At 40.1% G+C, this 230,686-nt stretch carries 207 protein-coding genes, 6 tRNA genes, 1 other RNA gene and 4 pseudogenes (1 of these 218 cut by a window edge); 60 read left to right on the top strand and 158 right to left on the bottom strand.

Translation table 11 applies throughout. The annotated features are described in order from the left end of the window. From glnA to rsgA, 18 genes are all read right to left on the bottom strand, one after another. Nucleotides 1-824: the 5' portion of a type I glutamate--ammonia ligase gene (gene glnA / locus AWH02_RS04125; RefSeq protein WP_060553174.1), read on the bottom strand. Its footprint begins 523 nt before the window's first position; 824 of the gene's 1,347 nt are visible here — the first part of the coding sequence; it begins with the start codon at nucleotides 822-824; its stop codon lies off the left edge, out of view. A 29-nt stretch (nucleotides 825-853) separates the two neighbouring features. Beyond that, nucleotides 854-1,219: a MerR family transcriptional regulator gene (locus AWH02_RS04120; RefSeq protein ID WP_008808234.1), complete on the bottom strand. Its 366-nt coding sequence runs from the start codon at nucleotides 1,217-1,219 to the stop codon at nucleotides 854-856. A gap of 288 nt (nucleotides 1,220-1,507) precedes the next feature. After that, a complete protein-coding gene (locus AWH02_RS04115; protein WP_060553175.1) occupies nucleotides 1,508-2,038 on the bottom strand; it encodes an FUSC family protein in 531 nt (176 codons plus the stop codon). A 150-nt stretch (nucleotides 2,039-2,188) separates the two neighbouring features. Beyond that, entirely contained in the window at nucleotides 2,189-2,839 is a 651-nt protein-coding gene (locus AWH02_RS04110) for a COG3942 and LysM peptidoglycan-binding domain-containing protein (RefSeq protein ID WP_008808232.1), read from the bottom strand. Between the two features lie 248 nt (nucleotides 2,840-3,087). Further along, the gene (locus AWH02_RS04105; RefSeq protein ID WP_060954906.1) at nucleotides 3,088-7,590 is read right to left on the bottom strand and encodes an antigen I/II family LPXTG-anchored adhesin; all 4,503 of its coding nucleotides are present in this window, start codon (nucleotides 7,588-7,590) and stop codon (nucleotides 3,088-3,090) included. Nucleotides 7,591-7,772: 182 nt separating this feature from the next. After that, nucleotides 7,773-8,972, bottom strand: a complete 1,200-nt coding sequence (locus tag AWH02_RS04100) for a phosphoglycerate kinase (RefSeq protein WP_011999746.1) — start codon at nucleotides 8,970-8,972, stop codon at nucleotides 7,773-7,775. Nucleotides 8,973-9,258: 286 nt separating this feature from the next. Beyond that, nucleotides 9,259-14,007 (bottom strand): endo-beta-N-acetylglucosaminidase, encoded by a 4,749-nt coding sequence (locus AWH02_RS04095; RefSeq protein ID WP_081041918.1) that lies wholly within the window; start codon nucleotides 14,005-14,007, stop codon nucleotides 9,259-9,261. Between the two features lie 246 nt (nucleotides 14,008-14,253). Then, nucleotides 14,254-15,264 (bottom strand): type I glyceraldehyde-3-phosphate dehydrogenase, encoded by a 1,011-nt coding sequence (gene gap / locus AWH02_RS04090; protein ID WP_045505322.1) that lies wholly within the window; start codon nucleotides 15,262-15,264, stop codon nucleotides 14,254-14,256. A 232-nt stretch (nucleotides 15,265-15,496) separates the two neighbouring features. Continuing rightward, complete coding sequence (fusA, locus tag AWH02_RS04085; RefSeq protein WP_045634430.1) at nucleotides 15,497-17,578, bottom strand: elongation factor G; 2,082 nt, start codon at nucleotides 17,576-17,578, stop codon at nucleotides 15,497-15,499. 417 nt (nucleotides 17,579-17,995) lie between these two features. Beyond that, nucleotides 17,996-18,466, bottom strand: a complete 471-nt coding sequence (gene rpsG, locus AWH02_RS04080; RefSeq protein WP_008808226.1) for a 30S ribosomal protein S7 — start codon at nucleotides 18,464-18,466, stop codon at nucleotides 17,996-17,998. Between the two features lie 19 nt (nucleotides 18,467-18,485). Next, the gene (gene rpsL / locus AWH02_RS04075) at nucleotides 18,486-18,899 is read right to left on the bottom strand and encodes a 30S ribosomal protein S12 (RefSeq protein ID WP_008808225.1); all 414 of its coding nucleotides are present in this window, start codon (nucleotides 18,897-18,899) and stop codon (nucleotides 18,486-18,488) included. A 244-nt stretch (nucleotides 18,900-19,143) separates the two neighbouring features. Continuing rightward, the gene (locus AWH02_RS04070) at nucleotides 19,144-19,683 is read right to left on the bottom strand and encodes a hypothetical protein (RefSeq protein ID WP_060553178.1); all 540 of its coding nucleotides are present in this window, start codon (nucleotides 19,681-19,683) and stop codon (nucleotides 19,144-19,146) included. A gap of 14 nt (nucleotides 19,684-19,697) precedes the next feature. Beyond that, nucleotides 19,698-20,513, bottom strand: coding sequence for a pur operon repressor (purR, locus tag AWH02_RS04065; protein WP_011999741.1), 816 nt, complete (start codon nucleotides 20,511-20,513; stop codon nucleotides 19,698-19,700). A gap of 96 nt (nucleotides 20,514-20,609) precedes the next feature. Beyond that, nucleotides 20,610-21,551 carry a 3'-5' exoribonuclease YhaM family protein gene (locus AWH02_RS04060; RefSeq protein ID WP_060553179.1) on the bottom strand — a complete coding sequence of 314 codons (942 nt, stop codon included), beginning with the start codon at nucleotides 21,549-21,551 and terminating at the stop codon, nucleotides 20,610-20,612. Then, nucleotides 21,541-22,797 (bottom strand): DNA recombination protein RmuC, encoded by a 1,257-nt coding sequence (locus tag AWH02_RS04055; protein WP_060553180.1) that lies wholly within the window; start codon nucleotides 22,795-22,797, stop codon nucleotides 21,541-21,543. The genes AWH02_RS04060 and AWH02_RS04055 overlap by 11 nt, the downstream gene beginning before the upstream one ends. A 1-nt stretch (nucleotide 22,798) precedes the next feature. After that, nucleotides 22,799-23,431, bottom strand: a complete 633-nt coding sequence (locus AWH02_RS04050; protein WP_045772705.1) for a thiamine diphosphokinase — start codon at nucleotides 23,429-23,431, stop codon at nucleotides 22,799-22,801. Beyond that, nucleotides 23,424-24,083, bottom strand: coding sequence for a ribulose-phosphate 3-epimerase (gene rpe / locus AWH02_RS04045; RefSeq protein ID WP_060553181.1), 660 nt, complete (start codon nucleotides 24,081-24,083; stop codon nucleotides 23,424-23,426). Before rpe ends, AWH02_RS04050 begins: the two co-directional genes overlap by 8 nt. A 17-nt stretch (nucleotides 24,084-24,100) precedes the next feature. Further along, a complete protein-coding gene (gene rsgA, locus AWH02_RS04040) occupies nucleotides 24,101-24,979 on the bottom strand; it encodes a ribosome small subunit-dependent GTPase A (RefSeq protein ID WP_060553182.1) in 879 nt (292 codons plus the stop codon). A gap of 177 nt (nucleotides 24,980-25,156) precedes the next feature. On the opposite strand from rsgA, the gene AWH02_RS11250 reads away from it, so the two are divergent. The 3 genes from AWH02_RS11250 (at nucleotide 25,157) to AWH02_RS04030 (ending at nucleotide 26,500) form a co-directional block, all read left to right on the top strand. Then, a complete protein-coding gene (locus tag AWH02_RS11250; protein ID WP_263285422.1) occupies nucleotides 25,157-25,285 on the top strand; it encodes a hypothetical protein in 129 nt (42 codons plus the stop codon). Between the two features lie 39 nt (nucleotides 25,286-25,324). Beyond that, nucleotides 25,325-26,242 (top strand): CPBP family intramembrane glutamic endopeptidase, encoded by a 918-nt coding sequence (locus AWH02_RS04035; RefSeq protein WP_060553183.1) that lies wholly within the window; start codon nucleotides 25,325-25,327, stop codon nucleotides 26,240-26,242. A gap of 175 nt (nucleotides 26,243-26,417) precedes the next feature. Beyond that, nucleotides 26,418-26,500: transfer RNA gene (locus AWH02_RS04030), tRNA-Leu, on the top strand. 15 nt (nucleotides 26,501-26,515) lie between these two features. Here the strand turns inward: AWH02_RS04030 and AWH02_RS04025 are convergent. From AWH02_RS04025 to AWH02_RS03995, 7 genes are read right to left on the bottom strand one after another with little or no spacing between them, the layout of a single operon-like run. Next, entirely contained in the window at nucleotides 26,516-26,923 is a 408-nt protein-coding gene (locus tag AWH02_RS04025; RefSeq protein ID WP_060553184.1) for a hypothetical protein, read from the bottom strand. Between the two features lie 55 nt (nucleotides 26,924-26,978). Then, nucleotides 26,979-27,851, bottom strand: coding sequence for a 16S rRNA (adenine(1518)-N(6)/adenine(1519)-N(6))-dimethyltransferase RsmA (rsmA, locus tag AWH02_RS04020; RefSeq protein ID WP_060553185.1), 873 nt, complete (start codon nucleotides 27,849-27,851; stop codon nucleotides 26,979-26,981). Next, on the bottom strand, nucleotides 27,848-28,183 hold the full coding sequence (locus AWH02_RS04015; protein ID WP_060553186.1) for a hypothetical protein: 336 nt from the start codon (nucleotides 28,181-28,183) through the stop codon (nucleotides 27,848-27,850). Before AWH02_RS04015 ends, rsmA begins: the two co-directional genes overlap by 4 nt. A gap of 11 nt (nucleotides 28,184-28,194) precedes the next feature. Continuing rightward, nucleotides 28,195-29,610: an SseB family protein gene (locus AWH02_RS04010; RefSeq protein WP_060553187.1), complete on the bottom strand. Its 1,416-nt coding sequence runs from the start codon at nucleotides 29,608-29,610 to the stop codon at nucleotides 28,195-28,197. A gap of 36 nt (nucleotides 29,611-29,646) precedes the next feature. Then, nucleotides 29,647-30,501 carry an SDR family NAD(P)-dependent oxidoreductase gene (locus AWH02_RS04005; RefSeq protein ID WP_060553188.1) on the bottom strand — a complete coding sequence of 285 codons (855 nt, stop codon included), beginning with the start codon at nucleotides 30,499-30,501 and terminating at the stop codon, nucleotides 29,647-29,649. Between the two features lie 11 nt (nucleotides 30,502-30,512). Continuing rightward, the gene (rnmV, locus tag AWH02_RS04000) at nucleotides 30,513-31,103 is read right to left on the bottom strand and encodes a ribonuclease M5 (protein WP_060553189.1); all 591 of its coding nucleotides are present in this window, start codon (nucleotides 31,101-31,103) and stop codon (nucleotides 30,513-30,515) included. Then, the gene (locus AWH02_RS03995) at nucleotides 31,075-31,845 is read right to left on the bottom strand and encodes a TatD family hydrolase (RefSeq protein WP_060553190.1); all 771 of its coding nucleotides are present in this window, start codon (nucleotides 31,843-31,845) and stop codon (nucleotides 31,075-31,077) included. Before AWH02_RS03995 ends, rnmV begins: the two co-directional genes overlap by 29 nt. A 250-nt stretch (nucleotides 31,846-32,095) precedes the next feature. On the opposite strand from AWH02_RS03995, the gene AWH02_RS03990 reads away from it, so the two are divergent. The 3 genes from AWH02_RS03990 to AWH02_RS03980 are packed head-to-tail and all read left to right on the top strand — an operon-like array spanning nucleotide 32,096 to nucleotide 34,210. Continuing rightward, nucleotides 32,096-32,572: a DUF2975 domain-containing protein gene (locus AWH02_RS03990; protein ID WP_048778085.1), complete on the top strand. Its 477-nt coding sequence runs from the start codon at nucleotides 32,096-32,098 to the stop codon at nucleotides 32,570-32,572. Between the two features lie 8 nt (nucleotides 32,573-32,580). Continuing rightward, a complete protein-coding gene (locus AWH02_RS03985; protein WP_008808208.1) occupies nucleotides 32,581-32,799 on the top strand; it encodes a helix-turn-helix domain-containing protein in 219 nt (72 codons plus the stop codon). 1 nt (nucleotide 32,800) lies between these two features. Beyond that, on the top strand, nucleotides 32,801-34,210 hold the full coding sequence (locus AWH02_RS03980; protein ID WP_048778088.1) for a DUF4153 domain-containing protein: 1,410 nt from the start codon (nucleotides 32,801-32,803) through the stop codon (nucleotides 34,208-34,210). Nucleotides 34,211-34,351: 141 nt separating this feature from the next. Here AWH02_RS03980 and rpmH read toward each other — a convergent pair whose 3' ends face one another. The 21 genes and pseudogenes from rpmH to AWH02_RS03880 all read right to left on the bottom strand — a co-directional run bounded on the left by rpmH (nucleotide 34,352) and on the right by AWH02_RS03880 (nucleotide 53,314). Then, nucleotides 34,352-34,486, bottom strand: a complete 135-nt coding sequence (gene rpmH, locus AWH02_RS03975) for a 50S ribosomal protein L34 (RefSeq protein WP_000831902.1) — start codon at nucleotides 34,484-34,486, stop codon at nucleotides 34,352-34,354. A 139-nt stretch (nucleotides 34,487-34,625) separates the two neighbouring features. Beyond that, nucleotides 34,626-35,258 (bottom strand): hypothetical protein, encoded by a 633-nt coding sequence (locus AWH02_RS03970; protein WP_048778090.1) that lies wholly within the window; start codon nucleotides 35,256-35,258, stop codon nucleotides 34,626-34,628. 14 nt (nucleotides 35,259-35,272) lie between these two features. Then, nucleotides 35,273-36,271, bottom strand: a complete 999-nt coding sequence (locus AWH02_RS03965; RefSeq protein WP_060553191.1) for a DUF6287 domain-containing protein — start codon at nucleotides 36,269-36,271, stop codon at nucleotides 35,273-35,275. A gap of 125 nt (nucleotides 36,272-36,396) precedes the next feature. Beyond that, nucleotides 36,397-37,359, bottom strand: a complete 963-nt coding sequence (gene jag / locus AWH02_RS03960) for an RNA-binding cell elongation regulator Jag/EloR (protein ID WP_011999721.1) — start codon at nucleotides 37,357-37,359, stop codon at nucleotides 36,397-36,399. Between the two features lie 15 nt (nucleotides 37,360-37,374). Then, a complete protein-coding gene (locus AWH02_RS03955) occupies nucleotides 37,375-38,190 on the bottom strand; it encodes a YidC/Oxa1 family membrane protein insertase (RefSeq protein ID WP_045505280.1) in 816 nt (271 codons plus the stop codon). Further along, entirely contained in the window at nucleotides 38,174-38,533 is a 360-nt protein-coding gene (gene rnpA / locus AWH02_RS03950; RefSeq protein WP_060553192.1) for a ribonuclease P protein component, read from the bottom strand. The genes AWH02_RS03955 and rnpA overlap by 17 nt, the downstream gene beginning before the upstream one ends. Before the next feature lie 147 nt (nucleotides 38,534-38,680). Next, a complete protein-coding gene (gene argH, locus AWH02_RS03945) occupies nucleotides 38,681-40,066 on the bottom strand; it encodes an argininosuccinate lyase (RefSeq protein ID WP_060553193.1) in 1,386 nt (461 codons plus the stop codon). Between the two features lie 14 nt (nucleotides 40,067-40,080). Then, on the bottom strand, nucleotides 40,081-41,280 hold the full coding sequence (locus AWH02_RS03940) for an argininosuccinate synthase (RefSeq protein ID WP_060553194.1): 1,200 nt from the start codon (nucleotides 41,278-41,280) through the stop codon (nucleotides 40,081-40,083). 175 nt (nucleotides 41,281-41,455) lie between these two features. Next, nucleotides 41,456-42,913 (bottom strand): glutamate--tRNA ligase, encoded by a 1,458-nt coding sequence (gene gltX, locus AWH02_RS03935; RefSeq protein ID WP_060553195.1) that lies wholly within the window; start codon nucleotides 42,911-42,913, stop codon nucleotides 41,456-41,458. Between the two features lie 149 nt (nucleotides 42,914-43,062). Further along, a complete protein-coding gene (locus AWH02_RS03930; protein WP_060553196.1) occupies nucleotides 43,063-43,557 on the bottom strand; it encodes a beta-class carbonic anhydrase in 495 nt (164 codons plus the stop codon). Nucleotides 43,558-43,693: 136 nt separating this feature from the next. Beyond that, nucleotides 43,694-43,813 (bottom strand): annotated as a pseudogene (locus tag AWH02_RS11145) (TIGR00266 family protein); the annotation flags it as partial. 148 nt (nucleotides 43,814-43,961) lie between these two features. Then, nucleotides 43,962-44,447, bottom strand: coding sequence for a GNAT family N-acetyltransferase (locus tag AWH02_RS03925; RefSeq protein WP_045505265.1), 486 nt, complete (start codon nucleotides 44,445-44,447; stop codon nucleotides 43,962-43,964). Nucleotides 44,448-44,528: 81 nt separating this feature from the next. Further along, nucleotides 44,529-45,239 (bottom strand): TIGR00266 family protein, encoded by a 711-nt coding sequence (locus tag AWH02_RS03920; protein ID WP_008808197.1) that lies wholly within the window; start codon nucleotides 45,237-45,239, stop codon nucleotides 44,529-44,531. A 112-nt stretch (nucleotides 45,240-45,351) separates the two neighbouring features. Further along, entirely contained in the window at nucleotides 45,352-46,713 is a 1,362-nt protein-coding gene (gene radA / locus AWH02_RS03915; RefSeq protein WP_081041919.1) for a DNA repair protein RadA, read from the bottom strand. A 12-nt stretch (nucleotides 46,714-46,725) separates the two neighbouring features. Continuing rightward, on the bottom strand, nucleotides 46,726-47,241 hold the full coding sequence (locus AWH02_RS03910; protein ID WP_060553197.1) for a histidine phosphatase family protein: 516 nt from the start codon (nucleotides 47,239-47,241) through the stop codon (nucleotides 46,726-46,728). 18 nt (nucleotides 47,242-47,259) lie between these two features. Next, nucleotides 47,260-47,718 carry a cysteine hydrolase family protein gene (locus AWH02_RS03905; RefSeq protein WP_060553198.1) on the bottom strand — a complete coding sequence of 153 codons (459 nt, stop codon included), beginning with the start codon at nucleotides 47,716-47,718 and terminating at the stop codon, nucleotides 47,260-47,262. Between the two features lie 9 nt (nucleotides 47,719-47,727). Beyond that, nucleotides 47,728-48,171: a dUTP diphosphatase gene (locus tag AWH02_RS03900; RefSeq protein ID WP_060553199.1), complete on the bottom strand. Its 444-nt coding sequence runs from the start codon at nucleotides 48,169-48,171 to the stop codon at nucleotides 47,728-47,730. Between the two features lie 84 nt (nucleotides 48,172-48,255). Then, nucleotides 48,256-48,705 (bottom strand): 8-oxo-dGTP diphosphatase, encoded by a 450-nt coding sequence (locus AWH02_RS03895; RefSeq protein WP_060553200.1) that lies wholly within the window; start codon nucleotides 48,703-48,705, stop codon nucleotides 48,256-48,258. A gap of 263 nt (nucleotides 48,706-48,968) precedes the next feature. Continuing rightward, nucleotides 48,969-49,658: a gamma-glutamyl-gamma-aminobutyrate hydrolase family protein gene (locus tag AWH02_RS03890; protein WP_045634457.1), complete on the bottom strand. Its 690-nt coding sequence runs from the start codon at nucleotides 49,656-49,658 to the stop codon at nucleotides 48,969-48,971. 178 nt (nucleotides 49,659-49,836) lie between these two features. Continuing rightward, entirely contained in the window at nucleotides 49,837-51,606 is a 1,770-nt protein-coding gene (locus tag AWH02_RS03885; protein WP_060553201.1) for an ABC transporter ATP-binding protein, read from the bottom strand. Nucleotide 51,607: 1 nt separating this feature from the next. Beyond that, nucleotides 51,608-53,314, bottom strand: coding sequence for an ABC transporter ATP-binding protein (locus tag AWH02_RS03880; RefSeq protein WP_060553202.1), 1,707 nt, complete (start codon nucleotides 53,312-53,314; stop codon nucleotides 51,608-51,610). Nucleotides 53,315-53,508: 194 nt separating this feature from the next. On the opposite strand from AWH02_RS03880, the gene AWH02_RS03875 reads away from it, so the two are divergent. Together AWH02_RS03875 and galU are read left to right on the top strand one after the other, a co-directional pair. Further along, nucleotides 53,509-54,525, top strand: coding sequence for an NAD(P)H-dependent glycerol-3-phosphate dehydrogenase (locus AWH02_RS03875; protein ID WP_045505249.1), 1,017 nt, complete (start codon nucleotides 53,509-53,511; stop codon nucleotides 54,523-54,525). Between the two features lie 29 nt (nucleotides 54,526-54,554). After that, nucleotides 54,555-55,457, top strand: coding sequence for a UTP--glucose-1-phosphate uridylyltransferase GalU (gene galU, locus AWH02_RS03870; RefSeq protein ID WP_060553203.1), 903 nt, complete (start codon nucleotides 54,555-54,557; stop codon nucleotides 55,455-55,457). A 108-nt stretch (nucleotides 55,458-55,565) separates the two neighbouring features. Here the strand turns inward: galU and abpB are convergent, their stop codons facing one another. The 12 genes from abpB to tgt form a co-directional block, all read right to left on the bottom strand. Continuing rightward, nucleotides 55,566-57,524, bottom strand: a complete 1,959-nt coding sequence (gene abpB, locus AWH02_RS03865; protein ID WP_060553204.1) for a C69 family dipeptidase AbpB — start codon at nucleotides 57,522-57,524, stop codon at nucleotides 55,566-55,568. Between the two features lie 311 nt (nucleotides 57,525-57,835). Next, nucleotides 57,836-58,519: a rhomboid family intramembrane serine protease gene (locus tag AWH02_RS03860; protein WP_060553205.1), complete on the bottom strand. Its 684-nt coding sequence runs from the start codon at nucleotides 58,517-58,519 to the stop codon at nucleotides 57,836-57,838. After that, entirely contained in the window at nucleotides 58,500-59,039 is a 540-nt protein-coding gene (locus tag AWH02_RS03855; RefSeq protein ID WP_060553206.1) for a 5-formyltetrahydrofolate cyclo-ligase, read from the bottom strand. Before AWH02_RS03855 ends, AWH02_RS03860 begins: the two co-directional genes overlap by 20 nt. A gap of 19 nt (nucleotides 59,040-59,058) precedes the next feature. After that, a complete protein-coding gene (locus AWH02_RS03850) occupies nucleotides 59,059-60,192 on the bottom strand; it encodes an N-acetyldiaminopimelate deacetylase (RefSeq protein ID WP_060553207.1) in 1,134 nt (377 codons plus the stop codon). An 88-nt stretch (nucleotides 60,193-60,280) separates the two neighbouring features. After that, entirely contained in the window at nucleotides 60,281-60,979 is a 699-nt protein-coding gene (dapD, locus tag AWH02_RS03845) for a 2,3,4,5-tetrahydropyridine-2,6-dicarboxylate N-acetyltransferase (protein WP_060553208.1), read from the bottom strand. Between the two features lie 111 nt (nucleotides 60,980-61,090). Next, entirely contained in the window at nucleotides 61,091-62,041 is a 951-nt protein-coding gene (locus tag AWH02_RS03840; RefSeq protein WP_060553209.1) for a hypothetical protein, read from the bottom strand. A 353-nt stretch (nucleotides 62,042-62,394) separates the two neighbouring features. After that, nucleotides 62,395-63,201 (bottom strand): hypothetical protein, encoded by an 807-nt coding sequence (locus AWH02_RS03835; RefSeq protein ID WP_060553210.1) that lies wholly within the window; start codon nucleotides 63,199-63,201, stop codon nucleotides 62,395-62,397. 21 nt (nucleotides 63,202-63,222) lie between these two features. Beyond that, complete coding sequence (locus AWH02_RS03830; protein ID WP_060553314.1) at nucleotides 63,223-64,125, bottom strand: flagellar basal body-associated FliL family protein; 903 nt, start codon at nucleotides 64,123-64,125, stop codon at nucleotides 63,223-63,225. Between the two features lie 183 nt (nucleotides 64,126-64,308). Beyond that, on the bottom strand, nucleotides 64,309-65,658 hold the full coding sequence (locus tag AWH02_RS03825; RefSeq protein ID WP_060553211.1) for a glucose-6-phosphate isomerase: 1,350 nt from the start codon (nucleotides 65,656-65,658) through the stop codon (nucleotides 64,309-64,311). Nucleotides 65,659-66,181: 523 nt separating this feature from the next. Beyond that, nucleotides 66,182-66,279, bottom strand: an RNA gene (gene ffs, locus AWH02_RS03820) — signal recognition particle sRNA small type. 12 nt (nucleotides 66,280-66,291) lie between these two features. Further along, the gene (tadA, locus tag AWH02_RS03815) at nucleotides 66,292-66,759 is read right to left on the bottom strand and encodes a tRNA adenosine(34) deaminase TadA (RefSeq protein ID WP_060553212.1); all 468 of its coding nucleotides are present in this window, start codon (nucleotides 66,757-66,759) and stop codon (nucleotides 66,292-66,294) included. A gap of 156 nt (nucleotides 66,760-66,915) precedes the next feature. After that, complete coding sequence (gene tgt / locus AWH02_RS03810) at nucleotides 66,916-68,058, bottom strand: tRNA guanosine(34) transglycosylase Tgt (protein WP_060553213.1); 1,143 nt, start codon at nucleotides 68,056-68,058, stop codon at nucleotides 66,916-66,918. Between the two features lie 139 nt (nucleotides 68,059-68,197). On the opposite strand from tgt, the gene AWH02_RS03805 reads away from it, so the two are divergent. After that, nucleotides 68,198-69,025 (top strand): DUF975 family protein, encoded by an 828-nt coding sequence (locus AWH02_RS03805; protein ID WP_060553214.1) that lies wholly within the window; start codon nucleotides 68,198-68,200, stop codon nucleotides 69,023-69,025. 103 nt (nucleotides 69,026-69,128) lie between these two features. Here AWH02_RS03805 and AWH02_RS03800 read toward each other — a convergent pair whose 3' ends face one another. The 6 genes from AWH02_RS03800 to polA all read right to left on the bottom strand — a co-directional run bounded on the left by AWH02_RS03800 (nucleotide 69,129) and on the right by polA (nucleotide 75,885). Further along, complete coding sequence (locus AWH02_RS03800; RefSeq protein WP_060553215.1) at nucleotides 69,129-70,595, bottom strand: alpha-L-fucosidase; 1,467 nt, start codon at nucleotides 70,593-70,595, stop codon at nucleotides 69,129-69,131. 100 nt (nucleotides 70,596-70,695) lie between these two features. Continuing rightward, on the bottom strand, nucleotides 70,696-70,833 hold the full coding sequence (locus AWH02_RS11000; protein ID WP_155560578.1) for a hypothetical protein: 138 nt from the start codon (nucleotides 70,831-70,833) through the stop codon (nucleotides 70,696-70,698). Nucleotides 70,834-71,264: 431 nt separating this feature from the next. Further along, complete coding sequence (locus AWH02_RS03790; protein WP_060553217.1) at nucleotides 71,265-71,897, bottom strand: DUF6287 domain-containing protein; 633 nt, start codon at nucleotides 71,895-71,897, stop codon at nucleotides 71,265-71,267. A 162-nt stretch (nucleotides 71,898-72,059) separates the two neighbouring features. Further along, the gene (locus AWH02_RS03785; RefSeq protein ID WP_060553218.1) at nucleotides 72,060-72,557 is read right to left on the bottom strand and encodes a kinase; all 498 of its coding nucleotides are present in this window, start codon (nucleotides 72,555-72,557) and stop codon (nucleotides 72,060-72,062) included. 1 nt (nucleotide 72,558) lies between these two features. Next, a complete protein-coding gene (locus tag AWH02_RS03780; RefSeq protein ID WP_060553219.1) occupies nucleotides 72,559-72,996 on the bottom strand; it encodes a CoA-binding protein in 438 nt (145 codons plus the stop codon). A gap of 246 nt (nucleotides 72,997-73,242) precedes the next feature. Continuing rightward, a complete protein-coding gene (polA, locus tag AWH02_RS03775; protein WP_060553315.1) occupies nucleotides 73,243-75,885 on the bottom strand; it encodes a DNA polymerase I in 2,643 nt (880 codons plus the stop codon). Between the two features lie 160 nt (nucleotides 75,886-76,045). Here polA and AWH02_RS03770 point away from each other — a divergent pair, with 160 nt between their 5' ends. From AWH02_RS03770 to AWH02_RS03755, 4 genes are all read left to right on the top strand, one after another. Next, nucleotides 76,046-76,948, top strand: coding sequence for a helix-turn-helix domain-containing protein (locus AWH02_RS03770; RefSeq protein WP_045772670.1), 903 nt, complete (start codon nucleotides 76,046-76,048; stop codon nucleotides 76,946-76,948). A 228-nt stretch (nucleotides 76,949-77,176) separates the two neighbouring features. After that, nucleotides 77,177-78,001 (top strand): ABC transporter ATP-binding protein, encoded by an 825-nt coding sequence (locus AWH02_RS03765; protein ID WP_060553220.1) that lies wholly within the window; start codon nucleotides 77,177-77,179, stop codon nucleotides 77,999-78,001. Continuing rightward, complete coding sequence (locus AWH02_RS03760; RefSeq protein ID WP_060553221.1) at nucleotides 77,994-78,743, top strand: ABC transporter permease; 750 nt, start codon at nucleotides 77,994-77,996, stop codon at nucleotides 78,741-78,743. The genes AWH02_RS03765 and AWH02_RS03760 overlap by 8 nt, the downstream gene beginning before the upstream one ends. A gap of 315 nt (nucleotides 78,744-79,058) precedes the next feature. Then, nucleotides 79,059-79,535 (top strand): YcxB family protein, encoded by a 477-nt coding sequence (locus tag AWH02_RS03755; protein ID WP_060553222.1) that lies wholly within the window; start codon nucleotides 79,059-79,061, stop codon nucleotides 79,533-79,535. 47 nt (nucleotides 79,536-79,582) lie between these two features. On the opposite strand, the gene AWH02_RS03750 is transcribed toward AWH02_RS03755, so the two are convergent. The 20 genes from AWH02_RS03750 to AWH02_RS03655 form a co-directional block, all read right to left on the bottom strand. Continuing rightward, nucleotides 79,583-80,197, bottom strand: coding sequence for an HAD-IA family hydrolase (locus tag AWH02_RS03750; protein ID WP_060553223.1), 615 nt, complete (start codon nucleotides 80,195-80,197; stop codon nucleotides 79,583-79,585). Nucleotides 80,198-80,202: 5 nt separating this feature from the next. Continuing rightward, on the bottom strand, nucleotides 80,203-81,471 hold the full coding sequence (locus tag AWH02_RS03745) for an MATE family efflux transporter (RefSeq protein WP_060553224.1): 1,269 nt from the start codon (nucleotides 81,469-81,471) through the stop codon (nucleotides 80,203-80,205). Nucleotides 81,472-81,577: 106 nt separating this feature from the next. Further along, complete coding sequence (thrC, locus tag AWH02_RS03740) at nucleotides 81,578-83,062, bottom strand: threonine synthase (RefSeq protein WP_060553225.1); 1,485 nt, start codon at nucleotides 83,060-83,062, stop codon at nucleotides 81,578-81,580. A gap of 116 nt (nucleotides 83,063-83,178) precedes the next feature. Beyond that, nucleotides 83,179-84,318: a LysM peptidoglycan-binding domain-containing protein gene (locus tag AWH02_RS03735; RefSeq protein WP_060553226.1), complete on the bottom strand. Its 1,140-nt coding sequence runs from the start codon at nucleotides 84,316-84,318 to the stop codon at nucleotides 83,179-83,181. A 472-nt stretch (nucleotides 84,319-84,790) separates the two neighbouring features. Continuing rightward, nucleotides 84,791-85,414: a V-type ATP synthase subunit D gene (locus AWH02_RS03730; protein WP_060553227.1), complete on the bottom strand. Its 624-nt coding sequence runs from the start codon at nucleotides 85,412-85,414 to the stop codon at nucleotides 84,791-84,793. After that, on the bottom strand, nucleotides 85,411-86,805 hold the full coding sequence (locus AWH02_RS03725) for a V-type ATP synthase subunit B (RefSeq protein ID WP_002902006.1): 1,395 nt from the start codon (nucleotides 86,803-86,805) through the stop codon (nucleotides 85,411-85,413). The genes AWH02_RS03730 and AWH02_RS03725 overlap by 4 nt, the downstream gene beginning before the upstream one ends. Beyond that, the gene (locus tag AWH02_RS03720; RefSeq protein ID WP_060553316.1) at nucleotides 86,792-88,582 is read right to left on the bottom strand and encodes a V-type ATP synthase subunit A; all 1,791 of its coding nucleotides are present in this window, start codon (nucleotides 88,580-88,582) and stop codon (nucleotides 86,792-86,794) included. Before AWH02_RS03720 ends, AWH02_RS03725 begins: the two co-directional genes overlap by 14 nt. A 163-nt stretch (nucleotides 88,583-88,745) precedes the next feature. Beyond that, complete coding sequence (locus AWH02_RS03715; protein ID WP_060553228.1) at nucleotides 88,746-89,441, bottom strand: GNAT family N-acetyltransferase; 696 nt, start codon at nucleotides 89,439-89,441, stop codon at nucleotides 88,746-88,748. Nucleotides 89,442-89,448: 7 nt separating this feature from the next. Then, nucleotides 89,449-89,769, bottom strand: a complete 321-nt coding sequence (locus tag AWH02_RS03710; RefSeq protein WP_002898763.1) for a V-type ATP synthase subunit F — start codon at nucleotides 89,767-89,769, stop codon at nucleotides 89,449-89,451. Beyond that, complete coding sequence (locus tag AWH02_RS03705; RefSeq protein ID WP_060553229.1) at nucleotides 89,756-90,769, bottom strand: V-type ATPase subunit; 1,014 nt, start codon at nucleotides 90,767-90,769, stop codon at nucleotides 89,756-89,758. Before AWH02_RS03705 ends, AWH02_RS03710 begins: the two co-directional genes overlap by 14 nt. Before the next feature lie 10 nt (nucleotides 90,770-90,779). After that, entirely contained in the window at nucleotides 90,780-91,370 is a 591-nt protein-coding gene (locus AWH02_RS03700) for a V-type ATP synthase subunit E family protein (protein ID WP_060553230.1), read from the bottom strand. 10 nt (nucleotides 91,371-91,380) lie between these two features. Next, complete coding sequence (locus tag AWH02_RS03695) at nucleotides 91,381-91,860, bottom strand: V-type ATP synthase subunit K (RefSeq protein ID WP_002898768.1); 480 nt, start codon at nucleotides 91,858-91,860, stop codon at nucleotides 91,381-91,383. A 132-nt stretch (nucleotides 91,861-91,992) separates the two neighbouring features. Beyond that, nucleotides 91,993-93,948 (bottom strand): V-type ATP synthase subunit I, encoded by a 1,956-nt coding sequence (locus AWH02_RS03690; protein WP_060553231.1) that lies wholly within the window; start codon nucleotides 93,946-93,948, stop codon nucleotides 91,993-91,995. Then, nucleotides 93,938-94,261: a hypothetical protein gene (locus AWH02_RS03685; RefSeq protein WP_060553232.1), complete on the bottom strand. Its 324-nt coding sequence runs from the start codon at nucleotides 94,259-94,261 to the stop codon at nucleotides 93,938-93,940. Before AWH02_RS03685 ends, AWH02_RS03690 begins: the two co-directional genes overlap by 11 nt. Before the next feature lie 118 nt (nucleotides 94,262-94,379). Next, complete coding sequence (locus tag AWH02_RS03680) at nucleotides 94,380-95,306, bottom strand: ROK family protein (protein ID WP_060553233.1); 927 nt, start codon at nucleotides 95,304-95,306, stop codon at nucleotides 94,380-94,382. After that, on the bottom strand, nucleotides 95,303-96,145 hold the full coding sequence (locus AWH02_RS03675) for a MurR/RpiR family transcriptional regulator (RefSeq protein WP_060553234.1): 843 nt from the start codon (nucleotides 96,143-96,145) through the stop codon (nucleotides 95,303-95,305). Before AWH02_RS03675 ends, AWH02_RS03680 begins: the two co-directional genes overlap by 4 nt. 169 nt (nucleotides 96,146-96,314) lie before the next feature. After that, complete coding sequence (locus AWH02_RS03670) at nucleotides 96,315-96,767, bottom strand: NanQ anomerase/TabA/YiaL family protein (protein WP_060553235.1); 453 nt, start codon at nucleotides 96,765-96,767, stop codon at nucleotides 96,315-96,317. Further along, entirely contained in the window at nucleotides 96,767-98,305 is a 1,539-nt protein-coding gene (locus AWH02_RS03665; protein WP_060553236.1) for a sodium:solute symporter family protein, read from the bottom strand. The genes AWH02_RS03670 and AWH02_RS03665 overlap by 1 nt, the downstream gene beginning before the upstream one ends. 84 nt (nucleotides 98,306-98,389) lie before the next feature. Further along, the gene (locus AWH02_RS03660) at nucleotides 98,390-99,307 is read right to left on the bottom strand and encodes a dihydrodipicolinate synthase family protein (RefSeq protein WP_060553237.1); all 918 of its coding nucleotides are present in this window, start codon (nucleotides 99,305-99,307) and stop codon (nucleotides 98,390-98,392) included. Nucleotides 99,308-99,321: 14 nt separating this feature from the next. Beyond that, the gene (locus AWH02_RS03655) at nucleotides 99,322-100,023 is read right to left on the bottom strand and encodes an N-acetylmannosamine-6-phosphate 2-epimerase (protein WP_060553238.1); all 702 of its coding nucleotides are present in this window, start codon (nucleotides 100,021-100,023) and stop codon (nucleotides 99,322-99,324) included. Between the two features lie 709 nt (nucleotides 100,024-100,732). Here AWH02_RS03655 and AWH02_RS10865 point away from each other — a divergent pair. Next, entirely contained in the window at nucleotides 100,733-100,903 is a 171-nt protein-coding gene (locus tag AWH02_RS10865; protein WP_008808145.1) for a hypothetical protein, read from the top strand. 30 nt (nucleotides 100,904-100,933) lie between these two features. Beyond that, nucleotides 100,934-101,080: a hypothetical protein gene (locus tag AWH02_RS10995; protein ID WP_155560579.1), complete on the top strand. Its 147-nt coding sequence runs from the start codon at nucleotides 100,934-100,936 to the stop codon at nucleotides 101,078-101,080. 565 nt (nucleotides 101,081-101,645) lie between these two features. Here AWH02_RS10995 and adhE read toward each other — a convergent pair. The 9 genes from adhE to malQ form a co-directional block, all read right to left on the bottom strand. Further along, nucleotides 101,646-104,297 carry a bifunctional acetaldehyde-CoA/alcohol dehydrogenase gene (gene adhE / locus AWH02_RS03650; RefSeq protein WP_060553239.1) on the bottom strand — a complete coding sequence of 884 codons (2,652 nt, stop codon included), beginning with the start codon at nucleotides 104,295-104,297 and terminating at the stop codon, nucleotides 101,646-101,648. Between the two features lie 316 nt (nucleotides 104,298-104,613). Next, nucleotides 104,614-106,428 carry an acyltransferase family protein gene (locus tag AWH02_RS03645; protein ID WP_060553240.1) on the bottom strand — a complete coding sequence of 605 codons (1,815 nt, stop codon included), beginning with the start codon at nucleotides 106,426-106,428 and terminating at the stop codon, nucleotides 104,614-104,616. Further along, the gene (locus AWH02_RS03640; protein WP_008808141.1) at nucleotides 106,418-106,831 is read right to left on the bottom strand and encodes an MORN repeat-containing protein; all 414 of its coding nucleotides are present in this window, start codon (nucleotides 106,829-106,831) and stop codon (nucleotides 106,418-106,420) included. The genes AWH02_RS03645 and AWH02_RS03640 overlap by 11 nt, the downstream gene beginning before the upstream one ends. A gap of 2 nt (nucleotides 106,832-106,833) precedes the next feature. Further along, complete coding sequence (locus AWH02_RS03635) at nucleotides 106,834-107,256, bottom strand: low molecular weight protein-tyrosine-phosphatase (protein ID WP_008808140.1); 423 nt, start codon at nucleotides 107,254-107,256, stop codon at nucleotides 106,834-106,836. Nucleotides 107,257-107,502: 246 nt separating this feature from the next. After that, the gene (locus tag AWH02_RS03630) at nucleotides 107,503-108,081 is read right to left on the bottom strand and encodes a nucleotidyltransferase family protein (RefSeq protein WP_060553241.1); all 579 of its coding nucleotides are present in this window, start codon (nucleotides 108,079-108,081) and stop codon (nucleotides 107,503-107,505) included. A gap of 4 nt (nucleotides 108,082-108,085) precedes the next feature. Continuing rightward, nucleotides 108,086-109,084 (bottom strand): Holliday junction branch migration DNA helicase RuvB, encoded by a 999-nt coding sequence (gene ruvB, locus AWH02_RS03625; RefSeq protein WP_008808138.1) that lies wholly within the window; start codon nucleotides 109,082-109,084, stop codon nucleotides 108,086-108,088. Nucleotides 109,085-109,196: 112 nt separating this feature from the next. Next, nucleotides 109,197-111,746 carry a Spy0128 family protein gene (locus tag AWH02_RS03620; RefSeq protein ID WP_060553242.1) on the bottom strand — a complete coding sequence of 850 codons (2,550 nt, stop codon included), beginning with the start codon at nucleotides 111,744-111,746 and terminating at the stop codon, nucleotides 109,197-109,199. A 303-nt stretch (nucleotides 111,747-112,049) separates the two neighbouring features. After that, a complete protein-coding gene (gene glgP, locus AWH02_RS03615; protein ID WP_060553243.1) occupies nucleotides 112,050-114,311 on the bottom strand; it encodes a glycogen/starch/alpha-glucan family phosphorylase in 2,262 nt (753 codons plus the stop codon). Beyond that, complete coding sequence (malQ, locus tag AWH02_RS03610) at nucleotides 114,304-115,854, bottom strand: 4-alpha-glucanotransferase (RefSeq protein WP_060553244.1); 1,551 nt, start codon at nucleotides 115,852-115,854, stop codon at nucleotides 114,304-114,306. The genes glgP and malQ overlap by 8 nt, the downstream gene beginning before the upstream one ends. Before the next feature lie 324 nt (nucleotides 115,855-116,178). Between malQ and AWH02_RS03605 the strand changes: the two genes are divergently transcribed. From AWH02_RS03605 to pulA, 6 genes are all read left to right on the top strand, one after another. Continuing rightward, entirely contained in the window at nucleotides 116,179-117,444 is a 1,266-nt protein-coding gene (locus tag AWH02_RS03605; protein WP_060553245.1) for an extracellular solute-binding protein, read from the top strand. Nucleotides 117,445-117,620: 176 nt separating this feature from the next. Further along, entirely contained in the window at nucleotides 117,621-118,916 is a 1,296-nt protein-coding gene (locus tag AWH02_RS03600; protein ID WP_060553246.1) for a sugar ABC transporter permease, read from the top strand. Between the two features lies 1 nt (nucleotide 118,917). Next, the gene (locus tag AWH02_RS03595; RefSeq protein ID WP_011999651.1) at nucleotides 118,918-119,760 is read left to right on the top strand and encodes a sugar ABC transporter permease; all 843 of its coding nucleotides are present in this window, start codon (nucleotides 118,918-118,920) and stop codon (nucleotides 119,758-119,760) included. 54 nt (nucleotides 119,761-119,814) lie between these two features. Further along, nucleotides 119,815-120,618 carry a DUF1189 family protein gene (locus tag AWH02_RS03590; protein WP_060553247.1) on the top strand — a complete coding sequence of 268 codons (804 nt, stop codon included), beginning with the start codon at nucleotides 119,815-119,817 and terminating at the stop codon, nucleotides 120,616-120,618. A gap of 9 nt (nucleotides 120,619-120,627) precedes the next feature. Then, on the top strand, nucleotides 120,628-121,614 hold the full coding sequence (locus AWH02_RS03585) for a LacI family DNA-binding transcriptional regulator (RefSeq protein WP_008808130.1): 987 nt from the start codon (nucleotides 120,628-120,630) through the stop codon (nucleotides 121,612-121,614). Between the two features lie 236 nt (nucleotides 121,615-121,850). Further along, the gene (gene pulA / locus AWH02_RS03580) at nucleotides 121,851-123,944 is read left to right on the top strand and encodes a type I pullulanase (RefSeq protein ID WP_060553248.1); all 2,094 of its coding nucleotides are present in this window, start codon (nucleotides 121,851-121,853) and stop codon (nucleotides 123,942-123,944) included. Nucleotides 123,945-124,001: 57 nt separating this feature from the next. Here the strand turns inward: pulA and nrdI are convergent, their stop codons facing one another. Both nrdI and AWH02_RS03570 read right to left on the bottom strand, forming a co-directional pair. Further along, nucleotides 124,002-124,460, bottom strand: a complete 459-nt coding sequence (gene nrdI, locus AWH02_RS03575; RefSeq protein ID WP_060553249.1) for a class Ib ribonucleoside-diphosphate reductase assembly flavoprotein NrdI — start codon at nucleotides 124,458-124,460, stop codon at nucleotides 124,002-124,004. Nucleotides 124,461-124,536: 76 nt separating this feature from the next. After that, nucleotides 124,537-125,046: an ABC transporter permease gene (locus AWH02_RS03570; protein WP_060553250.1), complete on the bottom strand. Its 510-nt coding sequence runs from the start codon at nucleotides 125,044-125,046 to the stop codon at nucleotides 124,537-124,539. 299 nt (nucleotides 125,047-125,345) lie between these two features. Between AWH02_RS03570 and AWH02_RS11295 the strand changes: the two are divergent. Both AWH02_RS11295 and AWH02_RS10860 read left to right on the top strand, forming a co-directional pair. Beyond that, nucleotides 125,346-125,471, top strand: a pseudogene (locus AWH02_RS11295) (HAD family hydrolase); the annotation flags it as partial. Beyond that, nucleotides 125,471-125,596: pseudogene (locus AWH02_RS10860) on the top strand (LD-carboxypeptidase); the annotation flags it as partial. The pseudogenes AWH02_RS11295 and AWH02_RS10860, both read left to right, overlap by 1 nt. A gap of 54 nt (nucleotides 125,597-125,650) precedes the next feature. Here the strand turns inward: AWH02_RS10860 and AWH02_RS03565 are convergent. From AWH02_RS03565 to AWH02_RS03550, 4 genes are all read right to left on the bottom strand, one after another. Beyond that, complete coding sequence (locus tag AWH02_RS03565; RefSeq protein ID WP_060553251.1) at nucleotides 125,651-126,925, bottom strand: carbohydrate-binding domain-containing protein; 1,275 nt, start codon at nucleotides 126,923-126,925, stop codon at nucleotides 125,651-125,653. Between the two features lie 22 nt (nucleotides 126,926-126,947). Beyond that, nucleotides 126,948-127,628 (bottom strand): DUF4956 domain-containing protein, encoded by a 681-nt coding sequence (locus tag AWH02_RS03560; protein ID WP_060553252.1) that lies wholly within the window; start codon nucleotides 127,626-127,628, stop codon nucleotides 126,948-126,950. Next, entirely contained in the window at nucleotides 127,609-128,346 is a 738-nt protein-coding gene (locus AWH02_RS03555; RefSeq protein WP_060553253.1) for a polyphosphate polymerase domain-containing protein, read from the bottom strand. Before AWH02_RS03555 ends, AWH02_RS03560 begins: the two co-directional genes overlap by 20 nt. Before the next feature lie 180 nt (nucleotides 128,347-128,526). Further along, on the bottom strand, nucleotides 128,527-130,950 hold the full coding sequence (locus tag AWH02_RS03550) for a YhgE/Pip domain-containing protein (RefSeq protein WP_060553254.1): 2,424 nt from the start codon (nucleotides 130,948-130,950) through the stop codon (nucleotides 128,527-128,529). A gap of 133 nt (nucleotides 130,951-131,083) precedes the next feature. On the opposite strand from AWH02_RS03550, the gene AWH02_RS03545 reads away from it, so the two are divergent. Further along, on the top strand, nucleotides 131,084-131,614 hold the full coding sequence (locus AWH02_RS03545; protein WP_060553255.1) for a TetR/AcrR family transcriptional regulator: 531 nt from the start codon (nucleotides 131,084-131,086) through the stop codon (nucleotides 131,612-131,614). A gap of 27 nt (nucleotides 131,615-131,641) precedes the next feature. On the opposite strand, the gene AWH02_RS03540 is transcribed toward AWH02_RS03545, so the two are convergent. Continuing rightward, the gene (locus AWH02_RS03540; RefSeq protein WP_060553256.1) at nucleotides 131,642-132,496 is read right to left on the bottom strand and encodes a cation diffusion facilitator family transporter; all 855 of its coding nucleotides are present in this window, start codon (nucleotides 132,494-132,496) and stop codon (nucleotides 131,642-131,644) included. A gap of 159 nt (nucleotides 132,497-132,655) precedes the next feature. Between AWH02_RS03540 and AWH02_RS03535 the strand changes: the two genes are divergently transcribed. The 5 genes from AWH02_RS03535 (at nucleotide 132,656) to AWH02_RS03515 (ending at nucleotide 136,886) form a co-directional block, all read left to right on the top strand. Next, a complete protein-coding gene (locus AWH02_RS03535; RefSeq protein ID WP_060553257.1) occupies nucleotides 132,656-133,177 on the top strand; it encodes a TetR/AcrR family transcriptional regulator in 522 nt (173 codons plus the stop codon). 47 nt (nucleotides 133,178-133,224) lie between these two features. After that, complete coding sequence (locus AWH02_RS03530) at nucleotides 133,225-134,391, top strand: MFS transporter (protein WP_060553258.1); 1,167 nt, start codon at nucleotides 133,225-133,227, stop codon at nucleotides 134,389-134,391. 309 nt (nucleotides 134,392-134,700) lie between these two features. Further along, nucleotides 134,701-135,111 carry a hypothetical protein gene (locus AWH02_RS03525; RefSeq protein ID WP_060553259.1) on the top strand — a complete coding sequence of 137 codons (411 nt, stop codon included), beginning with the start codon at nucleotides 134,701-134,703 and terminating at the stop codon, nucleotides 135,109-135,111. Between the two features lie 168 nt (nucleotides 135,112-135,279). After that, the gene (locus AWH02_RS03520; protein ID WP_060553260.1) at nucleotides 135,280-136,026 is read left to right on the top strand and encodes a DeoR/GlpR family DNA-binding transcription regulator; all 747 of its coding nucleotides are present in this window, start codon (nucleotides 135,280-135,282) and stop codon (nucleotides 136,024-136,026) included. 32 nt (nucleotides 136,027-136,058) lie between these two features. Further along, nucleotides 136,059-136,886 carry a Cof-type HAD-IIB family hydrolase gene (locus AWH02_RS03515; protein ID WP_060553261.1) on the top strand — a complete coding sequence of 276 codons (828 nt, stop codon included), beginning with the start codon at nucleotides 136,059-136,061 and terminating at the stop codon, nucleotides 136,884-136,886. 435 nt (nucleotides 136,887-137,321) lie between these two features. Here AWH02_RS03515 and AWH02_RS03510 read toward each other — a convergent pair whose 3' ends face one another. From AWH02_RS03510 to AWH02_RS03430, 17 genes are all read right to left on the bottom strand, one after another. Continuing rightward, nucleotides 137,322-137,687 (bottom strand): hypothetical protein, encoded by a 366-nt coding sequence (locus AWH02_RS03510; RefSeq protein ID WP_045505100.1) that lies wholly within the window; start codon nucleotides 137,685-137,687, stop codon nucleotides 137,322-137,324. Beyond that, nucleotides 137,665-138,669 (bottom strand): hypothetical protein, encoded by a 1,005-nt coding sequence (locus AWH02_RS03505; RefSeq protein WP_060954905.1) that lies wholly within the window; start codon nucleotides 138,667-138,669, stop codon nucleotides 137,665-137,667. The genes AWH02_RS03510 and AWH02_RS03505 overlap by 23 nt, the downstream gene beginning before the upstream one ends. Nucleotides 138,670-138,737: 68 nt before the next feature. Beyond that, entirely contained in the window at nucleotides 138,738-139,742 is a 1,005-nt protein-coding gene (locus tag AWH02_RS03500; protein ID WP_060954904.1) for a hypothetical protein, read from the bottom strand. Then, nucleotides 139,743-141,920, bottom strand: a complete 2,178-nt coding sequence (locus AWH02_RS03495; protein ID WP_060553262.1) for a hypothetical protein — start codon at nucleotides 141,918-141,920, stop codon at nucleotides 139,743-139,745. 19 nt (nucleotides 141,921-141,939) lie between these two features. Then, complete coding sequence (locus tag AWH02_RS03490) at nucleotides 141,940-142,275, bottom strand: hypothetical protein (protein WP_045634515.1); 336 nt, start codon at nucleotides 142,273-142,275, stop codon at nucleotides 141,940-141,942. Between the two features lie 12 nt (nucleotides 142,276-142,287). Next, nucleotides 142,288-146,703, bottom strand: a complete 4,416-nt coding sequence (gene essC / locus AWH02_RS03485; protein WP_060553263.1) for a type VII secretion protein EssC — start codon at nucleotides 146,701-146,703, stop codon at nucleotides 142,288-142,290. A gap of 19 nt (nucleotides 146,704-146,722) precedes the next feature. Then, complete coding sequence (essB, locus tag AWH02_RS03480) at nucleotides 146,723-147,976, bottom strand: type VII secretion protein EssB (protein WP_045634517.1); 1,254 nt, start codon at nucleotides 147,974-147,976, stop codon at nucleotides 146,723-146,725. Then, a complete protein-coding gene (locus AWH02_RS03475) occupies nucleotides 147,969-148,217 on the bottom strand; it encodes an EsaB/YukD family protein (protein ID WP_011999611.1) in 249 nt (82 codons plus the stop codon). Before AWH02_RS03475 ends, essB begins: the two co-directional genes overlap by 8 nt. 73 nt (nucleotides 148,218-148,290) lie before the next feature. After that, on the bottom strand, nucleotides 148,291-148,746 hold the full coding sequence (essA, locus tag AWH02_RS03470) for a type VII secretion protein EssA (protein ID WP_045505070.1): 456 nt from the start codon (nucleotides 148,744-148,746) through the stop codon (nucleotides 148,291-148,293). A gap of 6 nt (nucleotides 148,747-148,752) precedes the next feature. After that, entirely contained in the window at nucleotides 148,753-151,767 is a 3,015-nt protein-coding gene (gene esaA / locus AWH02_RS03465; protein ID WP_060553264.1) for a type VII secretion protein EsaA, read from the bottom strand. Nucleotides 151,768-151,845: 78 nt separating this feature from the next. After that, entirely contained in the window at nucleotides 151,846-152,133 is a 288-nt protein-coding gene (locus AWH02_RS03460; protein ID WP_011999608.1) for a WXG100 family type VII secretion target, read from the bottom strand. 327 nt (nucleotides 152,134-152,460) lie between these two features. Beyond that, nucleotides 152,461-152,946, bottom strand: coding sequence for a GNAT family N-acetyltransferase (locus tag AWH02_RS03455; protein WP_048775066.1), 486 nt, complete (start codon nucleotides 152,944-152,946; stop codon nucleotides 152,461-152,463). Between the two features lie 109 nt (nucleotides 152,947-153,055). Next, entirely contained in the window at nucleotides 153,056-154,324 is a 1,269-nt protein-coding gene (dltD, locus tag AWH02_RS03450; protein WP_060553265.1) for a D-alanyl-lipoteichoic acid biosynthesis protein DltD, read from the bottom strand. Then, nucleotides 154,317-154,556 carry a D-alanine--poly(phosphoribitol) ligase subunit DltC gene (gene dltC / locus AWH02_RS03445; protein ID WP_005591431.1) on the bottom strand — a complete coding sequence of 80 codons (240 nt, stop codon included), beginning with the start codon at nucleotides 154,554-154,556 and terminating at the stop codon, nucleotides 154,317-154,319. Before dltC ends, dltD begins: the two co-directional genes overlap by 8 nt. 20 nt (nucleotides 154,557-154,576) lie before the next feature. Continuing rightward, nucleotides 154,577-155,824 carry a D-alanyl-lipoteichoic acid biosynthesis protein DltB gene (gene dltB / locus AWH02_RS03440; RefSeq protein ID WP_060553266.1) on the bottom strand — a complete coding sequence of 416 codons (1,248 nt, stop codon included), beginning with the start codon at nucleotides 155,822-155,824 and terminating at the stop codon, nucleotides 154,577-154,579. Beyond that, the gene (gene dltA / locus AWH02_RS03435) at nucleotides 155,821-157,344 is read right to left on the bottom strand and encodes a D-alanine--poly(phosphoribitol) ligase subunit DltA (RefSeq protein WP_263284957.1); all 1,524 of its coding nucleotides are present in this window, start codon (nucleotides 157,342-157,344) and stop codon (nucleotides 155,821-155,823) included. The genes dltB and dltA overlap by 4 nt, the downstream gene beginning before the upstream one ends. Nucleotides 157,345-157,389: 45 nt before the next feature. Further along, complete coding sequence (locus AWH02_RS03430; protein WP_011999604.1) at nucleotides 157,390-157,521, bottom strand: teichoic acid D-Ala incorporation-associated protein DltX; 132 nt, start codon at nucleotides 157,519-157,521, stop codon at nucleotides 157,390-157,392. A 210-nt stretch (nucleotides 157,522-157,731) separates the two neighbouring features. On the opposite strand from AWH02_RS03430, the gene AWH02_RS03425 reads away from it, so the two are divergent. Genes AWH02_RS03425 through AWH02_RS03415 form a run of 3 tightly spaced genes read left to right on the top strand, consistent with a single transcriptional unit; the run spans nucleotide 157,732 to nucleotide 159,638 of the window. Then, complete coding sequence (locus tag AWH02_RS03425; RefSeq protein WP_011999603.1) at nucleotides 157,732-158,061, top strand: PadR family transcriptional regulator; 330 nt, start codon at nucleotides 157,732-157,734, stop codon at nucleotides 158,059-158,061. Then, nucleotides 158,048-158,632, top strand: coding sequence for a DUF1700 domain-containing protein (locus tag AWH02_RS03420; RefSeq protein WP_048775043.1), 585 nt, complete (start codon nucleotides 158,048-158,050; stop codon nucleotides 158,630-158,632). The genes AWH02_RS03425 and AWH02_RS03420 overlap by 14 nt, the downstream gene beginning before the upstream one ends. Next, complete coding sequence (locus tag AWH02_RS03415; protein WP_060553267.1) at nucleotides 158,625-159,638, top strand: DUF4097 family beta strand repeat-containing protein; 1,014 nt, start codon at nucleotides 158,625-158,627, stop codon at nucleotides 159,636-159,638. The genes AWH02_RS03420 and AWH02_RS03415 overlap by 8 nt, the downstream gene beginning before the upstream one ends. A gap of 94 nt (nucleotides 159,639-159,732) precedes the next feature. On the opposite strand, the gene AWH02_RS03410 is transcribed toward AWH02_RS03415, so the two are convergent. From AWH02_RS03410 to AWH02_RS03380, 7 genes are all read right to left on the bottom strand, one after another. After that, the gene (locus tag AWH02_RS03410) at nucleotides 159,733-160,767 is read right to left on the bottom strand and encodes an aldose epimerase family protein (RefSeq protein WP_060553268.1); all 1,035 of its coding nucleotides are present in this window, start codon (nucleotides 160,765-160,767) and stop codon (nucleotides 159,733-159,735) included. A gap of 225 nt (nucleotides 160,768-160,992) precedes the next feature. After that, nucleotides 160,993-162,156 (bottom strand): SIS domain-containing protein, encoded by a 1,164-nt coding sequence (locus tag AWH02_RS03405; protein WP_060553269.1) that lies wholly within the window; start codon nucleotides 162,154-162,156, stop codon nucleotides 160,993-160,995. A gap of 150 nt (nucleotides 162,157-162,306) precedes the next feature. Beyond that, the gene (locus tag AWH02_RS03400) at nucleotides 162,307-162,714 is read right to left on the bottom strand and encodes a PTS sugar transporter subunit IIA (RefSeq protein ID WP_008808082.1); all 408 of its coding nucleotides are present in this window, start codon (nucleotides 162,712-162,714) and stop codon (nucleotides 162,307-162,309) included. Nucleotides 162,715-162,725: 11 nt separating this feature from the next. Continuing rightward, entirely contained in the window at nucleotides 162,726-163,547 is an 822-nt protein-coding gene (locus AWH02_RS03395; protein ID WP_045505049.1) for a PTS system mannose/fructose/sorbose family transporter subunit IID, read from the bottom strand. Next, nucleotides 163,534-164,448, bottom strand: coding sequence for a PTS mannose/fructose/sorbose/N-acetylgalactosamine transporter subunit IIC (locus AWH02_RS03390; RefSeq protein ID WP_060553270.1), 915 nt, complete (start codon nucleotides 164,446-164,448; stop codon nucleotides 163,534-163,536). Before AWH02_RS03390 ends, AWH02_RS03395 begins: the two co-directional genes overlap by 14 nt. A gap of 26 nt (nucleotides 164,449-164,474) precedes the next feature. After that, nucleotides 164,475-164,951, bottom strand: a complete 477-nt coding sequence (locus AWH02_RS03385) for a PTS system mannose/fructose/N-acetylgalactosamine-transporter subunit IIB (protein WP_008808079.1) — start codon at nucleotides 164,949-164,951, stop codon at nucleotides 164,475-164,477. After that, the gene (locus AWH02_RS03380; RefSeq protein ID WP_081041920.1) at nucleotides 164,948-166,774 is read right to left on the bottom strand and encodes a glycoside hydrolase family 35 protein; all 1,827 of its coding nucleotides are present in this window, start codon (nucleotides 166,772-166,774) and stop codon (nucleotides 164,948-164,950) included. The genes AWH02_RS03385 and AWH02_RS03380 overlap by 4 nt, the downstream gene beginning before the upstream one ends. A gap of 106 nt (nucleotides 166,775-166,880) precedes the next feature. Between AWH02_RS03380 and AWH02_RS03375 the strand changes: the two genes are divergently transcribed. Then, a complete protein-coding gene (locus tag AWH02_RS03375; protein ID WP_060954903.1) occupies nucleotides 166,881-167,597 on the top strand; it encodes a GntR family transcriptional regulator in 717 nt (238 codons plus the stop codon). A 328-nt stretch (nucleotides 167,598-167,925) separates the two neighbouring features. On the opposite strand, the gene purH is transcribed toward AWH02_RS03375, so the two are convergent. The 19 genes and pseudogenes from purH to apf form a co-directional block, all read right to left on the bottom strand. Beyond that, entirely contained in the window at nucleotides 167,926-169,473 is a 1,548-nt protein-coding gene (purH, locus tag AWH02_RS03370) for a bifunctional phosphoribosylaminoimidazolecarboxamide formyltransferase/IMP cyclohydrolase (RefSeq protein WP_060553271.1), read from the bottom strand. A gap of 32 nt (nucleotides 169,474-169,505) precedes the next feature. Continuing rightward, nucleotides 169,506-170,213, bottom strand: coding sequence for a suppressor of fused domain protein (locus AWH02_RS03365; RefSeq protein WP_060553272.1), 708 nt, complete (start codon nucleotides 170,211-170,213; stop codon nucleotides 169,506-169,508). Nucleotides 170,214-170,260: 47 nt separating this feature from the next. Then, nucleotides 170,261-170,812, bottom strand: coding sequence for a phosphoribosylglycinamide formyltransferase (gene purN / locus AWH02_RS03360; protein ID WP_060553273.1), 552 nt, complete (start codon nucleotides 170,810-170,812; stop codon nucleotides 170,261-170,263). Beyond that, nucleotides 170,809-171,831, bottom strand: coding sequence for a phosphoribosylformylglycinamidine cyclo-ligase (purM, locus tag AWH02_RS03355; RefSeq protein WP_111705916.1), 1,023 nt, complete (start codon nucleotides 171,829-171,831; stop codon nucleotides 170,809-170,811). The genes purN and purM overlap by 4 nt, the downstream gene beginning before the upstream one ends. After that, nucleotides 171,821-173,035, bottom strand: coding sequence for a PDDEXK-like family protein (locus tag AWH02_RS03350; protein WP_060553275.1), 1,215 nt, complete (start codon nucleotides 173,033-173,035; stop codon nucleotides 171,821-171,823). Before AWH02_RS03350 ends, purM begins: the two co-directional genes overlap by 11 nt. Nucleotides 173,036-173,045: 10 nt before the next feature. Further along, nucleotides 173,046-174,485, bottom strand: coding sequence for an amidophosphoribosyltransferase (gene purF, locus AWH02_RS03345; RefSeq protein WP_060553276.1), 1,440 nt, complete (start codon nucleotides 174,483-174,485; stop codon nucleotides 173,046-173,048). Nucleotides 174,486-174,568: 83 nt separating this feature from the next. Then, nucleotides 174,569-178,312, bottom strand: a complete 3,744-nt coding sequence (locus AWH02_RS03340; protein ID WP_060553277.1) for a phosphoribosylformylglycinamidine synthase — start codon at nucleotides 178,310-178,312, stop codon at nucleotides 174,569-174,571. 18 nt (nucleotides 178,313-178,330) lie between these two features. After that, nucleotides 178,331-179,038, bottom strand: a pseudogene (gene purC, locus AWH02_RS03335) (phosphoribosylaminoimidazolesuccinocarboxamide synthase). A 150-nt stretch (nucleotides 179,039-179,188) separates the two neighbouring features. After that, a complete protein-coding gene (locus tag AWH02_RS03330) occupies nucleotides 179,189-179,428 on the bottom strand; it encodes an acyl carrier protein (RefSeq protein WP_060553279.1) in 240 nt (79 codons plus the stop codon). Further along, nucleotides 179,425-180,426 (bottom strand): phosphate acyltransferase PlsX, encoded by a 1,002-nt coding sequence (plsX, locus tag AWH02_RS03325; RefSeq protein WP_048777300.1) that lies wholly within the window; start codon nucleotides 180,424-180,426, stop codon nucleotides 179,425-179,427. The genes AWH02_RS03330 and plsX overlap by 4 nt, the downstream gene beginning before the upstream one ends. Beyond that, nucleotides 180,423-181,205, bottom strand: coding sequence for a DNA repair protein RecO (gene recO / locus AWH02_RS03320; RefSeq protein ID WP_011999584.1), 783 nt, complete (start codon nucleotides 181,203-181,205; stop codon nucleotides 180,423-180,425). Before recO ends, plsX begins: the two co-directional genes overlap by 4 nt. Next, nucleotides 181,183-182,370 (bottom strand): pyridoxal phosphate-dependent aminotransferase, encoded by a 1,188-nt coding sequence (locus AWH02_RS03315; protein ID WP_060553280.1) that lies wholly within the window; start codon nucleotides 182,368-182,370, stop codon nucleotides 181,183-181,185. The genes recO and AWH02_RS03315 overlap by 23 nt, the downstream gene beginning before the upstream one ends. Nucleotides 182,371-182,494: 124 nt before the next feature. After that, the gene (locus tag AWH02_RS03310) at nucleotides 182,495-182,785 is read right to left on the bottom strand and encodes a Veg family protein (RefSeq protein ID WP_011999582.1); all 291 of its coding nucleotides are present in this window, start codon (nucleotides 182,783-182,785) and stop codon (nucleotides 182,495-182,497) included. 1 nt (nucleotide 182,786) lies between these two features. Further along, on the bottom strand, nucleotides 182,787-184,142 hold the full coding sequence (gene dnaB / locus AWH02_RS03305; protein WP_060553281.1) for a replicative DNA helicase: 1,356 nt from the start codon (nucleotides 184,140-184,142) through the stop codon (nucleotides 182,787-182,789). 22 nt (nucleotides 184,143-184,164) lie between these two features. Continuing rightward, nucleotides 184,165-184,617 carry a 50S ribosomal protein L9 gene (rplI, locus tag AWH02_RS03300; RefSeq protein WP_060553282.1) on the bottom strand — a complete coding sequence of 151 codons (453 nt, stop codon included), beginning with the start codon at nucleotides 184,615-184,617 and terminating at the stop codon, nucleotides 184,165-184,167. Then, on the bottom strand, nucleotides 184,614-186,593 hold the full coding sequence (locus AWH02_RS03295; RefSeq protein ID WP_060553283.1) for a DHH family phosphoesterase: 1,980 nt from the start codon (nucleotides 186,591-186,593) through the stop codon (nucleotides 184,614-184,616). Before AWH02_RS03295 ends, rplI begins: the two co-directional genes overlap by 4 nt. Before the next feature lie 340 nt (nucleotides 186,594-186,933). Further along, nucleotides 186,934-188,853, bottom strand: coding sequence for a tRNA uridine-5-carboxymethylaminomethyl(34) synthesis enzyme MnmG (mnmG, locus tag AWH02_RS03290; protein ID WP_060553284.1), 1,920 nt, complete (start codon nucleotides 188,851-188,853; stop codon nucleotides 186,934-186,936). Nucleotides 188,854-188,991: 138 nt separating this feature from the next. Further along, nucleotides 188,992-190,113 (bottom strand): tRNA 2-thiouridine(34) synthase MnmA, encoded by a 1,122-nt coding sequence (gene mnmA / locus AWH02_RS03285; RefSeq protein ID WP_060553285.1) that lies wholly within the window; start codon nucleotides 190,111-190,113, stop codon nucleotides 188,992-188,994. A 209-nt stretch (nucleotides 190,114-190,322) separates the two neighbouring features. Further along, nucleotides 190,323-190,886 (bottom strand): aggregation-promoting factor, encoded by a 564-nt coding sequence (apf, locus tag AWH02_RS03280; protein ID WP_048777294.1) that lies wholly within the window; start codon nucleotides 190,884-190,886, stop codon nucleotides 190,323-190,325. Between the two features lie 325 nt (nucleotides 190,887-191,211). On the opposite strand from apf, the gene sdaAB reads away from it, so the two are divergent. After that, a complete protein-coding gene (sdaAB, locus tag AWH02_RS03275) occupies nucleotides 191,212-191,883 on the top strand; it encodes an L-serine ammonia-lyase, iron-sulfur-dependent subunit beta (RefSeq protein WP_060553286.1) in 672 nt (223 codons plus the stop codon). A gap of 8 nt (nucleotides 191,884-191,891) precedes the next feature. Next, nucleotides 191,892-192,764 (top strand): L-serine ammonia-lyase, iron-sulfur-dependent, subunit alpha, encoded by an 873-nt coding sequence (gene sdaAA / locus AWH02_RS03270; RefSeq protein WP_011999574.1) that lies wholly within the window; start codon nucleotides 191,892-191,894, stop codon nucleotides 192,762-192,764. A gap of 76 nt (nucleotides 192,765-192,840) precedes the next feature. On the opposite strand, the gene AWH02_RS03265 is transcribed toward sdaAA, so the two are convergent. From AWH02_RS03265 to yfmF, 8 genes are all read right to left on the bottom strand, one after another. Further along, the gene (locus AWH02_RS03265) at nucleotides 192,841-193,470 is read right to left on the bottom strand and encodes a LysM peptidoglycan-binding domain-containing protein (protein ID WP_060553287.1); all 630 of its coding nucleotides are present in this window, start codon (nucleotides 193,468-193,470) and stop codon (nucleotides 192,841-192,843) included. Between the two features lie 186 nt (nucleotides 193,471-193,656). Then, nucleotides 193,657-194,451, bottom strand: a complete 795-nt coding sequence (locus AWH02_RS03260; protein WP_011999572.1) for an energy-coupling factor transporter transmembrane component T family protein — start codon at nucleotides 194,449-194,451, stop codon at nucleotides 193,657-193,659. Then, nucleotides 194,444-195,283: an energy-coupling factor transporter ATPase gene (locus AWH02_RS03255; RefSeq protein ID WP_011999571.1), complete on the bottom strand. Its 840-nt coding sequence runs from the start codon at nucleotides 195,281-195,283 to the stop codon at nucleotides 194,444-194,446. Before AWH02_RS03255 ends, AWH02_RS03260 begins: the two co-directional genes overlap by 8 nt. Then, nucleotides 195,268-196,092: an energy-coupling factor ABC transporter ATP-binding protein gene (locus AWH02_RS03250; protein ID WP_045506007.1), complete on the bottom strand. Its 825-nt coding sequence runs from the start codon at nucleotides 196,090-196,092 to the stop codon at nucleotides 195,268-195,270. Before AWH02_RS03250 ends, AWH02_RS03255 begins: the two co-directional genes overlap by 16 nt. 3 nt (nucleotides 196,093-196,095) lie before the next feature. Then, nucleotides 196,096-196,635: a CDP-diacylglycerol--glycerol-3-phosphate 3-phosphatidyltransferase gene (gene pgsA / locus AWH02_RS03245; protein ID WP_060553288.1), complete on the bottom strand. Its 540-nt coding sequence runs from the start codon at nucleotides 196,633-196,635 to the stop codon at nucleotides 196,096-196,098. A gap of 8 nt (nucleotides 196,636-196,643) precedes the next feature. After that, complete coding sequence (rodZ, locus tag AWH02_RS03240; RefSeq protein ID WP_060553289.1) at nucleotides 196,644-197,474, bottom strand: cytoskeleton protein RodZ; 831 nt, start codon at nucleotides 197,472-197,474, stop codon at nucleotides 196,644-196,646. Nucleotides 197,475-197,720: 246 nt separating this feature from the next. Next, entirely contained in the window at nucleotides 197,721-199,016 is a 1,296-nt protein-coding gene (yfmH, locus tag AWH02_RS03235) for an EF-P 5-aminopentanol modification-associated protein YfmH (RefSeq protein WP_060553290.1), read from the bottom strand. Next, nucleotides 199,016-200,263, bottom strand: coding sequence for an EF-P 5-aminopentanol modification-associated protein YfmF (gene yfmF, locus AWH02_RS03230; RefSeq protein WP_060553291.1), 1,248 nt, complete (start codon nucleotides 200,261-200,263; stop codon nucleotides 199,016-199,018). Before yfmF ends, yfmH begins: the two co-directional genes overlap by 1 nt. Before the next feature lie 154 nt (nucleotides 200,264-200,417). Here yfmF and yaaA point away from each other — a divergent pair, with 154 nt between their 5' ends. Then, nucleotides 200,418-200,810: a S4 domain-containing protein YaaA gene (yaaA, locus tag AWH02_RS03225; RefSeq protein WP_060553292.1), complete on the top strand. Its 393-nt coding sequence runs from the start codon at nucleotides 200,418-200,420 to the stop codon at nucleotides 200,808-200,810. Between the two features lies 1 nt (nucleotide 200,811). Further along, nucleotides 200,812-201,897: a DNA replication/repair protein RecF gene (recF, locus tag AWH02_RS03220; RefSeq protein WP_060553293.1), complete on the top strand. Its 1,086-nt coding sequence runs from the start codon at nucleotides 200,812-200,814 to the stop codon at nucleotides 201,895-201,897. 104 nt (nucleotides 201,898-202,001) lie between these two features. Here recF and guaB read toward each other — a convergent pair whose 3' ends face one another. Then, nucleotides 202,002-203,483 carry an IMP dehydrogenase gene (guaB, locus tag AWH02_RS03215; RefSeq protein WP_008808044.1) on the bottom strand — a complete coding sequence of 494 codons (1,482 nt, stop codon included), beginning with the start codon at nucleotides 203,481-203,483 and terminating at the stop codon, nucleotides 202,002-202,004. Nucleotides 203,484-203,587: 104 nt separating this feature from the next. Next, nucleotides 203,588-204,610, bottom strand: a complete 1,023-nt coding sequence (gene trpS, locus AWH02_RS03210; RefSeq protein ID WP_060553294.1) for a tryptophan--tRNA ligase — start codon at nucleotides 204,608-204,610, stop codon at nucleotides 203,588-203,590. Nucleotides 204,611-204,839: 229 nt separating this feature from the next. Between trpS and AWH02_RS03205 the strand changes: the two genes are divergently transcribed. The 3 genes from AWH02_RS03205 (at nucleotide 204,840) to AWH02_RS03195 (ending at nucleotide 209,656) form a co-directional block, all read left to right on the top strand. Beyond that, nucleotides 204,840-206,462, top strand: a complete 1,623-nt coding sequence (locus AWH02_RS03205) for an ATP-binding cassette domain-containing protein (RefSeq protein ID WP_060553295.1) — start codon at nucleotides 204,840-204,842, stop codon at nucleotides 206,460-206,462. A gap of 39 nt (nucleotides 206,463-206,501) precedes the next feature. Next, a complete protein-coding gene (locus AWH02_RS03200) occupies nucleotides 206,502-209,069 on the top strand; it encodes a YfhO family protein (protein WP_060954902.1) in 2,568 nt (855 codons plus the stop codon). 68 nt (nucleotides 209,070-209,137) lie between these two features. Next, nucleotides 209,138-209,656, top strand: coding sequence for a YehR family lipoprotein (locus AWH02_RS03195; RefSeq protein ID WP_020992856.1), 519 nt, complete (start codon nucleotides 209,138-209,140; stop codon nucleotides 209,654-209,656). 18 nt (nucleotides 209,657-209,674) lie between these two features. Here AWH02_RS03195 and AWH02_RS03190 read toward each other — a convergent pair whose 3' ends face one another. From AWH02_RS03190 to AWH02_RS03170, 5 genes are all read right to left on the bottom strand, one after another. Next, a complete protein-coding gene (locus AWH02_RS03190) occupies nucleotides 209,675-209,878 on the bottom strand; it encodes a DUF951 domain-containing protein (protein ID WP_008808039.1) in 204 nt (67 codons plus the stop codon). Next, nucleotides 209,878-211,014, bottom strand: coding sequence for a DNA polymerase III subunit beta (dnaN, locus tag AWH02_RS03185; protein WP_008808038.1), 1,137 nt, complete (start codon nucleotides 211,012-211,014; stop codon nucleotides 209,878-209,880). Before dnaN ends, AWH02_RS03190 begins: the two co-directional genes overlap by 1 nt. Before the next feature lie 155 nt (nucleotides 211,015-211,169). Next, entirely contained in the window at nucleotides 211,170-212,522 is a 1,353-nt protein-coding gene (gene dnaA, locus AWH02_RS03180; RefSeq protein WP_008808037.1) for a chromosomal replication initiator protein DnaA, read from the bottom strand. Between the two features lie 203 nt (nucleotides 212,523-212,725). Next, nucleotides 212,726-213,490 carry a ParB/RepB/Spo0J family partition protein gene (locus AWH02_RS03175; protein WP_045772585.1) on the bottom strand — a complete coding sequence of 255 codons (765 nt, stop codon included), beginning with the start codon at nucleotides 213,488-213,490 and terminating at the stop codon, nucleotides 212,726-212,728. A gap of 65 nt (nucleotides 213,491-213,555) precedes the next feature. Beyond that, complete coding sequence (locus tag AWH02_RS03170) at nucleotides 213,556-214,749, bottom strand: S1C family serine protease (RefSeq protein ID WP_060553296.1); 1,194 nt, start codon at nucleotides 214,747-214,749, stop codon at nucleotides 213,556-213,558. A gap of 193 nt (nucleotides 214,750-214,942) precedes the next feature. Here AWH02_RS03170 and rlmH point away from each other — a divergent pair, with 193 nt between their 5' ends. From rlmH to AWH02_RS03070, 20 genes are all read left to right on the top strand, one after another. After that, nucleotides 214,943-215,422, top strand: coding sequence for a 23S rRNA (pseudouridine(1915)-N(3))-methyltransferase RlmH (rlmH, locus tag AWH02_RS03165; protein ID WP_060553297.1), 480 nt, complete (start codon nucleotides 214,943-214,945; stop codon nucleotides 215,420-215,422). 42 nt (nucleotides 215,423-215,464) lie between these two features. Beyond that, nucleotides 215,465-215,538, top strand: a tRNA-Arg gene (locus AWH02_RS03160). Nucleotides 215,539-215,708: 170 nt separating this feature from the next. Beyond that, on the top strand, nucleotides 215,709-215,861 hold the full coding sequence (locus AWH02_RS03155; protein ID WP_008808033.1) for a bacteriocin: 153 nt from the start codon (nucleotides 215,709-215,711) through the stop codon (nucleotides 215,859-215,861). A 15-nt stretch (nucleotides 215,862-215,876) separates the two neighbouring features. Further along, nucleotides 215,877-217,235: a competence system sensor histidine kinase ComD gene (comD, locus tag AWH02_RS03150; RefSeq protein WP_060553298.1), complete on the top strand. Its 1,359-nt coding sequence runs from the start codon at nucleotides 215,877-215,879 to the stop codon at nucleotides 217,233-217,235. After that, nucleotides 217,232-217,999, top strand: coding sequence for a competence system response regulator transcription factor ComE (gene comE, locus AWH02_RS03145; RefSeq protein ID WP_008808031.1), 768 nt, complete (start codon nucleotides 217,232-217,234; stop codon nucleotides 217,997-217,999). The genes comD and comE overlap by 4 nt, the downstream gene beginning before the upstream one ends. Nucleotides 218,000-218,060: 61 nt before the next feature. Further along, nucleotides 218,061-218,132, top strand: a tRNA-Glu gene (locus AWH02_RS03140). Between the two features lie 5 nt (nucleotides 218,133-218,137). Next, nucleotides 218,138-218,211, top strand: a tRNA-Asn gene (locus AWH02_RS03135). A 109-nt stretch (nucleotides 218,212-218,320) separates the two neighbouring features. Then, nucleotides 218,321-219,436, top strand: a complete 1,116-nt coding sequence (ychF, locus tag AWH02_RS03130) for a redox-regulated ATPase YchF (RefSeq protein ID WP_008808030.1) — start codon at nucleotides 218,321-218,323, stop codon at nucleotides 219,434-219,436. Between the two features lie 73 nt (nucleotides 219,437-219,509). Continuing rightward, complete coding sequence (gene pth / locus AWH02_RS03125; RefSeq protein WP_060553299.1) at nucleotides 219,510-220,079, top strand: aminoacyl-tRNA hydrolase; 570 nt, start codon at nucleotides 219,510-219,512, stop codon at nucleotides 220,077-220,079. Then, complete coding sequence (gene mfd, locus AWH02_RS03120; RefSeq protein ID WP_111705915.1) at nucleotides 220,072-223,575, top strand: transcription-repair coupling factor; 3,504 nt, start codon at nucleotides 220,072-220,074, stop codon at nucleotides 223,573-223,575. Before pth ends, mfd begins: the two co-directional genes overlap by 8 nt. Before the next feature lie 65 nt (nucleotides 223,576-223,640). Continuing rightward, nucleotides 223,641-223,907, top strand: coding sequence for an RNA-binding S4 domain-containing protein (locus AWH02_RS03115; protein WP_012131074.1), 267 nt, complete (start codon nucleotides 223,641-223,643; stop codon nucleotides 223,905-223,907). Further along, nucleotides 223,900-224,268 carry an FtsB family cell division protein gene (locus AWH02_RS03110; protein WP_012131073.1) on the top strand — a complete coding sequence of 123 codons (369 nt, stop codon included), beginning with the start codon at nucleotides 223,900-223,902 and terminating at the stop codon, nucleotides 224,266-224,268. The genes AWH02_RS03115 and AWH02_RS03110 overlap by 8 nt, the downstream gene beginning before the upstream one ends. 2 nt (nucleotides 224,269-224,270) lie before the next feature. Next, the gene (locus AWH02_RS11070) at nucleotides 224,271-224,390 is read left to right on the top strand and encodes an SP_0009 family protein (RefSeq protein WP_037622626.1); all 120 of its coding nucleotides are present in this window, start codon (nucleotides 224,271-224,273) and stop codon (nucleotides 224,388-224,390) included. Next, entirely contained in the window at nucleotides 224,390-225,670 is a 1,281-nt protein-coding gene (locus tag AWH02_RS03100) for a serine hydrolase (RefSeq protein ID WP_045772579.1), read from the top strand. The genes AWH02_RS11070 and AWH02_RS03100 overlap by 1 nt, the downstream gene beginning before the upstream one ends. Further along, nucleotides 225,667-226,944, top strand: a complete 1,278-nt coding sequence (gene tilS, locus AWH02_RS03095) for a tRNA lysidine(34) synthetase TilS (RefSeq protein WP_060553300.1) — start codon at nucleotides 225,667-225,669, stop codon at nucleotides 226,942-226,944. Before AWH02_RS03100 ends, tilS begins: the two co-directional genes overlap by 4 nt. 4 nt (nucleotides 226,945-226,948) lie before the next feature. Beyond that, nucleotides 226,949-227,491: a hypoxanthine phosphoribosyltransferase gene (gene hpt, locus AWH02_RS03090; protein ID WP_060553301.1), complete on the top strand. Its 543-nt coding sequence runs from the start codon at nucleotides 226,949-226,951 to the stop codon at nucleotides 227,489-227,491. 18 nt (nucleotides 227,492-227,509) lie between these two features. Beyond that, a complete protein-coding gene (gene ftsH, locus AWH02_RS03085) occupies nucleotides 227,510-229,492 on the top strand; it encodes an ATP-dependent zinc metalloprotease FtsH (protein WP_060553302.1) in 1,983 nt (660 codons plus the stop codon). 176 nt (nucleotides 229,493-229,668) lie between these two features. After that, nucleotides 229,669-229,740 (top strand) — tRNA-Glu (locus AWH02_RS03080). A gap of 5 nt (nucleotides 229,741-229,745) precedes the next feature. Beyond that, nucleotides 229,746-229,819, top strand: a tRNA-Asn gene (locus AWH02_RS03075). A 201-nt stretch (nucleotides 229,820-230,020) separates the two neighbouring features. Continuing rightward, nucleotides 230,021-230,503, top strand: coding sequence for a sigma-70 RNA polymerase sigma factor region 4 domain-containing protein (locus AWH02_RS03070; protein WP_045772576.1), 483 nt, complete (start codon nucleotides 230,021-230,023; stop codon nucleotides 230,501-230,503). Nucleotides 230,504-230,686: the final 183 nt, after the last annotated feature.

Below are 230,686 nucleotides of genomic sequence, written 5' to 3'. Positions count from 1 at the left end.
GCTGTATCCGACAATTGCATACCTCTTGGATCCTCAGGATCAAAAAAGGCATTTGTCCCATCCTGATTAAAGAGAGACATATTACAGTGCATACCTGAACCAGCAATACCAAACTTAGGCTTAGCCATAAAAGTAGCATACAAGCCATGCTTACGAGCTATAGTCTTGACGACTAGTTTAAAGAGCTGGATTTTATCACATGCACGTAGAACTTCATCATATTTGAAATCAATTTCGTGCTGACCAACAGCTACTTCATGGTGACTAGCCTCAACTTCAAATCCCATACTTGTCAAAATATTGACAATCTCTCGGCGAGTATTATCAGCTAAGTCTGTCGGAGCTAAATCAAAATAACCTCCTTTATCATTCACCTCTAAAGTAGGATCTCCATTTTCATCCAACTTAAAGAGGAAGAATTCTGGCTCTGGTCCAAGATTAAAGGATTTAAAGCCCAGCTCCTCCATGTGCTTGAGGGCGCGTTTTAAGTTGCTACGCGGATCTCCCTGGAAAGGAAGACCTTCTGTCGTATAGACATCACAAATTAATCCTGCAACGCTACCATTTTCATCTCCCCAAGGGAAAACAGTCCAAGTGTCCAAATCTGGATATAGATACATATCCGATTCGTTAATCCGAACAAAACCTTCAATAGAAGAACCGTCAAACATAGCTTTGTTAGATAATACTTTGTCTAACTGTTCATCTGTTGCAGGGATTTCCACATTTTTCATTGTTCCCAAAATATCTGAAAACATAAGACGGATAAAGGTAACATTTTTTTCTTTAACTTCGCGCTTGATATCAGCAACTGTAATAGGCATGGTGATCTCCTTATGGAATAAAACAATAGTTATGGTCGTTTTAATTGACCAAATGTCGGCACAGAGGATGCAAATCTACTCTGTTGCACAATGTCGTTGTGTAGTGCACGTCGAACGTCTTTTGCGCTCACTGGTTTTTTGGCCATTGCTTCACGTTCAGCATACTTACGCTTGATTGCAGCAATATTATAACCTTCAGAAATATAGTCTTTTATTTCCAGCAAGCGATCCATGTCATTTAGGGAATACATGCGACGATTCCCTTCTGTTCGCTCAGGTGTAATCAGCTGCTGATCCTCATAATAGCGAATCTGCCGAGCCGTTAAGTCTGTCAATTTCATAACGCTGCCGATTGGGAAAACTGCCAAATTGCGTCGCAGTTCTTTTTCTTTCATTACATCCTCCTTTCGTAAGAGATGAGAACTCCAAAAACTAATAGGAAAACAAGCTATCAAACCGGCTTTAGTACGACCATATGATAGCAGAAACAATTACTTTTCTTTTCAGATAAAAAGGATTGCTAATCATTCTTTCTAAGTTTTTAGTACGGATCCAATTCCTTACTTGTATGGCAAGTATCAGCAAATGAAACAAAAACTTCACTCTCCACTAGCCAAGATTACCACTATTATATTCCTAAAGATTTATCCTGTCAAGAAGGAATGTTACTTTTTCTGACATATTCATTTGCTTTTCTCTTTTCTAAAAAAAGAACGCAGGCGATTAATGTCATAATTTACTAACATGGCAACGAATACACCAAGAAATGTCTCAAAAATCCGGGCAAATACGTAAACAATCGTATCCCCTTCAGAAACCGACAGTGTAATAATCAAGAGAGCTGATACACCACCAATTACCCCTGCTTTATTGTTCATGGCAACATTGGTCATAATTGTTAGCATAGTACAAATCGGAACAAAAAGCAAGGTGACCCAGAGCTGGTCTTGAAAGATCTTATTGATGAGGAAAAAAATCAAGGCATAGAAGCCACCGATGCTATTTCCTAAGATACGAGAAGTACCAAAATGCACGCTCTTGTCAAAATCTTCTCGCAGGCTAAAAACTGCTGTCAAAGCGCCAATCTGCAGACCACCCCAGCCAAATAGACTAAACATCAAGAGAATGATAAAAACCGCCAACCCTGTCTTAAAAGTCCGCATTCCTAATTTGAATTTCGATTTATCAAACTTGTACTTGCTAAAATAGTTCATTCCTGATCCTCTTTCAAATCAAATTACTTTCATTCTAACATATTTTCCAACAAAAAGCCTTCTTGTTTGCAACGACCTCTCATTCTCATCTTCTACATCCTATCTTGAAAAATAAAAAGATCTAGAGCACGCTCTAAATCTTCAATCAAATTAGTTTGGATAGATATACGTTACATTTCCCAAAAATTCATTGGGGTTAAAATAACCGCGATAATTATCAATTTGCTTTTGACGATTGTAATTAGCTTCTAGCACTTGGATTGTACCGTCGCTCTGAACGTCTGTAACATAAGCAACGTGACCATACTCTCCTCCGTCCCAAACAGCGATTGCGCCTACTGTCGGAACTGTACCAGTAACATAACCTTGATTGCTGGCATTGATAGCCCAAGTATTGGCATTCCCCCACCAGTTGCTTGCCCAAGGAGCTAATTCCTTAACGCCCCAAGTACATTGTCCGATTGGATAAGAGTTACCATAGTCAGTCGGGGTATTTAAAACAACATCATCTACATCAGATACCAAATCCGCATTACTGCTCACACCATAACCTGAATTTGCATAAGTAGAAGTAGCGCCGTCCACTTCCAAAACATCACCTGGGTTGATTGTATCAAAAATAGATTTGCCATTTTTCGCAGCTAGATCATAAGGGCTCATTCCGTGAGCACTAGCAATTCCAAAGAAAGAATCACCTTGTTGTACAACATAAGAATCTGCATGTGCAACTTGAAGACCAGCTATAGCTGAAAGAGCTGTAGAAGCAACCACAAGAGCTGTTTTAATAAATATTTTTTTCATAAAATGATTTTCTCCGCAAAATTTGATGTTAGCATAATCATACCTTATTTAGATGTCAGTTATCTTATCCCAATATTTTGAAATGATTACAAATTCTATATATTTCTGATACATAAATTATATAGAAAAGTAAAAAAGAAATAAGGCCGGAACACTGGGTTCCAGCCTTAAAATCTATAGAGTCCTAAATTACCAACTCAGAATAGCTGACAGAAACAGCAAAGATGAAATAAGTTCAAGCTATTTGATTAATCTTCTTTGCGCTTTGCTAGACCTAATCCTAAGAAACCAACAAGGGCAGCCAAGCCTAAGTAAGGCATATAAGTCGCATCATTTGTTCCTGTTTTTGGAAGTGTAGTTAATTCTTTACCAACAGAAACAGGAATTGGTGCTGAAGGATCTTCAACTTTTGGACTAGGAACTTTTGGTTCTTTTGGTGTCTCAGGTTTGTCAGGATCCTTTGGTTTTGGCGTTGGAATTGGTGTCGGTTTGTCTGGTGTTCTTGGTATTGGAGTTGTTGTACGTACTGTGTTAGATGCATAAGCAACCTTATTAACAGTATTTACATAAGTATTTTCAAATGTTCCAATAGCAATTCTGCGCATTTGAAGGTAAGTTTCAGCTTGGAATGGAGAATCCAAACTAATCTTTTGTAAGAAGTCTTCCTTGAAACGAACAGTTACAATACCATTTGTAGCATCTGTTTCAGCAGTTGTTTGAGACGTTAGATCTGTACCTGCCTTAATCACTGAACCATCTTTCATTGTCAAGTTCAGAGAGCTGAATGTCTTGTAATTACCAGTATACTGATCACCAGCTTGGTCATAATCATCCACAAAGCTGTAATCTTCTAATTCCTCTGAATGATTTTGTGGAATGAGGCCACCAATCAGACGATAGTTAAACGTTTGATACAATTGAATTGTTTGGCCATCCAGATTTTCACTAGTTGGATCTAGGCTCACTGTTACGTCTTTTTTCGGTGTGATTTTCGGTACGTTGTTAACCACTACTTCTGTAGCATAGCCATTTCCGAAATCAATTTGATAGGCCTTGTTTTCATACTTACCACCTGTCTTACCAAATTCAGACTTAACAGTCATCGGATCTGTAATGACTAGTGATGTTCCAGTTGCTACGTATTGCTTGTAAAATTCTTCTGGATTATCAGCAGAGAAGAGTTGGAAAGCACCCTTAACAGTAATGTTAGCTTTCTTCAACAAGTCTTGAACTTTCTTAGGAGCAGCTTCTAGACTGTCATATTGTTGAACGCTGACACCTGATACTTGATTTCCTTTTTCATCTGCAACCTTAACCAAATCAGGGCGAACATCTAAAGCTTCCTCTGGATAATCATCTACGTAGTAGAAGCCGTTTTGGATTGCCTCCTTAGAAGATTTATCGCCTTTATATTGATCCAAATCCCATGTTAATTCGTAGTAGTTGGTTGAACCAGCTAAAACTTCTTTTCCATCGATATTAAGACCTTCTTTATTCTTATTTACTTTCGTTGGCTTAATATAGTTGTTATTTGGATTATCAGGATCATTTGGTTTACCAGGAGTCGTTACACGAACAACATTTGACTTAATACCATAAGCATCATTGACTGTCAAAGTGAAGTTATTCGTATAAGTTGCCCCATCGTTCAAGACTCGACCAACAACCGTTGGATGAAGAGTCTCAACAGGTTTAGTTAAATCAGCATTGTAACTTGCCAATGTCTCATCAGTCGCCTTAAAGGTTACAGTATGACTGGCTTCATCATAAGTTGTATCAAAGCCTGTACTTGCAGCCTTAGTTGCATCCAAGTCAAACTTATAACCAGTTGGTAGCGGATCTACCAATACAAATGAAGTAGTTTTTGGACGTCCAGCTGTCAACGCTTCAGTTTTCAATTCAAACTTAACAATTGACTGTTTAGCAACCAATGTCCGATCAATATCTACACCATCCTCATTCTTAATTTCTTTATTAATCTGAGGCTGAGCTAATAAACTGCTATAGTGGAAATGAACTGTCGGTACAACTGGTGGAGTCGGCAACTGCTTAGGAGTTGGTGCTAGCGGTGGAGTTGGCAATGGATCATATGTTGGCTCTTCCGGTTTTGACGGCTCCGGTTGGTCTGGAGTCTTAACTGGTGGAGTTGGCTCATTTTCATATGTCGGTGCTACCGGTGCTGGCTCCAATGGTTTTTCCACTTCATAAGTAGGAGCTTGTGGTTCAGTTGGCGCTACTGGTGGAGTTGGTTTTTCCTTGGTAACCCTAGGCACATTGACCGCACGAATCTTACCGTTTAGTGAATACCAAATATTTGGTCTTTTAGCTTCCGTATTATCTTTTCCAGAAACAACTGGCATTTGAGATTCAGGCATTACTAGAGTAGCAGAGATAGCCCCTACTGTTACGCTATTGTTTGGACCAGACATACGGATGGCACCAGCTCCATACCAAGAGTTAGGTGCATCAGAACTGTCCCAACCTGATCCTTCTTCGCCGCCCCGTTTATACATAGTCCAGCGGGCACCACCCTGATCTTTCCTAAAATTGAGAGTATCAGTTGCGTAAATCTTGCCATCTTTTTCTCCAATAGAAGAACCTGAAATCTTAACGAAAGTTCCAGTATAGTCTTTAGCCATCTCAATGGAGTTATGTTCTCGGTTGAGGGAAGCAACAGATAGAAGAGCATTGTCAAAATCAATCGGTTTCCCATCTTCATCATAGAAGGTAAATTCATTTTTAATAAAAATGGACGTGTTCTTTTCAGGTACACCATTATAAGCAGAGGCAAAGACACCTAGAGTTGGATCGGTAAAGATACCTAACCAAGCCTTGTCAACATTTTTGAATTTTGAATCGGAATCAAGTGTATACTTGAAGACGACCTTAGAAATCTTTTTACCATTATAGTAAGATTTTTCAAGATTTGTATAGGTAGCTGTCACGCTTTGACCGCGTTCCAAGAGGACAGATGCAAATTTTACCACTGTGTCATTGCCGACAGTGGTTGTCCAACCAGCCTTATCCCCGAAATTGCCGTAAAGTTCCATGGAAGAAGTCACATCATCGGCTTGTTGAAGGTAACTAACATTAAGGTTATCAGGCTGAAGAATCTTTTTAGAATATTGAGCTGTATCATGACTAAAGGCCTCATCAACTGCAGAAGCTTTCAGCATTTTTCCATTAGTTGTCAATGATAACTGTGCATTTGGCTCTGAATCATACACTAAGCTTTGAGCAGACGGCTCTGACAAGTTACCATCTTCGTTTTTATGATTTTCAAGTTCTGCAAGGGCAGCTTTAATTTTGGCCTGTTCATCTTCATAAGCCTTCAACTTAGCCGGATACTCAGCCAACTCTTTCTTATATTTGGCAAGATCAGCTTCATATTTAGCTAATTTTGCTTCATAGTCAGTTTTAGCTGCGGCATTACGTTGCTTGATTTCTTCGTTTTCAGCTTGGAGCGCTGCATTTTTTGCCTTGTTGTCTTCAACGGCCTTCTCATAAGCTGCTTTAGCATCCGCATTTGCCTTTTGAACACGAGCCAATTCCGTCTGATATTCGGCTAGCTTAGCTTGATAGTCTGCTTCACTGTCTTCGTTGGCTTTCTTTACTGCTGCCAAATCTGCTTCATATTGCTTCAATGCTGCTTCATAAGTCGCTTTAGCTGCGGCATTCCGTTGCTTAATGGCTTCATTTTCAGCTTGAATGGCTGTATTTTTAGCTGTGTTTTCTTCAACAGCTTTTTCATAGGCTGCTTTAGCATCAGCATTTGCCTTTTGAACACGTGCCAACTCCGCTTGGTAAGCTGCTAATTTTGCTTGGTAGTCAGCATCATTATCTTCCTTAGCTTTTTTAATAGCTGCAAGATCTGCTTCATACTGCTTCATCGCTGCGTCATAGTTTGCTTTGGCAGTTTCATTGCGTTGCTTAATCGCTTCATTTTCAGCTTGGAGTGCAGCATTTTTAGCAGTATTTTCCTTTACTGCTTTTTCATAAGCTTCTTTAGCTTCAGCATTCGCTTTTTGAACACGAGCCAATTCTGCTTGGTAAGCTGAAAGCTTATTTTGATAATCAAGCTGACTGTCTTCATTAGCTTTTTGAACAGCGGCTAAATCTTTTTGATATTGAGCTAGCTTCGCTTCATATTCTGCCTTTGCTGTCGCATTAGCATTGTTGATTTTTTCAACTTCAGCTTGATGAGCTTTCAAATCTTCTTGATACTTATCTTCAGCAGCTTTGTTTTCAGCATTGATTTTATCTGTTTCAGCCTGATGAGCCTCTACTTCTTTTTTATAAGCTTCAGTTGTTTTCTTTATTTCTTCTGCTTGTTTAGCGTAATCACTCTTGATTTCAGCTTGCTTTTGCGCATTTTCTGCGGCAGTTGTGGCTGTACCTTTATCGCTTGTTTGATCTTGTACAACATTGACACCTGCTGCTTTGGCATCCGTCACTGCTTTATTTAAATCATCAGCAGATACTTCTACTGGCAGAGCACCATCTTTAGAACCAGCCTGTGCTTGACTTTGGCTTGCTGCTTCAGTCGCTTCTCCCTGTGCTTCAGGCAGATTAGTAGCTGGATTTCCAGTTGTAGTGACTGCTACATTTGCTGTACTATTTGTTTCTGTAACTTCATCAGCCAAAACTTGCTGATCTGCAATAGCAATCAAAGCCGCCCCTAAGACAGCTCCACATAAAGTCTTAGCGACTTTACTTTTACGAAAACCAAAAACTTCTTTTCTTTTGTTCATTTAATCCCTTTCCTTTAAGCATAATTAGTTTTATACATCAGTCTAATAATAGCAGTTTTACAGACTGTATGCAACTATTTTATCTACTTTTTTTCTAAAGAACAGATGAAAGCCTCTTATCCACAAAATCAGGTTAGAATATTAGATAAAAAGATGGCTAAAAGCCATCTTTTTATGATATCTTATTTCTCTGTAAGTGCTGCAAGACCTGGTAGAACTTTACCTTCAAGAAGTTCCATTGAAGCACCACCACCAGTAGAGATCCAAGAGAATTTGTCTGCACGGCCAAGGTTGATAGCTGCAGCAGCTGAGTCACCACCACCGATGATTGATTTAACGCCTGGCTGTTTCACGATAGCATCCATGACACCGATTGTACCAGCTTGGAAGTCAGGGTTTTCAAATACACCCATAGGTCCGTTCCAAACAACTGTTTTAGCACCAGTCAAAGCTTCATCAAATTTAGCGATAGATTTAGGACCGATGTCAAGACCAAGGAAGCCTGGATCCACTGCTTCACCTTCAGTATCTTTTACTTCAGTATAGTCTGCAAAAGCGTTTGCTTCTTTTGAGTCAACTGGCAAGATCAATTTACCGTTTGCTTTTTCAAGAAGAGCTTTAGCAACATCCAATTTGTCTTCTTCTACAAGTGAGTTACCGATTTCGATACCTTGCGCTTTGTAGAATGTGTAAGTCATCCCACCACCGATAAGGACTTTATCAGCTTTTTCAAGCAAGTTTTCGATAACACCGATCTTGTCAGATACTTTTGAACCACCAAGGATAGCCACGAATGGACGTTCTGGAGCTTCAACTGCTTCTTGGATGTAGGCAATTTCATTTTCAAGAAGGAAACCAGCAACAGCTTTTTCAACGTTTGCTGAGATACCTACGTTAGATGCGTGTGCACGGTGTGCTGTACCAAATGCATCGTTTACGAAGATACCATCTCCAAGTGATGCCCAGTATTTACCAAGTTCAGGATCGTTTTTAGATTCTTTCTTGCCGTCAACATCTTCAAAACGAGTGTTTTCAACCAAGAGAACTTGTCCATCTTCAAGAGCATTGATTGCTGCTTCCAATTCAGCACCACGAGTTACACCTGGGATAAACTTAACGTCTTGACCCAATTTAGCAGCCAAGTCAGCAGCTACAGGAGCAAGTGATTTACCTTCTTTGTCTGCTTCTTCTTTTACACGTCCAAGGTGAGAGAAGAGGATTGCACGTCCACCTTGTTCAAGGATGTACTTGATAGTTGGAAGAGCTGCAGTGATACGGTTGTCATTTGTGATCACGCCATCTTTTACAGGAACGTTAAAGTCAACACGAACGAGAACTTTTTTCCCTTTCAAGTCAACGTCTTTTACAGTCAATTTTGCCATTGGATATGACTCCTTCTATTTTTAATACATGATAATTATATCACAAAAGATGCAAAAGAGGTAGCAAAATCCAATCATTTCCCCTGCTTAATTATATCCGTTTCATCAGCAAAGTAGTCAATTCATTCACACTTAAACCGTAATAAGTTGTTTTTATACCTTAAAAGCTCCTCATCTAAAACAACCAAACCTCCCATATGCAGTTTACGGGAGGTTCGATAATTTAGTCAGGTTAGCAGTCTTTTTACAAACGCCTTTTTCCTTTACATCTAATTACATTGATTTCTTAATCTTCTTTTTTCTTACCTGCTAGGAGAAGGCCACCGAGAGCCGCCAAAAGGATTGACTCTGCTACGAATGCTGTTTCTTGACTAGCGGTATTTGGTAAGTTGCCTGCAGACGTTACAGTGTTTTCTTCTTTCACATCTTTAGAATCAACTTCTTCCTTGACTGATTGAGAAGACGAGTTTGCCAAGTTCTGACTTTGATAACCTGTAGATCCTTTATCCTTTTCTTGATAGTTTAGACGCTCAACAGTTGAATTTGCATTCGGTTGAACTGGACTCAAATGACCATCACCTGGTAATTGAGGTTGAAGTGGTTTAGAATGATCATTACTTGGAACAGTAGGCTTATCAGGTTCAGATGGTTGATTAGGCTTGAGTGGCTGGTCAGGCTCACTTGCTTTTGCTGTCTTGTAGACAAGAGCATAGTGAGTAAAGTGAGGTGCTGTAAAGATAATCTCATTGCCTACTTGCTCAAAGGCTAAAGATTGAACTGGCTGATTAACTGGGAAGAAGAGAACTTGTTCAACTTCCTTGCCAGCTTCTACTGGTATTTTAACGAGAGAAGCATGCTGGGTATCAATATCTCGTCCCTCTTTATCTACTCCCTCTATGTCATATACCTTACCAAGTCTACCTGCAAAGGCTTCTTTTTCCGCAGCATTAGCCTCAACAACTCCGACTTTCAAACCTTTAACTGGAGTGGTTTCCTTATTTGAAAATTGAACTTCAACTCCTGTAGCTGAATCCACAAAGACAGCCGGTTTGTCTTCTTTAAGTAGAGCAATCAACGCTTGAAGAGAAGTTTTAGCTGTTTCAAGCGCTTCTGGACTTACTTCTGAAGAGGCCAATAGATCTTTATTTTTATTCAATAAATTGACTAAAGCATCTCCAAAAGGATGATTTGGCTTTTGTGCAAGCAAGTTTTGGGCTTCTGTTGCCAAAGTATCCAATTCAGAAGTTTTGGTTGCAAAATTCTTTCGGCCATCCAAAGCCTTAAATGCTTGAGTCAGTTTAGACAGACTTTCGTCAACCTGTCCTTGTGTACTTGTATCATGGTCTTTCAGGATTTGCTCTGCACTTGCGATTTCCTTGAGTAAGGCATCTTTATTTTCCTGACTTGCAAAGCTGAAATCAACCTTATTTTGCACAGCAGTGGCTTCTGCCAATTTTTGCTTCAAATATTCATCATTTAGAGCTGGTTTTGGCGATACAAACACATCATAAGTTGTCGTCACACCACGATAACTAATCGAAATTGTTTGGCGTCCTTCTTTGTGAGCATCATATCCTGTGACTTGGACATCTGTTTCATCTAAAGCATGTTCTTCAGTTGTTTCATCATCAAAAACTAGTCGGAAACGTCCCCCCTGGGTCTCAAGATTTTCACCAACAATGTAGTCTGTTTTTGGTTTTTCAATCAATTCCAGTCCCACAGGTGCCTTCTCTCCTGCTTCACTATGACTGACAACATAAACTGTCAGTGATTGATCCAGTTTTTGGCCCAGATAAGATACTTGTAAATGCTGCTCTCCTAATTTAGAAGGATCATAGCCAGTTACTTCAACTCCGCTATTTGATAGCTGAATTAACTGGTCCGCTTCTCCACCCTTAAAGCCGACACGAATAGTACCGCCCTTCAGAGATAGAGCATCTCCTTGACGATAAACTTTTCTTTCAGGTGCTGTTTCAAGTTCGACCTTAGAAATTTCTTTGTCTTCTTTAGGCACTTCAATAGCTAGCACATTACTAATATCCTTACCTGCAACTTGTGAGCGATAATATAGTAAGCTAGGCAATTTAGCAAATGCAAGAGGTTTAAAGATAAGATTGCCATCCTTATCGGCTGTCATAGTTGCAATCGCTTGTTTTGCATCGCTACTTTCATATAGTGATACTGTTGTTTTAGCTGCAACATCTTTAAAACCTACTTGAACGTGTCCATTTCCAAGAACACGCGCAGCAGCATTTTTCATCGGAATATTTACTGTCTCAGTATCTAAGCTTTCATACATCTTCCAGTTATAAATCCGAATTGCCCGCCATGGAGTCCCGTTATCAGCTGTAATGACATCTAAGCGCCAGTCTTGTGCTCGAATCGGCTTATCTAATACAATATCTGACACATGGTCCTTATTGCCCCGGACAGCCTTGGCTAATTTCCATTCGCCAGCTTCATCCTTGTAATATAGATCAAAGTCTCGCGTATTCATCTTACCATCATCAACAGACTCTCCGCCGGCTCCAGCATGTTCCATAACCCAGCGGGTTACCGTGCGTGGTTGAGTCAAACGAATGTCTACCGTTCCGCTTAGTTGGGCAGAAGACCATTTATCTGACAGACTAGTAATAGTACCATTCAGCATGCCTTCAATACCTTCGCTTCCATCTGCATCAGGGAAGCTTGAACCGATCACTTTGGCTCCTAAAACTACATTCGGCGCTAAAGGTTTTGGTAAAGAAGTATCGGAAACTTGCATACCCCAATCAAAGTCAACCGTCCCTGCTTCTGAACGAAGACCGTTCTTTCCTACCGCAACGACTTTTAGCTCTTGCTTACTACCCTTGGCACTAGCTGAACGAGTCACCTTAGCCAAATAAGCTGATGTGCCAGAAGTTCCTGTTACTAGACGCCATTGGTCCCCATCTTTTTCATATATTTCATAGTAATCAGCATCTGCACTTCCCTTAAACTGTAGCAAGGCTTCGGCTTCCTGAGCATTTTGAAGACGTTTAGCTTTTACAACGACATCCTTTGGCGCAGCTGGTTTCTCTTGGTTAGCATAGATGGATAATTGACCTAGATTAAACTTATAATCTTTGACATCTCTGTCGTGGTCAAAGAACATCTTAACCCCATAAATCGTTTTACCAGCTAGAGAAGATAAGTCAAAGGTCTCTGTCTTCCAGTCTTTGCTAGTTTTGAGTTCTTTCCATTCGTACTCAGAATAATCTGGTTTGGTCGCAAGAGCAACCCAAGCACTCGTTCCTTGACCACCTTTATGCGTTAGGCTAAGTTTGGTCTTATCACTAACTGGAATCTTAGTTGAATAAAGCATAACATTCTGGCTACTATTTGCATCCAAGTTTCCCTCAAAAGCTAGTGAATTTCCACCGTTATAGGCTTCATCAAAATCATAACGCCCCTTCAGAGGTCCACTACCTTCCGAGTGCTGAATCCACCAACGCCAAGTCGGCAAGAAGCCGGATACCGAACGATAGTTCCATTCTCCATCTTTAGAAACTTTTCCATCTACAAACCAACGTTTCCCGTGGCCAGTATTAAATGAAGTATTAAAATCAGGTTTAGTGATAGCTGTTTTATCAACTACCAAGTTTGACATACCATACCAAGTTTGGTCAGATGGTTTCCCCTTACTAGGATCTCCTTGGAAACCTGTCCAGAAGTAATTTTCGTGAATATGGTAGCCCTCGCCCGTTTTACCAAGGCCAGTGATAGTATCAGGTGCATAGAGACCTAGAGAAAGACGGAGTTTCCCATTTTCATCTAATATGGCATCCCAGTCCACATTGGTCTTGTAAGAACCGCCCTTTTGTAACTCTATCCCAGCCAAAACATCGTAAGGATTGCGTTTAATCCATTTTGCAGTACTGATTGAATAATCTGTCTCTGCTTTACCCCAGTTAAAGTTAGCAAAGAAAGTATCGACTGGATTTTCACCGTCTTTAGTCTGCATAAACTGATAATTGTATTCTCCAAGAGCATTTTCATGATAACGACCATATTCGTAGGTCATGGCATCATACCAAGAATATTTAATCGGGTAATTCAAAGAACGTGCATACTCTTTTGTATAGAGCAAGAAGTCACGCATTTTAGGGCCTAAAGGCTCTACCTGACTACCGGTTGTTTCTTGGTTAATAAAATAGCCATCATAACCATAATACTTGGCAAGCTCAACTAATTTACGAGCAATAGGGAAGGTCTTTGAACCTTCAGAATCTTCTTTTAAAGCTTCTGCAAATCGTTCCTGATCCTTAGCGCTGGAAGACCAATTAAAAAAGAGGGTACCATAGATAGGAACGCCATTTCTATGCGCAGCATCAATGACATCTGAAGTAGGGACTAGCCCATCCCAGAAAACCATTGAGTGTAAGTATTGCCAATAATCAAAGGCATAGGCCTTAAATTCCTCACCGCCAACAGAAGCATGGTCAAGTGCTTTGGAGTTCATATTGGATAAAGCCTGAACCTTAGCCTCTGGATTTGCTTGTTGATTAATTTGATGCCCTTGATAACGTTCAGCCAAAGGTACGCTAGCACGGTTTATATCATCATCTTCTCGATCCCCAGGTTTCCAATTTAGCAGATCTTGCCAAGTATCAAACTTAACTTCTTTTGGCTTTAGTTTTTTATCTTCTTGACTCGGTAGATCCTCTACGACTTTTGCTTCCTTAGTTGCAGGTTTTTCCTCTTTCTCTGCGACAGTTGCCATATCTTGACTCTCTACTACTGGTTTTTTATCTTCAACAACTGCTTGATTTTCTGTATCTGGCTGTGCTGCTTGACTTGCCTCCTCTGAAGCAGGTTTCCCTTGTGCTTCCCCTGCCGCCTCTTCCTTCGGGGCATCCGCATTGACTAAAGCCACATCACTAGCTTGGGACAAGTCTGTAAGCTTCTCTTCTGCTGAAACATTTGCCACTCCAAAAAGAGCTATTCCAACTAAAACAGAACAAACTCCCAAGCTTAACTTTCTGATGCTAAATTTTTGCTTTTTATAAAATTCCATGTTTACCTTGACTCCTTCTCTTCTTTTCTTAGTTTTGCGACTATCCAATTCTAAATACTAACACCACTCCTTTTTAAGTAATCGCTTACATTTCTCTTTAAAAAAAAAGAAAACTTCATTCAAAACCATTCTACCCTTTGCTTACTTTCATTGTCAATCCTTTCTATCTCATCCTATAAATAGGGCTTAAATCTCTAAAAAAAGTACAAAAAAAGAGAGCTAAGCTCTCTTTTTCTATACTATGAATTATTTAGCGATTTTCGCGAAGTATTCAAGAGTACGTACAAGTTGTGCAGTGTATGACATTTCGTTGTCGTACCATGATACAACTTTAACCAATTGTTTACCGTCAACGTCAAGAACTTTAGTTTGAGTTGCGTCAAACAATGAACCGTAAGACATACCTACAACGTCTGAAGAAACGATTGGATCTTCAGTGTAACCGTATGATTCGTTAGCAACAGCTTTCATAGCTGCATTTACTTCATCAACAGTAACGTTCTTTTCAAGAACAACTACCAATTCAGTTACTGATCCAGTTGGAGTAGGAACGCGTTGTGCAGCTCCGTCCAATTTACCGTTCAATTCAGGGATAACCAAACCGATTGCTTTAGCAGCACCAGTTGAGTTAGGAACGATGTTAGCAGCACCAGCGCGTGCACGACGAAGGTCACCTTTACGGTGTGGACCGTCAAGGATCATTTGGTCACCAGTGTAAGCGTGGATAGTAGTCATCAATCCTTCAACAACACCGAAGTTATCTTGAAGAGCTTTAGCCATTGGAGCCAAGCAGTTTGTAGTACATGAAGCACCTGAGATAACTGTTTCAGTACCATCAAGAATATCGTGGTTAGTGTTAAATACGACTGTTTTAACATCTGATCCACCAGGAGCAGTGATAACAACTTTCTTAGCACCACCAGCATGCAAGTGTTTTTCAGCAGCTGCTTTAGTAGCAAAGAAACCAGTTGCTTCAAGAACGATTTCTACACCGTCGTTAGCCCAGTCAATGTTTTCTGGGTCACGTTCAGCAGAAACTTTAACGAATTTACCGTTAACTTCGAATCCACCTTCTTTTACTTCAACAGTACCGTCGAAACGACCTTGAGTTGTGTCATATTTCAACAGATGTGCAAGCATTACAGGATCTGTAAGGTCGTTGATGCGAGTAACTTCAACACCTTCTACGTTTTGGATACGACGGAATGCAAGACGACCGATACGACCGAAACCGTTAATACCAACTTTAACTACCATTCGTGATTTCCTCCTTATGAAAATCAATAAATATTTTATGTGAAAAGAGTAACTTGAGTTGCTACAAATCACTTTTCAACATTATTATTATATACCTATTTGATATAAAATGCAACTGATTTCATCATTGTAAGAGAAACTTGTTCATTCTTTCAAATCTTTTTCAAGGATATTTTCAGATAGCTTTTTTGAGAGAAAAAAAGCACCCTTAGAGGGTGCTCAGGCAGAGCTATTATGCTTCACCTTTATGTTTTTTGATAATTTCTTCTTGTACTGACTTAGGTACATCTTCGTAGTGGTCAAATACCATCATGAAAGTACCACGTCCTTGTGATGCAGAACGAAGAACTGTTGCATAACCGAACATTTCAGCAAGTGGTACATAGGCACGAACGATTTGGCTGTTACCATGTGCTTCCATACCATCAACGCGTCCACGACGAGCTGTTACGTGACCCATAACGTCACCAAGGTTTTCTTCAGGAACAGTGATTGTTACCAACATCATTGGCTCAAGGATAGCTGGTTGTGCAGTCTTAGCAGCTTCTTTCAATGCAAGTGAAGCCGCAACCTTGAAGGCTGTTTCAGATGAGTCGACATCGTGATATGAACCATCGTAAAGTTTAGCTTTCACGTCAACGATTGGGTAACCAGCAAGGACACCATTAGCCATTGACTCAATCAAACCTTTTTCTACAGCTGGAATGAATTCACGTGGAACCACACCACCGACGATAGCATTTTCAAACTCGAATCCTTTACCTTCTTCATTTGGAGTAAATTCAATCCAAACGTCACCGAATTGACCTTTACCACCAGATTGGCGTTTGAAGAATCCACGAGCTTGAGTAGGGGCGCGGAAAGTTTCACGGTAAGATACTTGAGGAGCACCTACGTTTGCTTCAACCTTGAACTCACGACGCATACGGTCAACAAGGACATCCAAGTGAAGCTCACCCATACCAGAGATAACTGTTTCACCAGTTTCAACGTTTGTTTCAACACGGAAAGTTGGATCTTCTTCAGCCAATTTTTGAAGGGCAATACCCATCTTGTCTTGGTCAGCCTTAGACTTAGGCTCAACCATCAATTGGATAACTGGTTCTGGAACGTTGATAGACTCAAGGATGATTTTAGCTTTTTCATCTGTCAATGAGTCACCAGTAGTAGTATCTTTCAAACCTACGGCAGCAGCGATATCACCAGAATATACTGTTTCAATTTCTTGACGACTGTTAGCGTGCATTTGAAGGATACGTCCGATACGTTCACGTTTACCTTTAGAAGTGTTCAATACGTAAGAACCTGATTGAAGAACACCTGAGTATACACGGAAGAATGTCAAACGACCTACGAATGGGTCAGTCATGATCTTGAAGGCAAGAGCTGCAAATGGCTCTTCATCAGATGCTGGACGAGTTTCTTCTTCATCTGTATCTGGGTTGATACCTTTGATTGCTGGGATATCAAGTGGGCTTGGCAAGTAATCGATAACTGCATCAAGCATCAATTGAACACCCTTGTTCTTGAAGGCTGAACCACACAATACTGGGAAGAACTCAACATTGATAGTTGCTTTACGGATACCAGCTTTCAATTCTTCGTTAGTGATTTCTTCACCTTCAAGGTATTTCATCATCAAGTCTTCATCAGTTTCCGCAACTGCTTCCACCAATTTTTCACGGTATTCTTGTGCTTGTTCAAGGTATTCAGCAGGAATATCCTCTTCCAAGATATCTGTACCTAGGTCGTTAGTATAGATTTCAGCTTTCATCTTGATCAAGTCAATGATACCACGGAAGTCATCCTCAGCACCGATTGGCAATTGAATTGGGTGAGCGTTTGCTTGAAGACGGTCATGAAGAGTGCTTACTGAGTAAAGGAAGTCAGCACCGATTTTGTCCATTTTGTTAGCAAATACAATACGAGGAACTCCGTATTCAGTAGCTTGGCGCCAAACTGTTTCTGTTTGAGGCTCAACACCTGATTGTGAGTCAAGAACGGTAACCGCACCATCCAATACACGAAGAGAACGTTGTACTTCAATTGTGAAGTCCACGTGTCCTGGTGTGTCGATGATGTTTACGCGGTGGTTGTTCCATTGAGCTGTTGTCGCAGCAGATGTGATTGTGATACCACGTTCTTGCTCTTGCTCCATCCAGTCCATTTGTGACGCACCTTCGTGAGTTTCACCGATTTTGTGAATTTTACCAGTGTAGTAAAGGATACGCTCAGTTGTAGTTGTTTTACCAGCATCGACGTGAGCCATGATACCGATATTACGTGTTTTTTCAAGTGAAAATTCGCGTGCCATGAGGTTATTTTCTCCTATTAATTTATTTTACAGTTTATTATAACATTATTTAGCAAAAACGGATAGGCAGGACCTACCCGTTCTCAATGTTTATCTGATTTTGTTGGTTTCAACTTGTAGATAAGTTGAATTGTAGCTAAGAGCTGACCAAGCTCAATTGAACTCGGGCTAAAAGCTCGACCTAGCCTATTTGAGCTGGAACGGAATGCTGTGTGAAAAAGATAAACTTCCTTGTATTCATCGAATACTGCGTCAGTTTCCTATTTTCACTTTGCATCCTTACCGTTCCTAGCATCATGATCTAGTTGAGCTCAAGCTAAAAGTCTGGAGAAAAAGATGAATCTCATTGGTTGCAATCGCAACCTGCTTCGATTCCCTATTTTCTCTGGGACTTTCTTAACGCTTTCGCATCCTATATTACCAACGGAAGTGTGCGAAGGCACGGTTGGCTTCAGCCATACGGTGAGTATCTTCGCGTTTCTTAACAGCTGCACCAGTGTTGTTAGCAGCATCCATGATTTCTTTTGCAAGACGGTCTTGCATTGTGTGTTCACCACGAAGGCGAGCGATTGTTACCAACCAACGAAGTCCCAATGTTGTACGACGTTCTGGACGAACTTCAACCGGTACTTGGTAGTTAGATCCACCAACACGGCGAGCACGTACTTCAAGAACAGGCATGATGTTTTCCATCGCTGTTTCAAATACTTCAAGTGCGTCAGTTCCAGTAGCTTCTTTGATTTGCTCGAATGCTCCATATACAATAGAAGCGGCTGTACCACGTTTACCATCAAGCATAACGCGGTTGATAAGACGAGTAACTAATTTTGAATTGTAAAGCGGATCTGGCAATACTTCGCGCTTAGGCGCACGGTTTTTACGACTCATTTCTCTTTATCCCCTTTCCTTATGCTTTTGGTTTTTTAGTACCGTATTTAGAACGGCCTTGTTTACGATCAGTAACACCTGCTGTATCAAGCGCACCACGAACGATATGGTAACGTACCCCTGGAAGGTCTTTTACACGTCCACCACGAAGAAGCACAACACTGTGCTCTTGCAAGTTGTGTCCGATACCTGGGATATAAGCAGTTACTTCGATCAAGTTACTCAAACGTACACGAGCAAATTTACGAAGGGCAGAGTTAGGTTTTTTAGGTGTCATAGTTCCGACACGAGTCGCTACACCACGTTTTTGAGGTGCACTTTCGTTAGTTGGAACACGTTTCAAACTATTGTAACCAACGTTCAATGCTGGTGATTTAGATTTTTCTACTTTTGATTTACGCGGTTTGCGAACCAATTGGTTAATTGTAGGCATCTACATTCTCCTGTATTTTTTTAATTTTGGTGATGGTACACTTGGTGACAGCTACCATCTGTGTGTACTTTTGCAACATTTGTCAGCACGTCTCTGTACACTTTTGAGAGACCAAAAGTAAAAAGTACCGTCTATCATTATAACACGGGCCGTTTGGCGAGTCAATAGGTTTCTTCATTTTTTGCCCTTTTTACTTTGTGAATCATGAACCTTTATAAAAAAGAGAAGCTCTTGAAAGCTTCTCTTATTGTGTGGTTGTGTTAGCAGAAGGGGCTTCTTCAGTTTGTGTTTGAGTATCAACAGTTGAAGGTGCTGCTGGAGTTTGGATTGTAGGCGCTTGATAGACCGGTTGCTGTTGAATTTGTGGTTGCGCAGCATTTGCAGCTCGGTTTGCAGCTATGGTATCTTTAACTGCCTGAATCCTATCCTGCAACCTAGCTTTAGCATCTAGATCCTTCACCTTGTCAACTGATGCCTGCGCAAGTGACAAGTTTTCTTCGGTCTGCTCAGCTTCTAATTCCTTCACAAGAGTTTCTGCATTAGCAAGACTTTGTGTATCTGAATTTTTCGCTTTATCCTGATTAGAAGAAGTCTTTTCATTAGATGAATCAACTTTGGAACTGGACGCACGGCTGTATGTAGCAACTGTTGAGGACTGGTGGCTTGTTTTGTAGTTAGGCTTTATAAAGAACAAGCCAGTAATTAAAATCGCTATTAATAGTAGCAAAACTCCGATCCGAACCCAAATTGGAATTCGGTCAAATTTCTCAAATATACTTCTCATAATCCTTTTCCTGCTTATTTATCAAAAATATTTCCGACTTCAACATCGATTTTATTTTCTTTTACATCAATATTCGTCACTTTCAATAAAGATTTATAAGACAGATGTTCTCTCTTTTCCTGGGCGTTATCTGCGAAAACAGCTACACCTGCCAACTCCGATTCGAATTCAGCAAGCAAGCTAATCATCCCATTGATTGTACCGCCTCCCTTAAGGAAGTCGTCCACAATCAGAACACGGCTACCTGCTTTCAAGCTACGCTTTGACAAAAACATTTTTTCAATCCGATCGCTGGAACCAGAAACATAGTTAACACTAACAGTTGAACCTTCTGTAATTTTTAAATCACGACGGACAATCACAAAAGGAACATTTAATGTATTGGCCACGGCATTAGCAAGAGGAACTCCTTTAGTAGCTACTGTCATGACTGCATCGATTTTTTGATCGCGAAAAGCTTTAGCGATAATCCGTCCAATACTATTTAAAATAGATGGAGTGCTCAAGAGATCAGATAGGTAGATATAGCCACCTGGTAAAATGCGGTTACTTTCTGACAATTGATCTCGTAGTCCTTCAACAATTTCTTTGGACTCTCTATCAGAAATAGAAGGAGTAAAGATGACTCCTCCTCCCGCACCAGTAATTGTTTCAATAGATCCAATCTCGATCTCTTCAAAAGCGCGTTTGATGATGACAATATCTTCTGAAATAGAGGATTTAGCTGATTCATACTTTTCAGCAAAAGTATTCAGACTAGTCAGTTCATAAGGGTGGTTTAAAAGATAGTTTGAAATTACTACCATCCGGTCACTTCTTCTTAGTTTCATATTTTCACCGTTCTTGTTATTTTTCTTCATTATAACATACTCTATCAAAAAAAACGAACATTATTTCAAATATAATGCTCATTTTTCGTTTTTTCTTCAATCTAAATTCGGTTTATAGAAGGATCGATTGTCCATAGCAAAAATACGACTGGTCATTTCTCCTTCCCCTACCTTGGCCAGAGCCCCTGTCATCATCATCATTTCCGCATCCAAGTTATCAATCATATGAAGAATCTCAGCCTCCATAATCCTTGGACGAACAGGACTTCCGTACTCTAACAAGCCATGATGGCTCAAGATAACATGACGTAAAACAGTCACATCTTCCTTACTGTCGTCAATCTTCAATTCTAGAAGAACTTTTGTGATTTCTTCGTCAATTAAAGCAATATGGCCGATTAGGTTGCCACGAACTGTGTATTCAGTGTCATCGGGGCCACTTAGTTCGATTACTTTTGCTAAATCGTGCAACATAATTCCAGCAAAGAGCAAACTCTTGTTGAGCTGAGGGTAAATATCTCCAATCGCATCAGCCAAGCGAACCATAGTTGCCGTGTGAAAGGCTAAACCAGATTCAAAAGCGTGATGATTGGTCTTGGCCGCAGGATAAGAATAGAATTCCTTGTCATACTTGCTATATAAAGCTCGGACAACACGTTGCCAAACCGGATTTTCAATCTTGAAAATCATCTGAGCCAAATAATCTCGCAAATCCTTCGGATCCACTGGAGGTTTTTCTTTAAAGTCAGCTGGATTGTTAGGTTCACCTGATCTAGGAAGACGTAAAACCAACTGATTAACCTGAGGAGTATTATTGTAGACTTCTCGGCGACCTTGCATATGGACAACTTTTCCAGCTGTATATTCAGCTACGTTATGTGGCTGGGCATCCCAGAGTTTCCCTTCGATCTCTCCACTATCATCTTGAAAAGTAAAGGCGATATAATCCTTCCCTGCCCTCGTCTGTCGAACTTCAGCTGATTTAATCAAGTAAAACCCTTCAAAAAATTCATCTTTTTTCATTTGGTTAATTTTCATGATCTTCCCTTTCTTCTGGCACATCAAGCAGGTCTATATGCAAATCTTCATCTGACAATTCAATCTGGCGTAAGGTTCGCTCAATGGCATTTGTTCTGCGCGTCAGCAAATCATCTATATTTCCCGAAGCGTGCTGCAAATGCTTCTGCGCCTTAACCAAGATACCTGCGAATTTATTAAATTCTAGTTTCACACTTCCCAAAACCTTGCTGATGTCATCCGCACTCTTTTGAATGTTCAGAGTTTTGAATCCAACGGATAAGGAGTTGAGCAGGGCTGATAAAGTCGATGGGCCAGCCACCACAATCTGCTCTTCTCTGCGAAGACTGTCAAAGAATTCTGGATTGCGGACAACTTCTGAATAGAGACCCTCTGTCGGTAAAAACATAATCCCAAAGTTAGTTGTAGCGGGTGGTGCTAAATATTTGCTACGAATGTCTTTTGCAAAGCGTTTAACACTATTTAGCAGGGCCTTGCGATAGAGTTCAATTTCTTCTTTATTACCAGATTCATAAGCATCTTCCAAGCGATAGTAATCAGCCAAAGGAAATTTCGAATCAATCGGTAGATAAACATAGTCTTGATCAGTTTGCCCAGGCAACTTGACTGCATACTCAACTCTTTCACTAGAGCCTGAAACAGTAGCAAACTCCCGCTCGTACTGATTTGGAGTCAAAATATCTTCGATAATCTGGCCCAGCTGCAACTCGCCCATAATACCACGAGTTTTAGTATTTGAAAGGACCTTATTAAGGGTTCCAACATCACGCGCAATATGCTGCATTTCTCCCAAACCGCGGTTGACAGATTCCAATTGTTTAGAAACAGACTCAAAAGAGGTCTGAAGACGAGTCTGAAGAGTCTTTTCCAGTTTTTCTTCTACTGTCTGCCTCATTTGCTCTAAACGTAATTCATTAGACTCTTGAATCTGTTTCATGCGTTCATCTGTCTTATCACGGTTCTTGGTCAAATTATCACTGATTTCTGTCCGTAAGTCTGTCAAATCCCGATGCAAACTTGTGTGAAGAGAACTAAAACGATCTCCCAAGCCTATTTCTAAATTTTTTTGTTGTAGCAAGGAATTTTGTCTTTCTTGCTCCAAACGATAATCAAGCTGATCTGATAAATGGTCAGCCTGCGCTTCCAAGATTTCTTGAACATCCTTCTTTTGCTGTGTTCGGCTCTGCCAAAGCAAGAAAGTCAAAAGAAGATTGGCTAGCAGCAAAATGATGATAAGTATCTCCATCTTATTTCCTATCTTTACTATACATAATCACCACATACCCAGAATCAAAAGACAGGGAAATGGGCCTACCTATAAATTCGTTAGAAGCATAAACTTTTTTAAAGAAAAAATTCTTTTCATTTAAAGAATACTTGGCCCCCTCAATGGTCAAGGCAATATCCTGTGTTGGCATAAAGGCAACATAGGTCATTTCTTCTACAGGCTCAATTAAATGTTTGCCTGCTGGTCGATAGGTAAGCAGGTTTTGTTCATCTTGCAAAGCAAGTCGCTCCATATAAGGAGCAATCTTTGGGTTGCTAGGAAGAAAAACATTGGCTAGAGTATGATCCATACGACCTCCAAAAGCAGCAAAAATAGTAACATTTGCGTCTGGATAGCGCTCAAAAGTAGCTGTGACAGCCAACTCAAGATCTGTATCATCTTTTTCTGGCTGGGCACGTAGGACCTCTTTAGCTTTCCTTTGAACCAGCTCAAATTCCTGCAGGGATACAGAGTCGAAGTCACCTACAGCCAAATCGGGAACTATCCCCTGCTCTATCAAGTGGAGACTGCCTCGATCCACACCGACCCAGGCATCAACATCTGAGGGTAATTCTTCTAATTGACCTCCAGCAACTAGAACAACCTTAGTCATGTAAGGCTTCCTTCAAGGTTTGAACTTGATGGTCAACATCCCCTTTAAAGACATAGCTACCTGCTACAAAGACATTAGCACCAGCTTCTTTTGCTAGCTTAATGGTCTGATTGTCAATACCACCATCAACCTCGATATCAAATTGTAATTGTTCTTGTTCCCGAAGACTAGCTAATTCACTAACTTTAACCAAGGTCTCAGGTAGAAAGGCTTGCCCGCCAAAGCCAGGGTTCACAGTCATCACTAAGACCTGGTCTACCAAGCCTAAGACGTGCTTAATCACTTGAACCGGAGTACCTGGATTGATTACGACACCTGCTTTTACTCCTGCTGCGCGAATTTGTTGGAGGGCACCGTGGATATGAGGAGTTGCTTCAACATGGATTGTGATAATATCTGCTCCAGCACGAACGAAATCCTCGATATGCTTTTCAGGATTTGTAACCATCAGATGGCAGTCAAACACCAATTTGCTATGTGGACGCATGCTAGCTACAACACCCGCTCCAAAGGTGATATTAGGAACAAAGTGGCCGTCCATTACGTCAATATGAGCATAGTCAGCTCCAGCCGCTTCTAGTCTTTTCAATTCACTTTCAAAATTAGCGTAATCAGCGCTTAAGATAGATGGTGCAATTTTAAATTGTGTCATAGTTTTTCTCCTGTTTCCTATTTAGGTATTTTCTTAGCTGTTTTTTTATACGTCTCTCTTCGATTTTCAATCTCACTGAGAAATTGCAGATAGTTGTCAAAGCGAAAAGCTGCTATCTGACCACTTTCAACCGCTGGCTTGACTGCACAATTTGGTTCATGGGTATGGGTACAAGTACGAAACTTGCAGAATTTGCTAAACTCAGCAATCTCGGGAAAAGCTTGATTGAGATCTTCAGCCGTACTCACTTCGTAATCCAATGACGAAAATCCTGGCGTATCAGCGATCTTCCCGCCATTTAAATTATAAAAACTGACAGCCCGTGTCGTATGACGACCTCGGCCCAGACTTTCAGAAATCTCGCCTGTCTCTAATTGTAAATCTGGGGCAATCTTATTGAGAAGAGTTGATTTCCCAACTCCTGTTTGTCCCATAAAAACAGTTATTTTATCCGCTAGAAGAGGTAATAATTCCTCAACGCTTTGGACCACATCATAGCCAATTGTTCGATAGACTTGTAAAAATTCATCTAGCTCATCTTCACAATCCAGTAAATCCAGTTTACTGATATAGAGAATCGGATGAATCCCCTTATGTTCCAAGAGAACCAAGAAACGATCCAGGAGGTTTGGATTAAAATCTGGCTCCTTAGCACTCATGATAACAACTGCCTGGTCAATATTCACAATCGGCGGACGCACAAGACTGTTTTTGCGCTCTGCTATTTTTAAAATATAACCTTCTGAGTCCTTTTCTGCTGAAAATTCAACCTCGTCGCCAACATAAGGTATCTGTCCTTTTTTTCGAAAATTTCCTCTAGCTCTGGTTTGATAAATTTGCCCAGCCGACTCTACATAATAGAAACCAGCCAAGGCTTTAATGATTTTACCTTGCAAGATTACTCCTTAAAAGTTAGTACACCCATTATAACAAAAAATGTTTGATTTAGCTTACAAGTTTACTAAGAAAGCCACAAATTATTTAGTTGTAAGATTTTCTATATAAACAAGGACAGAATGTTGTAAACGCTTTCTAAAAGTTTTATAATAAAGAGGTAAATAACAAACATCTATATGCCTCGTGTGGGGAATGGGACAAGTACAATTAGAAGGGAAGGTGACAATCACAAGGCACTTGTCCATCTGGTTACTACTGGAATTCCAGTGAAGCAGAAGCTTCTTCATCAAGAAGCAAGTCTCTGACTTCTTTAATGGTTCATGCTAGCTATAAGGAGGTTATTTATGAGCCTTTCATTTCTCTCAAAGAGCAACCCGCTCATTTCCAATGTCAAAAAAGGGAAGTTTTTGACTCCTTGGTTTTTAGCTCCATTCATCCTTTACTATATTACCCAATATATGTCTCCGATCAGTAGGGCTTCAACTAACTTTTTCTTGGACAAACAAAGTTGGATTCCTGACTGGTGGAATATTTTGGACCTTTGGTCCTTCCTCTACACCATTATCGCCTTCTTCCTTTGGGTCAAATTCATTGAAAAACGACCGATACGAACCATGGGATTCTCTAGAGGAAATGGCCTTCCCGAATTCGCTAAAGGTGTGTTGGTGGGTGCCATCATGATTACGACCGTCTTAATCATCTTCTTCATTACAGGAGATGCTAAGTTTGACCGGATCCAATTTAGTCTGCCTTTCCTCGTTTCTTGGATTTTAGTTCTCATCGGTTATATTTTCCAAACAGCTGCAGAAGAGATTTACATTCGCGGATGGTTGATTCCCATTATTTCCTATCATAAAAACACCTACATAGCCATTTTGATTGCTTCTACCATGTTCTCTTATTTCCATTTGGATAACAATGGTGCTTCTTGGCTCTCAACTGTCCACCTATTCGTTTTTGGCCTTTTCACAGCCGTTTACGCTCTGAAGCGCGGAAATATCTGGGGACCTTGTGGCTTCCACTTCGCTTGGAACTTCATCATGGGTAACGTTTATGGTTTCCATGTCAGTGGATTTGACAGCGAGTCTTCCTTGATGTACTTTACAACTTCCAATCGTACACTTATCACAGGTGGACAATTCGGACCTGAGGGAGGAGTTCCTGGCTTGGTTGTCTTCATTTTAGCACTCTTATGGGCTATCTTCATCTTGAAAGATACATCCAAAGAACAAGAAAACCTCTATCCTCAAATTGTAGAATAAATAATACAAAAGTAGCAAGCGAGGTTAGAGAAAAATTCTTCAACTTTCATTTGCAATTCATCATACCTAGAGGCTGGAATAAATCTTCCCGCCTCATCTGATTTTATGGATGGCACTGTCTAATCTGGCCATTTTTTCTTGGATTTTTTAAAAAATATGTTATAATAGAGAACAAGCGGAGGTGGTGGAACGGCAGACACGCATGCTTCAGGCGCATGTGCCCGTACGGGTGTGAGGGTTCAAATCCCTTCCTCCGCATAAAAAGCAATCCTATCAATCATGATAGGATTTTTTCTTATTATGGAGAAGAAGGCTACTGCTCAGAAAAGCTAGGAAGGTCAGGCCTCCTGTTAAATATTTCTCTAATGGACTCGCACTGATGAAGAAATTGAAAACCGTAGCCAAAAATAGAAAAACAGTTCCAACTAAAATGACTTTCCTAAAAACTGAAGACCTCAAGCCACTTTTCAACCAGCCACCAAAAGCTAGATAACTAAAACTAAAGAAAGCCCACAATGAGAACAGCAGGAAGTTAACCGGCCGCAACCATAAAGGAAATACTATATAAGCGCCACCAAAGACCAAACGTCCCAGAGGCAGACCTAGCATCAGCAGGAAATGGAGTAAAGACTGCGAAAACCAGAGTAGTCCAGAAAACAAAGACAGAAATTTCACTTTCATATGCACCTCATGAATAAAATAGAAGACCGGCTACCAGAGAGCAGATCTTCTTTTTTTATAACCCCTCGGACTTTAAAGCGTCACTCAAGCGAGCAAATGCTGCCAAGTCTAGCGCTTCTCCTCGAACATTGGCCACAAGATCGGCTTTTTCTAAAGCTCTTTCAAGCTTGGTCTTGACTTCTTCAGACTTACCGAAATAGCTAGTTAGATTATTCCAAAGAGTTTTTCTGCGATGAACAAAGCTGGCCTTGGAAACCTTGAAAAAGAATTTCTCGTCCTGGACTTCAACTGCAGGTTGCTCTCTTCGCACCATCTTGAGAATCGCCGAATCTACATTTGGTGCTGGCACAAAGACTGTCCTCGGTACGATAAAGGCTACCTTGGCCGTCATGTAATACTGGACCGCAATTGACAAACTACCATAGGCCTTGGTATTCGGCTGAGCCGAAATCCGATCTGCTACTTCTTTTTGCATCATCACAACAAACTCACTAAAAGGAATTCCGCTCTCAATCAAGTGCATAAGAATCGGCGTCGTGATATAGTAGGGCAGATTTGCCACTACCTTGATAGGCAGGTCTGGATTTTTAAACTCTGCTATGTACTGGGCCAAATCAACCTTGAGAATATCCTGATTGACCACTGTCACATTGTCAAAATCGCGCAAAGTATCCGCTAAAATCGGCACCAACCGATCATCTATCTCAAAGGCCATGACTTCCGCAGCATTTTCCGCCAAAAACTCCGTCAAAGCCCCAATACCAGGACCAATTTCGATGACATTGACCTTTTTGTCAATCTCAGCAGTATCCACAATCTTCTGGAGGATGTTGGTATCAGTCAGGAAATTCTGACCGAAAGATTTTTTAAAAGTGAAACCGTGACGCTCCAGAATGGCACGGGTCACACTATAATCTGCAATTCTCATCTATTCTCTTTTCTTTTTAAATAATTTTCAGGTGTAGAATGGTAAATTAGCTCAAATCGGCTATCACCATTTGCCTCTTCAATTATTGTCTTTAACAAGGCATCTGATTGAAGCATCTCTTTTGTTTTTGTAAAGTAGGCTCCCTGTTCCCCATTGATATTGCGAAGTTCCCATGCAACATCATTTCCTTGAACAAGAGGGAGATAACGATCTTCTTCAAGAAAAGCAAAGAAAGCTCCTACCGTCATTTCTTCAGGCACTTCATATTCTGTCTTATGTGGAACAGTGTCATCTCCTGCACTAACAGAGACTCTGTCAACTATGATCTTCATATTTACCTCTTCTACTGCTTTGGAGCATCATTTAGCTCGGCACTTAGTTTTTCCATTTCTTTGAAAGAATCTTGACTGATATAACATCCTGCTTTTAGATACTCTGTCCCATTGACAATATAGTCAAACATAGCAATCATATTCCCTGCCGGCTCGATCATACCGTTCCACTCTTCATCAAAAACCATCCGCAGACGTTTCCAGTCTGTAAAAAGTGAGATAGCTTGTCGGCCATCTTTTCCTTCTCGAACTGGTAAATCTAGACTAGCCCCTCTTTCTAACATTACTTCCTTTGCTTCATCACTCGCTTCAGGGAAATTCTCACCTCTTCGCACGGGAATGAGGAATTTAGCCTTAGGCACTGCCTTTGATAGGAAGCCATAATAAAGCCTGTCTACCAGCTGTTTGTCTTCTGTATCTGGTTTACCTAGCTGTCCAAGTAAGAGTAGCCATCTCACTACATCAGGATTCATGACTGGCACCTGAATCTCAGGTAGATTTGAAAAATCAGGTTTTTCTACCAAGCTTTGAGCCTTGATGCACACATCATCTGAATTCATGATAATTCCTAGAGCACCATTAAGGTAAAAAGCGGAACCCAATAAGTTTTTAATAGCTTCCTTGTCCTCTGTATTTTCAATCCGTCTCACTTCGGTATTTGGCTGACTGTCAAACGTTTCTTTGTAATGATGGTACCAACGAGAAGTTGAGAGGTGAATCAAGGGATCAGTACACAGATAGCCATCATCTCCTCGGTCATATGTCTTCGAAAACATATAGGGCTCTCCTGTTAATTGAGAATAAATCACATAGACCTCATCTGCTTCAAGTAGCTTGTCTCTTACAACTTCCTCAAGGTGGGCAATTTTAGCCAGATTTTTTTGATATTCTTCTTCACTCCCATTTTGTCGATTTTCTCTACAATCCCATAAGAACAAACGCAAAATTTCAACACTATCTTCTAAACTAGCTCGCAGATAGTCTTCATTGCTCATATCCCCATTCTGCATTTCCACAAAAGATGTATAAAGGGCATCTGTATAACTAGATAAAAGCTGGCGCTCATCTATCTTGGACGTATAGAGAACACTCCCCTTTTTAAGTCGACCTGCGACCTCAGATGCAGCTACAACAATATGGGCAAGGGGCTCGTCTGTCAAGAAGTTAGAATCTTCTTTTCCATTGCTTAATTTTTCAACCGTCAGCTCGCCAAAAGACTCAAAGCTTTCGCCAGGATTGCATACTTGCAGACGGTCGCCTAACTTTAAGCTTCCTTTCAATCGGCCCAAGATCAACAACTGATCGGACTTCCCAAGTGCAAAGAAGTCAAACACTCCCAAGCAAGCACTTGTCTCGATTTTCTCTTTTACAACTTCTGTTGTAGTTTCTATTTTTTCTTTTTTCTTCCCAAAATTAAACCAAGCCAATGCTACTTCTCCTTATGGACTTTATTTTCTAACTCTTTATTCATTGTCCTTTACGCAGGTCATTTGATCAAGCAAAGTGCAAAGTTTTTTCTGCTCTTCTTCCTTGTAAGCAGATGCATTTGCTTTTACTTCTCTGCATTTCTCGTCATACAAAAAGCCCTCATAACCATCTTCTGTAGATAAGGCTGTATAGACTTTCGCCATTTCTTCAGGACTAATCGAAAATTTTGACTTAATTTTATACAGATTTTTCATAAAAGCGCTGAGGTGATCATAGCGGTTCATATCTACTTTGACATTGGTCACACGGATTGCCTGCACCTTGATGTCTTTCCAATGTTTCCGCATATAAAGCGACAGCATCAATAAGGCCAACTTATTCTGATAATAGGTCTTAGCAGGGCTGTAATGTTTTTGACCAGATAAATTTTCAAAATCAAGCTTTATGAAAGGATAAAGCACTAGCCCTTGGGAAGAAATATTAATAATCCGACCACTCTCAGACTTTTCTAACAAGCCTCTCAACAAGACAGAAAGTAAAAAGGGAGCAACCACATTGGTCGCAAATTGCTTTTCCAATCCCTCCCTAGTCAGGATTGGCTTTTTGACTGACAAATCAAAGTCAGCTGCATTGTTAATCAGGACGTCTAGAGCGTCTTCTTTTTGGATATACTGTTCTACCGCTTTCCTGACACTTTTCATATCAGATAAATCAGCCAAGATATGATCTACATGCGGATTTCCTGTCTGTTGGCGGATTTTCTCACAGGCTTGCTCAGCTGCTTCTTTTCGCCGACAAAATAGAGTCACTGACCAGCCCTTTTCAGCCAACTGTTTAGCAGCCTGATAGCCAATACCACTATTGCCACCTGTAATAATTACTTTTTTCATTTCTGACTCCGTTAGTTTGAATACTTACGCATGGTTTCTTCCACTTCCGCCAAGGTCACCCCAAACAACTCCAAGCGTTTGAGGAGCTGTTTACCATTGGAGTAGCCGATACGGAGCTCCTCTCCCAGATACTCTCGACGCTGACGGCTGTCGCTTCCCATAAGTAGTCCCAGTCGCACAAGGTCACTTTTGGTGATGTCAAAGTCGTTCTCATCATCGAAATGTCCAACCAGACCAGCCAATGCCTGTTGTAAGTCCTCAAATGAAGCGTGCTCGACTCCGAGCGACCGACCTTTGTTCTTAGACTTAGGAGTCGCCTCATCTCGACGGAGAAAGGCATGCTGAGCAGTTGGCACAGCCTCCATAATTATTCGACGAATGCGCTCACCATTGTAGTCTGGATCGGTAAAGACAATAACCCCACGCAGCCGGTGCAGTTTCTCAATCCGTTCTAAGTCTTCTTCATTGATCGCAGATCCTCTCGTCTCGTAAGTATCAACTTCGTAAAATCGCTGCAGATTGGCTGTATCATCCTTGCCCTCAACGACGATTACCTGAGGGATTTTTATCTTCTCAGTCAAGCCCAAACACCTTCTTTGCATTAGCATAGGTCGCCTGCGCTACTTCTTCGACAGTAAGCCCACGCAGTTCAGCAATTCTCTCTACAACATAGCGGGTATAGGCTGTTTTGTTTTCTCGGCCACGCTTAGGAACAGGCGCTAGATAAGGGGCATCAGTCTCGACGAGAATTTTGTCCAAGGGCAGGTTCTGCGCAGCCTCCTGAATATCTGTCGCTTTTTTAAAGGTGACGACCCCAGAAAAGGAAATCATCATTCCTAGCTCGATAAAGCGCTCTGCCATTTCCAAAGAGCCCGAATAAGAGTGCATGATACCGCCCCGAGGACCGACACCCTCACTCTTGATAATCTCATAGGTATCCTCCAATGCATCTCGCGTGTGTACGACAAAGGGTAGGTCCAGTTCTTTAGAGAGTTGGATTTGGCGTCGAAACACCCGCTCCTGAACATCCTTTGGCGCTGTCATCCAGTGATAATCCAACCCAATCTCACCCAGAGCCACCACCTTGGGGTGACGAAGCTTGTCCAGCAGATAGGCTTCTACCGCCTCATCATAAGTCCCCGCCTCAGTCGGATGCCAGCCAATCGTAGCATAAAGCTGATCATAGCTGTCCGCCAACTCCAAGGCGCGCTCAATGGTCGGTCGGTCAAAACCGACAATATTGTGTGCAACAACACTCATTTCTTTGGCTAATTGTAGCTCCTCTGCCTCTCGACCAGCAAATTCTTCCACATTTAAATGCGTGTGTGTGTCAAAAATCTTCATGGTTTACTTCCTTGTATTTCCTGTCCTTTATTATACCAAAAATGACCTAAAAAATCAGAAGTCTCTTCAAAGCAGAAAAATAAGATAGCTGCCATTCAACATCCATCCGAATCTGTCTTTAAAACTTTTAAACTTGCAGTTTCTGATCTTTAATCGATAACTTTTTGTTATTTTTCGATAGAATATTATTGATTATCGATAATTTTTGTGTTATAGTTACTAAGAACTAAAATATTTGTCGGAGGATATTATGACCAACAAAACAAAAAAGACTGCTGAAGATTGGAGCATCAGTCTTACAAAAATCAGCATTAGCCTTTTATTTATTGCTTCTACTATCTTAATCTTCCTAGGTCCTTGGATTGTAAATCTTATTATCGTATTTCCTTCCCCTCTCGTTCAAGGCGAAGCCCGATTCTGGATTTTGCTCTTGCTAGGTTACGTCTTAGGAGGACTGGCTTTGACCTGCATCGTCCATCTTTATCGGCTCCTTCATCATATCGGACAGGACCAAGTTTTTATTCAACAAAATGTTCAATATCTCCGATACTTGGGCTGGGAAGTTGGAATTGTTGCTCTTATCTCACTTTTCATGGGACTGACAGTCTATCTACCTATGCTCCTGGTGACTGTTTCTTGCAGTATTTTAACTTTAATTATCCGTGTCATTCGCAATGCTTTTGGCAAAGCTATTGAACTGCAAGATCAAGTAGACTACACAATTTAGGAGGGCATATGATTCAGATAAATTTAGACCTTGTCATGGCACAAAAACGTATCAGTGCCGGTCGCTTGGCTGAGCTGATTGATTTAACACCAGCCAATCTATCCATTTTGAAAAATAATCGAGCCAAAGCAGTTCGCTTTTCAACTCTCAATGCACTTTGCCGAGAATTGGAATGCCAACCCGGCGATATATTAGAATATATTCCAGATGAAGAAGAGGAGGCATAAAATGGAAAGAACTTTACAAGAACAGATAGAAGAGCAAGACTATCAGCTAGACGATCTAGATGATCTAGAAGAACAGACAATCTTCAGCCCTTTAGATGACGCTCAAATAAAAATCTTTAAAATTGGGACTATTGTTTTCTACCTGGTAGCTTATTTTTACACTGCTATCCTGGTACAGCTTAAAACAATTTACTCTCTCCCCGTCACAGTCGGTCTTTTACTTTCGACTGAGTTTCTAATCAAAAAATTACATACAACCTCTATCCCATTAAAAGAAGGCGCCAAAAAATTAGAAACAAGAGTTTTTTTCACTCTAACCATTGCTCAAGCCACGGCTTTAAGTATTTGGGGAGCACATCAACAACTAGATTTTTTCCAATTTTTAGCTATCCACCTCTCTTTTGCCTTCTACGTCCTGTCCCGTACAGGTTGGCTAAGTCAGGGGCGCTTAGGGATTATGGTTTGGTTTGATCTGATGCAAGCTTTCTATTCTCTGCCCTTTAAAAACTTTATGGCTTCTTGCATCGTCTTTCTCCATGAGGAGGAAAGCTCTGAAAAGACAAATGACAGCTATTCAAAGAACTTCCAACATTTTGTCATCCTAATAGGCAGTCTCTTAGCTTCAGGAGTCCTGGTTTACTTTGTTTGGACTCAGCTAAGTCAGGTCTCAGGTAATTTTGCAAATCTCTTCATACAATTATCCGATTTTAGTCAGACCTTCTTTGACTCACTTTTTTCCAAGATTGATATAGCTACTATACTAGCACAGCTATTTCTTGCTATTCCAGTCAGTCTCTACTTATATGGACTCATCGTGGGTAGCTTGCTCAGCGAAAGAACGTCTACTTTTAACTACCAAGTATTCCAAGAAAAAGTTCAGCCACTAAGGGCTATTCCTAACTTTGCAGCATATATTGTCATTGGAAGCTTACTTGTAACCTATATCCTTTTTTTCACAACCGGTCTAAGCGAGCTAGGGAATCTTCTAAGCGCTGGAACTGTTACAGAAGCCATTTCTCCCCAGAGTGCATCTTCCATTGCGGTCACTGGGTTCTGGCAACTAGTTAGAGTTTCTCTTCTTAATTTTGCTGTTTTAGGAGCTTTTTATCTCATCTCTAAAAAGCCGCTCTGGGATCAGATAGGTACACGGTTAGCAACCACTCTGCTCTTTATATTTGCTACCTTGCTGACCTTACTTGCAGGATGGAAATTATTTGGTGTCTATATTTACCTTTATGGACCAACCCCTCTACGATTGCTTTCCGGCTGGTTTGTCCTCGTCTTATTGGTTTGGTGCTTGCTCATCTTGATTCGACTGTATAAACCTATCCAAGCTATTCGCATCGGTATCCTTTATGCTATGATTAGTTTCACCATACTTTGCTATCTATATCCTTTTTTACTGAAGTGATAAGCTAGTTTATATATCAAAGACCAGAACGATTTCATCTTAGATCTGGTCTTATTTTTATTTATAAACTCTTTATCAGCATAATAGAAAAAACCAGTGGTCTCGAGTTTCCACTGATTTTTCTTGTTATAATCGTTTTGATTAAGCAGCCAAAACTTTGCGTCCTTTACGACGACGAGCTGCAAGTACGCGACGACCGTTTTTAGTAGACATACGATTACGGAAACCGTGTTTACGCGCGCGACGGATTTTACTTGGTTGATAAGTACGTTTCACGATGAATACCTCCTCTTAGATTCTTGTATTCGTTTAGCCGGCTAGTTGTGATCAGTTACTAAACATACTTTACTATTCTATATGATTCTAAGCCTTTTGTCAATAGTTCCAGAAAATAAGTTTCCTTTTGAGAACGTAATCATAGAGGTCTTGTTGCTTCATAAAATGGAATCAGGGCAGCCATTGCTTCTTGTAAATTAGACAAGACTTCTTCTCTAGAATTAGCCCCAGATAGATTAACATCGTATTTGGCTAAAACCTTGCGAACCTGACCTTCTTGGACCTGTTTCATAAGTAACCTGCGATTATCTTCTGTGCCTTCAAAGCGCTGACTCACACCATCTATCTGAGCAAAATAATAAACTGGTCTATCAATAGGTACTTGCAAGATCCGATTTTGCTTAGAGAGACTATAGTCGTCTTTCTTACGCTCCATAAAGCTAACTTCGAGCGATACACCAAAATCATCTGCACTTCCATACAAACGCAGAGCGAACATGGGTTCCGTTATCTCCCCATACCCTCTCACATAATTCCAAAAATGGGGTCGCAGTATCTGTGCCTGATTCATCCACTGGCTGGCTCGCTCCAAGCTTAAATTCGGATAAAGAGCCTGAAAATCTTTGACTAGATCTATGAACTCTTTACGAGCCGCTTGGCCCTTAGCTCTCAGATCCAGCATGACCTCACGAAGGTCTCCTGCTTTTTCTGGAGCAATATACTTGGTACCTTGATAGGGAAGATAGGCTTTTATAGCTGGGAAAAGTGACATAACATTTCCTTTCTTTACTCTCTATAATAGAAAACCTCAGGGTTATTAACAACAACACTCTGTGTTATAAGAATTCGATCTTGTTTTTTATCAGAAGCATCTGCTATCGTTTGATCGCCCGCAGTCACAGACATATCAACACCTGCTGGAATAAACAAGATGGCCGCACCCGGACCTCCAGAAGATACTCCACCTTGTAAATAAGAATCAATCATTCTAAAATTATTTCCCAATTTTAGGTCGTTATTAACCAAGCCATTTTTATCAAATACTAATTCACTCCCCTTCCCATTTCTCCATCTGCCTTCAATACTAGAATAATCTCCTTTTTGGATGGCTTCCAAATCCAATTGAGACGAACCACTTTGTTTTTTCTGATTTCCAACACTTGTCGTTGCTTGATAGTTTTCTATGTCTTTCCACTTTAACGAAGATAGATCAAGCTCTTTTTTAGATCCTGTCCCAAATACTGTATGTTGCCCGCTTTCAGAATTTGGATCCACGCCTGCTATTTGAAAATCTGCTTCTTTTAGCACTTCTACACCACTATTATCAGATTTCAGTTGATAAAGATAACCCTTAGCATCAGGGCTTAGAGAATGCCATTGAGCATAAAAGACTGTTCCATCAGTATAAATAGTTGTGACCTCTCTGCTTCCGCCTGCCGAAGCAACTCTGGATTGTGCTAAATAAGTAGAAACACCCTGCTTCAAGTAATAGATTGCTGCCAAATAATTTTGACCTTTGAAATCGTAGCCAGTTAGCAATTCTTTAGTGCCGTTTCCATCAATGTCATAAAATGCGTATAAATTTGCTCGCCCCTCTGATGTATCATTTTTTAGACTATCCAAAGTACTTGCATATGCTTTTTCATCTTGCTCAATAGAATCCGAAGAAACTTGCGATTGCTTTGATGGCTTTGGAGTACTGGAAGGAGATGAATGATCTCCCTTCGGACTACATGCACATAAAAAAATTGCGCCTGAAAGTAATAAAACAAGTATTTTTTTCATATTCTTTCCCTCTTTGATTTTCTACATTCAAACTATTATCTATAAAAGAAAGGAGACAGAGACAATGGCGTCTCAGTCTCACTTTGTTGTATAAAAAATTCTGACATAGTCAATAATTGAAGCTTTTACTCACTATCAATATCAACTACGACGTAACGGTTTGGTTCATCGCCTTCTGAATAGCTAGTAACTCCATCCATTTTAGAAATGATTCGGTGGATGATTTTACGTTCGTTGTTAGACATTGGATCTGTTGGCTGGCTACGACGCTCTTCCAAAGCTTTATTGGCTAATTTTTGAGCGTAACTTTGCAAAACTTCAGCCCGATGTTCCACATAGTCGTTAACATTAATAGAGATATAGAAACTCTTTTCATAACGAATGTAAAGGTAATTTTGAGCCAATAGTTGCAGAGCTTTGAGGACCTTTCCATGGTATCCAATCACACGACCAGGCTCATTGGTATCAATCTGCATATTAACCGTACGACGGTTGTAGCTAGATGATAAACTTGCTTCAACATCCATTTCATTGATGATTTCTTGGACATAGGCTGTCACATCTGAGACAACTTCTTCAATATCGTAGTTTTCTTCAACTTCGATACCTAAATCTGAAAACTCTTGATTAGCTGGTTGGTCTTTTTCTTCTGATTCACCTTGTCTTACTTGGTTTTTAATAAGGTCAATTGTTCCAGTTTCCTCTAAAATAGTATTGGCTTGTTTGTCATGCTTGAGGATTTCCGCCTTAACTTCGTCAGAAACCTTTTCGCCCTCGCCTTCAACCTTCTTGATGGCAGCAACAACTCGACCCAAGTCAACCGTTTCTTCACTAACACTTTTGACCGGTTCATTTTTAGCATTAATTTCTTCTGGCACACCTTTTACTGCTTTTTGGTTGGCCTTGACCATTGTTGTTTCACTGATTGGCTCCACATCAACTTGGGCAGGCTTTTTACCAAATAAACCTAGAAAACCTTTTTTCTCACGCGAAATAACAGTAATATGTGCTTTCATACGAGGAATATCTAACTCACGCAATCCTTCTTGAATTGCTTCTTCTACACTTGCTCCTGTAAATACAACCATTTGCAAGAGACCTCCTTATTTTTTCTTTTTCTGTGCTTTTCGGAAGGCACGTTTTTTCTTTTCTTCTTGTTCACGCGCAGCATTAAGCTTAGCTTCACGTTCTGCAATCATTTTAAAAGGATTGCTCAAAACTAAAGTTTGTCCGACTTGATAGGCATTTGATACTGTCCAGTAGAGGGCAACACCACTGGAGAAGGTCAAAGCAAACCAGAAAATCATGAGAGGCATGATATAGGTCATCGCCGTCATAGCTCCATTTCTTTCGGCCAACCCCTTATTATTGAGCCAAGTACTCAAGAAAGTGAAGAGGGCGGCCAGTACTGGCAGTATGTAATAAGGATCCGTTTCTGCCAAGTTGAGCCAGAGAAAATGTCCCGTCCTCAAGAAGGCAACCCGTGTCAACGCTTGATACAAGGCAATTAAGACTGGCATCTGAACAAAAAGAGGAATAAAGGATGCTAAGGGATTAACACCCAATTCTTTGTAAAGCTTTTGGGTTTCCGTTGCTAGCAAGTTTCTGCTTTCCATATCTTTGCCGGGATACTTGGCTTGTAAAGCTTTGATATGCGGCTGGGCTTCCTGCATTTTCCTCGATGAAGTCATCTGGATTTGGAAGACCGGCAAAAGAACCGTTCGAATGATGATAGTAAAGAGAATAATTCCAATTCCTGTGCTGCCATTAAAAGATAAGAAACGAATCGTTTCCGCAAAGAAATAAACAAATTTTTCCCATAAGTCAGTTGATTGTGATGTGACTTCGCTCGTGCCACAGGCGGTCAAAACAAGCGAGGACAAAAGCAGGAGACCTGCTATCTTACTCTTCTTTTTCACTGGGAATCCCTTCTTGATAGATTTTAGCTAGTTTCAGTACATGTAGTAAATTTCGCTCAATTTCTTTGTAATTCAGCTCTTCCACTCCCTTACGAGCAATGATGACAAAGTCAACCGCTTGTAGCTCTTGTCTATGCTCTATCAAGACATGGCGAATCTTCCTCTTAATCCCATTTCTGACAACTGCATTTCCAAGTTTTTTACTGACGGAAAGCCCCACTCGAAAGTGTTTTTGATCTTTATCCAATTTATAGATGACAAATCGTTTATTAGCCACACTTTGTTTATCATTAAAAATCGCATTGAAATCTTTTTCACTCTTGACGCGATAGCTTTTTTTCAAAATTCAACTCCATCTACCAAAATTATATCTATTATACCATATTTTTCCAAAAAGCCAATGCCAGCAACCTTTAGCGCTATTTCTACCTTCATTTATAGCTTTTTATAAAGCAAAAACATCGCTCTTTTTCACGATGTTTTCTAAATGTTATTTGTTGTTCAAATCTTTTTTAGCTCTTTCCAACTCCTGACGAATCTGTTCGAATCCAGTCCCCCCGAGTGAATTTCGTTTTTGCACTGCCGTCTGCGACTCAAGTGCTTGATAAACGTCTTCTTCAATCAATGACGACACTTCCTGATAGCGACTCAGCGGAATATCCTGTAGATAATAGCCTGCCTTGCTACATTCCAGCACCAACTTCCCGACAATCTCATGGGCTTCTCGGAAAGGCAGTCCTTTCTTGGCCAGATAATCAGCCAATTCTGTCGCATTGGAGAAATCCCGCTGAGTTGAAACCAGCATTTTTTCTTTGTTTACTGTCATACTAGACAGCATACCAGCCATAATATCTAGCGACTTCGTGATGGTATCTACTGTATCGAACATACCTTCCTTGTCTTCCTGCAAGTCCTTATTATAGGCCAAGGGCAGAGATTTCATAACCGTCAGAAGACTGAAGAGATGGCCATAGACCCGGCCGCTCTTGCCCCGAATCAACTCCGCCATGTCCGGATTTTTCTTTTGCGGCATAATGGAAGAACCAGTACTAAAGGTGTCTGACAGGCTGACAAAGCCGTATTCATAGCTGCACCAGTTAATCAGCTCCTCGCAGAGACGAGACAGATGCATGATGAGAATGCTACTGTTAGATAGAAACTCCAAGATAAAATCTCGATCACTTACCGCATCCAAGGAATTGTGGTAAATGCCCTTGAAGCCCAATAAATCAGCCGTCAGCTCCCTATCAATTGGAAACGTTGTCCCCGCCAGAGCCGCTGCTCCTAAAGGAGATAAATCCGTATGCTCCAGATTAAAGGCAAAGCGCTGACTATCCCGGCTGAACATCTGATAATAGGCCAGTAGATGATGGGCAAAGCTAATCGGCTGGGCATGCTGCAGATGGGTATAGCCTGGCATGATAGTCTCTACATGCTCCTCAGCCAAGTCCAGCAGCACCTGACGCAGATTCAAGAGTTTATCCGCAATCTGACCGAGCTGATCCTTGAGATAAAGGTGCATATCTGTCGCCACCTGGTCATTACGAGAGCGAGCCGTATGAAGCTTACCAGCTACTGGCCCAATCTCCTCGGTCAGAAGAGCCTCCATATTCATATGAATATCTTCATTTCGCACATCAAACTCAAGCTCTCCAGCCTCATAACGTGCCAACAGCTTTTCCAAGCCTGTCTGAATAGCCACTGCTTCCTCTGGAGCAATGATTCCTGTCTGCCCCAGCATTTTTACATGGGCTAGGCTGCCCTCTAAATCATAAGGGGCCAGATGATAGTCAAATCCAATGCTAGCGCCAAATTCCTCTACCCAGCCTTCCAGTGAGGCTTCAAAACGTCCGCCCCACAGTTTATGATTCGCCATAGGAAAGCCCCTTTCTATTTGTCTTTGTGAGCCTGAACCTCTGCGTGAACCTTAGACGGAAGCCCCCATAGCTTGATAAAGCCAATCGCGGCATCCTGGTCAAAGGTATCTGCACTGGTATAGGTAGCCAGATTTTCGTCGTAGAGAGAATTGTCAGACTTACGAGCTACAACTGTCGCAGACCCCTTATAAAGCTTCACTTTAGCTGTTCCATTGACCACTTGCTGAGTGGACTTAAGGTAGGCAATCAAAGCTTCTGTCGCCGGATTAAACCAGAGACCATTGTAGATGAGATTGGACAGCTCATTTTCGATAATCGGTTTGAAATGAGCCAATTCTCTGACTAGAGTCAGATCCTCGATTTCCTTGTGGGCAGTCAAGAGAGTCACTGCACCAGGGCATTCATAGATTTCCCGAGACTTAATCCCCACCAGACGATTTTCCACATGGTCAATCCGTCCGACACCGTGTTGTCCTGCTAAGTCATTCAGCTCAAGGATCAAATCCGCCAGCTTCATCTTTTTGCCATCTAAAGCAACCGGCACACCAGCCTCAAAATCAATATTTACATAGGCTGGGCTATCTGGCGCTGCTTCTGGCGCAACCGTCAAATCATAGGCATCTTCCGGCGCTTCATTCCATGGGTTTTCCAAGACACCGCACTCATTGGCCCGTCCCCAAAGGTTTTGGTCGACTGAGTAAGGACTATCCAGATCTGCAGGAATTGGCACACCATTAGCTTTAGCATAATTGATTTCTTCTTCCCGAGACCATTTCCACTCCCGAACCGGAGCAATCACCTTGAGCTTGGGATCCAAGGAGGCGATAGCCACTTCAAAACGGACCTGATCATTTCCTTTTCCAGTACAGCCATGGGCAATAGTCGTCGCCCCTGTCTTGTGGGCAATTTCAACTAATTTCTTGGAAATCAGAGGTCGGCTCAGAGCGGACACCAGAGGATATTTTTGTTCATAGAAGGTGTGTCCTTGCAGAGCAACCAGGACGTAGCCTTCCGCGAACTCGTCTTTAACATCAATGACGTGAGATTCAATAGCGCCAACTTTCAGAGCCTTATCATGAATGAAATCCAAATCATTTCCCTCACCCACGTCCATGCAGACTGCGATCACATCATAATCCTTGTTCAACCAAGTAATAGCCACCGAAGTGTCCAAGCCTCCTGAATAGGCCAAAATAACTTTCTCTTTAACCATGCGATTACTCCTACCCTTCTATATTTTGTATTTTTAAACATTCTACGGTATGAAAATGCAAATGTCAAGAGAAAGTCGATATTTATTAAAATAAAAACGTTTTATCAATTTTTATTCAAATACAATATATTATATACTGGATTAAAATAAAAACCAGCCCGAAAGCTGGTTCATCTTATTTAATTTGATTTAGCATGTTCTCGATATGCTGGATAGATTTTTCACGACCTAATAGGTAAATCGTATCTGGCAGTTCTGGTCCATGCATTTCCCCTGAAACGGCAATTCGAATCGGCATAAAGAGGTTTTTACCCTTGATACCTGTTTCTTTTTGAACTGCTTTGATTTGAGGGAAGATGTTTTCTGTCACAAATTCTTCATCTGTCATAGCTTCCAGCTTCGCTTTGAAGGCTTCTAGAACAACCGGAACGGTTTCTCCTGCCATAACTTCGCGCTCGGCGTCTGTCAACTCTGGGAAATCTGAGAAGAAAAGATCTGTCAGAGGTACAATTTCATCGACTGACTTCATTTGTGGTTTGTAAAGCTCTACTAATTTTTCAGCCTTATCTGTCAAACGTCCTGCTTCTTCCAAGTATGGCTTCGCCAGAGCAAAGATTCTTTCGAAATCCGCATTTTTGATGTACTCATTGCTCATCCAGTCTAGTTTCTTCTGGTCGAAGGCTGCTGGAGACTTGCTGAGGCGGTTCTCATCGAAGAGTTTAATGAGTTCTTCGCGAGAGAAAATCTCATCTTCACCACCAGGATTCCAACCTAGCAGTGCAATAAAGTTAAAGACTGCTTCTGGCAGATACCCCTTCTTACGATAATCCTCGATAAATTGAAGAGTGTTGGTATCACGTTTAGATAGCTTTTTACCCGTTTCGCTATTGATAATCAAGGTCATATGACCGAACTCAGGTGCTTCCCAACCAAGTGCTTCATAAACCATGAGCTGTTTTGGAGTGTTGGCAATGTGGTCATCTCCACGGATAACGTGAGAGATCTGCATATCGTGGTCATCAATGACGACAGCAAAGTTGTAAGTTGGATATCCGTCTTTCTTTTGAATAACCCAGTCACCACCGATATTGCCACCTTCGAACTCAATGTCACCTTTGACTATGTCGTGCCATTTGTAGATACCTGACTCATTAACAGCCAGACGAACAGTTGGTATGATTCCAGCTGCTTCACGTTCAGCAATATAAGCAGCTTTTTCTTCTTCGCTCATGCCAAGGTATTCGTTGATGTAGCGAGGTGTTTCTCCTGCTGCTTCCTGGCGTTCGCGCTCGGCTGCCAATTCTTCTTCTGTGACATAAGATTTGTAGGCTTTTCCTTCAGCTAGCAATTGGTCAATGTATTTTTGGTAGAGTTCCAAACGCTCAGACTGACGGTAGTTTTCATGTGTTTCTGGACTTTCATCCCAATCCATGCCTAGCCAACGCAAATTTTCAAGCTGTGAACGTTCCCCATCTTCTACATGGCGCTTGCGGTCAGTATCCTCGATACGGATAATGAAGGTCCCGCCATGATGACGAGCATAGAGGTAATTAAAGAGCGCAGTCCGCGCATTTCCGATGTGTAAAAGTCCAGTCGGACTTGGTGCATAACGCACCCGAATAGCTTTTGCCAAAGCAGATCTCCTTTATATCATTCTTTTTATCATCGAGGACCAAAGGGCCTCTTTTCAATCGTTTCTATTATAGCACAAGTAAGAAAAAAAGATTACCCGCAAGCAATCTTTTTTTCATTCCTAAACTAATTGAAAACTAGAACATTTATTTATAGAACTTCATGGATTCGTCCGGTATCCACATCATAGACACCACCAGAAATTTCTACATCATCAGGGATCAAGGGAGACTTTCGAAGTAATTCCATATCCTCCCGTACACTTTCTTCCACATCTGTGAAGGGCAGAAAATCTTGCCCCTTAACATCCACACCTAGCACATTTTCAAGGTGACAGGCAAATTCTGGATTGGTAAAGGTCTGAGCCCCACAGTCTGTATGGTGCAAAACCACTATTTCTCTGGTCCCCATCTGTTGCTGAGAAATCACTAAGGATCGAATCATATCCTCCGTCACACGCCCACCAGCGTTCCGCAAAATATGGGCATCTCCAAGAGCCAAACCTAAGGCCGGAGCCACATGAAGTCGGGAATCCATGCAGGTTACAATAGCAACCTTTGTTTTTGGTTTTATTGGTAAATGAGCTGTTCCATGCAAGTCAACATACGCTCTGTTGGCCTTCATAAAATTTTTAAAGTAAGACATATTCACCTCTGCTTCATCTCTGAAAAATTTATTTGATTATCAAATAAATTAATCTTATCTTACCAGCTTTTTCAAGATTTGTCAGAGATAAAGCTTCTTACTCATGAAAAATTTGTATGTTCAGGAATAGTCAAGCCTACTCTTTTGTAGGAATATATCCACCCAAAATTTTAGCGAAAGTTTCAACATTTAGACTTTGAACATAGATTTCTCCTGTACCTCGGAAGGCATTAACAACACCCTCACTGATGCCAAGGTGGAAGCAACTAATGGTTCTATGAAGGACGTCAAACGACCAAGTTTTGAACTTAGAACTTCCCCAATTTCAAAAAAAGAGAGAACCTATATAAACGGCTCTATATGCTAGCTTTTATCACCCACTATAGTTGATAAAGAGCTATTAGTTATAACTTTTTAAAGTAGCGAGCAACAGGCCATTGTTCAAAACCAAAGTTCTCATAGGTTTTACGGGCTGGTGCATGACCTGGATCACCACCCGTCTCAACCATGACCATTTCCATCCCTTTTTGTTTAATCTGATTACAAGCATAGGTCATGAGCGCTTTTCCGACACCTTGGCGCTGATAGCTTGGAGAAACAGCTAGTATATAAATCTCTCCCATTTTATCCTCAGGGTGCAAGCGAATGTGAATCCAGCCGACCAACTCTTCCTCCAGAAAAGCTAGCCAGGCAAACTGACCCTCTGCATCTAAGACCGCTGTTAGATCATTGATTTGTCTTGTTTCCCACCCTTGAGGATAAAAATTGTCATAAACAAACTTAGGAACTCCTTTTTCCATTTTTGGAAAAACTGGAGACCAAGCCTGTATTGACAATTCTAAAACAGCCTCTTTATCCGATTTCCGATAAGGTTTTATAGTAATTGTCACTTTTTTCTCCTAACGTCTCTTTAATCCGCAAAAAATGCCACGAACGAGTCCGCATCCGATGGTGCCCAGGAATAGTCAAGCCTACTCTTTTGTAGGAATATATCCACCCAAAATTTTAGCGAAAGTTTCAACATTTAGACTTTGGACATAGATTTCTCCTGTACCTCGGAAGGTATTAACAACACCTTCTCCTGTACCGACAGATTGTAAAAAACCATTTTCCAAGTGAATGTCATAATGCAAGTCTTTGCTCCAGGCAACAACATGGGCATTATCAATCGTCATTTCTTGGTCTTTCAGTTCAATTTTCTTGATAGCTCCAAAGGCATTGACTAAGAGTGTTCCTTCTCCTTGAGTGGTCATGACAAAGAAACCTCCTTGACCGCCAAACAAGGCACGGCCAATAGACTGGCGTTCCATCGTATAAAAAGCTGAACCATCCAAAGCAAGGAAAGCTCCATCGTTCAATCGATATTGATGCTCTCCCAAATACAAGGGCATTACCTGACCCGGAACATTAGGAGCTAGAGCTAAGAGGCCACCATCTGCATCAGATAAAGCTTCCGTAATAAAGGTGCTTTCACCAGACACCATCGAACGCCCAACTGCTTTAACTAATTTACCAAGACCAGATCCTTTTGCATTCAGTTTGGTCCTTAATTTGACACTAGAAGAATGGTAGACCATGCTTCCGCGCTGAATATAAGCTTTTTCTCCTTTATCTAGTACAATTTCTACAAAAGGAAATTGGCTATTGTTTTCAATAGTAAAATTCATGCGATTATCTGACATCAGATTTCTCCTTTTATCTTGTTTTGAGCAAAGAGAACTAATCCTTGCACCTGTTTTATTTATCTACCAAGATCATTACATTGACAGTTTTGTTTACCTATAAAGCAAGGTTCTAAGAAAATACTTTCTTTAAGACTTCCCCAATCGTTGTCACACCAATGACTTGGATATTATCTGGAACTTTGAGGCCACTCAGAGAGTTTTTAGGAGCGTAGACTTTGGTAAAGCCCAGCTTTGCTGCTTCGTTGATACGCTGCTCGATGCGATTGACTCGACGGATTTCTCCAGTCAGGCCAATTTCACCGATAAAGCACTCTTGAGGATTGGTAGGCAAATCTTTGTAGCTGGAGGCAATGGCTACCGCTACTGCTAAATCAATGGCTGGTTCATCTAGCTTGACACCACCAGCTGATTTGAGGTAGGCGTCTTGATTTTGCAGGAGGAGTCCTGCCCGTTTTTCCAGAACCGCCATGATGAGGCTAGCTCGGTTAAAGTCCAGTCCGGTCGTGGTTCGCTTGGCATTGCCAAACATGGTCGGTGTCACCAAAGCCTGCACCTCTGCTAAAATTGGCCGCGTTCCTTCCATGGTCACGACAATAGAAGATCCTGTCGCGCCGTCCAGGCGCTCTTCTAAAAAGACTTCACTGGGATTGACAACCTCAACTAGCCCGCCAGATTGCATCTCAAAAATGCCAATCTCATTGGTCGAGCCAAAACGGTTCTTGACTGCTCTCAAGATACGGAAAGTATGCTGACGTTCACCCTCAAAATAAAGCACGGTATCCACCATGTGCTCTAGCGTCCGAGGACCAGCTAAGGTTCCTTCCTTGGTCATGTGACCAACAATAAAGGTCGCGATATTATTGGTCTTGGCCAGCTGCATGAGCTCGGCTGTCACCTCTCGGACCTGAGAAACAGAGCCTTGGACACTGGAAATTTCCGGCGACATCACCGTCTGTATAGAGTCGATAATCAGAAAATCTGGCTTGATTTTCTCAATCTCTGTGCGGATATTTTGCATATTGGTCTCAGCGTAGAGGTAAAATTCACTGTCAATATCACCGAGGCGTTCCGCCCGCAACTTAATCTGCTCAGCTGATTCCTCCCCGCTGACATAAAGGACGGTGCCCTGATGAGAAAGCTGGGTTGATACTTGCAGAAGCAGGGTAGACTTCCCAATACCAGGATCCCCACCAATCAGAACCAGACTGCCAGGCACGACTCCACCACCCAGCACACGATTAAACTCGTCCATTTCCGTCTTGGTCCGATTGACATCAATCGAAGTGACCTCAGCCAGCTTCATGGGCCGAGTCTTTTCACCTGTCAAGGAAACACGAGCATGCTTGACTTCTGCAGCCTCTACTTCCTCAACAAAAGAAGACCACGCTCCACAATTAGGACAGCGGCCTAGATACTTGGGCGAATGATATTCACAATTTTGACAGACAAAGGTCGTTTTTTTCTTAGCGATGAGATATCTCCTTTATATTTCTAATTCACATTCAACAAACTGGCAAAAATCAATCTGCTGATCAGCTACAAACTGGCGGATGAGCATGCGATGGGCTACAAGAGCTACCGTCTCGTAGTCTCTGTATTTGCTTAAGGCACTGAAAAAGCGGGCTTTCATCTGCTCAGCCGTTTCATACTGGACAGGACTTCTTGCAAGGAGACAACCATTATTTTCAAAAAACAACTCCCGAGCCTGCTCAAACTTTTCTATACCACTCTCATATACCTGCCATTCATGCAGCAAAGGCTCCACAAAAAGCGGCAGTTGGCGGTCTCGAATCAAATAGGAAGCCGTCTCCAAAGCTCGCGTCACAGAAGATGAAATCAGAATTTCCGCCTGTTCCAGCAGAGGATTAGCAGCTGCCTCTGTCGCCATCCGACGACCAGCAGCCGACAAGGGAGGCAAATCTAGTCCAAAGCCAGTGTAACCAGCCTCTTCCAAAAGTGAATAATCTGGCTCTCCGTGGCGGATAAAAATGATTTTCATATTAATGTCCTCATAAAGCTATCTAATCTTGATTCCGCAATCTTGCCATTGCTTCAGTGTTTTAGAGAATTTCTTCTGGTGGGCAACTCCGACAGCGGACAAATCGACAGAAACCTGATAATTCTCCTTGACAGCTGCCAAAACGGAAGCCTTGACACAGCCATTGCCATCTACCCCTATAAACTCTAAGCTTTTAGCACCAGTTCCCTCTAAAAACTCTTTTAAATCTGGATTAGTAAAGCAAGAAGACCGACGCTTCTCAAAGATGCGAGAAGATATAACCTTCAAGCCGGTCGCAAATTTCTTCTTCCTATCTTTTCTCTCCCAGAAAAAACGGTTGAGAATATAGATAACCCGATTGCTGGGATAACTAGCTATTTTGTCATTGACAGCCGCAGTCAGTGCTTCATTATCATATGCTTTTCCTGCAGCAACATAATCTGACTGCATATCTACAACTAATAAATAGTCTTCCATTTTTTCACTCTATTTCCCTGTTGATCCAAACCCGCCAGTCCGCACGCCATCTGCTTCATCTCCATCCGCAATTAAAAAGGGTGCAAAGACAGCCTGAACCACACGTTCGCCAACTTCAAGAATGACTTCCTGATCTGTGATGTTTTTCATCTGAGCAAAGATATGACCTTCGTTTCCAGGATTGCCATAGTAGTCGCCATCAATGACCCCCACGGAGTTAATCAAGACCAAGCCTTTTTTGCGAGGATTGGACGAGCGGTCGTAAAGATAAAGTACCTCTCCGGCTTGCATATAGGCCTTGACACCGGTCGGAACTAGCTTAATATCTCTCGGTGCTATGACGGTACGCTCTGCCACTTTCAAGTCGTAGCCAGCTGCGTGAGCCGTCTCTCTCTTGGGTAGCAAATCATCATTTGTAAAGCTGGAAACCAGCTCGAATCCACGAATTTTCATGCATTTCTCTTTTCTATTTTTACTGCCCCTATTATACTAAATTCGGTAAAAACAAGCAAAAAAACCGCCAATTGGCGATTCTCCCTAGTATAGATCTCTGATGATCTCTCCATTATCCAGATAGGTAAACTGCTCCGTCAAATCTGATGTGAAAACTTGATACATTTCCTTAAAGCTCACAGCCAGCGAGTAGCTGTCAAAATCTTCACGGTTAATCCAGAACACCTTGCCTTCGTCGGATGAAACCAGCTCTCCTTCAAAACGATTGGTCTTGTAAAGAAAAACGATGTAGCGCTCATCTTTTTCAGTATAAAACTGCTTGACACCACACAAGCGAGGCTCGTAGATAGTCAAACCTGTTTCTTCCTTGACTTCCCGTATCACTGATTTGACAAAGGATTCACGATTTTCAACATGGCCACCTGGAAAGCAAAGGCCGGTCCAATCATCATTTACTTTATTTTGCACTAAAATGCGGTCTCCATCGTAAACCATACACATATTTGTTAAAATAACTCGCTCCGCTCTTGACATCTCTCTTCCTCCATCTACCGACCGATTCGCTCGGCCTACTTGTGACTCATTATAACATAAAAGACATCAAATTTCTGAAAATCCAGATTTCTCAGCCTTTCCAGCAAAAAAACCGCCAATTGGGCGGTTCTTATAGGGAGATTATTATGAAAAAGAAAAGTTTTAGGATTTCTAAACAAAGTTAGGAGGTCTTTGTTTATGTTCTTAGTATAAATCTCTTACCTTAAACTTTCCTAAAAGCAAACTGAAAGGTTTAAAATTTTTTATAATTCCTGCAAAAGATAGTGAAATAGCTCTAAATTTCCCTTTTCTTCGCCGATCAAAAACTCTGGATGCCATTGAAGACCAATAATCCGATGGTTATCAATGGACTCGATAGCTTCAATTGTGTTATCTCTGGGATCAAAGGCTGTCGCGCGAAAATTAGGAGCCAAATCCTTGATGCTTTGGCGGTGAACGGAATTAATCCGGCTAGCTTGACCAAATAAACGCTCTACAACACTCCCCTTTTCAGTACGAATCGAATGCGAAGTCCCAAAAGGCTGACCCTGCCAATGATTATCAATCTGCTGGTTTAAAGTACCACCAAAAGCAACATTTACCAGTTGCAGACCACGACAAATTGCCATAACAGGTTTGTTCTGGCGTAAGGCTTCTTTTAAAAGTGCTAATTCAAATTCATCACGGGCGATATTATAATCGTCACTATCAATAGTTTTTTCTTCTCCATAGAATTTTGGATGGACATTCTGTCCACCTGATAAAATCAGCTTGTCTATGGTTTCTACATAATCCTCGACCAGGCTTTTATCGCCAAGAGGAATCACCATTGGCAGACCACCAGCCATTCGTACGCCGTCCACAAACTTTCGTGAAACAGAGGTGTGAATATTTTTTCCGTCTTCATCAACTGGGCAAAGATTGGCCGAAATTCCAACAATTGTTCTGCACATAGGAGACTCCTTTCTCAAGATATACTTTATCTTACCACGACTAGCACTTCTCGTCCAATAAATTTTTTTAAAGCAACTTATAAAAATTTTTTATCAAGTACTTGCTAGAAAGTTTTAAGGAAAAACTCCCGAATGAAATTGAAATTCAAACGAGAGTTGTAAAATATGAATCAATTCTTTACTCAAAGACAAATTGATTATGATAGAGTTCTGAATAGAATCCTCCGAGTTGAAGAAGTTGATGGTGGTCCCCTTGCTCAATCACCTCTCCATCTTTAAGGACGATAATCTGGTCAGCATTGAGAATCGTCTTGAGGCGATGGGCAATGACAAAGCTAGTTCGACCAGCTACAATGGCTTCCATAGCCTGCTGAATCTTGCTCTCTGTTACCGTATCAACATTGGAAGTCGCTTCGTCTAAAATCAAGACTTGCGGGTCCGTCAGCAAAGTTCTAGCAATGGAAATCAACTGTTTCTGCCCAGTTGAGAAAATATTCTGGTCATCATCTACCAAGGTATCATATTTGTCTGGTAGACTTTCGATATAGTCATGAATATGTGTCGCACGCGCAGCCGTTTCGACCATTTCCTGACTAGCATCCGGCACACCGAAGCGGATATTGTCCCGAATCGTGCCACTAAAAAGCACCGAATCCTGCAGAACAATCCCCACATGGCTCCGCAGACTGTCCAACTCATAATCTCGAATGTCGCGACCGTCAAACTCAATACTGCCACTATCCACATCGTAAAAGCGATTGAGCAGGTTCATAATGGTCGTCTTACCTGATCCAGTCGGGCCAACAACAGCCGTCATCTTACCCTTAGGAGCAAAGATAGACACGTCTTTGAGGATGGGCTTTTCTTCTACATAAGAGAAGTCCACCTGCTTGATCTCTACTGAGTCTGTGAGCTCTGTGAAAGCAGGTGCATTCTCTGGCCGGACTTCCTCGGGCGCATCAAACATCTCCTGAATCCGGTCAGCACCTGTAAAGGCCAACTGTAGACTGCCCCAGCTAGCTGCAATCTGAATGATAGGCTGATAATATTGCTGAGAAAACTGAGCATAAGTCGTAATCAAGCCAACTGCAACAGCCGTTTCAATATTAGGATCGCTAAGCAATACAGCCGATCCAACAAAAATCACAATGGCTGTATTAATCAGACTCATTCCATTCATGATAGGGAAGAGAAGACCTGAGAAAGCTCTGCCCTTAAAAGTAGCTGAACGGACTCGATCATTTTGCTCAAGGAAGCCTTTGATAACTTCTTCTTGCATGCCCTGAACAATAATAGCCTTCTGACCCGAAATAGTCTCGTCCATATAAGCATTGAGGCGACCAACTTCTTTTTGCTGGAGATTGGTGTACTTTCTAGCTAGTTTAACAATCACGACTAAAACCACAATAGCTAGGGGAGTGCTGGCAACAGTAATCCAAGCCAGGCGAGCATTCTGCTGAAACATGATGATCACTAGGCCAAGGTAGAGAAGAATATTACTTAAGACTTGAATCATACTTTCGTTCAAGGCTTGAAGAATATTATCCAAGTCACTAGTAAAGCGCGATAGGATATCCCCATCCTGATGACGGTCAAAAAAGGATACGGTTAATTTAGCTAGTTTTCCAAACAATCCCTTTCGCATCTCATTGGTCGAATGCGAAATAACTCGGCTCATCAAAACCATATAAATCAAGCTAGAAATTGATAGACAGAGAAAGGTTAGAAACAGCTTGGTCATAAGGGACGTAAAGGCAACTAAAAGCTGATTTTTTTCTCCGCCATTAGCCAAGGCATTGCCTAATTCAACTAGATGTTGAACAGCCTGACCAACATAAATCGGAAAGAGCACTTGTAAAATAGTAGAAGCAATCATCATCACGATTACAATAAGAAATGATAAGGTATAGTCTTTAAAATATTTCCAGAAAAATTTTACGGTCCGCATCTTAATCCTCCTTTCCTTTCTGTGTCTCGTATATCTCACGATAGACTTCATTTGTTGCGACTAGCTCTTTATGCGTTCCTTTTCCGATTAAACGGCCTTGGTCTAAGACTAAAATCTTATCTGCATGGACAACCGAACTAATCTTTTGAGCAATGACAATGGTGGTCGTGCCCTTCAAGTCCCTATTCAAAGCTTCTTGAACCAATTTTTCTGATTTGGCATCTAAAGCTGAGGTCGAATCATCTAAAATTAGGATCTTGGGATGGTTGACGACACCACGCGCAATGGACATCCTTTGCTTCTGGCCACCGGAGAAGTTATTCCCCCGTTCTTCTACCTGACTGTCAAAGCTGTCCGCCATACGGCCAATAAACTCACTGGCTTGGGCAACTCCTGCCGCCCATTCCATCTCGGGCAGGGAAGCATCGAGTTTCCCTTGACGAAGATTGTCAGCAATGGTCCCGCTAAAGAGAATAGCTCGTTGCAAGACAATAGAGACATTCTTACGAAGACTTCCCTGACTGACTTCTCGTAGATCCTTACCACCAATTGAAATAGAGCCTTCTTGGGGATCAAAGAGGCGAGGAATCAGCTGAGCCAAGGTAGACTTACCAGCACCCGTTGCACCGACAACGCCAACCATTTCCCCTGGAGCTACTTCGAAACTAATATCTTTTAGAATTGGACTTTCATCTGTTGGGTAAGTAAAGGTCACATGATCAAAATGAATACTGCCTTCTAAGTCTTCATCTGCTATATCTGGGAAAGTCATGGCAGGCTCTGTATCTAAAACCTCATTGAGACGTCTCATTGATATAATGGCCCGCGTCACACCATTTCCTAAAAAACCAACCATGATAATAGTAAAGATGATTTGATTCAGGTAGCCAATGAAAGAAGCAATCGAACTGACCACTCCCGCGTCTGTAGCAACCATGCCTGACAAGGTCCAAATAGCCAGATAAACTGCTCCGTAACCGATGAACATCATTATTGGTTCAACAACTGAAAAAGCGTAACCGATAAATAAATTTTGATCCAGGAGTTCATCAGAAACATGGCTGAATTTACCAAATTGTGCCCTTTCTTGCACAAAGGACTTCACTACCCGAACTCCTCGAAGATTTTCCTTGGCAATAGCATTCATTTGCTCTAACAAGGTCTGAAATTTCTTAAACCGAGGCCCCATAAGCCCCATCATCATAGCTGTCAACCCAGTCACAAGTAAAATTAGGAGGGCAATAATCCACCAGAGTTCCGGAACAGTCACGATGGCCAAGACAACCGAACCAATGAATAGGACTGGCAGGCGAAGCAAGATTTGAAACATCATCATAACCAGATTTTGAATTTGATTAATATCATTGGTCATCCGAACAACCAGATTTCCAGCATTGAACTGCTCAATATTGGCATAAGAGAAAGTCTGGATCTTTCGAAAAGTCTTCTCCCGCAAATCAGATGACACCGCTTGGGCGATATAAGCTGCTGTCGTTACATTAATACCACCAGCAAGCAAGCCAACAATCCCCATACCAATCAGCCAAGCCCCAGCTTGATAAATAGCTTTACTATCACTCATCTGCAAAGCATCCAGGACCTGCTTAAGGAGCCACGGTTGCAACAGCGAACTAGCAATCATCAAGCCAGTCATTACAATCGAACACACAACAAACCATTTGTACTTTAATAAGGTTTTTACAAACATCATCTTCCCTCTACTAGTTTTCTCTTTTTCCTTCGTTTTCTTACTATATCACAGAAAAAATCAATGTCAAGCTTATTAAACTTAGCTTTAAAATGACTATAAGAAAATGAGAACATTTAAGCTTGAAAACGATTTTTTCTTTTAATATGATAGAATAGAGTAGAATACTCTAGTTAGAAATGGAAATAAGAAAGATGGATAAACAACGAGTTGCTGTGATCGGTCCTGGCTCTTGGGGTACAGCTTTGTCACAAGTGTTAAATGATAATGGTCACGAAGTACGTATTTGGGGTAACATTGCTGAACAGATTGATGAAATCAACCAAGCGCATACAAACACACGTTATTTTAAAGATACTGTCCTCGATGAAAAAATCAAAGCCTACCACAGTCTAGCAGAAGCCTTAGATGGTGCTGATGCGGTTCTATTTGTGGTGCCAACCAAGGTCACAAGACTGGTAGCAAAACAAGTCGCTCAAATCCTAGACCACAAGGTTAAGGTTATGCATGCTTCCAAAGGTTTGGAACCCGACAGCCATGAACGTATTTCTACAATCTTAGAAGAGGAAATCCCGAGTGAATTGCGTAGTGAAATTGTCGTTGTTTCAGGTCCTAGCCATGCTGAGGAAACCATTGTTCGCGATATCACTCTCATTACAGCAGCTTCTAAGGACCTAGAAGCTGCCAAATATGTACAGAAACTTTTCAGCAACCACTATTTCCGCCTCTATACCAATACAGATGTGGTTGGAGTCGAGACTGCAGGTGCCCTTAAAAATATTATCGCCGTCGGAGCTGGGGCTCTACACGGCCTAGGCTATGGCGACAATGCCAAGGCTGCCATTATCACGCGTGGACTGGCTGAAATCACTCGCTTAGGAGTGAAACTTGGCGCTAGTCCTTTGACCTATAGCGGTTTATCTGGAGTTGGTGACCTTATTGTTACCGGAACTTCTATCCACTCTCGCAACTGGCGGGCTGGGGATGCTCTTGGACGTGGAGAAAAATTAGCGGATATTGAAGCTAACATGGGCATGGTGATTGAAGGAATTTCCACCACCAAGGCTGCTTATGAACTTGCTCAGGAACTGGATGTATATATGCCTATTACCCAAGCCATTTATAAAGTCATTTATCAAGACCATGACATAAAAGAGGCTATCTTCGAAATCATGAACAATGAATTCAAGGCCGAGAACGAATGGTCATAACCAAATCTGCATTTAGAAGGGATTTACTAATGTCAAAAGTTAAGAAAGCTGTCATTCCAGCAGCTGGCCTTGGAACTCGTTTCCTACCTGCTACTAAGGCGCTTGCTAAAGAAATGTTACCTATCGTGGACAAGCCTACCATTCAATTTATTGTCGAAGAAGCTCTCAAGTCTGGAATTGAAGATATTTTAGTCGTAACTGGTAAGTCAAAACGTTCGATTGAAGACCACTTCGACTCCAACTTTGAGCTTGAATACAACCTCAAAGAAAAAGGCAAAGATGACCTTTTGAAATTAGTTGATGAAACAACCGGTATTGGCCTGCACTTCATTCGACAAAGTCATCCGCGTGGGCTGGGAGATGCTGTGCTTCAAGCTAAGGCTTTTGTCGGCAACGAACCTTTTGTTGTCATGTTAGGTGATGACCTTATGGATATCACTAATGATAAAGCTATGCCACTTACCAAACAGCTGATGAACGACTATGAAGCAACTCATGCTTCTACAATTGCTGTTATGCAGGTCCCTCATGAAGAAGTTTCTTCATATGGTGTCATCGCTCCGCAAGGCGAAGGTCTTAATGGACTTTATAGTGTCGAAAAATTTGTTGAAAAACCAAGTCCGGAGGAAGCTCCAAGTGATTTGGCAATCATTGGTCGCTATCTGCTGACTCCAGAAATTTTTAAAATCTTGGAAAATCAAGCTCCTGGTGCTGGAAATGAAATCCAACTGACAGATGCCATTGATACTCTTAACAAGACCCAGCGCGTATTTGCCCGTGAATTCAAGGGTGACCGCTACGATGTTGGTGACAAGTTTGGCTTCATGAAAACATCTATCGATTACGCTCTCAAACATCCGCAGGTCAAAGATGATTTGGAACACTATATTATTGAACTTGGTAAAAAGCTAGAAGAAAAAACTAAAAAATAAAACCGAGGATGAAATACGACCGATTGGTCTATTACTCAAAACACAAAAACACCTAGATTTAACTAGGTGTTTTCTTATATCCAATGACTGGCTTTCTCAACAGAAACATTAATTTCCGTTAGAGAATGTTCCAATATTCTTGAAATCTTTTCCGCCTTCATAATTTCCTGCGAAACCAAAGCGGTTGTTTGGATTGCCTTCTGCATTGGCAACTGTTGTTTGTGGAGCTTGACTTGACTCTTGAGAAGCTTGGCTTTGTACCTGAGGAGCTTCAGCGCGAGTAGATGTTTGTCCGAATACTTGCACATTTGCTGTAGCTGCATAGCCAAAACGATTGTTTGGATTCCCTTCTGCATTAGCAGGAATATCATGAGTCGGAGGTGCTGCAACATAGTATTCAGCAGGAAGTACGTTTTTATTTACTTCTTCAGTTGCTTTTGGTTTTTCTGGAGTTTTTGGAGTATCTGGTTTTTCAGGTGTTGATGGGTCTTGTTTATCATCTGGTTGTGAAGCGCGATAAGGATCAGACTTACGTCCAGCAGCTTCTAATTGTTTTTCCATCAACTTTTCATAGTCCTTAAAGTGTTGGAAAAGACGATCTGATAAATCAAGTGCATCTTTTGTCACTTTGTGTTCAGCAGCTTTAGCAGCTTCTGGTTGATCTTTCAGTGAATAATACTCAATATCCTTCTTCTCTTGATCAATGATGAATTGTTTTTCAAGCATCTTCCAATGATCTTGAACAGTCTTACCGAAAATATCTTGGTTCTTAATTGCCATTTGGTCAATGTGCCATACTGTCCAATACCATGAGTTTGGATCATAAGTAGCAGTTTGAGGTTTAAAGGCTTGATAAGTATCTTGAACGTTACCATAGAAAGGTACATATGGTGTGTTACGTGATGGTCCTAAACCGAGCCATACTTTACCACCAAAAGATTTTGGCAACTTCGGATCAATTTGATAAACATGGGCATCGATAACATTTTCATTACCAAGAGCATATTTGTATTGATCTTTCCGAACAGCATCATTTGCACCATTGTCGCCTTGTTTCTTGACCCCAATTTGATCATCAGGTATAAAACGACCATTCAAGTGTTCAAAGCGGTTCCGTTGCAAAGCAAAGGCATCCTCAAGAGTAAATTTCTTGTTAGGATCAGTTGGAGAGCGGAAGAGCTCGTACTCATCATCTTCATAAGTAATTTTAGATTTAGGATCAAGAAGTGTAATTCCTGCATATGTACGAGAACGATCCCCTTCTGCGTATTTTTCAGGTCCATATGATTTAGCAATGTGGAAATTACCATCTTTATCTGTCTTGTAGTTTCCTGCTTCTTGGGCTACTTTTTCTACATCTTTAGAAGCAATAACATTTTCTTTGTCATTCAAATCAACATGGCCAAGGTAATAGGTGTTAGCAAAAACTGCGTATTTATCTTCTGGCACCTTCACCGCTACATATTGGTGGCCAGATAAGATTTCCATGTACCAAGTTTCTTTTTGGTCTGCAACTACAACTGTATTTCCTTCAGCAGATCCCTTTTCTTCAATGACTTTTGCAAGCAACTCAATTGCTTCACGAGCTGATTTTGCACGAGGCAAAATGACATCCAGCATAGCAGCTTCTGGAAGACCATCTGCTTTAAGAGGGTCTTTTGCAAGTACTTTTTTATTTGGAATTGCTGTAACTGTAGATGTCATTGAAACACCTGCTTCATTAAAGCCATGTTCCCCGAAAGCACCGTTACTACCATCGCCACGAGCAGAATCATAAGTTGCAGTATACTTCATTTCGTTGGCTGCATGTGGATATGTGAAACCATTAGATTCATCTACAATCTGGTCTCCTTCCTTATAGTTCTTTCCTTCCACAACAACATAGTTTTTATTGTGTTTCCCACCATTGGGATAGTAAGGATAGTCTTCCGTACGGCCAAACATGGTTGAACCGTCAGCTGTCAACTGGCGACCAAAAATAAAACCACAACAAGCTTGAACCGCTTGGATAGGCAACATGAGGATTGCCATCACAGCAATGACAACTTTGAATGTTAACTTCTTCATCGCTAACTCCTTTTTATTTTTTTGGAAGTCCTAGACTCCCTATATTTACAACCATAGTATACTCCTTTAACTTCGTATTTGCAAGCGCTTTCAAAATTGTTTATTTATACGTTTTACAGATATAAAACAGGGAAAACATACACCTATAAATTTAGACATTTTAGAAGTTTACTAATTTATTTCTGCTAAAACTAATTAAGAGTCCATTTTATAAAATATTGATACATCAAATTATTGAAATTCCTTGTTTCATCAAAAGTTATAATTATAAAAAAGTACCGCTAATCAAAGCGGTACTTAGCTTAATTTTCTTAAAAAATTGGTCTTTGAAAAGTCATAAAAATCAAAATGGCTGCTAATCCCAGATAGACTATTAGGGCTAAAAATCTTTGTGGCTTACTAAATGCATTGCGTTCGCCTGAAACTGGTAGAATCACCGCACCTAAAGCTCCACCAACAAGACCACCTAAGTGACCAGAAAGACTGATTCCTGGTAAGAAACTCATGATTAGATTGACAGCCAGTAGGCTCATATAGGATTGCCCCAACTGCTGAAGATAGTAGTTTCGTGTGGCATAGCGCAGAACGACAACTGACGCAAAGAGACCGAAAAGCGATGTGGAGGCTCCTGCAGCCAGACTGTTTGGTGAGAAATATACGACAAATAAGTTTCCCATCACCCCAGACATGAGGTAGAGCAATAAGAATTTCCATGGTCCGAAAATATCTTCTATCTGACGGCCAAGGAAATACAGAGTAAGCATATTGACCACGAAATGCTCTAAACCAATATGGACAAATATGGCGGCAAAAACTCGCCAAAATTCCATAGGCATCTCTTGGATTGTATAGCCACGTACTGCCCCAAAGTAAGACAAGGCTTCCGTACTACTATATTGGAAACCGTAGAAAAGAAACATTAAAACAAAGACAAGGCTCGTTATGATCAATAAAATACTTGTCACTGGGTAGTTTCTATCGTAGATTTGTTTCATATATGATTAACTCCTTTACCGAGACATCATGCAGATCCGGTTTAAAATTCGCTAGCTGAATTTGATAAAGCGTACTGACACTAGCACCAGAAAAATCAGCCAGATAACGGTCATAGTAGCCACCGCCGTAACCGATCCGAAATCCTTGAGAATTGAAGACCACACCTGGCACATGAATCAGATTAATTTCTGTCTTATCCACAGCCTCTTCACTTATCGGCTCCATAAGACCAAAGGAGCTTTTTTGTAGGCGACTTTCATCATAATCAACAAATATCATCCGCCCCTGGCCATAGGTTTTGGGCACTAAAACCCGCTTGCCGTCCGACTGAGCCTGCTTGATAAAAGCTACTGTTGAGACTTCATGGGGCATAGAAAGATAAGTTGCGATGACTTTAGCTTCTTGATAAGCTCTTGACTGAAGCATGTGCTGGGTCAGCCAGCCATCTGCCTGCTCTTTGTCTTTTCCTGAAAGACTCTTCATCTGGCTTAGTACCGTTTGTCTCAGCTCTTTTTTCATGCAACGCGTTCCTCTTTTCTTATCTGTCATTAACTTTATAATCTAGGAATTTCCCAATCTTTTCAATAGCAAAGGGCAGTGCTGCCTCATCCGGTGTCATTTTTGGATGATGGAGGGCATAGGGACTGTCCACTCCCAGCCAGAACATGACGCCCTTGATCTTGCTGAGCAGATAGCCAAAATCCTCACCTGTCATCGCCGGCGCAATATCAATCAGCTCCACTCCGTCTTCCTTCTGGAAAAAGTCCATCAGTTCACCTGCCAGATCAGGATGATTTTCTACAGGCAGATAACCACCTTGCTTGAGCTCCAAGTCCAATTCCAGACCGAAACCTTGGGCTATGCCCTCTGCTATTTCTCGTAAGCGTTTCTGGGTCAAGAGGTTCATCTCCTGAGTCAGAGTCCGAATGGTACCATGCAAAAAGGCCGTTTCTGCGATGACATTGTTGGTTGTGCCAGCATGGAGCGAACCAAAGGTTACAACCGCTCCCTCGATAGGATCGACATTGCGGCTGACAATGGTCTGCACCTGGGTGATAAAGTAGCTAGCCGCAACCAAAGCATCATTGGCTTCATGGGGAAAAGCTGCATGGCCCCCCTTCCCCTTAAAGGTCAGCTTGACTTCACAGGTACCAGCAAAGAGGGTTCCTCTGTTAGTGGCAATATCACCAACTTTGAGATCCGGCCGCACATGAAGTCCGTAAAATTCATCTGGCAGCCAATCGCCAAAAGCATCGTCTTCATACATGAGCATTCCGCCAGCTTCATTTTCCTCAGCAGGCTGAAAGAGAAAGAGCAGATTGTGGGTAGGCTGAGCGCTCACAGCTTGCTCCAGCAGACCTAGAGCGACCGTCATGTGCATATCGTGTCCGCAGGCATGCATTCGGCCTTCATGGGTACTAGCAAAGTCCAGACCTGTCTCCTCGACAATCGGAAGACCATCAATATCTGTCCGCCAGCCAATCGTCTTATCCGGTGAACTGCCCTTGATAAAGACCAAAATACCAGTTCGCCAAGTTCGGATTTCCACAAAGTCTAGACCTGCTGTCAGTCCATCAATGACCTGCATCAGGTAAGCATGAGTCTTGTATTCTTCCAGACCGATCTCTGGTATTTGGTGTAAATCTCGGCGAATTTTTAGATAATCAAGCATTGTTTCTTTCCTTTATTGTCTTGTCAAACCAGATAAAATCTGACCGCACCCAATCAACTTCGGGCGCGGCACTGTTATTTATGCAATATTAAAGTGTGCGAAGAGCGTCTTCTAGAGCTGTCTTCTGCTGGGTCTTCTCATCAATGGTCTTGATAATTCGAGCTGGAACACCAGCAACCACTACATTTTCAGGAACATCCTGAGTCACAATCGCACCAGCCGCAACAACGGAGCCACTGCCAATTTGTACACCTTCAATCACAACCGCATTGGCACCAATCAGCACATTGTCTCCAACCCGAACTGGCTCAGCGCTAGCTGGCTCAATGACTCCCGCTAGAACTGCACCTGCACCGACGTGGCTATTTTTTCCGACAATAGCTCGGCCACCCAGGATAGCACCCATATCAATCATGGTCCCAGCGCCAATCTCTGCACCAATATTGATGACTGCCCCCATCATGATAACAGCATTGTCACCAATTTCGACTTGATCACGGATAATAGCACCTGGCTCGATACGGGCATTGACGTCGCGCTTGTCCAAAAGTGGCACAGCCGAGTTACGAGCATCTTGCTCAACGACATAGGTCTTATTTTCTTCTAAGTTCACTAGGAGAGGCTTGATTTCTTCCCAGTCTCCAAAAAGAACATTGCCTAACTTCACAACAGACCAAGGAATGGTACCGTGCAATTCTCCGTTAAAAGTTACCTTGACAGGAGTCTTTTTCTTGGCGTCAGCGATAAATTTGATGATTTCTTGAGCATTCATTTTGGTAGCAGACATAGCTTCACCTCTTTGTTCTTTCTATTTTTTGAACTAGGAAAGAGGCAAGTCTCTCCTAGCTATCTAATGTTTTCTATTATAACATAATTCGGTCAGTCAGTTTGAACTTTACTAGACATCGAAATCGTTTTTGGATTCTTGGACCTTTTTTAAATGAAACTTTCCATCCTTGTCCCTTGCAAATTCCAAAAGGACGAAGGTTTTATCCTTTGTTTGGTAGGCCATGTTCAAAATAGAGTAGCCTTCAATGTTCGATTTATAATACCTTTTGGGAACTCCCACTTGATCAACTATCTCTATATCCGTGATGCCTTTTTCTTCATCTGGGCTAATCCCTCTAAGAAAGGCAAGCCTCTCATCCGTCAGATATTCTTTTTGAGTAGTATCATAAGAAACACTGACAAGATGTGGACCAGAACCTCTGTTCCAGAATTGAATAACAGCCACGCCTCCGCCTTTTAAATTATAAGTCAGTGATAGCAATTTGTCCTTTTTGCCCACTTTCATTTCGTTGCTAGTTTGGGCTAAACCATATTGACGAACAAAATCAGACACGTGAAGGTTTTTAGTCCCATCATTTTCAATCTTATACTTTACAAAGTCAACCCTCTCCCAATCCAAAGCCTTAGCATTTGGAGAACTATACTTTGACTCTGCTCCCATTGCTTGATCATCTTTATGAGAATTGAGTCCCTTCCCAATTAAGATAAAGAGTCCTATAACAAGCGTTAATACTGCTACAGCAATTAACTTTGAAGAGAAACGAGAAGTTGGTTTAATCCTTTGTATCCTTGCTTCTTTAAACTTTGATTGATAATCTGATCTCCTAGAACCTAAATTTTGTTTCAGTTTCGGTTTTTTTACGTCCTTGGAATTCAATTCCGATATTGGTGTAGCTGGCTTCTCCGAAATGGCTTCATTTGTTGGTTTGGCTTCCTCATTGCGCTTTGATGCAGGTACCGAGCCAGGCATTTCATTAGAATTTCTTCTAGAAGATTCTTTTGTCTTGCCAAATCGTTCCTTATGTTCTTTTCGTAGTTTGTCTAAGTCTCTTTTTTCCATTCTCTTATCCTTTTTCTCCCTTAAACGAAATCAATATCCTTCTATCTAGTTCTCTATCTCCATATATATTCTAGTCCTTCTCAGATGCTCCAAGTAAATATCGCTTCGTTATCAACATAATTAAAAATCTATCTCAATATTGCTACATCTCCCCTGATTGTAACATATAATCAAGGAAAGGAAAACTTCCACTTCTTAGATTTACTGGGCAGATTAGTGAATCAATTTCAACTAAACATATAAAGACCTGGAATTTCCATTCCAGATCTTTCAAAAAATTTTATTCAAACTTTAAGCTACTCGCTCCTCATACCCTATCAGGAATCTCCAAGTGAACGAGAATAAGTCGCTTTTTAATCGGCTCCTTTTTTAGCTAAAAGGAAATCTCCATCTGCCTGTTTAACAAAGGTCAACTTGTACTCATCCGAACCTGATGAGTTGAAACGAATCCTCATTTTGGTAATTACTTCATCTGTTTCAATATCTTCTCCTGCAGACACCGTCAGAGATGAGACTGCATTATCCCCAATGACTTCCTTATAAGAAACCCCGCCTTTACCTGTTTTTGGATCTCCCACTTTCAGCTTATCATAATAATCAGAGGGCATATAAGCGGCTTTAGCCTTTCTGTAATCACCTGAATAAGAAATATTTTGTAAGTAGTAGCGATCGCCTTCCTTCTTAAAAGCAAGCTCCATTTCACGAATTAAGCGATAGTAGAAACTATCTTCATCCTGGTCATAATCATCTAACTCGCCCCACTTTAAATCAATTCTATCTCTTCGAAACGAACCTTTTATAGCCTTACCATACTCATCAAGAATATCTTCTATGGGAGTTCCTAAATCTGGCTTATCGTAATAACCGAACTTAAGAGCAGCGAGATTATTGATATCCCAACTAAATTCTGACTCTTCGGGGTCGATATATTCAGCAGCCACATCTCTTTTTGATTTACCCGTATCAGCTTTTAAATTGATGATTGGATAGAGGCGCTTGGTCAGATTCATATCCCCTGTAGAATAACCAAAAATTAGACCAACTATCAGCCCCAAAACAGCAAAACCTGTGATGCAAATAAGCATTCGCCTTTTTCCTGCTTTCTCTTGATCACGATTTTCAGGCACGTCAAATGGTATCTGTGATTGATTCATATTCATCTTTCATCTATCTCCTCTATCTTAATCTCGTTCTGTGCCAATGTATAAGAATTCCCCATTCGGTTGTGCTAGGAATCGTAATGTCTTATAATCATCATTAACTTCATAGAATACCCTTGCAATCACTCGATTAGAGATATACTTTTCTCCATTAGCAGTAATATCGTTTTCCGTTTCAATTTGGATAGATTGTCCATGTTTTTTCAATAATTCTGATAAAGGAGTCCCTCCCTTGCCTGTTTTTGAATCTCCTTTTTTCAGACTTTTAAACTCTTCATTTGTTAATTTATAATCTTTTGAATTGTCAGTATCCTTTTCATCTTCGTCTTCATCTTCTAGTTTCTGCTTGTCTTGGAATTCGCCTAGCGCATATGCTTGGACATGCTTTAAATAATAATTGTCACCTGATTTTTCAAAATACATAGTGACGCTTTGACTTTTTGAAGACTTCGATCTATCCCAAGAAAGTTTAATCCCCTTCTTGTCATAATCCACACCAGAAGCCAATCCATAGGTATTAACAATTTGATCTGCAGTTAATCCATGACCATCCTTATTGTTATACTTCAACAAGCCAAGATCTTTAAGAGAAAAAGTAAAGACAACCCTGTCTTTCTCTGTGATAAAGCCAGTTTCTGTATCTTTAGCTTCAGCCTTGGCTCGTTCTAGACGTTTATATCGTCGAGTATCAGCTTCGGACTTGAATGATTGTCCCCAAAGATAGCCAACACCTCCACCAATCAGACCAGCAACAAAAGCAGCAAGGACTGAGAAAGTGATCAACTTAATCCAACCGCGTTTAGCTTCCGATTGAAGTTCTTGATGACTTTCCTCTTGAGAAACTAAATTGTTTTCTTTTTGATCAGGCTCTTGATTGGTTTGTCCTTCTTGCGATTTAAAAGGCTTTTTATCCTCTGTTGTCATAACATCTCCTTTACTAGCAACTTTCACCCATTACTCTCCTCACTCTTCGTGAATAAAGTCTGACGCGCAAAATTTAAATGTAATAGTTCTAATATATCATAAATTCACAAGATTGGCCAATGCCCCAATAGATAAAGAGCCCTATACAAAAAAGACCTCTTTCGAGGTCCTTACGTTTGTCTATTAAAGGCGAGCGTTCAATTCTTTGCTCAATTCTTCAAATCCTGGTTTACCAAGAAGGGCAAACATGTTACGTTTGTAGGCTTCAACACCTGGTTGGTCAAATGGGTTGATGGCATTCAAGTAACCTGAAAGGGCGATGGCCAATTCGAAGAAGTAGATAGTGTAGCCAAGAGTGAAGGCATCTTGCTCTGGAAGAGTCACGTACATGTTTGGTACGTCACCATCAGTGTGGGCAAGAAGAACTCCGTCGGTCGCTTTTTTGTTTACAAAGTCAACGTCTTTTCCTTGAAGGTAACCAAGTCCATCAAGGTCTTCTTCCAAAGTAGGAATGATCACGTTCTTACGTGGTTTGTCAACACGAACAACTGTTTCAAACATGATACGAGTTCCTTCTTGGATAAATTGACCCAATGAGTGCAAGTCAGTTGAGAAGTTAGCTGAAGTTGGGTAGATACCTTTTTGGTCTTTACCTTCTGACTCACCAGCCAATTGTTTCCACCATTCTGAGAAGTATTGAAGTGATGGCTCGTAGTTTACCAAGATTTCAGTTGCATAGCCTTTGCGGTAAAGGATATTACGAACTGCTGCGTATTGGTAAGCTTCATTTTCAGCAATCTTATCTGAAGTGTAGTCTTTACGAGCTGCGTTAGCACCTTCCATAAGAGCTTTGATGTCCGCACCTGATGCAGCGATTGGAAGCAAACCAACTGCTGTCAATACTGAGAAGCGTCCACCGATGTCATCTGGAACCACGAATGTTTCCCAACCGTTAGCGTCTGCTTCAACCTTAACAGCACCTTTTTGGCGGTCAGTTGTAGCGTAGATACGTTTGTTGGCTTCTTCTTGACCGTATTTCTTAACCAAGAGTTCTTTGAAGACACGGAAAGCAATTGCTGGTTCAGTTGTTGTACCAGATTTAGAAATCACGTTTACTGAGAAGTCTTTGTCAGCTACGTACTCTACCAAGTCAGCAAGGTAAGTAGATGAAATTGAGTTTCCAGCGTAAAGGATTTGTGGGGCTTTGCGTTCTTCTTTTGTTTGCAAGTTAGCAAAGTGGTGGTTCAAGAAGTCGATGGCTGCTTTGGCACCAAGGTAAGATCCACCGATACCGATCACAACCAAGACATCGCTGTCTGATTTGATTTGCTCTGCAGCTTTCAAGATGCGGTCGAATTCTTCGCGGTCATAATTTTCAGGAAGGTCCAACCAACCCAAAAAGTCGCTTCCAGCACCAGTTCCTTTGCGGATCAATTCATCTGCTGCTGTTACTTGTGCTTGCATGTATTCCACTTCATGAGGGGCAACAAATTTGTCCAAAACTTTTGAATAGTCATATTTAATATGTGACATGATATTCCTCCAATTTCTTTTCTTTAATATGATAACGCTTTACGACTTTTTTAGCAAGCAAAACCTTATTTTAAAACGCTTCCAATTTATTTTTTTACAAGTTAGCAAAACCTAATAGGCACTTCAAGGCAATCGTTTGCGTAATTCACTGAATTTGTCCTACTCTGCTTATGATTCCTCTTCATAGAAAAAGGCCTAGGATTCTATCCCAGACCAGAACATTTCTTGTATATTTTCTCATCTGAAAAATTCACAAATAAGGCTTTCTAATCAGAACCTAGTTCTCGCTTCGCTCAAACTGCGTCAATGTCTCTAAACTCATCTTCCTCCTTCGGAGTTGATTCGTTAAGGATTTTTATACGGTTTACAGATTTTTCCCTTACGGGAAAAACTGCATCCATTGCTCTAAGATTCATCTGCGCCTTGCAGGCTTGACTCACTGCATTTCGGAACGTAGTTCTCGCGTTGCTCAAACTGCGTCAATGTACCTAAGTTCATCTGCGTCCTTTGGACTTGATTCACTAAGGTACATAGAAAAAGAGCACACAGTTTACATCGCTTAGGGCTGCTGGATTCCTCCCCTGACCCGCTTCACGCAAAACTGTTGCTCCATGAATAGTATATCATATTTTTTTACTTTTGGCGACGATTTCTGAAAAAATCTTGCATGATTTGAGCGCACTCTTCTTGGAGAACACCTGTCTCCACCTCTACTCGGTGGTTAAGACGCTCATCCGTCAGAATATCATAAAGGCTGCCAGCTGCTCCAAACTTTTGATTTGGTGCTCCGTAGACAACATGGGGAATGCGCGCTAAACCGATTGCTCCGCTACACATGACACAGGGTTCAATGGTCACAAAAAGTGTTGTATCCAGCAAGCGCCAACCATTCTCATGCTGATTCGCCTCTTCTATTGCCATAATTTCCGCATGCATAACCGCCCGCTGCAACTCCTCACGTGCATTATGCCCACGACCAATAATCTGACCATCTTTAACAATGACACATCCGATTGGAATCTCATCGTTTTCTAAAGCAATTTTGGCCTCTTTCAAAGCCTCCTGCATAAAATATTCTTTTTCTTCTTGACTATAGTTCATAGATTTTCTGTTATCTTTCAAATTCTCTTCTGCTCTATTATAATGTTTAGAGCCAAAAAAAGCCACCAAGAATCTTGGCGACTTTTTAGGAGATTATGAAAAATTTTAGGATAGGTATATCATAAACTCCCTTACTTAAAGAAAACTTAAAGTTTTTTAGAAATTCCGATTGGATCGATTATAGCCGTAGCGCTCCATAAAATCTTCACGGAATTCTAACAAGTTATCATCCATAATAGCTTGGCGAACTTTCTTCATAAGGTTTACTAAGAAGTAAAGATTGTGATAACTTGTCAAGCGAAGTCCAAAGGTCTCGTCAGCCTTGAGCAGATGGCGGATATAGGCCCGCGTGTAATTGGTACAAGTGTAGCAATCACAGTTATGATCCAATGGCGTGAAATCTTCTTCAAACTGGGCATTTTTAACGACTAGGCGTCCTTCACTAGTCATACAAGTGCCGTTTCGGGCAATGCGAGTCGGTAGAACACAGTCAAACATATCCACACCACGGATAACACCATCGATCAAGCTATCTGGAGCTCCCACTCCCATGAGATAGCGAGGCTTATTTTCAGGTAGCATTGGTGTTGTGAAGTCCAGCACCGCATTCATCTCTTCGTGAGACTCACCAACAGCCAGTCCTCCGATAGAGTAGCCTGGGAAATCCATGCTGATCAAGTCTTGAGCAGACTGGCGGCGCAAATCTTCAAAGCCAGCACCCTGAACAATACCAAAGAGGCCTTGGTCATGCGGACGACTATGGGCCTCTAGTCCACGCTCTGCCCAACGGCTGGTCCGCTCAATGGACTTCTTGACATAATCATAAGGCTGGTAGAACTGCGGGCATTCATCAAAGGACATCATGATATCACTCCCCAGATTGTTCTGGATGGAGATGGCCTTTTCTGGTGAGAGGAACATCTTGGAACCGTTGAGGTGGTTCTTGAAGGTCACCCCTTCTTCTGTGATGTTGCGACTATCAGCTAGAGAATAGACCTGGAAACCACCACTATCGGTCAGAATAGGTTGGTCCCAGTTCATGAACTTGTGTAGACCACCTGCACGGGCAATCAGCTCATCTCCCGGCCGTAGCCAGAGATGGTAAGTATTGGCCAAGATAATACCCGACCCCATTTGCTTGAGCTCTTCAGGGGACTGGGTCTTGACTGTCGCCTGAGTGCCAACCGGCATAAACATAGGCGTTGGGAAGGTCCCGTGAGGTGTGATAATCTCTCCCAGACGGGCACCTGTGTGTTTTTCTTTTTTGATCAATCGATATTGAATCGGTGAATCTGACATTTTTACCTCCGATGCTGGGAAAGACAGTCCCAGATCTTATTTTTTGTGGAAGATTCCACAAGATACTGTATGATTTTATCAAAAAAAGCCCCGTCTGTCACGGGGTATGATATAATAGATAGCATTACTGGAGGTTTTTATGAATTTACGTCAACTAAGGGCTGAAGCCCGTCTCCTACAGAGAAAAATACCAGGAATTCTCTTTCTCTTTTTCATCCCGATTATGATCTTGTTGCTTAGCAATTTTTTGGGTGATTCGCAAGAGGATTTGATGGAGTATTTCGCGTCAGTTGATCTAAAACAGGCTTTCTATCTTGAAGTTAGTCGCGGTCTTTTCTCTCAAGTTATCAATTTCGTCATCTCTCTTTTTATCATTTCAGCGTCCTATGCTTTAATTGATTTGTTGCGCAGGCAAACTGAACAGTTGAAGTTTTCGGACTCTCTGCGTGCTTTTTCCAATCAAATCTTTACTCCCCTTGTACTTACTTTGTTTTGCAAGCGCCTGATTTTATTTTGTTGGAGTATTTTACTTTGGGTTGGCTCTGTCATTTCTATATTTACGAGCTACCGCATCCTCTATATCTACAATCAAGCTCCTAATAATCAACTGTCTGATCAAGCTATTCAGCAGATTAGCAACTACTCGCCTTCTCTGTTTCTGGGCTTGCTTCTCGTTACTCTAGGCTTGATTATCTCCCTTCCTCAGCGTTATGCTTATTCGCAAGCTGAGTTTATTCTTTACGATCAACTTAAAGAAGGAACTTACCAAGGTCCGCTTCAAGTCCTTCGTCAAAGCCGGCTTATGATGAAGGGATACAAAGACAAACGTTTTATGCTGGATGTGAGCTTTATCGGCTGGCAGATTTTAATGTTTCTGACCCTTGGTCTTGCTGGAATCTATGTTATTCCCTATATCCATACCAGCTCCGTCCTCTTTTATGAGCAATTAAAAGCCCTGAAAAAATAAAAGCGCCTCTGCTTGAGTGTACTGACCCCAAAAAGTTAGACAGTAAATCTAACCGATTGGGGGTAGTTCATAAGGCAGAAGTGCTTTTTGTTTGTACGCTATTTTAAGCCAGCTCGACTTTAAATACTAGTGGCAGATTAGTCTTAACTTCAGACAAGAATATCCGTAAACCTTGAGAAGTTTGCTCCCATTTCAATGCTTTTTCATAGCCCAGCAAAGAGACACTTTTTATAATACCGTGAAAACGAGAGGCAGGATTTTCCCTTTCATCTGCCAAGGCTTCTACTGTCAGCCATTGATCCGTAGTGGACTCCATTGCAAATGCATAAACAGAGCCTCCCTTGGCTGTGAAACGGAAATCTTGATTAGTATAGGTTACGATATCACCATCAGAAAATGGTCCACTAGCCGGTTGCGTCGGTCCTTCTCCAAATTGTCTCCAAGCATAGGAGTCATATATCGCTGGGCCATTCACCTCCAGCCAAGTCCCTATTTCCTTTAAGATAGCCTGATCTCTCTCAGGAATCGAACCGTCTCCTTTAGGTCCGATATTGAGTAGGAGATTCCCATTTTTAGAAACTACATCGATCAAAGTTTGGATGATTTCTTTGGCAGATTTATAATCCAGTTGCTCTGTGTAGCCCCAGGAATTACGTGCAATAGCTGTATCTGTCTGCCAAGTGAAAGGCTGTATCTCCGCAAAGCCACCACGTTCCATCTCGACAATCCCAGACCCAAAAGCCAGGGCATCGTGCTTGTAACAAATACTAGCTGGCTTACCGGTCGCAGCTCCCAAATTATAATAATAAGCCGCAAAAAGTTTCAAATGTTCTTTAAAGGCTGTATGTTGAATCCACCAGTCGAAGTATAAAATCTCTGGCTGATAGTCTCGGACAAGCTCACAGGTCCGCAAAAGCCAATCATCTAAAAATTCTTGATCGGGATAGGGCTGACCAAATAAATCATGGTGATCTGGCTCTGGCATAGCTGGCCAATAAAGTTCATCTCGACTGACTTCCTTGGCAATATCACTATCGAATTCTTTCCCATGTGAAAAGAAAAAATGATGCTCAGCCCGATGGGAAGAAGTGCAAAAATGAAGATGGGCTTGATCTGCTGCCTGCTTTAACTCCTGTAAGATATCCCGCTTTGGCCCCATTTCCACACTATTAAAAGGTGAGAGCTGACTTTCATAAAGCTGGAAACCATCATGATGCTCAGCTACTGGAAAGATGTAGCGCGCCCCAGCCTCTTTAAATACCTGTACCCACTCCTCCGCCTGAAATTTTTCAGCAGTAAATAGAGGAATGAAATCCTTATAACCAAAATCCTTGTGGGACCCATAGGTTTTGACGTGATGTTCAAACTCGGCAGTACCTTGGATGTACATATTTCGAGAATACCACTCACTCCCAAAAGCCGGGATACTATAAAGCCCCCAATGGATAAAAATCCCAAACTTGGCTCCTGTGAACCAGTTGGGCACCTGATAGGTCGCAAGAGAATCCCAGTCTGGATAGAAAGGCCCTTGATTGGCAACTTTTTTGATTTCTTCTAAGCTAATCTTCATTACTACTGCCTCATTAGTTTGTTTTAAAACGCTTTCTTTTATTCTACCAGTTTTTTGGAAATTAAACAGATTATTTTAGCAAAAATGATTCTGGATTTGCTTATCCATCATATTCACTGCCATCAAAAATATACTCTTCCGTATGAGGTAGTAGGGTTATCTCATCCTCTTGCTTGACATGATGGTAATCTTGAAAATAGAGAATCTTTTTTTCTCCTGCATAAAAAAGCGGGATCATAATCGGTTTTCCATTTTTGCAAACACGATAAAAAATCGCACTGTCTATCATATTTTCAATAAAAATACCTTCCTGCCCCTCTGATATCAAACGTTGGAAACGTGCTAATAACTGGCCATAATGATCATATAAAGCGATCGTTGTAAGACCTAGTGGTGTTTCTTCTAGTTTTTTTTGGAAGCATTGTTTTTTCCTCTTTCTACTGAGATTATACCGACTTCCCCTTGCTCAAAACAGGACATGAATGTCACTATGATATTTGATGTTTTGAGCAAAAAACTCTTTTCCTAAAAGACTCATTTACAAGAGGACTTTAAAGCCTGGACCAGAAAAAAGAAGGCTGAATCAATGTTCAACCTTCTTTGTCTTTGCAGCTATGAATAGGATCATTTTACAGGCAATTAGTTGTTTTCACAGATACACATCATTTACTAATTTGCCACTCGGTAGTATGGATGTTGGGCTGCATAGGTAGAATCACTACCTAGTTGTAGCTGTTCTTTCGGACATTCATTCCCTGTGACAGGCATAGGCGCACCTTTAGGAATAAAGAATAAGGGATCACTACTGCCCGCGCTCGCATAGCCAAAACCAACTACATATTTCCCATCTTGGATCTTCCCGTCATACAATGTATTATTTGCAATTTCCTTACCATCGTTTTTCTTAAAGATACTAGTGCCATCTGCCTTAAAAGTCAGTTGCTCACCCAAATCATTGGTCCAAGTTCCTGCTACACTAGAAAAATCACCACCAGCAATAGCCTGAATATCCATGCTTGCTGTAGCCATCTGAGTTGTAGTATCTTCTTTTTGACTAGTATTGGCATCTTGCTTGCTTGAGTTGCCCGTATCTATTTGATTAGCTTTGGAATCCTGGCTACTTGAGTTGGTCGCAACCTTTTCCTTTGTGGATGATGTTTCCGATTTTTCGCTGGATTTGGTAGTCTGAGTAACCTTGCTTGAGCTACTGGTTGCACTTTCTTGCTTATTCCCACAAGCACAGAGAAAGAAGCAAGTCGCTAAAGACATAACAACTAACAGAGTAAATTTTATAGTTTTCATCACTAATTCTCCTTTTTGTAACAAAAGAAATATTTTGTAATTTAATTGTAATCTTTTGTAATATATATGTCAATAGTTTTTTGATTATATTTTAAATTTAATAGGAGGCTACAAAAAAAGTGACACTTAAACCGAAATGTCACTTTTAAAATTGGGTAAAGATTAAAATCTGTCTAAATCTTGACAAATTCGCTGAAAAGCTGTCTCAAGCGAATCTTCATCTGTGAAAAAGACTTCCCCTTCCCAGCCTAAGAAGTCTCGGTCTTTCCACCAGCGCTTCATGTCGGCTGGGGTAAATTCTTCTTGCTTCGCTCTGGTTTGATGACGGCGGACTGTTTCTTCAAAAGTCAAATCATAGTAATACGCTAGAGTCTGAGAACCAAATAAATTCCGCAAACGCTCTAGCATCTGTCCGTAAATGTCTGTCTCATAAAACCCTTCAACCAGAACCAGCAAATCATGCTCGTAGCCGAAGTGGGCCAGTGTCTCCGTCAGGTCAATAGACAAATTTCCCGGCTCGACTTTTTCCTTGAGCATGTCCCGTCTAATCGTATCCTGCGCAATCAAGAGAGTACCTCGACCGTAGTGAGCCTGTAGTTTCTTGGTTAGGCTAGACTTGCCAGAGCCGGAATTTCCACGAATGATGACTAACTTGGCCATCTTATTCGCCCAGAATCAAGCGGGTATGCTCGCGTTTAATACAACGGTCCATGACAATATCGTCTCGACCGGCAGCCCGCAAAATCTGCTCAGCTTCCTCACTCTCCAAGCCCAACTGTGCCCAGAAAATCTTGGCATCTGCTTCCAGAAAATCACGCGCTACATCTGGCAAAAACTCACTGCGACGGTATACATCGACAATATCCACCGGGAAAGGAATGTCTTTGAGACTGGCATAAACAGTTTCACCAAAAATCCGATTGCCTGCTGCCCGAGGATTGACTGGGATAATGCGATAACCTCGCTCCTGCATCTCCTTGGACACACGGTTACTGGTCGTTTCCTCACGGTCTGACAGACCAACAACAGCAATCACCTTGCTGTTTTCCAGATAATGCTTGACAATGGCATCACTGGGATTTTGAAAATGATAAGTCATAGACTTCCTCCTCATTCATAATAAAGCTGGATAGTTTTGTAAGTATTGCGTCTTAACTGAGTCTGGGCTAAAACCTTGGAAAATAGATAAATTCTCCTGTTATCGTTGCCATTTAGTTGTTCTGTTAATATTATACACTTAATTGAATCCGGGCTAAACACTGTGTGAAAAAGACAAGCTTCCTCGCATTCATCGAACGCTAAGTCAGCTTTCTATTTTCACTTTGTGTTTTACGCCCTTGATATCTTATTTTGCCTCGTACCATGTCCGGCCGGCATTTTCATCAGCTACTAGTGGAACGGCCAGCTCAATCGCGGCTTCCATGGTTTCTTTGACTAGCTGGCGGACGGCTGTTAACTCGTCGTTTGGCACTTCCAGCACGATTTCATCGTGAACCTGCAAGAGCATGCGAGACTTGAAATTCTTCTCTGTCAGAGCTCGATCCAGATTAATCATGGCGACTTTGAGAATGTCTGCGGCCGATCCTTGGATGGGGCTGTTAATGGCTGTGCGCTCCGCAAAATTTCGGATGTTAAAGTTGCGGGAATTGATGTCCGGCAAAGAGCGACGGCGATGATAAATGGTCTCTACATAGCCCTTATCACGCGCTTCGCGAACAATCGTTTCCATATAATTTTTGATTCCTGGGAAACGCTCAAAATAGGTCTCAATGTAGTCCTTAGCAGCCTTGCGGGAAATTCCCAAATTATTGGCCAGTCCAAAGTCGGAAATGCCATAGACTACTCCGAAGTTGACAGCCTTGGCATTACGGCGGTCATTAGGCGTCACATCCTCTGCCTTTTCAATACCAAAGACCCGCATGGCTGTAGCGGTGTGAATGTCTTCTCCATGCTGAAAGGCAGCAATCAGATGCTCGTCCTGAGAAATATGAGCCAGCACTCGCAGCTCAATCTGGGAATAATCCGAGCTGAGTAACACGCTGTCTGCCCACTCTGGCACAAAGGCCTTGCGAATGAGGCGCCCCTGCTCCAAACGAACGGGGATATTCTGCAGGTTCGGGTCAACGGAAGACAGGCGGCCAGTCTGAGTCAAATCCTGAACATAGCGAGTATGAATCTTACCGTCAGCTGCTATCGCCTCCTGCAGTCCGATGATATAAGTGGACTGGAGTTTGCTGATTTGACGATATTCCAGAATCTTAGACACAATCGGTGCAATGGGAGCTAGGCGCTCCAGCACATCAACCGCTGTAGAATAACCTGTCTTGGTCTTTTTGGTGTACTCCAGCGGCAACCCCATATCCTCAAAGAGAATGGTTCCCAGCTGTTTTGGCGAGTTAATATTAAACTCCTGACCAGCCAGATTATAAATCTCCTGGGTCAGGCTTTCCAGCGTCTTTTCATTTTCCGCCTGCATACCTTGCAGGGTTTCCCGCTCAACCTTGATCCCTGCAATCTCCATCTTGGCTAGGACAAAGGCCAGCGGCTGCTCCATTTCAAGCAACAAATCCAGCTGATCGTGGGCGCGGAGCTGGTCTTTCATTGGCTCTTCTGTTTCCAGCAGTACCTGAACCTTACGAGCTAGATGCTCAAAGAGCCGCTCTTGCTCCGGCAGAGCACGCTTGGCCCCCTTGCCATAAACCTCGTCATCAGTCGGCAGAATCGTTTGGCCGTAGAGGCGAGCAATAGTCGCCAGCTCATTGTCCTCGACCGTCGAAAGCAAATACTTGGCTAGGCGCGCATCAAAGGAGGCTGCTGGTAGTTCAATGCCGTAATGACTGAGCAGTACCTTGGTCCGCTTGAGGTCGTAGGTTTTCAGAGCTGTTTTTGTCAAAAATTTCTGAAAGAGAGGCTGTTGCAGTAAATCGCTGGAGCCGACATAAATCTGACGGCTATCGCCCCAGGCAAGACCGACAATCTCTTCCTTGTGGTAGTTGTCACCTAAAATTTCAAAATAGAAAAATTGCTCTGGTACCAGCATATCCGCTGTCACCTCAGTCACTTGGGTAAATTCAATTGGTTTGACTTCTACTGGCTCTTGACCAGTTCCTAGCTGAGCCTTGAGTTGCTTGAAGCCCATCTCATCATAGAACTTGCTCAGAGCCTCTACCTGAGGACCCTTATAAACCAAATCATCCAACCCGATTTCAATCGGAGCCTGAGTATTGATAGTAGCTAGAGTTTTAGATAAAAAGGCCTTGTCCTTGTCATTGATCAGATTTTCCTTCATCTTGGAAGCCTTGAGCTGGTCGATGTTTTCATAGAGATTTTCCAAAGTGCCATACTCCAAGAGGAGCTTGAGACCAGTCTTCTCACCAATCTTGGTCACGCCGGGGATGTTATCCGACTGATCGCCCATTAGCGCCTTGAGGTCGATGAACTGCTCTGGCGTGATGCCCATCTTCTCCATGAGGTAGGCTGGGGTAAATTCCTCAAACTCGGCCACTCCTTTCTTGGAAATCTCCACTACGGTATTATCATCCGTCAGCTGAATCAAGTCTTTATCACCGCTAACAATGGTTACATCGTAAGGCACAGCTGTCTTTTCAGCCATCTTGTCCAAGGTTCCGATAATGTCATCCGCCTCGTACTGAGCCAAGTCGTAGTAGTGAATGCCTAGGTGCTGCAGCATTTCTCGGATAAAGGGCAGCTGCTCACGAAATTCATCCGGTGTCTTGGCCCGACCAGCCTTATAGTCGGCGTACATCTCGGTCCGGAAGGTCGTCTTTCCAGCATCAAAAGCCACTAGAACATGAGTCGGCTGCACGCGCTCCAAGAGATGATTGAGCATGAGGTGGAAGCCATAAATGGCATTGGTATGCAGGCCCGATGGACTCTTGAAACGGTCGATTTGATTATAAAGCGCAAAAAAAGCGCGAAAAGCAACGGACGAACCGTCGATTAATAATAATTTGTTCTTTTTTTCCATAGGTTTATTATAACATACATCAAGCAGCACCCAAAAGCCATAAATATCGCATTCTTCATATAAAATCTTATACAAAAATTTAAAAAATGTTAAAATGTAAATATATTATATGAGTGGCATTTTTTATTTAAACATCTAGTATAGTTTGAAGAGGAATTAGATGAAAAATTTAGAAATAGGAAAACGTATTCGTACTTTACGGACTGAAAAAGGATTGAGTCGAGAAGCATTTTGTGGAGATGAAAAAGATCTAACGATTCGTCAGTTAGGCCGAATTGAAACAGGAAATAACTTACCTAGCTTGGCTAAATTAGATTATATAGCTGAAGTATTAGAGGTTCCAATAACACAGCTAATCGATGAAGGATTACTCATTGTACCTAAAGAGTATTTAAAACTGAAAACAAAATTGATTCGTCAATCTATTCATGGAGATGAAGAAAAAATCCACCAACGTGAAGCTATCTTTGAAGACATTCAAGAACGTTTTTATGATCAACTCCCTGAGGATGAACAAATAGCAGTTGAGGTTCTACAAGCTATTGATGATGTATATGTTTCTGAAAATGCCGAATTTGGAGAAGGTTTAATTGAGGAATATTTTGAACAAACAATGTTACGAACAGAATATTCGACAAATGATTTACTACTGTTGTACTTGTATTTTTTGTCTCTAGCTGTTAATTCAGAACGAGATGAAATAACTTTAAAAAAAGTTTGTCTAAATATTGTATCTCAAACAAATTACGAAGATGCCAGTTATACTCATCTATTGCAAAGGGTACTTATAGGATTAGTTCTTTATCAAATCGATATTGATTATCATGAATTTATTCCTGAAATATTGAGTATGTTAAGAGAAATTATGATTGAAATAGGAGACACTAGTTTAAAACCCACAGTTGATTATTTAGAAGCAAAGTATTACCTCTATGGTAAAGGAAATGAAGAAAAAGCCCTACAGTATTACGACAAAGCTATTATGGGAGCAGAGTTTTTAAATGATAATTTATTTAAAAACCAAGTTTTAGAGGAAAAAAATCTAGACTTCCCAAACATTTGATTTGTACATAATAGATATTATTTTCAATAACTGAAACAACAGGACATAAATGTCCTGTTGTTTTTCTTTTTTAAGGTTTATACTGTTATTGTAAATAAGTTCAGGAAAGCGTAAAGCTAGAAATAATTTATTTTAAAAAGACCGAATTGGCAAGTAGGTGTGGAATATAGTGAAAACAATTGACTATTCTATGGACAAAAAGTTTGTAAAGTAGAAAGAGGCTGAAAGATGATTAAAGTAGAGAGAGTTACTAAAAGTTTTGGAGATAAAGTTGCTTTAAACAATATTAGTTTTGTAGTAAATGAAGGAGAGATTTTTGGATTCCTAGGTCCGTCTGGTTCAGGAAAAACAACAATGATCAATATCTTGATAGGACAGCTACCTGCTAATAGCGGAAAGACAGAATTGTTGGGGAAAGATTCTCAAGAATTGCTCCCTTCAGATTTTGAAGAGTTAGGCTTAGTGGGAGATACAAGCGGTTACTATGAAAAATTGAGCTTGTACAAAAATTTGCTATTTTTCGCAAAACTATATGATACTTCAACAAATCGAATTGAGGAAATTCTCAAACAAGTTGATCTGTATGATAGCAAAGATACTCCAGCTGAAAAACTTTCTACAGGCATGCGTCAACGAATGCTTTTAGCTCGTGCTTTAATCAACTATCCTAAGGTATTATTTTTAGATGAGCCTACGAGTGGATTAGATCCTACTACATCAAAGAAAATTCATAAACTATTACAAGAATTGAAAGAAAAAGGAACAACAATCTTTTTAACCACTCATGATATGAATGAGGCAACTCTTTTATGCGATGATTTGGCTCTTTTGAATAAAGGTCATCTTGTTGAGCAGGGAAGTCCTAAAAATATCATCCAAAAATATAACACGGAAAAGAAAGTTGAACTTACTTATAGCGATACAAGTAGAGAAATAATCAACTTCGAGGCCTTGAAAGAAGAGAACTACCAAAAAATTATGATGATTCATTCATGTGAGCCAACACTTGAAGATATTTTTATTAAATTGACAGGAGAAAAATTAGATGCTTAAACGAATTTTAGCCCTTATTTGGTTGAGGACACAAGTATTATTGAATAACAAAAACACTTTAGTTCAGGTAATATTTCCGTTCTTTCTAGTACTGCTTTTCCAAAATTTCATGAATACTGATGGAACTCAAGGGAAAACATTGCTATATAGTAGTTTAACAATGGCTTTCTCATTCTCTTCAGGTTCAATGATTTCAAGTTCGATTGCAGAAGAAAAAGAGAAAAGAATTTTTAAAACTCTTGTTTTAAGTGGGGTTCGCCGAGGAGAATATCTTATTTCTGTTCTATTTTATCCTGTAATTTTTGCATCAGCAGCAATTATTGCCTTCCCTATAATGGTTGAATTTAATTTTGGAACAGATTACCCTGTATATCTTGCTGTAGTTTCATTAGTAGCCTTATGTACTATACTTCTTAATTTAGTTATTGGCTCTATATCAGAAACACAAACACAGGCGCAAGTGTATGGTTTAATTCCCATGTTAGCTTTATCATTCTTACCAATGTTTTCACAAGTTAGTTCAGAAATTAAGAATTTTATGGATACAACCTTCTTGGGAATTTATGTTGACTTCTTTAATAAAGCTGATTTTAAATTAAATTTTGATAGTTTAATCGTATCTCTTTTATGGATTGTTGGATTATTTGGGCTAAGTTATTGGGCTCTCAAAAATACAAAAAGACCAAAACTTCGAAAACTAACCATCAATAAATTTCCAAAACTAACACTTCTAAAAAGATAGAGGGTAACAAATGATTGAACGATAGCATTAATCTTGTTGCATAGTGTACTACAATAATATTTACCAATTCAAAACTGCTCCAAATTACTTTCTTTTTCATTATCTATAAGTGTTGCTCCTTATAATGAAAGTTATGCCTTAATAATAAATATAAAAAGCCTAAACAATTGAGAATATCTTTAAATAAAACCGAAAGAATCACTCGTCTTCCCTAAAAGAAAATTCGACGACCCTTGCTTCATCTAGTTCAATCGCAACATTCCCTACATCTTATCAATCCTCTGTGTTATAATAATAAAAACTAGGAGGTAAGAGATGTTTCCAATCCGTATTACAACTCTTATGACTGAAGAAGTTTATAAAAGATTTTCTTGGGCTATTCTCGTGCGACGAAAAGGATTTGTATTATACATAATCATACTGATAATCGGACTGTTCACCTACGTAATGTTCAGTCCGTTAGAGAAAAAGATAATTTCTATCATATTGGCTCCCCCTATTTGCGCCTCTATGTACTATTTTGGCATGAATTATCAGATAAAAAGGGCTTATCAAAAAAATCCTTTATTTCAGAACATGGAGGTCACTCTGATATTTGACAGAGAGTCTTTTGTAGCTCAGAATAAACGTGGAGAATTTCACTATACCTATGATGATATTGTCAAAGTCATTATGACAAAGCAAGATTTTTATATCTTGATAGGGGAGAACACTGGTTTTGCAATTGAAAAAAAGAACTGCACTCCCGAGGCTCTTGAGTTCTTGTTAGAACTTCACATTGAAAATATGTAAAATAAAAAGCAGGCTAGACTGACAGTAGATCAGTTTTAGTCTGCTTTTTATCTTGTAAATAGTTGCTTGATATCCAATAACTTTTCTATTTTCTGATTGATTTCTGGTCGGTAGTCACAGAAGTTAATGCTCTGGATGCCACTGTTGACTGCGACATCCACATCCAGTGTCCGATCACCGATATAGTAGGTTTTCTGCTTATCCAGGCCATATTTCGCGAGCAGATAATCGACACCTTCTGGGTGGGGCTTGCGCTCAAAACCGTTGGCTGTTGTGATGATTTCTGTAAAATAGTCATGAATACCCAAGTCTTCCAAGATTTGATGGGCATTGAGTCCCTTGTGAGTATAGACAAACTGAGCAATGCCCCGCTCTTCAGCCCAGGCCAGTATCTCCTCAGCTCCTTCCATCAGATGAACTTGAGCATTTTTCTCCTTTAGGCTTGCTCCTCGGAAGGCATTCATATCGGCAGCGTCCAGCCCCTTCTCAGATGCTACTTCCTCCAAGAGCTTCTGGACAGAGTGCTTTAGGATATAGCTGTGAATACTCGCCCTGTCGAAGTCCAGACCATAGTGAGCATAGGTTTCCTCAATCCCCGCTAAAATAGCATCGTAGGAGTCCAGCAAGGTGCCGTCCAAATCCCAAATAAACGCTTTTGTCATGTGATTTACCTCATTTTTCTGTCAAATAAAACTTTTAAAAATAGCCAGCGGAAGCCATTGTCCAAGAGTGTCCCAGCCCAGACCCCCGGAAGGCCCAAGCCAAAGGTCACACCCAACAAATAGCCTGATATGATGCGAATCAGCCACATGCCAATAGTCGTAGCATAAAAGGGCAGTCTAGCGTTGCCCAGCCCCTGCCAGAGAGCTGTGTAAATCACGGTCCCCACTGCCATGGGAGTCCCCAGCAGGGAGAAGAGGATGACTAACAGACTGGCTGTGATAGCTCCGCTATTGTTCGTATAGAGCGAGGTCAACGGCCGACCAAAAGCAAAAATCCCTAGAGCCACGGGTAGCATACAAGCAAAAGATAGCCAGAAGGTCCGCTTGCGAATCAGACTGACCGCTTGCAAATCTCCCTCACCGATCGCATGGGCGACCAACATGACTGTTGCTGTTGCGACCCCGAAGATTGGCATATAGTTAAACTGAGTCAGAACTTCTCCGATAGCATTTCCCGCTACTGCTTCCGTGCCAAAGGCGACTACAATAGCAATAATCACCACGTCACCCGCCCGCATCATGAGACGCTCTCCTGCAGCCGGCAGAGACAGGCGCAAGAGCTCTCCATCTAAGCCCCAGCTCCAGCGAATCGTGAAAAAATCCAGCTCTCGCCAAAGAATGACTACACCGACCAATCGAGCCAGCACGGTTCCCAGTGCTACACCGACAATACCAAGCTGAAAGACGTAGATCCCCAGACCGGAAAAGAGGGCATTGAGGACATTGGTCAGAAGACTGACATACATGGGAAATCTAGGATTGCGCGTGACCCGCACTAAAGCTCCAAAAGAAGTCATCAAGCCCAACAGGACAATAGTCCCACCAACCAGAGCTAGATAAAGACCCCCAGCTTCAGCCACTGCCTTTTCCGTCCCCAGAAGATCCAGCATCTGCCTGCCAAAGAGTAGAGAAATCAGCCCCAACAGAAGGCTCAAAAGCAGGGTCAGCTTGATAGCTTCAGCTGTATGATAGGCTAGATTTTCCTTGTCTCCCTGAGCCAGAGTCTTGGAAATGAGACTTGAAATAGCAGCCCCTAAAGCGATAAAAATTGCTTGATAAATAGTAATAATATTGCTGGCCACCGAGACACCAGAGATTGCAATTAGCCCAAGACTGGCTACCAGATAGTTGTCTACCATACCCATGAGCATTTGCAAAAAGTTCTCCGTCATAGCTGGCAGGGCGATATTCATGATTTTTTTATAAGTTGTCATAAAGAAAATTCTTCCTTTTAAGCATAAGCTACTTCACCTTTCCATAGGACATCTCAAGAAAAAATCAGCCAGATATCTAGCTGATTTTAGGCTTTCTAAGCAAACTTTATAATCCTAAGTAATCCTCAACCGCTGCCTGCATTTGGTCTGCAGCAACCGTCGTTTTGTGGCGAACCGGTGCTGTTTCTAAGCCATCCACAGCTGGTGGAAGTGCTACGCCAGAAAGTTCGTGCAGTTGGTCCAAAGCCTCGAAGTCACTAAGTCCTGTTTGGCCAGTCACTGCTTCAACAGCCACGACTGGGAATTTATAAGGACTAGCGGTAGACGCGATAACAGTCTTGCACCGATCCCCTGTCTCTGCCAAGTATTTTTGATAGACAGCAGATGCAACGGCAGTATGAGGGTCTTCGATGTAGTCAGATGCTTGATAGACCCGCTTGATTTCAGTAGCTGTTTCTTGCTCTGTCGCATAATCAGCCGCAAAGAGCTCTAAAATCTCAGCGTCAAAGTCCGTCAGTTCATACTGTCCATGCTCATTCAGAGCCGCCATCAGGGCAGCTGTTTTCTCTGCGCTGTTACCAGACAGATGGAAAATCAAACGCTCCAAGTTAGAGGAAACCAGAATATCCATGGACGGACTAGACGTCACCTTGAAGCTCCGTTTCTTGTCATAAACCTGAGTCTTGAAGAAGTCTGTCAGGACATTGTTTTCATTTGATGCGCAGATCAGCTTGCCAACTGGCAGACCGATTTGCTTGGCGTAGTAGGCCGCTAGGATATTACCAAAGTTCCCTGTCGGAACTGTAAAGTTAACCTTGTCTCCTACTGAGATTTCTCCTGTCTTCACTAGCTGAGCATAAGCATAGACATAGTAAACAATCTGCGGCACCAAACGGCCGATATTCATAGAGTTAGCTGATGAAAACTGGAGTTTGTGCTCCAAGAGACGAGCTCGTAGGTCTGTGTCATTGAACATGTGCTTGACATTGGTCTGGGCATCGTCAAAGTTCCCATCAATGGCCACCACATGCGTATTGGCACCTGTCTGGGTCGTCATTTGCAGCTCTTGAACCTTGCTGACACCGTCTTTCGGATAAAAGACAATAATTTCAGTTCCTGGAACGTCCGCAAAGCCTGCCATAGCTGCCTTGCCTGTGTCACCAGAAGTTGCCGTCAAAATGACAATTTTGTTTTCCAAGCCATGCTTTTTGGCTGCGGTTGTCATCAGGTGAGGCAGGATAGATAAAGCCATGTCCTTGAAGGCAATAGTCGCTCCGTGGAAAAGCTCTAGATTGTACTGACCATCCAGCTTGACCAAGGGAGCAATCGCCGCGTCATCAAACTTGCTGTCGTAGGCATTATTGATACAGTAGTCCAATTCCTCAGCTGTAAAATCATCCAAAAATGCAGACAAAACCAACTTGGCTACTTCCTGATAAGAAGCGTCTTTGAGCTTGGCAAAATCCAAATCGACCTGCGGATAGGTAATGGGGGTAAAAAGGCCTCCGTCTGTCGCCAAACCTTGCAAAATCGCCTGGCTGGCTGTTACTTTATTCTTTTCATCGCGTGTTGATTGATAAACTAAGGTCATTCTCTCTCATCCTTTATCTGTAGTTCGTTTTATTATACCAAAATTTATCAGAAAATTCTCGCTTTTTCACAAAGAATATAAGAAAAAGCCCATTTCTGGGCTTTTAATTGTCTTATTTATTCATTCATAGATACGTGCACGTGGTCGTAGTGATTTTCAGTCACACTACCACGGTCTGGCATTTGGTTCCAAGTATTAGCTGGACCGTAAATGCTATCAAATGGTGCATAGAATTTCTGTTGCCAGATAACATAAGAGATTCCTCTTCCGGTCATGTTAGAAGTAACATCAGCTGCAACCTGATTTCCTAACTCAGTATTGTTGCCAACGATAAAGTCAGCGGCCAAGCCCTTACCATGATCTCCGCTATCACCTGGACGATAGAGACTGAATTCTGTAATTCCATATTTAGCTGCGATTTCTTCTTTCAAAGCAGCAGTTTGCGGTCTCAAACCTTCATTAGCAGCGTTATTGCTTGTTTGAGTTGCTACAGCTGGAGCAGTGTAGGTTGGAGATTCAATATTAGTAACATCTTGGTTAACCTGCTCTTGGTCCAATTGAGGGGCGGCCGCTGGAGTTGTAGCTTCTGGTTGAGTAGCCTCAGGCTGAGCTGGGGTTGCCGGAGCAGCTGGTTCCGTGATAGGCTCAGTAGACTGTGGTTCACTCACTTCCGCAGCAGCTGCCACTTGACTTGAAGCAGCTTCTGGAGCTGATTGAGCTTCTGCAGGAACTGCTGGAGCCTCAGATGACGCTTGTTCTTCTACAGGGGCTGGAGCCACTGGGGCATCAGTCACTGGGGCTGCTGGAACTTCAGCATTTGCTTCAGTTGAAGGAGCCGTAGTTTCTGACGTAGCTAGCTCAGGCTGAACTGGAGTTGCTGGAGCTGGCTCAGAAACCGGTCCTGTTACAGCTCTTGTTGCTTGTGGACTTGTAATTTCTACACCAGTTATTTCGTTTTTATCATTTGTCGTAATATTTAAAACTGTATTTGGATAGATTAGATCGATATTAGCAATCGCGTTAATATGAGCCAAAACATTTACATCCAAGTCAAATGCTTCCGCAATTGTTCCAAGAGTATCGCCATATTGGACTGTATAAGTCTGTTGATTTTCACTACTAGTAATGTCAGCTTTGATTTGATCAACTGTCCTAGCTGTCCAATTTTGTGATTCCTCTTCAGCATTGGCTGTCATCAATGGGAACACCGACAAAGCTACTGTTGAAGCGAATAGCATTTTTTTATTAATTTTCATATGTAAAGTACACCTTTCTTCATTCATACTACAAACTCCATCTTAACATAATTTCCCCAAGAATAAACCCTTTTTATCCGATTTAATCGAACTGTCTGCCCTCTGTAATATAGAGATTTGTTTGTAACAGATTCTCAATAGTTAGAAATAAATATATGGGAAACAGGACCGCTTCGCTTCCTTATAAAAGGCGATTATACATTGGCATGTCAAAGCATTAAAAATGATTAATAGCTTTTGATTTCAGATTTTCACATAGTCAAAGAAAGGATAAAATAAGCCTAAAAACTCAGAAAAAAGAGAACTGGGCTTGAATTCATCGAATCCATCGCCCAGTTCCTATCTCTTATCAGTATTTTGCTAAATTGAACCCGACCTAAGCTCTTGGCAAAAAAGATAAAATCTCCTAGAAGCTATCGCTTCTTCGTCTATTTTCCTATTTTTGCTGTGAGCTCTTAACGGTCTTGGTATCTTACTTCACCTTCATCATTCGGACGAGGCTGGCTCGTTCGGCTTCTTCCAGCTTCATTTCGATGTAGTAGATGGTTTCTTTGAGGTCAGGGATGGTAGCATACTCTAGTCCGTTGACCCGGCGGCGAGTTTTCTCGATTTCATCCGCCATGAGCTGGCAGCTTTTCTCAATCTCTGCCAGTCGCAGCAGGTCCGGAAGCAGATCGCTCATACTTTCAATGGTTTCATCCATTTGGCTGTTAGACGCCACATAGCTATAAACCACGTCTCCCTCATCATCACCGTAGGGATTGTCAATGGAAGCATGCATCTTGGGCACGCGCACACTCATGATATTCTCAGTCTCCACATGTAGATTGACTTCCCGCGTGGGTACAGCGAAGATCTCCTCGACCATGAGGTCACTCTCCAGTGCCTTGGCCATGACAAAATCCTGCAGGTGACCGACCAGATCGGATTCGACCTTTTGGCGAAGCTGATTGTTCTCACGGACAGACTCAATGAAGCGCCGCATCAGCTCATCCCGCTTATCCTTGAGCAGTTTATGCCCACGGACAGCCGTTTTGAGACGGGCTTTTAAGTTATTCAGCTCCATCCGAGTCGGCTTGACATTGAGTCGCGTCATCTTTCTTCCTCCTTGGTCTGCGGCAGGTATTGGTCAATCATATCGTCCTTGATCCGCTTGAGCTCCGTTCTTGGTAAGATGGACAGGAGTTCCCAGCCCAGATCCAAGCTTTCCTCAATGGTTCGGTTGGTCTGGAAACCTTGATTGATGTATTCCTGCTCGAAGCGGTCAGTAAAGCGCACATAGAGCTTGTCCGTTTCGGACAGGGCAGATTCTCCCAGAACGACAGCCAACTCCTTGGCCTGCTTGCCTTGGGCATAGGCGGCAAAAAGCTGGTTCATGGTTGCAGCATGGTCTCCTCTGGTCTTGCCCTCACCTGAACCCTTGTCCTTGAGACGAGACAGAGAGGGCAGGACATTGATGGGCGGACGATAGCCGCTGTTATAAAGATCGCGTGAAAGGATAATCTGACCTTCCGTAATATAACCCGTCAAGTCTGGAATCGGATGGGTAATATCATCCTCTGGCATGGACAGGATAGGAATCTGCGTCACTGAGCCTTTCTTTCCGACCAGACGACCAGCCCGCTCATAGAGGGTAGACAAGTTAGTATAGAGGTAGCCCGGATACCCACGGCGGCCCGGCACTTCACGACGAGCTGCGGAAACTTCCCGCAGGGCTTCACAGTAGTTGGTCATGTCGGTCATGATGACCAGAACGTGCATGTCCTTTTCATAAGCTAAGTACTCGGCTGCTGTCAGGGCAATCCGCGGCGTAGCAATCCGCTCGATAGCTGGATCATTAGCCAGATTGATAAAGAGCACTGAGCGGTCAATGGCTCCTGTCTCCCGGAGGTCATTCATGAAGAACTCGGCTTCTTCAAAGGTAATCCCCATGGCCGCAAAGACAACGGCAAAGTTTTCATCAGAGTTGAGCACGGTCGCCTGACGAGCGATTTGAGCAGCTAATTCCTTGTGGGGCAGACCAGAGCCAGAGAATACTGGCAGTTTTTGCCCCCGAACCAAGGTATTGAGGTGGTCGATGGCCGAGATACCAGTCTGGATAAACTCGTCCGGATAGTCACGAGCTACTGGATTGATAGCTTGACCATCAATATCCAGATATTTTTCTGGCAAGATAGCTGGGCCACCATCAATTGGCTTGCCCATTCCATTGAAAATCCGTCCCACCATGTCTTCTGACACTGGCAGCTCTAGCGGACGGCCGGTAAAGCGGACCTTGGCTTTTTCCAAATTGATGCCACTTGATCCTTCAAAAAGCTGGACCATAGCCTTATCTTCTTGGACTTCCAGAACCTGGCCCTGGCGCTTGCTGCCGTCATGTAGCTGGATTTCTACCAATTCATTGAAATGCACGCCAGCGACTTGGTCGACAATCATCAGAGGGCCGACAACTTCACTGACGGTGCGGTATTCTTTAATGACGCTCATTGTCTAGTCCTCCTTGGGCAAGAATCTGGTGTAGGGTTTCCTCGATAGTCTGACTGAGAGCCTGGATTTTTTCCAACTGATCTTCATGGATAAACTTGCTGCGGGCAATTCGGTCACGCAGCTCCACCGTTCCTTCCATGATTTCTCGGAAATAAGCCCCCAGCTCCAAGGCACGATTGGCCTCCGCATCGAAAGTCAGGATATTGCTCAATAAAGCCACCTGCTTTTTGAAAGAAGTATAGGTGTCCACATCATCAAAGGCATTCTGCTGCAGGTAGTCCTCGCGAATCATCTTGGCTGCATTCATGGTCAGTCTGTCCTTCTCAGACAAGGAATCCAAGCCCACCAAACGCACGATTTCCTGTAGTTCGCTTTCCTTTTGCAGGATATTCATGGCCTTGGTTACCTTCTCAGCCCAAGCAATCTTTTCATGCTGGTCGATATAGGCTCCCACTTCGTCTAGATAGAGAGAGTAAGAACTCAGCCAGTTGATAGCTGGGAAATGCCGGCGTTGAGCCAGCTGGGCATCCAAGCCCCAGAAGACCTTGACAATCCGCAGGGTATTTTGCGTCACCGGCTCAGAAATATCTCCACCCGGAGGTGATACGGCCCCGATAGCAGTAATAGAGCCTTCACGCGCAGTCGAACCGAGTGTCTTGACCCGACCAGCCCGCTCGTAATACTCAGCAATCCGGCTGCCAAGATAGGCTGGATAGCCTTCGTCACCCGGCATTTCTTCCAGACGGCCGGACATTTCCCGCAGGGCTTCTGCCCAGCGAGAGGTAGAGTCCGCCATGATGGCCACGGAATAACCCATGTCACGGAAGTATTCTGCGATCGTAATCCCTGTGTAAATCGACGCTTCCCGGGCCGCTACTGGCATATTGGAGGTATTGGCAATCAGCACCGTCCGCTGCATGATGGACTGGCCAGTTGCTGGGTCAATCAGTTCTGGAAATTCATTGAGTACGTCGGTCATCTCATTGCCACGCTCACCGCAGCCGACATAGATAACGATGTCAACATTGGCAAACTTGGCTACTTGGTGCTGAACGACAGTCTTACCAGCCCCGAAAGGTCCTGGTACGGTAGCTGCTCCCCCCTTGGTTACTGGGAAGAAGGTATCAATGACCCGCTGACCTGTCACCAAAGGCTCAACTGGAATCAGCTTCTGAGCAAAAGGACGCCCGCGACGGACCGGCCATTTTTGCATGAGAGTCCCTTTAAAAATAGACCCATCCGCCTGCTCAATCTCGTAAACAGTCTCTTCAACAGTGAAACTGCCAGCTGAGATATTGGCCAAACGTCCACTGACACCGACTGGCACCATGATACGGTGCTCCACCAGATTGGTTTCCTGCACCGTTCCCAGAATATCTCCAGCCTCAACTGTATCTCCGACAGACAGACTTGGAACAAAATCCCACTTAGCCTCCCGGTCTAGATTTGGCAGTTGGACACCGCGGACGAGGAAGTCGCTCGCCGTGATGGTCTGGAAACGCTCCAAAGGCCGCTGAATTCCGTCAAACATCTGGGAAATCAGGCCTGGTCCCAGTTCAACGGACAGAGGACTTCCAGTCGTGATGACCGGCTCTCCCGGACCCAAGCCAGAAGTTTCCTCATAAACCTGAATAGAGGCTTGGTCCCGCCGCATTTCAATAATTTCACCGATCAGCCCCAAATCGCCAACCCGGCAGATATCCTGAATATTCGCTTCCTGCATCCCTGATGCCAGCACCAGAGGACCAGAAACTTTGATAATCTTTCCTTGACTCACAATCTTCCTCCATTCTTGGGAGATTTTTGTTCCTTCTCCATGAAAATCAAAGCTCAAACTAAGCAAGAGTTTGAATTTCATTTCCAAAGAGTTTTTTTGATTCTTGCCACGAGTTTGAATTTCTTCTTAACTAGCTCTAGGGCAAGGATTGTTTCTTTTTATTTTAAAAATCAGATAAGGCTTTTATTTGCTGGCCCATTTCGTCGAAATTATCTGGGCTTAGCCATTTTTCTAGACGGCTCTTGACGGCCGGCCAATCCTTGTCAATCATGGACAGCCAGTCAGTATCTCGGTTGCGCCCCTTATATACAACAGCCTGACGAAACCTGCCTTCATAGGTGAAACCAAGCCGCTCTGCTGCCCTCCTTGACGGCTGATTGAGGGCATCGCATTTCCATTCATAGCGGCGATAATCCAGCTCTTCAAAGACATAGCGTGCCAGTAAGTACTGGGCTTCAGTAGCCAGTCTGGTGCGCTTCAGCTTGGGCGAATAGGTCACCGCTCCCACTTCGATAACGCGGTTATTTCGGTCAATCCTCATCAAGGCAAAAGTTCCTAAAGTCTTACCGCTCTCCTTGTCCACAATCGCATAGTGGAAACGATCCTGTGTCGCCAGCATCTGATCTAGCTTCTGGGACCATTCTGCCTGACTTTGGGCAGGATTTTGAAAGAGATAGGTCCACATATCCGCAGGAGAATCTGGGCCATACACTTCATACAAATCCGCTCCATGCTTGTCCTTGGACAAACGCTCGATAATAACATACTGGCCTTCGATTCGCTCCAGATTGGGCAAGTCCCCCGGCTGAAAATCCGGCAGAGCATCCCCAATGGGTTGGCCTAGTTCATTCATTCGCATAAAAACCTCACAATATATCCTGTCCGACAGCCTTTTCGACATTTTCATGAATCCGCGAAAGGGCCAGTCCCGTGCTCCCCTTATGGGTAGGAATGAGCACAAGAGCAGGAATCTCCAGCTGGTCATAGTAGGCCAGAGTTTCTGGAATATCAGCAGCCATATCCTCCGTCAGATAGATAATGCCGAAATCTTCACGGGCTAGCCGACGCAAAGTATTAATCGTCTCCTGAGCTTCCTTCACTGGAAAGGTCTGAAAACCAATCAGCTTAAATGGGAGAATGGTGTCGCGATTCCCCACGACAGCAATCTTGTAGCTAGTCTTGTCCATAAATCGGTCGCATCCTTTCTCTGATAAGCTCTACCGGCAGCTGATTGTCCATACCGGTCAAAATCAGCCGCAGATTCTTGACTTCCAGCTCCTTGCCTAGCAAATAGCGAGCGAGAGGAAGCGGTCCATCTGTCTCAAACTGACCAGCCGCCAGCAACTTAGCCTGCAAGAGGTCCGCTAGATATTCTAACTCTACTGTCGTCAAGGTCTGGTTCCGCATTTTTTCCTCATAGGAGCGCAGATCAAGATCGTAAGCACAGGGATTGACCTGACTAAACCAGGTCAAGAAATCCCCCTGCTCTGCCATGGCAATCCAGTTGGCAGCAGAAAGGCTTCCTTCATCAGACAGGAGCTGCCTCATAAAGCTGCGCGGTTTCTCCAAGCCAACAGCCCGCTTGACAGTGATGGCATTGTAAAAATCAATAGTCAGATTCACCAGCTGCAACAGACGGTCATCTTCCAATTCCTGTGTCAGGCGCTTGAGATGCTGGAAATAAGCCATGTCCATGCCAATCTCCAGCACGCGCACATCCTGATAATCCTGGTATTCCTGCCAGGTCGCAAGCACCTCGTCTAGCATGAAATCTGGACAATACTCAGCCGAAAAGGCCATAACTAGGTGCTCTAAAACCTCCAGCGAATAGGTCCCCACCGGCATCAGCAAATGCTCCAGGGACTGACCTGTCGCCCGACCCTTGAGAAAAACCTTGAGATTGTGGTAGGTATAGCGGAGCGTGAAAATCTCCACTAGCTCCTTACTTGGACTGATCTCAAGCGCCCAATTATAAACGGAATACAAATGCTTCATCAGTACTTGCTCAATGGAATTGAGATCCTTGATAGCTTCAGCATCCATGGCATAGACCGTTCCCTGCAGAAGAGCCGAACGGCTGGCAGCATCGTCAGTCTGTAGCAACTGATCATATTGCTGGGGCGTCAAAAAGGAAGCCTCCTGCACGCTAATGGCTGTATTGACTTGAGAGAAGCTTGTTTCACTCATGGTCCGCCTCCTATTCTGCCTGGTCTTTGAAAATATCCTGAGCCAATCGGTAGCTTTCCTCCTGCCAGACAGAGTTCAGCAAGTCGCGATAGAGATAACTATCATCCACCCGTCCTTGGCTCAGCACAAAGCCTGCTTGATCGGCTATAAACTGGTCTGAAAAATGCACTTGCGGAAAGACCTTTTTCAAGTCTTCTAACTTGATGGAGTTAAATTTCTCAGCTGATAGAGCACCGAAAGTCAGTGTCAATTCTTCCTCTGGGTATTTAGCCAGGACACTCTTCAGAAAATGCTCCTCTTCAGCTGGTGACCAAGCCGCCATCTGAGCATAGGCCTCCTCAAAAAGCTCTCTGAGAACCCGCTGCTTGATGACCAGAGTAGACTGGCGCTTTTGATTTTCCAACTGCTGAATTTCACGCTGACTGCACCGGCTGATTTCTTTCAGCTGCTGCTCCCGCTGTCCAAGCTTTTGCCGAACCAGCTGGGCCTCACGTTCCTTGGCTTCCTGTTCTATTTTCTCAGTAGCCTCGGCCAAAAGCAGACGCCCCTTTTCGTGAGCCTGCTCCAAGACAGAAGCTTTGAGATCTGATATGTCAGACATAAAAGCCTCCTTACTTCACATTCAGAACCATGATGAAGGAAACAACGAAGGCCAAGATGGCGTAGGTTTCTACCATGGCTGCTAAGATAACCCCTTTCATGACCTCTTCTGGTCGCTTGGCCAAAATCTGAATACCAGCTGTCGCCACTCGTCCTTGATGCTTGGCTGAAAAGTAACCAACAATCGCAACTGGCAAAGCAGCTAGGAAATAAGCCACACCTGATTGCAGAGCCAATTCTGGCTTGATATTAAAGAAGACGGTAATCCCGATAACAAAGCCGTAGAGACCTTGGGTACCTGGCAAAAGCTGAAGAATTAGAGCTTGAGCGAATTTTTCTGGTTGTTCTTTCAAGAGGGCTGCCGCTGCCTGACCTGTGCTTCCAACACCCAGAGCTGAGCCCATTCCGCTGAGAAAGACCGCCAAAGCTACTCCCAGACCTGCAAAAAAGGCGCCACCGTAAGTTCCAAAATATGATGCTAAATGTTCCATGATTTACTCCTATGAAAATGCTGTAACCGTCGTAAAATCAACAGCTAGTTGAATGAATAATGCTTGTTTTGATGTTGTAGAAAGTGTATTTCAAAAGATGAGTTTCTCATCTTTTATCATAGTTTCTAATCTTTATTTCTTGCTTTGCTGAACGTATTTCTCACTAGGCTTGAGCGGAGTGAAAGGCTTGCCGCCACCGTCGTAGAATTTCCCGAAGAATTCCACGAAAATCAAACGTGCCCCGTGCACATAACCGGACAGAAAAGATAGAAACATATTGACCAAATGCAGGGCAATAAAGAGCAGAATACCAATGCTAAAGCGAGCGACAGGTGGAAAGAGACTGACAATCAAGTTAAAAGCCGAGCCAATGCTGGCCCCAGAAAGTCCCAGAGCCATCAGCCGCGTAAAGCTGACCAGGTCTCCTACATAGCCACTGACATTGTAGAGATTAAAGAGACCTGACCCCAATCCTGCCAAGCTTTTAGCACTGACAATAGACACTGCCAGTATACCCAGAGCATTGATGATGGCCAACCACTGACCAATCGTTGCTGCAAAGGCCAAGGATGGGAAGAAATTTCCCAGGGCCAAGAGTAGCAGCCCCAGCAAAATCAGCACCCAAGCAAAGCCTGCATTATAAGCTTCTGCATAATCCTTGAGGCGGATATTTTTCAGACCGCTGAGGAAGAGGCCCGCCAGCACCGTAACAAAACCAAAGACAACCGAAATAACCAGAATCGTCATGGCGTCGGAGCTGGTGCTAATCAGAGCGAAGGGCAGTTCAAAGCCAAAGAAAGAACCATAAACCAGTCCCCAAATGATGACTGCCACACCCAGCAGGCGGAAGAATCGTAGATTCTTAGCCAGTCCCGGCTTAACATGCAAGAAGTGCAGCGCCAGACTGGTGCCTACAAAGAGTAAAAGGCCGTAGCCGATGTCAGCGACCATCATGCCAAAGAATACAAAGTAAAAGAGCGAAACGACAGGGGTTGGATCCTTGTCACCATACTTAGGCAGGGAATACATCTCCGTCACTAGCTCGAAGGGCTCCACCAATGCATTGTTTTTAAGCTTTGTCGGAACCTTATCTTCCTCGTCCTCTCGAATCTCTCTGACCTGAATGAGAATGCTCTGGCCAAACTGCTCTGTCAAGCAAGCCTCAAGAGCTTGCACTTGATTGCTTTCAATCCAGCCTTCCAAGGCTGCCAGGTTTTGCGTACTGGCTAACTGGTTCTTACTTTCTTGGCGAGAGGAGAGATTGCAGAGATAGTCCAGCTGAACCTTGAGCTGGTCCAACTCATTCTTGGAAGCTGCCAGACTCTTGGTCATAGCATCTGCCACTGCCTTCTGCTGTCGAATATTGGCTTTTAGCTGGGCTATTCGCTCAGCAGGCAGTTCCACGTGATCGTACTCAAAAGGCTTAAAGCCATACTCTTTCAATACTTTGCGAACTTCTTCCAGAGAGCCTGCCTTGTAAAAAATAAGAACCCCATGCTCCGTATCATCGGTAAAGACTTCCTGAAACTTCAGGTCAGGATGTGCTCCCAGAGTCAGACGTAGAGCGTCGTCATCGGTATTGGGAATCGTCCCAATCAAAGCTCCCAAATGGCTGAAAGTCGCTGCTGCTTGCGGTGTTAGTTCCAGTGGCTCCCATTTCTCCAGCACAGCCACTTCCAAGCGGTCAGCTTCTATCTGATCTTTGGCCTCTTGCAAGACCTTGAGTTGCTTACTGATTCCTTCCAGCAACGCCCCCTCATCGCGAGACTTCCCTGCCTGCTCCAAAGCAGCAAAGGACAGCTCCAAAGGCTCTTCTTTTAAGGCTTCCAGCAGTTTCTTTTTGGGCATAAAAGGCTCCAGCTCTGCAATTAGCCTCTCCAGTTTTTCCTGACGACTGAGCAAATCCTGCCGAGATAGCTCTTGATCCGGCCGACCGACTAAAGCCTGCTCAAAGGCTGCCTGCCAATCCTCTTCCTGCCGCAAATCATGAATCTGAACCGACTCTAAACCCTGTAGGTAAAAGAGAAGCTGGTCTAGCAGTTCCTTGGGCAGGAGCAGAGACAGTTGCCGCATTTGACTAATGGCCATAGGCTTCTACCACCTTCTCTACAATGGCTCGCGCCAAGTCTGCTTTTTTATCCGTCAGCGCAGCCGCAACCTTGTCCTCATTTTGCTGGGTTGTCTGCTCCAAGTCTTGCTGCAGGAGCACCAACTTTTGCTGGGAACTCGCTGTTAATTCCTCTGCCAGCTTCTGCGTTTCATCGTCATAGGTTAGACCCAGTCGTCTGAGATTTTCATCTACCTGCTGCCGCAGCTCCTGAGCCTGCTTCCTGTAGCCCATCAAAACTTCTTCTGCAGCAGTCTCAATTTCCTGCATTTTTTCAAGTGTTTCATTGGCCATCTATTCACCCCCTCGTTTTCAAAAAACTCGAAAACGGATTTTAAAATCTGCATTCCTAGCTGACTATCCCGCATCTGGTAAACTCATCTTTTGGAATACAGCTTCGTACTTGCATAAATTATAACACATTCTTTCTGAAAACATCTTTTTCAACCAGAGTACTCTCCTGATTCAGAAAATGTCGAACAGCACCTAATCGTCCGGCTTCATTCCCTAGAGCTGCTGCCACCAACTCTCTAGGCAAAAAACGTGGATCTACTACTTGTTGCTTCATCAGACTTTCAAGACGTGGCAGAATAAGCTCTGACCGGGCTAATATGCCACCGCCGACAATCAACACCTCTGGATTTAGAATATAGGATAGCGTTAAGAGACCTTTAGCTAGACGACCCAAGAATATATCAAGTGTTTCCTGCGCCAGCTTATCTCCTTGATCTACCGCCGCAAAAAAACTACGCCCAGTATGGCCTTGCTCGCCTGTCTTTTGGCTGTATAATGCTAACAAGGCAGTTGTTGATGCCAAGGACTGCCAGTCCTCTCCATCTTCCATGGGCAGATAGCCTACCTCACCAGCGGTATAGGTGGAACCATTGACAATCTTTCCATCATAGATAACGCCACCACCAATGCCTGTACCGACAGTAATCATAACTACAGAAGCATGACCTTTGGCAGCACCTAGCCAAGCCTCACCAAGAGTAGCACAATTAACGTCATTTTCAATCGCAATCGGCAAATCAAATTCTTTTAAAATCCGACTACGGAAATCCGTTCCAATATAGCCTGGAATGGTATAGCCTGCGTAACTGATTTTCCCAGCCTGACTGTCAACTACACCAGCAGATGAAATCGCTACTCCATCTAGCTCAAACTTCTCCTTATAGAATGCTATTAGCTGGCAAACCTGTTCTAAAATCTGATTCGTTTTCTTTTCAAAATCGATCTCAGTAGCAACTTCTCGAAATTGATTTAGACTACGTCCATCAGACTGATAGAGATCTGCTTTAATGGTTGTCCCACCGATATCTATTCCCACAATATTCACGATTCATGCTCCTTATCTTCTTGATTTTCTTCTAAAGCTGAAAGTGTATTTGTAAAGATTTGGCTGCGATGATCTCGGTCTAAATCCATATAATAGGCATATAAAATATCCATCACGACTAAAACCGGAAACTGAGGAGAAATATTATTACCTTGTGCTAAATGCTTCTTGACAGCTACTAGGACCAGTTCATCACACTGCTGCCTCAAGTCGTCGCTGTTATTGGAAGTTACCAGAACAGTCTTGGCTCCGACTTTTTTGGCATTCTGAATAGCCTGCGTGATAATTTTAGTCTCGCCAGATATGGAAATGCCAATAACCAGACAGTCTGGATCCAGCATAACCCTATTCATCCGAATCATGTGGTCGTCCGTAATGGCCTTACAAACCATTCCTAACCGCATGAAGCGAAACTCCATTTCCCGAGCTACCAAACCTGAACTCCCCTGCCCGTAGATATAGACTCGCCCAGCATTGTTGAGCATATCCCCCACGCGCAGGAACTGTTCTTCATCAATCAAGGAAAAAGTCTTATTGAGCAATTCGCCATAATCAGACAAGACATTTCTCGTCAAATCCCGACTGACATTTTTACTTTCTGAACTGGATTCCTGAAATTCAAAGATAAACTGCCGATAGCCTGAAAATCCACATTTTTTGGCGAAGCGAGTCAGAGAAGGCACAGAGACATAGAGCTTCTGAGACACAGCCTGAGCCGATAGATCAGCTGTCAGCGCCTCAGCAGACAGAAAATAGTCTGCAATCTTCTTTTCCAGGTGTGTCAAACTGCCGTATACAGACTCAATCACTGGCAAAATGTTTTTTTCCAAAGAAACCATCAGACATCTTCCTCCTGCAACTATTTTCTTTATTCTACCACTTTCTCAAAAGTAATTCCAATTCTTCCTTGCTAGAATTCTCCAGCAAAAAATAAAGTTCAAAACTGACTAAAAAAGCTGGGGCAGTATGTTAAGAACAATACGTCTTTCTCATCCCGCCCGCAGCCTTTTATACAATTTTCACTTTAAAGACAACCTTACGGATGGGGCCTGCTTCTTCAGCTATCAGTCCAGTCTTATGGGCGTCATTAGGATCCAGCAAGAGCAGACTGCCAGGAGTAAATATCAGGTCAAACAAAGCTTGGCCGGACATCTGCTGCCAGTCTCCTTCTGCATCATAATCCCCTTCTTTCATATTGGACAAAAAGTTATAGTGGATGCGCTCTCTTCCTTCAAAAATCAGATGCACATCGTAAAATTCCCTATGACTTTCCCATACCCGTTCATCGTCGGTCGTAGTCGTCATTTCAATGACATTGTAAAAGAAATCATCAGACACAGGGTGGTTGCCCTTTTTATCTTGGCTGACATCATGTGTCTGTAAAAATTCTAAGACTTTTTTTAAGGCAGGATGCTGAATGTCTCTCTCAACAGCTGCTTCTTTATATTGAACTAGTTCCATTAGTGCCGTACCTCCCAAGATTTATCTGCATGAATGCTTGCAATATCGTAAACTGTTGTATTCTCTGGCGCAGCCTTGCCTCCAGTTAAGACGGAAACCACATAGCCTACAACCAAAGAAACAACAATTGAAATCAATGAATAAGCCCAGATACTCACCGCTTCTGCTGGCAGAGCGTACTTAATGACTAGCAGGACAATACTGGAAGCGATCATAGCCGCATAAGCTCCCTTGAGGTTAGCACGTTTAGTAAAGATTCCCAGAATAAAGATTCCTCCCAAGACACCCAGCACCAAGCCCATAAAGCCATTGAACCAGACATAGGCTGAAGAGATACCAGTATGAGCCATCACGATTGAAACTACTGTGGAGAAGACTCCTACACCTAGAGAAACATATTGAGCGATCTTAGTCCGTTTCTTGTCATCCAGATTGCTGGACACAACATCTTGAATATCCAGAGTCCAAGAAGTCGCTACAGAATTAAGACCTGTAGAAATAGTAGACTGAGCTGCTGCATAAATTGCCGCAATCAGAACACCGGTCACTCCAACTGGAAGACCATAGGCGATAAAGTACGTGAAGATCTGGTCTTGAGGAATAGAGCTGCCCTCACTGCCTGGATGCTGTACTTGATAATAGACGTATAAACCTGTACCAATCAGATAAAAGACAGAAGCGATAAAGATTGACAAAACTCCATTCGTAAACATCATTTTATTGAGTTTCTTTACATTCTGAGTTGTCGTAAAGCGCTGAACGATATCTTGCGAAGATACATAAGAGGACAAAGTATTGATACCAGAGCCCAAGATAATTAGGAAAACAGAATCTTTCAGCAAGTTAGGATTGAAAATAGTTTCTTTTCCTGAGATAAATTTACCACTGGCCAGCTCACTAGCAATATCGCCAAAGCCACCCTTTAGATTAGCAATCAGGAAGAAAAGCCCTACAACTGTACCAATCAAGAGTACTGAACCTTGGATAAAGTCTGTCCACAGAACTGACTTGACCCCGCCAGTATAGGAGTAAACAATGGCAATCGCACCCATCGCGATAATCAAGATATTGACATCAATCTTCGTCAGAGTAGCCAGAGCCACTGAAGGTAGATACATAATGATGGACATGCGGCCGATTTGATAGATGATGAAGAAGACAGCTGACAAAGCCCGCAAGGCCTTAGAACCAAAACGTTTTTGCAGGTAGTCATAGGCTGTATCAATATCCAGACGTGCATAAATCGGCAAGAAGAAACGAATAGCCACTGGAATGGCAAAAATCATACCCAACTGGGCAAACCAGAGCAGCCAAGTCCCTGCATAAGAGTTCCCTGCCAGTGTCATAAAGGAAATCGGACTTAGCAATGTAGCAAAAATGGAAACAGATGTTACATACCAAGGCACCGTTCCATCACCTTTAAAGAACTCTTTACCCTGCATCTCCTTTTTCGAGAACAGCAAACCAGCTACCAGAACAACTAGTAAATACACAATCAGAATAATCATATCGATTGTGGTAAAACCAACATTTCCCATAGAATTTCTCCATTATTATTCATCCCCAGAGCGTGGGGTGGGCAGGCTTAGACTGCCCTAGACTCTAGTGTCACACTCTTTATATTACAAGAAGTCTTCTCTTACCTGCTTAATCATAGCGGCTGCTTCTTTAGCAATCGCATAGTCTCCCTCAGATAGAGGCTCTAACGGTGCTCGAACAGAACCAATATCCAAGTCTTCATTGAGACGAAGAATTTCTTTCATAACAGCATAGAGATTTGCTCGACCGCTGACCATCTTGTAAATCACACTATTAATCGCATGTTGCAGTTCTTTAGCACGATCCAGGTCTTTGTCAATGATGAGCTGGTTAAGCTTCAGGAAGAGGTCTGGCATCACAGCATAGGTTCCACCAATACCAGCCTTAGCACCAATAACTCGACCGCTGATAAACTGTTCATCTGGACCATTAAAGACAATATGATCTTCCCCACCTTCTGCGACAAAGATTTGAATATCTTGAGTCGGCATAGAAGAGTTTTTAACTCCAATAACTCGTGGGTTTTTACGCATTTCCGCATAGAGTGCTGGTGTCAGGGTCGTTCCAGACAGCTGCGGAATATTGTAGATGACAAAGTCAGTATTCGGAGCCGCTGCACTTATATCGTTCCAGTACTTAGCGATAGAATAGTCCGGCAAACGGAAGTAAATAGGAGGAATAGCAGCGATGGCATCAACACCCAAACTTTCAGCGTGCTTAGCCAGTTCTACACTGTCCTTAGTGTTGTTGCAAGCCACATGGGCGATAACTGTCAGTTTACCCTTAGCCACTTCCATGACATTTTCTAAAATTAATTTCCGGTCTGCTACACTGAGGTAAATACACTCACCAGAAGAACCATTAACATAGACACCCTTAACTCCCTTATCAATAAAGTATTGAGTCAAAGCACGAACACGTTCTGGGCTTACCTCCCCTGCTTCATCATAACAAGCATAAAAAGCTGGAATGACACCTTCATATTTTTCTAATTTTGACATATTCTTCCTCTTTTCTATTCTTTCGTTGCGTCTGCAAACTTCCTTGTAATCAGCTGCGGCCGTGTAATGGCAGATCCAACTACCACACTAAAGGCTCCCAGCTCTAGAACCCTTTTCACCTTTTCAGGACTATCAATATTTCCCTCAGCAATCAGAGGGTGCTGAATCTCAGCCAAAGCTTTTCGGATGATTTCAAAGTCATTAGCTTCAATCTTATCTCCCTGGCTCTGATTAGTATAGCCCACCAAGGTTGTTCCGATAAAATCAAATCCCATTCGATCAGCTTCCAGCATCTCGTCAAGAGTTGAACAATCAGCCATCAAAAGCTGCTGAGGGTATTTTTCTTTCACTTTTTGGAAAAATGCTTTCAAACTCTCTCCTTGAGGTCTACTAGAATTTGTCGCATCTAAAGCGATAATCTCCGGATGGGCTTCCATCAGCTCATCTACTTCCACCATAGTTGGTGTAATAAAAGCTTGAGCATCTGGATAATCTCTCTTGATAATCCCAATAACTGGCAAATCCACCGCTTCTTTAATCGCCTTGATGTCTATAACCGAGTTAGCCCGAATTCCGCTAGCACCTCCTTCTTTGGCCGCCACTGCCATACGAGCCATGATAAAGTCGCTATGTAATGGTTCGTTTGGTAGAGCCTGACACGACACAATTAACTTATGTCTCAACTCTTCCATTTGATTCCTATCCTCCTTACTCATTATTTGTAAGCCTTTACATTCATTATCTTAACATTTATTGCAATTAGTTTCAATATGATTTTATTTTTAGAAAGTACTTTCTATTCAATCCTTCTGTATTACCATTTAATGACCAATTCATCAGAACCCAAACCACATATTCATAAATCCCTTTAAACATTTCAATATTTTTTGGAAAAACGAAAAGAACCTGATAATCGTAAAATCCTATATAGTAGCATGGTTGATAACATCTATTCTTTGAGGCTACTTGAATATTTTTATGTTTATCTTCTTGCCTTACTTTCTATACATAACAAAGCTCAAATAAGATATTTAAATTTTTTTACTTTCTTTTTCATTTTTCTCATCTTCCTGCGAATAGTTAAGTGTAAGCAAAATCGCTTAACAAACTGTAAAGGAGTAGCAAGATGTTTTTATTACCACTTTTCTGGCCTCTATTTTTCAAAATCTAAAAGATTGGAGATAATAATGAAAGAATTCAAAGAACTAACCAAACAAGAGTTAGAAGAAACAAGTGGCGGAGTTGCCATGCCTGTCTTATGGTTTTTTAGACGCCAAGCACCTTCAGGAAATCGACGGTCCTCTAGATTTTCACTTCTCATTCTCTAGACCATAGACGAGATGAGATTCAACCGCTAGTCCTAAAGCTAGCTTCACTTCTACCAACTTAACAGTTGGTAACCTGTATAATAAAGGAGAATATACAATGGAAAATATGACAACAATTGAAAACCACTACCTAGCCCTAACTGAAGATGAATTGATGAATGTGGAAGGGGGAGAATTCTTCACTGCTACTATTGCGGGTATTGCTGTATGGAAAATTGGAGTAGCAGCTCTATCTGGACTAAGCCTAGGTTATTTAATTAACCGTTAAAACCCTATACTTATATAAAAGGAGAATAACATGAGTAATTTCAATAGCTTTGATAAATATGAAACACTAACTGAGACAAGCTTGGCAGAAATTCAAGGTGGTGATTTGGGAGTTTTAGTCGGAATTTTCGCTGCTGCATATGTTATTGGTAGTGACTTAGTTAGACGAAAAAAATAGACCATTATGTTATCTAAAAAAGAAATAGTTATAACTGTTTTGTATCTTGTCTATGTCATTTTTTATGTATTAAACGATATGCATGTTCTGAATATTGGCAACCTTCCTAATCTATTAGTCCCAACTATTCTATTTTTATGCTTAAAATACGAAATCAGACGAAATAGCGAACATAAGAAAAAGCCTGTATCTTAGGCTTTTTTTCTAACCCTTCAGCCAACACACACTTCAGCACCTTTGCCTCTTCGACAAGTCTACGCCTGAAAGATAGCTAGTAGACCACTCTTTGATTCCACCTAATCGCCATTCAGTTTATGTTTAGCACGGAGAAGGCAACTCATTAATCCCAACATAATGAGCTCCTAGTGAGGAGAAAAACGATAGCCTAACAACATCAATAGGATTAAGAAATCGGTGTTCACTATTGCTCCGCCTAGACTAAATTTCAGTCCATCGCCACCTATCACTATATTTTGCTGATCAATATACAAAAATCCCTCACTCATGCGAGCGAGGGATTTTTTTATGATCTTTACAGGAGTTTTTCACTCCTTCAGCCATGTACTTATTTACGACGTCCTGGACGTTCTTTGTAACCGTAGTAAGAATCTTCAATGATTTCTTGCATATGGTCAACCATTGGAAGACGTGGGTTAGCAGGCGAACATTGATCTTCATAAGCAAGGAAGGCTAATTCACGAGAATGTTTCTTCCATTCTTTTTCGTCGATTCCTTGAGCCTTGAAGTTCATTTGGATACCAACACGCTCACCAAGTTCGTAGACTGCTTTTGCGTAAGATTCTACACCTTCTTCTGGAGTAGAAGCTGGTAAGCCAAGCATACGAGCAATATCTTGGTATTTTTCATCAGCACGGTAGTAGTTGTATTTAGGCCATGTCGCTGTCTTAGCTGGACGTGTACCATTGTAACGGATTACGTATGGCAGCAAGATAGCATTGGTACGACCGTGGATTGTGTGGAATTGCGCACCAATCTTATGAGCCATTGAGTGAGAAATACCCAAGAAAGCATTGGCAAAGGCCATACCAGCGATTGTTGAAGCATTATGCATCTTTTCACGTGAATGGAAATCTGCATTCTTCACAGAGCTTTCGAGGTTTTCGAATACAAGTTTGATTGCTTGAAGGGCAAGACCATCAGTGTAGTCGCTAGCCATTTGAGATACGTATGCTTCTGTTGCGTGAGTCAATACGTCCATACCAGTATCAGCAGCAACAGATCCTGGAACTGTTAATACCAAAGCAGGGTCTACGATGGCTACAGTAGGAGTCAATGAGTAGTCAGCGATTGGGTATTTACGGTTGTTAGCCTTATCAGAGATAACTGCAAACGGTGTTACTTCAGATCCTGTACCAGATGTTGTAGGGATCGCGATAAACTTAGTCTTCTTACCAAGCAATGGGAACTTAAAGGCACGTTTACGAATATCCATGAATTTTTGAACAAGGTCACGGAAGTCAACTTCTGGTTGTTCATAGAAGAGCCACATTACTTTAGCTGCGTCCATTGGTGAACCACCACCAAGTGCGATGATTGTATCAGGTTTGAAGGCACGCATGATCTCTGTACCACGTTCAACTGTTGTGATATCTGGATCTGGTTCTACGTCTGCAAAAATTTGATAAACAACCTTATTACGACGAAGATCGAGTTGTTCAATGATGCGATCTAGGAAACCAAGCTCTACCATAGCATGGTCTGTAACGATCATGACACGCTCAACGTCACGACATTTTTGAAGGTATTGAATTGAGTCACGTTCAAAGTATGTTTTTGAAGGAAGTTTCATCCATTGCATGTTATTTCTCCGTCTTCCGACTTTTTTGATGTTCAAGAGGTTGATGGCGCTGACGTTATCTCCAACTGAGTTGTGTCCGTAAGAGCCACATCCAAGTGTCAATGATGGCAAGAAGGCATTATAAACGTCCCCGATACCACCGAAAGTAGAAGGTGAGTTACAGATAACACGAATAGCTTTAACTGCTTTACCAAATTCTTTAGTTAATTCCTCATCTGCAGTATGGATCGCTGCTGAGTGACCAAGACCATTAAATTCAACCATTTGGCGAGCCTTGTTAATTCCGTCTTCACGACTGTCAGATTTCAACACAGCAATAACTGGAGATAATTTTTCACGAGTCAATGGCTCTTTTTCGCCAACTTCTTTACATTCTGCAGCAAGGATATTGGTTCCTTCTGGTACAGAGAAGCCAGCTTGTTCAGCGATCCATGCTGCTGGCTTACCTACGATATCTGCATTGAGCTTCGCACCAGCACAGTTCTTACTGTTAGCTTTTACACCGAAGCAGAATTCTTCAAGAAGAGCTTTTTCTTTTTTGTTTACAAAGTAAGTATGGTAAGACTTGAATTCTTCTACAAACTCATCGTAAACTTCTTTGTCAATGATAACAGCTTGCTCAGATGCACAGACCATACCATTGTCAAAGGACTTAGACATCACGATATCATGAGCTGCCTGACGGATATTCGCTGATTTTTCAACATAAGCTGGTACGTTTCCGGCACCTACCCCAAGGGCAGGTTTTCCACATGAATACGCAGCCTTCACCATTGCATTACCACCAGTTGCAAGGATTGTTGCTACTCCTTCATGGTTCATAAGAGCGCTAGTTGCTTCCATAGACGGTTGGGTAATCCATTGAATACAGTTTTCAGGCGCACCCGCTGCGATTGCTGCATCACGAACGATTTGAGCTGCATGTGCAGATGATTCTTGAGCAGATGGGTGGAAGGCAAAGACGATTGGATTACGAGTCTTCAATGAAATCAAAGACTTAAAGATTGCGGTTGAAGTTGGGTTGGTTGTTGGAGTAATCCCACAGATAACACCAACTGGTTCAGCAATCAAAGTCAAGCCTGTCACATCATCTTCTTCAATAACGCCAACTGTCTTTGTGTGACGCATGTTGTTTACAACGTGTTCACAGGCAAATAGATTTTTTGTCGCCTTATCTTCAAAAACTCCACGGCCAGTTTCTTCATAAGCATGAAGCGCCAATTCTCCATGGGCGTCAAGTGCTGCAACAGAAGCCTTAGCTACAATGTAGTCGATTTGTTCTTGGTCCAATTTGCGCATTTCTTCAAGAGCAACCAAGGCCTTTTGTACTAGCTCATCTACATGCTTTTCAGCTGCAAGTTTCTTTTCCTCAGGTGACACAGTTTTTTTATCAGCCATATTTTCCTCCATAGCTTTCAAGGAATTTATCCTTTGTTAATTTTTTCACAAGTTTATTATAACCCATTTACTTTCCTTTGTAAACACTTTCGCTTACATTTCACAAACTTTTTTATTATTGTTTGTGAAAATTTTATCAATATCTTTTTATAGCTGGGGACTCCGCTATTTCTTTGTGAATTTAATCTTTTATAATAATTTCATTTCACATAGATTCATTTACATATTTTCACAGAAGCTTGTAAAAGTAAGGTAAGCGCTTTCATATATTATATATAAAGAACCCGAATATCGGGCCTTTATATTCATCATTAAATTAAGGTTTGACAGGACCTTTATTAGCTTCATCAAGCGTAGCCTTGATTGTTTGAGCATATAATTGACCACCTGCAGCAATGCTTTGTGACTCAGTGCCAAAGTGAACATAATCCGTTCCATACCAGATAGCAGGATTATCAATAGCTGCTTGATACCAATCTGCTACGTAGACATAATCATATTTCTTCGCCAATTCCAATTGGTACTGCCGAGTTTTTACTAGATCACTATTTTCATCTCCAGCAACTCGTCCATCATATGGAGTCACTAAGATTAAACGGTGTCCTTTTGGAAGTTTTTCAACCAGTTTATTAAGCACTTCTTCGTAATTAGGAACTGTATTAGCGCCTAAAGCAAGGACTACATTTTGCAGAAGAACCTTGTTGCTAATATCTGTTTGATAAACCTCTAAGCCTGTTTCTAAATTTCGGCTGACAGCTGCATCCAATTGCACACCAGGAATAGCTTCTTGTAACCAGTCATTAGCTCGCAAAGCTACAGAATCACCTATCAAGGTCGTTCCAGGCGCCACATTGTAATCAGTAGCTGTTGTTTGATCCGCTTGGCTACGGGTTAATTGCATCTTACTATCCGCTTGATTTAAGGCATTAATCATTAAGTCTTCCTCAAAAGCTCCAACCTTAGGTGAAGTAAAGATGATAAAGAAGCAGATGAGCCCCAAAGGGATCAGACTATAAAAAATCGGTCTCGCAATTGATTTTACATCGAGCTTAATACCAAACAAATCTGGTTTTCTTCCCGCTAAAACAGGTTCCAAAATATAGAAAGAGACTGCTGCAAAGGCAAAGGATAGAAGAGTAGTTAATACTACTGCTCCTGCATTTCCCATCAGCTGACTGAAAATAATGTAAAAAGGCCAATGGAAGAGATAAACACCGTAACTCGTATCAGCAATAAATGTGACCCAGATTGGCTCAGCCAGCTTCGGCGTCTTTTCATGGAGAACACGAGCTCCCAAAATCATAGCCAAGGCAGCTATCGTTGCTAGGAGAAAGCCGACTAAATAAGTGAAGATATTATCAAAACGAAGCAGGAAGGTTAGAAGAATTAAGACAGCAAAACCACCACCAATAGTGGCTATCGTCTGCTTCATGCTCCAAGATTGTTCTAGTTTCTTGAAATTTGCACCTACACTTTGAACACCCGAAACTGTAGCTAAAGCTGTCCCAGCAAAGAAGGGGAAGATATGTGTCCAGCTTGAAAAATAAAGAGAAGAAAAATTCTTAGTGAAAAAGCTACTTACAAACATGGACAGAAAACTAAACAAGAAAATCCCTGTCGAAATCAGAAAAATCATCCCTCGAAATTGGCCGAGGCTTCGACTTTTCTTAGCCAAGAACCAGACTGCCAATCCCCACAAAATATAATAATGCACCTCAAGTGCCAGACTCCAAGTATGTACAAATAAATGAGGAACAAACTGACTTTCGTAGCTACCGCCCGATAAAATTTCATAGAAATTTGTTACAAAACCTAGGGCACCCGCTATCTGCGTTCCAATACCAGCCACAAAATCTTTGCGAATGAGGAGGGTAAACGGCAGAGTGATCAAAATCATAAAGACCAAAGGCGGAAAAATCCTATAGAAACGTCGTCTTAGAAACCCTAAAATATCAATTTCTTGACGTTTAGCAAATTCATCAATCAGGAGTGAGGTGATCAAAAATCCAGAAAATGCGTAGAAAACGTCCACCCCAATAAAGCCTCCAGGAAACACTCCCTGGAAGAAATGATAGAGTAGAACGAGAAGCAAACCTGCTATCCTTACTAATGAAAACCATTTAATGCGCATTTTGATAAATTCCTTGTTTAAACTTTCCTTTGTAAACGACCTTTTGCTCGGTTGTTAGAGTGCCTTGGCCGTCCGCTTGGCCTTTACTAAACTCACCTTCGTACTTCCAACCGCTCTTAGAGGTAAATTTCCCCTTGCCATCAAAGATTCCATTTTTGAAATCTCCTTCGTACTTATCGCCATTTTTGAAAGTCAAAGTTCCTTGACCATCCATCTTTCCATGAACCAGACTGCCATCATACTTAATCGCTCCCTTATCAAGAGTAAGCACTCCTTTATCTGGAATATTAGAAGTAAAAACTAAAATCGCAGACAAAGCAATTAGTGTAACAGCAGCTATCTCAAAATTTGTTCTTGTCAAATAATGCTGGTAGCGATTATAAAATTCTTTTAATTTATCCATTTTTATCCATCCAAACGTTCCAGCCAGCGCTCACATCCCGCTTGAACCAACCGGTAAGTTTCATCAAAATCATTAGTATACCAAGGATCTGGTACACTTTTATCCATAAACTGATATATCTTATCCTGATATTTCCGAGGGGCCATCTTTTTTAAATCGGCCACATTAGAAGCATCCATACCAACGATATAATCAAAGAAGGCAAAGTCCTTTTCAGACATCTGCAGAGAAGTTTTTTCAACATCAAATATAATCGCATGCTCATTCAAAGCTGCTTGAGTTCCTTGGTGAATTGGATTTCCATGTTCCCAATTAGAAGTTGCCCGACTTTCAATATGAAATTTATCAGTTAAGCTTTTCATAACAAACTCAGCCATCGGACTCCGACAGATGTTGCCCAAGCAAACAAATACAATTTTCTTCATAGAAATACCTCTTCTTAATTATATCAGAAAATGACATTAAATAGGTTGCTGACCTCCAAAAAAACTGGACGCTTTTCTGCCAATTTAGCTTTTTCTTCCTTCCAATAAGCAGGAAAAGACCACCTGATTGGGTGGTCTTTTAGGGAGATTATTATGAAAAAGAAAAGTTTTAGGAGTTCAAGCTAAGTATCCTTAACTTATGATTACAGTATACTCGAGCCAACTTAAAATTATCTTAAAGCAATTTTAGGTTTCTTTTCCTGGCAAATAGATATCCAATCTCGGCCACTTAGATTGCCATTTTTTCTTTTCCAAACGTTCTCTATAAAGTTTGATCCTTTCCTCATCCGCTAAAAAATGCGGCGTGGGATAGACTTGAAAGTTAACAAGATCAGTCAAGCCATAAGCTGTGAATAACTCAAGATCATCATTTTTTAATAAACGTAAACCAAGAGCTGTACAGGTTTCTGGATATTTACTCATAGCGTCCTGTGAACTGGTATAAGGATCAGTATTAGGACTATGAATATGCATGTAAACTTGGTTCTTTATTTCCCATTGATAGAGTGGATAAGCTTCTCTCAAACGCTTCTCAATTTTTAGCGTTTCCTCATAAGAGACTGTTGGATCAAAGAATATCACATCTATATCTGTTTCAAAATCAAACTTTTCCCGATTGGACAAATGATTCCAGATGAAATTTCTAACACTTCCAGCTGCCAGCCAGCTATCTTGTAAATTCAACTCTCGAATAATCTTTACAGTAGTCATTAGATGCTGATCAGCATAGAAAATGTCTAGAAGATTTTTCTCTTCTATTTCCATAAGCCTATTTCTCCATATATTCATAACCTAAATGTTCATAGGCTTTTCTAGTCGCAACACGGCCAGTTCTCGTTCTCATGATAAAGCCTTTTTGAATCAAATAAGGCTCATACATATCTTCGACAGTTTCACGCTCTTCAGCAATATTTACGGACAAGGTTCCTAGACCGACTGGGCCACCTCCATACATCTCAATCATCGTTCGCAGAATTTTTTGATCAACATAGTCCAGACCTTCATGATCTACATCTAACATGGAAAGAGCTTGATCCGTGATTGTCTCATCAATCAAACCATTACCCATAATCTGAGCATAATCTCGAACCCGCTTCAATAGACGGTTGGCAATTCGAGGGGTACCACGGCTACGCAAAGCTAGCTCTTTGGCTGCTTCATGAGTGATATCCATCTCAAAAATTTCTGCCGTTCGCTCAACAATCTCAGTCAAATCAGCTTCTTCATAGTACTCCATGTGCCCTGTGATACCAAAGCGAGCTCTCAGAGGATTGGACAACATTCCTGCACGTGTCGTCGCACCGATAAGTGTAAATGGTGGTAAATCAAGATGAACACTACGATTAGCATCCCCTGAACCGATCATGATATCGATGTAAAAATCTTCCATAGCACTGTAGAGGACTTCTTCTACTGCCATTGGCAAACGATGTATTTCATCGATGAAAAGAACGTCCCCAGGCTCCAAGTCATTTAAAATAGCAACCAAATCTCCTGCTTTTTCAATAACTGGTCCCGAAGTCTGCTTGATATTCACACCCAGCTCATTGGCAATCACAAAAGCCATAGTCGTTTTCCCCAGTCCAGGAGGGCCAAATAAAAGAGCATGATCCAAAGCCTCATCCCTTAGTTTAGCTGCTTCAATAAAAATTTTCAACTGATTCTTGACCTTATCTTGACCAATATACTCCTGCAAATATTGTGGTCGAAGCGTGCGCTCCACCATTTCTTCATCCATCATTTGTTCATTATCTAAAATTCTACTCATGTCACCATTATATCAAAATATCATAGTTTAGGACTATTTTAAATAAAAAAGAGAGCGAGAAACCTTTTTAATGAAGGTTTTCCATCGCTCTCTTTCTTTTTAAACCCAAAGATTAATTAACCTTTTTAGTACGATATAAGAAGACTGAAGCTGCAAGAAGCAGGAAGCCAACAAGAACAGAGAAGGCTGAGGACTCAGCTGTTCCTGTCTTAGGCAATTCTTTCTTCACTTCTTTTTTAGGTTCTTCCTTCTTAGGATCTTCATGCTTATCACCTGATGGTTTTGGTTTTTCTTCAGATGATGTTGGAGGTGTTTTGGCAGCATACGTATTGGTAAAGGTTGGTCCGTTACCAGTAACGGTCGCTACAAGTTTACCATTCGTATCATAAGCAACTTCTACAGTCACTTTGTGAACTGCTTTATCATAAGTCACACCAGCTTCATTCCCAACTTTTTCAGTAATAGTGTATTCATACTTACCTGGTGAAGTGAAGCTTTGTGCTTTAAAGGTTACTGAGCCATCCGCTTTATTCTTGGCAGTATCCACTACGTTACCTTGATAAGTCAACTCAAATTCAAACTGACCATCTTTCAGCTCTTTACCAGTCAAGACCTTGTTTGCTTGAATAGTTGCAGTGGCTGGAGTTGGTTGTTGCGGATTTGGAGTTGGCGGTGGAGTTGGTGCAGTGTATTTATTCACAAATGCTGGTTTATTACCAGTAATTGTAGATACCAACTTACCTTGGCCATTGTCTGCAACCTCTACGGTTACTGTGTGGACTGTCGTATCGTAAGTAACATTCTCTTCATTGCCAGCTTTTTCAGCAACAGTGTAGGTATGTGTACCTGCTTCTGTATATGTGATTGATGGGAATACAACTTTTCCATCTGCAGCATTTGTTGCCGTGCCGATGACTTTGTCGCCTTCCTTCAATTCAAATTCATATTTACCTGCTTCTAATTCCTTTCCAACTAAAGTTTTTGTTGCTTCAATTGTAATGGTATCAGTAGCTGGGGCTGGTTTTGTATAAGTGTTAGTGAAGACCGGCTTGTCAGCTGGAACAGTTGCTTCAAGCTGACCACGTCCATTGTCCGCAACATCTACAGTTACTGTGTGTGAAGCTGTGTCATAAGTCACACCTGGTTCATTCCCTGCTTTTTCAGTAATTGTATATGTATGAGGGCCTGCAGCAGTATACTCAATTGCTGGGAAAACTACTGAACCATCTGCTTTGTTTTTAGCTGTACCAACGACTGTATCGCCTTCTTTGAGCTCGAACTCATACTTGTCAGCTTCAAGGGCTCTGCCTTTCAAAACTTTAATTGCTTCAATAGTTGCTGTAGTTGGTTTAGCAGAGTAAGAATTTACAAATACTTTGTTGTCGTATTTAACACTTGCAAACTTTTCTCCAAAGACATCTGTTACTGTAACTTCAGCATTAATGGTCTTGTTATCATAAACATAGCCTGGTTCTTTCTTATCCACTTCTTTGATTTGGTATTTGAAAGTACCAGCCTTTGAGAATTTAATTGCTTTAAATTTAACTTGTCCGTCTTTGTTGTTTTTGGCAGTTTCAACCACTTTGCCATCTGGATCAATCAATTGGAAGATGAATTCATCACCTTTCAATGTTCCACCATTCAGTTGCTTTGTAACTTCAAATTCAACTTCAGAAGGGCGAGCACCTGATCCAATTCCTTCAGTAGTTGTTAGAGGAGCAAAGCCATCTACATCATATACACCATCTGATGTTGTCACTTTCACATTGTTGAATGCTTTCTTGGTAGTATTGTCAACTGGAGCAGTCAAACGAGTACGGTACAAAACATACAGACCTTGTGTACTCAAGTCTCCATTACCATTTGGAGTAATAGTGAAAGAATTTGTACCCGTAACATTTACATGTGAAGCATCCAGTCTTGGACGAGCCTCAGCCTTATTCCATTCAGTAAAGTAATATCCAGTAATTTCACTTGCTAAGACTTGACCTTCAGGGATTGTATCCTCAATCTTAACTCCTGTAACAGGTTTTACATAACGATTGATACGGATACGCCAGTTAACATAATTAGGATCATCAGCATCTTGGACACCCCACTTGGTATAACCAGTAGGATCATCATCTGGTACGATACGAGTCAATCTATATGCCCCTGCACCAGGAATATCAATGCTGTATTCCTTATTTAACTCGACATCATCCGCCCAAACCACAGTGAACAAAGCAGTCAATTCGCGATCTTCTGTCAGATTTTTGAAGTATTCTTCATTAGTGATGGTCACTGTAGCAGAATTAGTTGCAGCATTTGTCTGCAGTTCTGCGATTTTAGCAGCTCCATCCTTGGCATAGATATCTGTCGTGATGTCGCGCTCAACTTTAAACTCTTTTGGCACTTTATAAACCATAAAGTCCCCGTTCTTCAAAGTGGCAGAATTATCAAACTTGTAGGTCGGATTCAGATAGAACTTTCCTTCACCATACTTGGCACCATCAACCAACCGATTATTATTAATGGTTGGAGAGGTTGTCATCGTATAGTTGTTTGACGGTAATTCGTCCGCTTTAACTGTGTAACTTGTTTTTAGTAGAGGTATGAATACCGATACTATTAACAACAGCGTCATAAATGCATGAAAGAGCTTTTTATTCATCTTTTTCACAACATTTTCCTCCTTTATATTTGGGCCCAATCCCTTACTTTATATTATATATTCTTCTATAACACTGTCAAGGATATTTCATCTAATTTTTATGCAATCTATACATAATAAACACGACAAATAGATTTTATACATAAAGTCAAATATAAAGTCATAAAACAGCAGAAAAATGCGACATTTCTTCCTCTTTTTCTATATGCCTACTCCCTTTAACCAGGAAGCTCATATCCTTATCCTTCGAAAAACAAAAACCCCATCAGTCAGAATCAAGGCCTAACTGATGGGGCTATCCAAGAGAATTTTTTATTTATCTAAATGCCACACTTCATCATTGTATTGTTGAATCGTGCGGTCAGCTGAGAAGAAACCAGCTTTAGCAATGTTTACAATAACTTTATCCAACCATGCGTCGCGGTTTTCATAGTCAGCAAGCATTTGCTCTTTGACTTTGATATAGTCTTCTAAGTCAAGGAGAGTCATGAACCAGTCTTTGTTGATCAACTCCTTGTATAGACGTTCCAAACGTTCCTTGTTCCCAATTGCAAGAACTGCATCACTTACGATGAAGTCAACTAACGGTTTGATAGCTTGACGAGCGTAGAATTCACTTGATTTGTATGCAGATTTCGCATAAAGATCAATAACAGTTTCTGAATCTTCACCAAAGATGTAGATATTTTCATCTCCAACCAACTCAGCGATTTCTACGTTTGCACCATCCATAGTACCAAGAGTCAAGGCTCCGTTCAACATGAATTTCATGTTACCAGTACCTGAAGCTTCTTTAGAAGCAAGTGAGATTTGTTCTGAGATGTCACATGCTGGGATAAGGAAGCTTGCTGCAGTTACGTTGTAGTTTTCAACCATAACTACTTGCAAGTGTGGTGCTACTTCTGGGTCATTCGCAATGACTTCTGACAAGCAAAGAATCAAGTGAATAATGTCTTGAGCAATTGTGTAGGCAGGAGCCGCTTTACCACCAAAGAGGACTGTGATTGGACGAGCAGGAATGTTACCAGCTTTGATGTCAAGGTACTTGTGGATCACGTACAAAGCGTTCATTTGTTGACGTTTGTACTCGTGAAGACGCTTGATTTGGATGTCAAAGATAGAATTTGGATTGATTTCCACACCTTGGTGCTCTTTCAAGTGACGAGCCAATTTACGTTTGTTGTGAGCTTTGATGCTTTCCAATTTTTCCTTGACAGCAGCTTTATCTTCATAAGACAAAAGATTTTCAAGTTCTTCTGCTTTATGGTGCCAACCATGACCAAGAATCTCATCTAAATAGTGAGAAAGGCGTGGGTTAGCATGCATAAGCCAACGACGGAAAGTAATACCGTTTGTTTTGTTGTTGAATTTTTCAGGGTAGATGTCATAGAAAGCTTTCAACTCGGAATTTTTCAAGATTTCTGTATGAAGGGCTGCCACACCATTTACACTGTATCCATAGTGGATGTCCATATGAGCCATATGAACACGGTCATGTTCGTCAATGATTTGGACAGCAGGATCTTTGTAAACTTCCTTGACACGTTTGTCAAGTTCCTTGATAATCGGAACAAGATGAGGAACAACTTCTTCCAAGAATTCTAGCGGCCATTTTTCAAGAGCCTCTGCAAGAATAGTGTGGTTTGTATAAGCAGTCATTGACTTGACAATGTTTACAGCTTCGTCAAATTCCAACCCACGTTCTGTCAAGAGACGGATCAACTCAGGGATAACCATTGAAGGGTGAGTATCATTGATCTGTACAACTGCGTAGTCCGCAAGGTCGTGCAAGTTGCTTCCTTTTTCGATTGCTTCATCAATGATCAATTGCGCACCATTTGAAACCATGAAGTATTGTTGGAAGATACGAAGAAGTTCACCTTGTTTGTCACTATCGTCTGGATAAAGGAAGAGAGTCAAGTTACGAGCAATATCTGTCTTGTCGAAATCAATTCCTTTTTCAATCAAGCTAGAGTCCACAGAATCTAGATCGAAGAGACGCAAACGGTTTTTCTTTTCTGTCTTATAACCTGGTACATCAATGTCATAGAGTGTAGAAGTTAAAGTAAAGTTTGCAAAAGGCACTTGGTAGCTACGAGTTGATTTTACCAACCAATTTTGATCACTCAACCAGAAGTTAGGGATTGTTGTTTGCTCATTATTTTTCAACACTTGTTGGAAGAGACCAAAGTGATAGTTCAGACCTACTCCGTCTCCATTTAAACCAAGAGTTGCGATTGAATCAAGGAAGCAGGCAGCCAAACGGCCTAAACCACCATTACCAAGAGATGGTTCTAATTCAACTTCTTCTACTTCAATCAAATCTTTACCTGCATTAGCCAATTCTTTTTTGACATCATCATAAAGGCCGAGGTTGATCAAGTTGTTTGACAAGAGTTTACCAATCAGGAACTCAGCAGAAATATAGTACAATTTCTTCTTTGAATCATTGACAGGTTTAGTTGCACTGTATTCTTTTGTATAGTTCAAAAGAGCAGTATAGAGTTCTTCATTGGTACAATCAGCAATGTTTTTTTGATACGCGTTTTGCACGTATTGCTGTAATTTAGACATTTTTTTCTCCTTTAGAATTCTGATTTACATTGTTTTTGGGTTTAAGTTTTGTATTAATTCGGCGATAAATAGTTGTTAGAGAGAGCAACTCTGCCTCTACTTCTTTAGACAGTTCGTCTTCTGTCATACGCCATTGCCAGTTGCCACCAATAGTAGATGGCAAGTTCATCCTTGCAGAACCATCTAATTCCAGTAAATCTTGCATGGTTGCAATCGCCATATAGCTAACAGAAGCAAAGATTGTACGAAGCATAGCATGAGGAACTGTTTCATATTCTTTACGGTTAGTATAAACAGCTAAGTATTCCCGTGTCGGATCGTCAATCTCATCCTTATACCAGCCAAGAACAGTATTATTATCATGAGTTCCTGTATACATTACTGAGTTATGAGGTGCCAAGTGTGGGCTATCAATGCTTTCGTCATCTGGATTGAAGGCAAACTGCAAAATCTTCATTCCTGGAAAACCAGTCTTCTCGCGAAGCTCAATGACTTCATCAGTCATAAAGCCTAGGTCTTCCGCAATGATATTCAGTTCTCCCAAAGCTTCTTTCACAGCTTTAAAGAGAGCATAGCCAGGCCCTTTTACCCACTTACCAGTTGCAGCTGTTTCTGAATCCGCTGGGATTTCCCAATAAGATTCAAATCCGCGGAAATGGTCAATACGAACGATGTCATAAATCTTAAAGCTTTCACGCAGACGCTCAACCCACCAAGAATAGCCATCTTTATTCATAGCTTTCCAGTCATAGATTGGGTTCCCCCAAAGCTGTCCTGTTTCTGAGAATTCATCAGGCGGACATCCTGCCACACAAGTTGGTTTACCAACAGCGTCTGTTTTAAAGAAATGTGGTTGTGCCCAAACATCAGCACTGTCTGCCGCTACATAGATTGGCATATCTCCGACAATCTCAATATGATGCTTATTCGCATAATCTTTTAAAGCCAGCCATTGTTGGAAGAAGAAGTATTGCGTAACTCGATGGTATTCCATCTGTTCGCTCAGACGCTCACGGTAAGCAGCCAAGGCCTCTGGCTTACGCAGGCGAATGTCTTCATCAGACCATTCAGTCCACGCCGCCAAATCAAAGTACTCTTTGATGGCCATATAATCAACGTACAGGTCTAACCAGTTGGCATTGTCTGCAATAAATTTTTTATAAGCCTTCAAATCAGAACTTTGAAGGAAATTTTTAACAGCTTTTTCCAATAGTGGACGACGTGCTTCGAATATCTTAGCATAGTCAACAGCCTTAGGATCACTTCCAAAATCCACACCATCTAAATCACTTTCTTGAAGCAAACCTTCTTTTATAAGAAGATCTAAGTCAATAAAGTGAGTATTCCCTGCGAAAGCAGAAAAAGATTGGTAAGGAGAGTCTCCATAGCTAGTCGTGCCTAGTGGCAAAATCTGCCAGTAGCGTTGCTTAGTTCTCACCAAGAAATCTACAAAATCATACGCACTTTTCCCAAAAGATCCAATTCCGTATTTCCCTGGCAAAGAAGAAATATGCATGAGAACACCACTTTGACGTTCTTTCATCTTGTCACCTCAATATTTTTCTTAGTTAAAATCTACATTTTGTTCAACGAAAACGTTTGCGTAGTTCGATTATATCTGTTTTTAGTTTTCTATGCAACCATTTTATAAAATTTTTTTAAATTCTTCAAGAGAATCATCCAACTTTCCTTTTTTTCTTCTATAATATTGACAAATAATTTGTCGGATAAAAAATATTTTTTTGATTTTTTGGAAAAATATCTTGCAAACGGTTACTTTTTGTGATATAATTTTTTTAGTTTAAGAAAACGTTTGCGTAAACTTAAATGTAAATTATTACTTTTTTTATTCTTAGGAGGAATAAACATGAAAAACAAAGCTCTTAAAAGTGCTGCTGTATTGGGTACTGTTGCTGTAGCTAGCTTTATTTTAGCTGCTTGTGGTAGCAAGGCTTCTTCAACTAAATCATCTGAGTCTGGTGATAAAAACGTTACAGTTTATGTTGAAGAGCAGTACAAGGCTTACATGGAGAAAGCTGCTGCAGCTTTTGAAAAAGAAACTGGTTCAAAAGTCACTATTAAGACTGGTGACCAAATGGGTGGATTGGACAACCTTTCACTTGACAACCAATCTGGTAAAGCTCCTGACGTTTTGATGGCGCCATATGACCGTGTAGGTAGCCTCGGTACTGATGGACAATTAAACGAAGTAAAACTTAGCAAAGGTAGCAAAACTGACAAAACAACTGAATCACTTGTTACAACTGGTGGAAAAGTCTACGGAGCACCTGCTGTTATCGAAACACTTGTAATGTACTACAACAAAGATTTAGTTTCAAAAGCTCCAACTACTTTTGCTGAATTGGAAGAACTTGCAAAAGATAGCAAATATGCGTTTGCTGGTGAAGATGGTAAAACATCTGCATTCCTTGCTGACTGGACTAACTTCTACTATGCATACGGACTTCTAGCTGGTAACGGTGGTTACGTATTTGGTGACAACGGTAAAGATCCTAAAGATATCGGTCTTGCTAACGAAGGCGCAATCAAAGGTATCGAATACGCTAAAACTTGGTATGCAAAATGGCCTAAAGGAATGCAAGATACTGAAGGCGCTGGAAACTTGATCCAATCACAATTCCAAGGTGGAAAAACTGCTGCTATCATCGATGGACCATGGAAAGCATCTGCTTTGAAAGAAGCTAAAGTAAACTATGGTGTTTCAACTATCCCAACTCTTCCAAATGGAAAAGAATACGCTGCTTTCGGTGGGGGTAAAGCTTGGGTTATCCCAACTGGTGCTAAAAACCCAGAAGTTGCTCAAAAATTCGTTGACTTCTTGACTTCAACTGATCAACAAAAAGCATTTTACGATGCTACTAACGAAGTACCTGCTAACACAGAAGCACGCGAATATGCAGTAAGCAAGAAAGATGAACTGACAGACGCAGTTGTTAAACAGTTCCAATCAGCTCAACCAATGCCAAACATCTCTGAAATGAGTACAGTTTGGGATCCAGCTAAAACTATGTTGTTCGATGCTGTAAGCGGTAAAAAAGATGTTAAAACTGCTGCTGACGATGCAGTGAAATTAATCAAAGATACTATCGCTCAAAAATACGCTGACAAATAATAAAGAACTCTAGGGGTGGGAATTTTCCCTACCCCTTCTTTATTAAAAAAGCTATTAAAACAACTACGGGTTTCTTAAAAATTTTGAAAAAAGAGAAATATTTTCTAACATTTAGTTTTATATTCTCTGCTTTCAAAATTTTTAGCCCCTCTTTGAATCTTATTCAGGAGACAAATATGACTAGACAACAGAACCCAAGTAAAGCCTTGTTGCTGTCCCTGATTCCAGGACTTGGACAAATTTATAACAAACAGAAAGCCAAGGGGTTCATCTTCTTAGGTGTGACACTGGCCTTTCTAATCTATTTCTTTGCGATCGCTTCTGGTGAGCTAGGAAATCTTATCACACTTGGTGAAATGCGCGGACGCGACAACTCCCTCTTTATGTTGATCCGTGGTGCCTTCCACTTAATTATCGTACTGGTTTATTTCCTATTTTATGCCTTCAACTTAAAGGACGCTCACACAACAGCTAAACGCTGGAATAACGGTATTCCGGTTCATACTACTCTGAAAGAAATGATTCACAGCATCTATGAGAATGGTTTCCCGTACTTGCTGATCATCCCTTCTTATGTAGCTATGACCTTTGCTATCATTTTCCCTGTATTGGTAACTCTTCTGATTGCTTTTACAAACTATGATTTCAAACATTTGCCACCAACTAAATTGCTTGACTGGGTTGGTTTGACAAACTTCAGCAACATTTGGAGTCTCAGCACCTTCCGTTCAGCCTTTGGTTCTGTCCTATCTTGGACTATCATATGGGCTTTATGTGCTTCAACTTTACAAATTGTTATCGGTATTTTCACAGCTATTATTGCTAACCAGCCTTTCATCAAAGGAAAACGCATCTTCGGTGTTATCTTCCTACTTCCTTGGGCGGTACCAGCTTTCATTACAATCTTGACTTTCTCAAATATGTTTAATGATAGTATCGGTGCAATCAACACCCAAGTTATTCCTATGCTTAGCAAGGTATTGCCTTTCTTGAACAACACCCTCATCCCTTGGAAAACAGATCCTACTTGGACCAAGATTGCCTTGATTATGATGCAAGGTTGGCTTGGATTCCCATACATCTACGTCTTGACCTTGGGTATTTTGCAGTCTATTCCAAATGACCTTTATGAAGCAGCCTACATCGACGGAGCAAATGCTTGGCAAAAATTCCGCAACATTACACTACCAATGATTTTAGCTGTTGCTGCGCCAACTCTTATCAGTCAGTATACCTTCAACTTCAATAACTTCTCTATCATCTACCTCTTTAATGCGGGTGGACCTGGTAGTGTCGGTGGGGGCGCTGGTTCAACAGATATCTTGATTTCTTGGATTTATCGTTTAACTACTGGTACTGCACCTCAGTACTCAATGGCCGCAGCTGTAACCTTGATTATCTCAATTATCGTTATCGGTATTTCAATGATTGCTTTCAAGAAACTACACGCATTTGACATGGAGGACGTATAAGATGAATAATTCTGTAAAATTAAAACGTCACTTTAATCATTTTCTGACTTACCTGTATCTCGTAGTTCTGTCAGTAATCATTATTTATCCTCTATTAATTACGATTACATCAGCCTTTAAAACTGGTAACATTGTCGCCTTCAAACTTGATTTTAATATCGATTGGAGTTTTGACAACTTCAGCAGGCTCTTCTCTGAAACACTCTACGGAACCTGGTACCTCAATACGGTCATCATTGCCGTCTTGACAATGATTGTGCAAACCAGTATAGTAGTTTTAGCTGGTTACGCATACAGCCGCTATAACTTCATCGCCCGCAAGCAAAGTTTGGTCTTCTTCTTGATTATCCAGATGGTACCAACCATTGCTGCCCTCACCGCCTTCTTCGTCATGGCTTTGATGTTGAATGCTTTGAACCAAAACTGGTTCCTCATCTTCCTTTATGTTGGTGGAGGAATTCCAATGAATGCTTGGCTGATGAAAGGTTACTTTGATACCGTTCCAATCTCTCTTGATGAGTCAGCTAAACTAGATGGTGCCGGTCATTTCCGACGCTTCTGGCAAATCGTCCTTCCTCTGGTTCGTCCAATGGTTGCTGTACAAGCACTTTGGGCATTCATGGGACCATTCGGAGACTATATCTTATCTAGTTTCCTCCTTCGGGATAAAGAATTCTTTACAGTTGCAGTCGGTCTGAGAACATTTGTCAGCGATGTTAAAAATATGAAAATCGCCTTCTTTGCCGCAGGAGCTATCTTAACAGCTCTTCCAATCTGTATCTTATTCTTCTTCCTACAAAAGAACTTTGTATCTGGTTTAACAAGCGGTGGTGACAAGGGATAATCTTGTCCCACCCTGTTTTTTGTCGGACGACTATAAAAATTAGAAAGAGCTACTATGTACCCCTACCCTTTTAATTATTTTTCAAGTATTTTTCAATTTAAAAAAGCTTTTGCTAACCGCAAGCTTTTGTCTTGGTTCCAACTGATTTTTACTAGTCTTTTCTTAATTTCTTTGACCTTGATTCCTATGGCATTGCAGACAGCTGCCAAAGAGAGCTATCCATTAGATACCTTTATCGATCAAGTTTTCCAGCCTTTAGATGAGTCTGCTATGAGAGAGCTTAGCAATCATGTTCAGATCAAAGACGGCCAACTAACTTATGATAGTCACTTTGGTGTACAAAAAAATAAAGACGGCCAGGTTATTATCGGACATCACAAGGATACCAAACCAGGGGAAAAGTTAACACTTTATTTTGATAAGGATCATCTCCTGATCAGTAAAAGCAAGAAAGAGTTAGCAGCCATTCGTTACCAGGCAATCAACCAGGAAGCTTTAAAGGATAAGAAAAGCTTGAGCGAGGCCATTTCCAAAGATTGGTTCCAGCAAAACCGTTTGATTATCAGTCTATTTTTGCTTTTGGTGTCTGGCCTGCTCTTGACCTTTAACTTCTTCATTGTCACCTTTGGAGCCAGTCTCTTCCTTTATCTGACTAAAAAATCTAAACTCTTTTCATTTAAAAAGTTCAAGGAATGTTATCATTTCACTCTAAATTGTCTGGGACTTCCGACTCTCATCGCCGTCTTTTTCGGCATCTTGGGTCAGCCTTTGACAACCATGATTATGATTCAAAATATTCTCTTTGTATTATTCCTTGTTATCACCTTTTATCGTACGCATTTCCGTGATGAAAATTAGGAGGTCATCATGCCTGTTACTATTAAAGATGTTGCCAAACTAGCTGAGGTTTCGCCCTCAACTGTAACCCGTGTTATCCAGAACAAGTCTACGATTAGTGATGAGACAAAAAAACGGGTTCGCAAGGCTATGAAAGAACTGAATTACCATCCAAATCTAAATGCCCGCAGTCTGGTCAGCAGTTATACTCAGGTCATCGGCCTCGTCTTACCAGATGATTCAGATGCTTTCTATCAAAATCCATTTTTTCCATCTGTTCTGAGAGGGATCTCACAAGTAGCTTCTCAGCACCAATACGCTATTCAGATTGCTACCGGTAAAGATGAGAAAGAACGGATGACAGCCATTTCTCAAATGGTACACGGCCGTCGGGTGGACGGACTTATTTTCCTTTACGCCGAAGAAAACGATCCTCTAGTTCGGATGGCCTACGAAGAGCAATTCCCCTTCCTTATCCTAGGAAAATCTCTTTCGCCTTTTATTCCGTTAGTCGACAACGATAATATCCAAGCAGGGTTTGATGCAACTGAATATTTCATAAAAAAAGGTTGCCGCCATATTGCTTTTATCGGAGGAACTAAAAAGCTCTTTGTAACCCAAGACCGTTATACCGGCTACGAAAATGCCTTAAAAGAGCATCAGCTGGAATTAGATCCTCAGAGCACTGCCTTTGTCACAGAATTTTTGGAAGAAAAAGGTTACCAGTTTACCAAGCGCTTGCTAGCAAAAAATCCAAATATTGATGCCATCATCACTACAGATAGCTTGCTGGCATCTGGTGTTTGTGATTTTCTCTCTTCACAAAACTTAACTATACCAGTCCTTTCTTTTGATTCGGTGGAGCCAAAGTTAGACTTGGCTGCCTATGTTGATATTAATACCCTAGAACTGGGTAGAGTGTCCTTCCAAACCATCCTTCAGATCATCAATGATAGCAAGGAAAATCGGAAAATCTGCTATCGTCAATTGATTTCCCATAAGATTATCGAACGGTAAATTGATATTCTCATCGGACCGTAAACCGAAATGTTAAAAACACAAGAATAGGGCCTCAATCCCAAATAAAAAATGACAACCGTAGTTCCATTCAAATTAAACTACGGTTGTACTTCTCTTTGGCCTTGCATTTTTATGTTTGTCAATCATTTATACTTACTATTAATTATTTTTACTAGTAGCCTCTGATAGTGCACGCGCTTTGGGAGCTATCTTATCTTGTATAAAGGAGATTTATGTCTTTTAGAACCTTTCAAGCTTATTTAGATAACACACGACTGATTAATCTTCAGTTACCCATCATTTATGATGCCAAGGACCTATCCTTCACTTTGGAATCTGACGACCAGGTGATTCCTCTGACTATTCAAACATGCAAATCTTCTACCGAACATTGCCTCTACAGCCTGACTTTGGAAGAAGATATCGATTTGGAACTGCATTATCTCGTCTACGACCAGGACCGCAATAAAACAGTCCTAGCATTCCGACATATTGTCCAAGAACCGATTTTTGATCAAACTTTCGACTACGACCAGGATGATCTTGGTGCAACTTATACTTCGAAGGCTACTTCTTTTGCCTTTTGGGCTCCTATCTCCGAGCAAGTCCTTATCAAGTTGAAAAAAGATGGCAAAGAAACTGTCTGGCCTCTCCTTCGTCAGGAAAAAGGCGTTTGGAAAACAACGATTCCTGGTGATTGGGAGAGAGCTAGCTACACCTATCTCCACAAGGTCAATGGTCAGTGGCTGGAAGTACATGATCCTTATGCTCTTTCCTCTGAAGCCAATTCTGGCGCTAGCTTTATTATTGATCCAAAGAAACTACTCAATACAACTGGAGTCAAGCGGGCCAAAACACAGCTAAGCCCAACCAAAGCCGTCATTTACGAGATGAGTGTTCGCGACTTCTCTAGCCAAGAGGCTGCTGGTTTTAAAGAACCGAGCACATTCCGAGCGCTGACAGAGTCTCCCAAGCTAGGCAAACGTAAAATTGGTATGCAGCACTTACTAGATCTGGGAATCACCCATATCCAGCTCATGCCTGTTTATGATTTTGGTAGTGTAGACGAGAAACACCCTGAACAAGTCTACAACTGGGGCTATGATCCTGTTCAGTATAATGTTCCTGAAGGTAGCTTTGCTAGTGACCCGGAGGACCCTTATGCACGCATTCTAGAATTGCAGGAATCTATCGCTGCCTACCATGAGGCAGATATGAGTCTGATCATGGACGTCGTATACAATCACGTTTACGATGCGGATAGCTTTGCTTTTGAAAAGATTGTTCCTGGTTATTTCTATCGCTTGAATGAGCAAAAACAACGAACCGACGGAACTTTCTGTGGTAACGATGTTGCTAGTGAAAGGGCCATGGTCCGTCGCTTCATCAAGCATTCGGTCAAGCAATGGGTGAATCTCTATGGCTTTGATGGCTTCCGTTTTGACCTCATGGGTATCTTAGATATCCAAACAATGAACGAGCTAGCAGAAGAGCTAAAAGAGAGCTACCCAAATATCTATCTCTACGGAGAAGGCTGGAAAATGGCGACTGGGTTAGACTCAGAGCTCCTAGCACACCAGTATAAGGCGGCAGAATTGACTGATTATGGCTTTTTCAGCGATAATTTCCGTGATACCATCAAAGAAACTATCTTAAATAAGCAAAGACTGACTGGATCCGGATGGACTTCCAGCATGGCTAATATTCTGACAGCTAATGTCGGCTTAGAAACAGCAAGCCATTTCCAAAGTCCTCAACAGGCCATTAACTACACTGAGTGTCATGACAATGCAACTGTCTTTGACTACTTTAAAATGGAAGATCCAAACATCAGTCAAAAAGAACGTTTGGCAAGTGCTCGCTTGGCCTTACACTTGGTCTTGCTTGCTCAGGGAGTTCCTTTCCTCCATAGTGGGCAAGAATTCTTCCGCCACAAAGACTTGCTAGATAATAGCTACAACATCCCCGATACTATTAATCGTCTGGACTGGCAAAGTTTACTCAACTACGAAGAAGATGTTGACTTCATTCGTGAATTAATCAGCTTCCGAAAAGAACACCCTCTACTCAGCCTCGAAAGTCGAGAAGAAATCTTGGAGGCATGCCAAGTTGAATGGCTCAATGATTCACTGGTCAGGTATCAGATTTCACAGCAAGATGAACAAATGACCATCTTGATCAACTTTGGTTCAAAAGATCAGACCTACCAAAACGAACTAGGTCAGGAAGTCTTTCTATCCTATCCAGCCATTAGTAGCCACAAGGCTATCGCTCCCTTGGCTGACAACTATGTCATTCCTGCTAAGCAAGTCCTAGTCCTGAAATAAATAAAAAGCACGTCTCAATCTAAGAGACGTGCTTTGACTTTTCTGATGTGAGCTAATTTAAAGCTGATAGAGTGCTGCGATTTTATCACCAACACGGCTGATATCATTTTGCAGACCACGAAGCTCAAAAGTATCTAGCAGAGGAAAGCCAAAACGCTGAGAATATTGCTTTGCTGTTAAACAATACTGGTTGTTGAAATTACGGTTGCCACTACCTACGATACCGAAACATTTTTTATAGTTTTCTTCAAATTCAATAAAGGCTGCTAAATCATTGGTTAAAATCTCAACATCACCAGAGTCAACTCCATTTCCACCCTCTAAATAAGTAGGCAAGAAGGCTACAAACTGATTGTCCATAGCAAAGAAATCTTGGCCCTCTTTGACCAAATCCTTAATATTGACCTGTTCTACTTCAAGATCCGCATGGCCTTCTTGCAAATAGGCCGTCAGACGCTTGATAAAGCTTGCTGTATTCCCACTTAAACTAATATAAACTAAGGAAACCTTTGCCATTCTATCCTCCTAAAACTAAAAATAACATCTATCCTTTTCTTAAAATTGTAAGCCGATAAATGTTATTTGTCAAATTTTAAATAGGCTCTTTTTCCACTTCTAAATCCTTCTGCTGACGCCAAGTATAAAAGAGGACAATAGCTAAAAAGAGGATATTCAGTAAGAGTCCGACTATGGTTACAGCCTTAGGGATCATCATGATTGATTCACGAATCGCTGGATCACTAAAATAATGATAGAGCGACTGAGAAGATAGATAATCATAAGCCATGACAAGAATGGTAAAGACCGAGTAGACAGAGTATAGGATGTTGGCTAGAAGGAGATTCTTTTTGATCAGCAATACAAGTACTGTCGCCAATAAAAGAAGACCCACAAATAGAATCAGAACCTGACTCATACTGTGATTCAGATCAAAAACCACATCATAAAACCGATTATACTGCTGGGCTACCTCCCCTTTTAGCTGCATGACTTCTGCGGGATTCTCTAGCCTTTTTCCTGCAAGAAGGTCCCAGAGACTAAGTAGAGCACCAAAGGCTGAGATCAACCAACACACGTACAAATAAATTGCTTTCTTTTTCATATTAACCCTCTATTTCTTCTAAAATAATAGAATCCGAAGACCATCGAAAGGGGAAACTGAATGAAGTTTAGAGATTGCATTTTCAGGAGACAGGCATACTCTTAAAATAGTTTGTGTAATGCTAAAAAGATTTTCTTGCCTTCGGATTTCTATACATTCATTATAAATAGCTTTTAAAAAAAGATGCGCTAAAACTTCTAAAATGCCTCCTATTCTTCTTGAAAAGTCTCTTTTTCAAAAACTACAGCCTCCTAGGCTGAAAAGAAAGACTTTGTGATAGAATAAAGCTATGAAACAAGATTACCAAGAGATCCAATGGCTTTTTTTTTGATATAGGTTCAACTCTAGTCGATGAAGACAAAGCTTATGAAGCCAGAATAAAAACTGCCATTTCTGGAAAGAATATTTCTTATCAAGCCTTCTATTTCTAAAAACGATTCCCGTCCTCTATGACTTGGACTTTGCCCATACTCAGCCACTCTTTACCATTGCCATCGGTGCTCAGGTGACGGTAGATACGGAGACGATGTCTATCAGAATTGATGAATAGCAAGAACTCCTCATTCCAGCTGGAATGAGGAGTTCTCTATTTCTATGGAAACCTTTATAATTTCCCCTTAGTGTCACCAGGTCCGCCACCCTGATTACCTCCTGGGGCGCCACCTCCGCCAGGGCCATCAGCTGTGATTTCAGATCGAGTTTCACCATTGACTGTGATGGTTCCACCAGTATAGGTGGCTGTTCCGTCAAAATCAAAGGCAGAGACTGTAGAAGTAATGTCTAGATTCCCTCCTGTCATAATGATATCACCGTTAGAGTCAAGAGCATCGGTGTCACCTTGTCCCACTTCAACCTTGATGTCACCTCCCGTAATCTTGATAAAGATCTCTGCTCCTGTTACCTTACTAGAAGCATTGATGCCATCATCAGAGGCAGAAAGGTCCAGTTTTCCACCATTAATGGTCACGTTGGTTCCTTCGAGTGCTTCAACACTTGACTCAACTGTAATCGTACCGCCGTCAATCACTGCTGCATTAGAAGCGTGCATTCCGTCGTCACCGGCATTAATGGTAATCGTACCAGATTGGATATAAAGATTTCCAAGTGTCGTATCTTCATCATTGTCAGCGTGAAGAGCATCTTCGGTTGCCGTCAGATTCAAGGTCGCATCCTTGATATTCAACGCGTCATTGGCAGAAAGAGCATTTTTATAGCCTTTGACGGTATAGGTTCCGCCAGTAATACGCAAATCATCATTAGACTCGACTGCATTGCCATAGTTGCCTTCAATCGTCAGACTACCAGAACCATTGAAAGTCAGGTCATCCTTACTGTAAATGGCTGCATCATAGTCTGTATTGGTGTGGTTGGCAGAGTCAGAAATGCTATTCTTACTTCCTTCAGCAAGGGTGATAAAGGTCTTGTCCGCACTTTCAACAACAATCGTAGCATCCGTCCCTTTCATGGTCACGCCATTCAAGACAATTTGAACCTTGTCTTGGTCTCCAGCTTTCACCACGATTTGGACATTTTCGCTACTTCCAGACAAGACATAGGTACCCGCAGCTGTGATTGTTACAGTTGACCCAGATACTCTCGCACCGTCTCCAGACACCTTAGCTGTCGAGCCATTTAGACTCACCTTTGTAGCACTAGATTCGTCATATGAGGCGTCTTGGTCCCGATCAGTGAAATAACTCGTTGAAGCTGTTGAGGCTTTGCTTGACGATGTTTTACTAGTGGTTGAACTAGTAGTTGTGCGGGTGCTAGCAGTGCTAGACTTACTAATCAAGCTACAGGCTCCCAAGCTGGCTGTCAACAGAACCAGTGGGACCATTAGCTTTACTTTTCGAAAAATTGTTTTTTTACTTGTTTTCATGATAGGCCTCTTTCTATGTATCTTATAATTCATTTTCTTTTGTGATAAAGCGACTAATGGCAATTTCCAGATTCCCATTGCGGGTTCGCAAAGCATCCATTAACTCTTTCTCTGTCATCTTTCCATTGAGCTGAACGATATACTTCAGTTTAAACAAGCTACCCATGTCTGATGTTTTCACTGAGGCTAATTCCAGATGATTGGTCGCTTTATCAAAAATATCATCAAAGATAGATTCATAATCCAAACTTTCAGGAATAACAATTGTCAGCTGGCGGATAGAATGTTTCATTTGTCCAAAGTTGATGGTTTCAAGAAGGATAATCGCTATAGACATAATCAAGGTGAAGGCTCCCGCAAAGACCAGGTAACCCATACCGATCGCAATCCCGATAGTCATAGCCAGGAAAATTGAGACCAACTCCTTGGCGCCACCTGGGGCCGAACGGAAACGAATCAAACTGAAGGCCCCCATGACGGCAACCCCAGCACCCAGACTACCATTTACCAAGAAGATGACAACGGCAATCAAGGCCGGCAATAGGGCTAGACTCATAACAAAGGACTTGCTGTAGACTGTTTTATACTGGTAGACCTTAGCCACGACCAAACCTAAGACTAAGGCAACACCGATTGCCCCCATCATAGTCAATGGTTTTACGGCCGTACTGGTAAAAACGTCATTAAATAATTGATTTAGCATGGTTTACAACTCCTTTGTAGTCTGTGGTTTTTTTATAGGCTACGCCATATTTAGAGAAGGATTTTGGAAAGACCTGATGATGGTCCAAAATCTCACTCAGCCAGAGAGGATAAGCTCCTGGAACCTTGATTTCCATGATGACATAGCCTTCTGGTAAGAGCTTGTCCCCATGCTTGCCATCTAATAAACTTAGATCCTCTGATCGATAAGTCAAATCATAGTCAATGGTAATCCGAACATTTGGATCTTCTATGCCTTTCATGGAATAACGATTATAGTAGATATACATCATGGGCTGAACCTTTTGATAACGAGCCATGAGCCAGTCAATCTCCTCGCGGATCTGTGAATCATCTGTCTGACCTCGATCACCCGCTAGATAAGACTCCGCCGCCAGCAAGTCAGTTGAAATCCGGCGCTTATAAACGATTTTCCGTACTTTCTTTTTGATTTCCAAGAAAACCTGGCTTTCTTCTGTTGGTGTTTCATCGTAAGTCCGTACCCGCAATTTTTCTTTAAAATAAGGTTTTTCTAGAGATTCACGAATCATTTGGAAGGTAGGAGTATCGTAGTAAAGATTGCTGATGGTTGAATATGCATGGTCGTCTTCTACCATGTGTTCCTCAAACTCCGTCAGCAAACTTGCTAGAACCTCCTTTGAAATAACGTATTTTGTTTCAAATCGCTGGAATTTATCTTTAAATGTTTTTTTAGCCATAGGACATCTCCCTTTCTCGCTGCTTGATTATTTACTTGGTTATTTTAAGTAGCAAAGCTTAAAAGAAATCTAAAAAAAACTTAAAGAAAACAAAACATCTCCCTTTTCAGGAGATGTTGCTTAGATAAAAAGGAAAAGAAAGACAGAACTCTCTTTTCCTCTTAGGATTCAGTCAAAAGACTAGACTCTTTCTTTTTTATTTGTTCGATAGACCAAGACTCCAGCAGCCATAAATAGCACTAAGACAATCATCAAGAAGCCGACTTGTCCCCCAATCTGTCCACCCATTGAAATAGTTTGACGAAGACCAGATACCGAGTAACTCATCGGTAGCCAAGGATTGATAGCTTGGAAGATCTTATTAGTCAGCTCAAGCGGATAGGTCCCTGCACTAGAGGCCAGCTGCAAGAGCAAGAGAATCAGAGAAGCAAAGGCTCCGAGCTTGCTATCCCATGTTACTAAGGCAGTCACAAGAGCCATGAAGGTCATGCTGGTTAAGACAATCAAACCAAGAGTTGCCAATTCATGGTTGGCAGATAATCCTATCAAATGGACAGCAGCGTAAACCAACACCCCAGCTACAACTGAAATTACACCATTTACTTCTAGGCGTGCTTTGAACCATTCCCATTTGGTCTTTGGTTCTTTTCCTGAAGGAAGTGTGCTAAAGATGATATTGGTTGAAATAGCAGCTACAAAGAGGGCTACAGAAATCATATAAGGAGCCATCCCTATTCCGTTTTTCTCAACCTTATCTCGGTCTGTCTTGTGAAGGCTGAGTGGATCTGCTAGGATTTTGGCATTATCCTCCTTAGTTGTGACGGTTGATAGCTTATCACCTGCTTCTGTCAGACCACTAGCCAAGCTCTCGCTCCCACTTGTTAAGGATGATAGTTTATTCGTCAACAGACTGCTACCATCGACCAGTTTTCCTGATCCATTAGCCAATTGGCTTGCACCATCTACTAATTTCCCGAAATTAGCTGTCAGTTCAGGGGATTTAGAGGCCAATTGACTTGCTCCAGCTGATAGAGTTGCTGAGCTTGTTAGTAAGCTAGAATTATTAGCAGCTAATCCACTAGCTCCTTCCGAAAGTTTATTGACAGCGTTTGTATAATCCGTCACTCCTTGAGCCAATTGACCGGCGCCACTTGATAATTTTTCATTTAAGCTATCTACACCAGAAGCAATTTGACCGGCTCCTCCACTAGCTGTTTCAAGCCCAGCGCTAACCGTTGACAAGCCACCATAGAGACCATTGATCATGTTGGCTGCTTGTGGCAATACCTGATTAGAGACAGCCCCCAGCTGAGCTAACTGTGTTTGGCTGGCAGTCTTTCCTGCTTCCAGACTGGTCTTCATGGTCATCACTTCTGATAAAATGGTCTGAGCAGATTGATCACTACCCGCTTGGCTACCACTAACCGCCGCATCAATCTCCGCCTTGGCCTCTTCAGAAAGACTCTGATATGCACTTGTTCCTTGGACATTGGCTAGGGCAGCTGTTTTAACAGCTTGATTGTCATTGATGATATTTTGAGCAGACGCTGCTATATTCGTCAAGGATGCCTCAATATTTTCTGTTGAAGCTGAAGTTCCTGAGAGAGACGCCTGAATGCTTGCATTTAACTGGTTCAGAGCAGCTGTCAAATTGCTGACATTTTCCTGATTGCTAGTAAGGCTCATATCTACCGATTCCTTTAGAGTAGTCAAACCAGTATTGAGCTTGGACGCTCCGCTAGCCAAAGCTTGAACACCAGCACTTGATTGAGTGAGTTGTTGGACACCTCCTACTAGATCAGCTGAACGCTCCGAAAGCTGATTGGCCCCCGATGCAATAGTAGCTACCCCATTTGCATAAGTCGTTAACCCTTCTGACAAGCGATTAACTCCTGTTGATACTTGTGCAACAGCTCCTGTATAGGTTTCTAAACCTGAGTTTAATTGACCTGCTCCGTCTGCTAAACTGATAGTGGCTTGATTCAGAGTTTTTAAGTTATCCGTAATGGTCTGGCTACCTGCACCCAACTGCTGGCTACCTGAAGCTAGTTGCTGAGCTCCATCTGAGGCCTTATCCATTCCCGTCTTTAGCTCTCCCATATTTTTAAATAAAGCACTTGTATAAGTATTGGTCACGTTTTGCGCTACCGTCTGCTTTAAAGAAGTCATGGCTGAGTCACTCATCTTACCAGCAATGAAACTCCGACCACTCGAGATCTGATAGTCGATTTTCATTTGCTTAGGTTCGCCACTTAGGACACTGGCTGCCCGCTCTGACAAATCACTCGGCAGAGTGACTACCATATAATAGTCCCCCTTCTTCAAACCATTTTTGGCATCCTCTTTACTAACAAAGTGGAAGTCTAGACTTTTGTTCTCCTTGAGGTTGGAAACAAGATCGTCACCAATCGCTAGGGTCTTCCCTGAACTTGTCACAGCCTTATCCTGGTTAACAACTGCCACCGGCAAGTTCTCTACCTGTCCGTATGGATCCCACATAGAGCTTAAGAAAATCACATTGTACAAGGCTGGAATCAAAGAAACACCTAACATTACAATGATAAAGCTTGGTTTTTTTAAAATAGCTTTCCACTCTTTTAACATATTTACCTCCAAAAAATTATACATACTGTCTAAATTTTGATATACTAGATTATACACCAATCGAAAATTATTACAAGCTAAAGAATTCGAAAATTGGACATACTGTGCAAATTTGTTTGAAAGGATGAAAAAAATGGAAAGTAATAAAAGAAAGAAAACCAAGATGATCATTGAACAAGCTATGGTCCAACTATTGAAAGAAAAAAGCTTTGAATATGTTTCAACTGTTGAGCTTGCCAAAACTGCGGGTATCAGTCGAAGTAGTTTTTATACTCATTATAAGGATAAATATGACTTGATCGAACGCTATCAGCAAGGTCTCTTTCAAAAACTTGAAACGATTTTTGAGGAATATTACAATGACCGACAGCAGGCCATCTTAAAGGTCCTCGACTTCCTGGAAAGCGAACCTCTTTTCTCAGCCCTTCTATCGGAAAATGGGACAAAGGAAATCCAAACTTTTTTAAGACATAAGTTTCAAATGATGCTTCACCAAGAGTTGCAAGAACGCTTCAGTAATAAGGAATTCAGCCAGATTGAGACAGAATACAGCACTGTATATCTGACCAACGCCTTATTCGGCGTCGTGCAAATGTGGATTGCTAGAGGAAAAAAAGAAAGCCCGCAACAAATGACGGACTTCCTTCTTAAAATGCTGGGATAAAGAAACGCTTTTTTAACAGAGGACAGACTAAGCATCTCCATGTTTTTGGTGTTCGTCCATGCTTTCATCGCACTCGATAGTGGCTCTAACAATGCCAAAAGACTTGACCAGCTGGTGAACCGCCTGTCTGGTCTCTTGGCTCTTCTCCGCCTCTTTTAAGCAAATATGAATCATGGCATATTTATCAATACCGTCCGTCGTCCAAACATTGAGCTGGGCAATAGCTTGAACATTGTCTAGGCTCCCCAGTTCTTGATAGAGCCGACCCAGATCAATATCGCTTGGAACATGATCCAGAAAGATCTTGATATTATCCCAAAACTTAGGTAGAGACTGACTGAGAATAAAGATAGCAATCAACAGAGATAGCAAAGGATCTAGGAAATACCAATCCGTAAATCGTAAGACGATAGACACTAAAATAACCGCTAGCCAACCCAGAATATCCTCTAGAAAATGCAGACTGAGAATAGACTCATTGTGACTATGGCCGTGGCTGACCACCTTGCTGGCTGCCAAGTTGACCAAAATAGCCACAATTCCTAGGACCAGCATCCCGTTATAATCGACAGGTTCTGGGGCGAAGATCTTGGGGACATTTTCCCAGAGAACTAAGAGCGAACCTATAATCAAAATAATGGAAGTCAGAATGGCTCCCAGCAAACTGTAACGCTTGTAGCCCAATGTATAACGGCTGTCTTCTTTTTTATTGGAAATCTTTTCTAAAAGCGTTGACAGGCCAATTGCCAATGCATCCCCTGTATCATGGACGGCGTCAGCCAAGACAGCACTGGAATTGAAGGCCAAACCGAAAAAAACTTCAATAATGGCGAAGGACGAATTCAAAAGAAAAGCAACCATCATTTTTTGACTTGATTTCATGGCAACCCCCTGTTACATCTGACATTTTTATAGTATAATGTATTCAAAAGCAAACACTTTGTTCGATTCTATTATCCATCTTTTTAGAAAAGGAAACAAGAAGCAAATCACTAGCTTTGTCAGATAAGAGACAAAAGACTGATTTTGTTCGGAAATGCTATGGACAGACGAGTAAAAAAATCACGCGCAGCCATTTACCAAGCCTTTCTCAGCCTCTTGCATCGTAAGAGCTATGAAACCATCACTGTTCAAGAAATCATCGACCTGGCCGATGTGGGGCGGTCGACTTTTTATGCTCATTTCGAGACCAAAGAAGCCCTGCTAGAGGAGCTCTGTCAGGAACTATTCCAGCACACCTTTCTTGAGCGTCCTGATGGAAAGGACCTATTTGAAGCGACTGCCCATATTTTCTATCATTTTCGGAAAAATCAGGATCGAATCGCTACACTGCTTCTAGCAAAAAATACCTACTTTATCAATCGCCTGAAGATTGAGCTGGAACATTACCTCTTCCCTCTAATTCAGGAAAAAGGCTTGATGAACAAGGCCCGTCTGCCTCAGGATTTTTTAAAAAATCACGTAACAGCTACCTTTGTTGAGACTGTATCCTGGTGGTTGCAGCAACGAAATCCCATCGATGAGGCCACCATCAGCCAATATTTTTTAGACTTGATGAAGTAAGAACTGTGTATTAAACACTTAGAAAACTATCGTTTGAGGAGAATTTTATGAAAAAACATTCTGCATTTTTTGTCCCAGGCATTATCATGGTTGGGCTTGTTTTACGGACACCTTTTGCCGTTTTGCCGATTGTCCTATCGGATATCGCTGATGGCCTCCACGTTTCACTCAGCTCACTCGGGCTCTTGACCAGTTTACCTCTAGTCATGTTTGCCCTTTGTTCCTCTTTCTCCCCTCGCTTGGCACAAAAATTTGGGCTTGAAAAACTCTTTACAATGGTCCTAATCATCTTGACAATCGGATCTCTTATCCGGATCATTAATCTCCCCTTCCTTTATGTAGGAACTATTATCCTAGGAGCAGCCATCGCTTTACTGAACGTTCTGCTGCCTAGCATCATTCAAGCCAATCAGTCCGAACGCATCGGTCTTTTAACGACCTTTTACATCTCCGCTATGAGCCTATCGATTACAGTAGCTTCTGCTCTGGTTGTTCCTATCGTTAGTGCCACCTCTTGGCAAGGATTAATTTTAGCTTTAAGTGCCATTTGTCTCTTGGCACTCTTGGTATGGCTCCCTAATACGAAACACAATCACTTCCTAGCAAGAAAAGGCAAAAATCATCCAATCGGCGCCCTGCTGCAAAATAAAAAGGTCTTAGCCCTCATCGTATTTTGTGGCTTGCAATCCCTACTCTTTTACACAGCAGTAACCTGGTTACCAACCTTGGCCTTGCAAGCTGGTCTATCAAAAGATGCAACGGGTATTCTCGCTTCGATCTTCTCTTTGATTAGCCTGCCATTTTCTATGACAATACCAAGCCTCACAGCTCGTTTATCCGCTCGTGGACGCCTCATCATGATATCTTGCGTTGCAGCTTCTGGACTCATTGGTGTCTCTATGCTCCTAATTCCGACCAGCAATTTCTTTTACTGGCTGATCCTCAATCTCCTTCTTGGAGCTGCAGTCAGCGCCCTATTCCCTTACCTTATGGTAACCTTCTCTCTTAAGACCAGCACTCCTGAACAAACAGCTCAATTATCTGGTTTGGCTCAAACAGGTGGTTATATCCTTGCAGCATTAGGACCTAGCCTTTTTGGTTTCAGCTTTGACCTCTTCCAATCTTGGACACCTGCCATTATCGGTCTTTTGATTCTAACGTTGATTATGACTGCTTCTCTTTTCTATATTGAGAAATTCGATAAGATTTTGTAACATCTAAAACCGCTTAGTTAACCTAGGCGGTTTTATAATTTCTAGACTAAGTTACCAGCCAACACTTACCTCTCAAGGCTCCAAACAACTTTTTTACATTCTGATAAATATTTATATCTGTTACAAGAATATTACATAGACAAACAAAGAACAAACAAGCCAAACCCTTGATAGCGCTGTCTTTTCTCTGTTTTTCCTCTGTATTTTATGTAACGAAACTATTAAGCGGGTATGATAATTCAATGTCATATCCATTTTTTTATTGCGTCAAAAGCTTGAATCATATACTATGTAAGTAGAAGGAGGGATATGATGAAAAAATCAACAATTTATTTATCTCTAATTACACTAGTTTCACTCTTCTTTTTGGCTGCCTGCGGAAATTCTGCAGACAAGGATACAAAAGAAAGCTCAAGCTCAAGCGTATCTTCTTCATCTAAAGCCAGCTCTTCAAGCAAAAAAGAAAGCTCAGCATCCTCTGAAAGCGGCAAAGCTAAAGTTAAGGTTAACGGAGGCCAAAACGGTGGTAGCGTTAACGTAGAAACTGATGACGCTAAAGTAGAAGCTGACGGCGATGGCTCAGCTACTGTTGAAGCTGGCAATGAAAATGCTAATAGCAATGGAAATGTTAACGTAAACGAAGACGGCGTTCATGTACAAGGTGGCGGTGTCGATGTTAAAGTTGGAAGCGACGGAACAGTTAACGTCCAAACTCCATAATCATAAAGCTATTTCGAACATTATAATATCAAAAAAGCCAAGCACTGCTTGGTTTTTTTGATTGTTCATTTTATACTCCGAGCCAAAAGACTTACAAAGCATTAAAGAAACTTGAAAACACTTAATCTCTGTGCTATACTCTTTTTAGACAAACAGGGAGGGACTAGTATGTACCAAGAACAACGCTTGGCTGAAATCTTAGAGCTCTTGGCTGAGAAAAAACAGCTATCAGCCAAGGATATGATTGAGCATTTTCAGGTTTCTAAAGATACCATCCGACGAGATTTTTCGATTTTGAGCGAGCGTAAGCTTGTGCAACGCACTCATGGAGGTATTATCCCGCTGGACACTAGCCGGCAAATCCCTTCCTTTAACGACCGTCTCAAGCAGCTGAGCCACGAAAAAAAGGCTATAGCGCGAAAAGCGCACGACTTTCTCAAGCCGGGGCAGATTGCCTTCTTTGATGTCTCAACCATCGTTCTCCATCTGGCACAGCGCATCAAGGAGCCTATGACAATCTACTCTCACTCGCTGGATAATGCGATCATGCTGAGTAGTCAGGACAAAGTGGACTTTCATCTCTTAGGTGGAAAATTCTATCCCAAAAACCGATTCTACTACGCGCTCAATGAAGCAGAGCTGTTAGAGCAAGTTTCCTTTGACATTGCCTTTATCGGGGCAGCTAGTGTTTCTGATGGCCTAGTCAGCTTTGAAGACGAGGCTGATGCTCACCTGAAAAGACTGGCTTTGAAGCATGCCAAGACTAAGATTCTGCTGGCTGAGCAAGACAAGTGGCAGAAAGAGTCTAAGTACATCCTGGGGCCTATCAGCGACTTTGACTACTGGATCACGGACCAAGAGCCCAGCCCTGAAGTTCAAGAACTGCTTGGAGACAAGGTTAAAATACTTTATTAAATCAATTCATTAGACACATAGGAGGACGCCTCATGACAAAACAAGCGATTCGCCTGATTATCAGCGACATTGACGGTACCATTTTGGACAACCAGCACCAAGTAGATCCTGAGCTCAAAGACATCATTCCCCTACTGAACCGAGAACAAATCCCCTTCGTACTGGCTTCTGCCCGCTCTCCTCTGGGTATGGAGCCCATTGCCCGTGAGCTGGGGCTGGGAGATAATCCACTGGCCTGCTACAACGGTGCTCTGGTCATCAAGGGTGATCCGCAAGCTTACGAGACCATTATCGAGCACCCTCTGGACAAGAAAGAGATCCGCACTTTTCTAGAACTGGTCAAGTCTGAATTTCCTAGTGTGTCCATCAATCTCTACTCTGGCAAGGATTGGATTGCTGATCGTCTGGATAAGTGGGTGCAGATAGAGGCTGCTATTACAGGTGAGCAGCCAGTGATTCAGAATATTCTTCTGCCAGTGCTGGATGTGCTAATCCCTATCCATAAGCTACTTCTTATCGATGAAGCGCCTGTCATCCAGAAACTTCACGACTACCTACAGACCTTAGACTTTCCCAAGACAGCCTTCTATCTCTCTAAGGACAACTATATGGAAGTCACGGCCAAGCATGTCTCCAAGGAGCAAGCCTTACACGAAATTGCCCAGCACTACCAAGTGCCACTAGAAGAGGTCATGACAGTCGGAGACAACTTCAATGACCTTCCTATGTTGCGACTGGCAGGACTCGGCGTCGCTATGGACAATGCCCCTGAAGCAGTCAAAACTGAGGCCAATGCCGTCACTAAAAGCAACAATGAGCACGGAGTCGCAGAAGCCATCAAAGAATATGTCCTCGGCTGAGTTTGCGAAATGGCTCAGATACCCCAACCTTAAAAATCAGCAAAATAATTTGTATTAAGGATTTAGTTCTACATTGGCTAGGACTAAGTCCTTTTAGCTTGTTTTTTGTTTTAGGCTTAGTGCATCACCTGAAATTTTCTTTATGATACTAAATGAAAAATAGGTGCTAGATAGAGACTGAGATATGGTAGGTAAAAGAAAACCACCTGAATTGATGTTCAGGTGGAATAGCAACTTCAAATAGAAATAGGCCTGAACAAAAAGCCCCAGGCATACTATTTCTTCGATAGACTATCTTTTTCCATTGTATGCATCTCGTGAAGAATGGCTGACTGCACAGCCAATAAGCGCTAGAGAAGAATCGCTCAGCCTAAGAGAAATCATTCCTGTATCCTATTACGATATGAAAGATAAAATAGGATAAAAATATAACGATTACTTGCTCTTTTTCAATTGATTATAATAATCATTCGAGCGAATTTTATTCTTTTCTGCAATATTTTTATCTTCCATTGGGATAGATTCCAATCCATTATTTGCAGAAATTAATTTTGCCATTTTTGAATCAGCTTTCTCAAATTCTGCTGCTACAGAATTTAAATAGTTATTAAGATTCTCTACCGTAGTATGAATATCTGCTGAAGCCTCATCCAATAAGGTATTGCAGTCTGCAAATAATTCTGTAGACTCATCATCAACCCACTCTGAAGCATCATTTTGACCTCCTGACGCTACTGCCGCATCTAAGCGAACTGATGTTTCGTAAATTTGATCTGTATTAATCTGTCTCTTTTTTCCCATTTGCTTTTATCCTTTCCTGTGCTTTTTTAGCTTCCGCTTTGGACCAATCAATGAATTCTTGGTAATTATTTAAAGGAGTTTCTTCTTTCGTTTCATAATCCTTTGCGACTATATCTAGCTTATCCTGACCAACTGGCGCAAACCAATGGCGAAGATCTTCATAGTAATCCGCAGGAGAAACCAAGCCTCTACGATACAGAATTTCTGTAATTCTATTTTTCTTTAAACGCTTTACCAAGTCAGGAAACTCATGGCTAAAGTTAATATCCTGTCCAATCTTGTTCTTCTTTTTATCATTAATATAACCTAAATCATTTAAATCTGAAAATCCATTAAAATATAGAATATCATCAAGATTTGTTCTAGATAGGGAAGGGAAACTATTTTGTGCGAGAACTACCTCTTCCATCGCTTCACTAAGCTCTGTCAATTTCCCATTTTCCAGATTTAACAATAGTGTTTTTCTTTCTTTTATATTATTTTTTTTAGATACAAAAACTTCTATATAATCTATGTTATCATGATGAATACCGAACCCTATATTTTCCATAGAACCATCATCTATCAAGCTATACTCTGAAGTATACTTCTCTACAGTCTTTTTGAGGTCTATACGCTTTTCTTCAAAATTTTTCTTACGCAGATCATAGGTTAAAATTTCGAATGCTGTGAGCTTACTAGATAATCTTTTATATTCTTTAGAATATGTTTGATCATATGATACAAAAGAGGAAACTACATAATTTCTTGTAATCACTAAATCGTTAGATTGCCAATTTACATCTTTAGGACTAACTAAGACATAGCGCTCATCATCTATCAGAGTAATATCTTTCAGCGAAGAATCAAATACAAGAGTTTTCTTTATGGTCTCTTCCTTTGGCTTGGAGGAAGAAAAGAATTGTTTTTTTAGATAAACAAAGCTACAGAAAGCTACTAGTAAGACAGCTATCACTAAAATAATTTGTTTTCTTTTATTCATTTATTGTCCTTATTACCCGTTTCAGTCAAAGCCTGTTGATAAACGATGTTTCGCAAATTTGTGGCATATTAATTTGCCTCTTTTTTCCTATTTGCGTTTATGCTTTCCTGTGCTTTTTGAGCTTCCGCTTTGGACCAATCAATGAATTCTTGGTAATTATTTAAAGGAGTTTCTTCGTTCGTTTCATAATCCTTTGCGACTATATCTAGCTTATCCTGACCAACTGGCGCAAACCAATGACGAAGATCTTCATAAAAATCCGATGGAGAGACTAGACCTCTACGATACTGAATTTCTGTAATTCTATTTTTCTTTAAACGCTTTACCAAGTCAGGAAACTCATGGCTAAAGTTAATATCCTGCCCAATCTTGTTCTCCTTTTTATCATTAATATAACCTAAATCGTTTAAATCTGAAAATCCATTAAAATATAGAATATCATCGAGATTGGTTCTGGATAGGGAAGGGAAACTATTTTGTGCGAGAAGCACCTCTTCCATCGCTTCACTAAGCTCTGTCAATTTCCCATTTTCCAGATTTAGCACTAGTCTTTTTTTTTCTTCCAAATTTTTTCTTTTTGAAACGGAAATCCGTACATAATCTTTACCCTCAAAATAGAAACTAGAACCAACTTCTTGGATGGCCCCATCATCTCTCAAGCCATAATCTGAATCATATTCTTCTACGGCTTTTTTGAGGTCTATGCGCTTTTCATCGAAATTTTTTTTACGTAAATCATAAGTGATAATATCAAATTTTACGAGTTTACCGGATGGTAAGGTATTCTTTTTTGCATAAAAGTGCTCATAAGTTGTAAATGTTGAGACTACGTAGTTACGACTCATCCTTAAATCATTGGATTGCCAATTTACATCTTTAGGACTAACTAAGACATAGCGCCCATCTTTTGTTAGAGTGATATCTTTCAGCGAAGAATCATATACAAGCGTTTCCTTTCTAGACTCTTCCTTTGGCTTGGAAGGAGAAAAGAATTGTTTTTTTAGATAAACAAAGCTACAGAAAGCTACTAGTAAGACAGCAATCACTAAAATAATTTGTTTTCTTTTATTCATTTATTGTCCTCCTGAACCAACTAAACGATCAAACAGCTGATTATGTTGGATTCGGATATCCTCTCCACTACGATAAGGTATATCAGCATCCCTTCCTTCTGTTAAGATTGATTCCTGATACTCTTGCCAATGTTCATTAGATGGAATAATTTTTTCCCCTTGAATTTGACTAAACGCATTTTGGAGCTCAGACGGCTTCGGTGTAATAACGTTCTCTCCTTTAATAAAGTTTGTCACCGTACTATTATAAATATTGGTGCCTTTCATCTTTTTATCAAAAGCTTTTAAACTGTCTAGTGCTTGTTTCTTATTACCCGTTTCAACCAAAGCCTGTTGATAAACGATGTTTCGCAAGCCATTTTCTTGATAGTCTGCATAAGATAGAGCAGACTGCAAATCAAAAGCTGAAGAAAAACGTGTCGAGATTACCTTTTGGTTTCCTTCAAGTCCAGTTGACACACTTCCTCCTCCAACGTCGTTAAACGAATTGAATGCTTCTTTTTCGGAATTTTCCTTATCTTCGTCAATTTGTTCTAAAGCAGAATGATAGGTAGCAAATGCCTTGACAAGACCTGCACCAGAACGAACTGGAGCTTGATATTTTTTAGGTAATAAACCAGTAGAACCAGCTGCAGCATCTCTAGCATTAGAAGGGCCATCAGAGTTTGCAGCGGTATCTAACACTGCCCCTATAGCTTGAGTAACCGCTACAGTCTCAGGTCCACCTAAGTATCCGCCTGTCTTTATTACATCACTAACAAATTTCAGATTGGCTTTTAGACGTTTCTCTTCTATTTTATCCAATTCGGCAGCCATTTCACGTCCTTTACCTTCTCCATAAGTATCAAAGACCCCTACAGTAACTGTTTCACGCTTATCAGGAAATGTTCTCCATTCTGTTTGGCTTTTCTTAATTTCATCAAAAGTGATATTTCCATTCCCCATTTTTAGATTATCAATGGAACTTTTTTCTTCATAAGTCCCCCCATGCGGCATCTTATGAGGAACATGTCCCATCTTTCTGACATAGATTGCCGAATACAGATTTGTCAAAGCATTCGCTTTTTCAACATCCTTTTGTATTTTTCTTAATTCAGGTGTCATTTTTTCCTGAGTCGCTATAAAATCATCTATCCGTTTTTGATAAGAGTCATCTGATTCGTTCTCCTTTCTTTTAGGAAAACCAGGTATCTTACTTACACCAACAGCTGTTAATGATATGCCAAATCGATCTCCTGCTTCCATTAATTTATCCATATAACTTTGAACATCTTCTACTGAATTATTTTTCAATAAAGTATTTACGAAAGCTTTTATATCATTTAAATTTTCGGGAGTTGTTTGATCTAAGTCTCCTTTCATCGTACCAAACAGGGTTCTATTAACGATTGTCATCATAGATACACTGACACCTTTAGATGGTACTTTTGCCATTTCGTTAAAGGGGTCTTTAGAATATGCAGCTGCAAGCATTTTCCCATCATTTTCATCCTGGATTGCTTCAAGATCTCCCATGTTTTCAGCAGTCAATTTTTTAAGTTCCATATAGCCAGCAATCTCATCAACACTAACTACATGAATATGCTTCGCATTTGCCATCGCATCTCTCAATCTCGTGAAAATACCCGCTAACTCTTGAAGCGCCTTAATCGCAGTATCTTGAGCACCAGATAGTGCGACATGAGTTTGATTTCTATTACTTGCTAAACTATTCAGCGATGTAGTTAACCCATCTTCAAATCCCTTAAAATCACTCTTAGGTTCATTCAGCAAATCTAACGCAGCATCTAATTTAGCTTGTAAATCTTTTTTGACTGTTTCTGCTTCGTCATATTGTTCTTTTTTCAATTTAGCTTGAACGCTATCATTATCTCCCTTGATAGACTGAATTAATTCATCATCATTAAATCCAGCAGATTCAAGACTTGATACATAGTTACTTAAAACTTTAGCATATTTTTTAACAGTTTGCGGATAAACTTCATAAACCATTTCTTGTAACTCATTTAGTAGATTTAAGAAAGCCGTGACAGCATCAGCTTCTGAATCTTCTATCTTCAACATGAATTCTTGATAGCCCTTCTTTACTGCCGCCTCATACTCTGTCGCAAATAGTTCTTTGAGTTCTGAACTCTCTGACATGTACTTTTTGCCCTTAACCTTAATTTTATCTGTCATGACATTTCCCTCCGTTTTCTTAAAATGGATTTATTTTTGCTAATGTATATTCGATTGATACGCAAGTCTTGTCCCATTCTAATGTGCTGATTTTAGTAGTTAGTTTTGCATCGACCTCACTCTTTTTTGCTGAAAAGTCTTTTTCTAGTTCTTCTAAATAATCTTTCTCATCTGCAGTTTCTTCTTTATATTTTTTCCCTTTTAAATTATCCACATTCGTCTTGTCAGGTTTATAACTTACTTTAGTATTCGTATCATTTAAAGCTTTTTGGGCTGCTTTTAGAGCTTCGATTTCTCCATCAAGAGCATCTAATTTTGCTTTAATACTTGCTACCCTATCTTCTTTACTTGTCATTTTTTTCTCCTTCTATTCCATTAATACTTTAATTTTATTTGCCTGTCCATGTGATACAAAATAGTGAATCTGCTCATCTAACGCCACCTCTCTAAGAGGTTTAGATAAAACGTCTATAACATACTGATCATTTAGTCTCAATCCAACTAAACCTTGTTTTATGCGAAGAACCGTTTTGGATGCATAATCAATTTTTTTACTTAATTGATTATCGGTTTCAACAAATACCGGATAGCCCACTTTATGGCCATTTTTAATAATATTAGCTAGACTATCTTGTAGCTGGTGATTTAAATCTCCTACTAAAGTAGACATATCATATATAACTATGATTGTATGTAAATCCTTTTCTTGATCCTCCATACGTTCAGAAATTAATAACTCAACTGCCTCTATAAAATCTTTCACATTTTCGGGGTCAGATACAATTGTGTAACCATCAAGATTAGGTATTAAGTTATACTTTGGAGCGATAATATAAACATTAGAATTAATTTTTGATGAAACAATAGAAAATTGTTTCGTCATTGTTCTCATTTGCTCCTCACTATTGGCTACATATACAAAAGACCCTTGCTTTAGATTCCAACCCATTGGTTTGACAGTTTCTATATCTAACCCTAAAGGAATAATTTCTTGAGATAGAAGCTTCAAAACATCTGCCCGACTATAGAAGTCCTTCTCTGTCAACTCCTCAGGTACCATCGGGATAGCCTGTGGTGTTTCACCTGTCCAGGCTTCTTGGATTCGAGCGACTTCTGTACGCAGGTTATTGATGACTTGTGCGTCACTGATACCTGCGACTGGCAAGGCAAGTTGGACGACATCAACTTCATCCCGTTTCATGAGGATACGTCCCTTGATATCTTCCATGGTCGCCGCAAGCGGTGTGCTCCCTAGAATGGTACGGACTTCACCGACATCATTTTGCTTAAGAGTCATCTGATGCTTGAAGTTGGCATAGAGCGTAGCTCTCAGGTTGGACTGACGACCAGCTGTCATGATTAGGTGGACACCAATGCTGAGACCTTCGCGAGATATCCGCATCAAGATCTTGAAGAGCTCTGCTTCAAATGGCTCTTCCTTCATCGCTTCATAGCTATCCAAGAGAATGACAATTGTAGGCTCTTCTTGGCCACTAGCCTGACGGTAGAGGTCTATGGTCCCCACACCGTAGTCAGATAAGAGTTTCTTCCTCCGATTGAGCTCTCGCTCCATGATTCGGACAAACTTAGCCACTTTCTCCGTCTGGTCTAAAAGTAGGGTATCTGCTACGTGAGGTAGATGGCTCAAAGGCGCCAGCCCATTCGTACCAAAGTCCATCAAGTAAAGTGTGACATCTTTTGGACTGTACTTTCTAGCTAGATCCATCGCTACACTTTGCAGGAAGGTCGTCTTCCCTGTCCCTGGACTACCATACAAGAGGATGTTTCCATCCTTAGATAGATTGATAGAGACCGGCTCTTGCTTTTGTGCTTGCGGGATATCTGCCATCCCGATGAGAAGTTCGAGATCTCTTGGCTTTTTATTCCATTCCTTATGGAAATCAACCGCTTCAAGCTCATCTAACGTCATGCGCTCACGGAGCGGTGGTAGCCACGGCTGTGGTAGGGGAGCGATCTCTTGGTTCTCTGCCAAGAGCTGGATATTTTCGACAATGGCATCAAGCTCTGTCGGTACTTCCTTGATTTCATCTGCTAGATCCAGTCCAGAGAGGTCTTGATTGAGGACTTCATACTGGCCTAGGTCGTTGATACGATAGATTGTGTGATCTTCGATTCCCAGTTCATCCTTGTCCGGCTGGTAATCTGCTCCTGACCAGGCTGATTGGAAGAGTTCATAGACTTCGTTGTTGCCGACTTGCAGGTAAGCACGACCAGCCTGTGTGATTTCTGCTGCATCTGGTGTATGGAGCATTTCCATGGAGTCACTTCGGTCTGCTACCTTGAGAGCTAGCTTGAAACGAGAGTTGGACCAGATCTGGTCATCCACGACCCCAGATGGTTTTTGAGTGGCAAGGATCAAGTGAACACCGAGGGAACGTCCGACCCGAGCCGTAGAAACCAGCTCTTTCATAAAGTCTGGCTGGTTAACCTTAAGCTCGGCGAACTCATCTGAGATGAGGAAAAGGTGGGGCAGAGGTTCTTTGGCTTCACCATTTTTAAATTTCTTCTGGTATTGGTTAATGTGGTTTACTTCATAGCGGTTAAAGAGACGTTGCCTGCGTTTTAGCTCCGCATTGATAGAAACCAAGGCCCGCATAGACTGGGCCCCATCTAGGTTGGTAATGGTTCCTAGCAGGTGAGGCAGTTTCTTAAAGAGATGGGCCATCCCCCCACCCTTATAGTCAATGAGTAGGAAGCCCACATCGTGCGGGTGGAAATTGACGGCTAGACTCAGAATATAAGACTGGATGGTTTCAGACTTACCAGAACCTGTCGTCCCCGCAATCAAACCGTGCGGTCCATGAGCCTTCTCGTGGAGGTTGAGTTGCACTAGGTCATCCTTTCCTCGAAGACCGATCGGCACAGCTAAGCTCTTGTAAGGAGCATGACTCTTCCATCTGTCTAAGACCTTCAAGTCCGTAAAGCTTTCAGCCCCGTACATCTCCATAAAGGTAACTGTATCAGGGATAGAAGACTTGAGATTTTGCAGGTGGTTGAGCGGTGCCAAGGTCCGTGCAATTTGTTCCTTATCATAACCGTCTGGGAAGTGGTCCAAGCGGAAGTTGGTCTCCTTGAGGATCCCTTCTTCCATAACCAACTGTCCGATATTGCGGTCCTTGATATTGATGACGGTTTTGACATTTTCAGATAGGGAGCTCATCACGTCTTCGACGAAGAGGAGTGAGCAGCCTAGTTCTGTCGGGTCTTCTGTGAAAAACTCCATGATGACATGATCCAAAATCAACTTTTCATCAGTGATTAAGACCACATAGTGAGGGCTGAAGAGAGTCGTCTCTTGGCGACTTGCCTCATCCCTTTGAGTCTTACGGAGTTTCAAGATCTGATTGAGACTGTTAAGCACTTGGTCACGAGTACGCTGATTGTATACGAAGCCTCGCACATTCATTTCCTGCAGGCTTGCATGTGGTAACCAACGCATCCAATTCCATTGGTCTCGCTCTTCCTCTGGCATGATGGTGATAAACTGCACATCATGATAAGAGTGAAAGACACTCAACTGCATGACCAAGAGCTGGAGCTGTTCAAGGACTAGATTGCGAGGTCCGACATATCCAACCGGTCCGTGGCTAAGATTTGCTACAATCGGCAAATCAGGGATTTTCTTATGCTTGGTATAAAGAGCAAAGCCCTCCTCTTCAAGCGCATCTTTCTTCCCACTTCTCTCCTGCTGTCCATAGGTCAACTGATAAGAAGTCGGAACCTGCCCCAAGCCTAGACGATAGGTCAAAAAGTCAAAGTGGAGCGGTGTTTTTTCATAGATACGGTGACTGTAACGTTGAGTTAACTCGGTCAGCTCTTCCACCTTAGGGAAGTGATAGAGCATGCCCTGACGCTGTTTGCGTTCCAAGTCAGTCAGCTCAATAGCCTTGTCTTTTAGATAGAGACGGTAAAGGTCCACGCGCTCTTTCTTGTCTGCCTTGTATTTCTTCCGATTTTTAAAGAAGGTCCTGACAGAAAAGACGATACTAGCTGCAGACATGGCCATAGTCGCCAGGATATAAATCCCCCGAGGCTGGATAAGGGTAATCAGGATTACAACCCCAATCATCAGCAAGGGCGGTACAATGAGCTTAAGCAATTCATCGTTTGGTTTGCCAGGCTCTTTACCTGGAGGATTAATGACCATCTTATCTTCAGATCCACGATAGATAATCCGTGGCGAACGATGATAGTCTGGATAGTCCGGGTAAAAGCCGTAGCGAGATGCCCCTCGCAGAGATAGAACCTTGGCTGCTTGGACGGGACCACTCAGCCAGACTTCATCTGGATAGATTTTGATTGTTACAGCACCAAAGCTGAGTTCATCACCAAAAGAAAGCTGCAACTGGTCTTGTTTTTCTAGAATGTTATTTCGATAAAAGGTTCCTTTGAACTTGGTTAAATGCCAGTTTTCTCCGTTTTTTTGCAAGAGCAATTCTAAATCATCAGAGACTTGAAGGCTAGAGCCACTCTGAGCACCGATCCGTAGCTCTTGTTGGTCCAAAAGATCATAAACTGTCGGAGTTTTATCTCTAAGGCAAAAACGGATTTGATTCAGTACCAGTCCATCTATCAAGAGGCCAGTCTCCTCCCCAAACTGGTAGAAAATCTCGTCTCCATCAGCCTTGAGTCGAATTTCCTCCTCCTGCTGAGGCAGATAGACCTGAGCCTTTTCGCTGGCCCCAAGAAGAAGCTGGCGTCCTTCTGTGGGTTCAACCTCATAACGCAGGCCCTGGGTATAGAAAATTACTTGTTTTGTCATTTTTTACTCCTTGACCTGCTTAGTGACTGCTAGATGCACTGGTTTCAGTTGAACTTGAAGCTTCTGTAGATGAAGCCTCCTTTTCACTGGAGTCGCTTGAGCTTGAATCACTTGTCAGTAGTTCGCTCCGACTATCCCAGTACTTCTTGTATTCACCTTCCAGCGAGCTAAGCTTGCTTTCTCGATCCTTACCTGATAGCTTGTCATCTTCTCGTACTTGCTTGATTTCCTGTGCCAAAGCATAAAGGATGAGGTCATTATCATTAATCCGCTTGGCTGTATCCAAAGCATCCTCAAAGGTGTTGCGTCCGATTTGGATCCAGTAAATCAGGTAGAGCTCATCTGATTTAAGGCTCACATTATTCAAGATGACCTTCTTTTGATCAGATGAGAATTCTAACCCTTGAATATAAGAGTAGGCCAATTCGTACTTTTGAGTCGTTGGAAGACTAGAAGGTGCAATCCCTTCCAATTCAGTGATAACACCACTATAATCGACCTTGATAAAGGCAGTATCCGCCTGCAGAAGCTTTTCTTTAAAAGGATTTTGCAGGAAAATGAGATAAATCAAGGGAATGATCAAAAGAACAACAGCTACTGACAGCCAGATAGATGCCAACTTGAAAACCCGATGCCATCGACTAGACACCTGAATCAGAGTCGCTTTTTCTTCCTTGGTCTTATCTAGATAAGCCTTTTCTAGAACAGCCACTGCAGCGGCCTGGTCTTCTGCTTCACGGAGTTCAACCAAAAAGTCTGGTAATGTTTCCAACTCCAAAGAACCATTGTAGAGTTCCATAAAGTCTACATCCGCAAATAAAGTCGCAGCAAAACACTTGGCCTGGCGCAGGAAATCCTCAGCAGTCAGTGCCTCCGGCGTCATAATGCCTGGAACCCCACGATAGGCAATCTTAGCCTGAGCATCCTTGGTAATCATGAGGTTGCTCGGATGAATAAGAAAAGTCACTGGTAGCTCCAAAGCAGCTTCAAGAGCAAAGACATTGAGAGCCAAGCGGATCCTTTCTGAGATTGGACGAGATTTAACCTCTTCATAGCTGAGACTATGTGGCTCTAGCTGGTAGGTAAAAGTTAAGCCATCTTCATCCACATCCATGGTCTGCTCCAAAAAGAGCGGATGGTGTAAATCCAAAATCAGTAACTCTCGTAAGTCTTGAGTAGCCACATCTGAACGGCGTAAACTTAATTTCCATTCCTTGTCACTTTTCTCATAGGTAAAGGTTTGTTCTCCGTATACAAATTTTTCCTCAGTCACCTGATGCCTCCTCTATCTCTACTAAATCTCCTGTTGTAATTGGATAATCTGATAGGTACTTGCCCTCATCAAGTAGCAAGCCTTTATTAATAATTCTTAACTGGTATTTTGGCCTTTTTACTTCTGGCCCAAAAATGCTATCTATTTCTCGAATCAGCCGACGTACTTCAATTCGTCGAGGAATTCGAATATCGACATCCCTATCTGATAGGCGTAGGGTTATATTGATATGTTGCTTCATTCTCTCAATTCTCCTAATTTACAATCTCATAGCTGGTCATGAGTTTTAGTTTTTAAAGATCCACTTATGAAACTCAGTCCGTAGCCACCTTATAGCTGATAAAGGCTGTAATCCCAACTAACAGGACGACTAAGCCAATATAGAAAACTCCTGGCAAAAAATCTCCCCAGCTAGTGGTTCCGTCTTCTCTCTGGCTAATTTCTAGCTTTGAAACTGCTTGGCTATTTGACTGAAATAACTGCTTTTCTTTGGCTTCCTTAACTGGCCCCTGTATAGCAGAAAACAGTTGTCCCCCTTCTGTGGCCAACTGTTTATTCTGATCATGCTGTATCTCCTGCAGTTTCTTTTGATCTGCGGCATTAAAAAGCGCCTTAATCCGTTCTGACTGCGCACCAAAATGTAACTCCTCTTCTCTCTCAAGTCTGGAGTTATCGATTTGCAAACTATTATCTTGGAGGTCGTCCGCAGCAGCCACTGAGACTGCTGCACACACCCCTACGGTAAAAAGCAAGAGAATTATTTTTTTCATATCCTATTATACTTTCTGGGTTTGACTGATTGTTCCTTGAAAACTTCTGGGTTTGACAAAGATATTAGCTGCTGCTAATAAGCCCAAAACAATTAAGAGAGCAAAGAAGACAAAGAAGCCTGCTGCTTGCCCGTCAAAGTAAGCTGAGAGTAGATTTTCCAAAACAGACAGTGCATTCAAGTCCTTGATGAAGGCAGGGAAACCTGTCAGACTAGCCGTTGTTCCAATAGCATTGGATAGATAAACAAAACTAATCATCATAAAGAAGGCAAGACCCATACCGATAACACGGAGATGTTTCAATAAGAAATACTGTCCTTGGACAAGAATTTGACTGGCAAATACTAGCAAGAGTACCCAAGATGGCACATATTCACGACCAACTGAGAGCTGAATGCTTGAGATAATCCCAATTGCTAAACCAATGGTCAAGGCTAAGCTGGATAGGACACCAACTGTCGTAATATCTGTATCGTGCAATTTGTCTAGCTTGAACTTGTCTTTGACTTTGCGAACGATATTCTGTGTCGCAAAAAGATAAGCTGTAAAGAGACTCACAATTTCTAGGAGCAATATCCAAGTGAATGGACGATAGACATTGACTGTTGCTTTCACTGATGAAGAACGTTGCGCTACTGGACTAGATAAGAATTTAAGAAGAACCTCATTTGGCACGCCATTTTCATAAGCATTATTGAGTACCTTGATAAAGGATTCTACAAAGTTCCCATTCGCTGCTAATTCTTCATTAAACTCTGCCATCAAGGTTTCTGCATCGCTAGACAATTTTTCTGTGTTGCCCTGAGCATTTGCCAATTCCCGATGGAAATTACTGAAAATCTGATTCGCAGATTCAGCCGCCTGAACATTGCTTTGAGATGAAGCCTTAACGCCTGAAGTCGTACTTAACAAAGATCTGAATTCAGAATTAAGTGAAGACAGCTCAGAGTCCGTTTTGGCCAAAGCTGCTGTACTAGCAGTCTGAGATGTCGCAATTTCAGACAAGCTCTCTCTTAGCTTTTCATATTGTTTCAGCTGACCATCGATGGCTGTTCCTAATTCCTTATTGCTAAGTGCAATTTTTTCTAGGTTTTCCTTCAATTCAGGAGCTGTTTCTTTCAAATCTTTCAAGGTCTCGTCTAATTTCTGACGAACACCTGTTTCTTTATGATCCTTGTCATCTGAGGAACTGTTAGCTTGAGAAAGACTATCGTTGTAATCTTTCAAGTTAGCATTGATCGCTTCTGAGAGAAGCTGAGTCAAGGCATCTGCCATGTCCCCTTTTTTCAATTGTTCTATTGTAGAATAAACCTTAAGAAGAGAATCTACCTGCTGATAGGCTGAGGCAATTCTCTGAGCCTGCATACCATAACTAGCCGCCGCCTGCTGAACTCCTTGAATATCAATTGCTGCAGTAGCCGACTGTACACCATTGAGGGTGATTGAGATCTGAGTATTTGTCGCAGAGGCGGCATCGCTATCACTTGTATCAGATGATGCACTTTTGACGCTATAACGAATATCAAACTTAGCGTTTTCTACAAGATTAATTTCTTGACCATCTGTTACAGTGCTACCATTGTACGACACTGAATCTACTGTCACACCATCTGGCGCTTGCCAAGAAACCTTAGCCTTGGCTACAGCGCCATCAACTGCGTCAGTGCTTGTCACTGCTTTAGCTGCCAATTGGTTGAGAGTGTCAGAACTTGTCCCGTCACTAGGAGTCCCGTATTCCTTAAGCTCCGCATAGTTAATACTTGGCACAGTAATAGACAAGCCAAAAGCATTAAACGTCTTTCCACTGAAATCTTCTGCTGGCAAAGCAGCGATAGCATTGGCCAGTTCAGCCTTGATTGAGCTCTCAGAGTTCTCTAAATCCTTTAAGCCCCCTTTTTCGAAGACTTGATTTAGAGTGACTTTGTCCCCAGATTCAACCCCATAGTAACTAGCCAGTTTTTTCGTGATAAAGTCCTTTATATTATCTTGGTGTTCTTTGAATTTATCACGTTCAGCTTTGAGATCTTTTTCTAAATCTTCAATTTTCTGAGAAACACTTGTTGCCAGACCTGTATAAGTTTTTGCATCAGCTGCATCCTTACTCTCTGACGAGCCAATCTGCTTACCAAGTGTTTCCTGTTGCTTTTGCAAGTCATCATAAAGTTTCTTTGTTTCTGAGCTCAATGAATCACGGCTCATAGACATCAGCTGGTCCATAAAGGCCGCATAGCTAATCTGATCTTCACCTCTTTGCTTGAGCAAGCTGCTAAAATTATTGTCATAAGCAGTCTGAGACGTTCCAAGAGTATCAAATGACTGTGTAAAATTCTCCAAATTTGATTTCAGCATGTTATTAGCATCTACTGATGAATTGGTCATGCTGTAAAGCGTCGGAAAAATATTTTTTGAATTAATAGCTGTATCCAATAGATTGGTCTTATACTTGCCAATATTGGTCGCTTGAACTTGTGAACTTGCTTGAACATTCTTCTGGGCAGTATAAAGGTTACTTAAAATGCTAGCCATATACATATCAACCAACTGGCTGTTCAAATCTGCCACAATATCTTTCGCTAGCTTGTTTGCCTCATTTTCCACCTGCAGATTTCCAGCCGCATTAACCTTGTAGGTCACGGTTGTCTTATCCGCATTAATGCTGTTCACATCCAGTACTTTTTCTGAAAAATCGCTCGGAATAGTCAAGACTAGCTGATAAGTTCCTTTTTCCAAACCTGCATCGGCTGCCCCGCGTGTCACGACAAACCAATTTTGGGAATTATCTCGTTCAATATTTTTTACATAGCTAGCCCCAAGATTGTACTCTTTCTTATCTACACGTACAGCTTGGTCTTCATTGACAATGGCTACGTTTAATTTAGTTTGTTGACTCGTTTTTTGTTTTGTTTTATCGCTGCTTGTCGTATTATTCTGTGCAGATATATTTAAAATTGTAACGATCGTAAACAGCAAAACCACTAAGAGACTATTGCCGATATATTTAAAGATTTTTTTATTCTTCATTCTTTCGCTTTTTAATTTTCTTTCTGATACTAAAAAGAGGAAGGCCCTCGCCTTCCTACTAAAGCCACTTATTCAAAATTAATGAATTTGTGCTGCAATATCTTGGTCAGTTTGTTCCACGATATCAGCAACTTTCACCAACTGAGCGTTAATGTCTTGAAGCAATTGTGCAAATTCTTTAATCTTTGGAGACAGTTCATTGAATTGTTCTTCAAAGCTTTGGAAGGCTGAACCTTCCCAGTTTTCAGAAATGATCGCTTGTTCATTCGTAAGAGATGAAAGAACTTGATTCACATTTTCTGCACCATCTGTGTAACGTTGCGCTGAAGCACGCAATTCTTCTGGAGTTAATTTAATCCGAGCCATAACGTTCTCCTTTTTATTTGTTTTGTATATTCTATCATAAGAAATTGTAGCTTGCAACATTTTTCTGTGAATTTTATACATTTTTTTTGAAAATATACTTTTCATCCGTATTATTTCCGAATTTTCTCTACCTTTTATCCTATTTTCTTTCTTAAAATAACATCATTTTCTCACCCTATCTTCAAATAAGTCGGCAAATTTTTTAAAAGAGGTAAGACGAAAGAGCACCCAAAAACCGGTATGAAAAAATTTGAGAGGCAGAAAGCTAGTAATATCGCCAAGTCCTTTTCTTGAAAAAAACATCTGCTCCTCAGCAGATGCCTTCATTTACCGATAGTAATCATAAGCTAACCGAGGACTTCCGTCTGCGACGTAAATGATGCCGCACTCAGTAAAGCCATAAGACAAGATAGCTGCTTGCATGGGCTTATTATCTGCATGAGTATCGATACGTAGATGGGGGATCTCCTGATAGCAAAAATCAAAAACCTGATGAGCCAGACCTTTGACTTGGCCGTTTGAAGCGATACGATGGATCGTTCCATAAGGCTCTGTCGAACGCCAGGCTCCCTTTTCAATGACTTGGTAGGTTGGATCCTCTCCTATGATAAAAGCAAAAGTCCCAACTATCTTTCCATCCTCCTCTACAACAAAGGACTGATGAGAGCTTATATCTGCTTCTATTAAAAGTTTGCTAGGATAATCCTCTCCCCACTGGGTCGGATTTCCTTGTTCTCTCATAAACTTGCGGGCGAGAGCATAGATCTCCATGATAGCTTTTAGATCTTCTTCTTTGGATAGGCGTATCTTCATCTTTTCCTCCTTTACCGGATAATGACTAGCTTCTTGATCCTTTCCAATCATTATATTATAAGAAAAGAGACTGAAACACTCTTGTCCCAGTCCCCATCTTGAAAGAATACTATTTAAATTCTTCTGGTTCACCAGTATACTGGGCCCATTCCTGACTAAAGAAACGGTCATTGAGCTTGTAAGCTGGCGCAGGTTGTGGATTTGCCACAAATGGATCCACGACCTTATCAAAAGCAAGCCAACCTAGCCACCCCATATGGATGGTATCCTGCATAAAGTAGGACTTAGCGCCATCCTTCGAAAAATCAGCAATGTTATTAAAACCTTGTTCGGTCAGCTGATATTTGATTTTCTCAACAGCCTGCTGATACTTTTCTGGACTCAGCCCTGTATATTCCATCCATTTGGCATTGACCGGAGGAATAACAAAGAGAACATTGGTCTTAGATTTAGCAAACTGATCCAGAGCCAATTGCAAATCATTGTATTCAGGAGATTGCACATAGGACAAATTCCGCTGAGAACCCTTGAGACGTTTCAAGGCTCTTTTTAGACGATTCTTATAGAATTTATTTTCAATTCCAAGGTCATTGCTACTAGTGTTTTTCTTGGCTTCTTCTGTTCCTACCTCTTCCAAGGCATCATAAGAAAATTGGTCAGGCAGATTCTTCAGCTTAGACAGCACAAATTTTTCATAATTGTCGTTATTAGCAGCGACAAAATTGCTGAAAAAGGCATCTTCTCTCCGATTGATCCGTGCCATAAAACGGATAAAAGAACGATCAAAACTCGTCAATTTTTGCCGATTGGCCAATTTTTGAACATTATCTTTCATAGCAATGTTAGGATATAGTTGCAAGAGACGCTGCGCCGCGTATTGAGCGGCACGATCCCCACTTTGCTCTCTCAAAAAACTGGTCAGCTGATCACTATTAAAGTATTGCTGGAAAGCCGAAGCATCATATCCCTTCTTGGTAAACCACTGGGGGGATACCACATAGATAGCTGTTTTATTTTCCAGTTGTGGCAGGATCTGCTGCATACCAAAGTACTGATTGAGAGAAGCTGCGCCACGCTGACCTAGGAAATAAGGTCGATAAGAACGGTCATATTTTTCTGCTAAAACAGCCGGGTGCAGACTATCAAAGCGTAACCATTCACTCGAACCAAAGAAAGGGACAAAACGATGTTCCTCATCTGTCAAAGCCTTACTCTTTTGGGTTCGATTTTTGAAATTTTCTGCCGTTAAAGTGACGGCTGAACGCTTTTCACTCTCATAATTATGATTGTAGTTAATCGGATAGAAAAATAGCAAGGCAACTACCATCAGTAGCGCACAAAAAACTGGCCCCAAAATCAGCCATAATCGTTTAAGCATTACGAAGCTCCGTTACACCTTCAACGATTTTATTGGCCGTATTCCAGTCATCGCGACCAAATTCAGAAACAGGTACACGAATATCAAAACGATTTTCCAATTCTACAATCAATTCAACTGTTCCCATGCTATCTAGGACACCTGCATCGAACAAATCTTCATCCATCATGTCAGAGACATCTTCCATAAATAATTCATCGATAATTTCGATTACTTCTGCTTTTACATCCATTGTATTTTCCTCATTTATTTTTATTTTTTAAACCAAAGATCATTCAAAAATCCTGAGAAGATTAAGAATGACAGCATAACAACATGGAAGGTAATAACCATACCAAGAGCTTGAGTCCACTTGTTATCCAGTAAAGGTGCTAAGCCTTTGGCCTTTCTTTCTTTATTGATGGTCTTTTTCTTGCGAATCCAAGCATCATTAATAATCAGACCAAAGCCATGGAAAACTCCATAAGCCACATAATACCAGGTTACACCATGCCAAAAGCCCATGATGGTCATGTTGATCAAATAAGCCACTCCCGAGGTAACGTTTCGGTTTTTAAAGACCTTATTGCGCATCAGGACCATGACTATTCGCATAAAGACGAAGTCACGGAACCAGAAGGACAGACTCATGTGCCAACGATTCCAAAATTCCTTTAAATCCCGAGAGAGAAAGGGTTTGTCAAAGTTAATCGGACTCTTAATCCCCATTAGATAGGAAATGGCCACCGCAAACATAGAATAGCCTGCAAAGTCGAAAAAGAGATCCAAACCAAAGACATACATAACGCCCAGTGCTCCTAAGTTGAAGAAACCGCCTGTATAAAGTGCATAGGTCTTGACATGTCCCAAAAGCAAATGTCCAAAGATATGAGCCAGCACAAACTTATACAAGAAACCTAGCATGATATAGTGCACGGCTTTCTCAAGCATATTAAGAAGTTCTTCTCGATCAGGAATCTGAACATAATCTTCATTGAAACGTTTGAAGCGATCAATCGGCCCACTAGAGAAGGTGGGCATAAAGAGCATGAAGCGCAAAAAATCCCAAAGACTAAAGTCTGTCAGAGCCCCATCTCGTAGCTCCATCATCATACCAACAGATCGGAAGGTCAGATAGGAAATCCCCAGAAAACCTAGCAAGGACTGATGGTGATCTTGAATAGCTGGTGTGACTTTCACAATCGTTAAGGGCAAGATTGCCAAGAAAACGTGCAGATAGAAAACCCACTTATTATCCCATCTTTTGCGATAAAACTTGTAAAGAAAGAGCCAAAAGGTCTGCCAAACTACGTAAAAGATAAAGGCAAGAAACTGAGTCAGGTCGGGTCCTACCAACATAAAGATGATGAAGGCTAGGCTTACCAAGACTTCATAAAGCGGAAATCTTTTTTTAAAGAAGAGCCCGATGAAGATAGGTAGAACTGCTAAGATAATATATACAAAATATTGGGGGTCGCCGTAAGGTTCTAGGTGAGGAAGTTGTTTTAAAATTTCCATCATCGGTTATTGACCTCGCTGATTAAGCCCTTGATATCGATCTTACCATTAGGTGTTAGAGGTAAAGATTCACGATAAAGGAATTTAGATGGCATCATATAAGACATCATGATATCTTCCAAGTCTTCCTTAATAGCTTTTGTAATATCAATCTCACGCTCAAACTGTTCTGCCACCCCATCTTTTAAGATAACATAGGCCAAAAGATTTTGTACCTTGTGGTCCTTGTTATAGCGAGGCACAGCCACTGCCGAATCAATGTATTTTGATTTATTAAGATTTTGTGAAACATCCTCCAGCTCAATGCGGTAGCCATTAAACTTAATTTGGAAATCCATCCGACCGCCGTAAAGCAAGAGTCCTTCATCAGTCATGGAACCCACATCTCCAGTATGATAAGCAGGCAAGCCTTCAAATTCAAAGAAAGCCTCTGCTGTTTTTTCTGGATTGTTCATATAGCCTTTAGAAACTGCTGGACCAGATACGATGATTTCTCCTTGCTCACCATTCGGAAGCTTCTGGCCGTTTTCATCAATGATAAAGGTTGGAGAATCTTCCTTAGTATAGCCGATTGGCAGACGTTTCATGGTAGCTAGCATTTCATCTGTAACAGCTACAGCTGATAAAGCCACTGTCGCTTCCGTCGGTCCATAGGCATTGATGATACGAGCATTTGGGAAACGGTCACGCAGTTTTTGAGCTGTCTTAACCGTCAACTCTTCTCCATCAAAATAGAAATGAGTCAGTCCTGGCATCTTTTGGCTATTGAAATCATCGGAGAGCATGGCCATATCTGCAAAAGATGGTGTTGAGGTCCAGATAGCAATCGGCAAGCTCAAAATAGTTTCAAAGAGTTGCTTAAAGTCTTGCGTAATAGCACTTGGAAGTGCAAACAGCGTTCCTCCCAAAGCCAGAGTCGGTGCCCAGTACATCACAGACAAGTCAAAAGAGTAAGGTGGCTGAGCCAACATTTGCGGTTGCGCAGGCGTTGCGAACTCTTTATCCGTAATCATCCAGTTAGTAAAGCTCAGCAAATTGTCGTGGGAAATTTGAACCCCTTTGGGCTTTCCTGTTGTTCCAGAGGTAAAGATAATGTAGTAATTATCATCTCCCTTGACTGAATGAGTGATTTCATAAGCTGTCTTTTGAGCAAAGCTTGCCCGTAATTCTGCTAAGCTCAGGTTTGGAACAGTTACTTCCATAGGGAAGTCTGCAATTGCAATGATCAAGCTTGGCTCAGCAACTTCTACAATCGCTGCCACGCGCTCCAAGGCTGAATGACTATCAATCGGAATATAAGCATGACCTGACTTGGTCAAGGCTACAAAGGTCGCAAGCATCTCATACTCTTGGCCACCATAGACCACGACAGGAGATTTAGCAGGCAGGCCAAGACTGTCAATCTTAGCTGCTAGCGAATCTGAATCAGCCTTCAAGTCAGCGTATGTATGAACCTCCCCCAATACATTGTATACAGGGAAGTCTGGTTGTGTCTGAGCATAGTGCTCAATTGTTTCGGTCATATCGTTAATGGTCGTATTCGTCACGAAAGGATACCTCTTTTAATCTTAAAATTCATTGTAAATAAAGCCACCCTGGCCTTGGCCCAGGTAACTAAAGAAATAGAGAAGTGCTAAAAAGATAACAAAATAAAGCAGGGTTCTCCACAAAAAAGTGTAAATTGTTTGATGTTTTTTCATTCGTCATTCCAAATCATTCAATAAATATACTCTATTTTACCATTTTATTCACTCAGTTTTCAATCCTAAATCTATTTTGTTTCTAAGTGAAAAAATTTATATATAAAATTTTTATATATTTTCTTGACAAGTCATTTTATTATGTATATAATTTATATATAAAATAATTATATATAAATATTTTTTATATTGATAAAGGAGGAAAAAAATGTGTATTACTTCCCAACCTCATCAGCCCTAATCGAGTTTCTCATTTTAGCTCTCGTAGAAAAAGAAGATTCCTATGGTTATGAAATCAGCCAGACCATTAAACTATTAGCCAATATCAAAGAGTCCACTCTTTACCCAATTCTGAAAAAATTAGAAAAGAATAGCTACCTAACCACCTACTCACAAGAGTTTCAAGGTCGTAAAAGAAAATATTATTCTCTCACAGGTGCGGGGCTCGACCAGCTCAATAAGCTCAGAGAAGAATGGAATCAGTATATTAGTACAATCAACAATATTATAGAAGGGAACATCCATCATGACAAGAACTGAATATCTCGCTCAGTTAGATAAATATCTGAAAAAACTCCCCAGACACGATTATCAAGAAGCTATGGACTACTTTGTTGAGTATTTTGATGAAGCAGGTCCTGAAAATGAAGCCCAAGTCATAGCCGAACTCGGCAGTCCTCGTGAAGCTGCACATGAAATCATGGTCAACCTCTTAGATAAGATCATAGAAGAAGACGAGCCAAAGAATACTAAGAATGTTATTCAAATTGCTATCCTATCTATTCTAGCAGCACCTCTAGCTATTCCGCTAGCTCTGGTTGTCGCTATTTTAGTCTTCGTCTTCTTCTTCTTGATTGGAGTCTTTGCTTTTGTCCTAGCTGTCGGATCTTTCGCCTTTTTTGTCTTTGGTCTCAGCTCGATCTGGGACAGCCTGACCATCTCACTAGGAGTTTCGATTCCTAGCTTCCTACTTACTATCGGAATCAGCCTTCTAGGTTTTGGACTATCCGCTTTCTGCGCTTTAGGTGTTTCACCACTCATACAATTCACCAAAAACAACTTTATCAAGCTAGCGAAACGACTTTCAAAGAAAGGAGCACGCCATGCCTAACTGGAGAAAAACATTACTAACTGTCGGAATCTCAACTTGCCTACTAGGAGGTGCACTGATTGCTACAGGAACTGCAACTGGTGGCATAAACCACTTATTGCAAGCCAATCATACCAAATACAGTAAAAAGAGCGAGGACTTCTCCGATATTTCTGCTCTGGATATTGATCTCGGAAATCGAAACCTAATCATTGAAGAATCAGAAGATAATAAAACTCATTTGACCTATTATCAAGGCAAGGAAGCTTCTGAGCGAATTGTTACCTCAGCCAATCAAGGAACCCTAAAGATTCAGCAACCAAGGCCCCTGATAACTTTCGGCTGGAGCAGTGGCATCCGTTCTATCTTGAACCTTTTTGACAACGAAGGAGGGCGTTCAACGGTTACCCTCAGCCTACCTAAGGGAACAAAACTTTCAACCCTTAAAGGCAACAGCAGTTTAGGTGATGTTGCCCTATCTGGCTTGACCGTTCAAAAATTAGACCTTAGTCTTTCAGCGGGTAGTCTAACCGTCAAAAACAGTACGATTTCCACAGGAGACTTATCGAATTCACTTGGTGATGTTTCCCTATCAGATCTGGCCATCCAAAAATTAGATCTCAAGCTCTCATCAGGCAGTGTGACTATCGATAACACTACTGTTGAAAAAGGGTATTTAGCAAATTCCCTAGGGGATATCAACCTAAATAAAAGTAAGCTATCAGATAGCACAATTAAGCTTTCATCAGGTAGCATTAACTCTCAGCAACTCACTCTGTCAGGTGATATCAATATTGACAATAGCTTGGGTGATATTCAGCTAAACTTAGTCAAAGAAAGCCTTGAAACTCTTTCATTTGATATAGAAACAAGCATGGGTAGCATCACTGTCCCCCACAATTTTCAATCTATCACAGGCGAAAATGACGAGGTTGGTTCCAAACTGAAACGCCAACTGGATAAGAGTAGCGGAAAAGTTTTTGTGAGAGATAGCGCCGGAAGTATTGAGCTATCTGTTGCTGAGTAAAATTATTTTAACACTTCCACCAAAAACTGCATCCGTCTGTGGATGGATATGAATACATAAAAAATAGGCCGGGATAGATATCCCTGCCTATTTTTTATTTAGCAATTGCATGATAAGTGGTTGTGCTAGTAAACTCATGGCCAGCCCTAACAATGACCTGGTCTTTCTGATGGCTATGTATAGCATCAGGAAGAGCCTGCATTTCAAGAGCTACTCCATTGTGCTGTTTCATTGTCTGACCAGCAAAGCGAATTCCTTCATCAACACAATTTGCGGTATAAACTACCAAACATGGTGCTTCTGTCTTAAAGGTCAAGAAACGCCCAGATTCCTGATGATAGAGGAAGCCTGCCGTTTCATGTCCTGGTTTTAGTGCAAAAGGATGATCTAGGCCTGACACCAATCGAACCTGCTCATCCTTTTCAGCAAAGAGGTCCTTCAGGAGCATCGCTTGCTGCAGATGCTTTACAAAATTACTTGTTTCTGTCTCTTTAGCTGGTACTCCATCCGCCGCAATTGGATAAACCCCCAAGCTATCTACCTGAAAGACATGGTCATCAATGGTCTGAGCAAAATCAGCTGAAAGATTAAAATAGCTATGGTTGGTTGGATTGATAAGGGTATCTCGGTCAGTTTGCACCTGATAAGAAATTTCCAGCTCCCCTTTTTCAGAAAGTGTATAAGAAATCCAAACCTTGAGATGACCTGGAAAACCTCCAGTCCCATCTGCTCTTTCTGTAAAAAGGACTAGGCCTTCGTCAGTGACTTCTTCCACTTGAAAAACAGCACTGTCCCAACCAGTCGATCCACTGTGATTGCAGTTTTGACCATTGTTGGCTTCCAGTTGATAGGTTTCTCCACCCAATTCAAAACTTGCTCCGGCAATTCGACCAGCTACAGGTCCTATACTTGCTCCATGTTTAGGGCTATTGCCAATATAATCTTCAAATTGATCAAATCCTAAAATAACATTAGCAAACTGGCCTTTTTTATCTGGTGTTTGGTATTCCAGGATCGTCGCTCCATAGTTCATAACACTGAGACGGTAGCCCAGATCATTTTCAAAGGTGAAGCGAAGAATGCTTTGCCCTTGAAACTCTCCAAATAGATCTTTTTGATACGATTTCATAATAACTCCTTGTGATGAAAATGTAAAAGAGGGAAATCAGAATCTTCTTTAGCAATTCCTATCCCATACTTCTTTTACTATAACACAGTACCCATCCTAAAAACACCTACTTATTAAAGAGTTTCTTCTACTTTATCAAACCAGCTATGGGCACTTTTCGAAAGAATCTTGTTTGCTTAAATCCTATTGAGTAGAGCCAAGCACTACAACTAATCCTCTTTTTTCCTATTTAGCAAAAGGATGAATAACGACTCCCTGCACAACACGGTTAACTGTACCAGTTGGCGAAGGTGTATCTGGTCGATTTTTAACTTTCAAAGAAGTAAGCAAAGCAAACAGTTGACCATAGATGATATAAGGGAAGGTCCGATAGACATCATCCAATAACTTACTTGGCATTTCAACTTCTTCTACTTGTACCAATCCTTCTGCCTTGTCTGTCAGCAAAATAACCTTGCGGGCAATCTCATCCCCAGCAACTTCTCTGACTAAATCTAGATCGTATTGCTTGGTATATGAATCTGTTGATCCAAAAACCAGGACAATTGTCTGCTCATTGACCAAGGACTTTGGTCCATGTCGAAAGCCGACTGGACTTTCATACATTGTGGCCACTTGGCCGGCCGTCAATTCTAGAATCTTCAATTGAGCCTCATGGGCTAGACCAAAGAAGGGACCTGCTCCCAGGTAGATAACGCGATTGAAGTCTAGATTTACCAAATCCTGAATCTCATCAACTCGGTTTAAGGTTTGCTGACTTAAGGCAATCAAAGACGCAACTTTTTCCTCTTTTACTGCAAGTTCGGATTTATCAAAGACCAGTAATGCCGTTAGCATCATAGAAGTGAAGCTTGATGTCATAGCAAAACCAGCATCGTTAGATGGAGACGGTTGGAGCAAGAGCAGGTTTCTCTCGTCTCCATGAGCCTGCTGGGCTAATTTCCCTTCTGCTGCACAGGTAATTGTTACCTGATAAAGCTCATCTACCAACTGTTTAGCTAAATCGACTGTTGCTACACTCTCAGGAGAATTACCACTACGGGCAAAGGAAACCAAGACTGTCGGAACATCCTTACGCAAATGAGTCAAAGGATTGGCTACAATATCCGTTGTCGCAACCGAGTTGAAATTCCATTTTTGCTCATCGTAAATACTTCTGAGATAGGGAATCAAAGTATCCCCCACATAGGCTGAAGTACCCGCCCCGGTAAAGATAACCTTGACATAGTCGTATTTACCATCAATCGAGTCTATGAAATCCTCAATTTCAGTTTGGTGAGCTCTATAAGCATCAAAGGCTGCCTGCCAAACTTGTGGTTGTTGGTGGATTTCGCGCGTGGTGATTTCAGCTCCTAAGTCTACTAATTGCTCTCTTGAATAATTAAGCATTTTCTTTTTTGTTTCCTTTCTATTTTATTCGAATGTTTTCAAACATTTATTCTTAAAAAAGAGGAGAGGAAAAGCTCCCTCTCCCCTCATTTGTAGTCTATAAAACCCTAAATAGTGACTGGTGTCTACAAGACTTTTTTCGACACCTGCCTACTCGTCTTCATCATCGTCAGCAAGTCCTGCTAAGAGGTCGTTGACTTTAACAATGCTTTCGGCCGCTTTTTCTTGATAGTTGCTGTCGGCGCCGATCAAGGAAGAATTGATAAACTCAATCACCATTGGTAAATTCATACCAGCATAGAGTTCAATTTCTTTACCTTCCATAATCAAGCGACTAACAACATTACATGGTGTGCCTCCCAAAAGATCTGCAAATACCAGATAGTCATCAAAATCTTTGATAGTATCTAAAAATTTTGCCAAAAAATCGTCTGGTCCTTCTTCTGGAAGCAAGGCAACACTATGGATGGACTCTTGTGGGCCCATTATCATCTCTGTACTGTGTTTTAACTCTTCACAGAAACGACCGTGGCTAATTAATACTAATTGCTTACTCATAAATTACTCCATTACGCCATTCCAAAGAAGAAATGACCGAATGCTGAGAAAGCAACTGCTGCAAGAATGATGAGCAAGATAGCTTTTGTAGAGTTCATACCCTTACGTCCAAGCAACCAGAAGATTACACCTGTGATGATAGCTGGAACCAAACGTGGGAAGATCAAGTTAAGCATGTCTTGGATATCGATAGCTTTGTCCCCGATGTGTGGCATCCATGATACATCGACATTGATCATAGACGCGATCAAGGCACCGACCATGAAGATACCAAGTACAGAAGCAGCTTCGATCAAAGCTGTCAAGGTACTTTGCATGTTGTTGATTAAGTTGGTACCTTCTTTATAAGCAAATTCCAACTGTTTCCAACGGAAGATATCATAGGCTACTGCTACCGCGATCCAAAGGAAAATCCCCCATGGTTGACCTTGTGACGCGATTGTTGCTGCGATAGATCCCATAATAGCTGGAACCAAAGATCCAAAGATTGAGTCTCCAAGAGGGGCAAATGGTCCCATGAGACCTGTCTTGATACCATTGACCGCATCTTTTGATTTGACGCCATCCTTTTCTTCCAAAGCAAGGTCAAAACCAGTAATAATAGTGTGGAAGAATGGTGAAGTATTGAAGAATTGCGTATGCAATTTCATCATTTCTTTCAATTCTGGAGTGCCATCACCGTACATTTTACGTAACTGAGGCAAGAGCATATAAAGGTAACCAGAAGCCTGCATCCGTTCGTAGTTCCAACCCAATTGGAAGGTGAAAAGGCTACGTTTGTTGATTTGTTTGAAATCCTCTTTAGTGAGTTTGTAGTTCTTAGAATTCGTCATCTTCAATTTCCCCGCTTTCTACATTGCTTGCTGGAGCAGCTACAACCGTACGTTGGTTGTTTTTAAAGTGTTGCACTGCAAGGAAGATACCAATGATGGCAACCCCGATCATAGATACAGATTTGAAGTTGTTTGTGAAGGCAACCATTTGTTCTTTTGGAAGTTTTGCAAAAGCATCTGTTCCAAGCATTGCTGAAACGGCAGTACCAACACTTTGAACGTTGCTGTAGAGCACTGTTAACATTGCTGTCAAGCCAAAACCAAGAGCAAGATAGTGAAGGTGACGTTTCACAGGCAAGTAGTGAAGCAAGATGGCGAATCCAAGACCTGGAAGCATACGTCCTGCAAGGGTCAAACCATTCGCAATCCATTTATATTGTTCAACAAAGTCTACAATAGATTGAACAAAAGCACCACCAAAAGCAAGAGCTAAGAAGACTGGAAGGGCACGAGAGAGAGCCCAAGGAAGAGCACCAAGGAGATAGTTGCGTTCAATTCCTTTATAGTCAAAGCGTTCGATTGCAGCATCAATACGGTGTGCAAAGGCAGTTGTACTCATCCGACCAAGGATATCCGCATAAGTCAAAAAACCTGCTACTGGAACGGCAATAGTTGAAATCGCAATTTCTGGTTTGATACCTTGTGCTACTGAGAAGGCAGTTGCAAGAACGGCACCAGAAGTCGCGTCAATACGAGAAGCTCCACCGAAAGTACCAACACCGAGTACTGTCAATTGAAGAGAAGCTCCGATAACGAGACCTGTCCCTAAATCTCCCATGACAAGTCCTGTAATGAAACCAGCAAAGACTGGTGAGCCTGCTGATGAAACGATCGTCAACTCATCGCAGATTTGATAAGCTGAGTACAGAGTGAGTAGTAAAATTTGCCACCATTGTATCATGACAAAGACCTCCTAAAAATTTTTCCTTATTTTAACAAATTCATAAAATCCGCAACCGGATCATTTGGAACCATCTGAGCTGTCAGCTTCACTCCTTTTTCATGCAGTTTGTGGAAAGCTTCCACATCTGCATCAACCACATTGATGGAGCGAGTAATTGGACGAGTTTCATCTGACTGAGACATATTTCCAACATTCAGTGTTTCTAGTGGCACACCAGCCTCTACCAAACGAAGGAAACGATCTGGTTTACGAGCGACGATAAAGAGTCGTTGTGAGTCATATTTACCAGCTAAGATGTTTTCTGCTGCTTTAGCGATTGGCAAAATGCTAAGCTTTACTCCAGGTGGCGTTGCCAACTTGAGTCCGCTCTTTTCAATATCATTTTGTGCCACTTCGTCATCAATTACCATGATGCGTGTCACATTAAGCTTAGTAGTCCAAAGATTGGCTACTTGTCCATGAATCAGACGTCCGTCGATTCGATTCCCTACGATTGTCATAAATTTTCCCCCTTTATATTTTTAAATGTAGGTTGGTTAACAAGATGAATGGAATCTTTAAATTCCCCTTCCGTCTCAAAAATAATGATACGGTTTGCTCCTTCCTGCAGGAGACCATGAGGAATATAAAGAGATAAGGTTGGCCCGACATTCCAGAAACGCCCAATATTGACTCCATTGACAAAAGCGACGCCTTTCCCAAAGTCTGTCAAATCAAGATAGGTATCTTTAAGCGCTTTCATTTCTAGGTTAAAATCAAAGGCATAGAAAGCTGGATGCCCCGGGTACCATTCTTTTGAAAAGTCAATCTTTTCAGGTTGATCTAAAGTAAGGCAGTAATGTTGCCAATCTAGCATGAAGTGTAGGTCCTTGCAGATCCCTGTTCGGATTCCTTTTCTTTGAGTATCTGCCAAGAGTTTATGGCCGTAGTTGACTCGACCCATATTTTCTAGGAGGATGTCAATACTATGCTTCGTTTTGACCTGTCTATCGACAAAGATATCTGCACCAATTTCAGTTTGATATTGGGTAGCAATATGTTCTTGGTCAATAAAAAGTTGCATCCGATCGCGACCGTCAATAATACGAATCTTTTCTTGATCTGCATCCCAGTCAGCTTCTGTATGATAGAGTAGATAACCGTAGTTCTGTCCTAGTTCCTCCATCTTTTTAGGATAGAGACTTTGAACAGGCTCTGCCAAATCCGCCAAAGTTTCAAACAAACTAACCTTGTCGCTCAAGGAAATATTTTTTTGTTCAAAGCTGCCTTTCACCAGAGGTTCCATTTGTGGGAATTCTGGGTAATAAGTCTTTAACATCTTTTGAACTGCAAAATACTTAGGTGTTGGATTTCCAGCTTCATTTAGCAAGGCATCGTAGTCATAGGAAGTGACTTGCGGGAGATCAATTGTTCCACGCGCTGAACAACCATTCATGAAACCAAAGTTGGTTCCCCCATGAAACATATAAAGATTTATCGAACCTTGCTTGAGAACCTCATGGACAGCTTCTGCCAACTCTTCAGGATCCCTTGTAATAATAGGTTCCTTCCAACGATTAAACCAGCCGTCCCAAAATTCCATACACATGAGTGGCCACTTCTTGTCGTGCTCTTGGAAAAATTCTTTCATCGAAGCAAAATTTTCATCTGCTCGAGAGCCAAAGTTTCCAGTAACCAACAAATCCTCATCAATCAGTGTGCCTGCCTCTAAAGTTGCTCGCCAGGGTCCATCTGAGGTAAAGAGTGGACAGGTTACGCCTCGCTCTATCATTAGGTCTCTGACAGCTCTGAGATAAGCTTTATCCTCACCATAGGAACCATACTCATTTTCAACCTGCATCATGAGAATATTGCCACCCCGATCCAATAATCTAGGTGTTAAGTGAGGAAGTAATTCATCGTAGTAAGCTGCTACAGCCTCAATAAATCTGGGATCAGATGAACGAATCCTCATGTCTTCTGTCAAAAGCCAAGCTGGTAAGCCACCAAACTCCCACTCCGCACAGATGAAAGGCGACGGTCGAACAATAGCGTAAAGTCCTAAGTCTTGAGCTATCTGCAAAAACCTTTCTAAATCCAATTGTCCTTGAAAATTGAATCGCCCCTTCTCGGGCTCATGTACATTCCAAGGAACATAAGTCTCAACCGTATTAAATCCTAAAGCTTTTAAGTTGTAAAGCGAATGATGCCAGTCATCCGGATGCACTCGGAAGTAGTGGATTGCACCCGATAAAATCTTAAATGGCTTCTGATCTAGTAGAAAATTATCAGACACTTCAAATCTTTCCAAACGCCCACCCTCTTTCAAAGAAAACTCTTTCATTAATTAATATAATAATATTTTGAAAAAAAGTCAATAGATTTGAACTATTTTTTAGAAAATATGGTAAAATTCTAGTAAGAGGGAATAGAAGTGAGGTGAAATAACAATGGCAATCCCTAAATACCAATACATAAAAGATGAACTAAAACAAAAAATCATTTCTGGTCAATTCGAAAATGGCGATAAGTTTTACACTGAGGCTGAATTGATACAGATGTATGATGTTAGTTCTCTCACTGTCGTCAGAGCACTAAACGATCTTGCCAATGATGGATATATTATCCGCCAGCAAGGAAAAGGCACCTTCGTATCTAGAGCCCGTAAGCATAAACTAGTCGAATTTTCTGATGTAGAGGTTTTTCCATCCCAAAGTGACCATGTCACTGTCTTATCCATTGAGCGTGGAAACGATGGAGCCATTCTAGACAAACTCGGTCTAAAGAGCAACCAATTCTATTATAGGATCGAACGGGTCAGAGAAACCAATGGTGTGACCTATATCTATCAGCAATCCTATATCCCAGAACAATATGTAAATGCGAACTATCCAAACTTAGAGTACTATAGTTCTATTTATGGTCGCTTCAAAGCAGATTATCATATTCATATGAACGATGAACCCTTTGAAGAAATCAACGAAATTGTTTTCCCAACACCTAAGCATGTAGCTGAAAAACTAGGAATCGATCCTCAATTTCCTTCTGTACATCAAGTGAAAACTACTCAGCTTGAAAGTACTGGACAAATCCTGGAATATGTTGAGAGTTACAAACGCGGAGACTTTTATAAGATTAAGTTTATCGCCTCTGATAAAAGTCGTTAATAGTAGTAAAAAACGAACTTTATCAAGCATTTACACCCTTTTATAAAAGCGCTTTCATTGATGTTTATATTATATCGTGTTTTACCTAAAATGAAAAGTTATTTTGTTAGATACCTTTAATTTGTTTGCTAAAATATATAATATGAACACTTATTTAAACAAAAAGCTATCGATTAACTGAATCGATAGCTTTTTTGGTTTTTGTTTTATGGAAAGTATGTTGACTCACTTTAGTCAAACAAACAAATTTTCTGACCAACTAAGCCATTTCTTCCTTTACCCGGAGTCTTTAAAAGGATAAACTCAAAGAAATTGGACAGAGCGATCATTAATGTCTAAAATGTCTCACTCCAGTAAAGACCATGGTCAAGCCATATTTATCAGCAGCTTCGATAGACTCTTGGTCACGAACCGAGCCACCAGGCTGGATGATAGCCTTAATTCCCGCTTTGGCGATTTCTTCCACGTTATCGGCAAATGGGAAGAAGGCATCGGAAGCAAGTACAGCACCGTCAAGGCGGTCTTTGGCTTGGTCAATGGCAATACGGACTGAAGCCACACGGTTAGTCTGACCTGGGCCAACACCAAGTGTCATGTGGTCGTTGGTTACTATGATCCCGTTTGATTTGACGTACTTGATAGCCTTCCAAGCAAACTCAAGAGCTGTCGCTTCTGTCTCGGTTGGCTGGCGTTTAGTCACCACTTGCCAGTCAGCTGGACTTTCTTTGACAACGTCTTGGTTTTGCACAAGAAGTCCACCAACCACACCTGTGTATTCTGCTTCCACTTCACTGGCCTCTTGAGCGTCAAATGGCAAGGCAAGAAGGCGCAAGTTTTTCTTTTTATTGGTCAAAATGGCTAGCGCTTCATCCGTATAGCTCGGTGCGATGATGATTTCAAGGAAAACACCGTGCATCTTCTCAGCTGTCGCAGCATCCACCTCACGGTTAAGGACGACAATTCCACCAAAGATAGACACCGGGTCAGACTCATAAGCGTAGTCCCAAGCAGTCTCGATGTCATCTGCTTGACCGATTCCACATGGATTCATATGTTTCAAAGCCACAACGGTTGGACGGTCTTTGAAATCACGAATGATACGAATGGCCGCATCAGCGTCGCGGATATTGTTAAAGGACAATTCCTTACCATTGAGCTGTTTCGCTGATGCAATCGAGTAGTCAGTTGGCAAGGCTTTTTGGTAGAAGTCCGCATCCTGCTGAGGATTTTCCCCATAGCGCATAGCTTGCTTGAGGTCATAAGTCAAGGTCAATTTTTCAGGCTTGCTTTCTCCGACTTGAGCTGTGAAATATTCCGCAATCAAGGCATCATAAGCCGCAGTATGACGGAAAACCTTAGCCGCCAAGCGTTGGCGAGTTTCGTAAGTCGTTTCACCATTGGCTGACAACTCGTCCAAAACCACTGCATAGTCAGTAGGATCCACCACAACTGTTACGCTGGCATGGTTTTTAGCTGCTGAACGAAGCATGGATGGCCCACCGATATCGATGTTTTCAACGGCATCTGCGTATGTCACATCTGGCTTAAGAATGGTTTCCTTAAATGGGTAAAGATTTACCACCACAAGGTCAATGAGCTCAATCTTGTTGTCCTTAGCCGCCTCTAAATGGCTATCGAGATCACGACGAGCGAGGAGCCCACCGTGGATATTCGGGTGCAGGGTCTTGACACGACCATCCATCATTTCTGGGAAACCAGTCACATCATCGATGGCAATAGTCTCTACCCCAGCACTATCGAGGGCATCCTTTGTCCCACCTGTCGAGATGATCTCCCAACCGAGTTTTTGGAGTTCTTGGGCAAATTCAACAATGCCTGCTTTGTCTGAGACGCTGATTAAGGCGCGTTTAGTCATTTTCTTTCCTTTCCTTGTATCTTTCACATCATTTAAACTAAAGACTGGCGATCATAGTCTGTAATCTGATTCCCAAGTTCTTGCAATAATCTTCTTACCTCAAGCTTACTTGTTTCACTTTCATACACGCTTCGCAGTTCTGCATCTGTCGCACCAATCAGGGTTACAAATTCTACTTTTCCATGCGGAGTATCTAGGGGCTTAGCTAGATTATCGCGAGCAGTCAGAAAACCTGTCAACTTTGATTTTTGATGGGCATCAATTCCTACCGTTTGCTTGGTATAAATGTATTCTTCTGGTAAAACAACTTTACCCGTTTTAAAAATATATCTTGCCACATATTGCAATAAACCGCAGCCATTTTTGATTTCTTCTTCGTCATTATCTGATTTCTTCAACTTAAAAGTCAATTCAATCCCATAACCACTGTATTCTGGATCTGAGCTTTCCTTTGTATATAATTCTGACAAGCCATAGCCAACAAAATGCCAAAATTCTCCCGCATCATAAACACTGATACCATCAAGAGGATCTGGACCACCAAACATATATTTAATAAGTGTTCCATAATGCCGGGGATTGGGCTGATCAGGATAGAGACGGTCAAACTCTGCATCAATGGCTTCCCATCCTGGAGCGCTATCATCTGTATTATCAGATTGAATAACAGTCTTGTCTCCATCTTCAATCGGCGTTTCTTCACTAGAAGGTTTCTTCTTAAAAAAATCAAATAGACCCATAAATTCTCCTTAGCTAATACCCTTACTTATGGTTTACGAACATGTCTTTACCTTCTCCCCACTCCTAAACTCTCCAACACTTGAGGGTAGAGTTGATACTCGGTGGCATGAATGCGAGCTTCAAAACTCTCGATGGTATCATCAGCTAGCCTTGGCACACGGACTTGTTTGATGACCTTGCCTGTATCCACTCCGGAATCCACCCAGTGAATGGTCACGCCGCTCTCAGCAACACCAGCATTCCAAGCGTCCTCAATCCCATGAGCTCCTGGAAATTCGGGTAGGTAGGCTGGATGAATGTTGATAATCCGACCTTCATAAGCTGCCAATAAGGTAGGCCCGACGATTTTCATGTAGCCGGCGAGGCAAACCAAGTCAATCTGGTGTTCTTCCAAGAGTTCGACAAGAGCTGCTTCGTAGTCTGCCTTGTTCTCAAACTCCTTGAGTTCAAAAGCATAGGACAGAACGCCAAGCTTGTCTGCCCGCTCGAGCACATAGGCATCTCGATGGTCTGAAAAGACAAACTCCACCGGAAACTCTTCAGCAATCACCTGAAAATTTGAGCCATTACCAGAGGCAAAAACCGCTATTTTTTTCATTTGATGATGACACTTTCGTTTTCTTTCTTGACGATGCGACCAATTTCATAGACTGGTTCATCCAACAATTCTTTGACACGACCTACATTTTCAGGGCTAACTGCTAGCATGAGTCCCACACCCATATTGAAGATTTCAAACATTTCCTCGTGCTTGATTTCACCGTATTTTTCAAGAGCTTTGAAAATCGGAAGCACTGGAACTTTGTTTTCCTCAATCTCAGCAGCCAAGTCAGCAGCAAACATACGAGGGACATTCTCAATAAAGCCACCACCTGTGATATGGGCAATACCGTTGACCAAGCCTTCCTTGATGAGGGGTAAGACAGCCTTGACATAGATACGAGTTGGCTCAAGAAGGACTTCTTTGAGTTTCTTGCCTTCCAATTCTGGCAAGACTTCCTCACCTGTGTAGTCGGCAAAAACACGACGCACGAGTGAGTAACCATTTGAGTGAATACCACTCGAAGCAAGCCCGAGAAGGACATCCCCTTCTGCCACCTTTGAACCATCAATGATTTGAGATTTTTCAGCCACACCGACTGCAAAACCAGCCAGATCGTAGTCATCTGCGCCATACATACCAGGCATTTCAGCCGTTTCCCCACCAATGAGAGCAGCGCCTGCCTGCACACAACCTTCTGCCACACCAGCAACGACTTGTTCTAGTTTAGCTGGTTCATTCTTCCCTGTCGCCACATAGTCAAGGAAGTAAAGAGGCTCCGCACCTGCAGCGATGATATCATTGACACACATGGCTACACAGTCCTGCCCAATCGTGTCATGCTTGTCGTACTTGATAGCCAGCATGAGCTTGGTTCCGACACCGTCAGTCCCTGAAATCAAGACCGGCTCTTTGACACCTGTTTTTGAAAGGTCAAACATACCACCGAAACCACCAAGAGCTCCCATAACACCTGCGCGTTCCGTACGAGCCACATGTTTTTTGATTCGTTCAACTACTTCATAACCCGCTTCAACATCCACACCTGATTGAGCGTATGCATTCTTAGACATAATCTTTCTCCTTTTGCTTTTCATTCCAAGTTTCAATGAATACCTTTTCAAATTCATCTATTTGTTGAAGATTTTCTAATAGAAAGTCAATGAGTGTTTGAGTTGCTTCAGATAACAACAAGTTTTCATCTGAAGCATCAAAATTTAGAAATTTATTAGAAGTATTAAAACCATCTTTACTATACTTATTAACTGTCAGAAGTTTAAATTTCTGAGACTGTAAATCTGTTAAATTTTTTTTACATATTGACAAATAAACAACTGCCTGAAAATTACTATATGTTATCTCATAAAAATAGGATGAACCGGTAGACCATTCAGTATTCTCCTCTTTAACAACATTGTCAATAAAATCATCTAATCGTCTTGTTCTAAAACGTAAATAAGTTTTTGAACAATATTTTTCATCAAAAATTAAATTTCCCTGTTCATTTAGATAATTTAAAACACCGACTAATTTTTCACGAAGCATCTGCGTATCAGGTCTGTTTTCAAAAATAAGATCTAAAACTTCTTTATATTTAAAATAAATTTCAGCACTTAACTCTTTCAACTCTATATCATTCAAAATATTTCTCCTAATATTATCATTGTACTCTTTAAGAATGTAAGAAACTTTCTCATTATCAATCTCATCCACATACAATTCTTCTAGTATATCTGAAATATCTTGATATGAAAGTAAACTCCAAAATTGCCTTTCCTCAACATCAGCATCTATCGGTGCATCTCCATTTGGTGTCAGATAAATATAAATATTACGATAACCAGCGTAAGAATTTTCGATAAATTTTCGATATTTTCTCAACTGATTGTCATGGTCGGAGGTGAAAGTTTTATTTTCAATAACTAAATTTATTCGATGTTCTTTACTTGTATACAGAACATCAATATTATTTTTACTTTCTCTATATACTTCTGCTTTTGAGAAATCTTTCAATATTATTTCAGTTGGTTTAATTGTTGCAAAAGATAGATTGTTATCAAACACTTTCATCAATATTTTTTTGAAAAACTTATCTTCCAATTTATGACTTTCTCTAGGATCAAGCAACCAAGCTAATACTCGACTATGACGAATTTCAGCACTAGATATCCCCAATATTTCAAAAATATTAACTCCCGTTAACCATCTTGAAAAATCTTTTTCCGAATCTTTTTCAAGGTACAGCAGAAACTCAGTAATTTTATTTTCTATTTTCACCACTAACCCTTTTCTAATAGAAAGAAGTTTTTTCCCCTAAGCTTCTACGATATTCTTCTTCATAGTCGTAGAGAGGAGTTGGGTAGTCACCGTCAAAGTAAGCGACACAGAGACCACCATTCGGTGCATCTGTTTCAATCCCGATAGAGTTAATCAAACCATCAATCGAAAGATAGGTCAGGCTATCCGCACCAATAATTTGGCAGGTTTCTTCAACTGTATGATTGGCAGCGATTAGTTCCTGACGAGTCTGGATATCAATCCCATAGAAACATGGATAAGCTAGCGCAGGACTTCCAATAGCAACGTGAACCTCGGACGCCCCCGCTTCTTTCAAAAGCTGAACGATGCGACGAGAAGTTGTCCCCCGAACAATGGAATCATCAATCATAACCACACGTTTGCCTTTGACAACGCCTGAAACAGCTGACAATTTCATCCGCACCCCTTGCTCCCGCAATTCTTGAGTCGGTTGGATAAAGGTGCGTTGGGTGTATTGGTTTTTGATCAGACCCATTTCGTTTGGAAGACCTGATTCTTCCGCAAAGCCCATGGCTGCGCTTAGTGAAGAATTCGGAACACCAACTACGATATCCGCCTCGTGTTTGAATTCACGCGCTAATTGGGCCCCCATTCTCTTGCGGGCTGTATGGACGTTAACACCATGGATATTGGAGTCAGGACGAGCAAAGTAGATATACTCCATAGAACAGATTGCTAACTGGGTATCATTCGTATAACTATCATACTGGATGCCACTGTCATCAATGATAACAATCTCTCCTGGCTTCACATCGCGAATCCACTCAGCACCGATGACTTCAAAGGCACAAGTTTCAGAAGAAACGACCACCGCTCCGTTGGACATCTTCCCGATAGAAAGCGGACGGAAGCCATTAGGATCAAGCGCCACAATCAACTTGTCCTCAAACAGCAGGATATAAGCAAATCCACCTTTGACAAGGCTGAGCGCCTCCTTGATTTTACCCATGAGACTAGGATTGTGACTACGGCGAATCAGGTGAGCCAAGATTTCAGAATCAGAGGTTGAGCTGAAAATAGCGCCTCTTTGTTCCAATTCTTTCTTAAGAGATTCAGCATTAGTTAGATTCCCGTTATGAGCCAATCCAAACTGCATATCATGAAAACGAAAAATGAAAGGCTGGATATTATCCGCAGAAGCTTCTCCTGCAGTCGCATAACGAACATGCCCAATCGCACTCGTTCCAGTCAGTTTATCCAAATTAGCTGGATTTCTGAACACTTCTGATAAAAGCCCCATATCACGATGACGCTTTAGTTGCCCCTGGTCATTGGAAAGGATTCCTGCCCCTTCCTGACCGCGGTGCTGAAGACTATGGAGCCCAAAATAGGTCAATTTAGCCGCATCTGGATGTCCCCAAATACCGAAAACACCACATTCTTCATTAAGTGACTTTACTTCGTATGTCATTTTTTTACCTAAATTCTTTTATCCTGAAAAGGGAGAAAACCTGATCTGACAGACCAAGTAGACTCCTTTTTGATTACTTTCTCTTACAAGCCAGTGTTATCTTGACCCGCTTGGAAATAACGAACGGCACTTTCAAACAATTTCTGGTCTTTCTGACCTGGAATATTTTGGAAAAGGCCGTCTTCATAACGTTCTGAGTGACCCATTTTACCAATGATTTGACCGTTCTTGCTTGTAATTCCTTCAATAGCGTAGAGTGAGCCATTTGGATTATATTTACTATCCATGCTTGGCTGACCGTCAAAGTCTACGTACTGACTCCAAATCTGACCATTGTCACGCAACTCAGCAAATTCCTCAGCCGTCACGACAAATTTCCCTTCACCATGTGAAACCGGAATGGCATGAATATCTCCTACTTGCACACCAGCCAGCCAAGGCGAGTTAGTATTGGCAATACGGGTTTCAACCATCTTAGCCACGTGCTGATTAGCATCATTGTAAAAGAGAGTTGGACTACTATCCCCTACTTCTTCAAAGTTTCCATATGGAAGAAGACCAGATTTGACTAGAGCCTGGAATCCATTACAGATACCAATGATGAGGCCTCCCCGAGCTATGAAAGCATCAATGGCTTTCTTGACCTTCTCGTTGAGAAGAATGTTGACGATAAATTTAGCTGACCCATCTGGCTCGTCTGCAGCAGAGAAACCACCTGCAAAGAAGATGATATTTGCCTTGTCAATATTGTCAACCATTATGTCAACGGACTTGACAATAGCCGCTTCGTCCAAAGTAACAAAGGGAACTAGATTGGCCTTGGCTCCAGCTGCTTCAAAGGCTTTAGCTGAGTCGTATTCTGAGTTGGTTCCAGGAAATACTGGAATATAAACTAGTGGCTCAACCACTTTCTCTTTAGCTTTGATAACTGTGTCAGAGACAAGTGCTGGGACGTTCTCTAAAACTTTAGATTGTTCAAATTCAGTTGGATAAACTGCTTCTAATTTTCCTTCAAAAGCATTGAGCAGATTTAAACCATTTATATCAATATCGTTTACGGTCAATGTAAACAATTGGGTTGTTTGTCCAATCTTAGCTACATTTGGAATCTCCTCTGTAGATGTAAAGATAAAGCCACCTAGCTGACCAGTTAAACAAGTTGACAGGTCTGTTAAGTTTACTTTTGCTCCTATACGATTCCCCAGACTCATAAGTGCTAAGCTTTCAAGTACTCCACCATATTTAACTGCTGATGCTGCACTAATTGTATATTCATGTTGAAGGCTCGCAAACTGTGTAAAGTTTGATTTTACAGTCTCAAAATCAATTTCTTTAGATAAGGCTGACCCTGGGATATAGTAGATCCACTCTCCTACTGCCTTAAATTCTGGAGACAGAACTTTTCGACTATCTGCTGTTGTTACACCAAATGCAACTAAAGTTGGAGGCACTGTCAAGTCTTCGAAGGTACCAGACATAGAGTCCTTACCACCGATAGATGGCAGACCAAGCTGAATCTGCGCTTCAATAGAACCTAGAAGGGCAGATACAGGCTGACCAAAACGTTCAGCTTTCTTATCCATCCGCTCAAAGTACTCTTGGTATGAGAAACGAGCCTTAGACCATTCTCCACCAGTGGCAACCAATCGAGCAGTTGCTTCGATCACTGCATATGCTGCCCCATGGTAAGGTGACCACTCAGCCAAATACGGATGGAAGCCCTGAGCTATCACAGATGCAGTATTCGTAAAACCAGACTGAACAGGTAATTTTTGAACAGAAGCTTCTGTTGGAGTTATTTGATAACGGCCTCCCAGTGGATGATTTACGGTTGAACGTCCTACAGAACTGTCAAAAATCGTTTGTAAACCTTTTTGGCTAGCATGATTCAGATCAGATAGAAGAGCTACCAGGTCTGTTTCAAGACTTTCAGCTGATGTTGTCCTTTCTTCAGGTAGCTTGACATCCTTGTCAACCACCTTGGCATCAACTACAACACGAACGCCATTTGTATCAAGGAAAGAACGCTCCAAGTCGACAATTGTTTCACCATTCCAGTGCATAACCAGATTTGGTTTTTCAGTCACTGTCGCAACGACAACAGCGTCAATATTTTCTTTGTTACATTCCGAAATAAAGGCATCTACATCCTCAGGACGAACAACAACAGCCATTCGTTCCTGAGACTCAGAAATAGCGATTTCTGTTCCATTGAGCCCTTGGTATTTAAGAGGTACCTTATCAAGATTGATTTCAAGACCATCTGCTAATTCACCGATAGCTACACAGACACCACCTGCTCCAAAGTCATTTGATTTCTTAATAAGTCGAGTTACATTTCCATTACGGAAAAGGCGTTGAATCTTGCGTTCTTCAATGGCATTCCCTTTTTGAACTTCTGCTCCTGCTGTCTCTACAGATTCGACAGTTTGCACCTTTGAAGAGCCTGTTGCCCCACCAACTCCGTCGCGCCCTGTCTTTCCACCTAATAAGATGACCACATCACCCGCTACTGGTTTTTCACGAACAACATTTTCTTTAGGAGCCGCTCCGACAACTGCTCCAAGCTCCATCCTCTTAGCTACAAAACCTGGGTGGAAGTACTCACGAACATAAGTTGTTGCCAAACCAATTTGATTACCGTAAGAAGAATAGCCATGCGCTGCTGTTTTAGAAATGATCTGCTGAGGAAGCTTTCCAGCTCGCGTTTCAGCAATTGACTGGGTAATATCGCCCGCACCAGAAATCCGCATTGCTTGATAAACATAAGAACGACCAGAGAGTGGATCACGAATAGCTCCACCAATACAAGTCGCAGCGCCACCAAAAGGCTCAATTTCTGTTGGATGGTTGTGGGTTTCATTTTTAAACATCAGCAACCAAGGCTCTTTAACTCCATCCACATCCACTTCAATCTCAACTGAGCAAGCATTAATTTCGTCAGACACTTCCATATCATCTAGACGCCCATTGGCTCTTTCGTAACGACTAAAAATAGTCGCCATATCCATGAGAGTCTGCGGTTTTTCCCCACGTCCCAACTCATCGCGCATAGCCAAGTATTTATCATAAGTAGCCTGCAATTGTTTTTCAAACTTAGAAGCTGAAAAATCAATCGTTTTTAACTCAGTCTCAAAGGTTGTATGGCGACAATGATCAGACCAATAAGTATCTAGGACCTTTAGCTCTGTCTCTGTTGGCACGCGCCCAATGGATTTGAAATAATCCTGAATAAATAGGAGGTCATCGACTTCCATAGCCAAACCTTGTTTAGACTTGTAGAGCAAAAAATCTTCTGCCGAATAGTTTTCAAAAAAGTCTAAATTTGGAATTTCCTTGTCAGAGCTTGAAAATTCCTGAGGACGGAGACCTGAGAGAATATCTTTAAAGCGAGAATCCACAGGATTTAGAAGATAACGCTTAATCGCCTCCAGTTCATTGGCATCAATATTTTTGTTGACTAAATAAAGTTGAGCTGTATTTACAATTACATTGCTATCACTGCCCAAGAGCAATAAAGCCTCCTGAGCGCTAGCTGAGCGTTGGTCAAACTGACCTGGCAGAGCTTCGATAGCAAAAAACGCTGTTTCTGCAAGTGCAACCTCTACTTCCTCTTCTGTCAGCAATCTATCTGTTACTTGCTCAGAGAAAATATGTTTTTCGGCCCGAGTATACAAGTCTTCTGCCAGATGAAAAACATCGTAAACCTGGATTATCCGAAGATCTGACAATGTTTTCAGCTGGAGATTATATGTCAGCTCTTTCATTAAACTATGTGACTTGATACCAAAATTACTTTTCTTCTCTACAAAAATACGCTTGTCCATGACTTTTTACACCCGTCCTTACTTAATCGCCTGCAACTTCTCCCAAACAACTTGGTAAACATCCGTTAATTCACCAAGACCACGTCGGAAAACATCTTTATCCATGTGGTGTCCTTCTGCGTCCCAGAGACGGCAGTTATCAGGCGAAAATTCATCTGCTAGAATAATCTTGCCATCTTTGTCAAAGCCGAACTCTAACTTGAAATCAATCAATTTCAGTCCGATTTGGTGGAACCAATCTGACAAAAGTTTATTGATCCGACGAGTCTACTCTTTCAAAAAGGCAATTTCTTCGTCGCTAGCAATCTTCAAGAATTTTACATGCTCGTCATTGATGAAAGGATCATCCAAATCATCATTCTTGTAGTAAAATTCTACAATCGGAGTTTCAAGTGCAATCCCTTCTTCTACTCCAAAACGCTTAGAGAAAGACCCCGCTGTATAGTTCCGAAGCACTACTTCTAATGGAATAATCTTTACTTTTTTGTTGAGTTGATCTGTATCTGAAATCTTTTCAATAAAGTGCGTGGCTACACCTGCAGCATTCAATTTTTCAAAAATAAATGATGAAATCTGATTATTGAGCACTCCCTTGCCAACAATTTGTTCTTTCTTTACACCATTAAAAGCAGTGGCTTGATCCTTATAATGTGCTACAATCACATCCTCATCATCTGTAGCAAGAATATCTTTGGCTTTTCCCGAATATATCAATTTATTTGACATTTTAATGTTCGCCTTTCGTAATTTTATGCCTTCATTTTACCATATGAACTTAATATTTACAAGCTGTATCCGTATTTTGTACCTAACTTCCATTGTTTTTTTATTTAAACTACCTTCCTTATCAAAATATAGAAAAAAGTAGGTCAAGGCCTACTTTGTTTTTTTCTCAATATATGCTACTATTTCTGCAACACTGCATAGACGATCAATATCTTCATCTAAAATATCAATTCTAAATTCGTCTTCTAAGGTCAGAATAAACTCCATCATATCAACAGAGTCTGCTCCTATATTGTCCCTAAGACTTAATTCTGGAGTTACCTCAAAACTTTTACCTTGGCGTTCTTGAATAATAGATACGATCTTTTGGTAGATTGTTTCCTGCGTCATTGTGTTTCCTCCTTTGAGAATTCTGTAACTGATTTACCAACCACATCCGTATGTAGCATTGTTCGAATTTGACGAATCGTACTGCAAACTGTTTTTGCATCACTTGAGCCGTGAGTCTTAACCACTGGTGCTTTTAGACCAAATAATACGGCTCCCCCAGCATCAGAATAATCTAGTCTAGACTTTAGTTCCTTCAGGCTATCTTTTAAAAGCAAGGCACCCAACTTAGCCTTAAGTCCACCGCCTAAAATACTCTTCTTAAGCTGCCCCATAATACTGAGTGCTGTTCCCTCAATAGACTTTAAGACTGCGTTTCCGGTGAATCCATCTGTCACTACAACATCAGCTACACCATTCATCAACTCACGCGCTTCCACATTCCCAATAAAATTAAGAGAAGAATCTGCAGCAAGTAGTTCATAGGTCTCCTTGCGTAAAGGATCACCCTTGCTACTTTCTGTCCCGTTGTTCAAAAGACCTACACGTGGTCTCTTAATTCCTCTCACACTCTCAGCATAAAAAGACCCTAACTTGGCGTACTGATACAAATGATGAGCGGTATTTTCTGCATTTGCTCCTAAATCCAGCATATCAAATCCCTGACCATCAACGGTTGGTAGAGTTGACAACAGACCTGGTCGATCAATGTTTTTAATGCGACCTACGATAAAGAAGCCTGCCGCTAAAAGTGCACCTGTATTCCCAGCAGAAAGAACAGCATCTGCTTCTCCTGCTTTAACAGCCTTAGCAGCTAAGACCATACTAGAGTTCTTCTTTTGACGAATGGCCTTGGTTGGCTCATCATCAGAATTAATCTTTTCATCTGTGTGGACAATGCTAACTCGCTCACTTGCAGTCAGATACTGCTTGATCTTGGCCTCATCTCCATATAAAATCAGCTCGATATCTGAAAACTCTTGAAGAGCTTGATTAGCTCCTTCTACCAAGGCCTGAGGGGCAAAATCGCCTCCCATAGCATCAATGGCAATTTTTTTCATATTGACTCCTTATTTTCTTTATCTTTTAAAATACTTCCCCAGTCTCCTAGAGAATCAATGAATTTCTTTGATTTCAAATGAATCCCAACATAATCGTCGTAAATTTGATCTATAAATTCGCGTAGTTGTTGCTTAATTTCTGCTTTTAGTGAAATAGTTTCCAGAGTGCTATATTCCACTGCCTGAAATTGATCAAGTAAAAATGGTATATTGGGGTGGAGATGGCAGCGACGATCGTCCTCACGATAGTGATCCGGACAGAGGACACCACTGAATTTAAAGGAAAAATCAAAAGGTAGTCCAGTTCGATGACAAAAGACACATTCGTGGAAATTCAGAGAAACACCAAAACGGGACAAAATCTGAACTTCAAAAATATTTGTCAAAATCTCATGGTCTAAACCTTCTTCCATTAGCTCCAAGGTTTTTGTCAGAAAAGCAAAAAGAGCAGCGTCTGGTTGACTGTCCGGAATACTAGCGTCTGCCAAGGCAGCGACATAGGTCGCATAGGCCATGATGAACAAATCACTATTAATCCGAGTGAAAGGCTGGACATCTTGGTAATCCTGAATATAACTCAGACCATCATCATTCACCTTCATAAGCAAATTTGCCAAGGTAAGGGGCTGAATAACAGGACTCAGCTTAGAGTTGGTGGCATGTTTCACGAAAAACATACGCTTGCCAGCCTGTTCTGTAAATATTTTTACTAATTTGTCATCTTCACGAAAGTTTCGATTATAGAGTACTAGCGCTTTACTCGTGATGGACTGCATCATATTCTTCCATGTACTCCTTGAGTCGCTTCATAGCCTCTCGAATGACCTCCATACTAGCTGCATAAGAAAGCCGAATATAGCCTTCCCCATACTGGCCAAAAGCTGCACCTGGAATAAAAGCAACTGCTTTTTTCTCAGCAAAATCTTTCAGAAAAGCAAACGAATCCTGCGTAAACCCATCCGGAATCTTAGCAAAGATATAAAAAGCACCGTCCGGTTTTATAATTTTAAAGCCCAAGTCCCTCATCTTTTCTAAGATATAATCTCGCCTTATGATGTATTCCTTCTTCATAGGAAGAGCGTCGTCTTTTCCAGCTGATAAGGCTTCTACCCCTGCAAATTGTGCCATAGTATTTGCAGCTGTTACCAAATATTGGTGGCTCTTGATGATCTGAGCGGTAAACTCAGCAGGCGCAAAGATAAAGCCTAATCGCCAACCAGTCATAGCATGAGATTTGGAAAGACCATTGATAACAATGGCTTGCTTAGGTAGATACTGACCGATGGAAACATGAGCCTCTTCTCTGTAAGTCAACTCCGAATAAACTTCATCACAGACAACAAAGACTGGATATTTACTCAACACTGCTGCCAAGTCCTGGATTTGCTCCCTAGAATAGGTCACACCAGTTGGATTGGCTGGATAGTTCAGGATGACAGCCTTGACTTTTTCACCTTGCTCCAAAATAGCCTTTTCTAGCATTTCAGGGGTCAAGACAAAATCATTTTCTGTTGTATCAATCTCGACAATTTTAGCTCCTACAAGATTAACAATCGGCTCATATCCTGGATAAGCAGGTGCAGGAAGTAAAACAACATCATCTTCTTCTAAGATAGCTGTCAAGGTTGCAGACAAAGCTTCTGTTGCACCAATAGTCACCAACACTTCGCTTTCTGGTTTATAGTCTAAATTATATTTTTCTTTAACAAACTCGCTGGCTGCCTGTCTTAGCTCAAGCAAGCCACTCATACCAGTATAATGACTCTGATCGGCATCAATTGCAGCCTTAGCCGCTTCTTTTACATGGTTCGGAGTTGTAAAATCTGGCTCACCTAAAGTTAGGCGTAAAACCCCGGGAATACTTGATATGGACTGATCAAACTGACGAATCATCGATACTTCAATTTTATCTAAATTCTTATTAAAACGTTTCGTTAAATCCATACATTGCCTCCATATCTTTATCTTTTCAAATATTATACTACAAATAAAAGACCGTCGCAAAAACTGACTGTAATCATACAAAAGGAAAAAGATTGCAGCTCAAGCCCAATCTTGTATCCTTTCTTTATTGTTCTTCGCTTTCATCATCAAAATAGCGAATCAAGTTCTTTTCTGTCAAAATATCTGAGTAAGTATAAGATTCTACATAAGTACTTGCAGAGTCTCCAGCTGGAACATTGTCATTTGTATATTCTACTATAAATAAAGAAGGATAAACCTCAATCAAACGTCCTTTTTTATCCTTTTGACGCTTCCGCCCATTTTCCAGAGTCATCTCGACAATCTGCCCCTCATGTGCCTTGATGTCTTCTTTAATTTTTTTCATTTTTGCTACATCTGTAAATGCATCACTCATTTTATACTTCCTCCCTTTTAGAAATACTTGAGAACTTGTTGTATTCTTTTTGGAAAATCAATTCTACCGTACCACGCGCACCGCTACGGTTTTTCTCGATAATAACTTCCACCTTGTTATTTGGAATACCTTCTTCTTCATCGCCAGCACGATCATAATAATCATCCCGATAGAGAAAGGCTACGATATCCGCATCCTGCTCGATAGATCCAGATTCCCGGATATCAGACAGCACTGGCCGTTTATCTTGTCGTTGCTCTACTCCACGAGAGAGCTGACTTAAGGCAATTACTGGTACTTTTAACTCTTTTGCTAAAATCTTCAGCTGACGAGAAATTTCTGATACCTCTTGCTGACGATTTTCGCGTCCGGTTCCTGTGATCAACTGCAGGTAGTCAATCAAAATTAGGCCTAAATTGCCTGTTTCTTGAGCCAACTTTCTCGCCCGCGAGCGAATTTCTGTAATCCGAATCCCTGGTGTATCATCAATATAAATGCTGGCTTGCGCCAGATTTGCTTGAGCGATGGTTACTTTCTGCCATTCTTCATCGCTTAGTTGTCCTGTACGGATAGAATGCGAATTAATAACTCCTTCAGAAGCCAACATCCGGTCTACCAAGCTCTCTGCCCCCATTTCCAGAGAGAAAATAGCGACAGTCTTATCTAGTTTCGTCCCAATATTCTGAGCAATGTTAAGGGCAAAAGCAGTTTTTCCGACCGCAGGACGTGCTGCCAAAATGATCAATTCTTCCTCATGTAGACCTGTGGTCATCTTATCCAACTCAGGATAGCCAGTCGCAATCCCTGTGATATGAGAAGTTTGTTGAGAACGAACCTCCAAGTTTTCAAAGTTGATATTCAAGATATCTTTGATGTTTTTAAAACCACTACGGTTAGCATTCTCACTGACATCAATGAGCGCCTTCTCCGCACCAGCAATAATTTCATCTGCCGGGCTTGCTCCATCGTAAGCTTGATTGATAGAGTCTGTCAACCGAGCAATTAAGCGACGCAAAATAGCTTTTTCAGCTACGATTTTAGCATAATATTCCGCATTGGCAGAGGTTGGCACTGAGTTAACCACTTCAACCAAATAGCTGAGTCCACCAATGTTTTGTAAATCATCCTGGCTATCCAGAATATTTCGAACGGTAGTGGCATCAATTGCATCACCACGATCAGCCAAATCAATCATGGCTTTGAAAATCAAACGATTGGCATACTTAAAGAAGTCAGCTGGCTCGATATATTCACGAACGAAAACGAGCTTGCTCTCATCAAGAAAAATAGCTCCCAGAACAGACTGCTCAGCTAAAATATCTTGAGGCTGTGCTCGTAATTCATCAATCTCTGCCATAAAGAACTCCTCTCTCCCTTACTTATCCTTCCTTGACACGCAGATTGATGACACCTGTGATATCTTGGTAAATCTTCACTGGAACATCAATCAGACCTACTGAACGAATCGGTGAATCCACTTTGATATTGCGTTTGTCCAACTTAATACCAAATTGTTTTTCTAACTCTTCTGCAATTTTTTTGCTGGTAATAGAGCCAAACGTCCGACCATCCGGACCAACTTTTTCAGTAAATTCAACCAAAGTTGCTTCTTCTGCTAATTTGGCCTGAATCGCTTGAGCTTCAGCAACTAATTCAGCATGGGCTTTTTCTTCAGATTTCTGTTTACCCCGTAACTCACCAATAGCTTGAGCAGTTGCTTCTTTTGCTAAATTTTTCTTAATCAAAAAGTTTTGAGCATATCCTGTAGGAACTTCCTTTACTTCCCCTTTTTTGCCCTTACCTTTCACATCTGTTAAAAAAATAACTTTCATTCTACTATCTCCTCTTCTTTTTTGATCACTTCATCAATGATTTCTTGGTTTAATTTTCGGGTAACCTCTGCAACCGTAAGGTCTTTAATCTGAGCAGCTGCTAGATTAAAGTGGCCGCCACCACCCATATTTTCCATAATACGTTGGACATTAATCTTACTACGACTTCTAGCTGAAATCGAAACATAACCTTGCGTATTTTTACTTACCACAAAGGTTGCTTCGATCCCCGACATAGCAAGCATAGTGTCCGCCGCCTTACTGATTGCGACCGTCTGATAACTCTTATCTTCTGGCCCACTAGCTACGATGACGTTTGGTAATATCTTATTACCTCGTAGGATCAGCTCGTTAACTGCCCGATATTCATCAAAATCTGTTGCAGAAATATCTTGAATTGTCACACTATCACTGCCCCGTGTCCGTAAATAACTAGCCACATCAAATGTCCGACTAGTAACGCGAGAGGTGAAATTCTTAGTGTCCAACATCATTCCAGCCATCAAAATACTGGCCTGCATCTTACTTAATCTATTTTTCTTAGAATTTTGGAACTGAAGCAACTCCGTCACAAGCTCACTAGCACTACTGGCTCCACTTTCAATATAAGTAATGACAGCATTTTCTGGGAAATCATCATCCCGTCGATGATGATCAATTACAATAGTCTGATAAAACTGTTTATAAAAATCCTTAGATAGGGTCAAACTAAGCTTAGAATGGTCAACCATAATGAGTAAAGAGTTTCCTGTGACCATCGTCATGGCTTCCGCAACAGTTACCATATTGGTCTGACCTTCTTCTTGGAGTTTATTGACAGCTCTCTCAATATCTGCAGCCATTTGATACTGATCATAGACAACATATGTCTTATCAATTAAATTGCTTGCAAAAAGTTGCATTCCAACTGCCGAACCCAAAGCATCCATATCCAAATTCTTATGACCCACAACAAAAATTTGATCAACACTACGAATTTTATCCGAAATAGCGGTCATCATGGCCCGAGTACGTGTACGTGTACGCTTCACTGCAGCAGCAGAGCCACCTCCAAAGAAGATTGGATTCTTGCCATCAGCATTTTCTTTTACGACAGCCTGATCTCCTCCACGAACCTCAGCTAGGTTTAGATTTAACAAAGCCGTTTTACCGATTTGATCGTGGTCTCCATCTCCATAAGCGAAGCCCATACTGAGAGTCAGGGGTATTTCACGATTCTTAGCTTCAATCCTAAATTGATCAATAACTGAAAATTTATCCTGCATTAACTGATCAAGTACCGTAAAATCTGTAAAAAGATAAAAACGATCCATACCTACACGACGATAAAACATACGATGGCGATCAGAGAATTCAGCAATGTAATTGGCAACAAAACTATTAATCTGACTGATATCCGAATCTGATACAACATCTTCTAAATCATCATAGTTATCAACAGATATAATACCAATAACAGGGCGTGTAGTTGCTAATTCTGCAGTTGCATCATACTCATTAGAAGCATCAAAAAAGTAGAAAACATTAGAGGAACGATCCAGATAAATCGAATATTTCTTGTCACCGATTGTCATGTAGCGACCAGAACCTTCTAAACCTGTCTCCATCATCTGCTGTAGCATTTGTGTATCAAAATCCCCATCTTCTGTTGTACAAAGCAACTCAGCATAAGGATTGAACCACTCAACTTCACCAGTTTCTTCTTTAATTTTAATGACTCCAACAGGCATTTTATCTAGTAAAGATGCCAAACTATTTTCTGCATGGTGATTAACATACTGAATTTGTTCAAATTCTGCTGTTTCAAAAAACTTTTGTTGATAAATTAGAAGGGAAACCAAAAAGGCCACTACCAAAAAGGTAGCAAGCAAAACAAGCGTTCCTTCACCAAACGCTCTCAGTAAAACTGCTAAGATTCCAAAAGAAATAACGCCCAGCATTACAAAGTGAATTGGGGCAAAATGAAATTTTTTCATCACAAACCTCTTACCCGCCATTTTACCATAAATTCAATAAAAAAGCGAGTTTCTACTGATTCTAGACTTATTCGTGTTAGCTAAATTTTTGGTAAATTTAGTGATTATTTCTTAATTGATTGCATCATCCTCTAGTTGATTGTTTTTTGTCATAGTTGTAAAAAAAATTTACAGCAAAGTAAACATATTGGTGAATCCACTCAAAAAAGCTAGTTATTCAGTCATGTTTAATAATTAAAAGTTCTTTTTCACAAGCTTTTAAACTCAATCCATATCAGGCGAATGTTATTTACACTATGTTTACAATACTGTAAATATAGTGTAAAAACCACGTTTTTTATCAAACGTGGTTTTGTTTTTCTTTATTTTTTGAAATGCTACGTGCTTTTCCTTCCAAGTAAACCATCAAAATGGAAATATCTGCTGGATTAACACCAGAAATACGACTAGCCTGACCAATTGTTTCTGGATTGATTTTCTTAAACTTCTGTCGTGCTTCTGTTGCAATCGAGTCAATATCATCCCAGTCAATATTAGCTGGAATGCGCTTCTCTTCCATGCGCTTCATCTTTTCAACCTGATCAAGTGCTTTAGAAATATAGCCTTCGTACTTAATCTCTGTCTCAATCAGCTCGATAATCTTTTCATCAAGCTCCTCTGCCGCCGGACCAATAAACTGAACCACATCTTGGTAAGACACTTCCGGACGCCGCATAAATTCTTTGGCAGTTACTGCATCCGTTAGAGGCTTAAAGCCAAGCGCTTCTACCTTAGCATTTGTTTCCTTGACAGGCTTTAGTTTGATAGATTCCAAACGCTTCATTTCATTGTCAAACTGATTTTTTTTAATCTCAAAACGAGCCCAGCGTTCATCATCAACCAGACCAATTTCTCGTCCCATCTCTGTCAAACGCATATCTGCATTGTCATGGCGGAGAATCAAACGGTACTCAGCTCGGCTGGTCAAGAGTCGGTATGGTTCTACGGTTCCCTTGGTCACTAAATCATCAATCATGACTCCAATGTAACCATCACTTCGATTCAAAATCAACTCTGGCTTACCTTGGATCTTCAAGGCCGCATTAATCCCAGCAATAATCCCTTGACCAGCAGCTTCTTCATAACCAGAAGTCCCATTGGTCTGACCTGCTGTAAAGAGCCCAGAAATTTTCTTGGTTTCCAAGGTTGCCCGCAACTGGTGAGGCATAATCATATCGTACTCAATGGCATAGCCTGTCCGCATCATTTCGGCATTTTCTAGACCCTTGATAGAGTGAACCAAGTCCTTCTGCACATCTTCTGGCAAACTAGTTGACAACCCCTGCACATAAACTTCTTCTGTATCACGACCCTCAGGTTCTAAGAAAAGCTGGTGGCGTTCCTTGTCCGCAAAACGGACAATCTTATCCTCGATTGACGGGCAATAGCGAGGTCCCACACCCTTAACGATACCTGAAAACATAGGAGCACGATGCAGGTTATTTTGGATAATTTCATGACTTTCTGCATTGGTATAAGTCAACCAGCAAGGCACTTGATCTTTCACATAGTCTTCATCACGAGATGTGTAAGAGAAATGATTGGCTTTTTCATCACCTGGCTGAATCTCGGTCACATCATAATTGATAGATGACGCCTTAACACGTGGAGGAGTTCCAGTTTTAAAACGACCAATTTCAAATCCTAGATCACGCAGATTATCTGCCAAAGGAATGGCTGCTAAGCTATGGTTTGGACCAGATGAATACTTGAGATCACCAATAATAATTTCTCCCCGCAAGGCTGTTCCAGTCGTAACAATGACGGCTTTAGCTGCATACTCCTGATGAGTTGCCGTTTTAACCCCAATGACCTTACCATCTTCTACCAAGATTTCATTAATCATGGTTTGCCGCAGAGTCAGATTTTCTTGATTTTCAACAGTCTTCCGCATTTCTTTGGAGTAAACTTCCTTATCCGCCTGGGCCCTAAGAGCACGAACTGCAGGGCCTTTGCCGGTATTAAGCATCTTCATTTGGATATAGCTCTTGTCAATATTCTTGGCCATTTCTCCGCCCAATGCATCTACTTCACGGACAACAATCCCTTTAGCAGACCCTCCGATAGAAGGATTGCAGGGCATAAAGGCCAGCATCTCAATATTGATGGTTGCTAAAAGAACCTTGCAACCCATTCGACTAGCAGCCAGCGATGCCTCAACCCCAGCATGCCCTGCTCCAATCACGATAATATCATAACTTTCAGTAAAATTGTGTGACATTTCTTTTTCCTTCGTTTTTTTCACCAAAAAAGGCCAAGTCTCCAGAAGTGCAGGACAAAAAAGCCTGCAACATCCATGAGCTTTGACCATCATAGGTATTGCTTATCTTATTTTAGCAGATTGTACTGAATTGTCAATCTAAATGTACTGCAAGACTTGACCATTCTTATAAGCTCTGTCAATTAAGCCTCCACCTAGGCACTCATCCCCATCATAGAAGACGACTGCTTGACCTGGTGTAACTGCCCTTTGAGGCTGATCAAAATTGACAACTGCCTTGTCACCCTTTACAGTAACTGTCACCTTAGAATCTGGCTGACGATAACGGAACTTAGCTGTACATTCCATAGTAAATTCTTCTGGCATTTCTTTTGTGAAATGAACCTGACTAGCGTCAAGACTGGTTGACATTAAGTTGTCATGATAAAAACCTTGACCTACATAAAGAATATTTTGGCTGAGATCTTTTCCAACCACAAACCAAGGCTCATTATCACCGCCATGTTGTCCACCAATTCCAAGACCACCCCGCTGGCCAATGGTATAATACATCAAGCCAGCATGCTGGCCCATATCTCGGCCTTCCAAGGTCATCATGCGACCAGGCTGGGCTGGTAAATATTGACTCAGAAATTCTTTAAAATTCTTCTCACCAATAAAGCAAATGCCAGTCGAATCTTTTTTCTTAGCTGTAGCTAAACCAGCTCTTTCAGCAATTGCTCGAACTTCTGGCTTTTCTAAATGGCCCAAAGGAAACATAGTCTTTTGCAGTTGTTCCTGTGACAGTTGACTCAAAAAGTAAGTCTGATCCTTATTGTTGTCCTTGCCACGCAGCATGTGAACCAAGCCATCTTGGTCTCTCTTCACCTGAGCATAGTGACCTGTTGCAACGTAATCTGCACCCAGTGTCAAGGCATAATCAAGGAAGGCTTTAAACTTGATTTCCTTGTTACACATGACATCTGGATTTGGAGTCCTACCAGCTCTGTATTCCGCCAAGAAGTATTCAAAAACGCGATCCCAATACTCTTTTTCAAAGTTGACAGAGTAGTAAGGAATGCCAATCTGGTCTGCAACAGCTGCCACATCCTTGTAGTCTTCTGTAGCTGTACAGACACCAAATTCATCTGTGTCGTCCCAGTTTTTCATGAAGATGCCAATTACATCATAACCTTGCTCTTTTAAGAGCAAAGCAGTTACTGATGAATCGACACCTCCGCTCATACCAACAACGACACGAATCTTAGAGTTATCACTCATTGTGTTCTCCCATCTTTTCGTTATTTCACGATTGAAGGTCGTGCTGTGCTTTCAACGATTGAAGGTCGCTTGAGCAAGCTCTATTATAGCACGAAATTTTTATAAGAACAAACAAATAGAGAATGCTTCCTTCTACTAGCCCAGTTAACTTTTTGTCAAGAATGTTTACAATAGTGTAAAGAAAAACTCTCAAAATTGAGAGTTTCCTTTTAATACCAGCCATTTGCTAACCAAAAGTTTTTAGCAGCTGACCATGAACCATATCGACTTGTTACATATTCATTTGCCACTTTCTCTTGATTTTCAGGCGAGAGATCTCCATTCAAGTATGTAATAGTTAATTGATATCGACCATAATATTGACCATTTTGAGCAGTATAACTACCACTTGATTCCTTTTGAGCGATAAATTCTTTAGCTTCTGCATCTTCCGCACTTAAACCTGAAGAAGCATTTGCTGTGTTTGTATTCGTATTGTTAACCTCAGATGTTGTTGTAGTTGGTGCAGTTTCTGTCTTGTTTTCCTTCTGTCCTCCTACTTCTAGGACTTGTCCAACATGGATAAGATTTACATCAGAAATTTTATTCAGTTCAGCTAGCTTTTCAACACTTGTATTATTAGCTGACGCAATAGCAGAAAGTGTATCTCCTGACTTCACGGTATAACTATCAGCGTTTGCTATTACTGGTAGGAATAAAGCTAAAGCTGCTAAGCTTACTACACCTGTCTTTACTGTATTTTTTTTATTTTTTAAAAATGTCTGTACTTGCATTTTATTCTCCTTTTCTTGTAACTAGCAAAACGAGATACAAAAAGTTCATGATTTTTTCTTGGTCTCATATCTATCATTTTGCTATACTCCTATCATACAGGTTCTATGTTACCTCTATTTTTAAAGTATATGATAAATGTTACAAAATTGTTTAAATTAGAAAAAGAAAGCTTATAAAAGGCTTAAAATAAGAAATTTTATTTTGACTTTCAAATGATTATCCTAATTTATAGGATTTGTTATTTTATAATTTTTTATTTAAAAATGAAGCAGATACCCCCTAACTTTGTTATAATGAAGATAGAACTTTACACGAGGAGAAATCATGTCATCATTAAGATTTCAATCTGTTTTTGATATTATTGGCCCTGTAATGATTGGACCATCTAGTAGCCATACAGCAGGAGCCGTTCGTATTGGAAAAATAGTCTATTCTATATTTAACGATGAACCTACTGAAGTGGAATTTCAGCTTTTTAATTCTTTTGCTAAAACATATCGAGGACACGGAACTGATTTAGCTCTTGTAGCGGGAATCTTAGGAATGGATACGGATGATCCAGAGATTCCCAATAGTCTAGAAATAGCCCATAAACGAGGCATCAAAGTTGTCTGGTCTATTCAAAAAGATAGTAATGTTCCACATCCTAATACAACGAAAATTACAATAAAAAACGATCATAAAACAATTAGTGTTACTGGGGTATCTATTGGAGGGGGCAATATTCAAGTAACAGAGCTGAATGGTTTTTCAGTTTCCCTCAGCATGAACACACCTACTATTATTATTGTTCATCAAGATGTCCCTGGTATGATTGCTCACGTTACCGAGGCCCTCTCACGCTACAATATCAACATTGCTCAAATGAATGTCACACGTGAAAAAGCTGGCGAGAAAGCAATAATGATTATTGAAGTGGATAGCCGTAGCTGTGAAGAAGCTGTCGAAGAAATTCGAAACATTCCTCATCTGCATAATGTAAATTTCTTTAAGTAGGAGAAAATATGTTTTATTCTATAAAAGAATTAGTAGAGCAAGCTGACTTGGATTACCAAGGAAATGTTGCAGAACTAATGATTGCTACTGAGTATGAATTGACTGGTCGCGAAAGAGATGAAGTCTTGAGATTAATGGGTCGCAATCTAGAAGTCATGAAAGCCTCTGTCCTTCTTGGACTTGATGAAAGCAAGTCTCGCAGCGGATTGACTGGCGGAGATGCAGCAAAACTTGACCACTATATCCAATCTGGAAAAACATTGTCAGATCACACTGTACTGACAGCAGCAAAAAATGCTATTGCTGTCAATGAGCATAATGCTAAGATGGGCTTGGTTTGTGCGACACCAACTGCTGGTAGCGCTGGCTGTCTGCCAGCTGTTCTTACATCTGCCATTGAAAAATTAGGACTCTCAGAAGAAGAACAGCTAAACTTTCTATTAGCTGCAGGTGCTTTCGGCCTAGTCATTGCCAATAACGCCTCAATTTCAGGCGCTGAAGGTGGCTGTCAAGCAGAGGTTGGCTCTGCTTCTGCCATGAGCGCAGCTGCTTTAGTTCTGGCTGCTGGAGGTTCACCTTTTCAGGCTAGCCAAGCTATTTGCTTTGTTATTAAAAATATGCTGGGCTTGATTTGTGATCCAGTTGCTGGTCTAGTAGAAGTGCCATGTGTCAAGCGAAATGCAATGGGAGCCAGTTATGCTTTTATTGCAGCAGATATGGCTCTTGCGGGAATCGAATCTAAAATTCCTGTTGATGAAGTCATTGACGCCATGTATCAAGTCGGGTCAAGTCTGCCTACTGCATTCCGAGAAACGGCTGAAGGTGGCTTAGCTACAACACCTACAGGTCGCAGACTTTCAAAAGAGATATTTGGAGAATAACACAGATTGACAAATGTGTAAACTTGTTGATTTTTATAACATAAAAAAACGGCTTTGAGCCGTTTTTAATTTTATATTAATAATTCCAAGCTGATAAACCTTGAGCATTATAGGCATTGTATGCAGATTGGATTTGATCTTCAACAGTTGCTGTAGAACCCCATCCTGGCATAGTTTGGAATAATCCACTAGCACCTGAAGCATTATAGGCGTTTACTTGACCATTTGATTCACGAGCAATAATTGCTTCCCAAGTTGAAGCAGAAACTCCTGTCAGCTCAGCCATGCGAGCTGCTGCATAAGTACCTGTCTCACCTGCTGTATTACCGTTGGCAAGAACAGGTGTAGAATTATAGGTAGAATAGTTAGCTGATGGTGCAGGAACTGTAATAGTTGCCACTGGTGCAGGTGCTGCTTGATTAGTTTGTGTAGCAGGTCCTGGTGCTGCAGCAACAGCTGGAGCTTTTTTATTAGCTTTTGTATCACCAAGTTCTAGCACTTGACTCTCAAAAATTAAATCTGGATTTTCAAGCTTATTTAATTTAATTAAGCTTTCAACAGTTGTAGATTTTTCTTTTGCAATTTTTGACAAGGTGTCGCCAGCTTTTACTGTATATGTGTCTGCCTTAGCTACAACTCCTGTCAAAAATAGGGTAGCTGCTGTAGCAACAAATGCGAAGGCACCTTTCATTGGTTGTAATTTCATTATAATTCTGGTTCTCCTTTTCACTGATAGTTCCATCATACACTTTAAATATTACAGGTTATTTAAAATAGGATTACAAAAATTACAAATGTATTTTATTTAAACACCAACATTGCCTTATCCATCGTATTTCTACATATTAATTTTAAATAATATGTGAAATTAACACAAAACCCAGACTTGACATCAATTTTTTAGCAAATATAATATAGCTCCTAAAATTAATAAGACAAGAATCGCATAGGAATCTTTATTTTGCCACTTTAACTGTCTATAGCGACTTCTCTGATCTCCTCCTTGATAACCACGCGCTTCCATTGCAATAGCTAAAGCATCCGCTCTTTTAAAGCTAGAAGCAAATAAAGGAATCAAAATCGGTATAATGGATTTCACTTTTTGTACAATGTTTCCCTCACCAAAATCCACTCCTCGAGCTCGCTGAGCGTTCATAATTCGAACAGTGTCATCCATTAAGGTTGGTACAAATCGTAAGCTCATTGATAACATCAATCCTACCTCATGCACTGGGAATTTAAAAACAGTCAGAGGTTTTAGGAGAGCTTCTACCGCATCCGCCAAACTTAAAGGCATTGTAGTCAAACTGAGTAATGTTGAGAAAAAAATGATCAAAACGAATCGACTAAAAATAATGCCTGCTTGTGCTAAGCCTATATCTGTAATGCGAATAAAGGAAAATTGGACAAGAGTATTTCCCGTTGTAGTAAATAAGAGCTGAAAAATAGTCGTAAAGGCAACCAAGAAAAGCATAGATTGGAGACCTTTTACAAAAAATCCAATAGGGACTCTAGAAAGAAAAACTAAAAAAAATGTAAAAACAAAAAGCAAAAGGTTTGTTGCTAAATTATTTGCCCAAAAAATAATTAAAACAAACAAGAACATAGATAATAGTTTACTTCTAGGATCCAAACGGTGGATCAGAGAATTACCCGGAATATACCGCCCTAAAATCATCTTATCCATGCAGTATCTCCTTAAATTCAGTGATTGTAATCGGTAAATTAGGCAAGTTTAAACCTTTTTCTACCAGACCTTGAGCAAATTTTGTAATCTTAGGAACTCCCAGTTGGATTTTTTCCATAAATTCAACATCCTGAAAGATATCCTTTGGAGAACCACTTTTCACTAAATGTCCCTTCTCCAGCACATACGTAGTATCAGCAAAATTTGCCACGTCATCCATCAAATGAGTTACCAACACAATAGTCATACCATCTTCATGTAAACCTTGGAAGATTTCCATTAGTTCCTTACGACCTGCTGGATCTAACCCAGCTGTCGGCTCATCAAGGACTAAAACTTCAGGTTCCATTGCTAGGATTCCAGCAATAGCTACCCGTCTCATTTGTCCTCCTGAAAGCTCAAAAGGACTACGTGAGAACAAGTCCTCAGAAATTCCCACCAAAAGAAGTTTTTCACGCGCCAAACGTTCCGCTTCTTCTTTAGAAACTCCAAAATTTTGTGGACCAAAAGCCACATCATCTAAGACTGTTTCTGCAAAAACTTGGCTTTCTGCAAATTGAAACACCAAACCAACTTTTTTTCTTACTTGCTTTATATCTTTATTAACAGAAGTAGCTGTAATTTCTATATCATTAACAGTGACACTTCCTACAGAAGGTGTCAACAAGCCATTTAAAAGTTGCAAAATAGTAGATTTTCCACTACCAGTATGACCGATTAAAGCAGTATAAGAGCCATCTTTAATTTCCAAATTCACATCAAAAAGGGCAGGCCCTTCAAATGGTGTGCCTGCTTGATAAGTATAACTAACATTCTTTAAAGTAATTCCCATAAAGATTCCTGCAATTCTTTTTCTGTTAGATAATCAGCTGGCAAATCAAAATCTTCATTCAAGGTTGCCTTGACTTGATTTGAAAAGGGTTCATCAAGTCCTAATTCCTGTAAATCTGATCTTGAAAACAGCTCTCTAGCTGTACTGCTTGATTCTACTTTTCCTTTTTTCATGACCAAAACACGGTCACTAAGTGCAACTTCATCCAAGTCATGTGTAATCGAAATGACCGTCATTTGATTCTCATCTTTGATGCGTTTCACTGTTTGAATCAAGTCCAAACGTCCTTCTGGATCCAACATACTAGTCGCTTCATCCAAAATAATAATATCCGGACGAAGAGCCACTATTCCTGCGATAGCCACCCTCTGTTTTTGCCCTCCTGAAAGACGAGCTGGTTCTCGATTTTTAAAGTCTTGCATCCCTACGATCTCAAGCGCTTCATTTACTCGATTTACCATAGTCTCATGGTCCATTCCCTGATTTTCCAAACCAAAAGCCACATCGTCTTCCACAGTTGCTCCAACAAATTGATTGTCTGGATTTTGAAAAACCATTCCAATATGACGACGTTTTTCCCAAACATTTTCTGGAGTCAGCTGATCACCTAAGATAATAATTTCTCCACTTTCAGCTTCTAAAAGGCCATCAATCAAACGAATCGTGGTCGATTTACCGCTCCCATTATGACCAACAATGGACAACCATTCACCATGTTTCACGTGAAACGTTACATCATTTAAAATGTATTCTTCAGTATCGTTGTCGTATTTATATTTGAGGTTGTGTACTTCGATAATATTTTTCATCATTTATTTAAAAGTATCTTTAAAGAGATAGGCGCTCCCTTTGAAATAGTCATAACCAGAATATATTGTAAAGATTAAAGCGATATACAGACAAATTTGTCCCAAAAGTGTCCAATGGATCAGCAAGAAGATAATAGCAAACATCTGTGTGAATGTTTTAATCTTGCCAGGCATCGCTGCAGCTAAAACCGTTCCTCCCGTTTCTACCAATAAAAGACGCAATCCGGTCACAGCTAATTCTCGACAAATTATCACAGCTACCACCCAGGCAGGAGCCATTTTCATTTCAATCAGCATGATAAACGCTGACATAACTAAAAGTTTGTCTGCCATTGGATCAGCAAACTTCCCAAAATTGGTAACAACTTTCCATTTACGAGCTAAATATCCATCCAAATAATCAGTAATGCTGGCCACCGCAAAGATAATCGCAGCAATGACATGAATAGTCTTAGATGAACCAAGGGTTAGTAATAGAATAAAAATTGGGATTAACGCCACTCTCAAGAGCGTTAAAGCATTTGGAATATTTTCTTTTTTCATAAGCATTCTCAATTATTGATTGTTAAAGTAATCGTTCCCGATTGGGTATTGATTGCAGAAGTATTAATGATCTGGTCGTTTACAGAGACCGTTACACCCTCTACAACACCTAAAATGATAACTGTAGATGAACCAGGAGACACAGTAGTTGTTACACTTGGATTTTCTGGAGATAAAACAGCCCCATTGTCTAAATCTGTTCCCGACACACTGACCCAACTAGTTGCAGTTGTGACGGATAATTTGATAGTTACAGGATCTTTTGCCCCAGAATAAGTCGCTGTCAGATTTTGCCCGCTACCAGAAACTGTTAAAGCATTGCTGCTAGACGATGTGGTTGAAGAAGAACTCGTCAGATTAGAGCTAGTTGAAGTGGCCTCTGAAGACCCTTCGCTTTTAACCACACTGTAACTAGAAGAAGCTGAATTCTCCGTTTCCGTTTCCATCTGATTAACATATTGCCAGACATAGTAAGTTACAAAGGCAATGATTGCCAACGATATGACAGAAAAATAGAAAAGTGGCAAATAAGATGTTTTTTGTCTATTGCTTCTTCTTCTCCCCATATTTTCTTCATCAACATCTACTTCATCATAAGTAACCATACTACCTGATTCGTAGGCGTCTAAAATGATTTTTTCGTCTAAGTCTACTGCCCAAGCATACTTACGGAGAAAAGATTTGGCATAAAAACTACTAGGTAGTTTATCAAAATCATCTGCTTCTAAAGCCTCTAATAAATCTAACTGAATATCTGTTTTTTGTTGTAAATCTTCTAGGCTTAGTCCCTGATTAATTCGAGCTAACCTTAATACCTCACCTATCGTTTTTTTTCTCATACGTTCAAATTCCTCTAAAAAATACTAGAAAAAGCTGTGCCCAAGCCAGATGTCACAAGCTTTAAAGTTTATCATATTTATAAAATCTAGATTTCATAGCCAATAACATGAATCAGCCTTACAAAGATAATACTAGGGACTAGATCTTTGTTTCATTTTTTATGTTTTATATCCTCTTTTCTGAAAACATCTTCTATCATTTTTTTACAGACTATTGTACCAAATTTTTCTCTTCTTTTGTTAGGATTATTTTGGAAAAATTGTAAAATCTATCATGTCACAGTGATCAATAAACTCATGACCAACTTCTAAAATATCTTCTAAGTGAATATCCTGTAAAATTTTTGGCAAGTCAAAAAGATTTTCTCCATCTATAAGGGTTTCATACTGCGTTGCCATATATTCTAACGAATTTAGACCATGCATCAAATCACCATACATTTCACTTTTAACAATATCTAAATGCTCTTCAGTTACATCCATATCTTGAGCGAATTCTTTAATTGCTGTGCGGATTTGATGAGATAAAGCTACTGGCTCCTGGGTATCCATCGTCAGCATAACAAAGTGGAAGCGTTCTTCTACTTCAACTTCCAGAGTCAAGGAAGCATCAATTTTCCCATTTTCATACATTTTTTGATAACGTTTAGAAGTCCAGCCAAACATCATATCAAATAATAATTTCAAAATAAGTTTATAGCGAAATAATTTTCTCTTTGAAATTTTGTCATTTCCTCGCATAGCAACAGCTAATTTAGGTCGGCTGACTTCCATCCTCATACTAGCAGTTGGAACTACAGGAGATAATTTTAATGAACGCCTTTTGATGGCTGATTTTTCATCCTCTATTTCATACGAATTTTGTTGTTCACTAATAGTAGCTACCGTTTTATCCAGATCAAAATTTCCAACTAAAAATAAACTCATATTAGACGGATGGTAAAAAGTTTCAAAGTTTTCATCCAAATCTTCCACTGTGATTTCAGCAATCGACTCGCGATTCCCAGCTATATCTTGTGCCAGAGCTGTCCCTGGGTATAGATTTGCTAAAGCGCTAAAAAACAAACGATAATCTGGATTATCCTGGTACATTTCTATTTCTTGCTGGATAATTCCTTGTTCTCTCTGAACAGATTCTTCTGTAAAATATGCTTCCCCAATCAAATCCTGTAGTAATTCCAAACATTCTTCTACATTCTCAGTTGTTGAAAACAGGTAACTTGTCTTTGTGAAACTAGTAAAGGCGTTACTTTCTGCTCCTAAGTCTACAAATTCCTGCAAAAGATCATTGCCATTTTCATCTTCAAATAATTTATGTTCTAAAAAATGAGCAATTCCAGCTGGATAATGGATAGCTTGCTTGGTACCTCTCGGAACAAAATAAGTATCTACCGAACCAAAATTCACCGTCATAATACCATATGTCTCATGAAAATTTGTTTTAGGAAGTAAAAAAAGTCGCAATCCATTTGGTAAAATTACCCGATAAAGACTTTCTCCAATAGCTGTATATTCTATTTTTTTCAGCGCTAAATTCTGCATTATTTCCCTTCCATAAAGTACATCGCTTGAAGTTTCAAGGTATTCGCTGCTAAAACAATATCTTCCTTCTTAACATTTTCCATAACTTCTAACCACTCATCGACTCTTAAAAATTTCTTGCCTAAAACAGCCGACAAATAAGTTGTTTCCAGTAAAGCATTTTGACGATCTTGAGATAAGAGAGCACTGTTTTTAAGCATATTTTTTGTCTGTTGAAGCTCTTCTTCAGAAAATTTTCCTCTTTTTAGATCAGCTACTTGTCGATTAATTAAAGTCATAGCTTTATTACGATTTTTTCTATCAATACCAGCATATACTCGTAACATTCCTGAAAAAATGTCCATAGTGCTAGAAACAGTATAGGCCAGACTAGCTTTCTCACGAACTTCTACAAATAATTTAGAGTGTGCATAACCACCCAGAAGACCATTCATTACAATCAAAGGGATATGACTAGTATCTCCATATTGAATAGGGAAATGATAGCCCATTTCTAAAATGGATTGATTAGCTTCCTTTTGTTCAATCCCTTCTCGTAAAATTTTTGAAAAAGGTTGCTGATAGTCCAATAGTAAATCCTGTTCACGATCCGTGAAGCCAAATTGAGAAAATTGTTCCTGCATAGCCACTTCATTAAAATCACCGATAAAAAAGATATCAATCTTATCTTCCTTCAGCATTTTTTGAAAGACTGCAAGGCTGGTCTCAGGTGTCACTTGTTTCATTAAGTCAAGTCTTGAGACCCGAGGAAGTTGCATTTCTTCACTTAAATAAAATAATTTATTCAATTCTAAATGCGCGTGGTAAAAATGATTTTCTATTTCAGATTCCAACTCGTGAATAATATTTTTCTTTTCAATTTCAAAGATAGAGGAATCAAAACCTTTCTGGTCAACTAAAGGAGATAAGAGACTTGCTTTGATAAATTCAACCATCTCTGTTGTTAGGGCGTTTTTCCTACTTAAAAAAGAATCCCTAACAAAGGACACATTAATATCTACATAATGAACCAAACCTCTCTTTGAAACACTGGTTGAATAATTTGATCCATATAAACTAGCTAAACGCTCACGAAATAGCTGAGAAGTTGGATAAAAAGCATTTGCCGTTTCCAAAATACTAGAAACCAAAACTCGATCAGCAATGGTTGCTGAACTCATTGGTGCAGAAAAACGAAGTTTTATTTTATTTGTTTTGAATTTAGTTGATTTAATAAAATGGAGATTGACTCCTCTTGCTAATTCCATAAGGTTCCTCTTGCTTCCTAATATGAATTCTATTATATCACGAAATGATGTGAAATTGGTGTTCCTTATAACAGATTAAAACGTTTTCTTTCCTGGATATTTTATACACTTTCAGTCTTAAAATATGGTATAATGACAAGGATTGAGGTGAAATATGGATTATAAATTATTTGATGAATATATCACACTGCAAGCTCTCCTGAAAGAGGTTGGAGTAATCCAAAGTGGCGGTGCTATTAAGGCGTTTTTAGCTGAAAATGATGTTTTTTTCAATGGTGAATTAGAAACAAGACGAGGAAAAAAAATTCGAGTTGGAGACCAAATAACGATTCCTAGAGAAAACCTAACTCTATCTATTCTTGAACCAAGTCCAGACGAAAAAGTTCGGCATACAGAAGAAACAGCTAAAAAACAACGCATTGCTAACATGGTTAAAGAAATGAATAAAAATCTTAAAAAAAATACTACTGCTCCCAAAAAGAATAACAGAAAGCAAACAGGTATAAAGCAAGAGAAAAAAGCCCCTGTACGCTTCCCAGGAACATAATATGTGGCTAAAATCACTCACTCTTAAACATTTTCGTAATTATCAAGATGCAGAAATCAACTTTCACTCTGGTCTAAACGTTTTTCTTGGCCAAAATGCACAAGGAAAAACAAATATTCTAGAATCTATTTACTTCTTAGCTTTGACTCGTAGTCACCGAACTAGATCAGATAAAGATTTTATTCATTTTCAAGAAAAAGATCTCAAAGTATCAGGTATCCTTGAAAAAAAGACAGGAACAATTCCTCTTGACATCGAGTTGACAGCTAAGGGACGTATTACTAAAATCAATCATCTCAAGCAAAATAGACTTTCCGACTATATTGGGACAATGAATGTTGTTCTGTTTGCGCCAGAAGATTTACAACTTATTAAAGGTTCGCCTACATTAAGACGAAAATTTATAGACATTGAATTGGGGCAAATCAAGCCTCTTTATCTAGCAGATCTTTCTAATTACAATCATGTTCTTAAACAAAGAAATTCTTATCTAAAGAACAGTCAAAAAATTGATGAGAATTTTCTATCTGTTTTAGATGAACAGCTTATTGAATATGGTTGTCGTGTGGTCAAACATCGCTTAGACTTCTTAAAAAAACTCGAAATATTCGCCCAGGAAAAACACCTTGATATCTCACAAAAAAAAGAAACTCTAACTATTGACTATCTATCCTCTGTACCTTTACAAGATATTGACAGTATTGAAGAAAGTTTTAGACAAAGCCTAAGTAAAAATCGAAAAAGAGATTTATTTAAACAAAATACTAGTGTAGGTCCTCATCGAGATGATATAGCTTTCTTTATCAATCAAATGGATGCTAATTATGGAAGTCAGGGGCAACACAGAAGTGTGGTACTCTCTCTTAAATTAGCAGAAATAAAATTGATTGAAAATATAACAAAAGAATCTCCTATCCTCCTGCTTGACGATGTGATGAGTGAACTTGACAATAATCGTCAACTTAAATTGCTAGAAACAATTTCTCAAGAAATACAAACTTTTATTACCACAACTACTTTGGAACACCTAAAAAACCTACCTAAAGATATAAAAATATTTGAAATTTTAAATGGGCACATAAAATAGAGTTTACAAAATTGTAAACTCTATTTTTACAACCTTTACATATATTGTAAAGATCAACTATATCTATTGTAAAATAAAAATGCACCAATATATGGCGCATTTTTTTATTGCACTGAATAGTTAGGAGCTTCGTTTGTAATTTGAACATCATGAGGATGACTTTCCTTCAATCCAGCGCCACTCATTTCAATAAATTGAGCATTTTCGTGTAGTTCTTGTAGATTTGCAGCTCCAACATAACCCATACCAGAGCGAATTCCTCCAAGCATTTGGAAGACAATATCAGCTGCAGCACCCTTGTATGCTACACGACCTTCAATTCCTTCTGGAACTAACTTATTAGCTTCGTTGACAGAACCTTGGAAGTAACGGTCGCTTGAACCTTTTTTCATTGCTGCAATAGATCCCATACCTCGATATGTTTTGAACTTACGTCCTTGGAAAATTTCGGTTTCCCCAGGAGCTTCATCAGTTCCTGCAAACATAGAACCTAACATAACAGCATTTCCTCCTGCTGCTAGAGCTTTGACAATATCACCTGAGTATTTAATACCACCATCAGCAATGATTGTTTTACCATATTCACGCGCAACCGCTGCTGCATCATAAATTGCAGTTACTTGAGGCACACCAACACCTGCAATTACACGGGTTGTACAGATAGATCCAGGACCAATTCCAACTTTAACGACATCTACACCTGCTTCATAAAGGGCACGTGCACCTTCAGCAGTTGCAATATTACCAGCAATTAAAGTACGATCTGGGAAATGAGCACGAATTTCAGCAATCTTACGTAAAACTCCTGCAGAGTGTCCATGAGCTGTATCAATAACAATAGCATCAGCACCTGCTTCAAAAAGAGCTTCTGCACGTTCAAATGTATCTGAAGTGACACCTACCGCACCAGCAACTAGAAGACGACCAAACTCATCTTTAGCAGCATTTGGAAATTCAATTACTTTTTCAATATCTTTAATCGTGATTAAACCTGAAAGACGACCATCTTCATCAACCAGAGGAAGTTTTTCAATACGGTGTTCCTGAAGAATACGCTCAGCAGTTTCTAAATCTGTTCCAACTGGAGCTGTAACCAAATTTTCGCTAGTCATATGATTAGAAATAGGTTGATTGAAATCAGAAATGAAACGCAAATCTCGATTGGTCAATATACCAACCAACTTACGGTTTTCTAATGTTTCAACAACTGGAACACCACTAATACGATAACGTCCCATCAATTCATCTGCTTCAGCAATTGTATGTTCTGGTGTTAAAAAGAATGGATCAATAATAACACCATTTTCAGAACGTTTTACCTTACGGACTTCGTCTGCTTGTTGCGCAATAGACATATTTTTATGGATTACTCCAAGACCACCTGCACGCGCGATAGCAATGGCCATTTGACTTTCTGTTACGGTATCCATTGCCGCTGTAATAATTGGGATATTTAAAGTCAAATTATCTGCCAATTTCGTAGTTAAATCTGCATCGTTAGGCAACACATGACTTTCAGCTGGAATCAACAATACATCATCAAAGGTAAAACCTTTTTTCAAAAATTTAGTGTCCCAATTAGACATTCGAAGTTTCCTCTTTTCTATTTTCATCTATATAGTAGAACCATGTTCTAGACCAACTTAATTTATAATATAATACCACTCTGTTATGATTTGTCAATCATCTATTAAAAATAATTAATCCCCATAGCTGATTTCACTTCAGAAAGAGTCTGGCTAGCTTTTTGACGTGCTTTTTCGCTTCCTTTTTTAAGCATATCATAGACTTGTCCCATATCCTTAGCAAACTCTATACGACGCTCACGAATAGGGCCCAACTCTCTTTCTAAAATCTCCAATAGATAACGTTTTGTCTTTACATCACCCAAGCCGCCTCTTTGATAATGTTCCTTCATTGCAGCAATTTCCGCTTGATCTTCTGGTCTTCCAAAGACATCCAGATAATGAAAAACCATATTACCTTCGATTTTTCCCGGATCTTCTACTCTAATATGATTAGGATCTGTGTACATTCCCATCACTTTTTTCTTAAGTGTATCCATATCATCAGCAAGGTAGATTCCATTATTTAATGATTTAGACATTTTAGCATTTCCATCCAACCCTGGTAATCGTCCTGCAGCTTCATTCTCAGGATAAATCCCCTCCGGTTCAACTAAGACATCTTTTTGATAAGCATTGTTAAAAGAACGAACTATTTCTCTAGTTTGCTCAATCATTGGCTTTTGATCAGTCCCAACTGGTACATAATTCGCCTTAAAAGCTGTAATATCAGCCGCCTGAGAAATTGGATAAACCAAAAATCCTGTAGGAATGCTTTGACCAAAGCCCTTTTGAGCTATTTCTGTCTTGACAGTTGGATTTCTTTCCAACCGAGCTAAAGAGACTAGATTCATGTAGTACATTGTTAATTCAGCAAGTTCAGGAATTTGACTCTGAATAAAAATAGTAACCTTTTCTGGATCCAATCCTGCAGCTAAATAATCCAAAGCTACGTTCCCTATTGATTCAATAATTGTTTGTGGGTCCTTGGCATGATCTGTCAAGGCTTGTTGATCAGCTAAAAAAACAAATAAATCATATTTTCCTTCATTTTGTAAAAGAACTCGATTCCGTAAACTTCCTACATAATGGCCAATATGTAATTTTCCAGTTGGCCGATCTCCTGTTAAAATAATAGGCTTTGTCATCTATTTCTCCTCAATTAATGTTGAATTCATTATAACATTTTCAATAAAAATGAGAAAGGAGATTGGATAAATTTCTATATAAAAATAACTTTTACAACTTTATCAATTTAATTGACAATAAGTTGACAAGAATTTTACAATTAAAAACAAGAGTTTCTTCTTGAATTATTTGAAATATGGTGATTTTTCTAGTAAAATAGTACTAGTTATATTAAAGAGGAGAATTATATTGCTTACAGTATCAGATGTTTCATTACGTTTCAGTGACCGCAAATTATTTGATGAAGTTAACATCAAATTTACAGCTGGTAATACCTATGGGTTAATTGGTGCCAATGGCGCTGGAAAATCAACATTTTTAAAAATATTAGCTGGAGATATTGAACCAACAACTGGTCATATTTCATTAGGTCCTAATGAACGTCTTTCAGTTCTTCGTCAAAATCACTTTGACTACGAAGATGAAAGAGTCATTGATATTGTTATTATGGGAAATGACCTACTTTACAGTATCATGAAGGAAAAAGATGCTATCTACATGAAGCCAGATTTTTCAGATGAAGATGGTGTTCGTGCGGCTGAGCTTGAGGGAGAGTTTGCTGAACTAGGTGGCTGGGAAGCAGAAAGTGAAGCTTCTCAACTCTTGCAAAACCTAAATATTCCAGAAGATCTTCACTACCAAAATATGAGTGAACTCTCTAATGGAGACAAGGTTAAAGTACTCTTGGCAAAAGCCCTTTTTGGTAAACCCGATGTCTTGCTTCTGGACGAGCCAACTAATGGTCTTGATATTCAGTCTATTACTTGGCTAGAAGACTTTCTTATCGATTTTGACAATACAGTTATTGTTGTATCTCACGACCGTCACTTTTTAAATAAAGTCTGCACTCATATGGCCGACCTTGACTTTGGAAAAATCAAGCTCTATGTCGGAAACTATGATTTCTGGAAAGAATCAAGCGAACTAGCGGCTAAGCTACTCGCTGACCGAAATGCCAAAGCAGAAGAAAAAATCAAACAACTTCAAGAGTTCGTTGCTCGTTTCTCTGCCAATGCGTCCAAATCAAAACAAGCAACTTCCCGTAAAAAAATGCTTGACAAGATAGAGTTAGAAGAAATTGTTCCATCTAGCCGTAAATACCCATTTATCAGCTTTAAAGCTGAACGTGAAATTGGTAATGACCTCTTGACAGTTGAAAATCTTTCTGTCAAGATTGACGGAGAAACTATTTTGGATAATATCAGTTTCATCTTACGTCCAGGTGACAAGACAGCTTTGATTGGTCAAAACGATATTCAAACAACAGCCTTAATTCGTGCTTTAATGGGAGATATTGAATACGAAGGAACTGTCAAGTGGGGTGTGACAACTAGTCAATCTTATTTACCTAAAGATAATTCTCGTGATTTTGCTGGTGGTGAGTCAATCCTTGATTGGTTGCGTCAATTTGCAAGTAAAGAAGAAGATGACAATACTTTCCTCCGAGGTTTTCTTGGGCGTATGCTTTTCTCTGGAGATGAGGTTAACAAGTCTGTAAACGTCTTGTCAGGTGGAGAAAAAGTTCGTGTCATGCTTTCTAAATTGATGTTGCTTAAATCCAATGTCTTAGTATTGGATGATCCAACAAATCACTTAGATTTGGAATCAATTTCCAGCTTAAATGATGGATTGAAAAACTTCAAAGAGTCCATTATTTTTGCTAGCCATGACCATGAATTTATTCAAACATTAGCAAATCATATTATTGTGTTATCTAAAAATGGTGTGATTGATCGTATTGATGAAACTTATGATGAATTCTTAGAAAATCAAGAAGTTCAGCAAAAAGTAAAAGAATTATGGAAAGATTAAAAAGCGAATGAATATTCGCTTTTTAGCTATATATAGTTTATGAAAAAAATAAAGAATTATTTTAAAAATTATTGGGTTTACTTTGCAGCATTTTTAATTCCTTTTTTAATTATGTTCATTGTATATCTTTCCCAAGGAATTTATTGGAATAGTGATACATCTCCTTTACTAGGAGATGGGTTTCATCAGTATGTTATCTTTGATACTACGCTCAGAAATATTCTTCATGGCAGTGACAGTCTTTTTTATACCTTTACAAGTGGATTAGGTTTAAACTTTTATGCTTTGACTAGTTACTATTTAGGAAGTTTTTTATCTCCTTTTGTTTATTTCTTCAATCTAGAAAATATGCCAGATGCTGTCTATCTCTTTACCTTGATTAAATTTGGATTAATTGGGTTAACAGCTGCTATCAGTTTAAAAGGAATATTTAAAAAAATACCAAACTTTCTTATTTTAATGCTGTCAACCTGCTATTCTCTTATGAGTTTTGCAACTAGTCAAATTGAAATCAAAACTTGGCTAGATGTCTTTATCCTTGCTCCTCTAATTCTCTATGGTTTACACCTTTTACTCCTCAAAAAAAATCGAGTATTATACTTTACGAGTTTGTCAATTCTCTTTATCCAGAATTACTATTTTGGATATATGATGGCACTATTTTTAATTTTTTGGTTTTTTGTCCAAACAACATGGGATTTTAAAAATAGAATTAAAACTTTTTTAGACTTTACAATTGTGTCAATATTATCTGGCGTCACAAGTCTAATTATGATTTTGCCAACATTTTTGGATTTAAAAACTCATGGAGAAAAATTAACTTCAGTTGATAGACTGTTTACAGAAAAAACTTGGTTTTTAGATATTTTTGCTAAAAATTTTATTGGAAGCTTTGATACAACTAAATATGGATCCATTCCAATGATTTATGTTGGAATAGTTCCACTATTGCTAGCTATCCTGTTTTTTACATTAAAATCGATTAAGTTTCACGTGAAACTTTCCTATTTTTTTCTAATTATAATATTTATTGCAAGTTTTTCTCTTGAAAGATTAGACTTGTTTTGGCAAGGGATGCACGCGCCTAATATGTTTTTACATCGCTATTCCTGGCTCTTCTCTCTTTTCATTATCTTTTTAGCAGCAGAAACCTTACAACGTCTTAAACAAATTAAATTTAAGAATCTAATCATATCTTTCACGATTTTATCCATTGGATTTATTTTTGTTTTTGTTTTTAGAAAACATTATGATTTTTTAGGACCTGTAAACTTTATTTTAACTTTAGAGTTTCTCTTAGCCTACTTATTAATATTTGGTACTTTTACTAAATCTTTTATTTCAAAGAAAGTGTTTTTTGTTACAACATTAGCTTTTGTTTGTTTTGAAGTTTCTTTAAACGCTTTTTACCAAGTTGATGGCATTGCTAAAGAATGGGTATTTGCTAGCCGTTCTTCCTATGCTAAAAATTTAAAAGAAATTGACAAGCTTGTAAAGTATTCAAAAGATAAAAATACAGAATTTTTTCGCACAGAGACATTGGATCCTCAAACAGGAAATGATAGTATGAAATATAACTACAATGGTATTTCACAATTTTCTTCTGTTCGAAATACAATGACAAGTTCAACTCTAGATAAACTTGGTTTTAAATCAACTGGAACTAATCTTAATTTACGCTATCAAAACAATAGCATTTTAATGGATGCTATCTTCTCGCTTGCTTATAATATTTCTGAAGTAAATCCTCAAAAGTATGGATTCACTCCAATTAAAACAGAAAAGAATCTAACCCTATATCAAAATAAAAATGCAACTACCTTAGCTTTTTTAACTAATAAAGTTTACAAAGATGTAAAGTTTAATAATTTAACTCTTGATAATCAAACAAAATTTCTAAATCAATTATCAGGCTTAAACTATAAGTACTTTCAAAAAATTTATCCAATAAACTCTCATAACATTATTGAAAATAATGATCATATCACTGTAAATGTTGACAAAGAGAATAATTCAAGCTTTGCTAGTATGACTTATACACTAGATGTTCCTGAGAATAGTCAAGTTTATGTCAGTCTTCCAAATATACATTTTTCTAATGATGATCAGACAGTTGTTGATATTTCGATAGGAAACGAAACAAGACGCTTTACAACAAATAATGTCTTTACATTTTTTAACCTTGGTCATTTTATGGATAAACAAACAGTAACTGTTCACTTTACATTTCCTGATAATTCTCAAGTTTCTTTTGATAAACCTGAATTTTATAAAGTAAATATCAATCACTTTCAAGAAGCAATAGATAAAATTCATTCTCAAAAAGTCGAAGTTACTACAAAAAATAGCAAAATAACTGTAGATTATCATGCTCAAAAAGATTCCTCTCTCTTCTTAACTTTACCTTACGATAAGGGATGGAGCGCAACACAAAATGGTCATCCAGTTACTATCTATAAGGCTCAAGATGGCTTCATGAAGGTTGATGTAAAAAAAGGATCAGGAAGAGTTATCCTAAAATTTATTCCTAGAGGTTTTAAGGAAGGGATAGGATGTTTTATTTTTGGAATTACTCTTTTTACACTTTATAATTACAAAAAAAGATGATAATTCAAAAAAATTATTTGAATTTTAAAGAATTTATTTTATAATATTTGTATATGAAGGAGGTTTCCATGATGAAAAAAAATCATTTATTAAAATTGTCCCTTACTATACTTACAGTATGTTTTGCTTTTCTTTTAGTAGCTTGTGGTCAAAAAGAAGAAGTTACTTATTACCAAAGAATTGATCAATCAAATCAATTTGATATGCGTCTGACCTATTATCATAAAGGTGACGTAGTTACCAAACAAACTACTGAAAACTTCATTTCTTATAAGTCTTTAGGAATCGATGAAAGCCAAGAAGAGCAAAAAAATGCTGCTAAAGCTAAAATAGAAGAACTTTCAAAACAATATCAAACAGTCAAAGGAATTAAAGAAAAAGTCTCCTTTGATAAAAACGGTATTAAAGAAAATATAGAAATTGATTACGACAAAGCTGATTTAAAAGAATTGGCTTCTCTTCCAGGTATGATGATTTCTAACGAAAAAAATGCTAAAAAAATTAGTATGAAAGCTAGTGGAGAAGCACTTGAAAAAAGTGGCTTCAAAAAAGTCGAAAATGGTAAGTTTGAAGAACTCAAAAAATAAAAAGAATAATAAAAAGTCTTAAGTTTCATCACTTAAGACTTTTTTCATTTTTCTCTCAAAGTCATAACGACTCATCATGACAACATGATCACAATTTGTGCAACGAATTTTTATATCCGCTCCAACTCTCGTGATTTCCCAACGATTTGCCTTTTTACCTGTTGACTTAATCGTACAGGCATGTGGCTTTTTCATTTCAACATAACTTCCTTTATCATACATTAGTTTGTTCTCACTGGAGTAATTAATTGAATGAAATCTTCTTCTTGATCACTAGGCACAAGAGTAAATGGGCGAACAGCTGAGATAAAGCTAATAGTTACTTTTTCACTATTAACAGCTTTTAAAGCTTCAATAAGATAAGTTGGGTTAAAGCTAATAGTTAGATTGTCTCCTGAAACATTTTCAGCATCAATTTCTTCATTCACTCGTCCAACTTCTGGAGAATTAACATGAGCACTTACAACGCCACCTTCAATCTCTAGTTTTACAGTTCCATTCTGTGTGGCATTAGATAATAGTCGAGCGCGTTCCATCGCAGCACGTAAAGCAGATGTAGCAAAAGTAACAACTGTTGAAAACTCTGTGGGAATAAGACGATCCGTATCTGGGTAATTTCCTTCTAATAGACGTGTATAGAAGCTAATATTTTCGCTTCTAAAAAGAATTTGATGATTAGCAAAGAAAACCTCAACTGTCTCAATTTCATCGCTAAAAACAGCTGTAAATTCGCGTAGAGAACGACTTGGAATAACAACGTCAAAGTTATCCCCATTTTTTTCTAGAATAATTTTCTTTTGACTGAGTCGATGGGAATCTGTAGCAACTGTTTTAAGATTCTTATGATCCGTTAAAACAAAGTGTACACCAGTTAAAATAGGACGACTCTCTTGTAAGCTAGCTGCAAATGCTGTTTCATTAATTAAATCCTTCAAAATCTTTGTTTCAAGAACCAATGGATTAGAAGTTGGTACATCTTGAATACGTGGATATTGATCAGCATCTTTTCCTTTTAGAGTAATTTCTGATTTTCCACTAGTCAGTACGATTTGCTTTTGCTCAATTTCTTTAAAATCAAGAGTCACATCTGGAAGACTAGAAACAACATTAATAAAGAAAGTAGCTTCAAGAAGGATTGAACCTAAGGAAGTAACTAAGAGACCTGCATTTTCATTATTTATAGAAATAAAATTTTCAATCGAAATTTGTCCATTAGAACCAATTAAGGTAATGCCTTCGTTAGTAACATCAATTTTAATCGTTGAAAGAATAGGAATGGCATTTTTATGACTAATAGCTCGTTTGGTTGTGTTCAAGGCTTGTAAAAATAAATTTTTATTAATAGAAAAGTTAATCATGAAAACTCCTTTTATTATTTATGATTATAAGGTTAATAGTAATAGTAGGCTATGTGGATAATGTGGAAAAATAGTTCAATCATAGTTACAGCAAGTATTCTTACTTGTGCACAATTTGTGGATTAATTTCCATATTTTTAAAAACTTATCCACAACTATTTTATTTTATTTTTTATCGATTCAATTTCTAAACGTAGATTATCGTCTTCTTCTAGCATACTTTTTATTTTTCCATGGGCATGAATTACTGTTGTATGGTCTTTTCCGCCAAATTCACGTCCAATCTTTGGTAAGCTATTATCTGTTAATTCTCGGGTCAAGTACATGGCAACCTGACGAGCTAATACAATATTTTGAACTCGCCTAGTCCCTTTCATTTCTTTGACACTAACTCCGTAAAAATTCCCAACTTCAGTTTGGATACGATCAATTGGGATGACTAATAGTTGACTTCCTGCTTGTTTACGAGAGCGAATAGCTTCAGCTGCAATATCTATAGTAATCTCTTTAATCTGCTTCATACTAGCAAGTAAATTGATATCTTTTAGAGCACCTTCAAGGTCACGTACATTTGAATCAAATTGTCCAGCTAAGTATTCAATTGTTTCATTTGGAAAAATAAGATCAAATTCTTCAATTTTATTTCGCAAAATAGCAATCCGAGTTTCAAAATTTGGAGGAGTGATATCACTAGTTAAGCCCCACTTGAAGCGCGTGACTAATCTTTCTTCTAGATTTTCCAAATAATCCGGACTCCGGTCACTGGTCAAAACAATCTGTTTATTTTCTCCATGCAAGGCATTAAAAGTGTTAAAGAATTCTTCTTGAGTAGATACTTTTTTACTAAGTGCCTGAATATCATCGATTAATAATAAATCAAGACTGCGATAGATTTTCTTAAAACTATCCATTTCTCCTAAACGAAGATGTTCTAGGAAATCATTAATAAAGGTCTCAGCTGGAACATATTTTATCCGAGCATCAGGTGTATTTTCTAATACTTCGTTTCCAATAGCATTTAATAAATGTGTTTTTCCTAAACCTGGTCCACCATAAATGAATAAGGGATTATAGATACCTCCCAGATTATCTGCAACAGCTAGGGCCGCTGCTTTTGCCCACTGATTGCCATCTCCTTGCACGAAGTTTTCAAAAGTATATTTTGCTTTTAAGCCAGTAGCTAGTGGAGGAGATTTTTTCTTTTCAGTTAAATCGGGCTGCTGTGAAGTTAAATAAACTGGTTCTTCTTTAACTCTGTCTTCTGTTTCAAATACGTATAAGGCAGTAATTTGATCATTGTAGATTTCGAAACCAGCCGTTAGGATAATATCTGCTAAATTTTGCTCCCAGAAAAGCTTTTTAACAGGACTATCTAAGTGAATTGTCGCTTGATTATTTTCAATTTTAATCAATTTGGCTTCTGCTACAAAAAAGTCAAAGGTTGTTTTTTTTAGCTGAGTGTGAGCTAACTCTAATACACGCGCCCAAAATTCTTGTTCCTGAGCCATTATTTCTCCCTTCTACTTATAATATTCTTCAATATTTTAACATAAACTTAAAAAGTTTTCCACAACTGTGAATAGAAATCCACAATGTTTATCAAAGTTTTCCACAAGTTGTGGAAAGTTAAGATTTTTCTTGCTATATAAAGTTTTCTGGATACTATATTTTGTGGAAATGCTTGTGAAATGATAAAAGAAAAATAACAGTACTATTTAAGACTGTTAATAATTCTTTCATATTCTTCCTGATTAGAAAAAGAAATTGAGATTTTGCCAGTTTGTTTCTTAGAGAGACTAATCTTTACATCAACTCCCAATAATTTCTTTAGATTTTCTTCTTCTTCCTCTATAAAAATTTTTTGGACATTTTCAGACTTAGGCTTAGTAGGAGAAGTCTGTAATAATTTCTCTAATTTTCTAACAGAAATATCTGAAGAAATAATTTTTTCAAGCCATTTTTTCTGGTCTTTTTCCTTAAGTTTTATTAATAATCGAGCATGAGCCTGAGAAATATGACCTTCTTTTACAGCTTTTAAGACAAAATCAGGTAGCTGTAGCAAGCGAACAAGATTTGTAATATAAGGCCTTGATTTCCCCATAATCTGAGCGATTTCATCATGCGTCAATCCCTTATAAATAAGATGTTGATAAGATTCAGCTTCTTCTATTGGATTGAGATCCTCTCTTTGAAGATTTTCAATAATAGCCTGCTTCATCATTTCATCATCGCTTAGTGATTTTACTAAGGCAGGAATTTCAGTTAAGCCTGCTATTTTAGCTGCCCTAAATCTTCTTTCCCCAGCTAAAAGTTCGTATCCAATGATAGATGATTTCCTGACGATAATAGGCTGGATTAATCCGTTTTCTTTAATAGAATTTGCCAACTCGTTTAATTTCTCTATTGAAAAATCTTTTCTTGGTTGATAGGGATTGGTGTGAATATCTTTAATTAAAATATATTGATAATTTTCCATTTGTATATAGCATAACACACCTTTACGAAAGAGTAAAGGTGTGTTGACAGTCTTGTAAATGGTATTTATTCAGAACTTAAATCATCAGTTGATTTAGTTAGTTTAATAGTTGTTGTTTGCTCTTTTCCATCACGATAATAAGTAACTTTAATTTCTTCATTAATTGAATGTTTATAAAGAGCTGATTGGATATCGCTAGCAGATGATATTTCTGTATCATCAATTTTTGTAATCACATCATATTTTTGTAACTTACCATCAGCAGGCATTCCAGTTTGTGTGGAACGAACAACGACACCATTCTTAATATTGTCTGGAAGTTTTAATCGATCAGAGCTTGAAGAAGACAAACTACTTAAGTTGACCATTTGAATTCCTAATGCTGGTCGAATGACTTTTCCATTCTTTTCTAATTGTTCAATGATATTTACAACATCATTGGATGGTATTGCAAATCCCATACCTTCAACAGAAGTACTACCATTATTGGTGTTAGCAATTTTACTAGAGGTAATACCAATAACTTGACCTTGAATGTTTACAAGAGGACCACCAGAGTTACCTGGATTAATTGCTGCATCAGTTTGAATAGCTTGAGTAGCAATTGTTTGACCATCTTCTGATCGTGAAGAAACATTACGGCTTAGGCTGGAAACAATCCCCTGAGTCACTGTATTAGCATAATCAGATCCAAGAGGACTTCCGATTGCAATGGCAGTTTCCCCAACAGTTAATTTACTAGAATCCCCAAATTCTGCTACATTTTTTACTTTATCAGCAGGAATTCTGACTACAGAAATATCAGAATATGTATCAGTCCCGACTATTTCACCAGGAACCTTATTCCCATCAGCAAGACGGATATCAACTTTTTTTGCACCATTGATAACGTGTGTATTGGTAACTAAGTAAGCATAGTCTTTATCTTTTCTATAGATAACACCAGATCCTTCGCTAGCTACCTGATCATTTTCATTTCCTGAATTATTGTTGTCAAAAATAGCATCTGAATTAGATTCAGAATATGTAATGACAGAGACAACCGCGTCTTTTACTTTATCAACAGCCTTTGTTGTAGAATTACTATTTTTATAGGATGTTGTTATTGTAGTCGCTGTTTTCTGATTATTATTTGTGGCTGAATGAGGTGTTGAAAAATAAGAAAATCCCCATGTTCCAGCAACACCACCTATAAAACCAACTAACAAAACAATGAAAACTTGCAATGTTTTTTTGAAGAAATTTGAAGAGTTTTTCATATCTTCCTCCTAATATTTCAAATTGCTGTAAGTATAGAACCGATAACTTAATTATATCTTAAAAATAATCACTTTTCCACAGTTTGTGGAAAACTTAGAAAAAACGTTAATTTTTATTAGAAAATCTATAGATGAGGTAAAAATTTCTCATTGAAATGGTGTGAATAAAGTGTGAATATGATAAAATGAAATTATGAAAATAAAGCTTGTAACAGTTGGAAAACTAAAAGAGAAATACCTTAAAGAAGGGATTGCAGAATACTCAAAACGACTCAGTCGTTTTACGAAAGTAGAGATAATTGAATTAGCTGATGAAAAAACACCAGATAAGGCAAGTTTATTAGAGAACCAACAAATTCTGTCGAAAGAAGGGGAACGAATTTTATCTAAAGTATTAGATCGTGAGTTTGTGATTGCTTTAGCTATTGAAGGTCAGCAATTTCCTTCTGAAAAATTTAGTAAAGTTATTGAAGATGCTTCAGTTCGAGGTTTTTCAGATATCACTTTTATTATTGGTGGTAGCTTAGGCTTGTCTCCTAAAGTAAAAGAAAGAGCAAATCTTTTGATGAGTTTTGGTCAATTAACCCTACCTCATCAATTAATGCGTTTAGTTTTAATGGAGCAAATTTATCGTGCTTTTATGATTCAGCAAGGAAGTCCTTATCATAAATGAATCTTGACGCTATACGGTCTTTTTGTTACAATAATAAAGTATGGTCCCATAGCTCAGCTGGATAGAGCATTCGCCTTCTAAGCGAACGGTCGCAAGTTCGAATCTTGCTGGGATCAGATAAGATTGAGGGTGCGCTCAAGCGCACTCTTTTTTTTAATAAAATTTTAAAAAATGACATTTCAGTTAGATTTACTTGCATATGAAGCTGATTTTCTATATTTGGGAAATCTCCCTGTATAATAATCTTGTAAGTTAACTTTACAAAAAATTATTAGGAGATATTTTTATGAAAAAGAAAAACAAACAAAATCTATTGCCAAAAGAGTTACAACAATTTGAAATTTTGACAGAAAGAAAATTAGAGCAAGTTACTGGTGGAGATATTCGACATAGGATTAATAATTCAATTTGGAGAGATATTTTTTTAAAAAGAAAATAATTTTAGGGGTTAAAGATGATTTTGAAGATAATAATTGCATTTTTTCCAACTATTATACAAGTTGTTTCTTATGAGATATTTCATAAGAAAATTATGCAGAGTAAAAAGATAGATATAAAATTTATTGGTTTATTCTTTAGTATTGTTTTTGGAATTTCAATTATTTCTTCAATTCTTATTGAAATTCCAAGTTTTGGAGATGTAATAAGTAGTATTTTCCACTATATTTTCCTATTTATTCAACCCCTTATTTTCTACAAATATTTTCTTAAAAGAAAAGAGTATGATAATTACTTGAATTTGTTTTTATCGTTTGTTATCTATTTATCTGTGGAGACTTCCGAAACTTTTTTATCTGTCATTATTTCTTCAATAACAGGAGATTATTTTGTAAAACAACATTACGATATTTTTTACATTATAATTAATCTTTTATCTTTGTTTATTATTTTAAAGGTTGTTGATTTTTTTGACTTTTATTTTGAATATTATAAAGAACCAATTTATAAAAATGATCTATATAATGTTAATAAGTCATATATAGTAATTCATATCTTATTAAATATTTCTCATTGGTTTAGCGAAAACGCACATCTTAATAGTTTTGCTAGTATGATTGCCACTATAGGATTTATTATGTTTTTGTCGACTTTATTTTATTTAAAGTCTGCTCGTGAACAACATGAAAAAGCAAAAGAAATTCAGCAAAAAAAGGAAGAACAAAGACAACTACAGCTTTATACAGATGAAATTGTAGGTCTTTATAACGAAATTCGAGGTTTTCGTCATGATTATGCTGGTATGTTAATAAGTTTACAAACAGGAATTAACTCAGGTGATATGAAAGAAGTAGAGAGAATCTTTCATAATGTTTTAAGTCAAGCTAATATTTCCCTTCGATCAGATGACTATACTTTTTTTGAGTTAAATAATGTTCAAGACACTGCCTTGAGAAGTGTGCTAATTCAAACTATATTTAAGGCTCGAGAGTGTGGAGTAGAGATCGTATTTGAAATGAAGGATGTTATTGAGACATTACCTATGAAACTTTTAGATTTAGTTCGAGTAGCTAGTGTATTGCTCAATAATGCGGTTGAAGGGGCAGCTGAAAGTCCCTCAAAAACAATGAACGTGTCTTTAGTAAAGCTAGATAAAGAAATTGTTTTTGTAATTCAGAATTCTCGTCAAAGCCGTTATATTAATTTAGAAGAAATTTATGAAGTAGGCTTCTCAACAAAAGGAGAAAATCGAGGATTAGGTTTAAATAATGTCAAAGAAATTATTGACAAATATGATGAAGTTATTCTGGAAACAGATATAGAAACAAATTATTTTATACAAGTTGTAAGATTTAAAAGAAAGGAAAAAATATGAAAGTATTAGTGCTAGAAGATACTATTGAACATCAAGTGAGAATTGAAAATGTCTTCGAAGAAATTTCTCGCGAACTTAATCTTGAAATTAAAGCAAAAGTAACAGGAAAAATTCATGAATTTAAAGAATATGTTGAGTCAGACGAGGTAAATCAACTCTATTTCTTAGATATAGATATCAAAGGAGAAGAACAAAAAGGTCTAGAAATGGCCCAATTTATACGCCAACATAATCCCTATGCTATCATTGTTTTTGTTACGAGTCATTCAGAATTTGCGACCTTAACTTTTAAGTATAAAGTATCAGCGTTAGATTTTATAGACAAAGACATAAATGATAATTCTTTTAAGAAAAGAGTTAAAGATTGCATCGTTTATACACGAAATAATTTAATTGAAAATACAGATATTGTTGACTTTTTTGAGTATAGTTTTAGAGGAAACGAAATTCGAATTCCTTTTAGAGATATTTTATATATTGAGACAACAGGAAGTCCTTATAAATTAAGAGTTGTTGGAAAAAATTTCTTTAAGGAATTCTATGGAACAATAGCAGAAATTCAGGAACAAGATAAAGAACTTGGATATTTTTTCTCACCACACAAGTCATACCTATCTAATATTAGTAATATTAGTGGATACGACAAAAAAACAAAAGATGTTTTGTATTATGATGGTCATCGTTCACCAATTTCTCGATTACGTGTCAGATATTTAAAAGAAATACTGAAAGCAAAAAGTAAAAAAGAAGAAAATAAAAAATAAAACTGTTGACAAAGTGAGATAAACTGGTATAATAAAATATGTCTTATTGTGAGACATATATGGTCCGTTGGTCAAGGGGTTAAGACACCGCCTTTTCACGGCGGTAACACGGGTTCGAATCCCGTACGGACTATATTATCCGGCATAGCTCAGTTGGTAGTAGCGCATGACTGTTAATCATGATGTCGTAGGTTCGAGTCCTACTGCCGGAGTCGCTAACACTCAATTAATTGAGTGTTTTTTTGTTTATATTTTCCTCTACAGACTTAGTCTGTTTTATGGTATAATAATTTGAACTGAAAAGATGAAAGGAAGAGCTAAATGGCTTTAACAGCAGGAATTGTCGGATTACCTAATGTCGGCAAGTCAACTTTATTTAATGCAATTACAAAAGCGGGGGCAGAAGCAGCAAACTATCCTTTTGCAACAATTGACCCTAATGTTGGAAGAGTGGAAGTTCCGGATGCACGTCTTGATAAATTAACAGAGCTCATCAAACCACAGAAAAAAGTTCCAACAACTTTTGAATTTACAGATATTGCTGGAATTGTGAAAGGTGCTTCAAAAGGAGAAGGACTTGGAAATAAATTCTTGGCCAATATCCGCGAAGTAGATGCTATCGTCCACGTTGTACGTGCTTTTGATGATGAAAATGTCATGAGGGAACAGGGCCGCGAGTCTGATTTTGTTGATCCAATGGCAGATATTGAAACAATCAATTTAGAATTGATTTTAGCAGACTTAGAAAGTATCAACAAACGTTATGCGCGTGTAGAGAAGATGGCAAGAACTCAAAAAGATAAGGATTCTGTGGCGGAATTTAATGTATTACAGAAAATTAAGCCAGTTCTCGAAGACGGTATCTCAGCTCGGACAATTGAGTTTACAGAAGAAGAACAGAAGATCGTTAAAGGGCTCTTTCTCTTAACGACTAAACCTGTGCTTTATGTGGCCAATGTCAGTGAAGATGAGGTGGCTGATCCAGATAATATTGACTATGTAAAGCAAATTCGGGAATTTGCAGCAACAGAAAATGCAGAAGTTGTAGTCATTTCAGCGCGTGCTGAAGAGGAAATTTCTGAATTGGATGATGAAGATAAATCAGAATTTTTAGAAGCTATTGGCTTGACTGAATCAGGTGTGGATAAACTGACCAGAGCAGCTTACCACCTGTTGGGACTTGGAACATACTTTACAGCTGGTGAAAAAGAAGTTCGCGCTTGGACCTTCAAACGTGGAATGAAAGCCCCTCAAGCAGCAGGTATCATCCACTCAGATTTTGAGAAAGGTTTCATCCGAGCGGTAACCATGTCTTATGATGACTTATTGCATTATGGAAGTGAAAAAGCAGTGAAAGAAGCTGGACGTTTGCGTGAAGAAGGAAAAGAATATATCGTTCAAGATGGCGATATTATGGAATTCCGATTTAATGTGTAAAAGAAAGTATAAATGGAATAAAGAATAGGTTGGAAAAATTTTTCCAACCCTTTTAAGCTTTGAAAGGATAATAATGACAAAATTAATTGTTGGGTTAGGAAATCCAGGAGATAAATATGTTGAAACAAAACACAATGTTGGATTTATGTTAGTTGACAAGTTATGTAAAGATTTAAATTTAAAGTTTACAACTGATAAAATTTTTCAGTCAGAAATCGCTTCAACATTCTTAAATGGTGAAAAGGTATATTTTATCAAACCAACAACTTTTATGAATGAAAGTGGAAAAGCAGTTCATGCTTTGTTAACTTATTATGGTTTAGAAGTTGAGGATTTACTTGTCATTTATGATGATTTAGATATGGAAGTTGGTAAGATTCGTTTACGCGCAAAAGGTTCAGCAGGAGGTCATAATGGGATTAAATCGATTATTAAACATATAGGTACTCAAGATTTTAAACGAGTTAAAATAGGTATTGGTCGTCCTAAAGAAGGTATGACAGTGGTTCATCATGTTTTAGGAAAATTTGATAAAGATGATTACATAACTATTTTGAATACTCTTGACAAGGTTGACAATGCTGTAAATTATTATTTACAATCAGGCAATTTTGAACAAGCAATGCAGAAGTATAATGGGTAATAAAATGAACTTGATTGATTTATTTTGTCAAAACCAGCAAATTTTAGATTGGAAAAAAAATCTAAATCAAAAGGCTAGACAGTTACTAATGGGATTGTCTGGTTCGACTAAAGCACTTGCAATAGCCTCCGCTCTTGATGAACATCAAAAAATTCTCGTTATGACATCAGGTTATAGTGAAGCAGAAAAGTTATCTAGTGACTTGATTTCTTTGTTAGGTGAGGAAAAAGTATATAATTTTTTAGCTGACGATGCGCCTATGGCTGAATTTATCTTCTCGTCTCAAGAGAAAATATATGCTCGGATTGGAGCATTAAATTTTTTATTAGATGACAATGAGTCAGGTATTCTAGTCACAAATCTTTCAGCTAGTCGCCTTTTTTTGCCAAATCCAAATGAATTAAAATCTTCAATTATAGAACTAAAAGTTGGTCAAGAATATAACCTTGATACCCTTGTAAACTTTTTGATTAAGATTGGTTATAGAAAAGAATCACAAGTTTTTAATCAGGGTGAGTTCAGTTTAAGAGGTGATATCCTAGATATTTTTGATAAAGATAGTATTTCTCCTTACCGCTTAGAATTTTTCGGAGATGAGATTGATGGAATACGTATTTTTGATTCAGAAAGCCAAACTTCTATTGAAAATTTAAATCAAGTTTTAATTCATCCTGCAAACGATATATTGTTTGCAGATGAGGATTACTTAAGAGCTCAGAAAAAAATAGAAGAGGCAGTAAAAGCAAGTCAGGATAGCCGTCTAAAATCTTATCTTGAAGAGATCTTACAAGATGTTAAAAAACGTCAACTTCATCCAGATTCTCGAAAATTTTTATCCTATTTTTATGAGAAAGAATGGACTATTCTAGATTATCTTCCAAAACATACTCCTATTTTCTTTGATGATTTTCAAAAAATCATAGAACGAAATGCACAATTTGAAATGGAAGCTGCAACTATTTTGACAGAATATTTACAATCTAGTAAAGCTGTTTCAAATCAGAAATATTTTGTTAATGCTTATCCAGATTTTAGAAATTACAAACCTGCCACCTTTCTTTCAAATTTTCACAAAGGTTTAGGTAACTTAAAATTTGATTCTCTTTATCAATTCAATCAATACCCTATGCAGGAATTTTTTAGTCAATTTTCTTTATTGAAAGATGAAATTGATCGCTATAAAAAGGCAGGTTCTACAGTAATCCTGCAAGCATCTTCATTATCTGCTTTACAATCTTTACATAAAAATTTACAAGAATACGACATTCAGGTAGAGTATATAAATGATAAAGAAATCCATAAAAATTCAGTGCAACTTATACAAGGAAATTTAAACCAGGGGTTTAATTTTGTAGACCAAAAACTTGTATTAATTACAGAATATGAAATTTTCCAAAAGAAAGTTAAAAGACGTGTAAGACGGCAAAATATATCTAATGCAGAGCGATTAAAGGATTATAATGAGTTAGAAAAAGGAGATTATGTTGTCCATAATATACATGGTATTGGACGATATCTAGGAATTGAAACCATTGAAATTTCTGGTATTCATCGAGATTACGTAACCATTCAATACCAAAATGCCGATCGAGTATCGATTCCAGTTGACCAAATCCAACTCCTATCAAAATATGTAGCCAGTGATGGAAAGACACCAAAAGTCAATAAGTTAAATGATGGTCGTTTTCAAAAGACAAAACAAAAAGTTCAGCATCAAGTGGAAGATATTGCAGATGATTTAATTAAATTGTATGCAGAGAGGAGCCAGCTAGAAGGTTTTCCCTTTTCTAGTGATGACGAAAATCAGATTGAATTTGATAATGATTTTCCTTATGTTGAAACAGAGGATCAATTACGAAGTATTCAAGAAATAAAAAAGGACATGGAAAGCAAGCAACCAATGGATCGCCTATTGGTAGGAGATGTTGGTTTTGGTAAAACTGAAGTAGCAATGCGGGCGGCTTTTAAAGCTGTTAATGATCATAAGCAGGTTGCAATTTTGGTGCCAACAACTGTACTTGCTCAGCAACATTATACAAATTTTAAAGAACGTTTTAATGACTTTGCTGTTAATGTTGATGTTCTAAGTCGCTTTAGGACAAAGGCAGAGCAGAATGAGACTTTAGAAGGTTTGAAAAAAGGTCAAGTGGATATCATTATTGGGACTCACAGGCTCTTATCACAGGATGTTGAATTTGCAGATTTAGGTCTGATAGTTATTGATGAGGAACAGCGTTTTGGAGTTAAGCATAAGGAGAAACTAAAAGAATTAAAAACAAAAGTTGATGTCTTAACTTTAACTGCTACTCCTATTCCTCGTACCTTACACATGTCAATGTTAGGTATTCGAGACTTATCAGTCATTGAAACTCCTCCGACCAATCGTTATCCAGTTCAAACTTATGTTTTAGAAACTAATCCAACTATTATTCGAGATGCAATTGTAAGAGAAATAGATCGTGGAGGACAAGTTTACTATCTTTACAATAAAGTTGACACAATTGAGCAAAAAGTAGCTGAATTAAAAGAGTTAGTCCCAGAAGCAAGCATTGGTTTTGTTCATGGTCAAATGAGTGAAATTAGATTGGAGAATACTCTAATTGACTTTATAAATGGAGAATATGATGTCTTGGTTACAACTACCATTATTGAAACAGGGGTTGATATTCCAAATGCAAATACTTTATTTATAGAAAATGCTGATCATATGGGTCTGTCAACCTTGTATCAACTTAGGGGACGAGTAGGTCGGAGTAATCGTATCGCCTATGCTTATTTTATGTATCGTCCAGATAAAACTTTGACTGAGGTGGCTGAAAAACGTTTAGAAGCAATTAAAGGTTTTACAGAACTAGGTTCAGGATTTAAAATTGCTATGAGAGATTTGTCCATTCGAGGAGCAGGAAACATTCTTGGAGCTTCTCAATCAGGATTTATTGATTCTGTAGGATTTGAAATGTATTCCCAGCTTTTAGAAGAAGCAATAGCTAAGAAGCAAGGTAAAGAGCAAAAAAGACAAAAAAGTAATGCAGAAATTAATCTCCAAATTGATGCTTATTTACCAAGTGATTATATATCAGATGAACGTCAAAAAATTGAAATTTACAAACGTATTCGTGAAATTGACAACCGTGTAAATTATGAAGATTTACAAGAAGAATTGATAGATCGTTTTGGAGAGTATCCAGATGTTGTTGCCTATTTATTGGAAATTGGTCTGTTGAAATCATATTTGGATAAATCCTTTGTTTCTTTAGTCGAACGCAGACAGCAGACCGTAGTTGTTAGATTTGAAAAGATGTCACAGCAAATATTCTTGACCCAGGATTATTTTGAAGCTTTGGCTGCAACAACTTTAAAAGCTCGTATAGGAGAAAGCGACAAACTAATTGAAGTTATTTTTGATGTTCGTCAGAAAAAAGATTATGAAATCTTAGAAAATTTAATTCAGTTTGGTCAAAAGTTGGTGGAGATAAAACAAAGAAAAGAGGATTGAGGGGATTTTGTTTTTTCATTTTCTTTAAAACATGATAGAATATTAAGAGAATTGAGGTAAGGAATATGAGATTAGACAAGTATTTAAAAGTATCAAGAATTATTAAGAGGCGAACTGTTGCAAAAGAAGTTGCTGATAAAGGGCGAATAAAAGTAAATGGAATTCTAGCCAAGAGTTCAACAGACTTAAAAACAGATGATATTGTTGAGATTCGTTTTGGTAATAAACTACTTACTGTGAAAGTATTAGAAATGAAAGATAGTACCAAAAAAGAAGATGCAGCAAGTATGTATGAAATTGTTAGTGAAACAAGGGTAGAAGAAGATGTCTAAAAATATTGTTCAATTAAATAATCAGTACATTCAGGATGAAAATCAGCGTCGACGCTATTTAGAAGAAGAGCGTCGCAAAAAAAATCGTTTTATGGGCTGGGTTTTAATTTTAGTTATGCTTTTGTTCATTTTACCAACTTATAATTTAGTACAATCCTATCAAACTCTTCTAGAACGTCGGCAAAAGCTTGTTGAATTACAAGAAAAATATGATGAGTTGAGTAAGGAAAAAGAATATCAAGAAAACTTGTCTAAGCGTTTAAAGGATGATGACTATGCCGCTAAGTACGCTCGAGCAAAATATTTCTATGCTAAAGAAGGAGAGACAATCTATAATATACCAGATTTGTTACCACAGTAATCATGGATAATATTGTTAAAACAGTGGAGAAATTTTTAACTTTCTCAGAGGAAAAATTAGAAGAACTTTCACAAAAGAATCAAGAATTGAGAGAAGAAAAAAATACAGAAAGGAAGGATTGATGAGGAAATACTTAGCTTTATTGTTGTTACCGGCTTTCTTTTGCAGTAATATAGTCATTAGCACAGAAAAAGATATTCCATTGACAACAAGTCAACAGTATGAATTGACCAATACAAGCTACAGCAATTATTATCAAACACTTCCTACCAATCCAAATGTTTATGAAGAAGTTTTAACTTTTTCTTCTGCAGAACTAGATAAGATTTCTGGGAAGCTATCTCCAAATCAGCCTTTCAAGTTGACTGAATTAGTAGTCAATTCTCAAGGGTTACCTCTCTTTAAGTTATCCAATGGTCAGTTTGTAGTTGCTGATAAACGTTCCATTTATGATGATACTGTCTTGGCTTTGGAAGATACAAATCAAACAGTGTGGCTGAAACCAGGTTTTACAGTTTATGAAAAAGCTTATGTAAATGGTGTCAAAAAAATTAATAGTAATAAATCAGCCTATACTTCTGTAAAAATCACTCAACTAGCTACAACACCAACAGCCCAATATGCAAAAATTGAAAATAGTGGTTGGGTAAGAGCGGATTATCTTTCAGATACAGATAATCGCATCGAAAAAGTTCAAGAAATCTTAACTAGTCGATATAATCAGGCGGACTTTTCTATTTATGTCAAACAGTTGAATACAGGAAAAACGGCAGGAATTAATCAAGATACAGAGATGTATTCTGCCAGTGTAACTAAATTGCCAATTCTTTATTATGCTCAAGAAGAATTAAATAAAGGGAAATTTACACTTGCACAAGGACTAAAATATATTCAGGATGTTAATGATTATTCTGGAGCTTATGATACGGAAGGAAGTGGGAGTTTACCCAAAGAAGCGGATAATAAAGAATACAGTGTACAGGATCTCATTAATCATATTGCCAAAGAATCTGATAACGCCGCAACCAATATTTTAGGTTACTATGTTACAGATAAATCAAGCTCGACCTACCGTTCCACTATTGAAAACATTGCAGGTAGAAAATGGGATGTGGAAGAAAGAAATGCCTCTGCTAAAATGGCAGGAAATGTAATGGAAGCTATTTATTATCAAAATGGTTCTATTATTGACACTCTTTCGCAGACCAACTTTGATAATCAGAGGATTTCTAAGGATATTCCAGTGAAGGTTGCTCATAAGATTGGTGATGCTTATGATTTCAAACATGACGTTGCCATTGTTTACAGTGAATCACCTTTTATCATATCGGTTTTCACTAATCATTCAAACTATGACACTATTTCAAAAATAGCCAATGATGTCTATGAGGTGCTGAAATGATTGAGCAACAATTTTTGAAACAGTGTAAAGAAAAAGCTTATTTTATTGAGCATCAAAGAGTTTTGTTGGCTATTTCTGGTGGCCTTGATTCTATGACCTTATTGAATCTTTTATATAAGTATCAAAAAGAGTTGGATATAGAACTTATCTTAGCTCATATCAACCATAAACAACGAATTGAAGCTGATCAAGAAGAAAAACAATTAAAAGAAATTGCTCAAAAACTTGGTGTAAAGATTCTTACATCAAGTTTTTCTGGAGTTTTTTCAGAAAAATCAGCTCGAGATTTTCGTTATAATTTTTTTAAAAAAGTCATGCAAGAAGAAGATTGTACTGCCTTGGTGACAGCTCATCATGCAGACGATCAAGCAGAAACGATTTTTATGCGGATTCTACGTGGAAGTCGCTTACGCTATTTGTCTGGTATGAAAGATAGGCAGCCTTTTGGTGGTGGCGAGTTAATCAGACCCTTGTTGGAATTTTCTAAAACTGATTTTCCGACGGTTTTTCATTTTGAAGATGCCTCAAATTTTGAAAATACTTATTTTAGAAATCGTGTAAGAAACCAATATTTCCCGCTTTTAGAAACAGAAAACCCCAGAATCAAACAAGCTATTATAGGTTTAGGTTTAGAAATTGCTCAATTACAAAAAGCTCTTTCCGGCTTAACAAAAGACTTAAATATGACGGATTTACAGACGTTTAGGAAGCAAAAAAGAGAAGTTCAAGTTTTTTTATTGCAGGAATATCTTGAAAAATTTCCTGATTTACAACTAAGTAAAGCACAGTTTGATGATATTTTACATATTGTAAATACTAAAACCAACTATCACCATTATCTTAAAAATCAATATGAGCTCATCCAAGACTATCAAACCTTTAAAATTCAGAAAATCGGTCCTAAGTCTGATTCAAAAAAGGTAGCTATTTTGCTACAATTTGAAGATATTATTGAACTAGGTGGTTATTGTTTCTCTTTTGGGAAAGAATTAATTGGTGGAGAGGTTCAGATGATTCCTGTTTCACGTAAAACTTCTATTGTGCTCCGTCACCGACAGTCTGGAGATAGAATTTTATTAAATGGTCACCATAAAAAACTAGCTCGCTATTTTATAGATAAAAAATACTCTCTTAAAGAAAGAGATGAAGCTGTCATTGTGGAACAATTTAATGAAATTTTAGGGATTGCTGGAATTGTAACAGGTGATTTGAGTAAGAACTCGAAACGTGATATAATGAAAGATGTTCTTTATATTAAAAAAATAGATAGGTAAGATTATGTTAGAAAAAGACATTAAAAAAGTACTGATTTCGCACGATGAGATAGTTGCTGCTGCTAAACAATTAGGTGCTCAATTAACAGAAGATTATCATGGAAAGAATCCTATTCTAGTTGGTGTTTTAAAAGGTTCAGTTCCTTTTATGGCTGAGTTGATTAAGCACATTGATACTCATATTGAACTGGATTTCATGATTGTATCTAGCTATCATGGTGGAACTTCTAGCAGTGGTGTAATTAACATTAAAAAAGATGTTGACCAAGATGTCGCTGGTCGCCATATCCTTTTTATTGAAGATATCATTGATACTGGAAAGACTTTAAAAAGCCTTTGTGAAATGTTCAAAGATAGAAATGCGGCGTCAGTTAAAATTGCTACACTCTTGGATAAGCCAGAAGGACGCCTTGTTGAAATAGAGGCAGATTACACTTGCTTCACAATTCCAAATGAATTTGTAGTTGGATATGGATTGGACTATGTTGAAAACTATCGCAATTTACCTTATGTAGGTATCTTGAAGGAAGAAGTATATACAAAATAAAAGGTTTACTATATATAAATGAAAAATAAGCAAAATAATGGATTAGTAAAAAATCCACTTCTGTACATTTTAGTTGTGATTGCCTTGGTAACAGGTTTTCAGTATTTGATGGCTGGAAATTCTGTCAACCGCAGTCAACAGATTAATTACACAGAATTAGTTAAAGAAATTGAAAAAGGTAACGTAAAAGATATTAGTTACCAGCCAAATGGAAGTGTTGTTGAGATTTCCGGAACGTATAAAAAATCTAAGGAAGTGAAAGATACAACAGGCATTCAATTTTTCCCATCCCCTTCATTATCAGTTAAAAAATTCACCAGCATCATATTGCCGGCGGATTCAACTATTTCTGAGTTACAAAAGTTAGCAGCTGAAAACAAAACAGAGATTAGTATCAAGCGAGAAAGCTCCAGTGGAATGTGGCTTAATATTTTAATTTCTGTCTTTCCACTTGTCATTGTTGGATTCTTCTTCTTTTCTATGATGAATCAAAGTGGTGGCGGTGGTGCTCGTGGTGCGATGAATTTTGGCCGCAACAAAGCGCGTGCTGCTAGCAAAGAATCAATCAAGGTACGTTTTTCTGATGTTGCTGGTGCTGAAGAAGAAAAGCAAGAATTGGTTGAAGTAGTTGAGTTTCTTAAAGATCCTAAACGTTATACCAAGCTTGGAGCTCGTATCCCTGCTGGAGTTCTCCTCGAAGGCCCTCCAGGAACAGGGAAAACTCTTCTTGCTAAAGCAGTAGCTGGAGAAGCTGGTGTTCCTTTCTTCAGTATTTCTGGTTCAGATTTTGTCGAAATGTTTGTTGGTGTTGGTGCTAGTCGTGTTCGCTCATTATTTGAAGATGCTAAAAAAGCAGCTCCAGCAATCATCTTCATTGATGAAATTGATGCAGTCGGTCGTCAGCGTGGTGTTGGCCTTGGCGGTGGTAATGATGAGAGAGAACAAACTTTAAACCAACTTCTTATTGAGATGGATGGTTTTGAAGGAAACGAAGGTATTATCGTTATCGCTGCAACAAACCGTTCAGATGTGCTGGATCCTGCACTTCTTCGTCCTGGACGTTTTGACAGAAAAGTTTTAGTCGGTCGTCCAGATGTCAAAGGTCGTGAAGCTATCTTACGTGTTCATGCTAAAAACAAACCTTTGGCTACAGATGTTGATTTGAAATTAGTTGCTCAGCAGACTCCAGGATTTGTTGGTGCAGATCTTGAAAATGTCCTAAATGAAGCAGCCTTGGTAGCAGCGCGTCGGAATAAGAAAGTAATTGATGCTTCTGATATTGATGAAGCTGAAGATAGAGTTATTGCAGGACCGTCTAAAAAAGATAAGACTGTTTCAGAGCGTGACCGCCAAATCGTTGCGTATCATGAAGCGGGTCATACAATTGTTGGTTTGGTTCTTTCAAATGCTCGTGTCGTACATAAGGTAACTATCGTACCTCGTGGTCGTGCTGGAGGATATATGATCGCCTTACCTAAAGAAGACCAAATGCTTTTATCTAAAGAGGATATGAAAGAGCAATTAGCAGGTCTCATGGGTGGACGAGTAGCAGAAGAAATTATCTTTAATGTTCAAACAACAGGAGCTTCTAACGACTTCGAACAGGCAACACAAATGGCTCGAAGCATGGTTACAGAATATGGTATGAGCGACAAACTTGGTCCCGTACAATATGAAGGAAATCATGCTATGATTCCAGGTGCTTATAATCCACCAAAATCTATCTCTGAGCAGACTGCCTATGAAATTGATGCTGAAGTACGCGACCTCTTAAATGAAGCACGTAACAAAGCAGCAGAAATCATTCAATCAAATCGTGAAACTCATAAATTGATAGCTGAAGCGCTTCTGAAATATGAAACGTTGGATAGTAATCAAATTAAATCTATTTATGAAACCGGGAAAATATCTGAAGATCAATTAGATGAAGATAAAGAGTCGCACGCACTTTCATATGACGAAATTAAATCAAAAATGGAAGAAAACAACTCAGCTGAATAAAATCAAAAAGAATCTCATTTTGGGATTCTTTTTTTGAGAAGTTAGTCATAAATCAAACTCATTTGATAGATATAACATAATTACTAGATCACCAATAAAAGATGATTAAAAAAATAAATAGAAAAGTATTGACAAAACGAAAGGAACTGATATAATGTTCTATGTTGTGTATTTATGGTCCGTTGGTCAAGGGGTTAAGACACCGCCTTTTCACGGCGGTAACACGGGTTCGAATCCCGTACGGACTATATTATCCGGCATAGCTCAGTTGGTAGTAGCGCATGACTGTTAATCATGATGTCGTAGGTTCGAGTCCTACTGCCGGAGTTAGGTATAAAAAAACAGGAAGAAAATTCTTCCTGTTTTTTTATGTTTTAAAACAAGGATAACATGCAACAAGAATAATCAATTAGTACATGACAATAAATTTAAAGAAACAAATACCGAACAACGTCCAAGAAAACCAGGATCTTTGATAGATTAATAGGTGAGGAGGAATCCTCTAAAACCAAAAGAAAGGACTAGTCAATGAAGTTTGAGGACGTATACAAACAAGTTGAAGGGATAGTCAAGCGCTGTTATAAAGATTATTATCTGCACTTATGGGAGTATGCAGATTGGAGGCAGGAAGGAATGTTGGTGTTGTACGAATTATTAAAAAGTCATCCCAACCTACTGGAAGATCATCCACGCCTGTACCGTTACTTCAAGACCAAGTTTCGGAACAGAATTCATGATTTGATTCGTCGCCAAGAGAGTCAAAAGCGGAAATTGGACAGGCAACCCTATGAAGAGGTCAGCGAGATAGGTCATCGTTTAAGAATGAAAGAGCTGTATCTGGATGAATTGGTAGCCTTTAGAAGTGCAATGGCAGAGTATAGAAGTCAGCTCAGTCCAGAAGAATCAAAACAATATGAGCGTCTGATGGCAGATGAAAGGTTCAAAGGACGTAAGGCAATGCTCAAAGATTTGTCCTACCACTTAAGGGATTTCAATCCCCGTTTAGATTAAAAAGAAGGGAGAGGAGATCTCCCTTTCAGTCTGTTTTCCAATTTCATGCTCAAGAAAAAAGCCAACGACAAGAAGAATAATAAAAAAATATAAAAAAATTTCAAAAAAGTAGTTGACAGGAGAGGTAGTAGATGATATACTAAGATAGTTGTCTCGGAGGGAGACAAAGACCTTTGAAAACTG

Origin of the sequence: Streptococcus gordonii (genome assembly GCF_001553855.1) — a bacterium.
GTDB lineage: Bacteria > Bacillota > Bacilli > Lactobacillales > Streptococcaceae > Streptococcus > Streptococcus gordonii.
The sequence above is the reverse complement of the archived record's forward strand: the minus strand, read 5'-3'. Positions and strand labels throughout refer to the sequence as shown.

What these genes read in the sequence shown, in the direction of transcription:
- AWH02_RS04120 (WP_008808234.1), bottom strand. Translation starts at nt 1,219, where the DNA reads ATGAAAGAAAAAGAACTGCGACGCAATTTGGCAGTTTTCCCAATCGGC.
- AWH02_RS04115 (WP_060553175.1), bottom strand. Translation starts at nt 2,038, where the DNA reads ATGAACTATTTTAGCAAGTACAAGTTTGATAAATCGAAATTCAAATTA.
- AWH02_RS04110 (WP_008808232.1), bottom strand. Translation starts at nt 2,839, where the DNA reads ATGAAAAAAATATTTATTAAAACAGCTCTTGTGGTTGCTTCTACAGCT.
- AWH02_RS04105 (WP_060954906.1), bottom strand. Translation starts at nt 7,590, where the DNA reads ATGAACAAAAGAAAAGAAGTTTTTGGTTTTCGTAAAAGTAAAGTCGCT.
- AWH02_RS04100 (WP_011999746.1), bottom strand. Translation starts at nt 8,972, where the DNA reads ATGGCAAAATTGACTGTAAAAGACGTTGACTTGAAAGGGAAAAAAGTT.
- AWH02_RS04095 (WP_081041918.1), bottom strand. Translation starts at nt 14,007, where the DNA reads ATGGAATTTTATAAAAAGCAAAAATTTAGCATCAGAAAGTTAAGCTTG.
- gap (WP_045505322.1), bottom strand. Translation starts at nt 15,264, where the DNA reads ATGGTAGTTAAAGTTGGTATTAACGGTTTCGGTCGTATCGGTCGTCTT.
- fusA (WP_045634430.1), bottom strand. Translation starts at nt 17,578, where the DNA reads ATGGCACGCGAATTTTCACTTGAAAAAACACGTAATATCGGTATCATG.
- rpsG (WP_008808226.1), bottom strand. Translation starts at nt 18,466, where the DNA reads ATGAGTCGTAAAAACCGTGCGCCTAAGCGCGAAGTATTGCCAGATCCG.
- rpsL (WP_008808225.1), bottom strand. Translation starts at nt 18,899, where the DNA reads ATGCCTACAATTAACCAATTGGTTCGCAAACCGCGTAAATCAAAAGTA.
- AWH02_RS04070 (WP_060553178.1), bottom strand. Translation starts at nt 19,683, where the DNA reads ATGAGAAGTATATTTGAGAAATTTGACCGAATTCCAATTTGGGTTCGG.
- purR (WP_011999741.1), bottom strand. Translation starts at nt 20,513, where the DNA reads ATGAAACTAAGAAGAAGTGACCGGATGGTAGTAATTTCAAACTATCTT.
- AWH02_RS04060 (WP_060553179.1), bottom strand. Translation starts at nt 21,551, where the DNA reads ATGAAAATTAACCAAATGAAAAAAGATGAATTTTTTGAAGGGTTTTAC.
- AWH02_RS04055 (WP_060553180.1), bottom strand. Translation starts at nt 22,797, where the DNA reads ATGGAGATACTTATCATCATTTTGCTGCTAGCCAATCTTCTTTTGACT.
- AWH02_RS04050 (WP_045772705.1), bottom strand. Translation starts at nt 23,431, where the DNA reads ATGACTAAGGTTGTTCTAGTTGCTGGAGGTCAATTAGAAGAATTACCC.
- rpe (WP_060553181.1), bottom strand. Translation starts at nt 24,083, where the DNA reads ATGACACAATTTAAAATTGCACCATCTATCTTAAGCGCTGATTACGCT.
- AWH02_RS11250 (WP_263285422.1), top strand. Translation starts at nt 25,157, where the DNA reads ATGCCTCGTGTGGGGAATGGGACAAGTACAATTAGAAGGGAAGGTGAC.
- AWH02_RS04035 (WP_060553183.1), top strand. Translation starts at nt 25,325, where the DNA reads ATGAGCCTTTCATTTCTCTCAAAGAGCAACCCGCTCATTTCCAATGTC.
- AWH02_RS04025 (WP_060553184.1), bottom strand. Translation starts at nt 26,923, where the DNA reads ATGAAAGTGAAATTTCTGTCTTTGTTTTCTGGACTACTCTGGTTTTCG.
- rsmA (WP_060553185.1), bottom strand. Translation starts at nt 27,851, where the DNA reads ATGAGAATTGCAGATTATAGTGTGACCCGTGCCATTCTGGAGCGTCAC.
- AWH02_RS04015 (WP_060553186.1), bottom strand. Translation starts at nt 28,183, where the DNA reads ATGAAGATCATAGTTGACAGAGTCTCTGTTAGTGCAGGAGATGACACT.
- AWH02_RS04005 (WP_060553188.1), bottom strand. Translation starts at nt 30,501, where the DNA reads ATGAAAAAAGTAATTATTACAGGTGGCAATAGTGGTATTGGCTATCAG.
- rnmV (WP_060553189.1), bottom strand. Translation starts at nt 31,103, where the DNA reads ATGCAAAGAAGGTGTTTGGGCTTGACTGAGAAGATAAAAATCCCTCAG.
- AWH02_RS03995 (WP_060553190.1), bottom strand. Translation starts at nt 31,845, where the DNA reads ATGAAGATTTTTGACACACACACGCATTTAAATGTGGAAGAATTTGCT.
- AWH02_RS03990 (WP_048778085.1), top strand. Translation starts at nt 32,096, where the DNA reads ATGACCAACAAAACAAAAAAGACTGCTGAAGATTGGAGCATCAGTCTT.
- AWH02_RS03985 (WP_008808208.1), top strand. Translation starts at nt 32,581, where the DNA reads ATGATTCAGATAAATTTAGACCTTGTCATGGCACAAAAACGTATCAGT.
- AWH02_RS03980 (WP_048778088.1), top strand. Translation starts at nt 32,801, where the DNA reads ATGGAAAGAACTTTACAAGAACAGATAGAAGAGCAAGACTATCAGCTA.
- AWH02_RS03970 (WP_048778090.1), bottom strand. Translation starts at nt 35,258, where the DNA reads ATGTCACTTTTCCCAGCTATAAAAGCCTATCTTCCCTATCAAGGTACC.
- AWH02_RS03965 (WP_060553191.1), bottom strand. Translation starts at nt 36,271, where the DNA reads ATGAAAAAAATACTTGTTTTATTACTTTCAGGCGCAATTTTTTTATGT.
- jag (WP_011999721.1), bottom strand. Translation starts at nt 37,359, where the DNA reads ATGGTTGTATTTACAGGAGCAAGTGTAGAAGAAGCAATTCAAGAAGGA.
- argH (WP_060553193.1), bottom strand. Translation starts at nt 40,066, where the DNA reads ATGGCGAATCATAAACTGTGGGGCGGACGTTTTGAAGCCTCACTGGAA.
- AWH02_RS03940 (WP_060553194.1), bottom strand. Translation starts at nt 41,280, where the DNA reads ATGGTTAAAGAGAAAGTTATTTTGGCCTATTCAGGAGGCTTGGACACT.
- AWH02_RS03930 (WP_060553196.1), bottom strand. Translation starts at nt 43,557, where the DNA reads ATGTCTTACTTTAAAAATTTTATGAAGGCCAACAGAGCGTATGTTGAC.
- AWH02_RS03920 (WP_008808197.1), bottom strand. Translation starts at nt 45,239, where the DNA reads ATGTCAGATAATCGCATGAATTTTACTATTGAAAACAATAGCCAATTT.
- AWH02_RS03910 (WP_060553197.1), bottom strand. Translation starts at nt 47,241, where the DNA reads ATGAAAATCATTTTTATCCGCCACGGAGAGCCAGATTATTCACTTTTG.
- AWH02_RS03905 (WP_060553198.1), bottom strand. Translation starts at nt 47,718, where the DNA reads ATGGAAGACTATTTATTAGTTGTAGATATGCAGTCAGATTATGTTGCT.
- AWH02_RS03900 (WP_060553199.1), bottom strand. Translation starts at nt 48,171, where the DNA reads ATGAAAATTCGTGGATTCGAGCTGGTTTCCAGCTTTACAAATGATGAT.
- AWH02_RS03895 (WP_060553200.1), bottom strand. Translation starts at nt 48,705, where the DNA reads ATGTCAAGAGCGGAGCGAGTTATTTTAACAAATATGTGTATGGTTTAC.
- AWH02_RS03890 (WP_045634457.1), bottom strand. Translation starts at nt 49,658, where the DNA reads ATGTGCAGAACAATTGTTGGAATTTCGGCCAATCTTTGCCCAGTTGAT.
- AWH02_RS03885 (WP_060553201.1), bottom strand. Translation starts at nt 51,606, where the DNA reads ATGCGGACCGTAAAATTTTTCTGGAAATATTTTAAAGACTATACCTTA.
- AWH02_RS03880 (WP_060553202.1), bottom strand. Translation starts at nt 53,314, where the DNA reads ATGTTTGTAAAAACCTTATTAAAGTACAAATGGTTTGTTGTGTGTTCG.
- AWH02_RS03875 (WP_045505249.1), top strand. Translation starts at nt 53,509, where the DNA reads ATGGATAAACAACGAGTTGCTGTGATCGGTCCTGGCTCTTGGGGTACA.
- galU (WP_060553203.1), top strand. Translation starts at nt 54,555, where the DNA reads ATGTCAAAAGTTAAGAAAGCTGTCATTCCAGCAGCTGGCCTTGGAACT.
- abpB (WP_060553204.1), bottom strand. Translation starts at nt 57,524, where the DNA reads ATGAAGAAGTTAACATTCAAAGTTGTCATTGCTGTGATGGCAATCCTC.
- AWH02_RS03860 (WP_060553205.1), bottom strand. Translation starts at nt 58,519, where the DNA reads ATGAAACAAATCTACGATAGAAACTACCCAGTGACAAGTATTTTATTG.
- AWH02_RS03855 (WP_060553206.1), bottom strand. Translation starts at nt 59,039, where the DNA reads ATGAAAAAAGAGCTGAGACAAACGGTACTAAGCCAGATGAAGAGTCTT.
- AWH02_RS03850 (WP_060553207.1), bottom strand. Translation starts at nt 60,192, where the DNA reads ATGCTTGATTATCTAAAAATTCGCCGAGATTTACACCAAATACCAGAG.
- dapD (WP_060553208.1), bottom strand. Translation starts at nt 60,979, where the DNA reads ATGTCTGCTACCAAAATGAATGCTCAAGAAATCATCAAATTTATCGCT.
- AWH02_RS03840 (WP_060553209.1), bottom strand. Translation starts at nt 62,041, where the DNA reads ATGGAAAAAAGAGACTTAGACAAACTACGAAAAGAACATAAGGAACGA.
- AWH02_RS03835 (WP_060553210.1), bottom strand. Translation starts at nt 63,201, where the DNA reads ATGAATATGAATCAATCACAGATACCATTTGACGTGCCTGAAAATCGT.
- AWH02_RS03830 (WP_060553314.1), bottom strand. Translation starts at nt 64,125, where the DNA reads ATGACAACAGAGGATAAAAAGCCTTTTAAATCGCAAGAAGGACAAACC.
- AWH02_RS03825 (WP_060553211.1), bottom strand. Translation starts at nt 65,658, where the DNA reads ATGTCACATATTAAATATGACTATTCAAAAGTTTTGGACAAATTTGTT.
- tadA (WP_060553212.1), bottom strand. Translation starts at nt 66,759, where the DNA reads ATGAACTATAGTCAAGAAGAAAAAGAATATTTTATGCAGGAGGCTTTG.
- tgt (WP_060553213.1), bottom strand. Translation starts at nt 68,058, where the DNA reads ATGTCAGATTCACCGATTCAATATCGATTGATCAAAAAAGAAAAACAC.
- AWH02_RS03805 (WP_060553214.1), top strand. Translation starts at nt 68,198, where the DNA reads ATGAATTTACGTCAACTAAGGGCTGAAGCCCGTCTCCTACAGAGAAAA.
- AWH02_RS03800 (WP_060553215.1), bottom strand. Translation starts at nt 70,595, where the DNA reads ATGAAGATTAGCTTAGAAGAAATCAAAAAAGTTGCCAATCAAGGGCCT.
- AWH02_RS11000 (WP_155560578.1), bottom strand. Translation starts at nt 70,833, where the DNA reads ATGATCCCGCTTTTTTATGCAGGAGAAAAAAAGATTCTCTATTTTCAA.
- AWH02_RS03790 (WP_060553217.1), bottom strand. Translation starts at nt 71,897, where the DNA reads ATGAAAACTATAAAATTTACTCTGTTAGTTGTTATGTCTTTAGCGACT.
- AWH02_RS03785 (WP_060553218.1), bottom strand. Translation starts at nt 72,557, where the DNA reads ATGGCCAAGTTAGTCATCATTCGTGGAAATTCCGGCTCTGGCAAGTCT.
- AWH02_RS03780 (WP_060553219.1), bottom strand. Translation starts at nt 72,996, where the DNA reads ATGACTTATCATTTTCAAAATCCCAGTGATGCCATTGTCAAGCATTAT.
- polA (WP_060553315.1), bottom strand. Translation starts at nt 75,885, where the DNA reads ATGGAAAAAAAGAACAAATTATTATTAATCGACGGTTCGTCCGTTGCT.
- AWH02_RS03770 (WP_045772670.1), top strand. Translation starts at nt 76,046, where the DNA reads ATGAAAAATTTAGAAATAGGAAAACGTATTCGTACTTTACGGACTGAA.
- AWH02_RS03765 (WP_060553220.1), top strand. Translation starts at nt 77,177, where the DNA reads ATGATTAAAGTAGAGAGAGTTACTAAAAGTTTTGGAGATAAAGTTGCT.
- AWH02_RS03760 (WP_060553221.1), top strand. Translation starts at nt 77,994, where the DNA reads ATGCTTAAACGAATTTTAGCCCTTATTTGGTTGAGGACACAAGTATTA.
- AWH02_RS03755 (WP_060553222.1), top strand. Translation starts at nt 79,059, where the DNA reads ATGTTTCCAATCCGTATTACAACTCTTATGACTGAAGAAGTTTATAAA.
- AWH02_RS03750 (WP_060553223.1), bottom strand. Translation starts at nt 80,197, where the DNA reads ATGACAAAAGCGTTTATTTGGGATTTGGACGGCACCTTGCTGGACTCC.
- AWH02_RS03745 (WP_060553224.1), bottom strand. Translation starts at nt 81,471, where the DNA reads ATGACAACTTATAAAAAAATCATGAATATCGCCCTGCCAGCTATGACG.
- thrC (WP_060553225.1), bottom strand. Translation starts at nt 83,062, where the DNA reads ATGACCTTAGTTTATCAATCAACACGCGATGAAAAGAATAAAGTAACA.
- AWH02_RS03735 (WP_060553226.1), bottom strand. Translation starts at nt 84,318, where the DNA reads ATGAAAATTAATAAAAAAATGCTATTCGCTTCAACAGTAGCTTTGTCG.
- AWH02_RS03730 (WP_060553227.1), bottom strand. Translation starts at nt 85,414, where the DNA reads ATGACGCGACTCAATGTCAAGCCGACTCGGATGGAGCTGAATAACTTA.
- AWH02_RS03725 (WP_002902006.1), bottom strand. Translation starts at nt 86,805, where the DNA reads ATGAGCGTCATTAAAGAATACCGCACCGTCAGTGAAGTTGTCGGCCCT.
- AWH02_RS03715 (WP_060553228.1), bottom strand. Translation starts at nt 89,441, where the DNA reads ATGCGAATGAATGAACTAGGCCAACCCATTGGGGATGCTCTGCCGGAT.
- AWH02_RS03710 (WP_002898763.1), bottom strand. Translation starts at nt 89,769, where the DNA reads ATGGACAAGACTAGCTACAAGATTGCTGTCGTGGGGAATCGCGACACC.
- AWH02_RS03705 (WP_060553229.1), bottom strand. Translation starts at nt 90,769, where the DNA reads ATGAGTGAAACAAGCTTCTCTCAAGTCAATACAGCCATTAGCGTGCAG.
- AWH02_RS03700 (WP_060553230.1), bottom strand. Translation starts at nt 91,370, where the DNA reads ATGTCTGACATATCAGATCTCAAAGCTTCTGTCTTGGAGCAGGCTCAC.
- AWH02_RS03695 (WP_002898768.1), bottom strand. Translation starts at nt 91,860, where the DNA reads ATGGAACATTTAGCATCATATTTTGGAACTTACGGTGGCGCCTTTTTT.
- AWH02_RS03690 (WP_060553231.1), bottom strand. Translation starts at nt 93,948, where the DNA reads ATGGCCATTAGTCAAATGCGGCAACTGTCTCTGCTCCTGCCCAAGGAA.
- AWH02_RS03685 (WP_060553232.1), bottom strand. Translation starts at nt 94,261, where the DNA reads ATGGCCAATGAAACACTTGAAAAAATGCAGGAAATTGAGACTGCTGCA.
- AWH02_RS03675 (WP_060553234.1), bottom strand. Translation starts at nt 96,145, where the DNA reads ATGGTTTCTTTGGAAAAAAACATTTTGCCAGTGATTGAGTCTGTATAC.
- AWH02_RS03670 (WP_060553235.1), bottom strand. Translation starts at nt 96,767, where the DNA reads ATGGAACTAGTTCAATATAAAGAAGCAGCTGTTGAGAGAGACATTCAG.
- AWH02_RS03665 (WP_060553236.1), bottom strand. Translation starts at nt 98,305, where the DNA reads ATGGGAAATGTTGGTTTTACCACAATCGATATGATTATTCTGATTGTG.
- AWH02_RS03660 (WP_060553237.1), bottom strand. Translation starts at nt 99,307, where the DNA reads ATGTCAAAATTAGAAAAATATGAAGGTGTCATTCCAGCTTTTTATGCT.
- AWH02_RS03655 (WP_060553238.1), bottom strand. Translation starts at nt 100,023, where the DNA reads ATGAGTAAGGAGGATAGGAATCAAATGGAAGAGTTGAGACATAAGTTA.
- AWH02_RS10865 (WP_008808145.1), top strand. Translation starts at nt 100,733, where the DNA reads ATGGAAAATATGACAACAATTGAAAACCACTACCTAGCCCTAACTGAA.
- AWH02_RS10995 (WP_155560579.1), top strand. Translation starts at nt 100,934, where the DNA reads ATGAGTAATTTCAATAGCTTTGATAAATATGAAACACTAACTGAGACA.
- adhE (WP_060553239.1), bottom strand. Translation starts at nt 104,297, where the DNA reads ATGGCTGATAAAAAAACTGTGTCACCTGAGGAAAAGAAACTTGCAGCT.
- AWH02_RS03645 (WP_060553240.1), bottom strand. Translation starts at nt 106,428, where the DNA reads ATGCGCATTAAATGGTTTTCATTAGTAAGGATAGCAGGTTTGCTTCTC.
- AWH02_RS03640 (WP_008808141.1), bottom strand. Translation starts at nt 106,831, where the DNA reads ATGGATAAATTAAAAGAATTTTATAATCGCTACCAGCATTATTTGACA.
- AWH02_RS03635 (WP_008808140.1), bottom strand. Translation starts at nt 107,256, where the DNA reads ATGAAGAAAATTGTATTTGTTTGCTTGGGCAACATCTGTCGGAGTCCG.
- AWH02_RS03630 (WP_060553241.1), bottom strand. Translation starts at nt 108,081, where the DNA reads ATGGAAATAGAAGAGAAAAATCTTCTAGACATTTTCTATGCTGATCAG.
- ruvB (WP_008808138.1), bottom strand. Translation starts at nt 109,084, where the DNA reads ATGAGTAGAATTTTAGATAATGAACAAATGATGGATGAAGAAATGGTG.
- glgP (WP_060553243.1), bottom strand. Translation starts at nt 114,311, where the DNA reads ATGTCTAAATTACAGCAATACGTGCAAAACGCGTATCAAAAAAACATT.
- malQ (WP_060553244.1), bottom strand. Translation starts at nt 115,854, where the DNA reads ATGAAAGAACGTCAAAGTGGTGTTCTCATGCATATTTCTTCTTTGCCA.
- AWH02_RS03605 (WP_060553245.1), top strand. Translation starts at nt 116,179, where the DNA reads ATGAAAAACAAAGCTCTTAAAAGTGCTGCTGTATTGGGTACTGTTGCT.
- AWH02_RS03600 (WP_060553246.1), top strand. Translation starts at nt 117,621, where the DNA reads ATGACTAGACAACAGAACCCAAGTAAAGCCTTGTTGCTGTCCCTGATT.
- AWH02_RS03595 (WP_011999651.1), top strand. Translation starts at nt 118,918, where the DNA reads ATGAATAATTCTGTAAAATTAAAACGTCACTTTAATCATTTTCTGACT.
- AWH02_RS03590 (WP_060553247.1), top strand. Translation starts at nt 119,815, where the DNA reads ATGTACCCCTACCCTTTTAATTATTTTTCAAGTATTTTTCAATTTAAA.
- AWH02_RS03585 (WP_008808130.1), top strand. Translation starts at nt 120,628, where the DNA reads ATGCCTGTTACTATTAAAGATGTTGCCAAACTAGCTGAGGTTTCGCCC.
- pulA (WP_060553248.1), top strand. Translation starts at nt 121,851, where the DNA reads ATGTCTTTTAGAACCTTTCAAGCTTATTTAGATAACACACGACTGATT.
- nrdI (WP_060553249.1), bottom strand. Translation starts at nt 124,460, where the DNA reads ATGGCAAAGGTTTCCTTAGTTTATATTAGTTTAAGTGGGAATACAGCA.
- AWH02_RS03570 (WP_060553250.1), bottom strand. Translation starts at nt 125,046, where the DNA reads ATGAAAAAGAAAGCAATTTATTTGTACGTGTGTTGGTTGATCTCAGCC.
- AWH02_RS03565 (WP_060553251.1), bottom strand. Translation starts at nt 126,925, where the DNA reads ATGAAAACAAGTAAAAAAACAATTTTTCGAAAAGTAAAGCTAATGGTC.
- AWH02_RS03560 (WP_060553252.1), bottom strand. Translation starts at nt 127,628, where the DNA reads ATGCTAAATCAATTATTTAATGACGTTTTTACCAGTACGGCCGTAAAA.
- AWH02_RS03555 (WP_060553253.1), bottom strand. Translation starts at nt 128,346, where the DNA reads ATGGCTAAAAAAACATTTAAAGATAAATTCCAGCGATTTGAAACAAAA.
- AWH02_RS03550 (WP_060553254.1), bottom strand. Translation starts at nt 130,950, where the DNA reads ATGTTAAAAGAGTGGAAAGCTATTTTAAAAAAACCAAGCTTTATCATT.
- AWH02_RS03545 (WP_060553255.1), top strand. Translation starts at nt 131,084, where the DNA reads ATGGAAAGTAATAAAAGAAAGAAAACCAAGATGATCATTGAACAAGCT.
- AWH02_RS03540 (WP_060553256.1), bottom strand. Translation starts at nt 132,496, where the DNA reads ATGAAATCAAGTCAAAAAATGATGGTTGCTTTTCTTTTGAATTCGTCC.
- AWH02_RS03535 (WP_060553257.1), top strand. Translation starts at nt 132,656, where the DNA reads ATGGACAGACGAGTAAAAAAATCACGCGCAGCCATTTACCAAGCCTTT.
- AWH02_RS03530 (WP_060553258.1), top strand. Translation starts at nt 133,225, where the DNA reads ATGAAAAAACATTCTGCATTTTTTGTCCCAGGCATTATCATGGTTGGG.
- AWH02_RS03525 (WP_060553259.1), top strand. Translation starts at nt 134,701, where the DNA reads ATGATGAAAAAATCAACAATTTATTTATCTCTAATTACACTAGTTTCA.
- AWH02_RS03520 (WP_060553260.1), top strand. Translation starts at nt 135,280, where the DNA reads ATGTACCAAGAACAACGCTTGGCTGAAATCTTAGAGCTCTTGGCTGAG.
- AWH02_RS03515 (WP_060553261.1), top strand. Translation starts at nt 136,059, where the DNA reads ATGACAAAACAAGCGATTCGCCTGATTATCAGCGACATTGACGGTACC.
- AWH02_RS03510 (WP_045505100.1), bottom strand. Translation starts at nt 137,687, where the DNA reads ATGGGAAAAAAGAGACAGATTAATACAGATCAAATTTACGAAACATCA.
- AWH02_RS03505 (WP_060954905.1), bottom strand. Translation starts at nt 138,669, where the DNA reads ATGAATAAAAGAAAACAAATTATTTTAGTGATAGCTGTCTTACTAGTA.
- AWH02_RS03500 (WP_060954904.1), bottom strand. Translation starts at nt 139,742, where the DNA reads ATGAATAAAAGAAAACAAATTATTTTAGTGATTGCTGTCTTACTAGTA.
- AWH02_RS03495 (WP_060553262.1), bottom strand. Translation starts at nt 141,920, where the DNA reads ATGACAGATAAAATTAAGGTTAAGGGCAAAAAGTACATGTCAGAGAGT.
- AWH02_RS03490 (WP_045634515.1), bottom strand. Translation starts at nt 142,275, where the DNA reads ATGACAAGTAAAGAAGATAGGGTAGCAAGTATTAAAGCAAAATTAGAT.
- essC (WP_060553263.1), bottom strand. Translation starts at nt 146,703, where the DNA reads ATGACAAAACAAGTAATTTTCTATACCCAGGGCCTGCGTTATGAGGTT.
- AWH02_RS03475 (WP_011999611.1), bottom strand. Translation starts at nt 148,217, where the DNA reads ATGAAGCAACATATCAATATAACCCTACGCCTATCAGATAGGGATGTC.
- essA (WP_045505070.1), bottom strand. Translation starts at nt 148,746, where the DNA reads ATGAAAAAAATAATTCTCTTGCTTTTTACCGTAGGGGTGTGTGCAGCA.
- esaA (WP_060553264.1), bottom strand. Translation starts at nt 151,767, where the DNA reads ATGAAGAATAAAAAAATCTTTAAATATATCGGCAATAGTCTCTTAGTG.
- AWH02_RS03460 (WP_011999608.1), bottom strand. Translation starts at nt 152,133, where the DNA reads ATGGCTCGGATTAAATTAACTCCAGAAGAATTGCGTGCTTCAGCGCAA.
- AWH02_RS03455 (WP_048775066.1), bottom strand. Translation starts at nt 152,946, where the DNA reads ATGAAGATACGCCTATCCAAAGAAGAAGATCTAAAAGCTATCATGGAG.
- dltD (WP_060553265.1), bottom strand. Translation starts at nt 154,324, where the DNA reads ATGCTTAAACGATTATGGCTGATTTTGGGGCCAGTTTTTTGTGCGCTA.
- dltC (WP_005591431.1), bottom strand. Translation starts at nt 154,556, where the DNA reads ATGGATGTAAAAGCAGAAGTAATCGAAATTATCGATGAATTATTTATG.
- dltB (WP_060553266.1), bottom strand. Translation starts at nt 155,824, where the DNA reads ATGATGGAAATTTTAAAACAACTTCCTCACCTAGAACCTTACGGCGAC.
- dltA (WP_263284957.1), bottom strand. Translation starts at nt 157,344, where the DNA reads ATGACCGAAACAATTGAGCACTATGCTCAGACACAACCAGACTTCCCT.
- AWH02_RS03430 (WP_011999604.1), bottom strand. Translation starts at nt 157,521, where the DNA reads ATGAAAAAACATCAAACAATTTACACTTTTTTGTGGAGAACCCTGCTT.
- AWH02_RS03420 (WP_048775043.1), top strand. Translation starts at nt 158,048, where the DNA reads ATGACAAGAACTGAATATCTCGCTCAGTTAGATAAATATCTGAAAAAA.
- AWH02_RS03415 (WP_060553267.1), top strand. Translation starts at nt 158,625, where the DNA reads ATGCCTAACTGGAGAAAAACATTACTAACTGTCGGAATCTCAACTTGC.
- AWH02_RS03410 (WP_060553268.1), bottom strand. Translation starts at nt 160,767, where the DNA reads ATGAAATCGTATCAAAAAGATCTATTTGGAGAGTTTCAAGGGCAAAGC.
- AWH02_RS03405 (WP_060553269.1), bottom strand. Translation starts at nt 162,156, where the DNA reads ATGCTTAATTATTCAAGAGAGCAATTAGTAGACTTAGGAGCTGAAATC.
- AWH02_RS03400 (WP_008808082.1), bottom strand. Translation starts at nt 162,714, where the DNA reads ATGAGTAAGCAATTAGTATTAATTAGCCACGGTCGTTTCTGTGAAGAG.
- AWH02_RS03395 (WP_045505049.1), bottom strand. Translation starts at nt 163,547, where the DNA reads ATGACGAATTCTAAGAACTACAAACTCACTAAAGAGGATTTCAAACAA.
- AWH02_RS03390 (WP_060553270.1), bottom strand. Translation starts at nt 164,448, where the DNA reads ATGATACAATGGTGGCAAATTTTACTACTCACTCTGTACTCAGCTTAT.
- AWH02_RS03385 (WP_008808079.1), bottom strand. Translation starts at nt 164,951, where the DNA reads ATGACAATCGTAGGGAATCGAATCGACGGACGTCTGATTCATGGACAA.
- AWH02_RS03380 (WP_081041920.1), bottom strand. Translation starts at nt 166,774, where the DNA reads ATGAAAGAGTTTTCTTTGAAAGAGGGTGGGCGTTTGGAAAGATTTGAA.
- AWH02_RS03375 (WP_060954903.1), top strand. Translation starts at nt 166,881, where the DNA reads ATGGCAATCCCTAAATACCAATACATAAAAGATGAACTAAAACAAAAA.
- purH (WP_060553271.1), bottom strand. Translation starts at nt 169,473, where the DNA reads ATGACTAAACGCGCCTTAATCAGCGTCTCAGACAAAGCAGGCATTGTT.
- AWH02_RS03365 (WP_060553272.1), bottom strand. Translation starts at nt 170,213, where the DNA reads ATGGGTCTATTTGATTTTTTTAAGAAGAAACCTTCTAGTGAAGAAACG.
- purN (WP_060553273.1), bottom strand. Translation starts at nt 170,812, where the DNA reads ATGAAAAAAATAGCGGTTTTTGCCTCTGGTAATGGCTCAAATTTTCAG.
- purF (WP_060553276.1), bottom strand. Translation starts at nt 174,485, where the DNA reads ATGACATACGAAGTAAAGTCACTTAATGAAGAATGTGGTGTTTTCGGT.
- AWH02_RS03340 (WP_060553277.1), bottom strand. Translation starts at nt 178,312, where the DNA reads ATGGACAAGCGTATTTTTGTAGAGAAGAAAAGTAATTTTGGTATCAAG.
- AWH02_RS03330 (WP_060553279.1), bottom strand. Translation starts at nt 179,428, where the DNA reads ATGACGCAGGAAACAATCTACCAAAAGATCGTATCTATTATTCAAGAA.
- plsX (WP_048777300.1), bottom strand. Translation starts at nt 180,426, where the DNA reads ATGAAAAAAATTGCCATTGATGCTATGGGAGGCGATTTTGCCCCTCAG.
- recO (WP_011999584.1), bottom strand. Translation starts at nt 181,205, where the DNA reads ATGATGCAGTCCATCACGAGTAAAGCGCTAGTACTCTATAATCGAAAC.
- AWH02_RS03315 (WP_060553280.1), bottom strand. Translation starts at nt 182,370, where the DNA reads ATGGATTTAACGAAACGTTTTAATAAGAATTTAGATAAAATTGAAGTA.
- AWH02_RS03310 (WP_011999582.1), bottom strand. Translation starts at nt 182,785, where the DNA reads ATGAGTGATGCATTTACAGATGTAGCAAAAATGAAAAAAATTAAAGAA.
- dnaB (WP_060553281.1), bottom strand. Translation starts at nt 184,142, where the DNA reads ATGGCAGAGATTGATGAATTACGAGCACAGCCTCAAGATATTTTAGCT.
- rplI (WP_060553282.1), bottom strand. Translation starts at nt 184,617, where the DNA reads ATGAAAGTTATTTTTTTAACAGATGTGAAAGGTAAGGGCAAAAAAGGG.
- AWH02_RS03295 (WP_060553283.1), bottom strand. Translation starts at nt 186,593, where the DNA reads ATGAAAAAATTTCATTTTGCCCCAATTCACTTTGTAATGCTGGGCGTT.
- mnmG (WP_060553284.1), bottom strand. Translation starts at nt 188,853, where the DNA reads ATGTCACACAATTTTACTGAAAGTTATGATATTATCGTGATTGGAGCA.
- mnmA (WP_060553285.1), bottom strand. Translation starts at nt 190,113, where the DNA reads ATGAGTGATAACTCTAAGATTCGTGTCGTTGTTGGTATGAGCGGAGGT.
- apf (WP_048777294.1), bottom strand. Translation starts at nt 190,886, where the DNA reads ATGCAAGTACAGACATTTTTAAAAAATAAAAAAAATACAGTAAAGACA.
- sdaAB (WP_060553286.1), top strand. Translation starts at nt 191,212, where the DNA reads ATGTCATCATTAAGATTTCAATCTGTTTTTGATATTATTGGCCCTGTA.
- sdaAA (WP_011999574.1), top strand. Translation starts at nt 191,892, where the DNA reads ATGTTTTATTCTATAAAAGAATTAGTAGAGCAAGCTGACTTGGATTAC.
- AWH02_RS03265 (WP_060553287.1), bottom strand. Translation starts at nt 193,470, where the DNA reads ATGAAATTACAACCAATGAAAGGTGCCTTCGCATTTGTTGCTACAGCA.
- AWH02_RS03260 (WP_011999572.1), bottom strand. Translation starts at nt 194,451, where the DNA reads ATGGATAAGATGATTTTAGGGCGGTATATTCCGGGTAATTCTCTGATC.
- AWH02_RS03255 (WP_011999571.1), bottom strand. Translation starts at nt 195,283, where the DNA reads ATGGGAATTACTTTAAAGAATGTTAGTTATACTTATCAAGCAGGCACA.
- AWH02_RS03250 (WP_045506007.1), bottom strand. Translation starts at nt 196,092, where the DNA reads ATGAAAAATATTATCGAAGTACACAACCTCAAATATAAATACGACAAC.
- pgsA (WP_060553288.1), bottom strand. Translation starts at nt 196,635, where the DNA reads ATGAAAAAAGAAAATATTCCAAATGCTTTAACGCTCTTGAGAGTGGCG.
- rodZ (WP_060553289.1), bottom strand. Translation starts at nt 197,474, where the DNA reads ATGAGAAAAAAAACGATAGGTGAGGTATTAAGGTTAGCTCGAATTAAT.
- yfmH (WP_060553290.1), bottom strand. Translation starts at nt 199,016, where the DNA reads ATGCAGAATTTAGCGCTGAAAAAAATAGAATATACAGCTATTGGAGAA.
- yfmF (WP_060553291.1), bottom strand. Translation starts at nt 200,263, where the DNA reads ATGGAATTAGCAAGAGGAGTCAATCTCCATTTTATTAAATCAACTAAA.
- yaaA (WP_060553292.1), top strand. Translation starts at nt 200,418, where the DNA reads ATGGATTATAAATTATTTGATGAATATATCACACTGCAAGCTCTCCTG.
- recF (WP_060553293.1), top strand. Translation starts at nt 200,812, where the DNA reads ATGTGGCTAAAATCACTCACTCTTAAACATTTTCGTAATTATCAAGAT.
- guaB (WP_008808044.1), bottom strand. Translation starts at nt 203,483, where the DNA reads ATGTCTAATTGGGACACTAAATTTTTGAAAAAAGGTTTTACCTTTGAT.
- trpS (WP_060553294.1), bottom strand. Translation starts at nt 204,610, where the DNA reads ATGACAAAGCCTATTATTTTAACAGGAGATCGGCCAACTGGAAAATTA.
- AWH02_RS03200 (WP_060954902.1), top strand. Translation starts at nt 206,502, where the DNA reads ATGAAAAAAATAAAGAATTATTTTAAAAATTATTGGGTTTACTTTGCA.
- AWH02_RS03195 (WP_020992856.1), top strand. Translation starts at nt 209,138, where the DNA reads ATGATGAAAAAAAATCATTTATTAAAATTGTCCCTTACTATACTTACA.
- AWH02_RS03190 (WP_008808039.1), bottom strand. Translation starts at nt 209,878, where the DNA reads ATGTATGATAAAGGAAGTTATGTTGAAATGAAAAAGCCACATGCCTGT.
- dnaN (WP_008808038.1), bottom strand. Translation starts at nt 211,014, where the DNA reads ATGATTAACTTTTCTATTAATAAAAATTTATTTTTACAAGCCTTGAAC.
- dnaA (WP_008808037.1), bottom strand. Translation starts at nt 212,522, where the DNA reads ATGGCTCAGGAACAAGAATTTTGGGCGCGTGTATTAGAGTTAGCTCAC.
- AWH02_RS03175 (WP_045772585.1), bottom strand. Translation starts at nt 213,490, where the DNA reads ATGGAAAATTATCAATATATTTTAATTAAAGATATTCACACCAATCCC.
- AWH02_RS03170 (WP_060553296.1), bottom strand. Translation starts at nt 214,749, where the DNA reads ATGAAAAACTCTTCAAATTTCTTCAAAAAAACATTGCAAGTTTTCATT.
- rlmH (WP_060553297.1), top strand. Translation starts at nt 214,943, where the DNA reads ATGAAAATAAAGCTTGTAACAGTTGGAAAACTAAAAGAGAAATACCTT.
- AWH02_RS03155 (WP_008808033.1), top strand. Translation starts at nt 215,709, where the DNA reads ATGAAAAAGAAAAACAAACAAAATCTATTGCCAAAAGAGTTACAACAA.
- comD (WP_060553298.1), top strand. Translation starts at nt 215,877, where the DNA reads ATGATTTTGAAGATAATAATTGCATTTTTTCCAACTATTATACAAGTT.
- comE (WP_008808031.1), top strand. Translation starts at nt 217,232, where the DNA reads ATGAAAGTATTAGTGCTAGAAGATACTATTGAACATCAAGTGAGAATT.
- ychF (WP_008808030.1), top strand. Translation starts at nt 218,321, where the DNA reads ATGGCTTTAACAGCAGGAATTGTCGGATTACCTAATGTCGGCAAGTCA.
- pth (WP_060553299.1), top strand. Translation starts at nt 219,510, where the DNA reads ATGACAAAATTAATTGTTGGGTTAGGAAATCCAGGAGATAAATATGTT.
- mfd (WP_111705915.1), top strand. Translation starts at nt 220,072, where the DNA reads ATGGGTAATAAAATGAACTTGATTGATTTATTTTGTCAAAACCAGCAA.
- AWH02_RS03115 (WP_012131074.1), top strand. Translation starts at nt 223,641, where the DNA reads ATGAGATTAGACAAGTATTTAAAAGTATCAAGAATTATTAAGAGGCGA.
- AWH02_RS03110 (WP_012131073.1), top strand. Translation starts at nt 223,900, where the DNA reads ATGTCTAAAAATATTGTTCAATTAAATAATCAGTACATTCAGGATGAA.
- AWH02_RS11070 (WP_037622626.1), top strand. Translation starts at nt 224,271, where the DNA reads ATGGATAATATTGTTAAAACAGTGGAGAAATTTTTAACTTTCTCAGAG.
- AWH02_RS03100 (WP_045772579.1), top strand. Translation starts at nt 224,390, where the DNA reads ATGAGGAAATACTTAGCTTTATTGTTGTTACCGGCTTTCTTTTGCAGT.
- tilS (WP_060553300.1), top strand. Translation starts at nt 225,667, where the DNA reads ATGATTGAGCAACAATTTTTGAAACAGTGTAAAGAAAAAGCTTATTTT.
- hpt (WP_060553301.1), top strand. Translation starts at nt 226,949, where the DNA reads ATGTTAGAAAAAGACATTAAAAAAGTACTGATTTCGCACGATGAGATA.
- ftsH (WP_060553302.1), top strand. Translation starts at nt 227,510, where the DNA reads ATGAAAAATAAGCAAAATAATGGATTAGTAAAAAATCCACTTCTGTAC.
- AWH02_RS03070 (WP_045772576.1), top strand. Translation starts at nt 230,021, where the DNA reads ATGAAGTTTGAGGACGTATACAAACAAGTTGAAGGGATAGTCAAGCGC.